Annotated in this window: 242 protein-coding genes and 1 tRNA gene (1 of these 243 running past the window's edge); 101 read left to right on the top strand and 142 right to left on the bottom strand. The window is 58.9% G+C overall.

The features are described from left to right. Positions 1-65: 65 nt before the first annotated feature. Complete coding sequence (locus tag MCRY_RS02350; RefSeq protein ID WP_085627875.1) at positions 66-707, top strand: TetR/AcrR family transcriptional regulator; 642 nt, start codon at positions 66-68, stop codon at positions 705-707. Here the strand turns inward: MCRY_RS02350 and MCRY_RS02355 are convergent. The 3 genes from MCRY_RS02355 to MCRY_RS02365 all read right to left on the bottom strand — a co-directional run bounded on the left by MCRY_RS02355 (position 671) and on the right by MCRY_RS02365 (position 3,526). Then, positions 671-1,486, bottom strand: a complete 816-nt coding sequence (locus MCRY_RS02355; RefSeq protein WP_085627876.1) for a cobalamin B12-binding domain-containing protein — start codon at positions 1,484-1,486, stop codon at positions 671-673. The two genes, MCRY_RS02350 and MCRY_RS02355, sit on opposite strands and share 37 nt — an antisense overlap. 117 nt (positions 1,487-1,603) lie before the next feature. Next, positions 1,604-2,314, bottom strand: coding sequence for an NYN domain-containing protein (locus MCRY_RS02360; protein ID WP_085627877.1), 711 nt, complete (start codon positions 2,312-2,314; stop codon positions 1,604-1,606). 99 nt (positions 2,315-2,413) lie between these two features. Next, positions 2,414-3,526: an S-(hydroxymethyl)glutathione dehydrogenase/class III alcohol dehydrogenase gene (locus tag MCRY_RS02365; protein WP_085627878.1), complete on the bottom strand. Its 1,113-nt coding sequence runs from the start codon at positions 3,524-3,526 to the stop codon at positions 2,414-2,416. Between the two features lie 87 nt (positions 3,527-3,613). On the opposite strand from MCRY_RS02365, the gene MCRY_RS02370 reads away from it, so the two are divergent. Further along, positions 3,614-3,880 (top strand): I78 family peptidase inhibitor, encoded by a 267-nt coding sequence (locus tag MCRY_RS02370; protein ID WP_085627879.1) that lies wholly within the window; start codon positions 3,614-3,616, stop codon positions 3,878-3,880. 102 nt (positions 3,881-3,982) lie between these two features. Beyond that, on the top strand, positions 3,983-5,650 hold the full coding sequence (locus tag MCRY_RS02375; protein WP_085627880.1) for a Y-family DNA polymerase: 1,668 nt from the start codon (positions 3,983-3,985) through the stop codon (positions 5,648-5,650). A gap of 184 nt (positions 5,651-5,834) precedes the next feature. Here the strand turns inward: MCRY_RS02375 and MCRY_RS02380 are convergent, their stop codons facing one another. Beyond that, the gene (locus MCRY_RS02380; RefSeq protein ID WP_238939556.1) at positions 5,835-6,008 is read right to left on the bottom strand and encodes a hypothetical protein; all 174 of its coding nucleotides are present in this window, start codon (positions 6,006-6,008) and stop codon (positions 5,835-5,837) included. A gap of 282 nt (positions 6,009-6,290) precedes the next feature. On the opposite strand from MCRY_RS02380, the gene MCRY_RS02385 reads away from it, so the two are divergent. Together MCRY_RS02385 and zapE are read left to right on the top strand one after the other, a co-directional pair. Further along, a complete protein-coding gene (locus tag MCRY_RS02385; RefSeq protein WP_085627882.1) occupies positions 6,291-6,632 on the top strand; it encodes a DUF2794 domain-containing protein in 342 nt (113 codons plus the stop codon). A gap of 41 nt (positions 6,633-6,673) precedes the next feature. Further along, entirely contained in the window at positions 6,674-7,732 is a 1,059-nt protein-coding gene (gene zapE / locus MCRY_RS02390; RefSeq protein ID WP_085627883.1) for a cell division protein ZapE, read from the top strand. Between the two features lie 351 nt (positions 7,733-8,083). Here zapE and MCRY_RS02395 read toward each other — a convergent pair whose 3' ends face one another. The 15 genes from MCRY_RS02395 to MCRY_RS02465 form a co-directional block, all read right to left on the bottom strand. Next, positions 8,084-8,731: a LysM peptidoglycan-binding domain-containing protein gene (locus MCRY_RS02395; RefSeq protein WP_085627884.1), complete on the bottom strand. Its 648-nt coding sequence runs from the start codon at positions 8,729-8,731 to the stop codon at positions 8,084-8,086. Further along, positions 8,728-9,312 carry a rhodanese-like domain-containing protein gene (locus MCRY_RS02400; RefSeq protein ID WP_085627885.1) on the bottom strand — a complete coding sequence of 195 codons (585 nt, stop codon included), beginning with the start codon at positions 9,310-9,312 and terminating at the stop codon, positions 8,728-8,730. The genes MCRY_RS02395 and MCRY_RS02400 overlap by 4 nt, the downstream gene beginning before the upstream one ends. Before the next feature lie 107 nt (positions 9,313-9,419). Continuing rightward, on the bottom strand, positions 9,420-10,697 hold the full coding sequence (locus MCRY_RS02405) for a bifunctional folylpolyglutamate synthase/dihydrofolate synthase (RefSeq protein ID WP_085627886.1): 1,278 nt from the start codon (positions 10,695-10,697) through the stop codon (positions 9,420-9,422). Next, positions 10,694-11,626 carry an acetyl-CoA carboxylase, carboxyltransferase subunit beta gene (gene accD, locus MCRY_RS02410; protein WP_085627887.1) on the bottom strand — a complete coding sequence of 311 codons (933 nt, stop codon included), beginning with the start codon at positions 11,624-11,626 and terminating at the stop codon, positions 10,694-10,696. Before accD ends, MCRY_RS02405 begins: the two co-directional genes overlap by 4 nt. A gap of 66 nt (positions 11,627-11,692) precedes the next feature. Next, a complete protein-coding gene (locus MCRY_RS02415) occupies positions 11,693-12,607 on the bottom strand; it encodes a DMT family transporter (protein WP_085627888.1) in 915 nt (304 codons plus the stop codon). Positions 12,608-12,680: 73 nt separating this feature from the next. Beyond that, positions 12,681-13,421 (bottom strand): sulfite exporter TauE/SafE family protein, encoded by a 741-nt coding sequence (locus tag MCRY_RS02420; protein ID WP_238939555.1) that lies wholly within the window; start codon positions 13,419-13,421, stop codon positions 12,681-12,683. Between the two features lie 120 nt (positions 13,422-13,541). After that, positions 13,542-13,919 carry a hypothetical protein gene (locus MCRY_RS02425; protein ID WP_085627889.1) on the bottom strand — a complete coding sequence of 126 codons (378 nt, stop codon included), beginning with the start codon at positions 13,917-13,919 and terminating at the stop codon, positions 13,542-13,544. A 10-nt stretch (positions 13,920-13,929) separates the two neighbouring features. Then, positions 13,930-14,703, bottom strand: coding sequence for a DUF6478 family protein (locus MCRY_RS02430; RefSeq protein WP_085627890.1), 774 nt, complete (start codon positions 14,701-14,703; stop codon positions 13,930-13,932). Between the two features lie 62 nt (positions 14,704-14,765). Beyond that, complete coding sequence (locus MCRY_RS02435) at positions 14,766-15,368, bottom strand: dihydroxy-acid dehydratase (RefSeq protein ID WP_139834083.1); 603 nt, start codon at positions 15,366-15,368, stop codon at positions 14,766-14,768. An 83-nt stretch (positions 15,369-15,451) separates the two neighbouring features. Beyond that, complete coding sequence (gene ilvD, locus MCRY_RS02440) at positions 15,452-17,215, bottom strand: dihydroxy-acid dehydratase (RefSeq protein WP_085627892.1); 1,764 nt, start codon at positions 17,213-17,215, stop codon at positions 15,452-15,454. 170 nt (positions 17,216-17,385) lie between these two features. Next, a complete protein-coding gene (locus MCRY_RS02445) occupies positions 17,386-18,708 on the bottom strand; it encodes an NAD(P)/FAD-dependent oxidoreductase (RefSeq protein WP_085627893.1) in 1,323 nt (440 codons plus the stop codon). Further along, entirely contained in the window at positions 18,705-19,523 is an 819-nt protein-coding gene (locus tag MCRY_RS02450; protein WP_085627894.1) for an ABC transporter permease, read from the bottom strand. The genes MCRY_RS02445 and MCRY_RS02450 overlap by 4 nt, the downstream gene beginning before the upstream one ends. Further along, on the bottom strand, positions 19,520-20,410 hold the full coding sequence (locus tag MCRY_RS02455) for an ABC transporter permease subunit (RefSeq protein ID WP_085627895.1): 891 nt from the start codon (positions 20,408-20,410) through the stop codon (positions 19,520-19,522). The genes MCRY_RS02450 and MCRY_RS02455 overlap by 4 nt, the downstream gene beginning before the upstream one ends. Positions 20,411-20,413: 3 nt before the next feature. Continuing rightward, on the bottom strand, positions 20,414-21,538 hold the full coding sequence (locus tag MCRY_RS02460; protein ID WP_085627896.1) for an ABC transporter ATP-binding protein: 1,125 nt from the start codon (positions 21,536-21,538) through the stop codon (positions 20,414-20,416). A 68-nt stretch (positions 21,539-21,606) separates the two neighbouring features. After that, positions 21,607-22,692 carry a polyamine ABC transporter substrate-binding protein gene (locus tag MCRY_RS02465; protein WP_085628149.1) on the bottom strand — a complete coding sequence of 362 codons (1,086 nt, stop codon included), beginning with the start codon at positions 22,690-22,692 and terminating at the stop codon, positions 21,607-21,609. A 179-nt stretch (positions 22,693-22,871) separates the two neighbouring features. Here MCRY_RS02465 and MCRY_RS02470 point away from each other — a divergent pair, with 179 nt between their 5' ends. Next, the gene (locus tag MCRY_RS02470) at positions 22,872-23,543 is read left to right on the top strand and encodes a GntR family transcriptional regulator (RefSeq protein ID WP_085627897.1); all 672 of its coding nucleotides are present in this window, start codon (positions 22,872-22,874) and stop codon (positions 23,541-23,543) included. A gap of 65 nt (positions 23,544-23,608) precedes the next feature. Next, entirely contained in the window at positions 23,609-25,012 is a 1,404-nt protein-coding gene (locus MCRY_RS02475) for an aspartate aminotransferase family protein (RefSeq protein ID WP_085627898.1), read from the top strand. A 44-nt stretch (positions 25,013-25,056) separates the two neighbouring features. On the opposite strand, the gene MCRY_RS02480 is transcribed toward MCRY_RS02475, so the two are convergent. The 17 genes from MCRY_RS02480 to folK all read right to left on the bottom strand — a co-directional run bounded on the left by MCRY_RS02480 (position 25,057) and on the right by folK (position 38,359). Continuing rightward, the gene (locus MCRY_RS02480; RefSeq protein ID WP_085627899.1) at positions 25,057-25,827 is read right to left on the bottom strand and encodes an FCD domain-containing protein; all 771 of its coding nucleotides are present in this window, start codon (positions 25,825-25,827) and stop codon (positions 25,057-25,059) included. 58 nt (positions 25,828-25,885) lie between these two features. After that, positions 25,886-26,332 carry a molybdenum cofactor biosynthesis protein MoaE gene (locus tag MCRY_RS02485; RefSeq protein ID WP_085627900.1) on the bottom strand — a complete coding sequence of 149 codons (447 nt, stop codon included), beginning with the start codon at positions 26,330-26,332 and terminating at the stop codon, positions 25,886-25,888. Then, positions 26,332-26,577: a molybdopterin converting factor subunit 1 gene (gene moaD / locus MCRY_RS02490; protein WP_085627901.1), complete on the bottom strand. Its 246-nt coding sequence runs from the start codon at positions 26,575-26,577 to the stop codon at positions 26,332-26,334. The genes MCRY_RS02485 and moaD overlap by 1 nt, the downstream gene beginning before the upstream one ends. Before the next feature lie 4 nt (positions 26,578-26,581). Further along, positions 26,582-27,241 (bottom strand): CDP-diacylglycerol--glycerol-3-phosphate 3-phosphatidyltransferase, encoded by a 660-nt coding sequence (gene pgsA / locus MCRY_RS02495; protein ID WP_085627902.1) that lies wholly within the window; start codon positions 27,239-27,241, stop codon positions 26,582-26,584. A gap of 89 nt (positions 27,242-27,330) precedes the next feature. After that, on the bottom strand, positions 27,331-28,077 hold the full coding sequence (gene recO / locus MCRY_RS02500) for a DNA repair protein RecO (protein WP_085627903.1): 747 nt from the start codon (positions 28,075-28,077) through the stop codon (positions 27,331-27,333). Between the two features lie 9 nt (positions 28,078-28,086). Continuing rightward, entirely contained in the window at positions 28,087-28,425 is a 339-nt protein-coding gene (locus MCRY_RS02505) for a DUF1491 family protein (protein WP_085627904.1), read from the bottom strand. Continuing rightward, a complete protein-coding gene (era, locus tag MCRY_RS02510; protein ID WP_085627905.1) occupies positions 28,418-29,326 on the bottom strand; it encodes a GTPase Era in 909 nt (302 codons plus the stop codon). The genes MCRY_RS02505 and era overlap by 8 nt, the downstream gene beginning before the upstream one ends. Before the next feature lie 28 nt (positions 29,327-29,354). Further along, on the bottom strand, positions 29,355-30,254 hold the full coding sequence (locus MCRY_RS02515) for a DMT family transporter (protein WP_085627906.1): 900 nt from the start codon (positions 30,252-30,254) through the stop codon (positions 29,355-29,357). Continuing rightward, on the bottom strand, positions 30,251-30,940 hold the full coding sequence (gene rnc, locus MCRY_RS02520) for a ribonuclease III (RefSeq protein WP_085627907.1): 690 nt from the start codon (positions 30,938-30,940) through the stop codon (positions 30,251-30,253). The genes MCRY_RS02515 and rnc overlap by 4 nt, the downstream gene beginning before the upstream one ends. Next, a complete protein-coding gene (gene lepB, locus MCRY_RS02525) occupies positions 30,940-31,776 on the bottom strand; it encodes a signal peptidase I (protein WP_085627908.1) in 837 nt (278 codons plus the stop codon). Before lepB ends, rnc begins: the two co-directional genes overlap by 1 nt. Before the next feature lie 71 nt (positions 31,777-31,847). Beyond that, positions 31,848-32,246 (bottom strand): holo-ACP synthase, encoded by a 399-nt coding sequence (gene acpS, locus MCRY_RS02530; RefSeq protein WP_085627909.1) that lies wholly within the window; start codon positions 32,244-32,246, stop codon positions 31,848-31,850. Then, on the bottom strand, positions 32,243-33,727 hold the full coding sequence (locus tag MCRY_RS02535; protein ID WP_085627910.1) for an alpha/beta hydrolase: 1,485 nt from the start codon (positions 33,725-33,727) through the stop codon (positions 32,243-32,245). The genes acpS and MCRY_RS02535 overlap by 4 nt, the downstream gene beginning before the upstream one ends. 9 nt (positions 33,728-33,736) lie before the next feature. Then, entirely contained in the window at positions 33,737-34,489 is a 753-nt protein-coding gene (locus MCRY_RS02540) for a pyridoxine 5'-phosphate synthase (RefSeq protein ID WP_085627911.1), read from the bottom strand. A 26-nt stretch (positions 34,490-34,515) separates the two neighbouring features. After that, positions 34,516-35,169, bottom strand: coding sequence for a DUF2062 domain-containing protein (locus tag MCRY_RS02545; protein ID WP_085627912.1), 654 nt, complete (start codon positions 35,167-35,169; stop codon positions 34,516-34,518). Positions 35,170-35,189: 20 nt separating this feature from the next. After that, positions 35,190-37,328 (bottom strand): RelA/SpoT family protein, encoded by a 2,139-nt coding sequence (locus tag MCRY_RS02550; RefSeq protein WP_085627913.1) that lies wholly within the window; start codon positions 37,326-37,328, stop codon positions 35,190-35,192. Between the two features lie 39 nt (positions 37,329-37,367). After that, complete coding sequence (gene rpoZ / locus MCRY_RS02555) at positions 37,368-37,721, bottom strand: DNA-directed RNA polymerase subunit omega (RefSeq protein ID WP_085627914.1); 354 nt, start codon at positions 37,719-37,721, stop codon at positions 37,368-37,370. A gap of 74 nt (positions 37,722-37,795) precedes the next feature. Further along, entirely contained in the window at positions 37,796-38,359 is a 564-nt protein-coding gene (folK, locus tag MCRY_RS02560; RefSeq protein WP_085627915.1) for a 2-amino-4-hydroxy-6-hydroxymethyldihydropteridine diphosphokinase, read from the bottom strand. Positions 38,360-38,511: 152 nt separating this feature from the next. Between folK and MCRY_RS02565 the strand changes: the two genes are divergently transcribed. Both MCRY_RS02565 and MCRY_RS02570 read left to right on the top strand, forming a co-directional pair. Next, the gene (locus MCRY_RS02565; RefSeq protein ID WP_085627916.1) at positions 38,512-39,084 is read left to right on the top strand and encodes a LabA-like NYN domain-containing protein; all 573 of its coding nucleotides are present in this window, start codon (positions 38,512-38,514) and stop codon (positions 39,082-39,084) included. A 25-nt stretch (positions 39,085-39,109) separates the two neighbouring features. After that, positions 39,110-39,547 (top strand): YqaA family protein, encoded by a 438-nt coding sequence (locus MCRY_RS02570; RefSeq protein ID WP_085627917.1) that lies wholly within the window; start codon positions 39,110-39,112, stop codon positions 39,545-39,547. Here the strand turns inward: MCRY_RS02570 and MCRY_RS02575 are convergent. Both MCRY_RS02575 and MCRY_RS02580 read right to left on the bottom strand, forming a co-directional pair. Continuing rightward, complete coding sequence (locus tag MCRY_RS02575; protein WP_085627918.1) at positions 39,528-40,781, bottom strand: MFS transporter; 1,254 nt, start codon at positions 40,779-40,781, stop codon at positions 39,528-39,530. The genes MCRY_RS02570 and MCRY_RS02575 overlap by 20 nt on opposite strands. A gap of 78 nt (positions 40,782-40,859) precedes the next feature. Next, the gene (locus MCRY_RS02580; protein WP_085627919.1) at positions 40,860-41,330 is read right to left on the bottom strand and encodes a c-type cytochrome; all 471 of its coding nucleotides are present in this window, start codon (positions 41,328-41,330) and stop codon (positions 40,860-40,862) included. A gap of 135 nt (positions 41,331-41,465) precedes the next feature. Between MCRY_RS02580 and ispH the strand changes: the two genes are divergently transcribed. After that, the gene (ispH, locus tag MCRY_RS02585; RefSeq protein WP_085627920.1) at positions 41,466-42,416 is read left to right on the top strand and encodes a 4-hydroxy-3-methylbut-2-enyl diphosphate reductase; all 951 of its coding nucleotides are present in this window, start codon (positions 41,466-41,468) and stop codon (positions 42,414-42,416) included. Positions 42,417-42,482: 66 nt separating this feature from the next. On the opposite strand, the gene MCRY_RS02590 is transcribed toward ispH, so the two are convergent. Further along, positions 42,483-44,705, bottom strand: a complete 2,223-nt coding sequence (locus MCRY_RS02590; protein ID WP_085627921.1) for a DEAD/DEAH box helicase — start codon at positions 44,703-44,705, stop codon at positions 42,483-42,485. A 110-nt stretch (positions 44,706-44,815) separates the two neighbouring features. Between MCRY_RS02590 and MCRY_RS02595 the strand changes: the two genes are divergently transcribed. The 5 genes from MCRY_RS02595 to MCRY_RS02615 are packed head-to-tail and all read left to right on the top strand — an operon-like array spanning position 44,816 to position 47,581. Next, positions 44,816-45,430, top strand: a complete 615-nt coding sequence (locus MCRY_RS02595) for a LysE family translocator (RefSeq protein ID WP_085627922.1) — start codon at positions 44,816-44,818, stop codon at positions 45,428-45,430. Positions 45,431-45,467: 37 nt separating this feature from the next. Beyond that, on the top strand, positions 45,468-45,920 hold the full coding sequence (locus tag MCRY_RS02600) for a DUF3429 domain-containing protein (RefSeq protein ID WP_085627923.1): 453 nt from the start codon (positions 45,468-45,470) through the stop codon (positions 45,918-45,920). Next, on the top strand, positions 45,917-46,507 hold the full coding sequence (locus MCRY_RS02605) for a class I SAM-dependent DNA methyltransferase (protein WP_085627924.1): 591 nt from the start codon (positions 45,917-45,919) through the stop codon (positions 46,505-46,507). The genes MCRY_RS02600 and MCRY_RS02605 overlap by 4 nt, the downstream gene beginning before the upstream one ends. Continuing rightward, positions 46,500-46,961 (top strand): ribonuclease HI, encoded by a 462-nt coding sequence (gene rnhA / locus MCRY_RS02610; protein WP_085627925.1) that lies wholly within the window; start codon positions 46,500-46,502, stop codon positions 46,959-46,961. The genes MCRY_RS02605 and rnhA overlap by 8 nt, the downstream gene beginning before the upstream one ends. Next, a complete protein-coding gene (locus MCRY_RS02615) occupies positions 46,958-47,581 on the top strand; it encodes a trimeric intracellular cation channel family protein (RefSeq protein WP_085627926.1) in 624 nt (207 codons plus the stop codon). Before rnhA ends, MCRY_RS02615 begins: the two co-directional genes overlap by 4 nt. A gap of 2 nt (positions 47,582-47,583) precedes the next feature. Here MCRY_RS02615 and MCRY_RS02620 read toward each other — a convergent pair whose 3' ends face one another. After that, positions 47,584-48,762, bottom strand: a complete 1,179-nt coding sequence (locus MCRY_RS02620; protein ID WP_085627927.1) for a MalY/PatB family protein — start codon at positions 48,760-48,762, stop codon at positions 47,584-47,586. Between the two features lie 108 nt (positions 48,763-48,870). On the opposite strand from MCRY_RS02620, the gene def (MCRY_RS02625) reads away from it, so the two are divergent. The 6 genes from def (MCRY_RS02625) to MCRY_RS02650 are packed head-to-tail and all read left to right on the top strand — an operon-like array spanning position 48,871 to position 51,792. Continuing rightward, entirely contained in the window at positions 48,871-49,389 is a 519-nt protein-coding gene (gene def, locus MCRY_RS02625) for a peptide deformylase (RefSeq protein ID WP_085628150.1), read from the top strand. Continuing rightward, positions 49,386-49,883, top strand: a complete 498-nt coding sequence (gene def / locus MCRY_RS02630) for a peptide deformylase (protein ID WP_085627928.1) — start codon at positions 49,386-49,388, stop codon at positions 49,881-49,883. Before def (MCRY_RS02625) ends, def (MCRY_RS02630) begins: the two co-directional genes overlap by 4 nt. Then, the gene (gene def, locus MCRY_RS02635) at positions 49,880-50,377 is read left to right on the top strand and encodes a peptide deformylase (RefSeq protein WP_085627929.1); all 498 of its coding nucleotides are present in this window, start codon (positions 49,880-49,882) and stop codon (positions 50,375-50,377) included. Before def (MCRY_RS02630) ends, def (MCRY_RS02635) begins: the two co-directional genes overlap by 4 nt. A gap of 3 nt (positions 50,378-50,380) precedes the next feature. Further along, on the top strand, positions 50,381-51,292 hold the full coding sequence (gene fmt / locus MCRY_RS02640; RefSeq protein WP_085627930.1) for a methionyl-tRNA formyltransferase: 912 nt from the start codon (positions 50,381-50,383) through the stop codon (positions 51,290-51,292). A 2-nt stretch (positions 51,293-51,294) separates the two neighbouring features. After that, complete coding sequence (locus MCRY_RS02645) at positions 51,295-51,555, top strand: hypothetical protein (protein WP_085627931.1); 261 nt, start codon at positions 51,295-51,297, stop codon at positions 51,553-51,555. 3 nt (positions 51,556-51,558) lie between these two features. Continuing rightward, entirely contained in the window at positions 51,559-51,792 is a 234-nt protein-coding gene (locus MCRY_RS02650; RefSeq protein WP_085628151.1) for a GlsB/YeaQ/YmgE family stress response membrane protein, read from the top strand. An 11-nt stretch (positions 51,793-51,803) separates the two neighbouring features. Here MCRY_RS02650 and MCRY_RS02655 read toward each other — a convergent pair whose 3' ends face one another. Further along, positions 51,804-52,661, bottom strand: coding sequence for a universal stress protein (locus MCRY_RS02655; protein ID WP_085627932.1), 858 nt, complete (start codon positions 52,659-52,661; stop codon positions 51,804-51,806). Positions 52,662-52,672: 11 nt separating this feature from the next. Further along, entirely contained in the window at positions 52,673-54,163 is a 1,491-nt protein-coding gene (locus tag MCRY_RS02660) for a SulP family inorganic anion transporter (protein ID WP_085628152.1), read from the bottom strand. Between the two features lie 358 nt (positions 54,164-54,521). Between MCRY_RS02660 and MCRY_RS02665 the strand changes: the two genes are divergently transcribed. Beyond that, positions 54,522-55,511, top strand: coding sequence for a glutathione S-transferase family protein (locus MCRY_RS02665; RefSeq protein ID WP_085627933.1), 990 nt, complete (start codon positions 54,522-54,524; stop codon positions 55,509-55,511). On the opposite strand, the gene MCRY_RS02670 is transcribed toward MCRY_RS02665, so the two are convergent. The 3 genes from MCRY_RS02670 to MCRY_RS02680 all read right to left on the bottom strand — a co-directional run bounded on the left by MCRY_RS02670 (position 55,508) and on the right by MCRY_RS02680 (position 59,925). After that, the gene (locus tag MCRY_RS02670; protein WP_085627934.1) at positions 55,508-55,870 is read right to left on the bottom strand and encodes a response regulator; all 363 of its coding nucleotides are present in this window, start codon (positions 55,868-55,870) and stop codon (positions 55,508-55,510) included. The genes MCRY_RS02665 and MCRY_RS02670 overlap by 4 nt on opposite strands. 200 nt (positions 55,871-56,070) lie before the next feature. Then, entirely contained in the window at positions 56,071-56,427 is a 357-nt protein-coding gene (locus tag MCRY_RS02675; RefSeq protein ID WP_085627935.1) for a hypothetical protein, read from the bottom strand. 42 nt (positions 56,428-56,469) lie between these two features. Beyond that, positions 56,470-59,925 (bottom strand): chromosome segregation SMC family protein, encoded by a 3,456-nt coding sequence (locus MCRY_RS02680; RefSeq protein ID WP_085627936.1) that lies wholly within the window; start codon positions 59,923-59,925, stop codon positions 56,470-56,472. A 240-nt stretch (positions 59,926-60,165) separates the two neighbouring features. Here MCRY_RS02680 and MCRY_RS02685 point away from each other — a divergent pair, with 240 nt between their 5' ends. Next, a complete protein-coding gene (locus MCRY_RS02685; protein WP_085627937.1) occupies positions 60,166-61,383 on the top strand; it encodes a TsoY family (seleno)protein in 1,218 nt (405 codons plus the stop codon). 33 nt (positions 61,384-61,416) lie between these two features. Here MCRY_RS02685 and MCRY_RS02690 read toward each other — a convergent pair whose 3' ends face one another. From MCRY_RS02690 to MCRY_RS02790, 21 genes are all read right to left on the bottom strand, one after another. Then, positions 61,417-62,193, bottom strand: a complete 777-nt coding sequence (locus tag MCRY_RS02690; RefSeq protein WP_085627938.1) for an HpcH/HpaI aldolase family protein — start codon at positions 62,191-62,193, stop codon at positions 61,417-61,419. A gap of 50 nt (positions 62,194-62,243) precedes the next feature. After that, on the bottom strand, positions 62,244-62,441 hold the full coding sequence (locus MCRY_RS02695; RefSeq protein WP_085627939.1) for a hypothetical protein: 198 nt from the start codon (positions 62,439-62,441) through the stop codon (positions 62,244-62,246). 58 nt (positions 62,442-62,499) lie between these two features. Continuing rightward, positions 62,500-63,309: a division plane positioning ATPase MipZ gene (locus tag MCRY_RS02700; protein ID WP_085627940.1), complete on the bottom strand. Its 810-nt coding sequence runs from the start codon at positions 63,307-63,309 to the stop codon at positions 62,500-62,502. A 113-nt stretch (positions 63,310-63,422) separates the two neighbouring features. After that, entirely contained in the window at positions 63,423-64,469 is a 1,047-nt protein-coding gene (locus tag MCRY_RS02705; protein ID WP_085627941.1) for a hypothetical protein, read from the bottom strand. Next, positions 64,469-64,774 (bottom strand): hypothetical protein, encoded by a 306-nt coding sequence (locus MCRY_RS02710; RefSeq protein WP_085627942.1) that lies wholly within the window; start codon positions 64,772-64,774, stop codon positions 64,469-64,471. Before MCRY_RS02710 ends, MCRY_RS02705 begins: the two co-directional genes overlap by 1 nt. Before the next feature lie 168 nt (positions 64,775-64,942). After that, a complete protein-coding gene (gene rpmE / locus MCRY_RS02715; RefSeq protein ID WP_085627943.1) occupies positions 64,943-65,164 on the bottom strand; it encodes a 50S ribosomal protein L31 in 222 nt (73 codons plus the stop codon). Between the two features lie 11 nt (positions 65,165-65,175). Further along, positions 65,176-65,559, bottom strand: coding sequence for a 50S ribosomal protein L19 (rplS, locus tag MCRY_RS02720; RefSeq protein WP_085627944.1), 384 nt, complete (start codon positions 65,557-65,559; stop codon positions 65,176-65,178). A gap of 301 nt (positions 65,560-65,860) precedes the next feature. Next, on the bottom strand, positions 65,861-66,169 hold the full coding sequence (locus MCRY_RS02725) for an EthD family reductase (RefSeq protein ID WP_085627945.1): 309 nt from the start codon (positions 66,167-66,169) through the stop codon (positions 65,861-65,863). Between the two features lie 63 nt (positions 66,170-66,232). Further along, positions 66,233-67,048, bottom strand: a complete 816-nt coding sequence (gene trmD, locus MCRY_RS02730; protein ID WP_085627946.1) for a tRNA (guanosine(37)-N1)-methyltransferase TrmD — start codon at positions 67,046-67,048, stop codon at positions 66,233-66,235. A 60-nt stretch (positions 67,049-67,108) separates the two neighbouring features. Then, positions 67,109-67,573, bottom strand: coding sequence for a hypothetical protein (locus tag MCRY_RS02735; RefSeq protein ID WP_138487763.1), 465 nt, complete (start codon positions 67,571-67,573; stop codon positions 67,109-67,111). Between the two features lie 193 nt (positions 67,574-67,766). Then, a complete protein-coding gene (locus MCRY_RS02740; RefSeq protein WP_085627948.1) occupies positions 67,767-68,504 on the bottom strand; it encodes a hypothetical protein in 738 nt (245 codons plus the stop codon). Between the two features lie 59 nt (positions 68,505-68,563). Beyond that, the gene (gene rimM / locus MCRY_RS02745; protein ID WP_085628153.1) at positions 68,564-69,070 is read right to left on the bottom strand and encodes a ribosome maturation factor RimM; all 507 of its coding nucleotides are present in this window, start codon (positions 69,068-69,070) and stop codon (positions 68,564-68,566) included. A gap of 69 nt (positions 69,071-69,139) precedes the next feature. Further along, positions 69,140-69,961: a MipA/OmpV family protein gene (locus MCRY_RS02750; protein ID WP_085627949.1), complete on the bottom strand. Its 822-nt coding sequence runs from the start codon at positions 69,959-69,961 to the stop codon at positions 69,140-69,142. Positions 69,962-70,173: 212 nt separating this feature from the next. Next, positions 70,174-70,557: a 30S ribosomal protein S16 gene (gene rpsP, locus MCRY_RS02755; RefSeq protein ID WP_085627950.1), complete on the bottom strand. Its 384-nt coding sequence runs from the start codon at positions 70,555-70,557 to the stop codon at positions 70,174-70,176. A gap of 41 nt (positions 70,558-70,598) precedes the next feature. Further along, the gene (locus MCRY_RS02760; protein ID WP_409643351.1) at positions 70,599-70,898 is read right to left on the bottom strand and encodes a chorismate mutase; all 300 of its coding nucleotides are present in this window, start codon (positions 70,896-70,898) and stop codon (positions 70,599-70,601) included. Between the two features lies 1 nt (position 70,899). After that, positions 70,900-71,505, bottom strand: coding sequence for a GNAT family N-acetyltransferase (locus MCRY_RS02765; RefSeq protein ID WP_085627952.1), 606 nt, complete (start codon positions 71,503-71,505; stop codon positions 70,900-70,902). 1 nt (position 71,506) lies between these two features. Next, the gene (locus tag MCRY_RS02770) at positions 71,507-72,022 is read right to left on the bottom strand and encodes a GNAT family N-acetyltransferase (protein ID WP_085627953.1); all 516 of its coding nucleotides are present in this window, start codon (positions 72,020-72,022) and stop codon (positions 71,507-71,509) included. Continuing rightward, the gene (locus tag MCRY_RS02775; RefSeq protein ID WP_085627954.1) at positions 72,019-72,546 is read right to left on the bottom strand and encodes a GNAT family N-acetyltransferase; all 528 of its coding nucleotides are present in this window, start codon (positions 72,544-72,546) and stop codon (positions 72,019-72,021) included. The genes MCRY_RS02770 and MCRY_RS02775 overlap by 4 nt, the downstream gene beginning before the upstream one ends. Then, positions 72,543-73,079 carry a GNAT family N-acetyltransferase gene (locus MCRY_RS02780; RefSeq protein WP_085627955.1) on the bottom strand — a complete coding sequence of 179 codons (537 nt, stop codon included), beginning with the start codon at positions 73,077-73,079 and terminating at the stop codon, positions 72,543-72,545. The genes MCRY_RS02775 and MCRY_RS02780 overlap by 4 nt, the downstream gene beginning before the upstream one ends. Next, positions 73,080-74,582: a signal recognition particle protein gene (gene ffh, locus MCRY_RS02785; RefSeq protein ID WP_085627956.1), complete on the bottom strand. Its 1,503-nt coding sequence runs from the start codon at positions 74,580-74,582 to the stop codon at positions 73,080-73,082. It lies immediately after the preceding gene. Between the two features lie 207 nt (positions 74,583-74,789). Further along, positions 74,790-75,371 carry an FMN-dependent NADH-azoreductase gene (locus tag MCRY_RS02790; protein ID WP_085627957.1) on the bottom strand — a complete coding sequence of 194 codons (582 nt, stop codon included), beginning with the start codon at positions 75,369-75,371 and terminating at the stop codon, positions 74,790-74,792. Positions 75,372-75,483: 112 nt separating this feature from the next. Between MCRY_RS02790 and MCRY_RS02795 the strand changes: the two genes are divergently transcribed. Next, entirely contained in the window at positions 75,484-76,371 is an 888-nt protein-coding gene (locus tag MCRY_RS02795) for a LysR family transcriptional regulator (RefSeq protein ID WP_085627958.1), read from the top strand. Beyond that, positions 76,355-77,284 carry a DMT family transporter gene (locus tag MCRY_RS02800; protein WP_238939551.1) on the top strand — a complete coding sequence of 310 codons (930 nt, stop codon included), beginning with the start codon at positions 76,355-76,357 and terminating at the stop codon, positions 77,282-77,284. Before MCRY_RS02795 ends, MCRY_RS02800 begins: the two co-directional genes overlap by 17 nt. Here MCRY_RS02800 and MCRY_RS02805 read toward each other — a convergent pair. Next, complete coding sequence (locus tag MCRY_RS02805; RefSeq protein ID WP_085627959.1) at positions 77,273-78,262, bottom strand: TraB/GumN family protein; 990 nt, start codon at positions 78,260-78,262, stop codon at positions 77,273-77,275. The genes MCRY_RS02800 and MCRY_RS02805 overlap by 12 nt on opposite strands. An 81-nt stretch (positions 78,263-78,343) precedes the next feature. Between MCRY_RS02805 and MCRY_RS02810 the strand changes: the two genes are divergently transcribed. After that, positions 78,344-79,009, top strand: a complete 666-nt coding sequence (locus tag MCRY_RS02810; protein WP_085627960.1) for a DUF2161 domain-containing phosphodiesterase — start codon at positions 78,344-78,346, stop codon at positions 79,007-79,009. A gap of 12 nt (positions 79,010-79,021) precedes the next feature. Here the strand turns inward: MCRY_RS02810 and MCRY_RS02815 are convergent, their stop codons facing one another. Next, positions 79,022-81,517: a vWA domain-containing protein gene (locus MCRY_RS02815; RefSeq protein ID WP_085627961.1), complete on the bottom strand. Its 2,496-nt coding sequence runs from the start codon at positions 81,515-81,517 to the stop codon at positions 79,022-79,024. A 258-nt stretch (positions 81,518-81,775) separates the two neighbouring features. Here MCRY_RS02815 and MCRY_RS02820 point away from each other — a divergent pair, with 258 nt between their 5' ends. The 8 genes from MCRY_RS02820 to MCRY_RS02855 all read left to right on the top strand — a co-directional run bounded on the left by MCRY_RS02820 (position 81,776) and on the right by MCRY_RS02855 (position 89,619). Then, entirely contained in the window at positions 81,776-82,783 is a 1,008-nt protein-coding gene (locus MCRY_RS02820; RefSeq protein WP_085627962.1) for an ABC transporter substrate-binding protein, read from the top strand. Between the two features lie 57 nt (positions 82,784-82,840). Continuing rightward, positions 82,841-83,641 carry an ABC transporter ATP-binding protein gene (locus tag MCRY_RS02825; RefSeq protein WP_085628155.1) on the top strand — a complete coding sequence of 267 codons (801 nt, stop codon included), beginning with the start codon at positions 82,841-82,843 and terminating at the stop codon, positions 83,639-83,641. Then, positions 83,638-84,402, top strand: coding sequence for an ABC transporter permease (locus tag MCRY_RS02830; protein ID WP_085627963.1), 765 nt, complete (start codon positions 83,638-83,640; stop codon positions 84,400-84,402). Before MCRY_RS02825 ends, MCRY_RS02830 begins: the two co-directional genes overlap by 4 nt. Positions 84,403-84,574: 172 nt before the next feature. Then, entirely contained in the window at positions 84,575-84,886 is a 312-nt protein-coding gene (locus MCRY_RS02835; protein WP_085627964.1) for a co-chaperone GroES, read from the top strand. Between the two features lie 55 nt (positions 84,887-84,941). Continuing rightward, positions 84,942-86,585 (top strand): chaperonin GroEL, encoded by a 1,644-nt coding sequence (gene groL / locus MCRY_RS02840; RefSeq protein ID WP_085627965.1) that lies wholly within the window; start codon positions 84,942-84,944, stop codon positions 86,583-86,585. Between the two features lie 222 nt (positions 86,586-86,807). Beyond that, positions 86,808-87,662: a DMT family transporter gene (locus MCRY_RS02845; RefSeq protein ID WP_085628156.1), complete on the top strand. Its 855-nt coding sequence runs from the start codon at positions 86,808-86,810 to the stop codon at positions 87,660-87,662. A 39-nt stretch (positions 87,663-87,701) separates the two neighbouring features. Beyond that, on the top strand, positions 87,702-88,481 hold the full coding sequence (locus MCRY_RS02850) for an esterase/lipase family protein (RefSeq protein ID WP_085627966.1): 780 nt from the start codon (positions 87,702-87,704) through the stop codon (positions 88,479-88,481). Further along, complete coding sequence (locus MCRY_RS02855) at positions 88,471-89,619, top strand: alpha-D-ribose 1-methylphosphonate 5-triphosphate diphosphatase (RefSeq protein ID WP_085627967.1); 1,149 nt, start codon at positions 88,471-88,473, stop codon at positions 89,617-89,619. The genes MCRY_RS02850 and MCRY_RS02855 overlap by 11 nt, the downstream gene beginning before the upstream one ends. Here MCRY_RS02855 and MCRY_RS02860 read toward each other — a convergent pair. The 3 genes from MCRY_RS02860 to MCRY_RS02870 all read right to left on the bottom strand — a co-directional run bounded on the left by MCRY_RS02860 (position 89,616) and on the right by MCRY_RS02870 (position 91,483). Next, positions 89,616-90,686, bottom strand: coding sequence for a 5-(carboxyamino)imidazole ribonucleotide synthase (locus MCRY_RS02860; RefSeq protein WP_085627968.1), 1,071 nt, complete (start codon positions 90,684-90,686; stop codon positions 89,616-89,618). The two genes, MCRY_RS02855 and MCRY_RS02860, sit on opposite strands and share 4 nt — an antisense overlap. A gap of 4 nt (positions 90,687-90,690) precedes the next feature. Then, on the bottom strand, positions 90,691-91,185 hold the full coding sequence (gene purE, locus MCRY_RS02865) for a 5-(carboxyamino)imidazole ribonucleotide mutase (RefSeq protein ID WP_085627969.1): 495 nt from the start codon (positions 91,183-91,185) through the stop codon (positions 90,691-90,693). A gap of 73 nt (positions 91,186-91,258) precedes the next feature. Further along, positions 91,259-91,483, bottom strand: a complete 225-nt coding sequence (locus MCRY_RS02870; RefSeq protein ID WP_085628157.1) for a YdcH family protein — start codon at positions 91,481-91,483, stop codon at positions 91,259-91,261. A gap of 163 nt (positions 91,484-91,646) precedes the next feature. On the opposite strand from MCRY_RS02870, the gene MCRY_RS02875 reads away from it, so the two are divergent. Together MCRY_RS02875 and MCRY_RS02880 are read left to right on the top strand one after the other, a co-directional pair. After that, on the top strand, positions 91,647-92,060 hold the full coding sequence (locus MCRY_RS02875) for an Hsp20 family protein (protein WP_085627970.1): 414 nt from the start codon (positions 91,647-91,649) through the stop codon (positions 92,058-92,060). Positions 92,061-92,063: 3 nt separating this feature from the next. Then, the gene (locus tag MCRY_RS02880; protein ID WP_085627971.1) at positions 92,064-92,291 is read left to right on the top strand and encodes a DUF1150 family protein; all 228 of its coding nucleotides are present in this window, start codon (positions 92,064-92,066) and stop codon (positions 92,289-92,291) included. 6 nt (positions 92,292-92,297) lie between these two features. Here MCRY_RS02880 and MCRY_RS02885 read toward each other — a convergent pair whose 3' ends face one another. The 3 genes from MCRY_RS02885 to trxB all read right to left on the bottom strand — a co-directional run bounded on the left by MCRY_RS02885 (position 92,298) and on the right by trxB (position 96,173). Continuing rightward, positions 92,298-93,134: a M23 family metallopeptidase gene (locus tag MCRY_RS02885; protein WP_085627972.1), complete on the bottom strand. Its 837-nt coding sequence runs from the start codon at positions 93,132-93,134 to the stop codon at positions 92,298-92,300. A 127-nt stretch (positions 93,135-93,261) separates the two neighbouring features. Then, entirely contained in the window at positions 93,262-94,977 is a 1,716-nt protein-coding gene (locus MCRY_RS02890; RefSeq protein WP_085627973.1) for a bifunctional sulfate adenylyltransferase/adenylylsulfate kinase, read from the bottom strand. 191 nt (positions 94,978-95,168) lie between these two features. After that, a complete protein-coding gene (gene trxB / locus MCRY_RS02895; protein ID WP_085628158.1) occupies positions 95,169-96,173 on the bottom strand; it encodes a thioredoxin-disulfide reductase in 1,005 nt (334 codons plus the stop codon). A gap of 204 nt (positions 96,174-96,377) precedes the next feature. Here trxB and MCRY_RS02900 point away from each other — a divergent pair, with 204 nt between their 5' ends. After that, positions 96,378-96,878, top strand: coding sequence for an Lrp/AsnC family transcriptional regulator (locus MCRY_RS02900; protein WP_085627974.1), 501 nt, complete (start codon positions 96,378-96,380; stop codon positions 96,876-96,878). A 30-nt stretch (positions 96,879-96,908) separates the two neighbouring features. On the opposite strand, the gene MCRY_RS02905 is transcribed toward MCRY_RS02900, so the two are convergent. The 5 genes from MCRY_RS02905 to lgt form a co-directional block, all read right to left on the bottom strand. Next, a complete protein-coding gene (locus MCRY_RS02905) occupies positions 96,909-97,688 on the bottom strand; it encodes a Hint domain-containing protein (RefSeq protein WP_085627975.1) in 780 nt (259 codons plus the stop codon). Between the two features lie 239 nt (positions 97,689-97,927). After that, positions 97,928-98,080 carry a hypothetical protein gene (locus tag MCRY_RS22775; protein ID WP_171046048.1) on the bottom strand — a complete coding sequence of 51 codons (153 nt, stop codon included), beginning with the start codon at positions 98,078-98,080 and terminating at the stop codon, positions 97,928-97,930. 138 nt (positions 98,081-98,218) lie between these two features. After that, the gene (gene pgeF / locus MCRY_RS02910; RefSeq protein ID WP_085627976.1) at positions 98,219-98,974 is read right to left on the bottom strand and encodes a peptidoglycan editing factor PgeF; all 756 of its coding nucleotides are present in this window, start codon (positions 98,972-98,974) and stop codon (positions 98,219-98,221) included. Then, positions 98,971-100,047 (bottom strand): class I SAM-dependent methyltransferase, encoded by a 1,077-nt coding sequence (locus MCRY_RS02915; RefSeq protein ID WP_085627977.1) that lies wholly within the window; start codon positions 100,045-100,047, stop codon positions 98,971-98,973. Before MCRY_RS02915 ends, pgeF begins: the two co-directional genes overlap by 4 nt. Further along, the gene (lgt, locus tag MCRY_RS02920; RefSeq protein WP_085627978.1) at positions 100,044-100,946 is read right to left on the bottom strand and encodes a prolipoprotein diacylglyceryl transferase; all 903 of its coding nucleotides are present in this window, start codon (positions 100,944-100,946) and stop codon (positions 100,044-100,046) included. Before lgt ends, MCRY_RS02915 begins: the two co-directional genes overlap by 4 nt. 93 nt (positions 100,947-101,039) lie before the next feature. Here lgt and MCRY_RS02925 point away from each other — a divergent pair, with 93 nt between their 5' ends. After that, positions 101,040-101,285, top strand: coding sequence for an accessory factor UbiK family protein (locus MCRY_RS02925; RefSeq protein WP_085627979.1), 246 nt, complete (start codon positions 101,040-101,042; stop codon positions 101,283-101,285). Positions 101,286-101,288: 3 nt separating this feature from the next. Here MCRY_RS02925 and MCRY_RS02930 read toward each other — a convergent pair whose 3' ends face one another. Continuing rightward, positions 101,289-102,746, bottom strand: coding sequence for an aldo/keto reductase (locus MCRY_RS02930; protein WP_085627980.1), 1,458 nt, complete (start codon positions 102,744-102,746; stop codon positions 101,289-101,291). A 128-nt stretch (positions 102,747-102,874) separates the two neighbouring features. Here MCRY_RS02930 and MCRY_RS02935 point away from each other — a divergent pair, with 128 nt between their 5' ends. The 11 genes from MCRY_RS02935 (at position 102,875) to MCRY_RS02985 (ending at position 112,094) form a co-directional block, all read left to right on the top strand. Then, positions 102,875-103,249, top strand: coding sequence for a TIGR04076 family protein (locus tag MCRY_RS02935; protein ID WP_085627981.1), 375 nt, complete (start codon positions 102,875-102,877; stop codon positions 103,247-103,249). Further along, complete coding sequence (locus tag MCRY_RS02940) at positions 103,246-104,325, top strand: aldo/keto reductase (RefSeq protein WP_085627982.1); 1,080 nt, start codon at positions 103,246-103,248, stop codon at positions 104,323-104,325. The genes MCRY_RS02935 and MCRY_RS02940 overlap by 4 nt, the downstream gene beginning before the upstream one ends. Then, positions 104,318-105,088 (top strand): ABC transporter ATP-binding protein, encoded by a 771-nt coding sequence (locus MCRY_RS02945; protein WP_085627983.1) that lies wholly within the window; start codon positions 104,318-104,320, stop codon positions 105,086-105,088. Before MCRY_RS02940 ends, MCRY_RS02945 begins: the two co-directional genes overlap by 8 nt. Continuing rightward, on the top strand, positions 105,085-105,810 hold the full coding sequence (locus MCRY_RS02950; RefSeq protein WP_085627984.1) for an ABC transporter ATP-binding protein: 726 nt from the start codon (positions 105,085-105,087) through the stop codon (positions 105,808-105,810). The genes MCRY_RS02945 and MCRY_RS02950 overlap by 4 nt, the downstream gene beginning before the upstream one ends. Further along, entirely contained in the window at positions 105,807-106,721 is a 915-nt protein-coding gene (locus MCRY_RS02955; RefSeq protein ID WP_085627985.1) for a branched-chain amino acid ABC transporter permease, read from the top strand. The genes MCRY_RS02950 and MCRY_RS02955 overlap by 4 nt, the downstream gene beginning before the upstream one ends. Next, on the top strand, positions 106,718-107,665 hold the full coding sequence (locus MCRY_RS02960) for a branched-chain amino acid ABC transporter permease (protein ID WP_085627986.1): 948 nt from the start codon (positions 106,718-106,720) through the stop codon (positions 107,663-107,665). Before MCRY_RS02955 ends, MCRY_RS02960 begins: the two co-directional genes overlap by 4 nt. Positions 107,666-107,701: 36 nt before the next feature. Further along, complete coding sequence (locus MCRY_RS02965) at positions 107,702-108,964, top strand: ABC transporter substrate-binding protein (RefSeq protein WP_085627987.1); 1,263 nt, start codon at positions 107,702-107,704, stop codon at positions 108,962-108,964. A gap of 496 nt (positions 108,965-109,460) precedes the next feature. Further along, on the top strand, positions 109,461-109,961 hold the full coding sequence (locus MCRY_RS02970; protein WP_085627988.1) for a type III secretion system chaperone family protein: 501 nt from the start codon (positions 109,461-109,463) through the stop codon (positions 109,959-109,961). A 36-nt stretch (positions 109,962-109,997) separates the two neighbouring features. Then, positions 109,998-110,813 (top strand): pyrroline-5-carboxylate reductase, encoded by an 816-nt coding sequence (gene proC / locus MCRY_RS02975; RefSeq protein WP_085627989.1) that lies wholly within the window; start codon positions 109,998-110,000, stop codon positions 110,811-110,813. After that, positions 110,806-111,147, top strand: a complete 342-nt coding sequence (locus tag MCRY_RS02980; RefSeq protein ID WP_085627990.1) for a tRNA-binding protein — start codon at positions 110,806-110,808, stop codon at positions 111,145-111,147. Before proC ends, MCRY_RS02980 begins: the two co-directional genes overlap by 8 nt. Next, a complete protein-coding gene (locus tag MCRY_RS02985; protein WP_085628159.1) occupies positions 111,144-112,094 on the top strand; it encodes a 2-hydroxyacid dehydrogenase in 951 nt (316 codons plus the stop codon). Before MCRY_RS02980 ends, MCRY_RS02985 begins: the two co-directional genes overlap by 4 nt. On the opposite strand, the gene MCRY_RS02990 is transcribed toward MCRY_RS02985, so the two are convergent. Further along, positions 112,091-112,345, bottom strand: a complete 255-nt coding sequence (locus MCRY_RS02990; protein ID WP_176234487.1) for a hypothetical protein — start codon at positions 112,343-112,345, stop codon at positions 112,091-112,093. The genes MCRY_RS02985 and MCRY_RS02990 overlap by 4 nt on opposite strands. A 123-nt stretch (positions 112,346-112,468) precedes the next feature. On the opposite strand from MCRY_RS02990, the gene MCRY_RS02995 reads away from it, so the two are divergent. Continuing rightward, positions 112,469-113,587, top strand: a complete 1,119-nt coding sequence (locus MCRY_RS02995; RefSeq protein WP_085627991.1) for a beta-ketoacyl-ACP synthase III — start codon at positions 112,469-112,471, stop codon at positions 113,585-113,587. 55 nt (positions 113,588-113,642) lie between these two features. Here the strand turns inward: MCRY_RS02995 and MCRY_RS03000 are convergent, their stop codons facing one another. After that, positions 113,643-114,140, bottom strand: a complete 498-nt coding sequence (locus MCRY_RS03000; RefSeq protein ID WP_085627992.1) for a PRC-barrel domain-containing protein — start codon at positions 114,138-114,140, stop codon at positions 113,643-113,645. A gap of 97 nt (positions 114,141-114,237) precedes the next feature. Further along, on the bottom strand, positions 114,238-114,819 hold the full coding sequence (locus MCRY_RS03005; RefSeq protein ID WP_085627993.1) for a thymidine kinase: 582 nt from the start codon (positions 114,817-114,819) through the stop codon (positions 114,238-114,240). A 288-nt stretch (positions 114,820-115,107) separates the two neighbouring features. On the opposite strand from MCRY_RS03005, the gene MCRY_RS03010 reads away from it, so the two are divergent. The 3 genes from MCRY_RS03010 to MCRY_RS03020 are packed head-to-tail and all read left to right on the top strand — an operon-like array spanning position 115,108 to position 116,259. Further along, entirely contained in the window at positions 115,108-115,566 is a 459-nt protein-coding gene (locus MCRY_RS03010; protein ID WP_085627994.1) for a hypothetical protein, read from the top strand. Next, the gene (locus MCRY_RS03015) at positions 115,553-115,903 is read left to right on the top strand and encodes a YigZ family protein (RefSeq protein ID WP_085627995.1); all 351 of its coding nucleotides are present in this window, start codon (positions 115,553-115,555) and stop codon (positions 115,901-115,903) included. Before MCRY_RS03010 ends, MCRY_RS03015 begins: the two co-directional genes overlap by 14 nt. 8 nt (positions 115,904-115,911) lie before the next feature. Next, on the top strand, positions 115,912-116,259 hold the full coding sequence (locus MCRY_RS03020; RefSeq protein ID WP_085627996.1) for a diacylglycerol kinase: 348 nt from the start codon (positions 115,912-115,914) through the stop codon (positions 116,257-116,259). On the opposite strand, the gene MCRY_RS03025 is transcribed toward MCRY_RS03020, so the two are convergent. The 4 genes from MCRY_RS03025 to rimO all read right to left on the bottom strand — a co-directional run bounded on the left by MCRY_RS03025 (position 116,243) and on the right by rimO (position 120,119). Continuing rightward, positions 116,243-116,623 (bottom strand): thiol-disulfide oxidoreductase DCC family protein, encoded by a 381-nt coding sequence (locus MCRY_RS03025; protein WP_138487761.1) that lies wholly within the window; start codon positions 116,621-116,623, stop codon positions 116,243-116,245. The two genes, MCRY_RS03020 and MCRY_RS03025, sit on opposite strands and share 17 nt — an antisense overlap. A gap of 76 nt (positions 116,624-116,699) precedes the next feature. Further along, positions 116,700-117,479, bottom strand: coding sequence for a carbon-nitrogen hydrolase family protein (locus MCRY_RS03030; protein WP_238939562.1), 780 nt, complete (start codon positions 117,477-117,479; stop codon positions 116,700-116,702). Position 117,480: 1 nt separating this feature from the next. After that, positions 117,481-118,638, bottom strand: coding sequence for a M24 family metallopeptidase (locus MCRY_RS03035; protein WP_085627999.1), 1,158 nt, complete (start codon positions 118,636-118,638; stop codon positions 117,481-117,483). A 110-nt stretch (positions 118,639-118,748) separates the two neighbouring features. Beyond that, positions 118,749-120,119, bottom strand: coding sequence for a 30S ribosomal protein S12 methylthiotransferase RimO (gene rimO, locus MCRY_RS03040; RefSeq protein WP_085628000.1), 1,371 nt, complete (start codon positions 120,117-120,119; stop codon positions 118,749-118,751). A 106-nt stretch (positions 120,120-120,225) separates the two neighbouring features. On the opposite strand from rimO, the gene MCRY_RS03045 reads away from it, so the two are divergent. Both MCRY_RS03045 and MCRY_RS03050 read left to right on the top strand, forming a co-directional pair. Further along, entirely contained in the window at positions 120,226-120,540 is a 315-nt protein-coding gene (locus MCRY_RS03045; protein ID WP_085628001.1) for a Dabb family protein, read from the top strand. Positions 120,541-120,561: 21 nt separating this feature from the next. Continuing rightward, positions 120,562-121,101, top strand: a complete 540-nt coding sequence (locus tag MCRY_RS03050) for a GNAT family N-acetyltransferase (RefSeq protein WP_085628002.1) — start codon at positions 120,562-120,564, stop codon at positions 121,099-121,101. A gap of 58 nt (positions 121,102-121,159) precedes the next feature. On the opposite strand, the gene MCRY_RS03055 is transcribed toward MCRY_RS03050, so the two are convergent. Then, a complete protein-coding gene (locus tag MCRY_RS03055; protein ID WP_085628160.1) occupies positions 121,160-121,744 on the bottom strand; it encodes a GcrA family cell cycle regulator in 585 nt (194 codons plus the stop codon). Between the two features lie 119 nt (positions 121,745-121,863). Here MCRY_RS03055 and MCRY_RS03060 point away from each other — a divergent pair, with 119 nt between their 5' ends. Beyond that, positions 121,864-122,673 (top strand): ABC transporter permease, encoded by an 810-nt coding sequence (locus MCRY_RS03060; RefSeq protein WP_085628003.1) that lies wholly within the window; start codon positions 121,864-121,866, stop codon positions 122,671-122,673. Here MCRY_RS03060 and MCRY_RS03065 read toward each other — a convergent pair. From MCRY_RS03065 to dapF, 4 genes are all read right to left on the bottom strand, one after another. Then, positions 122,621-123,544 (bottom strand): DMT family transporter, encoded by a 924-nt coding sequence (locus tag MCRY_RS03065; RefSeq protein WP_085628004.1) that lies wholly within the window; start codon positions 123,542-123,544, stop codon positions 122,621-122,623. The two genes, MCRY_RS03060 and MCRY_RS03065, sit on opposite strands and share 53 nt — an antisense overlap. A gap of 35 nt (positions 123,545-123,579) precedes the next feature. Further along, positions 123,580-124,275: a CDP-alcohol phosphatidyltransferase family protein gene (locus MCRY_RS03070; RefSeq protein WP_085628005.1), complete on the bottom strand. Its 696-nt coding sequence runs from the start codon at positions 124,273-124,275 to the stop codon at positions 123,580-123,582. 123 nt (positions 124,276-124,398) lie between these two features. Continuing rightward, complete coding sequence (gene mtaB, locus MCRY_RS03075) at positions 124,399-125,652, bottom strand: tRNA (N(6)-L-threonylcarbamoyladenosine(37)-C(2))-methylthiotransferase MtaB (RefSeq protein ID WP_085628006.1); 1,254 nt, start codon at positions 125,650-125,652, stop codon at positions 124,399-124,401. After that, positions 125,649-126,488, bottom strand: a complete 840-nt coding sequence (gene dapF / locus MCRY_RS03080; RefSeq protein ID WP_085628007.1) for a diaminopimelate epimerase — start codon at positions 126,486-126,488, stop codon at positions 125,649-125,651. Before dapF ends, mtaB begins: the two co-directional genes overlap by 4 nt. Positions 126,489-126,627: 139 nt before the next feature. On the opposite strand from dapF, the gene MCRY_RS03085 reads away from it, so the two are divergent. Further along, positions 126,628-126,703 (top strand) — tRNA-Lys (locus MCRY_RS03085). Positions 126,704-126,707: 4 nt separating this feature from the next. On the opposite strand, the gene MCRY_RS03090 is transcribed toward MCRY_RS03085, so the two are convergent. Genes MCRY_RS03090 through MCRY_RS03095 form a run of 3 tightly spaced genes read right to left on the bottom strand, consistent with a single transcriptional unit; the run spans position 126,708 to position 128,252 of the window. Further along, complete coding sequence (locus tag MCRY_RS03090; RefSeq protein WP_176234488.1) at positions 126,708-127,826, bottom strand: tyrosine-type recombinase/integrase; 1,119 nt, start codon at positions 127,824-127,826, stop codon at positions 126,708-126,710. Further along, positions 127,823-127,996 carry a hypothetical protein gene (locus MCRY_RS22780; protein WP_155846068.1) on the bottom strand — a complete coding sequence of 58 codons (174 nt, stop codon included), beginning with the start codon at positions 127,994-127,996 and terminating at the stop codon, positions 127,823-127,825. Before MCRY_RS22780 ends, MCRY_RS03090 begins: the two co-directional genes overlap by 4 nt. Before the next feature lie 16 nt (positions 127,997-128,012). Continuing rightward, positions 128,013-128,252 carry a hypothetical protein gene (locus MCRY_RS03095; RefSeq protein ID WP_085628009.1) on the bottom strand — a complete coding sequence of 80 codons (240 nt, stop codon included), beginning with the start codon at positions 128,250-128,252 and terminating at the stop codon, positions 128,013-128,015. Between the two features lie 109 nt (positions 128,253-128,361). Here MCRY_RS03095 and MCRY_RS03100 point away from each other — a divergent pair, with 109 nt between their 5' ends. The 3 genes from MCRY_RS03100 to MCRY_RS03110 are packed head-to-tail and all read left to right on the top strand — an operon-like array spanning position 128,362 to position 129,764. After that, on the top strand, positions 128,362-128,817 hold the full coding sequence (locus MCRY_RS03100) for a helix-turn-helix domain-containing protein (protein WP_238939814.1): 456 nt from the start codon (positions 128,362-128,364) through the stop codon (positions 128,815-128,817). A gap of 3 nt (positions 128,818-128,820) precedes the next feature. Further along, positions 128,821-129,120, top strand: coding sequence for a hypothetical protein (locus MCRY_RS03105; protein ID WP_085628011.1), 300 nt, complete (start codon positions 128,821-128,823; stop codon positions 129,118-129,120). Continuing rightward, entirely contained in the window at positions 129,120-129,764 is a 645-nt protein-coding gene (locus MCRY_RS03110; RefSeq protein WP_085628012.1) for a nucleoside/nucleotide kinase family protein, read from the top strand. Before MCRY_RS03105 ends, MCRY_RS03110 begins: the two co-directional genes overlap by 1 nt. On the opposite strand, the gene MCRY_RS03115 is transcribed toward MCRY_RS03110, so the two are convergent. Further along, positions 129,761-132,064 carry an ATP-binding protein gene (locus MCRY_RS03115; protein ID WP_085628013.1) on the bottom strand — a complete coding sequence of 768 codons (2,304 nt, stop codon included), beginning with the start codon at positions 132,062-132,064 and terminating at the stop codon, positions 129,761-129,763. The genes MCRY_RS03110 and MCRY_RS03115 overlap by 4 nt on opposite strands. Before the next feature lie 53 nt (positions 132,065-132,117). Between MCRY_RS03115 and ribA the strand changes: the two genes are divergently transcribed. Together ribA and MCRY_RS03125 are read left to right on the top strand one after the other, a co-directional pair. After that, the gene (gene ribA, locus MCRY_RS03120) at positions 132,118-132,708 is read left to right on the top strand and encodes a GTP cyclohydrolase II RibA (protein ID WP_085628014.1); all 591 of its coding nucleotides are present in this window, start codon (positions 132,118-132,120) and stop codon (positions 132,706-132,708) included. Positions 132,709-132,910: 202 nt separating this feature from the next. After that, positions 132,911-133,660, top strand: coding sequence for a hypothetical protein (locus MCRY_RS03125; RefSeq protein WP_139834085.1), 750 nt, complete (start codon positions 132,911-132,913; stop codon positions 133,658-133,660). 4 nt (positions 133,661-133,664) lie between these two features. On the opposite strand, the gene MCRY_RS03130 is transcribed toward MCRY_RS03125, so the two are convergent. The 6 genes from MCRY_RS03130 to MCRY_RS03155 form a co-directional block, all read right to left on the bottom strand. Then, positions 133,665-134,897: a DNA methyltransferase gene (locus MCRY_RS03130; protein ID WP_176234490.1), complete on the bottom strand. Its 1,233-nt coding sequence runs from the start codon at positions 134,895-134,897 to the stop codon at positions 133,665-133,667. 228 nt (positions 134,898-135,125) lie between these two features. Further along, complete coding sequence (locus MCRY_RS03135) at positions 135,126-135,731, bottom strand: mobile mystery protein B (protein WP_085628017.1); 606 nt, start codon at positions 135,729-135,731, stop codon at positions 135,126-135,128. Beyond that, entirely contained in the window at positions 135,728-136,189 is a 462-nt protein-coding gene (locus MCRY_RS03140; RefSeq protein ID WP_085628018.1) for a mobile mystery protein A, read from the bottom strand. The genes MCRY_RS03135 and MCRY_RS03140 overlap by 4 nt, the downstream gene beginning before the upstream one ends. Positions 136,190-136,322: 133 nt before the next feature. Beyond that, the gene (locus MCRY_RS03145) at positions 136,323-137,879 is read right to left on the bottom strand and encodes a relaxase family protein (protein WP_085628019.1); all 1,557 of its coding nucleotides are present in this window, start codon (positions 137,877-137,879) and stop codon (positions 136,323-136,325) included. Continuing rightward, the gene (locus tag MCRY_RS03150; RefSeq protein ID WP_231017884.1) at positions 137,873-138,301 is read right to left on the bottom strand and encodes a plasmid mobilization protein; all 429 of its coding nucleotides are present in this window, start codon (positions 138,299-138,301) and stop codon (positions 137,873-137,875) included. The genes MCRY_RS03145 and MCRY_RS03150 overlap by 7 nt, the downstream gene beginning before the upstream one ends. A 19-nt stretch (positions 138,302-138,320) precedes the next feature. Next, positions 138,321-139,172, bottom strand: a complete 852-nt coding sequence (locus MCRY_RS03155) for a helix-turn-helix domain-containing protein (RefSeq protein WP_085628020.1) — start codon at positions 139,170-139,172, stop codon at positions 138,321-138,323. Between the two features lie 398 nt (positions 139,173-139,570). On the opposite strand from MCRY_RS03155, the gene MCRY_RS03165 reads away from it, so the two are divergent. From MCRY_RS03165 to MCRY_RS03180, 4 genes are all read left to right on the top strand, one after another. Continuing rightward, a complete protein-coding gene (locus tag MCRY_RS03165; protein ID WP_085628022.1) occupies positions 139,571-140,473 on the top strand; it encodes a metal ABC transporter substrate-binding protein in 903 nt (300 codons plus the stop codon). A gap of 115 nt (positions 140,474-140,588) precedes the next feature. Continuing rightward, positions 140,589-141,488, top strand: a complete 900-nt coding sequence (locus tag MCRY_RS03170) for a manganese/iron ABC transporter ATP-binding protein (RefSeq protein WP_085628023.1) — start codon at positions 140,589-140,591, stop codon at positions 141,486-141,488. Continuing rightward, entirely contained in the window at positions 141,488-142,387 is a 900-nt protein-coding gene (locus MCRY_RS03175) for a metal ABC transporter permease (RefSeq protein WP_085628024.1), read from the top strand. Before MCRY_RS03170 ends, MCRY_RS03175 begins: the two co-directional genes overlap by 1 nt. Then, positions 142,384-143,235 (top strand): metal ABC transporter permease, encoded by an 852-nt coding sequence (locus MCRY_RS03180; RefSeq protein ID WP_275296645.1) that lies wholly within the window; start codon positions 142,384-142,386, stop codon positions 143,233-143,235. The genes MCRY_RS03175 and MCRY_RS03180 overlap by 4 nt, the downstream gene beginning before the upstream one ends. An 11-nt stretch (positions 143,236-143,246) precedes the next feature. Here MCRY_RS03180 and MCRY_RS03185 read toward each other — a convergent pair whose 3' ends face one another. The 10 genes from MCRY_RS03185 to MCRY_RS03230 form a co-directional block, all read right to left on the bottom strand. Next, positions 143,247-144,878 (bottom strand): alpha-D-glucose phosphate-specific phosphoglucomutase, encoded by a 1,632-nt coding sequence (locus MCRY_RS03185; protein ID WP_085628026.1) that lies wholly within the window; start codon positions 144,876-144,878, stop codon positions 143,247-143,249. Next, positions 144,875-146,851 (bottom strand): 4-alpha-glucanotransferase, encoded by a 1,977-nt coding sequence (locus tag MCRY_RS03190; RefSeq protein WP_085628027.1) that lies wholly within the window; start codon positions 146,849-146,851, stop codon positions 144,875-144,877. The genes MCRY_RS03185 and MCRY_RS03190 overlap by 4 nt, the downstream gene beginning before the upstream one ends. Beyond that, positions 146,848-148,953 carry a glycogen debranching protein GlgX gene (gene glgX, locus MCRY_RS03195; RefSeq protein ID WP_085628028.1) on the bottom strand — a complete coding sequence of 702 codons (2,106 nt, stop codon included), beginning with the start codon at positions 148,951-148,953 and terminating at the stop codon, positions 146,848-146,850. The genes MCRY_RS03190 and glgX overlap by 4 nt, the downstream gene beginning before the upstream one ends. Further along, on the bottom strand, positions 148,953-150,386 hold the full coding sequence (gene glgA, locus MCRY_RS03200; protein WP_085628029.1) for a glycogen synthase GlgA: 1,434 nt from the start codon (positions 150,384-150,386) through the stop codon (positions 148,953-148,955). The genes glgX and glgA overlap by 1 nt, the downstream gene beginning before the upstream one ends. Position 150,387: 1 nt before the next feature. After that, entirely contained in the window at positions 150,388-151,647 is a 1,260-nt protein-coding gene (gene glgC, locus MCRY_RS03205; RefSeq protein ID WP_085628030.1) for a glucose-1-phosphate adenylyltransferase, read from the bottom strand. Between the two features lie 32 nt (positions 151,648-151,679). Next, positions 151,680-153,887, bottom strand: coding sequence for a 1,4-alpha-glucan branching protein GlgB (gene glgB / locus MCRY_RS03210; protein ID WP_085628031.1), 2,208 nt, complete (start codon positions 153,885-153,887; stop codon positions 151,680-151,682). Further along, positions 153,884-156,262, bottom strand: coding sequence for a glycogen/starch/alpha-glucan phosphorylase (locus tag MCRY_RS03215; RefSeq protein ID WP_085628032.1), 2,379 nt, complete (start codon positions 156,260-156,262; stop codon positions 153,884-153,886). The genes glgB and MCRY_RS03215 overlap by 4 nt, the downstream gene beginning before the upstream one ends. 224 nt (positions 156,263-156,486) lie before the next feature. Then, positions 156,487-157,197: a GNAT family N-acetyltransferase gene (locus MCRY_RS03220; protein WP_244897872.1), complete on the bottom strand. Its 711-nt coding sequence runs from the start codon at positions 157,195-157,197 to the stop codon at positions 156,487-156,489. Further along, positions 157,194-158,582 (bottom strand): aminotransferase family protein, encoded by a 1,389-nt coding sequence (locus tag MCRY_RS03225; protein ID WP_085628034.1) that lies wholly within the window; start codon positions 158,580-158,582, stop codon positions 157,194-157,196. Before MCRY_RS03225 ends, MCRY_RS03220 begins: the two co-directional genes overlap by 4 nt. A gap of 163 nt (positions 158,583-158,745) precedes the next feature. Continuing rightward, positions 158,746-159,606 (bottom strand): zinc-ribbon domain-containing protein, encoded by an 861-nt coding sequence (locus tag MCRY_RS03230; RefSeq protein ID WP_085628035.1) that lies wholly within the window; start codon positions 159,604-159,606, stop codon positions 158,746-158,748. Positions 159,607-159,791: 185 nt separating this feature from the next. Here MCRY_RS03230 and MCRY_RS03235 point away from each other — a divergent pair, with 185 nt between their 5' ends. The 4 genes from MCRY_RS03235 to MCRY_RS03250 are packed head-to-tail and all read left to right on the top strand — an operon-like array spanning position 159,792 to position 162,697. Continuing rightward, entirely contained in the window at positions 159,792-160,469 is a 678-nt protein-coding gene (locus MCRY_RS03235) for a cell division ATP-binding protein FtsE (RefSeq protein ID WP_085628036.1), read from the top strand. Positions 160,470-160,495: 26 nt separating this feature from the next. Then, positions 160,496-161,371, top strand: coding sequence for a cell division protein FtsX (locus MCRY_RS03240; protein WP_085628162.1), 876 nt, complete (start codon positions 160,496-160,498; stop codon positions 161,369-161,371). After that, entirely contained in the window at positions 161,371-162,105 is a 735-nt protein-coding gene (locus MCRY_RS03245; protein ID WP_085628037.1) for a lysophospholipid acyltransferase family protein, read from the top strand. The genes MCRY_RS03240 and MCRY_RS03245 overlap by 1 nt, the downstream gene beginning before the upstream one ends. Continuing rightward, entirely contained in the window at positions 162,092-162,697 is a 606-nt protein-coding gene (locus MCRY_RS03250) for an MSMEG_1061 family FMN-dependent PPOX-type flavoprotein (RefSeq protein WP_085628038.1), read from the top strand. The genes MCRY_RS03245 and MCRY_RS03250 overlap by 14 nt, the downstream gene beginning before the upstream one ends. Here MCRY_RS03250 and MCRY_RS03255 read toward each other — a convergent pair whose 3' ends face one another. The 9 genes from MCRY_RS03255 to sucC form a co-directional block, all read right to left on the bottom strand. Continuing rightward, positions 162,698-163,069 (bottom strand): VOC family protein, encoded by a 372-nt coding sequence (locus tag MCRY_RS03255; RefSeq protein ID WP_085628039.1) that lies wholly within the window; start codon positions 163,067-163,069, stop codon positions 162,698-162,700. A 409-nt stretch (positions 163,070-163,478) separates the two neighbouring features. Beyond that, complete coding sequence (gene lpdA / locus MCRY_RS03260) at positions 163,479-164,867, bottom strand: dihydrolipoyl dehydrogenase (RefSeq protein ID WP_085628040.1); 1,389 nt, start codon at positions 164,865-164,867, stop codon at positions 163,479-163,481. A 91-nt stretch (positions 164,868-164,958) separates the two neighbouring features. Further along, positions 164,959-165,348 carry an MAPEG family protein gene (locus MCRY_RS03265; RefSeq protein ID WP_085628041.1) on the bottom strand — a complete coding sequence of 130 codons (390 nt, stop codon included), beginning with the start codon at positions 165,346-165,348 and terminating at the stop codon, positions 164,959-164,961. Beyond that, positions 165,349-165,750: a hypothetical protein gene (locus tag MCRY_RS03270; protein ID WP_085628042.1), complete on the bottom strand. Its 402-nt coding sequence runs from the start codon at positions 165,748-165,750 to the stop codon at positions 165,349-165,351. A 90-nt stretch (positions 165,751-165,840) separates the two neighbouring features. Then, entirely contained in the window at positions 165,841-167,382 is a 1,542-nt protein-coding gene (odhB, locus tag MCRY_RS03275) for a 2-oxoglutarate dehydrogenase complex dihydrolipoyllysine-residue succinyltransferase (protein ID WP_085628043.1), read from the bottom strand. 3 nt (positions 167,383-167,385) lie between these two features. Further along, positions 167,386-170,352, bottom strand: coding sequence for a 2-oxoglutarate dehydrogenase E1 component (locus MCRY_RS03280; RefSeq protein ID WP_085628044.1), 2,967 nt, complete (start codon positions 170,350-170,352; stop codon positions 167,386-167,388). A gap of 150 nt (positions 170,353-170,502) precedes the next feature. Then, positions 170,503-171,387 carry a succinate--CoA ligase subunit alpha gene (sucD, locus tag MCRY_RS03285; RefSeq protein ID WP_085628045.1) on the bottom strand — a complete coding sequence of 295 codons (885 nt, stop codon included), beginning with the start codon at positions 171,385-171,387 and terminating at the stop codon, positions 170,503-170,505. A 43-nt stretch (positions 171,388-171,430) separates the two neighbouring features. Next, positions 171,431-171,955: a hypothetical protein gene (locus tag MCRY_RS03290; RefSeq protein WP_085628046.1), complete on the bottom strand. Its 525-nt coding sequence runs from the start codon at positions 171,953-171,955 to the stop codon at positions 171,431-171,433. Beyond that, positions 171,955-173,148, bottom strand: a complete 1,194-nt coding sequence (sucC, locus tag MCRY_RS03295) for an ADP-forming succinate--CoA ligase subunit beta (RefSeq protein WP_085628047.1) — start codon at positions 173,146-173,148, stop codon at positions 171,955-171,957. The genes MCRY_RS03290 and sucC overlap by 1 nt, the downstream gene beginning before the upstream one ends. A 313-nt stretch (positions 173,149-173,461) precedes the next feature. Between sucC and MCRY_RS03300 the strand changes: the two genes are divergently transcribed. Continuing rightward, positions 173,462-175,345: a glycosyltransferase 61 family protein gene (locus tag MCRY_RS03300; RefSeq protein ID WP_085628048.1), complete on the top strand. Its 1,884-nt coding sequence runs from the start codon at positions 173,462-173,464 to the stop codon at positions 175,343-175,345. A 55-nt stretch (positions 175,346-175,400) separates the two neighbouring features. Here the strand turns inward: MCRY_RS03300 and mdh are convergent, their stop codons facing one another. Then, on the bottom strand, positions 175,401-176,363 hold the full coding sequence (mdh, locus tag MCRY_RS03305; protein WP_085628049.1) for a malate dehydrogenase: 963 nt from the start codon (positions 176,361-176,363) through the stop codon (positions 175,401-175,403). Between the two features lie 147 nt (positions 176,364-176,510). On the opposite strand from mdh, the gene MCRY_RS03310 reads away from it, so the two are divergent. Then, positions 176,511-177,266, top strand: a complete 756-nt coding sequence (locus MCRY_RS03310; protein ID WP_085628050.1) for a sulfite exporter TauE/SafE family protein — start codon at positions 176,511-176,513, stop codon at positions 177,264-177,266. Here the strand turns inward: MCRY_RS03310 and MCRY_RS03315 are convergent. Continuing rightward, the gene (locus MCRY_RS03315; RefSeq protein ID WP_085628051.1) at positions 177,263-177,577 is read right to left on the bottom strand and encodes a hypothetical protein; all 315 of its coding nucleotides are present in this window, start codon (positions 177,575-177,577) and stop codon (positions 177,263-177,265) included. The genes MCRY_RS03310 and MCRY_RS03315 overlap by 4 nt on opposite strands. Before the next feature lie 193 nt (positions 177,578-177,770). Here MCRY_RS03315 and MCRY_RS03320 point away from each other — a divergent pair, with 193 nt between their 5' ends. The 12 genes from MCRY_RS03320 to MCRY_RS03380 all read left to right on the top strand — a co-directional run bounded on the left by MCRY_RS03320 (position 177,771) and on the right by MCRY_RS03380 (position 187,066). Next, positions 177,771-178,628: an HpcH/HpaI aldolase/citrate lyase family protein gene (locus MCRY_RS03320; RefSeq protein WP_085628052.1), complete on the top strand. Its 858-nt coding sequence runs from the start codon at positions 177,771-177,773 to the stop codon at positions 178,626-178,628. Positions 178,629-178,634: 6 nt separating this feature from the next. Then, entirely contained in the window at positions 178,635-179,183 is a 549-nt protein-coding gene (locus MCRY_RS03325; RefSeq protein WP_085628163.1) for an NnrU family protein, read from the top strand. A gap of 3 nt (positions 179,184-179,186) precedes the next feature. Continuing rightward, the gene (locus MCRY_RS03330; RefSeq protein ID WP_085628053.1) at positions 179,187-179,390 is read left to right on the top strand and encodes a DUF1737 domain-containing protein; all 204 of its coding nucleotides are present in this window, start codon (positions 179,187-179,189) and stop codon (positions 179,388-179,390) included. Positions 179,391-179,430: 40 nt separating this feature from the next. Further along, a complete protein-coding gene (locus tag MCRY_RS03335; protein ID WP_085628054.1) occupies positions 179,431-180,462 on the top strand; it encodes a MaoC family dehydratase in 1,032 nt (343 codons plus the stop codon). Beyond that, on the top strand, positions 180,459-181,181 hold the full coding sequence (locus MCRY_RS03340; protein WP_244897873.1) for a DUF4344 domain-containing metallopeptidase: 723 nt from the start codon (positions 180,459-180,461) through the stop codon (positions 181,179-181,181). Before MCRY_RS03335 ends, MCRY_RS03340 begins: the two co-directional genes overlap by 4 nt. Positions 181,182-181,476: 295 nt before the next feature. Further along, positions 181,477-181,863, top strand: coding sequence for a succinate dehydrogenase, cytochrome b556 subunit (gene sdhC, locus MCRY_RS03345; protein ID WP_085628056.1), 387 nt, complete (start codon positions 181,477-181,479; stop codon positions 181,861-181,863). A 12-nt stretch (positions 181,864-181,875) separates the two neighbouring features. After that, positions 181,876-182,247, top strand: coding sequence for a succinate dehydrogenase, hydrophobic membrane anchor protein (gene sdhD / locus MCRY_RS03350; RefSeq protein ID WP_085628057.1), 372 nt, complete (start codon positions 181,876-181,878; stop codon positions 182,245-182,247). Between the two features lie 20 nt (positions 182,248-182,267). Beyond that, the gene (gene sdhA, locus MCRY_RS03355) at positions 182,268-184,073 is read left to right on the top strand and encodes a succinate dehydrogenase flavoprotein subunit (protein WP_085628058.1); all 1,806 of its coding nucleotides are present in this window, start codon (positions 182,268-182,270) and stop codon (positions 184,071-184,073) included. Beyond that, positions 184,073-184,381: a hypothetical protein gene (locus MCRY_RS03360; protein WP_085628059.1), complete on the top strand. Its 309-nt coding sequence runs from the start codon at positions 184,073-184,075 to the stop codon at positions 184,379-184,381. The genes sdhA and MCRY_RS03360 overlap by 1 nt, the downstream gene beginning before the upstream one ends. Positions 184,382-184,391: 10 nt before the next feature. Further along, positions 184,392-185,171, top strand: coding sequence for a succinate dehydrogenase iron-sulfur subunit (locus tag MCRY_RS03365; RefSeq protein ID WP_085628060.1), 780 nt, complete (start codon positions 184,392-184,394; stop codon positions 185,169-185,171). 200 nt (positions 185,172-185,371) lie between these two features. Beyond that, the gene (locus MCRY_RS03370; protein ID WP_338126018.1) at positions 185,372-185,752 is read left to right on the top strand and encodes a BLUF domain-containing protein; all 381 of its coding nucleotides are present in this window, start codon (positions 185,372-185,374) and stop codon (positions 185,750-185,752) included. Positions 185,753-186,217: 465 nt separating this feature from the next. Beyond that, positions 186,218-187,066, top strand: coding sequence for an urea carboxylase-associated family protein (locus MCRY_RS03380; protein ID WP_085628063.1), 849 nt, complete (start codon positions 186,218-186,220; stop codon positions 187,064-187,066). Here the strand turns inward: MCRY_RS03380 and MCRY_RS03385 are convergent. The 5 genes from MCRY_RS03385 to MCRY_RS03405 all read right to left on the bottom strand — a co-directional run bounded on the left by MCRY_RS03385 (position 187,063) and on the right by MCRY_RS03405 (position 191,487). Further along, positions 187,063-187,686 carry a hypothetical protein gene (locus tag MCRY_RS03385; RefSeq protein WP_085628064.1) on the bottom strand — a complete coding sequence of 208 codons (624 nt, stop codon included), beginning with the start codon at positions 187,684-187,686 and terminating at the stop codon, positions 187,063-187,065. The two genes, MCRY_RS03380 and MCRY_RS03385, sit on opposite strands and share 4 nt — an antisense overlap. 79 nt (positions 187,687-187,765) lie before the next feature. Continuing rightward, positions 187,766-188,470: a purine-nucleoside phosphorylase gene (gene deoD / locus MCRY_RS03390; RefSeq protein ID WP_085628065.1), complete on the bottom strand. Its 705-nt coding sequence runs from the start codon at positions 188,468-188,470 to the stop codon at positions 187,766-187,768. Position 188,471: 1 nt separating this feature from the next. Next, complete coding sequence (locus tag MCRY_RS03395; protein WP_085628066.1) at positions 188,472-188,783, bottom strand: H-NS histone family protein; 312 nt, start codon at positions 188,781-188,783, stop codon at positions 188,472-188,474. 170 nt (positions 188,784-188,953) lie between these two features. Then, entirely contained in the window at positions 188,954-189,493 is a 540-nt protein-coding gene (locus MCRY_RS03400) for a hypothetical protein (protein WP_138487759.1), read from the bottom strand. A gap of 17 nt (positions 189,494-189,510) precedes the next feature. Continuing rightward, positions 189,511-191,487: a protein meaA gene (locus MCRY_RS03405; protein ID WP_085628068.1), complete on the bottom strand. Its 1,977-nt coding sequence runs from the start codon at positions 191,485-191,487 to the stop codon at positions 189,511-189,513. Positions 191,488-191,761: 274 nt separating this feature from the next. Between MCRY_RS03405 and MCRY_RS03410 the strand changes: the two genes are divergently transcribed. The 6 genes from MCRY_RS03410 (at position 191,762) to MCRY_RS03435 (ending at position 197,945) form a co-directional block, all read left to right on the top strand. Continuing rightward, on the top strand, positions 191,762-193,105 hold the full coding sequence (locus MCRY_RS03410) for a 1-acyl-sn-glycerol-3-phosphate acyltransferase (RefSeq protein WP_085628069.1): 1,344 nt from the start codon (positions 191,762-191,764) through the stop codon (positions 193,103-193,105). 161 nt (positions 193,106-193,266) lie between these two features. Further along, positions 193,267-194,553, top strand: coding sequence for a crotonyl-CoA carboxylase/reductase (gene ccrA / locus MCRY_RS03415; protein WP_085628070.1), 1,287 nt, complete (start codon positions 193,267-193,269; stop codon positions 194,551-194,553). 206 nt (positions 194,554-194,759) lie between these two features. Then, on the top strand, positions 194,760-194,975 hold the full coding sequence (locus tag MCRY_RS03420) for a hypothetical protein (protein WP_085628071.1): 216 nt from the start codon (positions 194,760-194,762) through the stop codon (positions 194,973-194,975). Beyond that, positions 194,914-195,633 (top strand): helix-turn-helix transcriptional regulator, encoded by a 720-nt coding sequence (locus MCRY_RS03425; protein WP_238939861.1) that lies wholly within the window; start codon positions 194,914-194,916, stop codon positions 195,631-195,633. The genes MCRY_RS03420 and MCRY_RS03425 overlap by 62 nt, the downstream gene beginning before the upstream one ends. Positions 195,634-195,735: 102 nt before the next feature. Beyond that, positions 195,736-196,374, top strand: coding sequence for an acyl-homoserine-lactone synthase (locus MCRY_RS03430; protein WP_085628073.1), 639 nt, complete (start codon positions 195,736-195,738; stop codon positions 196,372-196,374). A 38-nt stretch (positions 196,375-196,412) separates the two neighbouring features. Next, complete coding sequence (locus MCRY_RS03435; protein WP_085628074.1) at positions 196,413-197,945, top strand: ATP-dependent DNA helicase; 1,533 nt, start codon at positions 196,413-196,415, stop codon at positions 197,943-197,945. Here MCRY_RS03435 and MCRY_RS03440 read toward each other — a convergent pair. Further along, the gene (locus MCRY_RS03440) at positions 197,942-198,961 is read right to left on the bottom strand and encodes an NADP-dependent oxidoreductase (RefSeq protein ID WP_085628075.1); all 1,020 of its coding nucleotides are present in this window, start codon (positions 198,959-198,961) and stop codon (positions 197,942-197,944) included. The genes MCRY_RS03435 and MCRY_RS03440 overlap by 4 nt on opposite strands. A gap of 91 nt (positions 198,962-199,052) precedes the next feature. Between MCRY_RS03440 and MCRY_RS03445 the strand changes: the two genes are divergently transcribed. Next, a complete protein-coding gene (locus MCRY_RS03445; protein WP_085628164.1) occupies positions 199,053-200,684 on the top strand; it encodes a long-chain fatty acid--CoA ligase in 1,632 nt (543 codons plus the stop codon). Next, on the top strand, positions 200,674-201,108 hold the full coding sequence (locus tag MCRY_RS03450; RefSeq protein ID WP_085628076.1) for a MaoC family dehydratase: 435 nt from the start codon (positions 200,674-200,676) through the stop codon (positions 201,106-201,108). Before MCRY_RS03445 ends, MCRY_RS03450 begins: the two co-directional genes overlap by 11 nt. A 13-nt stretch (positions 201,109-201,121) precedes the next feature. Here MCRY_RS03450 and MCRY_RS03455 read toward each other — a convergent pair whose 3' ends face one another. The 8 genes from MCRY_RS03455 to MCRY_RS03490 all read right to left on the bottom strand — a co-directional run bounded on the left by MCRY_RS03455 (position 201,122) and on the right by MCRY_RS03490 (position 208,765). Next, positions 201,122-201,367 carry an ORF6N domain-containing protein gene (locus tag MCRY_RS03455; protein WP_085628077.1) on the bottom strand — a complete coding sequence of 82 codons (246 nt, stop codon included), beginning with the start codon at positions 201,365-201,367 and terminating at the stop codon, positions 201,122-201,124. Positions 201,368-201,456: 89 nt separating this feature from the next. Next, entirely contained in the window at positions 201,457-202,134 is a 678-nt protein-coding gene (rpe, locus tag MCRY_RS03460; RefSeq protein ID WP_085628078.1) for a ribulose-phosphate 3-epimerase, read from the bottom strand. 30 nt (positions 202,135-202,164) lie between these two features. After that, a complete protein-coding gene (locus tag MCRY_RS03465; protein WP_085628079.1) occupies positions 202,165-203,100 on the bottom strand; it encodes a 2-hydroxyacid dehydrogenase in 936 nt (311 codons plus the stop codon). A 3-nt stretch (positions 203,101-203,103) separates the two neighbouring features. Continuing rightward, positions 203,104-204,243, bottom strand: coding sequence for a rod shape-determining protein RodA (rodA, locus tag MCRY_RS03470; RefSeq protein WP_085628080.1), 1,140 nt, complete (start codon positions 204,241-204,243; stop codon positions 203,104-203,106). Further along, entirely contained in the window at positions 204,240-206,183 is a 1,944-nt protein-coding gene (mrdA, locus tag MCRY_RS03475; RefSeq protein ID WP_085628081.1) for a penicillin-binding protein 2, read from the bottom strand. Before mrdA ends, rodA begins: the two co-directional genes overlap by 4 nt. Further along, positions 206,180-206,686 carry a rod shape-determining protein MreD gene (locus tag MCRY_RS03480; RefSeq protein ID WP_238939696.1) on the bottom strand — a complete coding sequence of 169 codons (507 nt, stop codon included), beginning with the start codon at positions 206,684-206,686 and terminating at the stop codon, positions 206,180-206,182. Before MCRY_RS03480 ends, mrdA begins: the two co-directional genes overlap by 4 nt. A gap of 29 nt (positions 206,687-206,715) precedes the next feature. Continuing rightward, positions 206,716-207,621 carry a rod shape-determining protein MreC gene (gene mreC, locus MCRY_RS03485; RefSeq protein WP_085628083.1) on the bottom strand — a complete coding sequence of 302 codons (906 nt, stop codon included), beginning with the start codon at positions 207,619-207,621 and terminating at the stop codon, positions 206,716-206,718. Positions 207,622-207,718: 97 nt separating this feature from the next. Continuing rightward, positions 207,719-208,765 carry a rod shape-determining protein gene (locus MCRY_RS03490; protein WP_085628165.1) on the bottom strand — a complete coding sequence of 349 codons (1,047 nt, stop codon included), beginning with the start codon at positions 208,763-208,765 and terminating at the stop codon, positions 207,719-207,721. Between the two features lie 361 nt (positions 208,766-209,126). On the opposite strand from MCRY_RS03490, the gene MCRY_RS03495 reads away from it, so the two are divergent. Then, positions 209,127-209,504: a hypothetical protein gene (locus MCRY_RS03495; RefSeq protein WP_138487758.1), complete on the top strand. Its 378-nt coding sequence runs from the start codon at positions 209,127-209,129 to the stop codon at positions 209,502-209,504. Between the two features lie 110 nt (positions 209,505-209,614). Continuing rightward, positions 209,615-212,113, top strand: coding sequence for a GcvT family protein (locus tag MCRY_RS03500; RefSeq protein ID WP_085628085.1), 2,499 nt, complete (start codon positions 209,615-209,617; stop codon positions 212,111-212,113). Between the two features lie 75 nt (positions 212,114-212,188). Here the strand turns inward: MCRY_RS03500 and MCRY_RS03505 are convergent, their stop codons facing one another. The 4 genes from MCRY_RS03505 to MCRY_RS03520 all read right to left on the bottom strand — a co-directional run bounded on the left by MCRY_RS03505 (position 212,189) and on the right by MCRY_RS03520 (position 216,683). Next, positions 212,189-212,620, bottom strand: a complete 432-nt coding sequence (locus MCRY_RS03505) for an EF-hand domain-containing protein (RefSeq protein WP_085628166.1) — start codon at positions 212,618-212,620, stop codon at positions 212,189-212,191. Between the two features lie 79 nt (positions 212,621-212,699). Beyond that, complete coding sequence (locus tag MCRY_RS03510; protein WP_085628086.1) at positions 212,700-213,035, bottom strand: carboxymuconolactone decarboxylase family protein; 336 nt, start codon at positions 213,033-213,035, stop codon at positions 212,700-212,702. 143 nt (positions 213,036-213,178) lie between these two features. Further along, positions 213,179-214,867, bottom strand: coding sequence for an acyl-CoA dehydrogenase family protein (locus tag MCRY_RS03515; protein ID WP_085628087.1), 1,689 nt, complete (start codon positions 214,865-214,867; stop codon positions 213,179-213,181). 217 nt (positions 214,868-215,084) lie between these two features. Further along, a complete protein-coding gene (locus MCRY_RS03520) occupies positions 215,085-216,683 on the bottom strand; it encodes a phosphoenolpyruvate carboxykinase (protein ID WP_085628088.1) in 1,599 nt (532 codons plus the stop codon). Between the two features lie 343 nt (positions 216,684-217,026). Between MCRY_RS03520 and MCRY_RS03525 the strand changes: the two genes are divergently transcribed. Genes MCRY_RS03525 through MCRY_RS03555 form a run of 7 tightly spaced genes read left to right on the top strand, consistent with a single transcriptional unit; the run spans position 217,027 to position 222,474 of the window. Beyond that, entirely contained in the window at positions 217,027-217,731 is a 705-nt protein-coding gene (locus MCRY_RS03525; protein WP_085628089.1) for a response regulator transcription factor, read from the top strand. Beyond that, on the top strand, positions 217,728-219,446 hold the full coding sequence (locus MCRY_RS03530) for an ATP-binding protein (RefSeq protein ID WP_085628090.1): 1,719 nt from the start codon (positions 217,728-217,730) through the stop codon (positions 219,444-219,446). The genes MCRY_RS03525 and MCRY_RS03530 overlap by 4 nt, the downstream gene beginning before the upstream one ends. An 8-nt stretch (positions 219,447-219,454) precedes the next feature. Next, positions 219,455-219,886, top strand: coding sequence for an HPr kinase/phosphorylase (locus tag MCRY_RS03535; RefSeq protein WP_085628091.1), 432 nt, complete (start codon positions 219,455-219,457; stop codon positions 219,884-219,886). 29 nt (positions 219,887-219,915) lie between these two features. After that, complete coding sequence (rapZ, locus tag MCRY_RS03540) at positions 219,916-220,839, top strand: RNase adapter RapZ (RefSeq protein WP_085628092.1); 924 nt, start codon at positions 219,916-219,918, stop codon at positions 220,837-220,839. Further along, a complete protein-coding gene (locus tag MCRY_RS03545; RefSeq protein WP_085628093.1) occupies positions 220,836-221,237 on the top strand; it encodes a PTS sugar transporter subunit IIA in 402 nt (133 codons plus the stop codon). Before rapZ ends, MCRY_RS03545 begins: the two co-directional genes overlap by 4 nt. A gap of 28 nt (positions 221,238-221,265) precedes the next feature. Beyond that, positions 221,266-221,544 carry an HPr family phosphocarrier protein gene (locus MCRY_RS03550; protein ID WP_085628094.1) on the top strand — a complete coding sequence of 93 codons (279 nt, stop codon included), beginning with the start codon at positions 221,266-221,268 and terminating at the stop codon, positions 221,542-221,544. Between the two features lie 48 nt (positions 221,545-221,592). Further along, positions 221,593-222,474: a lysophospholipid acyltransferase family protein gene (locus MCRY_RS03555; protein ID WP_085628095.1), complete on the top strand. Its 882-nt coding sequence runs from the start codon at positions 221,593-221,595 to the stop codon at positions 222,472-222,474. A gap of 4 nt (positions 222,475-222,478) precedes the next feature. Here MCRY_RS03555 and MCRY_RS03560 read toward each other — a convergent pair whose 3' ends face one another. Further along, positions 222,479-223,310, bottom strand: the 3' portion of a protein-coding gene (locus MCRY_RS03560; protein ID WP_085628096.1) for a 3-hydroxybutyryl-CoA dehydrogenase. Its footprint extends 44 nt past the window's final position; only the last 832 of its 876 coding nucleotides appear in the window; the start codon falls outside the window, past its right edge — the gene reads right to left on this strand; the stop codon is at positions 222,479-222,481.

Raw genomic sequence — 223,310 nt, forward strand, 5'->3', positions numbered from 1 at the left:
ACACATCCCCACTTGCGAGACTAAACCGATCCGTTTAGCTTTTGAACGCGACATAAGGGAAGAGAATGGCAACCGCTCAGGCGCAGATCCGAAAAGGCCGAAAGTTCGACCAAGTGGTCGATGGCGCGCGGGAAATCTTCCTGCGCGATGGCTTTGAAGGGGCAAGCGTCGATGACATTGCCCGTGCGGCGGGTGTCTCAAAGGCCACTCTTTACAGCTATTTTTCCGACAAGCGGCTGCTGTTCATGGAGGTCGCAACCCGTCAATGTTCCGAGCAGGCGCGCATTTCGATCGAACGCATCGACAGCACCCGCCCGCCGCAAGAAGTGCTGACCCTTATCGCGCAGCAGTTCCTTGGTTTTATCTATTCAGATATGGGACAACGCATCTTTCGGATCTGTGTGGCCGAGTCGGATCGTTTTCCGATGATTGGTCAGGAATTCTATCATTCTGGTCCAATGATCCTGCGCGCTGCGGTCGTGGATTATCTCAAGATGGCGGTCGCACGTGGTGAACTGCAGATCGAGGATTACAACCTTGCGGCAGACCAGTTCGCCGAGCTTTGCAAGGCGGACCTCTGGCCCAAACTCATTTTTGGCATCATCACGTCTGTGACAGCGCCCGAAATGAACCGCGTGATCGACGGTGCCGTGACGACCTTTATGGCCCGCTACGGCGCAGCCGGGGCAGCGCGCATCACCGCCTGATACAAAGACTCGAGCGTTTCCAAACAATGCTCCATTGTGCCTGCGGCAGCATCCGCGCCAGTGCGTATGGCGATGTCCTTGTCGATCTGGACAATGTTGCCGCTGATGAAAATCAGGGATCGCGGCGCGGCGATCCGAAGCTCGACAATGGTGCGGGTCAGGGCACGAACGCGATCAGCGCCTGATGCTGATAGGCCGATGATCGGATATCCTCCATCATGCACAATCTGGCACAGGTCGCTTTCGCTCCGCCCCACATGCAGGTCGATATGCCAGCCCTTGCTGCGCAAGATATCCGTCGCCATCGTCACGCCAAGGACGTGCTGTTCACCGGGGACGGTGGCAAACATCGCTTCTCGTTGGCCGCGCAGGGGCACCGGCGGCATCACCATTCTCAGATCACGCAGCATGTGCAGAATCCGACCCGCTGCGACCGCAGTGTCGCTGAAGTGGATAATGTCCTGTTCCCACCATTCGCCCAACCGGCGCGCCGCAGCGGCGATATAGGCAATGCAAAGTTTTTCGTGACTGGCGCCGCGGTCGCGCGCCTGTTTCAGGATACGGTTGGCTTCATCGGCCCTTGGTTCCAAGAGCGCGATGCAAAACGCATCCAGATCAACATCGCTGATATCCGCGTTTGCTTTGCGCGAGATATACGCAAGACGCGTGATCACCTCTTGTGCCATGACAAGCAGGGACGCATCAGAAAGCTTTCTTTCCTGACCGTACATATCATCATCGATAGCACGCACCAGGATTGGTGTGTCAATACTCAACATAGCCCGGGTCTCCTAGTGCGCGCAGCGCAGAAACCCCTCGTCCCCAGGATCAAGATTGCACGCCTGCGATGCAGCCGCAATGACCCTTCTCGGCTTTTGGAGGACAAACCGCCAAGGTCAGTCCCGGCGCCGCACCATCAACTGATTGTTCGACCCGCGTTTGACTTCGAGAACTTTCATGTCGGCGACCAAATCGCTCAGCTTGCGCTTGCCATAGGTGCGGGTGTCGAAATCCGGGTTGGCTGACACGATATGCTGTCCCAATTGGCCCAAACGATACCATTCATCGTCCTGGTCGATGGCATCCATCGCCTTGAGGATGAGATTGCGTGCCTCGTTCAGGTTGCTCTTGGATGCGGGTTTGACGGTGGTGTTGTCCACATCAGGGCCACCTTCGAGGTTCTCAAGAAAGATGAACCGTTTGCAGGCCCGTCGGAACGCTTCGGGCGTTTTCTGCATGCCCATGCCGTACACATCCAACCCCTGTTCCCGCAAACGCTGCGCCAACCGCGTGAAATCGCTGTCAGAACTGACCAGAACGAATCCATCAAACCGTCCGGTATGCATCAGGTCCATCGCGTCGATCACAAGCGCAATGTCGCTGGCGTTTTTGCCCACGGTGTTGGCCGGCTGGTGATGCGGCACAAGCCCGAATTCGGCCTGCACCTTAGACCACCCCGACATCTGCTGGCTGGAAAAGTCGCCATAACAGCGCCGCACGCTGGCTTCGCCCAGTGATGCGATCTCGTCGAAAATCGCGGCTGAGTATTTTGGAGAGGTGTTATCGGCGTCGATCAGAACGGCAAGCAGGGGGGGATTGTCAGACATGTATCAGGAACCTTCTTGGTTGAGGCCTGGTTCCCGGACCGCCTGTGCGCCCCGGATGTCAAAGGCGGATGGAGGGGCAGAGCCCCTCCAAAAACCGCATCAGTAAATCACCACAGAGCGGATGCTTTCGCCCGCATGCATCAGGTCGAAACCTTTGTTGATGTCTTCCAACGGCATGGTGTGGGTGATCATTGGATCAATCTCGATCTTTCCGTCCATGTACCAATCGACGATCTTCGGAACATCCGTACGTCCGCGCGCACCACCAAAGGCCGTGCCTTTCCATGTCCGCCCGGTGACAAGCTGGAACGGACGCGTGGCAATCTCGGCACCGGCAGGGGCCACACCGATGATGATGCTTTCGCCCCAGCCTTTGTGGGCACATTCCAACGCGTCGCGCATGACTTTGACGTTGCCGGTGGCATCGAACGTGTAATCCGCACCGCCTTTGGTCAGGTCCACCAGATACGGCACGAGATCGCCTTCGACTTCAGACGGATTGACGAAATGCGTCATGCCAAAGCGCGTCGCCATCTCGACCTTGTCGGGGTTCAGGTCAACGCCGACGATCTGGTCAGCCCCGGCCAGACGCAGGCCTTGGATCACGTTCAGACCAATGCCCCCTAGACCGAACACGATGGCGCGGCTGCCGATCTCGACCTTGGCAGTGTTGATCACCGCACCGATGCCGGTGGTGACGCCACAGCCGATATAGCAAACCTTGTCGAACGGCGCGTCTTCGCGAATCTTGGCAAGCGCAATTTCCGGCAGAACCGTGTGGTTCGAAAACGTCGAACAGCCCATGTAATGCAGAATGGGTGTCCCATCGAGCATCGAGAACCGGCTGCTGCCGTCTGGCATCAGTCCTTGACCCTGTGTTGAGCGGATCGCCTGACACAGGTTGGTCTTGGGATGCAGGCAGTATTCGCATTCGCGACATTCCGGCGTGTAAAGCGGGATCACGTGATCGCCCGGTTTCAGGCTGGTGACACCCGGTCCCACTTCGACAACGATCCCGGCACCCTCGTGGCCGAGAATCGCTGGGAACATGCCTTCGGGGTCGGCACCTGACCGGGTGAACTCGTCGGTATGGCAAATCCCGGTTGCCTTGATCTCGACCAACACCTCTCCGGCGCGGGGGCCATCAAGGTTCACATCCATGATTTCCAATGGCTTGCCGGCTTGTACGGCAACGGCGGCGCGTGTGCGCATGATGACTCTCCCTCGTCTGTTTTTCGAAACCTTGCGGGAAAGCGCCGGGTTTGCAAGCATTGGCTTGGGTATTGGAAAGGTTTTGACATGCGGATTCATTCTATTCTTGGTCTTTGTCTGGCTCTTGCGGCCTGTCAGGAAGTCACTGTCGCTGAAAAGCCGGTTGAATCCTGCGGGGCGGAAGAGATGTCGCACCTCATGGGGCTGCAACGCTCACAACTGGAAAACATCGCATTCACCCAACCGCATCGCATCCTTGGACCGAACGACGCGGCGACGATGGATTTCCGCGGGGAGCGGGTGAATTTCGGGCTGAATGACAGCGATACGGTGGTGCGCATCTATTGCGGCTGATCTCTCGCTGTCAGATGTGACCATCAGGCGCGCTCTGATCTCGACTCGTCGGGCAGAAAGGATATATGGAACAAAAGAAGAACAAACGCTGCCGCGAGTCCCATGCCCAACCGTCGTATCCTGTCCATCTGGTTTCCCCGGCTGGCCGCCGAACGCCATATCAGGCGTGACCCCAATCTGGGGCAGGTGCCCTTTGCCGTGGTGCGGGATGTGGGGCAGGCGCAGGTGCTGGCCTCCCTCTCACCGCTGGCGCAGGCGGCGGGGCTCTACGAAGGCCAGCCCTTGCGCGATGCCCACGCCATGTGTGCCGACTTGCTCACCCGACTGTCGAACGTCCATGCCGAGGCGGCGTTTCTGGGGGTGCTGCACCGCTGGGCGGGCAAGTTCTCTCCGTGGGTCGCACGCGAGGCACCGGATGCGCTTGTCGTCGATCTGACGGGATGCGCCCATCTCTTTGGCGGTGAAGAACAGCTTGCGCTGCAAGTTGAACAGGATTGCATTGATCTGGGCCTGTCGGTGCAGCTTGGTATCGCTGACACGCTGGGTGGGGCATGGGCGCTGGCCCGGTTCGGTGGCGGACAGGGGGGGGATCACCACCGCAACGGCGACGCGATTGATCAAGAGGCCCGCGCGACCCGATCCCGCGCAGGCAAACGGCGGCATTGGGAACGCGGTGGCGCGGCACCGGCGGTGACAATGGCAGCGGTGCAGGGACGCGCCCGTATTGCGGCGCCGGGTGAGACCTACAAGGCGCTTGCCCCCCTGCCGATTGCGGCGCTCCGTCTGGAAGACTCCACCATGGCGCAGCTCTCGCGTCTCGGCCTCCGCCGGGTCAAGGATCTGGTCGAACAACCCCGCGCGGGTCTGGTTCGCCGCTTTGGGCGCGGGCTGGTGGCGCGGCTGGATCAGGCGCTGGGCGCGCTGCCCGAACCGGTCAGTCCGGCCCCACCGCCCGATCGCTTTGCCACACGCATGAGCCTGCCGGACCCCATTGGGCTGGAAGACGACGTGATGGCTGCCATCGACCGGATGTTGCCCCGCCTCTGCACTGCGCTGCGCAAAAAGGGGCGCGGCGCCCGCACGCTCCGGTTTGAGGCCTATCGCGCTGACGGCACGATGCAGTGGATGAACGTCACGGTGGCCAAACCCTCGGACGATCCCGATCACATCCGCCCACTGCTGCGGCTCAAGATCGAAGATCTGGATGCGGGCTACGGCATTGACATGCTGCGGCTCGAGGCAGTGCTGCACGAACCCATCCATCTGCGCACTGCGTCCGGCCATCTTGAGGCGGCAGAGGCGGGGCGCGCGCGCATGGCCGGGCCGAAACCCGGATCGCTGGATCGCCTGATCGGACGGTTGGGCACCCGGCTGGGGGTCGAGGCGATCACCCGCGTGCAACCTGCCGACAGTCACATCCCGGAAAAGACATGGGTCACTGTGGCCGCCGCGTGGTCCGACCCTGTGACGCACTGGCCACAGCCCACCAAGCCGCGCCCGCTGCGGATGTGGGCACCAGAGCCGGTGATGATCCCAGACGTACCGCGCCTGCCCGAGGTCTTTCGCTGGCGTGGCCGCGATCACAAGGTCCACAGCGCTCGCGGTCCCGAGCGGATCGCCCCGGAATGGTGGCTGGACGATCCCGCATGGCGCAGCGGCCAGCGCGACTATTGGGACGTGATCACCGCCGAGGGGCAGCGCCTGTGGTTGTTCTATGCACATGGTGCGTCGAAATCTTCGGGCTGGTTTTGTCAGGGGGCGTTTGCGTGATCAGGCCGGTGGCGAAATGCGTCGACGCATTTCAGCCTTTTCTTCGAAGAAAAGATCTCGCGCACTTCCAAAAGGTTATTTATTAACAAAAGGTTAAAGGGTTCGATCCGGTCCTTTTGTTTCGCGCGCGAAACATTGGGTCCGGTCCGGACCTTTCCCGCATCTCCAGTCGCTCAAGTGTGCGTCAGCTCTCGTTGGCGCCGCGAATCCGGCGGATGCTGCCCCGGATCGCGCGCCAGTATTCCGCCTCTTCTTCGTTGCCGGCTGACGTGAATTCTTGCTCCCGCTGGGCAGCTTCATATTCTGCCCGACCACCGCGCACACGGTACAGCGCATGTGCGATCTCGCTTGCTTTCATGGCATCGATGGGGTCCTCCTTTGCTGCCTCAGCGATACGCTGCGCAAAAGGCGTCTCCCGTCCTGTCGTCAGAGCCTTTTGGGCCTCTGCCCTGCGCTCCGGTCATCGCCGAGGAAACCCCAGCATACACCTTTTGCGGTGTTGGATCAAATCCGCACCCGCAACGGTCTCCCTGCGAAACAGGCTTTGCGTCATCTGCCCTGACAGACGAATTTGCAACGCGCAGCAGTGACATCTGTCAAAACGCTTGATTTACCCCGCGCCCTGCACACATCATCAGATATGAACAGTATCACACCGTTCCCGCAGTCCCATTCCACGCCCGAGCAGGTGGCTTTTCACCGGACAGAGCTGGGCGTCATCCTATCCCTCTATGGACGCATGGTCGCCGCCGGTGAATGGCGCGACTACGGCATCTCGACCCTGCGTGATGTGGCGGTGTTTTCCGTCTTCCGGCGCACCGCCGAAAACCCGCTCTACCGCATCGAAAAGCGCCCCAAGCTGCGCAATCGACAGGGGCAATACGCTGTGATCGGAATCGACGGTCAGGTGCTCAAGCGAGGGCATGACCTGCGCACGGTGATCCGGGTGCTCGAACGCAAATTGATCCGCGCGGTCGAATAACACCTCTCCACAATCGCCGCCAGACACGGTAATCCGCTGGCATGACGACCTTGCCCGAACTCTACGCCGCGCGTGTGGCTGATGGTAGCTTGACCCGCGATCCCGCGCAGCAAGCGGTGTTGCCGGAATTCGAGCGCATCCGTGCCGCCCTAGCGGAGCCTGTGAAGAAGGGCTTGTTTCGCAAGGCACCCGAACCCCCCAAGGGTCTGTACATTTGGGGTGGGGTCGGCCGAGGCAAGTCGATGTTGATGGACCTGTTTGTCGAAAGCTTGAATGCCCCAGCACGTCGCGTGCACTTTCATGCTTTCATGCAAGAGATCCACACGGCCATTCACAAGGCCCGTCAAGACGGGGTCGAAGACGCGATCAAGCCGGTGGCGAAATCGGTATCGGACTCTGTGCGTTTGCTGGCCTTTGATGAGATGCAGATCACTGACATCACCGACGCGATGATCGTTGGACGGTTGTTCGAAAAACTGTTCGCTGCGGGCGTTGTGGTGGTCACCACATCGAACAGAGTGCCGGATGACCTGTATAAGGATGGCCTGAACCGCCAGATTTTTCTGCCCTTCATCGACATGCTCAAGACTCGGATGGTGGTGCATGAACTGGCATCGGCCACCGACTATCGGCAGGATCGGCTCGCTGGGGCGCAGGTGTATTTCACTCCGAACGATGCGGCGGCCAAGAACGAAATCAACCGTATCTGGCAAGAACTCACTGGCGGTGAGCAACACAGTTTGACGCTGCATGTTAAGGGCCGTGAGATCGAATTACCGCGCTTTCACAACGGGGTGGCTCGTGCCAAGTTCTACGACCTTTGTGGGCGGATGCTGGGGCCGGCGGACTACCTTGCACTGGCCGACGCAGTGCGGGTGCTGATCGTCGAGGACATCCCGCGCCTGAGCCGCAGTAACTTCAACGAAGCCAAACGGTTCGTCACGTTGATCGATGCGCTTTACGAAGCGAAGGTGCGGTTGATCGTGTCCGCTGCCGCCGAACCGGAGATGCTCTATGTCGAAGGTACTGGAACTTTCGAATTCGAACGCACAGCCAGCCGTTTGCGGGAGATGCAGGCAGAAGGCTGGGGCGACGCGTAAGCCAAAAAAAGAGGTCCCGAAGGACCTCTAAGGCTGCTCGATATTTCTCGCCTGTGTTCAGGTCCTTGCTATACCTTACGTCGATGGTGGCGCGAGGGAGCGCCCGAGGGGTCTTCGAGGTCTTGGTGGTCGTTCCGTGCGGTGCTGCCAATTGATCGACGGCCTGAAAGGGTCGGTTCGATACACACTTGAATACTCGGTAACACCGTAAAATCCCCCGTTCCGTGGTCACTTTAGAAGCAAGTCACGAAGTCTGACACCGTTGTGCCATAGTGATTCGCACCGGTCAACATTTAGGTGAGGAGCGGTTGACTTTTTCCAACTGTAGCGGGAGTGGCTAGATGTTGGGGGCTACGGCGTGGGCAGTTTTAGGACCATTCCGGGCTTCAGGCTGTCCGGGCTTGTCAGGATGTTCGTGTTCTGGCGGAAGATCTCGGAGGACATGGCGGTATCGTCGTAGACTTCCTTGGCAATGCTCAGAAGCGTGTCTCCGGGGCGCACGAAATACGATCCCGCCGTTGGCTGACGTGGCGTCCGGGTGCTGACGGGTTCGACCTCGGTCACCGTCGGCGCGGTGGTCTGTGCGCTGGTGCTGTTGGCGATGCTACGCTGCACAACACTGTGCAACAGGCTACCTGGTTGACCGGGCGCAGGGGCTTCTCCGGTGGTGACAGATTTCAGGTTCGAGATTGCGCTGAACGTCATGTCACGCATGTTCGTGGGTTGGGCAGCAGCTTGCTCTGGGACGGCGACCCGGGGTGTCGGTGCGGGTGCCTGAACCGGGTTGGGTGCGACCACAACGGCTTGTTCGGCCGCAGGTGGCGGCGTCAACGGGTCGGCCACGCGGGTGACTGTGCTGGGCGCCTCTGGTTCAAAGGTTGATTGTGCGTTGCGGGGTGACCCCGGCTGGAACACGATCAACACGATCGTCAGAGCGATGAAGGCGGTACCCATCAAGGCCATGCGTATATAGCCGGCGCTGTTGGAGCTTTGTGTCATTGTCCCACCGATATATTGAGGCCAAGCGCGCTCCAGGTGGATGCGCCGCCGCGGTAATACTTGATCTTGCTGGGCGGGTAACCGGCGCCAAGAAGATGCTGGATCGCATCATGGGCCGCACCGTCATCGGGGCCGTTGCCAAAGATCACCAGACTGAACGCAGCGGCGAAGTTGGGCGTTGTTTCTGGATTGCTGACCCCAAGCGCAGAAAGAAGATCCGCGCGATAGGGATTGTCGGGTTTGAAGGTCGCCAAGGGCACATTGACCGACCCCGGAACCGAACCAGAAGAGAATGTTCCCGGCATGCGGACGTCTATCAAAAGACCCGCGCCGGTGCTGACCACGTTTTGCAGGAAACCGATCACTTCGAGTTCGCCAAGCGTATCGATGCCAGCGGCGACTATCATTGGCTGAATGCAGGATGAAGGGCAGGACGGACCGCTGCGGGTGATCGTCATTTCTGCGCCGTTCATGGTAAATGCAAATGCGCTCGCGCCTTCCGTGATCGCGGAAGACTGCGCAACCAACGGGCTGCCTGCGGCAATACCTGCCGCAATGACGGCGCGCCGTACTGATACCATGTCGCCACCTATCCGTCTCACTTGCGCGGACTCTGCTCTTTTTTAAGCAATATATAGGCAGTTCAATGCATTTGGGTCAATATAAAGTGACTTTCGTGGAATTTGGGTCACCCGATCTGTCGCAGAATATGACCTGCAAGATACAGCGATCCACAGATCAGAACACGCGCTTGCGGTTCGGCTGACGCAATCTGACGCAGTGCAGTTTCTACGCTGTCGGCCTGATTGGCGTTCAATCCGACATCCTGTGCTGCTTTTTCGGTATCCGCAGCGCTGAGCGTGTTGGTCTCACCGGGAATGGAAATCGCGGTCAGGTGATCGGCAACGCCAGCCAAGGGGCGCAAGTAGCCGCGCACGTCCTTGGTGTTGAGCAGACCGCAGATCAGGTAGGTAGGGCGCTTGGGCAGTCCGCGCAGGTGCGTAGACAGTGCTTCTCCTGCCGCTGGGTTGTGCCCGCCGTCTAGCCAGAGATCGGTTTGCGGCGCAATGTCGTTGAGCGATGTGCCCTTGAGGTGCTGCATGCGGGCGGGCCAGTAGGCGTTTTGCACCGCACCGTCGAAGGATGCCTCGGGCATGTTCAGGTGCCGGAGCGCGGCCAATGCTGCGCCGGCGTTCTGGACTTGGTGCTGGCCGGGCAGGTTGGGCAGGTCGAGATCAAGCAGGCCTGTTTCGTCCTGATAGACCAGCCGCCCGCGTTCTTCGGATACGTGCCAGTGTTGCCCATAAGCAAGCAACGGCGCACCCAGACGCGCAGCTTGTGCTTCGATCACGTCCATCGCCTCGTCGGCTTGCGGACCGACAACGCAGGGCACGCCGCGTTTGATGATCCCGGCCTTTTCGCCTGCGATCTTGGCGAGCGTGTCACCAAGGAAGCCTTCGTGATCCATCGATACAGGTGTGATGATGGTCAGCGCGGGTGTGTCGATCACGTTGGTCGCGTCAAGCCGTCCGCCCAGGCCGACCTCAAGAAGCGTATAGTCGGCGGTCGTGCGGGCAAAGGCCAGCAGCGCGGCGCAGGTGGTGATTTCGAAATAGGTGATGTTGGCGCCGTCATTGGCGCGGTAACATTCGTCGAGCACCTCGGTCAGGTGGGTTTCGGTGATCAGGTCACCGGCGAGGCGGATACGTTCATGAAACCGTGCCAGATGCGGAGACGTATACGCGTGTACGCTTTTGCCAGAAGCCTCGAGCCCGGCGCGGATCATGGCCTGTGTCGACCCTTTACCATTTGTTCCGGCGATATGGATCACGGGCGGTAAGGCGCGTTCGGGATTATCAAGCGCGTTCAGAAGCGCCCAGACGCGGTCCAAGGTGAGGTCGATCACCTTGGGGTGCAGGGACATCATCCTTTCAAGGATCATGTCCGACCCGGTTTGTGTGTTCATGGTGTTTGTGTGGAAGGGGCCGGTGGCAACGGCGTGGTGTCAGCTGGTCCAGGCGCAGGCAGATCGCCTGCGACGGGCGGTGGCATGTGCATGAGCATCCGGATGATCTGCACAAGTTCTTCGCGCAATTTGCGACGGTCGGTTACGCGGTCGAGCATCCCGTGCTCCAGCAGGTATTCCGCGCGTTGGAACCCTTCGGGCAGTTTCTCGCGGATGGTCTGTTCAATCACGCGGGGCCCGGCAAAGCAGATCAGCGCGCCGGGTTCGGCAATCTGGATGTCGCCCAGCATCGCGTAGGAAGCCGTCACACCGCCAGTCGTCGGGTGGGTGAGGACGACGATATAGGGCAAGTTCGCTTCTTTGAGCATCTGCACGGCGACGGTTGTGCGGGGCATCTGCATCAGGCTCAGAATGCCTTCCTGCATGCGCGCTCCACCCGCAGCCGAAAACAGCACCAGTGGGCGGTGCAGTTCAACGGCTTTCTCAGCCGCGGCGATGATGGCGTTGCCGACATACATGCCCATGGAGCCTGCCATGAAGCTGAAATCCTGCGCTGCGGCGACAATGGGGGTGCGACCGACCTCACCAGTGGCGACCAGCATCGCTTCTTTTTCGCCTGTGGCCTTTTGCGCAGCGCGCATCCGTTCGGGATATTTCTTTTGGTCGCGGAATTGCAGCGGGTCGTGCAGGGGTTCCGGCACGTCTACCTCGGTGAAGATGCCGCCGTCGAACAAACCCTGAAAGCGGTCGCGCGGGGTTATGTTCATGTGGTGGCCGCAGTTGGAACACACATTGAGGTTGTCCGACATTTCGCGGTGGAACAGCATTGTGCCGCAGTCGTCGCATTTGACCCAAAGGTTCTCGGGGATCTCGCGGCGCGAAAAGATCGAGTTGATCCGAGGCCGGACGTAGTTCGTGATCCAGTTCATGCAGTGCGGCTCCCGTCACCCTGTCTTAGCTGGGAGTGATCTAAGACCCATTCGGGGGAAATGCAATCAACCGTGCGGCGTGAGGTTTGATCGGGCCGGGCCCCGTTTGACGCCGAGTTGGCGTTCGCGCCAGATGATCAGGACGCCTGCGCCGACGATCACAACCGAGCCGATCAGAGTGTGAATGGTCGGGATTTCGTCGAAGATCGTGTAGCCGATGATGAGCGCGAAAAGGATCGACGCATAATCGAAGGGGGCGATCACCGCAGCCTCGGCATTGCGGTAGGCCTCGGTCAGCAGGATCTGTGCAACCCCGCCAATGAACCCAGCACCGATCAGCTGGCTGGCGGTGAGCGCGTCAGGCATGACCCAGCCGAAGGGCGAGGTGAAGAGCGACAAGCAGGTTGCGGTGACGGCAAAATAGAACACCACGGACGATGTCGTTTCGTGCTGCACCAGCTTGCGGATATGCACATGCGCCAAGGCCTTGAACGCAGCAGACGCCAGAACCAATGCCACACCCCACTTGGCGGAGGTTCCCATCGACTCGTTGCCCAGCTGTGGCAACATCACGATCACCACGCCCACAAGACCGATGATGACAGCGGACATTCGCACCAACCGTATCTTTTCGCCCAGAAGCAGGGCGGCGAAAACCACAGTCAAAATCGGCGCGGCATAACCGAGCACCGTGACCTCGGGCAGTGGCAGGAGTCCGAGCGCCGCAAATCCACACGCCATGGCGCTGACGCCGATCAGGCCGCGCCAGAAATGCCCCGCGGGGTTGCGGGTGCGCAAGCCGGTGCTGAGGTCGCGCCGCAGCACCAGCCATCCAAGAATGATGGGGATTGCAAAGAAGGATCGGAAGAACACGGCTTCGCCCGGCGGCACTACGTCGGAGCTTGCCTTGATCAGGGACGCCATGATGACGAAGAGCAAGACAGCGCTGAGTTTCAGCACCATGCCGCGCAGCGGTGACATAGGTTCTCCGGGTTAGGTTTGTAAATTTAACCTGCCTGTGTGGTGAAGGAAGGTCAATCCGCTGGAATGCCGTTCAGCCGGTCAAGACTTCGTACAGCAGTTTTATCGAGACCAGCGCCAGAGCGACTTCGATCAGGATAAAAAAGATGCGTTCGGGCAGGGCGCGGGAAATGCGCGATCCGGTCCACGCTCCGGCAAGGGCGAAGGGTGCAAGCCATACGGCTTGTGCGGCGCTGTCCCATGTGATCTGGCCTGCCAGAATGAAGGGCGGGACTTTCATCAGGTTTACGATCGTGAAGAAGATTGCGGTGGTTCCAAGATAGACCATCTTGTCGAGCTTTTGCGGCAGCACATAGGCCTGATAGGGCGGTCCCCCTGCGTGCGAGATATAGCTGGTCAAGCCTGTGATCGTGCCCCAGAACAGCCCTCGGGGAACATCCGCAGGGCGGGGCGGCACCTGAGTTTTGGACAGGCGGTTGTACAGCGCATTTGCAAGATAATAAAAGCCGATTCCGGAAACCAACAGCTTGCCCGCGTCACCGGGCACGTAAGACACTGCTGCAAATCCGATCAGGATTCCGACGATAGAACCCGGTAGAAGGATCTTGAGGTTGCGCAGCGAAAACGCTTTGCGGAACAGGTATATCGCGTACATGTCCGCGACGATGTAGATCGGCAGCAGCAGGCCAGCCGCAAGTGCGGGGTCCATGAACAGGGACATGAGAGGTACGGCCAAGATCGCAATCATCGGCACGCCACCTTTCGACAGCCCCATCAAGAAGGCGGCAAGCCCTGCGATGATCCAGAAGTCCAAATCCTGCCTCGTGTGTTTTAAGATTCACAGATTGCATGCCGGGTCGAACATGCCAAGCACGGTCACGATCATGTGCCGTGTGGGGCTGTGTCAGGAATGGTTTGCTAATCTGACAGGCGATTACGCCGTTTCGCGGCAATGCCTGCGGAATGACCGTTTGAGCATGTCGAGTTCGGCCCGCAGCAACGACATTTCTGCGCGGATGTCTTCTCCGGCAGCGTCACCTGCGATGATCGAGAAATTGCCAAGTGCCTGACCGAGCGTTGATTCAGAGATCATAAAGGTGTGCACCCCGTCGGCCAGCAGAGTTGTTGGCACCGGCACCTTGAGCAGCCAAGACCCCGGATCGGGGAGCGGATCAAGCGACACGTTCGGGATTGGCTTGTCATGTACGCGGACGTCGATCTTGGGGGTTGGGCTGTCGTCGGAATCTCCGGCGATCACACCTTCCCAAACGCCTTCGAAAAAACGGGCTTTCGACATGGAATACGCGGTCATAATCGGGTCCTCACATCTCGGCTCGGGGGCGACGGCTGAAGAACAGGTCGCGCAGGATGACCTGGCTCATTTCGGGGTTTTCGAAAATCAGGTCGATCCAGATCTTTTCGATCCGTTTCTCGTTCAGCTTTGTGTACGCAAGATCAAATTCCATCGAGAGTTGACGGTCGTTGACGGGCAATTCGCGGACGATTTGTTCGGTATTCGGCCCGTGCTGGATGTTCAAGCGGGCGAAAATTTCAAGCGGGCGTTCCAGTTCGACGATCAAGTCGCAGCGGATCAGGTGTTTGCGTTTGAGGTCGACGGTTGCCTGCGTGGGAAGGTCGATCACCAGCGACAGGTACGAGCCGTCGAACCGGAACACATCGAGGCGCAGACCATAGGCCGCCAGATCCTCGGCGTGCGTGTTGCGGAGTTGGCGAAGCGTCAGCTCGGATTGGGCACAATCGTGAAACAGCGTCACTTCCTGTCCCAGCATCGACTTGTTGGCAACCGACGAGATGCCCTGCACGGGCAACGGCCCGCACCACACTTCGGGGCGCCACGACCAATCAGCATCATATGGGATCGGCACCGCTTGATTGCCGATCACCGGCAAAGCAAGGCGGTCGTCGGCCACGTGCAGCAATTCGTCGAGAAAGTATTTCAGGCGCCGCGCCGAAGCCCGGTTCCGGCGCAAATCGCGGAGGTCCATGTCTCGAGCGGTTTCAGCCCATCGGCGGAACCGCCTGAGGGCCGATTGCTGAATGACACGATCAAGCAGACCGGGTTTCATTTCCGTCATGAGCTGCTCGCCCTAAATGATGCCTTTTGTCCGTCACTGTTTCGTTCCGGTTGCGGGCCATATTACAGATCGTTGCTTGCAAATAAACGGCCAAGTCGCATCGCCAGTGGATCAACCGACGATTGCGACTGTTCTGCACGCGCTGATGCGTCCACTTTGGCATTAGCACGAATGGCTGAAGAAACCGTATTCACAAACGCAGCCCCTTGCGCCCCGAGCAGCGGGCTGTCTGTCGGGGCATAGAGCGTGACACCAATCATATGTGGGCCAAGTACAAACGCGCCGCGCCAGTGTTTGGGATCGCTGCCCGAAAACGCGACCTCTCCTCCGGTCGCCATTTGGCCCAGATCCAGCGCGCTGAGTTCGCGGTTTTGCAAGAGCGTCGTGCCCAATGCTTGGGCGAGTTCGGCCGGGTTCGGGGCGGGTCCGGATGCGGGGCTGACGGTCACCGTAATCAGCATTGGTTCGACAATGGGGCCGGATTGACCGCCGGACATGATGTGACAACTGGCGAGGGCTGCAAATCCGGAGTTTGCCGTACTGCGCATGGTGGCCGGGTCGATGCAATAGCCGTCCGGTCCAGTCACCGTGATGGCATTCCCGGCAAGTCGGGTCGAGGCGAGCATCAGCGCCTCAGATGTCTCTTGGTTCTGGAGTAATGACATGCGCCCGAGTGCGCCTGTCTCGGAACATCCGGCAAGGTATGCCGCGCCCAAGAGCGCGGCATAGAAGGTGGTGCGTATCCGGATCAAAGATCAGAATACACGTGTTTTTCGCCTTCGGCACCGGGGTGCGTCACGGCACCTTTGTAGGTCGGGCCGACAAGTTTCGCGAACTTCCAGATAGCTCCCGACGTGTATATTGTCTCGCGCGGGCCGGTCCATGCCGCCTTGCGCTGGGCAAGTTCTTCGTCCGAGAGGTCGACCGTCAGAGCGCCGTTTACCGCGTCGATGGTGATCACGTCGCCATTCTTAAGCAGAGCGATCGGGCCACCTTGTGCGGCTTCGGGGCCGACATGGCCCACGCAGAAGCCACGGGTTGCACCCGAGAAGCGCCCATCCGTGATAAGCGCGACCTTCTTGCCCATGCCCTGACCGGACAGGGCCGCAGTGGTGGACAGCATTTCGCGCATACCGGGGCCACCAGCGGGGCCTTCGTTGCGGATGACAAGCACCTCGCCTTCCTTGTAGTCGCGCGCCTTGACGGCGGCAAAGGCGTCTTCCTCGCATTCGAACACGCGGGCCGGGCCGGTAAAGATCTGACCTTCTGCCGGAATGCCAGCGACTTTCACAATCGCACCTTCGGGGGCGAGGTTGCCTTTGAGGCCGACGACACCGCCGGTTTTGGTGATCGGAGTTTCGATGGAGTAGATCACCTTGCCGTCCGCTTCGCGTTCGATGCGGTCAAGCTCTTCGCCGATGGTGCGGGTGGAGGCGGTAACGCAATCCTCGTGGATCAGACCCGCCTTGCGCAGTTCCTTCATCACGACGGGAATGCCGCCTGCGTCGTAGAGATCCTTGGCGACATAGGTGCCGCCCGGCTTCAGGTCGACGAAATAGGGCGTGTCGCGGAAGATCTCGCACACGTCCTCGAGGAAGAATTCGATCCCCGCTTCGTGCGCGATGGCGGGCAGGTGCAGACCGGCATTGGTCGACCCACCTGTGCAGGCCACGACGCGTGCGGCGTTTTCCAGAGCCTTTCGGGTGACCACGTCACGGGCACGGATGTTCTGCTCGATCAGGTCCATGACCGCGCGACCCGACGCTTCGCCATAGGCATCGCGGGATTCGTAGGGCGCGGGCATGCCGGAGGAGTTGAACAGCGCCAGACCGATCGCCTCGGACACGCAGGCCATGGTGTTGGCGGTAAACTGGCCACCGCAGGCACCGGCGCTTGGGCACGCCACGCGTTCCAGCATGTCGAGCGCCTTGTCCGACATCTCGTTGTTTTGGTGACGGCCCACCGCTTCGAACATGTCCTGAACGGTCAGGTCGCGCGAGCGGAAGTCAGCAGGGATTTCGTCGACCTGCGGGGCACGTCCCGGCAGGATCGATCCGCCGTAGATGAAGACGGACGGCACATTGAGGCGCACCATCGCCATCATCATGCCGGGCAGGGATTTGTCGCAACCGGCAAGGCCGACAACCGCGTCATAGGAATGGCCGCGCATGGTAAGTTCGACCGTATCGGCAATCGCTTCGCGCGAGGCGAGCGACGAGCGCATGCCTTCGTGACCCATCGCGATGCCGTCGGTGACGGTGATGGTGGTGAATTCACGGGGGGTGCCCATTGCCTGCTTCACGCCCATCTTCACGGCCTGAGCCTGACGGTTGAGGGCGATGTTACAGGGCGCGGCTTCGTTCCAGCAGGTGGCGACGCCGACCAGAGGCTGGTGGATTTCTTCCTCTGTCATGCCCATCGCATAGTAATACGACCGGTGCGGCGCGCGCTCGGGGCCTTCGGTGACGTGACGGCTGGGCAGTTTCGACTTGTCGAATGGACGCTTGAGCATGACGCTCCTCCCTGAATTCGTGGTTCCGTCTGGAATAGCGAACCGGGGAGAGCGGCACAAGAGATTGGGCGGGTTTCTAGTCTTTTCAAAATGGTTAAGGGCAAGCGCGATCGAGCGCGCTTGAGGCGCAGTTTCGAAACAGCGTGCCCACCGCCTTTCGAAAGCCGGCTCTAGCGATCGAACAGGGTTGCTGCGGAATAGGCTGGCGCAAGTAGCAGGCGTCGCAAAGTTCCCAGTGGAAACCGTGCCGGAGGTGCCGAGAGGAAAGCTGGCAGCGGCCCCGAAGGCGGTTGCCCAACCACAGTCTCAGCCAGTCGCGCGCCAAGATAACTGCCCATCGCGACGCCGTTGCCATGATAGCCCATGGCTGCGAACAGGCCGGGGTGATCGGGCACAGCCCCCGCAAAAGGTGTCAGCCTGCGCATCAGGCACAGCAGGCCGGACCATTCATGGCTGATGTCGATATTGCGCCATTCTGGAAAAAGCGTGTGGAAATCCGCGCGGATTTTTCGCGACAGAGCGGCTTCGGCATTTGGCGTGGCGCGCAACCCACCCCGCATCCCGAACAGGAAGCGCCCATCGGGCATCAATCGGAAATAGTGTAGCAGGATGCGACTGTCGTAGCACATTTGAAGGCTGGTCCAGCCTTGGCGGTCTTGCTCGCTTTGGGTGATCGGACGGGTGACGATGATGCTTGATTGCACCGGAAGATACCGCGCGCGAAGCCAGTCGGGGATGTCTTCGGATGAATATCCATTGGTGGCGAGGATCACCTTGTCGGCGGTGATCGTCCCGGTGGGCGTGGTGACGCGCCATGTGGCACCGGTGCGGACGATCGACAAAGCTGGTGATTGCCCAAATAACTGCACCCCGACCGCCTGCGCGCTTTGTGCCAGCCCTGCGTGGTATTTGGCGGGGTTAAGCGCGAAGCCGATCGGCAGCGTGATGCCGCCATAGAACGTGCCGCCAAGACCGCGTTGGCGGAGTTCCTCTGCCGCGATGATCTCGGGTGTCACGCCGTAGGTCGCCTTGGCGTCATCGCGACTGGCCAATATGTCCTGCATGGCTTTCGGCGTGTGGGCCAAGAGCGTTTCACCGTCCGAATGGCGGTCGGCATTGATCTGGTTGTCCGAGAGCAAGGCGTCTACATGGTCGACCGCCGCGCGTTCGGTCTTGTGCCACTCGGCGCGTTGGTCTTGGCCGAAACGGCGCGCCATCATCCCACCGCTCAGTTTGGAGCCGCCGAGGCAGCAAAACCCGCCATTGCGCCCAGATGCGCCCCAACCGGGCTGTTCGGCATCAATGACGGTTGCTTCGACACCCGCTTTTGCCAAGACCAGCGCGGCGTTCAAGCCGGTGAACCCCCCGCCGATGATAGCAACCTCGGTTCTGTGATCCCCATTCAACCGTGGCTGGTCCGCAGGTGGTTTGGTGTCACGCCACCAACAGGACTGTGGTGTCTCGTACGCTGCCGACTCGTAGATGCGCTTCATGCAGGGCGTTCGGCCATACGCTCGTCGCGCGCCTGCCGGACCGCCGCTTGTTTGGTGATCAGCGACGCGGTGATCACTCCGACTGTGACGATGGCTATCATGATCGTGGAGAGCGCGTTGATTTCAGGGCTGACGCCAAGGCGCACCGCCGAGAAGATCTTGATCGGCAGGGTGGTGGCGGATGGCCCTGTGGTGAAGCTTGCGATCACCAGATCATCCAGCGACAGGGTGAAGGCCAAAAGCCAGCCCGAGATCACGGCGGGCGCGATGATCGGCAGGGTAACAAGACGGAACGCTTCGAATGGAGAGCAGCCCAGATCCAGTGCTGCCTCTTCTAGCGACTTGTCAAAGCTGACGAGGCGCGAGGACACTACGACCGACACGTAGCACATCGAAAATGTGGTATGCGCAAGAACGATGGTCAACACGCCCCGGTCCAATCCGATGCCGATGAAGAGCAGCAAGAGCGACAGGCCTGTGATGACTTCGGGCATCACAAGCGGGGCGTAGATCATGCCGGAGAACAACGTGCGTCCGTTGAACCGACCTGCGCGGACCAGAACATAGGCGGCCATTGTGCCGAGGACCGTGGCGATGGTCGAGCTCATCACCGCAACCTTTATGGTGACCCATGCAGCATTCAGGAATTCTTCGTTACGGATTAATTCGCCGTACCATTGGGTCGAAAATCCGGCCCAGACGGTGACCAGTTTGGACGCGTTGAAGCTATAGACCACCAGGATGATCATGGGCACGTAGAGAAACGCAAAGCCAAGCGTGAGCGATGTGGCGTTGAACCAGGAAAACCGTTTCATCCTTCGGCCTCGCGCTGTTTTTGTTCGTTGCGTTGGAACAGGATGATCGGGATCACGAGGATCAAGAGCAGGATCACCGCCACTGCCGACGCCACGGGCCAATCTCGATTGGAGAAAAATTCCTCCCACAGCACCTTGCCGATCATAAGGGTGCCCGATCCGCCCAGCAGGGACGGGATCACGAATTCGCCGATCACCGGAATGAAGACAAGGAAACAACCTGCGATGATGCCGTTTTTCGACAGTGGGATCGTCACCAGCCAAAATGCGCTCAGGCGGGAACACCCGAGGTCTTCGGCAGCTTCCAGAAGGCTGTCATCCATCCGTTCCAGCGCCGAATAGATCGGCAGGATCATGAAAGGCAGGTAGGTGTAGACGATGCCGATATAGACGGCGGTGTTGGTGTTCAGGATCGTCAGCGGTTCGTTGATAAGGCCGAGCCAGAGCAGGAACTGGTTCAACAGGCCTTCGTTCGACAGGATGCCCATCCATGCGTAGACGCGGATCAGGAAGCTGGTCCAGAAGGGCAGGATCACCAGCATCAGCAGTGTAGGCCGCCATTCCGGGGCCGCGCGTGCCATGGCATAGGCGATGGGATAGCCGACCAGCAGTGTTATCACCGTCGAGGTGAGCGCGATCTGAAGCGAGCTGAGATAGGCTTTCCAGTAAAGATCATCGGTGGTCAGGAACCAGAAGTTCTCGAAATCGAGTGCAGCGAAGAAGGCTTTGAACCCCTCCCACCCGGCAGCGAAATCGAGTTGCGGCATGTAGGGTGGACGCGCCAGAGCCACGTCCGACAGAGAGATTTTCAGAACGATAACAAACGGGATCAGGAAAAGCGCAACCAGCCAAAGGTACGGCACCGCGATGAGGATGAAGCGGCGCATCCCCTAGCGCTCCAGCAGGACACCGGCGGTGTCTGTCCAGCTGATCCAGACCGGATCTTCCCATGTGATCTGACGACGTGACAGTCGGCGGGTGTTTGCGGTCTGCGCCTTGATGACATGGCCGGTGGGCAATTCAACGTGATATGTTGAGATGTTACCAAGATAGGCGATATCGAGTACTTTGCCCTGCACTTTGTTCGCGGCGTCCTGCGGTTCTTCTGTGCTGATCGCGACCTTTTCGGGGCGGATGGCAAAGTGGATTTCCTGCCCGGCATCAAATTTCGTGGCCGTTGTCCCGATGATGTCAGGCTGGCCTTCGGCCCATTGCGTCGCAACCTTTTCGCCATTGGGCTTGGCCCGGCCTGAGATGATGTTCACGTCGCCGATGAAATCCGCCACATAGACGGAATTCGGTGCTTCGTATATTTGCGCTGGGGTGGCGACCTGAATGATCTGGCCTTCGTCCATCACGGCGACGCGGCTTGCGACGGTCATCGCCTCTTCCTGATCATGGGTCACGATCACAAAGGTGGTGCCGGTTTTTTCCTGGATGTCCATCAGCTCGAACTGGGTGTCTTGGCGCAGTTTCTTGTCAAGCGCGCCGAGTGGTTCATCGAGCAGAAGCAATTTCGGAGCTTTGGCCAAGGAGCGGGCAAGCGCCACGCGCTGCCTTTGACCGCCGGAAATCTGGTGGGGTTTGCGTTTCGCGAATTTGCTCAGACGGGTGAGGCGCAGCATCTCTTCGACGCGCGCCGTGATCGCGTCCTTGTCTTTGCCTTCGCGCTTGAGGCCGAAGGCGATGTTTTCCCAGACCGACAAATGCGGAAACAGGGCGTATGACTGGAACATCATGTTCACCGCACGCTTGTTCGGTGGGATCTTAGCCATGTCCTGACCCGCGATGAAAATCTGTCCTTGGGTCGGTGCCTCGAACCCTGCAAGCATCCGCATCATGGTGGTTTTGCCGCACCCCGAGGGTCCGAGCAGGGCAAAGAACTCTTTGGCGAAGATATCCTGCGTGAGATTGTCAATTGCGACGAAGTCACCGAAGCGCTTGGTGACGTTCTTGAATTGGATAAGCGGCTTTTCGTTGGGGTCTTCCCACGGGGCGAAAACGGTTTGCGACACTTGAGGCACCTCCGAGCCAAGACACTATCCGGCGGGAGAACCCCGCCGGATATTTAAAGCGCTTCGGATCAGGTACCCGACTTGACCTTGGTCCACATCCGCGTCAGCGACCGCTGTTCGCGCGGCGGGAAGGGTGTCACGGTATACAGCTTTTCGAGCGTGGCCTCGTCCGGGTAGATTGCGGTATCGCCGATCACATCCTCTACCAGGAAGTCTTTGGAGGCTGCGTTGCCATTGGCGTAGTACACATAGTTCGATGCCGCTGCCATGTTCTGCGCGTCCATGATGAAGTTCAGGAACGTGTGCGCAGCCTCTGGATTCGGGGCATCAACGGGGATCGCCATTTGGTCGAACCACATCAGAGCCCCTTCGACCGGAGCGTTATAGGCGACTTCGACGCCATTGTCGGCTTCGGCGGCACGGTCCCGCGCCTGAAGGATGTCACCGGACCAGCCAAAGGCCACGCAGATGTCACCGTTTGCCAGTGCGTTGATGTATTCGGAGCTGTGGAATTTCTGAATATAGGGGCGAACCGCCATCAGAACTTCTTCGGCTGCAGCCAGCGCTTCATCATCCTTACGATCCGGATCGAGACCTGCATAGGTCAAAGCGGCAGGAATCATTTCCGTCGGAGCGTCAAGGAAATGCACGCCGCAAGAGGCGAGCTTTTCCATGTTCTCTGGGTTGAAGACGAGGTCGAGCGAGGTGATCGGCGCGTCGGCACCCAAAACTTCGGTCACCTTGCCGGTGTTCACACCGATTCCAGTGGTGCCCCACATGTAGTTGATCGAGTATTCGTTGCCGGGATCGTATTGCGCTGTGCGCTTTTCGATCACGTCCCACATGTTGTCTTTGTTCGACAGTTTCGACATGTCGAGTTTCTGGAACGCGCCCGCTTGGATCTGGCGTTGCAAGAACGTGCCTGTCGGTACCACGACATCATAGCCCGACCCGCCGGCCAGCATCTTGGTTTCGAGCAGTTCGTTGCTGTCGAACACGTCGTAGATCAGGTCGATCCCGGTTTCTTCTTCGAACTTGGTGAGCAGCTCTTCGTCGATGTAGTCAGACCAGTTGTAGACGCGCACTTCCTCGGCCGTTGCGAGTGAAGCCATAAGTGCGGCACCTGCGGTCATGGTCAGCAGATGGGTTTTCATGAAAGTCTCCCGTTGATCCCAGGGCACTTCCGGCCCTGTGGATTTGAATTTGATCAAATCTTGCCGGGTCTGGCAATACTCCAGATGTTTCCACTTCCGTTTGGAACGTGCAAGATGACTTGTCAGAGGCAGGTAATCAGGCATTCTGCCCAAACGTGCAGCAGTTCGTAAGGAAAGAGATGGCCGGACAGATTTCTTTGAAACCAATGGCCGAGCCGGTCCGCTTGCCCGCGCATGAGCTGGTGTATCGCCAATTGCGCGATCAGATTCTGTTCGGAGAATTCGAGCCCGGCCAACCTGTGACGATTCAGGGTTTGACCGAAGCTTTGGGTGTCGGAATGACCCCTGTGCGCGAGGCTTTGCGCCGTTTGACAGCCGAAGGGGCGCTTGAATTTCTGGGCAACCGCCGAATCGCAGTCCCCGTTCTGGATGCGCAGGCGATCGAAGAACTGAGCATTGCGCGTAAGGCGTTGGAGCCTGAACTTGCCCGGAGGGCGGCGTATCGCGCGACACCACACGATGTGGTGCGGCTGGTGGAGATCGACCAGCGTCTGGATGCCGCGATCCGGCGCGGAGATGTTCAGCGCTACCTTGTCGAGAACCACAGCTTTCACGCCGATCTGAACGCTTTGGCGCAAGCGCCGATCCTGACCGAGATGGTGGATCGGCTTTGGTTGCGCTTTGGTCCATCGCTGCGAGTGGTCTGCGGGCAATTCGGAACGCGCAACCTTCCAGACCGTCACAAGGATGTGTTGGCTGCCCTAGGGTCAAACGATGGTGAAGCGGCGGCAGATGCGATGGTGGGGGATGTGGCGCAGGGCATGGAACAAATCCGTCAGGGACTCATCTGATTCGATTGACTTGAAATAATTTGATCATATTTTGGCAGCAACCTTCTGGAAAAGGATTTGCTTCCATGGTCACCATCACCAACCACATGCCCACGGCAGAATTGCAGGCCCTCGATGCGGCGCACCACATGCACCCTTTCACACATGGTTCTGGACTGGCCGCAAAAGGCGCGCGGGTCATCACGAGGGCGGATGGTGTTTGGCTGACTGACAGTGACGGGCACCGCATTCTGGATGCGATGGCGGGTCTCTGGTGCGTGAATATTGGCTATGGTCGCAAGGAACTTGCGCAGGCTGCAGCACGACAGATGGAAGAGCTGCCCTATTACAACACCTTCTTCCAAACGACGCATGTGCCGGCGATCGCGTTGGCGCAGAAACTGGCTGAACTGGCGCCCGAGGGGTTCAATCAGGTCTTTTTCGCAGGTTCCGGTTCCGAAGCGAACGACACCAATCTGCGGCTTGTGCGCACCTATTGGGCGGAGAAGGGCCAGCCTGAGAAGAATATCGTGATCTCGCGTTGGAATGCCTATCACGGCTCGTCCGTAGGCTCTGGCTCGCTGGGGGGTATGAAGGGCATGCACATGCAGGGCGGCATGCCTATTCCGAACATTCACCATATCGACCAGCCAAACTGGTGGTCCGAAGGCGGTGACATGACACCCGAGGAATTCGGGTTAGAGCGAGCGCGTCAGCTTGAGGCAGCCATCGAGGAACTTGGACCGGAACGGGTTGCCGCCTTCATCGCAGAGCCGGTGCAGGGCGCAGGTGGCGTGATCGTGCCGCCCGAGACCTACTGGCCCGAGATTCAGCGCATCGTCGATAAGTACGGGATCCTGTTAATCGCGGATGAGGTGATCTGTGGATTCGGCCGAACCGGCAACTGGTTCGGCAGCCAGACCATGAACATCCGCCCGCACATCATGACCATCGCGAAGGGTCTGTCCTCGGGGTATCAGCCCATCGGCGGGTCGCTGATTTGTGACGAGGTGGCCGAGGTCATCAACAATGTCGAGTTCAACCACGGCTACACCTATTCGGGTCATCCAGTTGCCTGCGCCGTGGCGTTGGAAAACCTGCGTATCCTTGATGAAGAAGGCATCGTGACCCGCGTGCGGGAGCAAACCGGGCCTTATCTGAAGGAAAAGTTCCAGAGCCTGGCAGAGCATCCGCTGGTGGGCGAAGCCAAGATCATCGGCATGATGGGGTCGATTGCCCTGACGCCGGACAAGGCGTCGCGCGCGGCGTTCGAGGCCGAAGCCGGAACTGTCGGGTTCGTGTGTCGGGAACGCTGCTTTGCCAACAACCTGATCATGCGCCATGTCGGTGACCGGATGATCATTTCACCGTCTCTGGTGATTTCGCACGAAGAGATCGACACGTTGATCGCGCGCGCGTGGACGTCGCTGGACGAATGCCACGCCAAGCTCAAGGAAGATGGGCTGATGAAAGCGCGCGTGGCGAGCTAGGACGCTAAAGCATTCATGGTTTCGCTGAAATGCATTGACGCATTTCAGCCCTTCGCCAGCGTGTGCTCGTATCGTTGCCGCGCTACGGCTTCATGCGCCTCTGCCTTGCGGTTGTCCGCGAGGCACGATTCCACATAGGTCAGATGATCCACCACAGCCTTGCGGGCTGCTTCGGGTTCCCGCGCCTGCAGCGCATCGTTGATCGCCCGGTGCTGGTCGAGCAGCGTTGCGCGGGTCGTGCGTTGGCGGAACATGATCTGACGGTTGTAGAACACGCCTTCGCGCAGAAGCTGGTACATCGATCGCATCATGTGAAGCATGATAACGTTGTGGCTGGCTTCGATGATCGACAGATGAAACTCTGCATCAAGGGCGGCTTCATCGCCGGGATTGCGTTTTTGGTGGGCGGCTTCCATGCGCTCGAACACAGTGTTGATGACCTTGAGGTCCGTGTCTGACGCCAAGCGTGCGGCGCGTTCGGCAGCAAGACCTTCCATGTCGCGGCGAAACGACAAGTAGTCGAACACCGCTTCGTCATGGTTGGCAAACAATTGGATCAGTGCATCCGAGAATGCCGATCCAAGGACATCTGCCACGTAGACACCGGCCCCTGCGCGACTGCTCAGCAAACCGCGCTCGGACAAATCAGCGATGGATTCCCGCAGGGACGGGCGCGAGACATTCAGTCGTTCCGCAAGTTCGCGCTCCGACGGCAAACGTTCGCCAGGCCGCAGAATGCCTTGCAGGATCAGCTTTTCAATCTGGCGGGTGACCGAGGTGGACAGCTTTTCTGGGGTGACTGGTTGAAAAGGCATGGTGCTCGTGACTGGTTGAATTGGTCAAATCATATGACCGATCATGCCATCAAACAAGCTACCACCGCGAGAGCGCGTTCTCGTCTTCGTCTTTCGCGGCCACCCAATTGGTCTCGCCGGTCGTTGCGTGTTCTTTCTTCCAGAACGGCGCACGGGACTTGAGGTAGTCCATCAGGTATTCCGCCGCTTCGAACGCGTCCTTGCGATGCGGTGCTGCGGTGGCAACCATCATGATCTTTTCGCCCGGCTCCATCCGTCCATAACGGTGGATCACGAGAACGTCGCCCAAGGACCACCGTGTCACCGCTTCGGCAGCTATCGTTTCTAGCGCTTTTTGGGTCATGCCGGGGTAATGTTCGATCTCCATGGTATCCAGCCCGCCATTGCCGAAATCCCGCACCACGCCCGTGAAGGTGACGATCGCGCCTATATCGTGGCGACCATTTGCAAAGGCTTCCGCCTCTGCTCCAAAATCGAACGGGGCCTCTTGGACGACGATTCGCATCAGCCGCCCGTCATTGGTGGAAAGAACGCCACTTCCCGTGCGCCTTTGATCGACGCGTCAAAGTCGGTGAGCTCCTGATCAACAGCAACTCGCAACGCGCTCAGGTCGGAAAAAGCGAGATCATAGCGGTCTTCGCGGGCGCGGAGTTCCGCCACAAGATCCGACACGGTTTCCGCATCCGTGGTCACGGTCTCCTTGGGCAATCCAATCCGTTCCCGGACCCAAGCGAAGTACAACACGTCCATCTGGTCAATCCTTCAAAAACGGCGCGGCCTTGCGGAAGTAATCCCAGCCGGTGATCAGGGTAAGGAATGCCGCGAGCCATAGCAGCACGATACCTGCATTTCCCGTCCAGACCATTCCGGCATGTTTCCACCAAAGACCGTGCAAGTCTTCAATATCGCCCATCATCACACCTTGAACTATCTCGGGGCTCATGCCCATGGCAGACATACCAAGGTAGTGCTCAAAGACGCCCTGTGCGAACAGGATTGCTATGGCGACCATCTGGAGTGTGGTTTTCCACTTGGCCAGCGGCGTCACTTTCAGTGTGCCTGCCGTGTCCCCCAGAAATTCGCGTAAGCCCGAGACAAAGACTTCGCGGAATAGGATGAAGGTCGCGGGCAATACCAGCCACGGCGACATTGATGAATAGCCCACGATGACCATAAGGGCGATCACAACCATCGCCTTGTCGGCAATCGGATCGAGCATCGCACCCAGTTTACTTTCCTGCTTCCAGGCGCGGGCGAGGTAGCCGTCGAACCAGTCTGTTATGGCGGCAAGGACAAACAGGATCAGAGCAAACCAATCTGCAGCGGGGCGCGAGAAGTAGAGGAACATGAGGGCCACTCCCGGCGCTGCCAGAAGGCGCAAGACAGTCAAGATATTTGGCACCGTCATCGTCATGCCCTTTACCTATCGTGCCTGCGTGTGACTGAAAAGGCGACGTTTTGGTGTTTTCCAAACTTCGCTCATCCTGCGTGAAATGTGACTGTTCAAAAGGCTGTTTTTGGCTCGGTCACTGCGCGGTTCAGCATGTCTATGTACCGTGCCCGCGCTTCGGGCAGCGGTTTGCCCACTTGGCCGGCTGCCAGCTTGTGTTCGAGGAAATAGCCCGTCAGCCCCAAAGCGTCTGCGATATCGGAAATCTCTGTTGCACCGCCGTCGTGTAGGGCGCTGGGCAAAAGCAGCAACCTGTCGGCCCAGTCGCCCGCGCCTTTGGCGGACACCGCGCGGCCAGATTTGGGGGAGACATAGATCAGCCCTTCGGTCGCCCCGGTGACGGCACAACAGCTCAGATCGAGACCGTACCCCAGATCATCCAACAGCGCGGTTTCCCAGCGCAGATAGGCCAGCGGCCAAAGGTCCGTCTGATCCAACAAGTCTAGCAGGTTCTGCGTGTGAGCATACAAGACGGGATGTGGTTCACGTTCGGGCAGAACGAATGCCAAAAGTGCCAGCGTGGCGTTCAGACCGGCCAGCGTTGTACGGTTCTGCATGGCAATCGCCGCGCGAGAACGTTGGAGTTCCACAGTAAAGCTGCCCAGATGGTCCTCAAGCCGTGCCCGCCATGCCAGATCAAGCTGCGCCCCCGGTTGCAGGATCGGCGCAACTTTGCGCGACGCACCGCCCCGCACCACGCCCGCGTGACGTCCGCGTTCGGGGGTGAACACGTCGATGATCATTGAACTTTCGCCGTGTCGGCGGCTGCTCAGAAGGATACCTGTATCGCGCCAATCCATGGGGTGAGGTTAGCCCGACAGCCCGTCTTCATCCAGAAGATGCCGCCCGGCCCTATCCTCTACTTCGATCACCCAGAGGTCGCTGTCAAAGCTGCGTTGCTTGGCGATGCTTGCATCGACATCTGACTCGGAACCGTCCGCCAGAACCTGCCAAGCGCGGGCGCCTGTCATCAGATCGTATTGGCGCATGAACGCCTTGGCCTGACCGTCCAGAGTGTTAAGCTTGACCAGAACAGCACCGGCGGTGTCATCCCCGTGGGCCGTGATAAAGGCGGGTATATCGAACAGCGACAGGCGGCGCCGGTAGGCGTGCACCCAAAAGCCGCTGGCGAGGCGTGCCTCAGCCATTACCGTCCTTGAAATCGAGGCCCATCTCGGAATAGCGCTCGGCCTCGTCCAGCCATTTCTCGCGGACTTTCACTTGCATAAAAAGGTGAATGCGACGGCCGAGGAATTCTTCAAGCTCTTCACGCGCTGCCTTGCTGATGGCTTTGATGGTTTCGCCCTTGTTGCCAAGTACGATGCCTTTGTGACCGTCACGGACCACGTAGATGATCTGGTCGATCCGTGCGGATCCGTCGTCGCGTTCTTCCCAGTGCTCGGTCTCGACGGTCAGCTGATAGGGCAATTCCTGATGCAGGCGCAGCGTCAGCTTTTCGCGGGTCATTTCGGACGCGATCATGCGCAAGGGCAGATCGGCAATCTGGTCTTCGGGATACAGCCACGGGCTTTCGGGGAGTTCCGCCGCCAGCCATTTGCGCAGCGCATTGACGCCATGACCCTTTTCCGCCGAGATGAGGAAGGTTTCGGTGAAGGGAAACTTTTCGTTCATCTGTTGGGTCAGGGCGAGCAGGCGCGGGGCCTCAACGCGGTCGATCTTATTGATGGCGAGTGCGACCGGGCGTTTGCCCACGACTTCGCCAAGGTTCTCAAGGATCGCCTCAACACCTTCGGTGATGCCGCGATGTGCTTCGATCAGAAGCACGACAATGTCGGCGTCCGACGCTCCGCTCCAAGCTGCAGCAACCATCGCGCGGTCCAGACGGCGGCGCGGTTTGAACAGGCCGGGTGTGTCCACCAGAACGATCTGCGCGTCACCTTCGATGGCCACGCCGCGAATACGTGCGCGGGTGGTCTGCACCTTGTGGGTTACAATCGACACTTTCGCGCCAACCATCTGATTGGTCAGCGTGGATTTGCCCGCATTGGGCTCTCCGATCAAAGCGACGAAACCGGCGCGCGTGGTCATAGGTGCATCCATCCTTAGAAGTCCGGCGTCATACGCCAGATCTGGGGGCAGAGCCAGCCCTGTCTTTGCGCCCGCTGCGCACCAAGGTGTAGACGCCGCTGCCCACAATCAAGGTGGCGCCAATCAGCGTCAACGCGTCGGGCCGTTCCCCGAAGATCAGATAGGCAAAGACCAGCGCGATCAAGAGGCGCGAATATCGGAACGGGGCCACAACCGACACTTCTCCGGTGCGCATCGCTTTGGTCAGGGCACTGTAGCCCACCAACCCTGCCAGCCCGGTGCCCATCAGCATTGTCAAGGCAGGCACACTGGGCGCGGAGATAGGGGCGCTTTCGAACATGGTGATCACGACCCCGGCGATGAAAACCATTAGAAATCCCAGAATGCCAAGCTGCGTCGCCGACACTTCGGGCGGGCTGGCGCGAGTCATCAGGTCGCGTCCGGCAAAGCCGATCATGCCCAAGATGGCAAAGACCGCTGTCGCGTCAAAGCCAGAGGGCGTGGGCCGCAGGATCAAGAGAACGCCGGCAAAGCCGATGGACATTGCTACCCAACGCCGTAGCCCGACCTTTTCCTTGAGGACCAGCGCTGCACCCAATGTGACAACCAATGGCGCTGCTTGAAGAATGGCGGATGTGGTCGACAAAGGCGCAAAGGCAAGGCTGAGGGCAAAGAACAGGCGGCCCAGAATTTCGAACGCTGACCGGATCAAAAGCGGGCCTTGGACATAGGCGCGGCTGACCAGAGGTTCCTTGATCCAGAGCGCGTAAAGAACAAAGAAGCTGGTGCCGAAGATGCCAAAGAGCATCGTCCCGACCCCGGCAGTGACATCCCCCGTACCTGTCGCTGCTTTGAAGAACGCGTCTTCTATGGCAAAGCCCAGCATGGCCAGCACCATGAACAGGCTGCCCCGCAGGTTGTCGCTCAAGACGCGTTCTTTTCGACAGTGGCAAGCAGCGTCTTGGCTGCGGCTTGTTCCGCCTGACGTTTGGACCCGGCTTTCGCCTTGGCTGTTTGGCCATCCTCGAGGCGGACCTCGATAACGAAAACCGGGGCGTGATCCGGGCCTTCTCGCGACAGTTCGCGATAGCTGGGCGGTGGCATGGCGCGGGCCTGCGCCCATTCCTGTAGGGCGGTCTTGGCATCACGCGCATCATCTTCGACGGACCCGATCCTGTCGCCCCAAAGGCGCAGAACCATGTCTTTGGCGGTGTCGAACCCGGCATCGAGATAGACCGCAGCGATCACGGCCTCCATCGCGTCGCCAAGCAACGCCTGTTTGCGCCGCCCACCAGACATCATCTCCGACCGGCCCAGTTTGAGAGAGTCTCCAAGGTCGATTTGACGTGCCACGTCAGCGCAGGTTTCTTTGCGGACAAGGGCATTGAAACGCGGGGCGAGTTGGCCTTCAGAGGCGCCTTTGTCCTCTGCCAGCAATGCTTCGGCCATAACCAGCCCAAGCACCCGGTCACCAAGAAACTCAAGCCTTTGGTTGTCTTCGCGATTTACCCCGGCGCGCGACGAATGGGTCACGGCGCGCACCAGCAATTCTGGGCGTTCGAACCGATGCCCCAAACGCGTCGAGAGCGCCTGAAGGTCAGCCGAAAGCTTCACTACTCGATCTTCTCGAAAAAGCGGTCGCCACGCCATGTCCAGAAGAACAGCATGGACGATCCGGCAGACGAGAACACGACGCGGTTTGCTTTGCCGATCATGTTTTCATAGGGCACGAAGCCGACGCCACCCGCGACGCTGGGTACGCGGCTGTCCGACGAGTTGTCGCGGTTGTCGCCCATCATGAAGTAATGGCCTTCGGGCACGCTGTAGACCGGTGTGTTGTCCGACCCTTGTGTGCCAATGTTCAGAATCGAATGTGTCCTGCCATTGGGCAACGTTTCGGCAAAGCGTTCCTTGACACAGGTGCCGCCCGTACCGACAGGTCCGTTTGCACAGCGTGGGCGCAGGCCCTGAGGGCCCTGCGGCGAGGCGGTTTCTTCAAAATCCGGTTGTTGTGCCAGTTCAACCGCGGTGCCGTTGATGTGGAGCACGCCCCGGATCATCTGAATCTCGTCACCTGGCAAGCCGATCACGCGCTTGATGAAATCGCGTCCGGAAACAGGGTGACGGAACACGGCGACATCACCGCGTTCGGGTTCCGATCCGAACAAGCGGCTGTTGTCGCCATCGGCCCAGCCACACAAATCCTTTGCATCCACGTCGATGCCGAAATTTGGCAGGTAGAGCGACGGGCAGGAGGCATAGGAATAGCCGTAGGACATCTTGTTGACGAACAAGAAATCGCCAATCAGAAGAGTGTCCTTCATTGATCCAGACGGAATCCAGAAAGGCTGGAAGAACAGGGTCCGAAACACCCCGGCGATCAGAAGGGCGTAGACGATGGTCTTGATCGTCTCGACGATCCCGCCGCTTTTCTTGGATTCAGACGCCATGTTCCTGCCTTCTGCTCGGTTGTCCCGCGCTACATGAGCGGGGGCGGCGCGGGTGTCAAGCCAAGCACCGGTTACTTAGGCCTTGCCTCGATCAGCACGGTGGCCTGCGCCCAAGGGTGATCGTCAGTCAGGGTCACGTGAATGATTGCCATATGCCCTTCGGGTGTCAGGTCATCCAGCCGCTTTTTCGCCCAGCCGGTGACCTCCATGACGGGCTGCCCTGTGTGCAGGTTGCGCACCGACATGTCTTTCCATGCGATGCCCATCCGCAGCCCAGTGCCAAGCGCCTTTGAACACGCCTCTTTGGCGGCCCAGCGTTTCGCGTAAGTGCCCGCCACATCGCGGCGGCGTTCGGCCTTGCGTTGCTCGGTTTCGGTGAACACGCGGTTGCGAAAGCGGTCGCCGAACCGTTCCAGCGTGCCTGCAATTCGGTCGATATTGGCCAGATCGGTGCCGATGCCGATGATCATGTCCCACCTCCGGTGGCTGCAAACATGGGGAAGCTGACACCCAGCGCCCAAGCTAGGATGATCCCAAGTGCAATCCCCGCCAACAGGGGCCCGGCGCGTTTGCCAAATGCGCGCCCCATCGCACCGTGGACAAAGAAAAACAGAAGGATCACGGGCGCAATGATCAGCAGGAAGAACAGCCCTTCCAGATCAAGAGCCACGGCAATGCCCAACGACACCAACAACGCGACCCGCGCCGCGATGCGCCGCCAGAGCGGTGCTTTCCAGACCAGTTGCGCATCGGCGACCATGAATGGGATTGCTCCAATGACCAAGGCGGCGATGATCGGCAGGCGTTCCGCGATCGGAAAGAAGTTGGCGCCGTAGCGGTCCAGTGCAAATCCGAACACGCCGATCCCCCAAGCGAGCAAAGCCACGAGAGCAAGTGTGAACGGCTCCACTCCGGTCCAGCCAAGCGTGAGCCGACCCCATAGCCAGCGTTGCATGGCAAGGCTGAGCAACCCAAACACACCCAGATGAATCGCCAGGTAATCTGCGACCAACACAGGCAAGACGCCGAAATCCAACGGCAGTGCGATGAAGGGCGTAAGGATTGCGGGCACAAGCAGAGTGCCGAGATATCGCAGGATACCCGGTTGATGGCTGGGTGGCAGGGGGGCTTCTGGGACGACCAGCCGCGCCAAGAGGGACGCCAGCACCGTGATGGACGCCATCAAGGCCAGAAACGCCCAGCCCGTTGGCGGGGCCGATGCCAGCGTATCGCGCCCATAGGCGCGGTTCAGCCAATCCAGCGCAGCCTGACGCCCGGCGCGGGATTGCAGGATCGACACGTGTTCTGTCCACGGCGCAAAGATTGCTGACCGGATCACATCGCCCTTTTGGATGGTTTCGCCTTCTTGCGCGTCGGCGTTCACCATCTGCACCGCATCAACGCCGAATTCCCGCAGATGCGGTTCCCACTGGCCCGAGATGAGCAGCATGTCTTTTGGCTGTTCAGTTGTCACCGCCTGCGAAAAGGCAGACAGCAGAACAAGCGGGCCGGTGTTGTCCTCCACCGCGACACGGATCAGGACATCCGTTGCCATCGAATGGCCCAACAAGGCGACAGGTGTGCCGTCAGTCAAATCGTCGATCACCGCTTGTGTCTGGTTCATCAGAAGGCGAGTTGTGCCTTCGATCTGTGTCACATCGCCTGACATCGGCACAGGATGTGTGCCGTGGCCTTCGAAGTCGAACATGTGCACGCGATACCCCGCCTGTGCGAGTGTCAGGCCGTAACCCTGCATCATCTCGCGCGATCCGGCAAATCCGTGGGCAATAACCACATTCGGTCCGTCCGCGCCGTCCTGTGCCAGTGTGGTCACCGGTGTCGGCCCAACGAAACGATCCGTGAAGGTCACGCCGGATCTGGCAACTTCGAGCACGAGGATCGAAACGCCCGCGATCAGGATCGCCAGATAAGTCAGAAGCGGGCGGGCCATACTAGCTCGTCAGGCCCGTGCGGCATCCATGAGGCGGCGCATTTCAGCGATCGCCGGTTCAAGCCCGCGGAACACCGATTCTCCGATCAGGAAGTGTCCGATATTGAGCTCGACCACCTCGGGGAAGGCTGCGACAGGTGCGACGGTGTCGTAGTTCAGCCCGTGTCCTGCATGAACTTCAAGACCCAGCGAATGGGCATAGGCGGACATCTCGCGCATCATCTCCAATTCACGATCACGGGTTTCGAAATCACCCTCGGCATGGGCGTCGCAATAGGCGCCGGTGTGCAGTTCGATGACTTGCGCGCCAATGCGATGGGCCGCTGCGATTTGGCGTTCGTCCGCACCGATGAAGATAGACACGCGGCACCCAGCCTCGCGCAGAGGGGCAATATAGCCCGCAAGCTTGTTTTCCTCGCGCGCGACCTCAAGACCACCTTCGGTCGTCCGTTCTTCGCGCTTTTCGGGGACAATGCATACCGCGTGCGGTTTGTGGCGTAGCGCGATCTTCTGCATCTCTTCGGTCGCGGCCATTTCGAAATTCAGCGGCACGCGCAGCGTTTCCATCAGGCGGTCGATGTCGCTGTCGATGATGTGGCGGCGGTCTTCACGGAGGTGCGCGGTGATGCCATCGGCGCCAGCCGCTTCTGCCAATTGAGCGGCGCGGACAGGGTCGGGAAGGTTGCCTCCACGCGCATTGCGCAGGGTGGCCACGTGGTCGATATTCACACCGAGCCGCAAGCGGCCTGCATAGTCAGTCATTCTCGCCTCCATTATTGAGGCTGAACCTAGTCCGCCGCTTGCCCGTCGTCAGCCTGTTTCTTCTTTTTCTTCAACGAGGCCAACTTGGCCTTGAGCGCGCCTTTGCGGCGGTTCTGGTAAGCGCGGATCAGCGGCACAGACAGATAGTAGCAAACCAGACCGCAAAGGATGCCGGGAAGAATGCCACCGACGAGCCAAGGAAAGAACACCTCGTCATAGAAGATGCGCAAGCCTTCCCAATTTGCGGTGGCGTCGGTGAACATGGCCACGAAGTTGCGCCAGAGGTCTTCCCCAGCCTTGGCGAACTTGTAACCGATACTGCCGTGGCTGTGCCGGATTTCCCCGAGACCCAAGAGCCAGTAGCCGGTTTGCAATGACGCCACGCTGATGGGCACATAGGTCAGCGGATTGCCGAAAAAGGTGGACAGCAGTGCAGCTAGGATGTTGCCGCGCATCACCCAAGCGATGATGCCAGCCGTGATAAAATGAAGGCCGTAAAACGGGGTGAAGGTCGTCAAGACGCCAGCAAAGATGCCGCGTGCAATCCGTTCCGGGGGATCGGGCAGGCGGTTCAAACGGTGCTGGACATACCGTGCGGCACGAGTCCAGCCGCCGCGCGGCCAAAGCGCCTCACGGAGGGTGGTCAAGATCGACCGCCTGTCCCGCCGTTTGAATACCAACTCGCGTCCCTTCGATCTTCTTATTCGGCCGCAGCCGCTTGAGTCGACAATGCAGGATTCCGCCGCCGAACCACGGACGCTACATCACTTTCCGCTCCGAGCGCCGACATGACCGCGTGGAGATGGTTTGCATCACTCAGGTCGATGTCTAGAAGCAGTTTGTAAAAGTCCGGTTTGCGATCCACAAAAATCAGGTCAGAGATATTGGCCTTTTTTTCTCCGATCAATGTGCAAATCCGTCCCAGTACACCGGCATCGTTGCCGATCGTCAGTTCAAGGGAAACCGCATAGACTGGTGGGTGGTTCCCCGCAGCCCAATGCAGATCAAGCCAGCGCGACGGATGATCTTCGTAGGCTGCCAGCGCGCCACAGTCGATCGAATGAACGGTCACGCCTTTGCCGCGTTGGACGATTCCAACGATCCTTTCACCGGGAAGGGGTTGGCAACACGGCGCACGATCAAAGGCCTGGCCCTTGCCGAGGCCGATGACGGCGCTTTGCATTTCGATGAAATCGGATGGTTCCGGTGCCAGATCGGGGTAAACGGCGGCGACCACTTCGCGCGCCGACATCTCCGCGCTGCCTAGGCGCGCCAGAAGCTCTTGCGCGTCCGGGATACGCAGGTTGCGTGCAGCCATTTCGAGAACCTTGTCGCTGGCTTTTTTGCCAACGTTTTCGAACGCGGAGCGCGCCAATTCGCGGCCCAATTGCGCGTAGCGTTCGCGCCCCGCCTCGCGAAGTTCGCGTCGGATGGCTGATTTCGCCTTGCCCGTCGTTGCGATGTCCAACCACGTCGCCTGCGGGCTTTGGCCTTCGGCGGTGACGATATCGACGGATTGTCCGTTCTTGAGACGGGTCCAAAGCGGCACGCGGATGCCATCGACTTTGGCACCGACGCAGCCGGAACCGATCCGAGTGTGGATTGCATATGCGAAATCCAGAGGTGTTGCGCCTCGTGGCAGTTTCACCACGTCACCTTTCGGTGTGAAGCAAAACACCTTGTCGGGATACATCTCGAGTTTGACCGCTTCGAGGAAGTCTTCGTGATCATCCTCGCCGTCGAACTGTTCAGTCAGCGACGCCACCCACTTTGCCGGGTCCACCGCAAACGGGTTCTCGCTACGGACACCGTCGCGATAGGACCAATGTGCGGCGACCCCGGTTTCAGCAACGTCGTGCATCTGGCGGGTGCGAATCTGCACCTCGACGCGCTTGCCATCACGGCCTGAAACAGTTGTGTGAATCGACCGATAGCCGTTTGATTTGGGTTCGCTGATGTAATCCTTGAAGCGCCCTGGAATCGCGCGCCACCTTTGGTGAATCACGCCCAGTGTGGCATAGCATTCTGCCTTGGAGCGCGTGATGATCCGAAAACCGTAGATGTCGGACAAACGGGAAAACCCGATCTCTTTCTCCTGCATCTTGCGCCAGATCGAATAGGGTTTCTTGGCGCGGCCGAACACTTCGGCGTCGATGCCCGCCTTTTCCAATTCGTGCCGCATGTCGCCGGTGATCCGGTGGATCACGTCGCCAGTTTCCTTTTGCAGCGTGATGAAGCGGCGGATGATGCTGGCGCGGCCTTCTGGGTTCAGGACCCGAAACGCCAGATCCTCCAGCTCTTCTCGCATCCATTGCATCCCCATGCGACCTGCGAGAGGCGCATAGATGTCCATCGTTTCGCGGGCTTTCTGGATTTGCTTTTCTGGCCGCATCGCCTTGATTGTCCGCATGTTGTGCAGACGGTCGGCAAGTTTGACGAGAATGACTCGTAAATCCTTCGACATGGCCATGAAGAGCTTGCGGAAGTTCTCGGCTTGTTTGGTCTCGGAACTGGAAAGCTGGAGATTGGTCAGCTTGGTGACGCCATCGACCAGCATGGCAACCTCATTGCCGAATCGCGTGGCCACCTCGGAATAAGTGGATTTTGTGTCTTCGATGGTGTCGTGGAGAAGGGCGGTGATGATCGTTGCATCATCAAGCTGTTGCTCGGTCAGAATGGCGGCGACAGCGACAGGGTGCGAGAAATAGGGTTCGCCGGAATGACGGAACTGACCTTCATGCATCTCGCGGCCATAATCATAGGCCGCGCGAATGAGCACCTCGTTAGTCTTTGGGTTGTAGTTGCGCACCAGCGCAACAAGGTCGTCAGCCGCGATCATCGGCGCCTCATTCTCATGCGGCCCGCATCGCGGCAGGCCTTAGCCCTGACCCTGCGCCTCCATCAGCGCGCGGAGCAGTTTTTCTTCGGAAAGATCGTCGTCGGCGGGCCTGTCGGGTTCTGCACCCATCAGCAGCGCCATTGCGTCTTCTTCCGGCTCGTCGACTTCGATTTGTGTCTGGTTCGATTCGATCAGACGTTCGCGAAGTTCGTCCGCTGACTGAGTTTCGTCCGCAATTTCACGAAGCGCAACAACGGGGTTCTTGTCATTGTCGCGATCGACCGTGATTGCAGCACCAGCAGACACTTCGCGGGCGCGATGCGCCGCAAGCATAACGAGCTCAAAACGATTTGGGACTTTGTCTACGCAATCTTCAACCGTCACGCGGGCCATGGGAACTCCAATTCATCGGGCAGCCTTTGAGAGATTGCTAGATATCGCTGTGATAGGCTGAATACAAGTCGATATCAGGATTCGAGCACAACAATCTCGGCCAGAACCTCTGGCGCAAGCGCATTGCACATCTCGATCACAGTCTTTTTCAGGACCGGATGCGTCCATTCTGCCGCAATATCCCTAAGCGGCACAAGAACAAATGCACGGTCTTGCAATCTGGGGTGTGGCAAAATCAGATCGGTTGGGGCCGCTTGTCGCTGCAAATCTGGCGACAGTGTGCACCAATGTTCAAAAGTCGCCAAATCGGGCAAGACCGAGTCGCCACAGGCAACCAAATCCAGGTCAAGCGTGCGCATTCCCCAACGCTGGAGGCGTTCGCGACCATGCTTTGCTTCGATTTCATGAAGGTGCGCGAGCATATCTTTGGATGTCAGGTCAGACTTAAGATGTACGGCCGCATTGATATAATCTGGCCCTGCACCAGCCGGAAAACACGGCGTGCGATAAAATGCGCTTATACTCTCAACCATCATATTTCTTTGGCCAAAGTCACTGATGGCAGCATTCAGAGTGTCGCTTGGCGAACACTTGCCTGACGGCAAATTCGCGCCCATGGCGATGTAAAAATCATTCATAATTTTGTCATATGTGCGAGACTGTCCGAAATTCTCACCTTGCGATGCTATGTCAAACCATTAAATCACCGGACGCGACTTGGCCATGCGCCCTCGGATCCACCACTCCCGATTGCCGGTCCGGTCGCGTCTATTTTTGAAAGGCTCAATTCATGTTCTACAAAGACGAGCGTTTGGCGCTGTTCATTGATGGTTCAAATCTCTACGCGGCCGCTAAGTCGCTTGGGTTCGACATCGACTACAAGCTGTTGCGTCAGGAGTTCGTGCGCCGAGGCAAACTTCTGCGCGCATTCTACTACACAGCGCTTCTGGAAAATGACGAGTATTCGCCGATCCGCCCCTTGGTTGATTGGCTTCATTACAACGGTTTCAACATGCGTACGAAACCGGCCAAGGAATATACCGACAGCCAAGGTCGCCGGAAGGTCAAAGGCAACATGGATATCGAACTCACCGTCGATGCCATGGAACTGGCCGAGCACGTGGATCACATTGTCCTTTTCTCGGGCGATGGCGATTTCCGTCCGTTGATTGAAAGCCTGCAACGCAAGGGCGTTCGGGTGTCTGTCGTGTCCACGATCCGCAGCCAGCCGCCAATGATCGCGGATGAACTGCGCCGTCAGGCTGACAACTTTATCGAACTTGACGAACTGCGCGATGTCATCGGCCGCCCACCGCGCGATCCGATGCCTGAGCGTCAGCCCGTTGCGGCCGAACAGGACTAAAGCTTGATCCTGCCCCGGATGCCTTATGTGGAGTGATCTGCTCTCACTCGGCAGTCTTTTCATCGTGGCGTTCGGGGCGGCGACCATTCTTCCGTTCCAATCCGAAATCGTGTTCGTTGCGCTTCAATTGCGCGGCGACATTCCGATTGAATGGATCATCCTCTTTGCCAGTGTTGGAAACATTCTCGGTTCCGGGCTCAACTATGCTTTGGGGAGGGTGATCGAACGGTATCGTGGGCGACGCTGGTTCCCGGTGTCGGACGCACAGTTGGACAAAGCGCGGGCATGGTATCTCAAATGGGGAGTCTGGACGCTTTTGTTCAGTTGGGCCCCTTTAGGCGACGCGTTGACCATTGTGGCCGGGGTCATGCGGACTAACGTCTGGCTGTTTTTTCTGTTGGTCAGTATTGCCAAGACAGTGCGCTATATCGTGGTCGCCTTGGTTACGGCTGCTGCGTTCTGATTTCGGTGGCGACCTGGGCCAAAGGCAGGTCGCGCGCAGCGCGGGTTATTCCCAAAACCATCAAAGCAGTGGTAACGCAGAAATACGCGGCGACGCCGATGAACTGCGTTTCAATGCCGACGCCGACGTCGATCAACAAGCCCGTCACGCCGGGGCCTATGGCGGACCCCAGAACCATCACCGCCGTTGCCATCGACTTGATCGCACCGATATGGGCTGTGCCATAGAACTCTGCCCAGAATGCGTTAGGCAGAGTCGAATTTGCACCTGACGTGATCCCGAGGAAGACAAACCCCAAGGCAAGCACGGCAGGGCTTTCGCTAACGGCGAACAGTAGAAATGCCACGACCATCGGCAATTGATAGAACGGCGTCAACCGCGCGGTCCCCAGCTTGTCCAACGCCCAACCTGACACCACCATCGAGGTGATGCCGACGGCGGTATAAAGCGGAAAGAAGCTCACGAAGACCAGATGCTCGAGCCCCTTGACCTCTGAGACATGGACCTGATGGAAAAAGAAAGCCGTGTTGAACGCAGCCGGGCCAAGAACAGCGGGAACCATGCACCAAAACAGCGGGTGGCGCAGCACGTCCATGCGGCGCCAATGCCGACCGGACATCCCAAAGGAGACATCCGTTTCCGCGTGTGAGGCTGGCGTGCGTTCCTGCGCCAAGAGCCGACCGAGGATCGGAACCGCGCCAATGCAAATCACGGCACCCAGGATCCAAAGGTTCTGCCATGCCATCATCGTCATGGCGGCCACAACGGTCAAAGGAACCAAGGCCTCACCAACGGCAAACCCCAATGTTGCAATCGACAACGCGCGCCCGCGTGTGGCAACGAACCAACGCGCCATTGCGACAACTGCGATATGGGAACACATGCCCTGACCGAAAAAGCGCAGTGCAAAGATGATCACGGGCAGCGCCCAGACCCATGGGTTGAACGCCATGGCCAAACAAGACAGCGCCAGCCCTACGAGCACCACCGGCCCCAGAAGCCGCACGCGGAAAAGATCGGTCAGACCCCCGGCCCAGACCATCACCGCCGCAGATGCCATTGTGCCGACCATGTAGATGCCGCCCCAAGCCCCATGGCTCAGATCAAAGGCCAACCGAATTTCCCCTGCGAAAAGCGAGATGAAATAGGTCTGCCCAAAGGACGACAGGAAGGTGAGCATGGCACCAGCCGTCAGAAAGGGCGCATTGGCGCGGAGATACTCAGTCAGGCGCATGACACCGCCATGACTCCAACATCACGCCGTTGCAAGCGGCAAACGTTTAGAAGCAGGCAGTGTTTGCGGCGCGCATTGTTAGGGAAGAACGCGGGCGTTGATCTCGTTATGGATGTCCTGGATTTCAGTTGGCCACGTGCTCTTGATGTACCCCAAGATGCTGGCGATCTCATCATCGCGCAGAACGTCCCCGAATCCGATCATGTTCGACTTGTATGTCCCTCCGACGATCGCTTCGGTGCCGTCGCGCACAATCCGCATCAACAAGGCATTGTCATGGTGCCACGTGTGACCGGTTTCATCATGTGGCGGCGCAGGAAGGTAGCCATCAGCATCACGATCTTGCCAATTGGGCTGCTGCCCTTCGAGGTTAGCGCCATGACAGCTTGCGCAATAATCAACGTAGAGCGCGGCACCTTCTGCAACGCGCGCTACGTCAGTATAAGGCAGATTGGGCCGCACATCCTCCGAGGTCCATGCAGGGGAAATCCAGATCGCACCAATGGCAATCATGGCCGCAGTCAGGCCTGTGATGATAGGTTTTTTCATAGGCACTCCTTGTAATTGTTGACGTCTATCGCGGGCTTCCCGCGCAGGAAGGTCAACTCACACCTAAGTGAAAGGCGCATTCCACTGGAAACGGGACCGCTGAGGCTTTAGGTCTTGGGCAAGACGGAGACCGACATGACCAAACCGCCCCTGACCCTATACCTTGCTGCGCCGCGTGGCTTTTGCGCCGGTGTGGACCGCGCGATCAAGATCGTTGAGATGGCGCTCGAAAAATGGGGTGCGCCTGTCTATGTGCGACACGAGATCGTGCACAACAAATACGTGGTTGATGGCCTGCGTGACAAAGGTGCGGTGTTTGTCGAGGAACTGGAAGATTGCCCCGATGACCGACCGGTGATCTTTTCCGCGCATGGCGTGCCCAAGGCGGTGCCCGCCGAGGCAGCCAAGCGCGAAATGATCTATGTCGATGCGACATGCCCGTTGGTCAGCAAGGTTCATATCGAAGCAGCGCGGCACCATGAAAACGGTTTGCAGATGATCATGATCGGTCACGAAGGCCACCCGGAAACCGTCGGCACCATGGGTCAATTGCCTGAAGGCGAAGTTTTGCTTGTAGAAACCGTCGAGGACGTGGCCACCGTTCAGGTGCGTGATCCCGAACGATTGGCTTTTGTCACGCAAACCACGCTGAGCGTCGACGATACCATCGACATCGTGGCAGCCCTGCACGCCCGCTTCCCCAAGATCGTCGGCCCGCACAAGGAAGACATCTGTTACGCAACCACCAACCGCCAGGAAGCGGTCAAGGCAATGGCCCCAAAATGCGATGCCATGCTGGTCGTCGGTGCGCCCAATTCGTCAAATTCAAAACGGTTGGTCGAGGTGGGCAGCAAAGCAGGTTGCGCTTATTCGCAGCTTGTCCAACGTGCGCCCGACATCGACTGGCGGGCGCTTGAAGGGATCGCAAGCGTTGGCATCACCGCAGGGGCCAGTGCACCTGAAGAGCTGATCACCGAGGTGATCGACGCGTTCCGGGATCGGTACAATGTGACGGTGGAGATGGTAGAAACAGCAGTCGAGAACGTGGAGTTCAAGGTGCCCCGCGTGTTGCGCGTGCCCGCATAACGGTGCGCGCAAGCACATATTCTACTGGTTGAGTGGTGATGTAGAGTGCGTGTTTACACGCACCTCTTATTTTTTCCCACCCGGTTTTCCGCCCGGTTTACCACCGAACTTGCCAGCAGGTTTCCCACCCGGCTTCCCACCGAATTTACCCGTAGGTTTCCCACCCGGTTTCGCAGCTCCCGCACGCGGTTTGCGCATGCTTTGTGAAGGATCACCTGCATTGGCGCGGGCGGCGGCACGGGCGATGTTCTTTTTGCTGTCGGGGCGGCCTTCGGGTGGGGGCGGACCTTTGGGTTTGCCTTTGCCCTTGTAGGGCTGCGCCTGAAACTCGCTTTCGGAGCGACGCGGTGGACGGTCACCGCTCGGCTTGTCGTCGTACGGCTTACGCTCGCGGGCCGGACCGTCAGATTTGCCTTGATAGGGCTTACGCTCGCGCGCTGGGCCATCAGACTTCCCGTAAGGTTTGCCCGCCGGCTTGCGATCCGCCGGTTTCGGCTTGCGGGCGCGCGGTGTGGGTGCGTCGTTCCAGTCGATTGGGGCTGCCGATTTAGGGGCCGGTTTGGCCGCAACCTCTTGAGCGGCCTCGACCGCCGGTTTTGCCCGCTCTTCGCGGGGCTCACGCTTGGGCCGATCATCGTAGGACTTGCGCTCGGGTTTGTCGCCATAGGGCTTGCGCTCGGGCTTCGGGCCGCGGTTTGCGGCAGGTCTTGCCCCACGATCAAAATCAGGCGCCTTGTCGAGCTTGGTCAGGGTCACGCCCTTTTCCAACTCCATGGAAGGTCCAACCGCGTTCAGCAAGCGCGCTACCGACGATTCTTTGATCTGCACCAGCGAATGATCCTGCTGGATGCGAATCGCGCCAATGTCGTCCTTGCTCAGATCGCCTGCACCGCAGACCATCGGCAGAATGCGGCGCGGTTCGGCGTCTGCAGCACGCCCCCCAGACACAGCAAACCAAACGCTTGGACCAAACTCTTCACGCTTTTCAGGTTTGGCGCCGGGATCCGACAATTCCTCGGGCGCGGTGTGCTGTTCGCGGAACATGCGCAGATAAGCCGCCGCGATCTGCTCGGGCGTCTTTTCCGCAACAAGCCGGGTCACTACGGTTTCCTCGGTTTCACCAACAGGTGTCTCCCATGCGGGGTCAGCAAACATGCGATCTTCGTCCCGCTCCAACACCTCATCCGCCGAAGGTGCGGATCCCCAGTCGGATTTCAGCTTGGCCATACTCAGAATGCGCTCGGCCTTCTTGCGCACCTTGGGTGTCACGATCAGCGCTGACACACCCTTGCGCCCGGCACGGCCCGTCCGGCCCGAGCGGTGCAACAGCGTTTCATGGTTCGACGGCAGTTCGGCGTGGACCACCAGGTCGAGGTTTGGAAGGTCGATACCGCGTGCGGCAACGTCTGTCGCCACGCAGACCTGCGCCCGACCATCGCGCATGGCTTGCAGCGCGTGGGTACGTTCGGTCTGAGACAGTTCACCTGAAAGTGCCACGACCTGAAATCCGCGATTCGACAAGCGGGTGGTCAGGCGGTTCACCATCGCGCGGGTGTTGGCAAAAACAATCGCGTTGGGGGCTTCGTAATACCGCAGCGTATTGATCACAGCGTTGTCAGTATCGCGGTCGCTCACCATCATGGCGCGGTAGGCGATATCGGCATGTTGGCTTGTTTCAGACTTGGTGACGACTCGGATCGCATCGCGCTGGTAGCTTTTCGCCAGCTTCGCAATCATCGGCGGCACGGTGGCCGAGAAGAGCAGCGTCTGACGGTCTTCGGGGGCTTCGCCCAGAATGAATTCAAGGTCTTCGCGGAAGCCCAGATCGAGCATTTCGTCGGCCTCGTCCAGCACAACGGCGCGACACTGCGACAGGTCGATGGAGCTGCGCATGATGTGGTCGCGCAGGCGGCCCGGAGTCGCGACGACGATATGCGCGCCACGCTCTAGCGCGCGGCGTTCGTCGCGCATGTCCATGCCGCCAACAGTTGACGCCATGACTACACCGGCTTGAGCGTAAAGCCATGCCAGTTCGCGTTTTACCTGCATTGCCAATTCACGTGTCGGCGCGATCACCAATGCCAAAGGCGCACCCGCAGGGCCGAATGCTTCGTCCTCGAGAATCGTCGGCGCAATGGCAAGGCCGAAGCCCAATGTCTTGCCCGATCCTGTCTGCGCCGAGACCAAAAGGTCCGCACCGACATATCCGGGATTGAGAACCGCCTCCTGAACCGGGGTCAGCGTTTCGTATCCACGGGCATCAAGGGCATCTTGCAGGGCTTTTTTCACGAGGGTCGTCTTCTTTGTATCAGCAGCCCGTCAGTGGGCCAAAGCGCGCGTCTAGATCATTGTCCGCCAAATGTATAGCGTCATCACAGCACACCCAGAGAGGATCCGCTATGCTTTCCCTGCAATTCCTTCTGACGGCGTTTGTCGTGGTCATCGCACCCGGAACCGGCGTCATCTATACGCTCGCCATCGGATTGGGGCAGGGGCGTTGGCCGTCGATCTGGGCCGCACTGGGATGCACCGTCGGGATCGTGCCGCATTTGCTGGCCGCGACTCTGGGCCTTGCGGCGGTGCTGCATACGTCTGCGGTGTTGTTCAACATGGTGAAGTTCGCCGGTGTCGCCTACCTGCTCTGGCTGGCTTGGCAGGCGGTGCGCTCGGGTGGTGCGCTTTCGGTGTCCGCCGAAAAGCAGGCTGAGACAGGTTTGCGCATTGCGCGACGCGGCGCTCTGATCAACATTTTGAACCCCAAGCTGTCGATTTTCTTTCTCGCATTGCTGCCACCGTTCCTGTCGGGAAACCCGGCGACCGCAACGGTGGAAATGGCGCTGATGGGCGGGGTTTTCATGCTGATGACCTTCGTGGTCTTTGTCCTTTACGGCGTGTTCGCAGCGGCGGCGCGCACATGGCTCTTGGGCAGCGAACGTGTCATGCGGTGGCTCAATCGGTCCTTTGCGGCGCTCTTCGCCGCCCTTGCTGGACGGTTGGCGCTCGAACGCGCCTGAGCTATGTCGCGGCCCAGAATATAACGATGGACCAACAATGACTCAGATACCCCGTTCCGCGCTTATCCTTGGCCTTGCCGGCGTGATCCCGTTTGCATGGGGCGCGCTTACGCTGCTGTCTGATGCGGCATCGCAGTGGGGGATGGATATTCTGGGGCCAAGGTTCATCGGGCCCTATGTGCAGCTCAGCTACGGCATGGTGATCCTAAGCTTTATGTCCGGGGTGCTGTGGGGCTTTGCCACCAAGGCCAAGGACGGGCAGGCGGCAACGGGCTATGCGCTGTCGGTCATCCCCGCGCTGTGGGCGTTCTTTATGACTGGCGGAGGGCCGGTGTCTGCCGGAACAAACCTGATCTTTGGATTTCTGGGACTTCTGGTGCTGGACTTCGCCTTCTGGAAATGGGGCCTCGCGCCGGCATGGTGGATGCAGCTGCGTGTCTTGCTGACCGGGCTGGTCGTTCTATCCCTCTCGGTCGGAGTGTTCCTGTGACCGACCGCGAAACCGTTGCCGTCTATGATGCCCGCGCAGGCGACTATGCCAAACTTGACCCTTCAGACACACCAAGCGAAACGCTCGCGACGTTCATAGCTGCTTTGCCTACACATGCGCGAGTTCTTGACCTTGGATGCGGGCCGGGTACGTCGGCGCGGCACATGGCGCGCGCGGGTTGCATGGTTGATGCGCTGGATGCCTCGGCTGAGATGATCGCGCTGGCGTCGGCCATTGAAGGCGTCAAAGCGCAACTGGCGAGTTTCGACGACATCAGCGGCACCGCAATCTATGATGGCGTTTGGGCCAATTTCAGCCTTCTTCACGCTGCGCGTTCTGATATGCGCAAGCATCTGACGGCCATCCACACGGCGTTGAAATCTGGCGGTCTGTTTCACATTGCGGTCAAAGAGGGCATTGGCGAAGGCCGTGATGCCCTTGGCCGACATTACACCTATTACACCGAACCCGACCTGACCGCACTCTTGCAAACGGCTGGGTTTTCCGTCGGTCCCTATCGACGCGGGCGTGACAAAGGGCTAAGCGGCACCGACGACAACTGGATCTCTGTAACTGCACATGCCTGACCTGTATGCCTATACCGACGGAGCCTGTTCCGGAAACCCCGGACCGGGCGGTTGGGGTGTGCTGATGCAGGCCAAAGATGGCGACACAGTGGTCAAGGAGCGCACCCTGTCCGGGGGCGAGGCGAACACCACCAATAACCGTATGGAGCTTCTTGCGGCGATCCACGCGTTGGAAACCCTGTCGCGCCCGTCCTCGCTGACCATTGTGACCGACAGCGCCTATGTGAAGAACGGCGTGACCAGTTGGATTCATGGCTGGAAGCGCAATGGCTGGAAGACTGCCAACAAGAAGCCGGTCAAGAATGTAGAACTCTGGCAGCGTCTGGACGAAGCCCAGCAGCGCCATGATGTGACCTGGGAATGGGTCAAGGGCCATGCAGGCCACCCCGAAAACGAACGCGCCGATGAATTGGCACGCGAAGGTATGAAGCCGTTCAAAAAAGGCGCGGCGTGACCCTGATCGCGTGGATCGATCATGCGGCTGTGTTGGTCTTTGCCTTGACTGGCGCTTTGGTCGCCAGCCGCGCACAGCTTGATATCATTGGCTTCGCCTTTCTCGCGATCCTGACCGGCGTTGGCGGTGGCACGGTCCGCGATGTGCTGCTGGATCGAAACCCGGTGTTCTGGATGGCGGATCCCACCTATCTGGGTGTGGCTGTGATCGCCGCCTTCGTGGTCTTCTTCACCGCGCACCTGTTCGAAAGCCGCTACAAGGCGATCCTTTGGCTCGACGCTGCGGCGTTGGCCTTTGCCGTCGCGGCGGGCGCCAACATTGCCGCTACTCTTGGGCAAAGCGCGGCCATCGTCGTGGCCATGGGTACAGTCACTGGTTGTCTAGGCGGGTTGATGCGCGACGTGGTTGCAAACGAGGTGCCGCTGGTCCTGAAACAGGGTGAGCTTTACGTGACCTGCGCTGTCGCCGGGGCGTCGGTGATGGCTTTCGCGCCAATGCTTGGCCTTAGTCAGACGACAACCGTGCTGGCCGCCGCCGCAATCACCTTTGCTCTGCGCGCAGGCTCAATCGCATTCGGATGGAGCCTGCCGGTCTATAAATCCCGCCCACCGCGCAACTGATCTTATTGCAGGTCGTTGAACGCTTCTTGAACGCGCTTGGCCGCGTCTTCGACACGGTAGGTTTGCGTGGCAAGGTTGAAGCGTAGGAAGGTCTCGCCTCCGGGGCCGAATTCGGGGCCGGGGCTGGGTGCGATGCGGGCATCCTTGCGGACCCTGCGACTGATCTCTTCGAAGTCCATGCCAGTGCCCGAGAAATCCACCCACGCCAGATAGGTGGACGCCAAAGGCAAGGAATGCACGCCGGGGATCGCGTTCATCGCGTCATCAAAGATGCGGCGGTTTTCGATCAGGTGATCAATCTGCGCGTCGACCCATTCCGCACCTTCCGGGGTGTAGGCGGCTGTTACCATCTCAAGTCCCATGCGGTTCGGGGAATAGTCCAGCGACCGAAGCCGCTGTGCCATGGCTTCGCGCAAAGTGGCGTCAGGAATGATGATGTTCCCGGTCTTCAGGCCCGCAATGTTGAACGTCTTTGACGACGCAGTCAGGATCACCGACCGATCGCGTGCGTCCGGCACGGCGACGTCGTAAGGCACAAACGTATGGCCTGGATAAATGAAGTCGTGGTGAATCTCGTCGGCCACGACGATCAGGTCGTTCCGTGCGGCAAAGGCTGCCACCTGACGTAATTCTTCGGCGCTCCAGATGCGACCCGACGGGTTCTGCGGTGAGCAGAAGATCAGAAGCTTTTCGGTCCCGTCCAGTCGCGACTGTGCATCGTCAAAGTCGATCTGGTAGGTATCGCCATCCCGCGTCAGCGGGCACTGCACCGGTACCCGTCCGGCACGTCGAATCTTGAATTCAAACTCGTGATAGACAGGATTGAAGGTCACGATCCGATCGCCCGGTTCGGACCAGACATCAAGGCACAGAGCAATCGCGTTGCCCAGGCCCTGCGTTGTCATGATCCAGTCGGTGTCAATGTCCCATCCGTGCCGGTTTTTCATCCACCATTGGATCGCCGCGTGATAGTCGGTGTTGTCAGTCCAGTACCCGAACACGCCATGATCCACCGCCGCCTGCATCGCGCGCAGCACACAGGGCGCTGTCGGGTAATCACTGTCCGCCGTCCACATCGCGATCCCGTCCGCGTTTGGAACGTCGAACTTGCTGTCCAGCACGTCCCATTTTGAACAGTGCGTTCCGCGTCGATCATTGGGAACATTGAAAAGATCGCGCATCTAGGGCTCCATTTGCTTAATGTATTTCAGTCGAACGCTACTCCAGTGAACGACAGGTGCAAGCCCCGACCTATTGCCCTTGGGACATGGATTGCCTAAATGCCTGCCATGAAATTGCCGATCCTCATCCACCCGGACCCGCGTCTGAAAAAGGTCTGCGACCCCGTGCCCGATTTGTCGGACGATTTGCGCACGCTGGCCAAGGACATGCTGGAAACCATGTATGACGCACCGGGCATCGGCCTTGCCGCGCCGCAGGTGGGTGTGTTGTCGCGGCTGATTGTTGTTGATTGCATCAAGGACGAGGAATCGACTCCGCGCCCGCTCATCATGTTCAACCCCGAAATCCTTGCCTCTTCCGATGATTTGAGCGTCTACGAGGAAGGCTGCCTGTCGATCCCGGACCAGTTTGCGGATGTGACCCGGCCCGAGGCGGTCAAGGTCGCTTGGATCGACGAGAACGGCAATTCGAAGGAAGAAGAGTTCGACGGGTTATGGGCGACCTGTGTTCAACACGAGATCGACCACCTGAACGGCAAGCTGTTCATTGACTATCTCAAACCGCTCAAGCGGCAGATGATCACCCGCAAGATGGTCAAGCTCAAGCGAGAGATGGCTCGGGCATGAGTGTTCGGCCGATTGTCGCATGGCCTGACGCCCGATTGTCCGAGGTTTGCACGCCGGTTGAAGACCTGTCTGACATCGCTGAGCTCGTCCGAGATATGTTCGACACAATGTACGACGCTCCGGGGCGTGGGCTTGCGGCGCCTCAGATTGGTGTGATGCTAAGGGTGTTCGTGATGGACCCGACTTGGAAAGAGGGCGACCGCACGCCCTTCGTGTGCATCAACCCTGAAATCCTTGCTTCTGGCGATGCCACCGCCGCAGGGACCGAGGCTTGCCTCTCAATTCTCGGAGTCTCGGCTGATGTGACACGGCCCACGGACATCACTCTTGGATACACTGATCTGGATGGCGTCCGGCACGAAACACGCCTGAGCGGATTTGCTGCGACCTGTGCGCAACACGAATTGGATCATCTGGATGGCGTCGTGATCTTTGACCGTGTGACGCCTGAAATGCGTGCACAGATCGAAGCCGACTATGCGGCGCTCGCATGACGACGCGGCTTTGCCTGCCTTGGCCGAACAAGTGCCTGCGGACACCTGCCGAGCCGGTGGACACGATCACCGATGAGATCCGCGCGATCTGGGACGACATGATCGACACGATGGAGGCAATGCCCGGTGTCGGTCTTGCGGCCAACCAGATCGGTATTCTGAAACGTTTGGCCGTGGTGGATGCCTCCGAAGATCGTGGCCGCGCCGTGCGGATGGCGAACCCGGAAATTCTGCACGCCTCGGTCCAGCTTCGGTCACACGAAGAGGCCAGCCCGAACCTGCCCGGTGTCTTCGCAAAGATCGAACGCCCGCGCGCCGTGACCGTACGTTTCATGGGGGCGGACGGTACGGTTCACGAACAGGATTTTGTCGGCCTTTGGGCCACGTCGGTACAGCACCAGATCGACCATCTGAACGGCAAGATGTATTTCGACCATCTGAGCAAAACCAAGCGCGACATGCTTTTGCGGCGGGCGAACAAGCTGAAAGGCTAGAACATGCGGATCATCTTCATGGGGACGCCCGATTTCTCGGTTCCGGTTCTCAACGCGCTGGTCGAGGCCGGGCACGAGGTTGTCGCCGTCTATTGCCAACCGCCCCGTCCTGCGGGTCGGGGCAAGAAGGACCGCCCGACACCGGTTCATGCACGTGCCGAGGCGTTGGGCCTTGAGGTGCGGCATCCCACATCGCTGCGCAATGAAGAGGCGCACCACGATTTCGCCGCTTTGAACGCCGATATTGCCGTTGTTGTGGCTTATGGTCTGATCCTCCCGCAAGCGGTTCTGGATGCTCCAAAGAAGGGGTGCCTCAACATTCACGCATCGCTCTTGCCGCGGTGGCGCGGCGCGGCGCCTATCCATCGTGCGATCATGGCTGGCGATGCAGAGACCGGCATTTGCATCATGCAGATGGAAGCAGGGCTGGACACCGGGCCGGTCCTTATGCGCAAGGCGACAGCCATTGGCGCGACCGAAACAACAGGTGAATTACATGATCGGCTAAGCGCTATGGGGGCCGAGCTGATCGTGCAGGCCTTGCAGCAGATCGACACTCTTACACCAGAGGCACAGCCTGAAGGCGGTGTGACCTATGCGCAAAAGATCGACAAGACCGAAGCGCAGATCGATTGGACCCGTCCCGCAGTTGACGTGGACCGTCAGATACGGGGTCTTTCGCCGTTCCCCGGAGCATGGACGATGATCGGTACGGAACGCGTCAAACTGTTGGGCAGTCGCCTGTCGGATCAGCGCGGCACTGCCGGGACGGCGCTGGATAATGTCTTCACCATTGCCTGTGGCTCAGGAGCGGTTACGGTCACGCGTGCACAACGTGCGGGTAAAGGCGCGCAGGACACCGAGACATTCCTGCGTGGCATGGCGGTTTCTATGGGAACGCGTTTGGGAGAGTAGGCATGTTCATGGTGCTAATGGGAACCGTCATTATCGCAGGGATCGTCGGCTATATCTGCGAGCGATCTGGCTTTACCAACAATGGCATTTTGCAAAGCATCATCATCTGCATCGGTGGGGCGTTTCTGGCCTATTTCGTGCGGATCATGTTTGGTATCGGATTCAGCTCGCCGGGTATTAACGCGATTGTGTCGTCGCTGGGTGCGCTGATCATCGTGCCGACCCACTGGCGCAGCACCGTGCGCGACCGGCGTCGGAGGTAGATGATGCCGATCCTGTTTCTACTGGTCATCGGAGCGGCTGCTGGTTTTCTGGCAACGCGCGTCATGCGCGTAGAGATGAGCACGCTCGCCACGGTGATGGTGGGGGTTGCGGGCGCTTTGATCGGTGGGATGGTGATCCGCCTGCTTTTGGCCGCAACTGGTGCGGTGGCAGGCCTTGTTGGTGCAATCCTTGGCGCAATGATCGTGATCTGGATTGTGCAGAAACTGCGATCCTGACTTTTCGCGCCTCAGCGCATGATCAGGATCGGTACCTTGCAGGACCGGATCATCTCGGTAGTGGTCGATCCGATGATAAAGCTTCGGACCCGGCTGTGGCCATAAGCGCCCATAACAAGCAATTCGTGCGCGCCAGTCGATGTGATCTGGGCCAGAACCTTTTCCGGCTCTCCGCTTTCGACGATTGTCTTGGCTTCGAATCCGCCAGCCTTGAGCGTTGCTGTGGCATCGGACAGCGATTTCTGAATGGCCGGTGTGTTCTTGCCCGCGAATACAAGTGTCACCGTAAGACCCGCGAACATGGGGCTGCGCGCGATGTAGTCGATAGCCTTGAGCGAGGAAGGCCCGCCGTCAAACGCGACAAGCACTGAATTGATCGGTTTGAACGCGCGGTTTGCAATGTAAACCGGCCTATGGCTGGCGCGGACAATGCGTTCAAGGTTGGAACCAAGATGCTCCATCGCAAGCCCTGCGGCCTCGCCGCGTTTGCCGATGACGATCATATCGCCGGTCTCTTCCTTGGCGGTCACGGTCTCAACCAGATCACCTTGGCGCAGTCGGGTTTCGACGGCGATATCCCCATCTCCGACAATGATCGCCTTAGCGTCTTCGAGTATCGCACGACCATGCTCGTGTGCCAGTTTGGCGCGGGTGGCGTCCAGTTCTGACAGTTGTTCAAGCAGTGCCGATCGCGCGCCAAGCCGGATCGCGCCAGACAGATCTTGTTTATCAACGGCGTCACGGCGACCCATCACGTGGTACACTTTGACCTTCCAGGAATTACGACCGGCAATCCAAGCTGCGTGATGGCAGACGCTCTCGGCGTAGGCGGATGCGTCGACAAGGGCGATAAGGGTGTTCGTTGTCATGGTGTGGCTCCCTAGTGGCCGAGCAATTCGTCCATCGCACCGGGCTTGTCATGGATGGCAAGCTTGTCGACGATGGTATCGGACGCCTCATTGAGACCGATCAATTCGACCTCTGCGCCTTCGCGGCGGAACTTGAGCACAGCCATATCCAAGGCCGCAACCGAAGATATATCCCAAATATGTGCGCGGCTGAGGTCGATGGTCACGCGGGCCGGGGCCTCGCGGAAGTCGAAAGCCTTCATGAAATCCTCGGATGAGGCAAAGAACAATTGGCCCTCGATGATGTAGGTTCGGTGTTCGCCGTCCGGTGTGATCGTCGACCGAACGCGGAACAGTTGCGAAATCTTCCACGCAAAGAAGATGCCCGACAGCAACACACCGACCAGCACCCCGATGGCAAGGTTATGGGTGTAGATGACGAAGAACACAGTCGCCAGCATCACGATGGACGACGATTTCGGATGGTCGCGCAGGTTCTTGATCGATGACCACGAGAATGTACCGATGGAGACCATGATCATAATCGCCACGAGCGCTGCCATAGGAATGATCGCGACGATATCCCCCAAGGCAACCACAAGGATCAGCAGAAACAGACCTGCCACAAAACTCGACAAACGTCCGCGCCCACCGGATTTTACGTTGATGATCGACTGTCCGATCATGGCGCAGCCCGCCATGCCACCGATGAACCCGGTGGCGGTGTTGGCCAAACCCTGACCGATGCATTCCTGGTTGCGGTTGGAACTGGTGTCGGTGAGGTCATCGACGATTTGCTGGGTCATCAGGCTTTCCAGCAGACCTACGACAGCCACTGCGACCGAGTAGGGAAAGATGATCTGCAGGGTCTCGAATGTCAGCGGAATGTCCGGGATCAAGAACACCGGCAGCGTGTCGGGCAATTCACCCATGTCGCCAACGGTGCGGACATCCCACCCCATAAGCACGACAACGGCGGTCAGCACGACGATCGTCACAAGCGGCGAGGGCACAGCCTTTGTCAGCAAGGGGAATAGATAAATGATCAACAGCCCCGACGCGACAAGGGCATAGGTCATCATCGGCACCCGGCTTGGATCAAGTTCAGGAAGCTGTGCCATGAAGATCAGGATCGCCAATGCGTTGACGAACCCCGTCATCACGGATTTCGACACAAAGCGCATGACGTAGCCCAGCTTCAAAAGCCCTGCGCCGATCTGCAAAAGACCGGCAAGCACAGTGGCAGCCAGCAGGTATTGCAGCCCGTGATCCTTGACCAGCGTGACCATAAGAACCGCCGTGGCAGCGGTTGCAGCAGAAATCATGCCCGGCCGTCCGCCAGTGATCGCGGTGATCACGGCGATGGAGAATGATGCGTATAGACCGATCTTTGGGTCGACACCGGCGATGATTGAGAACGCAATCGCTTCGGGGATCAGGGCAAGGGCGACCACCAGTCCGGACAACAGATCGCCGCGGATGTTGTGTGTCCATTGTCGTTTGTACTGTGCGATTGAGATCATGAAAGAATTTTGCCCATAGGCCGCAGACAGGTCTCGCGGTCTTTGTCGGTGTCGTCGTATTGGGGTTCCAGCGGGGAACTGGCCATTGGCCAGCGCGGGTGTCACCCGATCAATTTCGTGGTCCCCATACCTTGGCATGGCCAAGATGCCAAGTTGAACGGTGCCTGACTTTGCAGCTTTTGGGATATTGTCATGGTGTTTGTGGGCAAGGCAGGCATATCGGGCAGGTTTGCCCATTGGTGAAGGGATGGTAGACCTATCTGTGCGGTTATCCGTGATAGTCTGCGCGAATGTGGGTGTTTTGTGAAACTGTGCAGAGCTCTAAGTGTTGATATGACAGAGGCAGGAGGAGCACGAGATGGGACATCTGGTTGACGGCGTTTGGAATGACCAATGGTACGACACCAAGAGTACGGGTGGCGCGTTCAAGCGCAGTACCTCTCGATATCGCAACTGGATTACCGCAGATGGCAGCGCCGGCCCCACCGGCGAGAGCGGCTTCAAGGCCGAGTCCGGCCGCTACCACCTCTATGTCAGCCTTGCCTGCCCGTGGGCCCATCGGACACTCATTTTCCGTGCCATAAAGGGGCTGACAGACCATATCGGTGTGTCGGTCGTTCACCCCGACATGTTGACGGATGGCTGGACGTTTGATCCTGATTTTCCGGCTGCCACCGGCGATATGCTCTATGGGCTGCCTTTCGCGCGCGACATCTATCTCAAGGCCGATCCCAAAGCGTCTGGCCGCGTGACGGTTCCGATCCTGTGGGACACTCAGCGTGAGACCATCGTTTCCAACGAGAGTTCCGAAATTATCCGGATGCTAAACTCGGCGTTCGATGGCTTGACCGGCAATGCTGACGATTTCTGGCCCGTTGCACTGCGAGACGAGATCGAAAAGGTCAATGATCGCGTCTATGACACAGTGAACAACGGTGTCTACAAATCTGGTTTCGCGACTACGCAGGAAGCCTATGACGCGGCTGTCGGACCTCTCTTTGACAGCCTCGACTGGCTCGAAGAGCGGCTGTCACGGCAGCGCTATCTTGTCGGAGACCATATCAGCGAGGCGGATTGGCGCGTGTTCACGACGCTTGTGCGGTTCGATTCGGTGTATCATCTGCATTTCAAATGCAATCGCCGCAGGATCGTCGACTATCCTAACCTCTGGGCCTACACACGCGAGTTGTATCAATGGCCGGGTGTGGCTGAGACTGTTAACCTTGACCACATCGTACGGCACTACCACTACAGTCACGAGACCATCAATCCGTACCGGATCATCCCGATCAATCCGGTTCTTGATTTTGACGCACCCCATGAGCGTGGCAGACTGGCCGCAGCCTAGGCGGTTTTGGCGTAATGCTCGACCATCGCCGCCAAGTCTTCAGGTTGGGTGGCGATGGGCACGAAGGCACAAGCATTTGCGCACAGCTGGAAAATGGAGCCGTCCGAAAAAAAGCTCGTGTTGGTGACAAAGATCACGCGGGCATCGGGATGCCGAAAGCTGGCATAATCTGCGACGGCAATCGCGCTTCCGCCATCCAGCACCACGTCCAGAATGATAATCGGGTAGAACTGTTCCTGAAGCCGAACGATCGCGCTGTCCTGATCTTGCACGACGTCTGCAACGTGGTCATGACGCTGCAAATGGCGTTGCCAGAACTGGCCAAGTTTGGCGTCGTTTTGCACGATCAGCACATTCATTCGGGCAACGGGGCTTTCATATGAGGTGGTCATTTCTTGGGTAGAGTCCGCCTTCATTAGATAACAAACGGTTAATTGCAGGGTAATGAATGTGATCAATTTCTTAAAATAGGCGAAACATGGCCTATTTTGTTTGAAATCGTCGCGTCATGCAGAAGGCTGGCGCGATGCATTGGACCTGACTCTTGCGCTCTTGTGGTTCACCGGCGGGTAGGAAACCTGTCGCCACTTGCGGTGATGATGATCAATCTGCCATCGGTGTCGGTCACGTAAAGGTCGCACCGCGAGAACCCGGTAACGAATTCAATGCAGATCGTGCTGTCCTCCATCACGGTAAAATAGCCGTACCCCGTGCCGCCATTGTTCGCATAGGTGTAGGTGTAGCGACCATCTTCGAAAAACTTGGATTCACCATCATCGAAGAAGGTGATTGTCGTGCCGCGCAGTAATGCTTCGAGGCCGACCTGATCAAACAGAACATCGCTGTCTCTCGGAGCCCAGTTTTGGGCATAGAGCGCGACTGGAAACAGCGCGAATAATAGGGCAAACTTGAACATCTGTTGAGTGTAGTCACAAACACGACCACGGCGCAGACACGTTTACGCGACCAGACGCTCCGCTTTCTTCAGGTCAACAGACACAAGCTGGCTGACCCCCTGTTCCTGCATGGTCACGCCGAACAGGCGATCCATGCGCGCCATCGTCACTGCATGGTGCGTGATGATGAGGAAGCGTGTTTCCGTACGACGGCACATTTCGTCAAGCAGGTCACAAAAGCGGGTCACATTGGCATCGTCCAACGGCGCGTCCACCTCGTCGAGAACACAGATCGGCGCAGGATTCGCAAGAAACACTGCAAAGATAAGTGCGAGCGCGGTGAGCGTCTGTTCTCCCCCGGAAAGCAGTGACAGCGTCGACAGCTTTTTGCCCGGCGGTTGGCACATGATTTCAAGCCCGGCATCCAGCGGATCATCGCTCTCGACCATTACAAGGTTTGCTTCGCCGCCACCGAAAAGGTGCGTGAAAAGCAAAGTAAAATTGCTGTTAACCTGCTCAAACGCCGTCAAAAGGCGTTCGCGTCCTTCGCGGTTCAGGCTGGCAATACCAGACCGCAATGTCTTGATCGCTTCTTCCAGATCCAGCTTTTCACTCAGCAGCGTATCGTGCTCTTCCTGTACCTCGCGCGCATCTTCCTCCGCGCGCAGGTTCACGGCGCCCAGGGCATCGCGTTGCCGTTTGAGCCGGTTCACATCGGCATCGATCGCTTCTGCGCGGGGCAGGTTGTCGGGATCAGCCCCAAGCTTCTGCAAAAGATTGGTCGGGCTGGTTTCCTGCTCCTCCGCGATCCGCTCTGACGCTGTGTTGACCGCATCGCGCGCAGCTTCTGCGCGGGCTTCGGATCTTGCACGGGCCTCGCGTGCTTCGGACGCTTTGCGCTCAGCTTCGCGTTCGGCCTGATCTGCGGTTCTCAGAGCCGCTTCACCTGTCGACAAATTGTCATCCGACGCAGCCTTTCGGGCTTCTGCCTGCGAAATCTCGTACCCCAGCGAGTCGCGTTGCGCAGCCAGTTCCGCCGGAAGGCCTGATGCATCCTCAAGCTCCGCCTGCGCTGCCGAACGCCGCTCTGCCAGTTCGGCACTCCGCTTTTCGGCGGTTTCCAAACGGTGCCGCCATCCACTGAGCTCCTTGCTCACCTGCTGCGAGCGTCCCTTGCGGGCATCACCCTCGCGGCGGAGCTCGTCTTGCGCCGACCGGCGCGACATCATGGTCATGCGGGCCGCTTCGACCGTCATCTTGAGGTCTTCCACCTCGGCACGGGCCGACTCGAGGTCTTCAAGATCGGCCACGGCACGTTGCGCCTCGACCATCTGCGCCCGAGCGGTCGTGGCTTCGTCCTCGTGGCGTTTGACAGCAAGTGAAAGGCTTTCCAACTTGCCTTCTGCCATGTCGCGATCCGCTTCGGCACGGCTTAGCTTGCGGGCCGCGTCGGTCACCGACGCATCAGCATCCCGGCGTGCCTGACGGGCGGCTTTTTCGGCCATGGCGAGGTCCGCCAATCGCTGTGTCAGGCTCTCATGCGCAGCGCGTGCTCCATCTGCACGGGCTGACGCGCGGGCGGTTTCCTGCTTCAGCGCTTCAAGACGGTTCAACTGCTCCAGACGCAGTGCCGCAGCAGACGGGGCATCTTCTGCCCAAGCGCGGTATCCATCCCAGCGCCAAAGATCGCCTTCGAGACTGACCAGACGTTGACCGGGTTTGAGTAGCGGTTGAAGGCGGGCGGCGTCTTCTGGGTCGGCCAGACCGATCTGTGCCATGCGCCGTTCCAGAACCTCGGGCACTGACACATGGTTGGTGAGCGGCGTGATCCCCAATGGAAGCGGTTGATCGGCGTCGTAGCGCGGTAGCGCTGTCCAACCCGTGGGCCCATCGTCTTCGACCTCGGGTGCGCGCAGATCGTCGGCCAGCGCTGCGCCCAACGCTTTTTCGAACCCTTGTTCCACCTGAAGCCGGTCGAGGATCTGGCCGCCTTCAGCGGTATCCCGATCCAAAAGGCGCGCCAATGCGGTGGTCTCCGCGCTCAGCGCATTCATCTCGCCTTCTGCTTCGGATCGCTCCGCGCGGGCGTCGGCTTCGCGTGACTGGGTTTCGGCACGCGCCGCTTCGGCCTCGGTCAGGACTTGGTCTGCGCGGTCGGCCAGATCACGTGCTGCGACCTGTTCCGCGTCTGCTGCTGCCGCCGCGTCCTTGGCATCCGCCAATGATTGTTTCGCTGCCGCCATGGCCTCGCGGGCGCGCAGGGCATCTGCCTCGTTCCGGTCGAGTGTTTTCTGGCTGTCGGACAGCAAGCGATGCGCCGATTGATGTCGCGCAGCAAGGCGCGCCACGTCTTCTGTCTTCTGGCTCAGATCGGCTTCGCGCGCCTGCAAGACGGCACCCGCCTCCTGCGCGGCCTCAATAGCATCAGCCAGCTTGTCATCATGTCCCTCTGCGGCTTTGGCCAGTTCGCGGGCTTCCCATTCCAGTTGCTGGATCGTTTCGCCAGCATCCCGGTTCAGCCCGCTTTCCCGCTCCATGTCCTTGGTCATCTGGTCGATGCGGCGGGTCAGCGTTTCGATGGTTTCCGCGGCGCGGCGTTCCTGTTCGGTCAGCGTGTCACGCTGGAGTGTCAGGCGTTGCACAATCGCCGCTGCAATGGCCGCTTCCTCTCGAAAAGGGGGGAGAGCAGCATCGGCCTGCTCACGCGCCTTGGTGGCCTCGCGTGCGGCGGCTTCGGCCTTGGCGGCTTCGGTTGTCCGTTCTCGAAGTTGCCCGTCTGCTTCGGCACGGGCGATGTCCGCGTCTTTCCAACGACGATACAGCAGCAACCCTTCGGCGTGTCGCAGTTCTTCGCCAATGGCACGGTACCGGGCGGCTTGTCGCGCTTGGCGGGCAAGTTGCGCAAGCTGCGCTGCCAATTGTTCGATGACGTCATCAACGCGCAGCAGGTTTGCTTCGGTGTTCTTGAGCTTCAGCTCTGCCTCGTGACGCCGCTGATACAGACCAGAAATGCCCGCGGCTTCTTCAAGGATGCGACGGCGGTTCTTCGGCTTGGCGTTGATCAGTTCGCTGATTTGGCCCTGCCGCACCAGCGCCGGGGAATGCGCCCCGGTCGAGGCATCGGCGAAAAGCATCTGCACGTCGCGGGCGCGCACGTCCTTGCCGTTGACCTTGTAGGCGCTGCCCACGTCGCGGGTGATGCGGCGAACGATGTCGATTTGGTCCTGATCATTGAAGCCAGCAGGGGCAAGCCGGTCGCTGTTTTCGATCTGGATCGAGACTTCGGCAAAGTTGCGGGCAGGGCGCGTTGCGGCGCCTGCGAAGATCACGTCTTCCATCCCTCCGCCCCGCATCGCGGTCGGGCGGTTTTCGCCCATCACCCAACGCAGCGCTTCAAGAAGGTTGGATTTTCCACAGCCGTTCGGCCCCACTACGCCGGTCAGACCATCCGCGATGATCAGATCGGTGGGGTCCACGAAGCTTTTGAAGCCCGTCAGACGGAGTTTGGAAAAGCGCACCTGTAAAGCCTGCCTGATTCCCGATGTGAAGGACAGTCTGTCGCGGGCGTTGGCGCCGAGTCAACGATTTGGTTCCGCATGTGGTAAGTCTGTACCGCTTATCCACAAGATATTGCGGTTTTGTTAAGGATTTTTCAGCGCATGAACTCAACAGCATAAGAACGCAAAGATCGAAAGGTATTTACATTCCGTATTTTGAATGTAAATATATTCCAAATTCGGAATACAAGGAGACTCGCCATGGACCATTCCGTATCCAGACCCGCTGACACCTATTCGCCGATCTATTTTCTGGCCTCTCTTGGGGCCGGGGGCATCGCGGTCACGTTTTTCATGTTCCTGATGTTCTGGGTGCCGCATCCGGGCCAGCCGGTTCCGGTGTTCGAAGACATCGCAGCTGCCTTTGCGACCGGTGGAGTCGCCATGCAGGCCGCGATTGCCGCAGCATTGATCGGCATCGCAGTCTTTGCGTTCCTCAACATCAAATCGCTGATCTGGAACCTGCACTCCCTGTCAGCCTTCAAGAAAACCGACGCCTACGCCAAACTGCGCGAGACCAATGCCGAAGCCACGCTTTTGGCGATGCCACTCGCGCTTGCGATGACCGTCAATGCGATGTTCATCGTTGGTCTGGTTTTCGTGCCGCAGCTTTGGAGCGTGGTGGAATTCCTGTTCCCGATAGCTTTGATCGCCTTTGCCGCCATAGGCGTGCTGGCTCTGCGCATGATCGGAGCTTTCCTTGGCCGTGTCCTGTCCACAGGCGGCGTCTTCGATGTGACTGCACATAATTCGTTCGCTCAGCTTTTGCCCGCGTTCAGCATCGCAATGGTTGGCGTTGGCTTTGCCGCACCCGCCGCGATGAGCACCTCTGCCACCATCGTGGCTGTCGCCCTGATGCTGTCGACATTCTTTGGCGTCGCTGCGATCCTTTACACCGTGATTGCCGCCACCACTGCCTTTGCGTCAATGCTCCAGCATGGGACTGCACGCGAAGCGGGCCCGACCTTGATGATCATCGTTCCGATCGTCACGGTCCTTGGCATCCTCTTTCTGCGCCAAAGCCACGGCCTGCATGTTGCCTTCGACACCCATGCGCAAGCAGGTGAGACCATGGTCTTCCTTGCACGGCTTCTGTCGATCCAGATCGTGTTCCTGCTGCTGGGCGCGGTGGTGATGATGCGTCAAGGCTATTTCAGCGACTTCGTCATGGGCACCAAGACCTCGCCGGGCTCCTATGCTCTGGTCTGCCCGGCCGTTGCACTGTCGGTGATGACTCACTTCTTCGTAAACAAGGGTCTTGTCGCTGCCGGAGCGATCGAAAAGTTCGGTGTGGCCTATTGGAGTGTGACCGGCATTGCCATCGTGGCGCAGATTGTGGCCATCGCATTGGTTCTCCGGCTCAACCGTCAGCACTTTGCACGCAGCGCCGTTCCTGCCATTGCGGTGCCCGCCGAATAAGACCGGCGCACAACGAAACTGCGAGAGCCCGGATCAGGTGGTCCGGGCTTTCCACGTTTTTACTAGCCCGCGCATCGCATCGGCCAGCAAAAGTACATCAGCCCCCAAAGCGACGAAGTTTGCACCGGCGTCGATGTCCTGCTGAATGAGTGCCGGATCCCCGTCGATGATGCCCGCCGCCTTGCCCGCAGCACGGATGCGGCGCAGACCGTCCTGTACGGCGGCGCGGACATCGGGGTGGGTGGTGTCGGGCAAGCGACCCATATCGGCGCAGAGATCGGCGGGGCCAATGAAGACCCCGTCCACACCATCGACCGCGCAAATCTCTTCCAGCGCGTCCATTGCAGCAACACTTTCAGCCTGAACGATAAGACAAATTTGATTTTCAGCGGTTTCCAAATAATCCGGGATGCCATTGAACGCCGAAGCCCGCCCCAGCATATGCCCAACGCCACGGATGCCACGCGGTGGATAACGCGTTGCGGCCACGATAGCGCGGGCCTCTTCAGCGGAATTGACCATTGGGCACAGCAAGGATTGCGCACCAAGGTCGAGCACCTGTTTGATCAGCGCCGGATCGTTGTGCGGGATGCGCACAACGGGGGATACATCGTGACCTGACAGCGCCATCAGTTGCTCATGGAGCGTCACCAGATCATTTGGCGCGTGTTCGCCATCTATCAGCAGCCAATCGAACCCTGCGGTCGCCGCGATTTCCGCCGCGTATCCGGTGCCCAAGGCCAGCCACAAACCAAGTGTTGGGGTGTCTGATGCCAATGCGGCTTTGAAACGATTGAGGGGGGCTGGCATGGGTCGCTCCTTTTGACGTGATCAGACACCACCGCCTTGGGTAAGGCAAGTCACTCCCGGTGGCGCGCCAGCTTGCGTGCGGACCAGATCGCAGTGCCCCCAAAGAACGCGCCTGCGATGCCCACAACCTCGACCAGAGCTGCGGAATTCGAGATGCCACGCACCATCACTGCGACGATCAGCAACGCCAATCCGCCAAGGCTGAAGAGCAGGCGAAACCAAAGCTCGTTTTTCGTAGGTCCTGTCACGCGCCTCTCCTCCTTGCTTTGCAAAAACATAGGCGGCGCGGCGCGTGTGGCCAGTGATCTAGAACGTGACCGAGACACCGGGCAGGTTTAGCGCCTTGATCAGATCGCGCAATTCCTGGCGCGCCGCGATGTTCGAGATGTTGAGCTGCTTCACACCCACATCCTTGAGGTCGAGCAGTGTCATGCCACGGGGGAAGAGTTCGCGGAAGATCACACGCTCATTGAAACCGGGGGACACGCGAAATCCGATCCGTTTGGACAAACGTTCCAGCGCCTTTTCCATCTTGGCCTTGTTGACCATCTGTTGCGCGCCCAGACGGTTGCGCAATACAACCCAGTCGATGGGGGGCAGACCGGCCTGCGCCCGAAGCTGGCGGGCGTTCCAGACCATTTCGGAATAAACCGACGGGCCTTCGATCTTTTCGCCGGTGGCATCGGTATGGGCCAGCAGATCGAAATCCACGAAACTGTCATTCAACGGCGTAATCAGCGTGTCCGCCAGCGAGTGTGCGACCTGGCTAAGCCGCGTGTGCGATCCTGGGCAGTCGATCAGAATGAAATCGCTGCCCGGCTCAAGTTCGGCCACAGCGGCGGACAGGCGGTGATCGTAGATGTTTTCACCCGGTTGCAGCGTCTCGGGGTCGATTTCAGGAAGCTCGAGATAGCGCGGCGTGGGCAGATCCAGATCGTCAGTTTCGAGCGTCTTCATCCGGTTCGTGATGTAACGCCCCATCGTCTTCTGCCGCAGATCAAGATCCAGCGCACCGATCTTGTGGCCCATACGCGCAAGCGCCGTGGCGACATGCATCGACACGGTCGACTTCCCAGCACCGCCCTTTTCGTTTCCGACAACTATGATGTGTGCCATGTTTCTGCTCTTGCATGCTTTTGATCAGCTATGCGCATAGACGCTGCGGGTTGCAACGCCAGATGCGTGAACGGGCGCAATCCGTTGCGGAACGGTGCAGTGGCGACTCACCTTCACAAGATGCCGGTAGCGCCCCAGATCAATCCCAGCGCCATCGTCAATGCTGTCAGAATCGCGGAATAGGCCGCCAGCTTCCATGGAGAGAACGGACGTTCACCAAAGGTGCGACCATCGATCCCTGACACTACGACTTTCTTTGCAGTGCCACGGTAGCTGTAGTGCAAAATCCAGACCGGAAGCAGAATGCGCCGGTAGTGGATGCCGGTCGTGTCGGTTCTGTAGCGGTCGACTCGTGCGTTTTGTCGACCGACATGCTTCTTGATCTTGTTGCGGATCAAAAGATCCTTGTCCTGCTTGTTAAGCCGTAACCCTTTGCGCACTGGCATGGTGTGCCGCTCTGCCGCGAATCCGGCGAGGTATCCCGCCCGATAGGGGCGTAAATATTCGGGGCGAAAGTCATGCAAGATACCATCGCGGATCAGGGGCGTGACATGCTCTGATGCAGGTACAAGAAGATCGTCGAATAAGACGTCCATCTTTCCGGACACGTGGTGTCTGCGCCGGCTATCGCCAGAGCCAGTTGTGTAAGATGCCCAATACTCAATCGCTTCTCTGGAATCGAACGTCCAAAATGGGGCGTAAACGCTGGCAACGCGCCCATCTTCGGCAAAGCTTGCCAGATCGTTTGGCGCGGCAAATCGGCGGCTGACCCAGTCGGTGATGCGATGTGTGGCGTAGTCACGGTTAACCCTGAACGGCACCAGCGCCATGGTTGCATAGGCTTTGTCCTCGATCCCGAGCACAACCGGTCCGTTGCAGTAGGGGCAGTTCTCGGAGAGCGCCGAACCGGTGAAGACCACCGCGCCGCCACAGGTTTCGCATTGGTGGATTTGGTCGCCTTGCAGGCCCGGGAATTCTTCCATCGGCGCGTCGGGATTGAACGGAAACTCTTCGGCGGCTTTGTGGTCATCCTCTGTCGCCAACGGCCAGAGCGATCCGCAGCTTTTGCACAGTAGGTCCTGCTGCGCAGGGTCGAAGGCGCACTGCCCACCGCAGCTGTTGCACTGAATCTCTGATTGGCTGACTGCGCTCTGCTCCATCAATCCGATCCTAGCGCCGCCATGATTTCCAGCACGATCTGCAACCGCAGCCAAGACCGATCCAGCGCGCCCTCGAGATCGCCGCTGACATGCCAGTCCCCGATGATCGTGGCCAGAAACCATGTGATGAGCAGCCAAAACACCACCAGTGTCCAGCCGGAGATCGACCGGATCCAGCCTGCAGACCCTTGCTTCAGTTCGTGTTTCGCTTCGTAGATTGTGATGATTTTGACCACGTTCGCCATGCCGATCGCGGTCGAGGCAGCAAACAGTGCAACGGCAGCTACCAAAGGCGACAGGTCCAACGCGGCAATCCTTCCCAAGAGTGCAATTGAGCACTCCTCTTAAGCCTAGAGAAATGCGCACCAAGTCGGAAGGGCAGACTTGCCGAGCGCGGATTTGAAAAGACCATGCTACAACGAAAAAAGCCGCCCCTGTTTGGAGCGGCTTTTTCGACGTCTTTTGAAGTAGGCTTAGAAGCCGAGGCCTTCGTATTTCTTCTTGAACTTCGACACGCGGCCGCCGGAGTCCAGCAGGCGCGAGCTGCCACCGGTCCAGGCCGGGTGAACAGTCGGGTCGATGTCGAGCGACAGCGTGTCGCCTTCCTTGCCCCAGCACGAACGCATTTCGAGCATTGTGCCATCGGTCATCTTGACGTTGATGACGTGGTATTCGGGATGGATGTCTTTTTTCATCTCGGCACTCCTTACGCGTCTGCGCCCTTGAGGGGCTTGTAGTTTGCATCTTCCGCGATACGGGCCGATTTGCCACGACGCGAACGGAGGTAGTACAGCTTGGCGCGACGGACGCGGCCACGACGAACAACCTCGATGCTGTCGATGTTTGTCGAATAGAGCGGGAACACACGCTCCACGCCTTCACCGAACGAAATCTTGCGAACCGTGAACGAACCGGCAATGCCAGAACCCTGACGGCGGCTGATGCAGACGCCTTCGTAGTTCTGCACACGGGTACGGGTGCCTTCGGTTACTTTGTAGCCGACACGGATGGTGTCGCCGGCTTTGAAATCGGGAATTGTTTTCCCTAGGGCGGCAATTTGTTCCGCCTCCAACTGAGCGATCAGATCCATCGCTTCTCTCCTAATACTGCTTGCGGTTGCTCCGCAAAGGTGTGCGCGTCCTAAGAGCTCTTGGTCTTCGTCCGGGTCCGCCTGTTCCGAATGATCGGAGCGCCCGCCAGAGATCAGGTCGTCTTTGTCTTGTCATGTTCGGGAAGGGTGCGATTTTGCCATGTCCGAAGAGCACACGGAATCACCGCACCGGGCTGACACCCAGAACACGCGCCGTAAACCAGAAGCGTCGCAGTAAATCAAGGGTCGTTTGAGGAGACGGCCCCTGTGCCTTGTCTGGTGTGATCATCCGGGGCAGAGATCAGGCGATCACCTCTCCGATCAGCATTTGCGGTTGCGTGTTGGTGAAATTGGCAATGTCGGCGACCACTGGCCCAGACGCGCCAAGCGCCGCATCAAGAGCGGATTTGTCGGCAAAGGTCATCGTGGCAACAGCATAGCTTTGCGGCGGTGCATCGGGGCCACTGGCCAGCCCTTTGGTCACCAGCACGGATGCAATATGCGCGCCCATGTGTTCACCAACCATCGGCATATGGGTGCCAAGGTAATAGTCGTAGTCGAAATGGGTCTCGTCCGTGATGGGGTAAATCACCTGTAGGGAAAGTGCCATTGCTATCTCCTCCGAGTCGGGCAATGGCTTTTGCTTAGCACAAAACGCACACGCACTGCCGGATCAATCGGACGTGTCGTTCCTCGCACACCAGTCGGCCCAAAGATCAGGGCGCCGTTTGCGGGTCAGCTCTTCGGATTGTGCGCGCCGCCATTTGGCGATTTCGCCGTGATGACCAGACATGAGAACTGGTGGAATCTCTTGGTCGCGCCACTCGGCCGGGCGAGTGTATTGCGGATGCTCCAAAAGCCCATTTGAAAAGCTCTCCTCTTCGGTTGACGCCTCATTGCCCAAAACGCCGGGCAACAGGCGCACGGTTGCGTCGATCATGGCCTGAGCCGCAATCTCTCCGCCCGTTAGAACAAAGTCGCCAAGGCTGACTTCAATCATCTTGTAGTGGTCGATCACGCGTTGATCCAACCCTTCGAAGCGTCCGCAAATCAGCGTCATCCCTGGCCCTGTGGCTAGCGATTGGGCCATTTTCTGCGTCAAAGGCCGTCCGCGTGGGCTGAGATAGATCAGTGGCGCGGACGGTTCGATCCGCTCGCGCGCGGTGTCGATTGCGGCTGCCATGATATCGGGGCGCAGCACCATACCTGCGCCACCACCTGCGGGTGTGTCATCAACATTGCGATGTTTGCCTTCGCCGAATTGGCGCAGTGGCACGGTCTCTAACTGCCACAGTCCGTCCTTGAGCGCGCGTCCGGTCAGAGACTGCCCCAGTATACCGGGAAACGCCTCGGGCAGCAGCGTGATCACTTGGGCCTTCCACACGCGCACCAGGTCCGGAGATGGCTCCATCAATTCGCGCGGTTTGAGCGATGGCCTGATGGTCTTGCGGCCATGGGATCTGGTGGGCGGGGTCTTTGGATCGTCCATTCTTGCGGCCTCTTGGTGATACGACAGGCTTTAGTCCGTCGTCGCCGGAATGGCCACAGGTCAGACAGCAACAGGATTGGCCAAGGCATCCCGCATTGCGAGCATGGCATTGGGCGACACAAAGAAATGCGCCAGCGCCCCGGCCTCTGCCGGGCTCGCGCGCATCAATCGCTCGACCAGCCAGAGTTCGCGGACCTGGTCGTCGGTCAATTCGGTCAAATGGGGGCTGTCCCATCTTGCGAGGATTTGTGACAGGACCATCGCGATCTGATCATTTTCCGTCAGAAAACGCGGTGAGCCTTTGTCCTGACCCATGAGCATCTGCAAATGGGCGCGAATGATGGTTGGATCGGGTGCCATGGCTGCCAGTCTGGCAAGGGATGAAGGCAGAAGCAGCGAAGGGGAAGCTTTTTTCGTCGCGCTCTCCATCATCGGGGACGGCCCGATTTGCGGGAACACCGACAAGGTGGCTGCAGCGATGCTCAACGCGCCGAACACACCCAAAACCATAAAGGCGAATGACACCGCCACTTCCTGCAGGGTGATTGACACCACACCCGGCGACAGAGCGGCAAAAGTTAACAATGCTCGACGCTTTACTCGATCCACAACACGCTGTCCCCAATGCAACCTGTGCTAACTAGCAGTAGGGAGTGGCGGTTTCTTGCTTGAATTTTGGCGAACAAACGGCGTTTGTGCGGCAAAAGCGCGGCGCGTTTTACGGATCGGGTTGCTGGGCCATCCGGCGCACGAGGCGTTTGGCTTCTTGGATGTCTTTTTCGGACAGTTCGCTGCGGTTCAGGGCAAGAAACACATCGTGGATACCCATATCCGGCTGAACATTCTCAGGTGGCAGAATGGCCAGCTGTGTTCGGTCAAGTTCGGTTAGTTCCAACAGGGCAAGCAAAGGGTCCAATGGTCCCAGCGGCAGATCGGCCGTGTCTTCCAGAAGGAACGATGTCACCCGCGCTGGCGCGACATCTCGCGCAATTTCTTCTAGGATGTCGTCAAGGCTGCGCGCCGTGTCGAATTGGGCGCTGTACGCTTGCAAGTCGTCGGTCAGCCGCGTGCTGCGCAAGTTCTGCCACCATGTGCTGCGCAACCAAGCATCGTGGCCGCGTGTGGAGAAATAGAAAGTCAGGTCCGTCGTGGGACCAAAGCGCCGCAATGCCACATCCGTCAGGCATTTCATAACCAGACCCGAGCTGTCGTAACACTCCAAGCCATGCCTGCCGGGCATATGGCCGGACAAATCTTCAGAAGACATGACGATGGGGCGCGGGTCCGTATCGGACAGCGCATCGAAAAAGGCCGTGGCAGTCTTGGCGATCTGCGACAAGGTTCGTTTCTTCGGGTCGATCGAGAACGCGCGGGCGCAATCGGTCAGGGGTTCGAAGGCTTCCTTGAGAAAGACGCGCACATGTGGTTCCAGCAGGGCTGCGTTCTCACGCAGCATGGACTGGACGCTCGTTGTCCCTGTTTTGTGAAATCCTGCATGGATGACGATCCTTGTCGTCACGAAAACAGGCCCTCGGGCGGATCGGCGACAATCCGTCCCTGAGCAAGGTCGACCGTCGGGACAACCGCTTTGGTGAAGGGCAGGAGAACCGTCTGTTTCTGGCCCGGTGCGCGCAGCTCAAGAAGGTCGTCTGCGCCATTGTTGATCACCGCCATCACTTTGCCCAAAGGTGTCCCGCCAGTATCTGTCACCTCCAACCCGATTAGGTCGGCGTGATAAAACTCGTCATCCGGGAGTGAGGGCAGCCGCTCGCGCGGAACATAAAGTTGGGTGCCACGCAAAGCATCAGCTGCTTCCTTGTTCGAGACCCCTGACAGCCGCGCGGCAAGACCGTTTTTGATCTGTCGGGTGATCTTGACTGTATAGCTGTGCTTTCCGTCTTCGGTCTCGAGCGGTGCGTATATGGCGATGTCTTCGGGGATTGCGGTAAAGCTTTTCAGGCGCACTTCACCCCTGACCCCGAAGGACCCGGCAATCGCGCCTACGCAGACTTTTTCACTCACGAATGTGCTCCCGGTCATTTCAACAGTCTGGATAGACCAGACTGCCCTGCCGAGGCAATTGCCAGTCGCTCAGCCGCCGATGCTGAACACACGCGTCACGCCAAAGCGTACGCCCCACTGTTCGTCCGAGCCCTGTTGGACGATCGGGCTGTCTGCGGCGTCGTCGGTGAACTTTTCCCAAGTCACAGCGCCTTCAAGACCCCAGACATCATTGATCTGGTAGCGCGCGCCAAATTCCACACCGGCAGAGACCATGCCGCCGTCCGGATCATAGGCGGGCAGGGCAGCACTGGATTCGGCTGCGGTTATGCCGAAATAGGTGTCACTATAGGCATCATCGCCGAAAAACAGGCGCGGACCCATCGAAAGACGCAAACGATCAGTTGGCCGCAGGATCGCATCGGCACCGACTTCGCCAACCCAGCCCTCATGCCCGCCAAAGCCGCGGCGGACTTCGCCGAAAGCTGCGAAATGTTCGGTGCCATAGCGCATAGACACGCCCAGTTCGGCAGCCGCGTCGATATCATTCAGACCGGCCAGTTCATTAAAATCATCTGTCTTGCGTTCCTCGATGAACCGGAACGACCCTCCAAAGGTCAAACCCATGCTGTCTGCCCAAGGATCAGGGTTACCGAAGGTGCGTCCGTTGCGCAGCGACAGGTAATTGAACGAAAAGCCCAGATCCGCGCCAATGGCGTTCTCGTCAGAACCGAAATACTCCGGGTTCGAGGCGACGCCGCCACGCAGGGTGAACATGAGCTTTGGCTTGGCTGGTGCCGGCGCAGCGACCATTACATCAGGCTGTGTTGCTGTTTGCTCAGGGCCTGCAGCCAACGCTGGGGCGGCTATACCGAGGGCGAGGCTGGAAACTGTTGCAAGGCGGATGAGCATGGCGATTGGCTCCTGTAGGGCTGCATGCGGTTGAATTACCACATGGCGCGGACAGCGTGCAGGGTCAAGCAAACTGCACCCGGTCGCGCAAAATGACACGCGTGGCATGCGGGATTGTGACCATGTTTTGAATGGGAAGACGTTGGTCGGTTTTCACACCGGAAAGGTGCAGATGACCGGGTGGGCCGGCCATCTGCGAGCGCAGTCCGCGATTATTCCGCGGTTGCCTCTTCTGCGGCCGGAGCGGCGTCGGCAGCGTCTGCTGCTTTGGCGGCCTTGGCTTCGGCGCGTTCTGTTGCGGCTTTGCCCGGTACGGCTTTCTTCGGGTTGCTGCGCTCTTTCTTCTCAACAACGCCAGCCGCTTCGAGGAAGCGCGCGACGCGGTCGGTGGTCTGGGCGCCCTGGCTCATCCAGTACTGGATGCGCTCCACGTCCATCTTCACGCGCTCTTCGCTGTCTTTCGGCAGGAGCGGGTTGTAGGTGCCCAGCTTTTCGATGAAGCGACCATCGCGCGGCATGCGGCTGTCGGCAGCAACGATGCGGTAGAAGGGGCGCTTTTTGGAACCGCCACGGGCGAGACGAATTTTGATAGCCATTTGGTATTCTCCTAGGGTTTTCGAGATGACGGGAGGACCCGTCAGGATTGCTTCTGTTTGTGGTGTTGGATGACTTCCTGAATGATGAAATTCAGGAATTTCTTGGCGAACTCAGGATCAAGATCTGCCTGGGTCGCAAGCTCTTCGAGCCGCGCGATCTGTTTTTCTTCGCGTGCGGGGTCTGAGGGCGGGAGGTCGTGCTGTGCCTTCAGCACACCCACGGCCTGCGTGTGTTTGAACCGCTCGGCCAGCGTGAACACGAGGATCGCGTCCAGACGGTCGATGCTTTCGCGGTGACCCTTGAGCAGTTCTGCGGCACGGGTCACGGTATCGGGGATCATGTCAGTCAATAGCCCAGCCTTTCGGTTTGAACAGGGGGTCTTGGTAATGGGCGATTTCCATGTCGATGCCGTGCGACAACTGACTGCCGCGCAGCGCGTCGGGGCTGGGGTGGCGATAGACCACGTCGCTTCCATCGACGGTCGGGGCATCGTGATCTTTCTTGGCTCCAAGACGCTCGGCCAGACGGATGCTGTCGAGGTTCTTGGGATCAAGATAGCTGACGGCCGTGTCCCAGCCTTTTTCGTCATAGAAGTAACGGCGCACACGGTGGGTCGCTTCGAGTGCGAAACCCTTGCCCGCGCGATCCGGCCAGATGATCCAGGCGATTTCCCGTTCGGGCCATTTTGCCGGCGACCAGCCACCTGCCATGCCGACGGTTTCGTCGGTGTCCTTGAGATGCACCATCCACATGCCGAAACCCCGGATTTCCCAATGGCCGATCTCGGCAGCGTACAGCATCCACGCCTCATAGCCATTGAGCGGCCCACCCATGAAGCGGGACCGGTACGAGGCGAAAGTGGCTTTGAAATCGGGGTAATCCTCGGCCTTTGGGCTGCGTAAAGACAGCCGCTTGGTCTCCAGAACCGGAATGTCGCGGTGACCCATGTCAAAAAGCCTCCGTATTGGGGTGCCGATAGACGGTCGCGACCCTATCGCGGAGCGTAATGTCAGCCTCGCGTACAGCGCCCATGCGCAATGCCAGCGCCTGAGAGCGCGCGTTATCAGGTGCGATGAAGCTGGGCAGGCCATTCAGGTCAAAATGGTCTGCTGCGGCTTTCCGGGCGGCCAAGGCAGCCTCGAATGCAATACCTTTGCCTTCGTATTCTGCTGCGATGCCATAGCCGAGCTCGGGCTCCGGCCAGTCAAACGGATGGAAGATTCCAGAAAAGCCGATGGCGGTTTCGTCGCCCTTGAGTGTCACAAACCAGAGGCCATAGCCGCGCAAGGCCCAACCGCCTGCAGCCGAAGTGATCATGCCTTCGACTTCACGCGGGCCAAGCGGTCCACCGTTCCACTTGCTGCGTGGCTCGGCGAAATACGCACAGAAGGCCGCGTGGTCCGACAGGCGCGGAGCGCGCAGGATCAGGCGGTCGGTTTCGATCACGGGGACATCCAAACTCATACCAGCGCCTCCGGTCCTGGATGTCGGTAGAGCATGTCTTCCCCCATATTGGGGTTGTCGTAGGTCCGCTCGTAAATAGCGCCCATGCGCTCGGCAAGGCGGATCGACCGCGTGTTGCCCGGTACAATGTTCGAGGTCAGCGTCGTGAAGCCAAGGTCGTCATAGGCCCACTGGCGCACGCGGGTTGCGGCCTCAAATGCGATGCCTTTGCCCTCAAACCCGTCAAACACCACCCAGCCGACCTCGGGTTCGGGCCAGCCTTCCGGGTTCCAGATGCCAGAGATGCCCGCTGGTTTGCCGGTGGCCTTGTCTTGAATCGTGAAGTAGCCATAGCCATGCCAGTGCCAGTGGCCCACGTTGAGCGTGAACCAGCGCCACGAATCCGAGCGGTTGGTGTAGCCGCCAAAGCCTTCGGCGCGAGTGTTGTCCATCAGGAATTCGATCATTGCTTCCGCATCGGCCTTTTCCGGGCCGCGCAAAATCAGGCGATCGGTTTCAAGCGTGGGCGCGTTGGTGAGACTCATGTGTAAGCCTCCGGGCTTCCGTCGCTGTCCGGGCTGTGGCGGTAGACGATGGTTTCTTCTGGTGTTTCGCCTTCTGGCAATGGTGCGTCCGGGTCATGCAGGGCGCCCAGCCGTTCCGCGAGTGCGATCGACCGTGTGTTCGCGGGGTCGATATAGGACACCAAGGTTTCGAAACCTTGGTCCCACGCCCAGAGCATCGCGCCCATCGCCGCCTCCAACGCATAGCCCTTGCCCTCGGCCTTCTCGAGCAGCGTCCAACCCAATTCGACCTCTGGGAAGTGCGGTGGCTTGAGCAAACCGACCTGACCGATGAATTCGCCCTCGGTCGTCTCGATACCCCACGCGCCGTGGCCCATCAGGTCCCACATGGCAACTTCAGACGCCATCCAACGCCACGCCTGCTTGCGCGGGATCGGGCCGCCCATATGCACGGCGCGATCCGTTGCGAACAGATCGCACAACTGTTCGAGATCGGTCGACGTGTGACCGCGCAGGCGCAGACGCGCCGTGTTTATGATCGGGGTGGCCGTCACTTACTTCTTCTTGCCGAAACCGCTCAGGCCCGGTGGCAAACCACCCATGCCGCCCATGCCGGGCAATCCGCCTTTGCCACCCATCGCCTTGGCCGCCTGTTCCAGAGCCTTCGGGTCCATCTGGCCCATCATCTCTTCCGGGCTGCCGCCGCCCTTACCCATCATGCCTTTCATGGCCTGTTTCAGCATGCCGCCTTTGCCCATCTTGCCCATCTTCTTCATCATGTCGCCCATCTGGCGTTGCATCTTGAGAAGCTTGTTGAGTTCCGACACTTCCATGCCCGCACCCTTGGCGATGCGTTTCTTGCGGCTGGCCTGAAGGATCTGCGGATTAGCACGTTCCTTCTTTGTCATGGAGTTGATCAGTGCGATCTGCTGACGCAGCATTCGGTCGTCGATACCTGCACCGTCCATTTGCTTTTGCATCTTCTGCGCGCCGGGCATCATGGCCAGCATGCCTTCCATGCCGCCCATCTTCATCATCTGTTCCAGCTGCATCTTGAGGTCGTTCATGTTGAACATCCCCTTCTGGAAGCGCTTCATCATGCGCTCGGCCTGTTCGACCTCGAGCGTCTGCTGCGCTTTCTCGACCAGCGCGACGATGTCGCCCATGCCCAGGATTCGGCCCGCGATCCGGTCTGGCTCAAAGGTTTCGAGCGCGTCCATCTTTTCGCCAAGGCCGACAAAACGGATTGGCTTGCCCGTGACCGCGCGCATCGACAGGGCCGCACCGCCGCGTCCGTCACCGTCCATACGGGTCAGGACCACACCGGTAATGCCGATCCGTTCGTCAAAGTTTTCCGCTGTGTGCACCGCGTCTTGGCCGGTCAGACCATCGACCACCAGAAGCGTTTCGCGCGGGTTGGCAACATCGCGCACCGCTTCGACCTGGGCCATCAGCTCTTCGTCGATGGACAGACGGCCCGCAGTGTCGAGCATATAAACGTCGTAGCCACCCAGCGACGCCTGCGTTTTGGCACGCTTGGCGATGGCGACAGGGTCTTCGCCTTTAACGATGGGCAGGGTATCCACACCGATCTGGGTGCCGAGGATCTGCAACTGCTCCATCGCCGCCGGGCGGTTGACGTCGAGCGAGGCCATGAGCACGCGCTTGCCCTCGCGCTCTTTCAGGCGTTTGGCAATTTTGGCTGTGGTGGTGGTTTTGCCACCACCCTGCAGCCCGACCATCAGAATCGGGGCGGGCGGATTGTCGATTTTGAGAGCGCCGGGATCTTCGTCACCGGTCAGAACGTGCTTGAGTTCGTCATGGACGATCTTAACGACCTGCTGACCGGGCGTAATCGACTTTGTGACCGCCTGACCAGTCGCCTTTTCCTGTACCGCTTTGATAAAGTCGCGGGCCACCGGCAGCGACACATCGGCTTCAAGGAGTGCAACGCGTACTTCGCGCAGCGCAGTTTTTACGTCGTCCTCGGACAACGCGCCCTGTTTGGTGAGCCGGTCAAAGACGCCTGAAAGGCGGTCGGACAGATTTTCAAACATGGGCTTTCGCCTCCTTTGCTGCTGGCTGTGTCCCCGATGTAAGGGCCAGCAACGGTTTTACCAAACGTCAAACGCCCCCACGGGCGTGACACGCTGGTGGGGGGCGATCCCGGACTGAATCCAAGGGACCGGAAAGTCAGACTTCCCGGAGTTGAATGGCGTTTAGGGCAAAGTGGCGCGCAGAGTCAACCCGCGCGCCAGCGTTGCTTACGCCGCGAGCGCCTGAAGAGCCGCCTCAGCCTTGGCGTGCGACGCGTCGGCGTCGACCATCAGCTGGTCTGCCGCGACGAACTGAACGTCGGTGATCCCGATAAAGCCCAAAACATGCCGCAGATAGCCGCTGGCAAAGTCAAAGTCGGACCCGACCTGTGTGCCGCCGGACGTGATGGCGACAATCGCGCGTTTTCCGGTCATCAAACCCTGAGGTCCGGTTTCGGAATACCTGAATGTGATCCCTGCACGCGCAATCTGGTCGATCCACGTCTTGAGTGTGGCGGGGATGCCGAAATTATAGATCGGTGCGCCGATCACGATTGTATCGGCCGTTTGGACCTCTTGGATCAGTGTGTCAGAAAGCGCCAAGGTTTCGCGTTGGGCATCGGTGCGCTGATCCTCGGGCGTCCAGTTGGCGGTGAGCCATTCTGAGTCGATGGCAGGCACGGGAACCGCAAGATCGCGGTTGATCACGGTCGTGGGGGCAAGCCGGTCGACAATGCGTTGTGTCAGGGCGCGGCTTTCAGAGCCGGTGTGGCGGGCGGATGCGTCGATCCGAAGGACGGTTTTTGTCATGGGACTCTCCAGTCACGAACTTGTTTGTCTGTGCTGAGTACTTATGTCTTGCGTCAGCGCACGAAATGGGAAGAAATGCGCAGAACGTGTGAGTTCTTGCACAGAGGGATTTATGGAACATTGGGACGAGGTGCGCACTGCGTACCAGGTTGCCCGGCAAGGCACGGTGAGCGGTGCGGCCGAGGTATTGGGCGTTCACCACGCCACTGTCATCCGACACATCGACGCCCTAGAGGCGCGGTTGGGCGTCAAGCTTTTCCAACGTCATGCGCGCGGATATACCCCGACCGAATCCGGCGAAGACCTGGCGCGTGTCGCTCAGACAACGGAGGATCAACTCCAGCAACTGGTTGGTCGCATCCGCGGGCGTGGGGCTGATGTGAGCGGTGATCTGATGGTCACGTCGATTGTCGAGCTTTCAGATTTCCTTGTCCCGGTGCTTTCGGAATTCAAGGACGGCTACCCGGAAGTCGTGGTGCGCTATCTGACGGACGCCCGCGTGTTCCGGCTGGAATATGGCGAAGCCCACGTTGCGATCCGCGCGGGGTCTGTCCCGGACGAACCCGATAATGTCGTGCAGCCACTTACAAAGCTCAAGATCGGGCTCTACGCCTCGAAGCGCTACATTGAAAAGCATGGGATGCCCAAGGATGAAGACGATCTGCCCAATCACGTCTTCGTCGGGAACGACAATCCCGATGGGCGCGCCCCGTTTCAACAATGGCTGCGCTCCAAGGTGCCCTACGACCGCGTGGTGTTCCGGGCAACTGACACTTACAGCATGATCACAGCCGTCCGAAGTGGCGCTGGGATCGGGTTCATGCCGGTTGCGCAGGGAACAGCAGATCCCGAACTGGTCGAAGTGATGCCGGCGAAAGAGGAATGGGCCGCGCCGCTGTGGCTTGTTACCCATGTCGATCTGCACCGGACGGCTAAGGTTCAGGCGTTGCTGGCGCATCTCAAGGAAGCCGTCAAAGTCTTCGATGCGTCTGAGACCTGACATGGTCGAAGCGCATCGCGGCCACTTTGCCATGCTGGCGTTTTCGGCTTTGGTTGCGGGGTCGTTTTCGCTTGGGTCGATGGCGGCACCGCATATCGCACCGGAGGCATTGAACGCGGTTCGATTTGTGATCGCGTCAGTCATTTTAGCCGTTCTGGTCTTTGCAACTGGAGGCATCGACCGTGATGCCTTGCGTGCGCCGTGGCGCTATCTTGTGTTGGCGGTTTTCCTCGTTGCGTATTTCGTTCTGATGTTCGAAGGGCTGAAGACCGGCGCGCCTGTGTCGATGGCGGCTGTGTTCACGCTGACGCCTTTGATCGCGGCAGGGTTCGGGTGGGTGCTGCTGCGGCAGGTGATGACGGGGCGGATGGCAATCGCGCTGACGATTGGTGGTTTTGGCGCGTTATGGGTGATTTTTCGCGCGGATCTTGATGCGTTTCTGGCCTTTGGGATAGGCCGAGGCGAGATGGTCTATTTCGTCGGCTGCGTTGCCCATGCCGTCTATGCCCCGCTTGTGCCGAAACTGAACCGAGGAGAGCGGCCCGCCGTTTTCACCTTTGGTGTCCTAGTTGCCGGAACGGTCTTGTTGATGATCTTCGGGTATCCGTCGCTCACAGAAACCGATTGGGCGGCTTTGCCACCGGTTGTTTGGGTGACGATCCTCTACACCTCCGTCTTTGCCAGCGCGTTGACATTTCTTTTGTTGCAGTACGCCAGCATGCGGCTGCCATCAGCCAAGGTCATGGCTTACACCTATTTGACACCAAGCTGGGTGATCCTGTGGGAAATGGCGCTGGGCCGCCCGCTGCCACCGGTGCTGATTTTGGTCGGCGTTGCGTTGACTGTGATGGCCCTAGGGCTGCTTCTCAAGGATGACAGTCAGGTGCGTGGGCGCGTCGCGTCAGAAAGGTAGCCGTTCCAGCGTGAACCCTTCGGCCTGAAGCAGCGCGAGGACGCCATCCTGTCCCGGCAAATGGGCCGCACCGAACGCAGCGACCACGGTGTCATGCGTCTCGGTTGCCTCGATAAGGACTGGAATCCAATCGTGGTTCCGGTCGATCAGAAGCGCCTGCTCCATCGTCGCGAAAATTGCGGCTGCGGCGTCGGACGCAACAGGGCTGTAGCGTTCGGCAAGTATGGTGGACATGGCCCAGCCTTCGGCGGGGGCTTCGTCGAAATAGCTGGCCAGCATGGTTGCGAACAAATCCTCGTTGATGGCCGGATCGACCAAAGAGGACAACATCATGTCGATTTGTGTCTGTCTGGGTTGGTTCGAGAAGGCGGCAAAGATGGTCTCGACGTCTTCGAGGGCTGCGCTTGGGATGCCTTGAGTTTCGGCGATCTCTTCGATCCGGGCATCCATTCCTCCCGCCGAGAGATCACTTTGCGCCGCACAGGGCGGGATCGCCAGAAGGATCGACACGTACCACGGCTGAAACCGTGCGGCCATGAACGGTGGAACGCCCCGTGCATTCAATGCCTCAGACATCTGATCCCATTGGTCCTCGGTCAATAGTTCGGGCAGTGTTTTGTCTGGCATAAGCAGCAGACTTGGGTCGGTCGTCAGGCGGTTTTGCAGCGCAAGTTCGTCTTCATTGGTCATTTCGAGCAAAAGAAGATCGGCGCTTTCGACGGTTGGCTTGAGCCTGCCCAAAGGCGCATCAAGGCGGGGGTCGGCAAGATGCATGGTGCCAATCAAATGCAGCGTGGCATCCCCGCGTGTCGCTTTCCAGTGATTGCCGTCAGCAAAAGGCGCATCCGCCAACGCCGCGTCGAGGCGCGATCGTTCCTCCGTTCCAAGCGTGGGGCGCAGATCATTGCCTGAACAGGTCGCAAAGGCAGGCTGCGTCAGAGCCACAAAACACACAAGCGACAGCAGGCGGGCAATCATTTAGGCATCCTTTTCCCTTTACTGGCTTTGAAGCTAGGCGCTGTGCTTGTCAGCGGCAAGGCGGTCGCGCATTGATGGGACATGGAGCGTGAAGCCGATCTCTATCCGTTTGTGAAAGCCTTTCTCGAGGCGCAGGGCTATATCGTGAAAGGTGAAGTTGGTGCGGTTGATCTTGTTGGGGTGCGGGGCGACGAAGACCCTCTCGTTGTCGAACTCAAGCTGCGGCTGAACCTGACGCTGTACCATCAAGCGGTGACCCGGCTGCGATTGACGGATCTGGTCTATATTGCCGTGCCTAAGCCTTCAGGCCGCAATGCGCGCCGTGCGTTGCGCGAGAATACGATCATGTGCCGCCGCCTTGGTCTAGGGTTCCTGACCATTCGCAAGGACGGCGTTGTCGAGGCCCAGTGCGACCCCGGCCCGTATCTTCCGCGCCGCAACACATCCAAGCGTGAAAAGCTTTTGCGCGAGTTTCATCGGCTCGAAGGAGATCCCAATTCGGGCGGGGCGACGCGGCACGGTATTGTCACGGCCTACAGGCAAGATGCGCTGCGTTGTGCGATGTATCTAGCCGAAACCGGGGCTGAGAAGGGTGCCATTGTGGCCAAGGCAACCGGGGTTGCGAATGCCACGACCCTAATGCGGGACAACCATTATCGTTGGTTCTGCAAAGTTGAAACGGGGGTCTATGACCTGACGCCGGAAGGGCGTCAGGGATTGGTTGATTGGGGCGAAAGCCTCGGCTGAACGTGTCAGGTTCTATTCGATCTTGATCGTTGCGGATGCGACGCTTTCCCGATCCTGTCGGATGAAATACTGCACCACATAGTCGCCCGGAGTGTCTGGCATGGTAATCATTGCCGGGTTGCCGCTGCGGGTATAGGCCCAGCTTTGCCATTGTGCCGACCCGTTTGCTCCCACTGGGCCAACACCGATATAATCTTCGGCATAGTCTGGTCCCGTCCAGCCGATTTCGATGGTCGCACCCGGAGCGGCTGTTTCAGGCGTGATCAGGGTTGCTTCGACAGGTGTTACAGTGATCGGGGTTTCTGCAATGGCCGACCGATCCTGCCTGACGAAATACCGGATGAGATAGTCACCCGGCGTGGCGGGAACCAAAAGCTTTGCTGGCGCGCCATCGCGGGTATAGGTCCAGTTCTCCCATTGGTTTGAGCCATCCGCACCTGCGCGCCCGATCCCAAGGTAATCCTCGCTGTAGTTTGGTCCTGTCCAAACAACGTCGATGGTTGAACCAGCCGGAGCGCTGGCCGGAGCCTGAAGTGATGCCTCGACGGGCTTTAGGGAAATCGGCACTGTCGTGAGAGGCGTGCGGTCCTGCCGTTGGAAATAGGTGATAATGTAATCGCCCGGCTCAACAGGCATCACCAGATCAAGCGGGCTGCCGTCGCGGGTGTAGGCCCAGTTCTCCCACTGGTTGGCCCCGTCTGCGCCAGCGCGCCCGATGCCGATGTAGTCTTCAGCATAGTTCGGGCCAGTCCAGCCAACTTCAATGGTGGCGCCGACAAACGCCTCGGTCGGTGCGGTGATGCTTGCACTGACTGCCGTCAGTGTGATCGGCACCGTTGTGAGAGGCGTACGATCCTGCCGTTGGAAATAGGTGATCATGTAGTCGCCCGGTTCGGCTGGCATCTCAAGGTCAAGAGGGCTGCCCTCACGAGTGTAGGTCCAGTTTTCCCACTGGTTCGCGCCGCTTGCGTCTGACCGCCCGATGCCGATGTAGTCTTCAGCGTAATCAGGACCTGTCCAGCCGACTTCGATGGTCGACCCGGCGACCGCCTCTGTCGGCGCGACGATGCTGGCTGTCACATCTGTTGCGGTGAAGGCAATGGTTGCGAGCGGCGTCCTGTCCTGACGCATGAAATACGTGATTGCGTAGTCGCCTGGGTCCGATGGGATGGTCAGTTTAGCTGGTGATCCGTCTCGGACATAGACCCAGTTCTCCCACTGGTTTGCACCGTCAGAGCCGACCTTGCCGATGCCAATATAGTCCTCATTGTAGTTTGGTCCTGTCCAGTCGACCATGATATCAGACCCAGCGGCGGCGCTGTCTACGGTCTGCAAGGTCGCCGTTGCGGGCGTGACCATGATCTCGGTTTGACCCAGCGGCTCGCGCCCGTCTCGTTTGAAGTAGCGGATGACATGCGCGCCTGGTGTCGGCGGAATCAACAGATCCACCGGGTTGCCCGAGGATGTGAGGCTCCAGTTGCGCCATTGGTTTGCGCCTTCAGCATCCGCTGCGCCGATCCCGATATAATCTTCCGTTCCGTTTGGCCCGTCCCAACCCACTTGGATCGTGCTTCCTGCGACCGCTTCGGCAGGGGCAAGAACGCGCGCTGTTTCTTGCGGCTCGGGAAAGGCGATTTGCACCGTTGTGCTTTCCCCGACGGCCACGAATTGGCGCGTCATCTCGGTTTCAAGCGCAACGCTGTAGGCGATCACCGTGTAGGACGCTTCCGGCAGTTGTAGATTGAGAGGATTGCCTTCCGTGTCGCTGAGTACGGTTTCGGTATTGCTGGTCAGTTCCCAAATGACCGGACCGGTGATCAATGTGTCGGTACCTTCGATGATGGCAGTCAGCGTCGTTGGAACTACGACAGGTTCGGGTTCCGGTTCTGGCGATGCTGCGACCTGTGTCAGGGCTGCGGTCAACTGGTCTGCCGTGTCCGCAGTAAGGAACTGCCCGCCTGTTTCTTCGGCGATGCATTGCATCTGGGCCAGCGCCTCGGGGTCAGAGCCAACATCGAAGCCAATCACATGGGCGGTGAAATCAATGCCAGCCTCTTCTAGCAGACGCGCCGCTGCGCACGGATCAGGATTGCAGGTTTCCACCCCGTCGCTGACCAGAATGACGGTCGCTTTTTCCTCGGTGTAGCGCAACGCTTGGGCGGCTGCGATTACGGCATCGGTCATGGGCGTTTTGCCCAAAGGTTTGATCCCGTTCACAGCCGCAGCAATGTCCGCTGCTGTTCCCGGTGCGGGTGCGACGACGGTTTCGATGTCCGTACATTCACCACGTTCGCGGTGCCCATAAACTGTCAGGCCAAGCCCTTGTTCTGCCGGAAAATCCGAAAGCAGGTTGCCCACCACGTCCTGCGCGATGGTGATCTTGGCAACGCCATCAACCTGCCCCCACATCGAACCAGACCCATCCATGACCAATACAGTGTTGGGCTGTGTCTGTGCCGACGCCATTGTCGCAAACAAGGTCAGAGAGAGGGCAAGCAATCGTTGCATCTGTATATCCTGAAATTCAGTGATTCAATAATCGCAGAAAAGCACGTTGAAGCGGTTCTGCACAGACGTTGCGTCTTTGATAGGGCGCTTTTTTCATTTGGCAGGCAGATGGTGTATGCTAATCGTTTGGGCAGGATCATCATAACTGCGTAGGAATTGTGCACAACATGGCTGTGGGGTCGTGCAAACGGTACTTCGTGTTCCGTTTTCCAAGGTGATGGAACAGGTTTGCGTGAACAAGAAACGGAGAGATACCTGATGTTAAAACAAACGCTGGCGGCGTTCGCCACAACTCTGAGTTTTGCAAGTGCGGCCTTTGCTCAGGCGGATTTTCCGTTCGCGCTCGACTGGAAATTCGAAGGCCCTGCTGCGCCGTATTTCGTGGCGATCGACAATGGCCACTTCGAAGCGGCAGGTCTAAAGGTCGAGATCTCGGCAGGGCAGGGTTCACTTGACGCGATCCCGAAAGTGGCGACCGGCGCATTCCCCGTTGGGTTTGCGGATATCAACTCGTTGATCAAGTTTCTTGACCAAAACCCCGGTGCCCCCGTGACGGCTGTGATGATGGTCTATGACAAGCCGCCTTTTGCCATCATCGGCCGTAAGTCTCTGGGTGTTGAAACGCCGAAAGACCTCGAAGGCAAAGTTCTTGGCGCACCTCCGCCCGATGGCGCGTGGGCGCAGTTCCCGGCCTTTGCTATTGCCAATGATCTGGATGTGGCCTCCATCACGGTTGAGCCGGTTGGTTTCCCGACCCGCGAACCGATGTTGGCCGAGGGCAACGTGGCCGCCATCACCGGCTTCTCGTTTTCGTCCTATCTGAACCTCGTGCGCCTTGGCGTCCCGGAAGAGGATATCTCGACCATCTTGATGGCGGATTATGGCCTCTCGCTCTATGGCAACGCGATCATCGCGAACACAAACTTCGCCGCGGACAATCCCGAGCTGATCACAGGCTTTCTTGGTGCCGTGGCAGCGGGTTGGAAAGATGCGATCGCAGACCCGGATACGGCAATCGCAAGCTTGATCGAACGCAACCCGGCCGCCGACGCAGAGCTTGAAAAGCGTCGTCTGGAACTGTCCATCAACGCCAACGTCGCAACGGACTTTGCGATGGAAAACGGCATGGGCGGAATTGATGACGCGCGCATGGCAAAAGCCATTGAGCAAATCGCTCAGACCTACGAGTTCCAGAATGAACCGACTGCGAGTCTCTATTTCACCGATGCATATCTGCCTGACGCCAGCGCGCGTATGTTGAAATAAATCTACCATCGGGCCGGTCATGCTCGCATGATCGGCCCTTGATCTCAGGCGGTGCGCGTGTCGGAAAATCTTATCGAAATCAAAGGCGTGCGGCACGCCTACCCAACCAAGTCTGGGTCATTGCCGGTTCTTGACGGTCTAGAACTTAGTGTTCCGGAGGGTGGATTTGCCGCCGTTGTCGGGCCCTCGGGCTGCGGAAAATCCACTTTGACCAGATTGATCGCGGGTTTGATGAAACCTGATCATGGTGAAGTCTGGCTGCACGGCGAATTGGTCAAAGGGCCTAAGTCGACAGTGGGCATGGCCTTTCAAAATCCCGTTCTACTGGAATGGCGCACGATTTTGCAAAACGTGATGCTGCCGTTGGAAATCGTGCCGACCAAGCTCAGCAAACGTGAACAGGAAGACCGGGCACGCAAGCTTCTGGCATTGGTTGGTCTTGAAGGGTTCGAAGAAAAACGCCCCAGCGAATTGTCTGGCGGGATGCGCCAGCGCGCGTCGCTGTGCCGGTCGATTGTTCATAAACCTGACGTGTTGATCTTGGACGAACCGTTCGGTGCGCTGGACGCCTTCACCCGTGAAGACCTGTGGCAAACCATGCACAAAGTGAAGGCTGAAGAGCCGTTCACCGGTGTTCTCATCACCCACGACCTGCGCGAGTCAATCTTTCTGGCCGATCAGGTGGTGGTGCTGTCCGGGCGTCCTGCAAAAACCCAATACGTGATGGACGTGCACCTGACCGGGGACCGCGACATCGAACATCTTTACACGCCCGAATCCGCCGAGGCGTTGAATATCCTGCGCCACCAGATTCAGATCGCGCAGGGCCGCACCGAAGCGGAGGAGCCTGCAAAATGACTTTTCGTCAGATCCTTGTTCCACTCTCTGCGATTGTGCTTTTCGGGGTGCTTTGGGAATTTCTTGTGTGGGTGAACGGCTGGCCGAATTACGTGATGGCCTCGCCGTCCGACCTGCCGCCGGCCTATGCCCGCTATTGGGAGTTGTTCCTTGTGATGGGCTGGCAAACCCTTTGGAGGACTGTCGTTGGCCTGCTTTTGGCCATCGCATTCGGCATCTTTCTGGGGATGGTCATGGGCTTCTCGCGCACGATGCGGGACGCGCTTTATCCGCTTCTTGTGGGGTTCAACGCGATCCCCAAGGCGACAGTAGTGCCCATCGTGGCTTTGTTGTTTGTGGGGGATCACAACTTCAACACGATCCTCATCGCATTCATGATCTCGTTCTTTCCGATCGCGGTTTCGGTCTCTATCGGCCTCAGTACTCTAGAGCCGGAATACCGTGACATTCTCGCCTCTCTGGGGGCATCCAAGACTACGATCTTCTGGAAAATCGCATTGCCCAAAACGCTCCCCGAATTCTTCGGAGCGCTCAAAGTGGCCGTGACACTTGCGTTCATCGGCACCAATCTGATGGAAATCGTGTCGCCGCACGGGCGTGGCCTCGGAGCTTTGTTCGACTCCGGCAAGACGAATTCGGACTATCCGCTCATGTTCGCTGTGTTGATTGCTTTGGCGTTGATGGGGATTGTTCTTTATTACGTGGTCGTCGCGTTGGAAAAGATCTTTGCAGGATGGGCAGAACGGTCGCCGAGCTACTGAATACAAGCCCTATCAACCCTCTATTTTCGTGAAAAATTTACAATTGAACATGTTGACTCACGCTTTCGCGATGCCTAGTTATCCGCCGTTAGCACTCAGCTACAGAGAGTGACAACAGTCCTTCGGGGAGCGAGGGACTTTTAGTGGAAACTTTGAGCAAGGAGACTCGAAGATGGCATTTAAACCGCTTCATGACCGCGTGCTGGTCCGTCGCACAGAAAGTGACGAAAAAACTGCTGGTGGCCTGATCATCCCAGATAGCGCCAAAGAAAAGCCGGCAGAAGGCGTGGTTGTTGCGTGTGGCGAAGGCGCGCGCAAGGACAGTGGCGAGCTGATCGAGATGGCTGTTGCAGCCGGCGACAAGGTCCTTTTCGGCAAATGGTCGGGCACAGAAGTGACGGTCAATGGCGAAGAACTCCTCATCATGAAGGAGTCGGACATCCTCGGCATCATCACGGACGACGCTGCAGCGAAAGCCGCTTAAGCGCCCGTCGTGGTTCCAAACAAACACCTCTGACTACATTAGTGGAGACTAAGCGATGTCTGCAAAAGACGTAAAATTCAATACAGACGCCCGTTCGCGCATGCTGAAGGGTGTCAACATCCTCGCCGACGCGGTGAAGGTGACACTCGGCCCGAAAGGCCGTAACGTCGTGCTCGATAAATCCTTCGGCGCACCGCGCATCACCAAAGACGGTGTGTCTGTTGCCAAGGAAATCGAACTGGAAGACAAGTTCGAGAACATGGGCGCACAGATGGTGAAGGAAGTTGCTTCCCGCACCAACGACGAAGCCGGTGACGGCACCACGACAGCAACCGTTCTGGCCCAAGCCATCGTAAAAGAAGGCATGAAGTCGGTTGCAGCTGGCATGAACCCGATGGACCTCAAGCGCGGCATCGACCTCGCGACGTCCAAAGTTGTTGAAGCCATCAAGGCCGCAGCACGTGACGTGACCGACAGCGACGAAGTCGCACAGGTTGGCACCATCTCTGCAAATGGCGAAGCTGAAATCGGTCGCCAGATCGCGGACGCAATGCAGAAAGTCGGCAACGAGGGTGTCATCACCGTCGAAGAAAACAAAGGCCTCGAGACCGAGACCGATGTCGTCGAAGGCATGCAGTTCGACCGTGGCTACCTCAGCCCCTATTTCGTGACCAATGCTGACAAGATGACAGCTGAGCTCGAAGACTGCATTGTCCTTCTGCACGAGAAAAAGCTGTCCTCGCTTCAGCCGATGGTTCCGCTGCTCGAGCAGGTGATCCAGTCGCAGAAGCCGCTGCTAATCATTGCAGAAGACGTCGAAGGCGAAGCGCTGGCGACCCTCGTGGTCAACAAGCTGCGTGGCGGCCTCAAGATCGCTGCCGTGAAAGCACCGGGCTTTGGTGATCGCCGCAAGGCAATGCTGCAGGACATCGCGATCCTGACAGGTGGCCAGGTCATCTCCGAAGACCTGGGCATGAAGCTCGAGAACGTGACCATGGACATGCTTGGTTCCGCCAAGAAAATCCAGATCACCAAAGACGAGACCACAATCGTTGATGGCGCAGGCGAGAAGGCCGAGATTGAGGCACGCGTTGCTCAGATCCGTAACCAGATCGAAGAAACCACGTCCGATTACGATCGTGAAAAGCTTCAGGAACGCGTTGCGAAACTCGCAGGCGGCGTTGCAGTCATTCGCGTTGGCGGCATGACCGAAATCGAAGTGAAAGAGCGCAAAGACCGCGTTGACGATGCACTGAATGCGACACGTGCCGCTGTTCAGGAAGGTATCGTCGTTGGTGGTGGTGTTGCTCTGGTTCAGGCTGGCAAAAAGCTTGAAGGCCTCACAGGTGCAAACAGCGACCAGAACGCCGGTATCGCAATTGTCCGCAAGGCACTGGAAGCACCGCTGCGTCAGATCGCGGAAAACGCAGGCGTCGACGGCTCCGTCGTTGCTGGCAAGATCCGTGAAAGCGAAGACCTCAAGTTCGGCTACAACGCGCAGACCGACGAATATGGCGACATGTTCAAGTTCGGCGTTATTGACCCGGCCAAGGTTGTGCGTACCGCTCTGGAAGATGCGTCCTCCATCGCTGGTCTGCTGATCACAACCGAAGCCATGGTTGCCGACAAGCCGCAGAAAGAAGGCGCTGGCGGCGGCGGCGGCATGCCCGACATGGGCGGCATGGGCGGCATGATGTAATCAGCAGATATCCTTCGGGACGTCTGTCGATCAAGCCGACACAAGTTTTAAGCAAAGGCGCCTGCGGGCGCCTTTGGTTTTTGAAGGCAAGGTCGGCGCTTACGATTTCGTCCACAGCGCTCCAAATTCTTCGAAAGACGAATCTGGGGCGGTTGCTTCGGACACGTTGCAAACGCGCAGATGGTGTCTGGCAACTGGCAGCACAAAGCGGTAGCCAATCGCATGCGCCTTTTTTTCCTGACCATCCTGACTCTGATTGCCTTCGCGTCGAACTCGATACTAAACCGCGTTGCACTTGCGTCAGGCGACATTGACGCTGTTGCGTTTGGGGTTGTCCGTTTGTGCGCTGGCGCGGTTATGCTGGCGGTTCTCGTGATGTTGCGTGATCGACGGCTCGCGCTTGGTGGAACTGGCCGCACGGTGGGCGTGCTGTCGCTGCTGATCTATATCTTCGGGTTTTCCCTCGCCTATGTCAGTCTTGATGCGGGATTGGGCGCCCTCATTCTATTTGGGCTTGTTCAGATAACGATGTTTGCTGGCTCTCTGATCAGCGGCGAAAGACCCGCCGCGAGGCGTTGGATTGGCGCTGCAGTCGCGTTTGGTGGGTTGGTCTGGCTGTTGTGGCCGGGTCATTCTGCGACCCCCAGCCTTTGGCACGCGGGTCTAATGGCCATCGCAGGTGTGGCTTGGGGGGTCTATTCGCTCAACGGACGCGGCACCTCTGATGCTTTGGGGGCCACCGCTGCGAATTTCTGTATTTCCGCAGCCATCGCCTGTGCAGGTGCGGGTGTTGCCATCGGATTCTTCGGTGGCATCCATCTTTCAGAGGCGACAATGTTTGGTATCGCGATGGCTGTTCTTGCGGGCGCGGTGACATCCGGTATCGGGTACTCCATGTGGTACACGGTGCTTCCGCATCTGCGGGGCAGCACTGCTGCGGTCACACAACTGACTGTGCCTGTGATCGCCATTGCTGGCGGAGCTGTGCTTTTGTCGGAGTCTGTCACACCACGATTGATCGTGGCGGCACTGCTTGTGTTGGGTGGCGTTCTTCTCGCCGTGACGTCGCGGCGCTAGGGCCTTTCTAAACTTGTGTGCAGCGCGTATCTGACAGTCATGTTCCGACATTTTGCCCTGTCTCTTGCAGCTGTGTCATCTTTTGCCATCGCATCGCCGGTCAAGGCGGATTGCGTCGTTCTGTTGCATGGATTGGCACGCACAGAGACCTCCTTTGCTCTGATGCAGTCCGTTCTCGAAGCAAAAGGTTACACAGTTCACGCACCGGGGTATCCTTCGACCACGGCCCGTATCCAGACTTTGGTTGAGGAAACGCTCCCAAGCGCAGTCGCCGCATGTGGCGAAGAGCGTGTGCATTTTGTCACCCACTCGATGGGTGGCATCCTGCTGCGCTTCTGGCTTAAGGATCAGCGCCCGGCAAACCTTGGGCGGGTTGTCATGTTGGCCCCGCCGAACAATGGCAGTGAGCTGGTCGATGAACTTGGTGGGTTAGAGCTGTTCGAGTGGCTCAATGGCCCTGCGGGACAGCAGTTGGGTACTGCGCCCGGTGATCTGCCGAAATCCTTGCCTCCGGTGACGTTCGAACTTGGGGTGATTGCAGGCACACGGTCCTTGAACCCGTTCTTTTCCAGCCTCATCCCGGGCGATGATGATGGAAAGGTCTCTGTCGACTCTACCAAGGTCGCCGGAATGAAGGCGCATCTGACGATGTCCGTTAGCCATACATTCATTATGCAGGCTCCGTCTGTCATTGCGCAGGTCGATCTTTTTCTGCGGACGGGTCGATTCGACCCGGAACTGGACTGGACCCAATCCATCAACACTGAAGAATTGGTCTGTATGTTCGGAATGTGTCCGGAGCCCGCAAATGAGCCTTGAGATAACCCTTGTCGGAGCTCGCGTTCTTACCCCTGACGGCTGGTCCGAAGCTCCTGTCGGTCTGGCCGAGGGGCGACTTGTGGCCGGAGGTTCTGGGCGCGAAGTTGATCTGTCCGGATATCTTGTCCTGCCGGGAATTGTTGATCCGCATGGGGATGGGTTCGAACGCCACATGGCTCCGCGCCGGGGCGCTTTGAGAGAAGCGGAACACGGTGTTGTTGCAGCGGCGGCCGAACTGGCGGCCAATGGCATCACCACCGCTATTCTGGCGCAGTTCTTTTCATGGGAAGGTGGCATGCGCGGCCCCGACTTTGCCGAGCATGTGTTCGAAAGTGTCACTGCGGTGCGCGATGCGGTTCCCGTTGATCTGCGCCTGCAGTTGCGGCTTGAAACACATCTTCTCGACGACTTTGCCCGGGCTGAGGCAGCGGTTGACCGGTTTGGCATCGACTATGTTGTGTTCAACGATCACCTGCCGCACCAGCGCCTGGCGGAAGGGCGCAAGCCGCCGCGTCTGACCGGGCAGGCGCTCAAAAGCGGAAGAAGCCCCGAAACACACCTTGCTTTGATGCAGAACCTGCATGAGCGAACCTCGGAAGTGCCCGCCGCCCTTGATGCGCTGACTGCGCGGCTTTTTCAAAAGGCAATTGTCCTTGGAAGCCATGACGACAGCACCCCCGAAAACCGTCGGGAATGGGCCGCGCGCGGTGCGACTGTCAGCGAATTTCCTGAAACACTCGAAGCGGCGCAAGCAGCGCGGGAGGACGGTGCGCATATTGTGTTGGGTGCACCAAATGTCGTGCGCGGGGCCAGCCATGCTGGAAACATCGCAGCATCGGAACTGGTGGCGCATGGTCTGTGCGATGCACTGGCGTCGGATTACCATTACCCATCCCCCTTGCGTGCAGCATTCCGGCTCGAAGAGCTGGGCCTCTGCGACCTCGCCTCTGCTTGGGCCATGCTGTCCTCAGGGCCAGCGCAGATGCTTGGCCTCGCGGATCGTGGCACGCTTGAGATTGGCAAGCGTGCCGACCTGATCGTCGTTGATCCGACCACCCGCCGGGTAGAGGCGACCATTGCCGCTGGTCGCGTTGCGCATCTCACCGGTACGGTCGCGGAACGCTTCCTGCGCAGTTAACCCCGCTTGATGTGGTTCACATGGCCCATCTTGCGACCGGGCTTGACCTCGGCCTTACCGTAAAGGTGCAGCGCGCAGTCCGGCGTATTCGCAAGCTCAGGGACTCGATTCATATCATCGCCGATCAGGTTCTCCATCACGACATCCGCATAACGTTGACCGTCACCCAAGGGCCAGCCGGTGATAGCGCGGATGTGCTGTTCAAACTGATCCACAGAGCAGCCGTTTTGTGTCCAATGTCCGGAATTATGCACACGCGGCGCGATCTCGTTCACGATAAGGCCGCTGGAGGTGACGAACAACTCGACACCCATCACACCCACATAGTTCAAGGCATTGGCGATCTTTGCAGCGAGAAGCACCGCATCGGTGCGTTGGCTGGCAGTGAGGCGTGCGGGAACTGTCGTCGTGCGCAGGATGCCGTCGTTGTGCACGTTCTCACCAGGATCGAAGGCCGCGACGGCCCCATCCAGACTGCGTGCGGCGATCACCGACACTTCGTGCGAGAAATTCACAAACCCTTCCAGAAGGGCAGGTGCCCCCTGCATATCTGCCAATGCCAACGCGGCATCGTCGCGCGACATGATGCGGGCCTGCCCTTTGCCATCATAGCCGAAGCGGCGGGTCTTCAGGATCGACGGCGTGCCGATCTCGTCCAGCGCCGTCTCGAGACTGGTTGCATCGGTGATGTCCGCAAATGGCGCTGTCTGCAGGCCCAAATCCTGTAGAAACGTCTTTTCCGTCAAACGGTCCTGACTGACACGAAGCGCCTCGCGACCGGGATGGATCGGGGCAAGATCCTGCAACAGGTCAAGCGCGGCTGTCGGGATGTTCTCGAACTCATAGGTGATAATGTCCACCGACTGACAGAAAGCCCGCAGCGCGGCCTCGTCGTCATAGGCGGCTGTGGTTACCTGATCAGCGACCTGCCCAGCTGGTGGCGTCGCGCCGGGTTCAAAGATGTGGCAGCGAAAACCAAGACGGCTGGCCGCCACCGACAGCATTCGGCCCAATTGACCACCACCAATGATGCCAATGGTCGATCCGATGGGAAGCGCAAGCGTCATGGCGTTATCCGTCGTCAGAGGGAGTATCAGGGATGGACGCCGACAGATCGGCGCGCCACTGGTCAAGACGGGCGGCAAGATCACCATCCTGCAAGGCCAGAATGCCCGCAGCCATCAATCCGGCATTGGCTGCACCCGCAGACCCGATAGCCATTGTGGCCACTGGAAATCCTCGCGGCATCTGCAAGATCGAATAAAGACTATCGACACCCGAGAGGGCGCGCGTCTGTACCGGCACACCAATCACCGGAACCCGAGTCTTCGACGCCATCATTCCGGGCAAGTGCGCAGCCCCACCTGCACCTGCGATGATGACCTGCAAACCGCGCTCCACGGCAGTTTTGCCATAGTCCCAAAGCCGATCAGGTGTGCGATGTGCGGACACAATCTTTGTCTCGTAGGGCACGTTCAGCGCGTCCAGCATTTCGGCCGCTTCTTTCATAGTCGGCCAGTCTGACTGGCTTCCCATTATGATGCCGACTTTGATCGATTCTGACATGGCGCTGCGCCCCTTCAGGTGTTCGGAGCGCGCACTATAGCCAGATCGGATCGGGGGGCAACTCGCCCTGATATCAGGCGATGATATCCGGCAGCAGTCGATCCTCGATCTGGGCGATCTTGTCCTTCAAGACCAGCTTTTTCTTTTTCAGTCGCTGCAGGGTGAGCTGATCCGCTGTTCCGGTCTGCTGCATGGCACGAATGGCTTCGTCCAAATCGCGGTGCTCGCGGCGAAACACCTCGAGTTCGACCTTCAGGACGTCGTCTGTTTTCATCGACAGATCAGTAGGAGCATTCATGATGCAGCGCGGTCCCCGAAAAGTGGCTGAGACCAGCAAGATAACCGCATTCTGCGATTCCGCAAAGCCCTTGCGTCTTGCTTGTCGCGCCCCCATATTTCTTAGTGAACGGTCGCCAGAATGGGGCCGCACCAACACAGTCGCTTGCACAAAGGACGTGTCGATGACGAAACTGACCTTGGGATCCTATCCCCATCTGCTTGGATTCGAGCAATTGGAGCGTTTGCTAGAACGCACCGCGAAATCCGGCAACGAAGGTTATCCCCCCTTCAATATCGAACAGACCTCCGAAGGATCGTACAGGATCACTTTGGCAGTGGCAGGTTTTCGGGAACAAGATCTGGCGATCACCGTTGAGGACAGACAGCTTGTGATCCGCGGACGCCAGCACGACGACACAGCCGATCGGGTGTTCCTGCATCGTGGGATCGCCGCGCGCCAGTTCCAGCGCAGCTTCGTGCTTGCTGATGGGGTCGAAGTCGGTGAGGCGATCATGGAAAACGGGCTGCTGCATGTCGATCTGACCCTGTTGCGTCCCGAGACCGTGGTCCAGACAATCCAGATCAGGAAGGGTTAATCCATGAATACGCCATTTGATTTCAAAGATGCCGACCAGTCCAACCTTGTCTATGTGCGTCCAGTGGCAGTTGCGGACTTGCCGGATGAAGTGCGGGGCGAGCTTGGTGACGAAACAACCATCTACGCCGTGCACCGTGCCGATGGGGAGCGTTTGGCACTTGTGAAGGATCGCAAGCTGGCATTCATGCTGGCGCGGCAGAACGATTTCGCACCTGTCACGGTGCACTGAGCTCGTCTAGTTTTCTGCGCGCAGCGTCGTACCTGCGGCGGGGCATTTTAACGGCCCCGCAGATGTGGCAAAGCGAAATGGCAGCGTTTCGCTTGTCACACCTATATCGCCTCGAACCACATCGAAATGCAGGTGTGGTCCGGTGGATTGCCCAGTGTTTCCTGAATAACCGATCAGCGTACCCGCGCGGACGCGGTCGCCCGTGTTGACGCTGACGCCTCCCTGCTGCAGATGAAAATACTGCGCCAGGGTGCGGTCCGAATGCTGGATGATCACGTAGTTGCCAAGATCCTGATACTGCGCACCTGGCCCTCCGCTGCGGGAGTCTTCTTTTAGATCGACGACAATCCCATCACGCGCTGCGTGAATCGGTGTCCCTTGGGGCATATTGAAATCGACGGCAAAGCGCCGTGCGCCAAAATGGGTAAAACTGCCGTTGCAGCTCTGACCGACAGTGAAGGCCTGTCCCGGGGCAAACGGCAGCATATATGCGTGCCGATCGTCGTGTCGCGCGGTGTAATCGCCTCGGCTCCACGTGAAATTGTAACGATAGGACCAAGCGCCAGCCTGCTTCTGAGACAGTTTGAAAAGTTGCACCCGTTGGTTGCCGTCCAGAACAAAAGGACCCGCGCCGCCCTCGCTGCGCCCAAGGTTTTTCAGGTCTAGCTTGATGTCGAGCGTGACCGGCAGGAAGGGATAAAGGTTCTCAGCATAAAACGTGATCGTATTGCCGTTCTGCGCGGTCTCGATGCAAACCTTCTGAAATTTGGTGTCACACGACCGATCTGCCGCAGCGAGTGTTGGCGCACATAGGGCCAAAGCGAAAAGAAATCGTCGAAACATGGCACCAACCCCTTGTCGAGATCCGGAGACAGTTGGACATGTCGCTGTGTCGTGCGCAACCGTGTTCCGGCACAGACCGTGGCAAAAAAGAAAGGGACGGATGTGCTCCGTCCCTTCTATCTTGGTCTTACTGACCTGTGATCAGTCCAAGGCTTTCGAGTTTCAGGATCACCTGATGAGCGCAGTTGTCGACTTCGACATTTTCGGTCTCGACACGCAATTCCGGTGTTTCTGGCACGTCGTACGGGTCAGAGATTCCTGTGAATTCCTTGATCTTGCCTTCCCGCGCAAGCTTGTAGAGCCCCTTGCGGTCGCGGCGTTCGCATTCCTCAAGACTCGTCGCCACATGGACCTCGAGGAAGGCACCGAACTGTTCGATCTCTTCCCGAACGGCACGGCGTGTTGTGGCATAGGGCGCGATGGGCGCACAGATTGCGATCCCACCGTTCTTGGTGATTTCCGACGCGACATAGCCGATGCGGCGAATGTTCAGGTCGCGGTGTTCCTTGCTGAAGCCCAGCTCCGAGGACAGGTTCTTGCGCACGATATCGCCATCCAGAAGGGTTACTGGACGGCCCCCCATCTCCATCAGCTTGACCATCAAAGCGTTGGCGATGGTGGATTTGCCCGAGCCAGAGAAGCCGGTGAAGAACACGGTAAAGCCCTGTTGCGACCGCGGCGGGCGCGTCTTGCGCAATTCGGTGACCACTTCGGGAAAGCTGAACCATTCCGGAATGTCCAGACCTTCGGCCAGACGGCGGCGCAGTTCGGTGCCCGAGATGTTGAGGATGGTCACGTCATCCTTGTCGGCGATCTCGTCCATCGGCTCGTATTGTGCGCGTTCCTGCACGTAGACCATGTGTTTGAAATCAACCATCTCGATGCCGATCTCGGCCTCATGCTCGCGGAACAGCTCCTGCGCATCATATGGCCCGTAGAAATCCTCGCCCGCCGAATTCTTGCCCGGTCCAGCGTGATCGCGACCCACGATGAAATGGGTGCAGCCGTGGTTCTTGCGGATCAGACCGTGCCACACCGCCTCGCGGGGGCCGGCCATGCGCATCGCAAGGTTCAGAAGGCTCATCGTCGTGGTGGATTGCGGATACTTGTCCAGCACCGCCTCATAGCAGCGCACGCGGGTGAAATGGTCCACGTCGCCCGGTTTGGTCATGCCGACAACCGGATGGATCAGCAAGTTGGCCTGCGCTTCTTTCGCAGCGCGGAAGGTCAGTTCCTGATGCGCGCGGTGCAGCGGGTTGCGGGTCTGGAACGCCACGACCTTGCGCCAACCCAGCTTGCGGAACAGTGCGCGCAATTCGTTCGGAGTGTCGCGACGCCCCCGGAAATCATAATGGACGGGCTGCTGGATACCGGTGACGGGACCACCCAGATAAACTTTTCCTGCCTTGTTGTGCAGGTAGTTGACTGCCGGATGGGCATCCTCATCTGCACCGAAAACCTTTTCCGCCTCGCGCGCCTTGTTTGGCACCCAACGGTCGGTCACGGTCATCGTGCCAAGGATCACGCCTTCCTGATCGCGCAGGGCAATATCCTGACCAATCTCAAGGCTGTCTGCGAATGCCTCGGACACATCCAGCGTGATCGGCATGGGCCACAGGGTGCCATCAGCAAGGCGCATGTTTTCGACGACGCTGTTGTAGTCGTCTTCGCTCAGAAACCCCTTGAGCGGGTTGAACCCGCCGTTCATCAAAAGCTCGAGATCGCAAATCTGGCGCGGCGTCAGATCGTGGCTGAACAGTTCAGCAGCTTCCAGCTTGAGCTTTTGGGCGCTGTCATACGAGACATAAAGTTCAGGGATTGGGGCAAGGTTTTGCGGGTACATTATTCTGCTCACTGTCCAAATTTGGGCGCTGGTTACGCCTCCACCGGGACAGAAGTCCAGTGACAAGGCCGCGCACCTCATGAATTCGGGAAAATGTGCGGAATTTACGCCAGTTTCGAAAATGGTTTACCGAAAAGAAGCCAACGCGCCGGGATGTGGGTCGGACCTCGCAGTCAGACCCATCTCGCTTCCTACTCCGCAGCCGGTACTTCGGCACCATAGCCCAAGGGGTCTGACACGACCTTGCCGGAATCATCGCCGACTTCCGCAAGGAACCGCTCGGCCTCAAGAGCAGCCATGCAGCCCATGCCCGCAGACGTGACAGCCTGACGGTACTTGTGGTCGGTCAGATCACCAGCCGCAAACACACCGGGGATCGAGGTCTCAGTGCTATCGGGCTTGGTCACGACATACCCACCCATATGGGTTTCCAGCACGTCCTTGACCAATTCATTGGCGGGGGCGTGACCGATTGCGATAAACACGCCTTTGCAGGGGATCTCTTTGATCTCGCCGGTATCGACGTGTTTGACGCGCACGCCTTCGACGCCCTTGGGCATGTCGGTCCCGAACACTTCGTCCAGCTGGTGATGCCAAAGCGTTTCGATCTTGGGGTTCTTGAACAGACGGTCCTGAAGGATCTTCTCGGCCCGGAGTTCGTCGCGGCGGTGGATCAGCGTCACCTTGGACGCAAAATTCGTCAGGAACAGCGCTTCTTCGACGGCCGTGTTGCCGCCACCGATCACCACGATTTCCTGACCGCGATAGAAGAACCCGTCGCAGGTTGCACAGGCCGACACGCCGAAGCCCTTGAAAGCGTCTTCAGACGGCAGGCCCAGCCATTTGGCGCGGGCGCCCGTCGCAAGGATCAGCGCATCCGCCGTATACACCGTGCCGCTGTCGGACTGCGCGGTGAAAGGGCGCTTGGACAGGTCTAGCGAGGTGATGAGGTCGCCGATGATCTCGGTGCCCATGGCGCGTGCATGGGCTTCCATGCGCACCATCAGGTCTGGTCCCTGCACCTCGGTGTCGCCGGGCCAGTTCTCGACCTCGGTGGTCGTGGTCAACTGCCCGCCCGGTTCCATGCCCTGAACGAGAATCGGCTCCAGCATGGCGCGGCTTGCGTAGACACCAGCGGTGTAACCGGCAGGACCGGAGCCGATGATCAAAACTTTGGTGTGGCGTGTGTCGGACATGGCAGCCTCGCGTCGCAGAGTACGGTTTTTGTCTAGTCTTTGGATATATGCGCCCATGCGTGTCTTCGCAAATCAATGACACCGCGTCGTGTGAAAAATTCACAGTCCAGAATGTATAGAAAGATTGTTGCGCAATGTTGAAACAATATTGCGCGCAACAAACCTATGCTATAACAATGTCGAAAAATGCAGGGGTGCTTCAGGATGCCGGCACATCGGTTGGATCCAATAGATCGCAAGATTTTGGCAGAGCTTCAAGCAGACGGACGCATGACCAATGTCGAATTGGCCCGCAGGGTTGGTATTTCGGCGCCACCGTGTCTGCGGCGTGTGCGCACCTTGGAAGAGCAGGGCTTTATCCGGGGCTACCATGCCGAGGTTGATCCGCGCGAATTGGGATTTGAGGTTCAAGTCTTCGCGATGGTCGGACTGCAAAGTCAGGCCGAAGCAGATCTGCGCGCCTTTGAAGACCGTTGCCGCAGTTGGCCGCTGGTACGTGAATGCCATATGCTCAACGGAGAAGTGGACTTCATCCTGAAATGTGTCGCCCCTGACCTGAGCACGTTCCAAAGCTTTCTGACAGGGGACCTGCTGACATCGCCAAACGTCGGCAGCGTCAAGACTTCGCTTGTGATCCGCGGGGCAAAGGACGAACCCGGTGTGCCCTTCGATGTATTGGAAGCGCGGCTGGGCGGCACGGACTGACACCGCCCCAACGCAGTGATGCTTGACGTGTCAGGCGACTCGCAACGTTTCGATCACGTCGCGTGTTGTGCGCGGGAAGGCAAGATCGCCAAAGCCTTCGAGAGACCCAAGATGCGGGAACATCGACTGCAGCATGTCGCGAACAGAGCTTCCGATTTCCGCAGCTGAAACCCGTCCCGGATGGTAGCTTTCCAATTCGTGCCCATTGGCCCGAATGATCCCGTGGCTTTGCAAGGCGAAATGGTACAATTGCACCGATCCCGGCGGCGTGATGCGCAAGACCCGGTCACCGTCGATATAGTCGCTGGCTGGGGCAAGTACCGCATCGCAGTTGAGCAAATCAGCAAAACGATCTTGACGGACCACAAGCCGGGCTGCGGGACCAAGCAGCAGATCGCTTTGGTCCATGCCAACTCCCGGCATACGGAGCAAGTAGGACAGAGAGGTCGTTTCGGCGGCGAAATCCGGAAGATAGGGTGTGCTGCCAATCCATACGACGGGCTGTGGGCCGCGATGTGTTTCGACCAGATCCCCGGGAATCAGATCTTCGACAGCAATCGGGCCCATGACCGTTGAAATGAGCGTGCCGCGGGCGAAGGCGGATGCGCAGGCTTCGAATGTCGATGATGCAGGAACTGTGAAACTGGACTCGGATATCGACTGATCCGGCAGAAGGGCGGCAGCCTCGATGGTGCGGGTGAGAGGGATGTCGCGTCGAGGCTGCCCGTCGAACGTGGCAACTTTGTCTGTTGAAACAGCATAGGCGTTGAAGTCGGTCGTCGCAGCGCGATCGGTCGAGGTCTGAGCCATGTGATACCTTTTAACTCAGGTCACATCCGCGTTGGCCCCCACCAACAACACCAGAAGGACGGTGCAATATCGTTGGATAAAAGATGGCTCAGAAGTGTTTGATTCGTCAAAAATCAACGAAAATTGGCCGCGAAATCGCGGCCAATTCTTCGATATGGGGAGGATTGTCTGGGTCTTCGGAACAGCGCTGCCACAATTGGGGAAGATCGTGGCAGGTCGGCTGTATCCCGTAGGCTTGATCAGGCGCGTTTGCGGGCCAGTTGGTCGGCCTTTTCAGCCTTGATGCGGGCAAACATCGCCTTGCGGGCTGCGCCGCGCTGGAAAGGAAGCGCTGGCATGTCCTCTTTAGAGGTTGCGACGACAGAGGCGATGAATTTCGAAGTGCGCGACATTGGACTGCTCCGGTGGTGTTCCGTTGTTTCTTGATCCTAATTAACCCGCGCAATTGGGCGCGTTTGTGACCAAACGTGGACAATCCCGGTGTATTCCTGTGATTGATTTGGGCACTGCGCCAATGGCGCTGGCGCGGTTCAGAGCCGGATCACCGAAATCAAACGGCCGTAATCCGCTTCCCGTGCATGGGTCGCGCGGCGGTAGGAATAAAAGCGATCTGCGTCAGAATACGTGCAGTGCCGTGTCCATTCCGCGTCCACTCCGGCGCTGCGCAGCTTGTAAAGACCAAAGCCCGGCAGATCGAAGTGGAACTTGTCTTCATCCCCATTGACGAAGAACCGCGCGTATTGTGGGTCTTCGGCTAGAAAAGAATCGAGGAATTCGGGTCCGACCTCGTAGGCACGCTGGCTTATACTGGGTCCGATCACCGCTTTGATTGTTTCGCGATTGGCACCAAGGCTGGTCATCGCATCAATCGTTGCCTCCAAAACACCGTCGAGGGCTCCGCGCCATCCGGCATGGGCAGCGCCTATGACACCGGTATCGTGATCGGCAAAGAGCACAGGCTGGCAATCCGCCGTCAGCACACCCAGCGCGACGCCGGGCGTCTTTGTCACCATGGCGTCGGCCTGTGGTTTCGACGATCCCAACGGCCCCTCCACAACTTCCACCTTGGCAGAGTGCACTTGATGAACGCTGACCAGCTGATCTCCGGCAACCTCCATCGCATCCGCGACACGGGCGCGATTGATGGCAACGATTTCGGACTGGTCGGATGATCCAGCGCCGCAGTTGAGCCCTGCAAACACTCCGGAGGATGCACCACCGCGCCGCGTGAAAAATCCGTGGCGTATAGGTCCGAGGCTATCTGCTGTGATGATTTCCAGCGTCATGGATCCAGTCCGGGCGGCGGCGACTCGTTCACTGGGTACAGACCCAGCACTTTGAACAAGGAACCCATTTCATCGGGATGGGTCAACCGTCGATGTGCAGCCACATGCGCAGCAAGCGGTTCTCCGGTCAGACCTTTTGCCAAACTCTGGGCGCGCGGCGTGATGCCCAGCCGTTCAAGAAACACGCCTTGGTTGGTCAATTGGCTGGCCGTGCATCCCGCAATCAACGCAGCACGTGCCAACGCTTCGAAATCGACATGGGCGGTCAGGTCCGCCTGTCCCGGTTCAGCGAAAGGATCAACGGGTCGGTGTGCACGCACCGCCTGAAACGTGTCACCGTCGGAATGCCACCCGCCATAGTCAATGAAGAGCGCCATTCCACCTTGGGTCGCGATCCGGCGGGCCAGAGCATCCACAACCGCAGTGCCGTGTGCGCAGGTTTCCACAAGGGCACCCGGCTGTGTGTCGTCCAGACGGCTGTTAAGCGCTTCAATCGGTGCTGCATCACTTAGCCCTCGTTGCAGCACACCGGTTTCCGACAGCCCCACCATAACCTCGCGCCAACCTTTTGGGTCACGCTGAAACTGTCTGATTGGCAGCGCATCGAAAAACTCGTTTGCCATGACGAAAATCGGAATGTCCTCGGGCAGAGTTTCCACCGTGTCATGCCACGTTGGGTGATAAGCGGGCAGGGCGGCCGCCTGCAAGCTGCGCATGCGCGCCGATGCCTCGACCAGATGCAAATCGACTGCAGCGTGAAACCCCGGCACCTGTACCGTGGCCCGCAGGAGATCCGCGATCAGCGTGCCACGCCCCGGTCCCAATTCTACCAAGGCAAACCGATCTGGCGCGCCCTGATCCATCCAGGATTGCGCAAGACAAAGGCCGATGAGTTCCCCGAACATCTGGCTGATCTCGGGAGCTGTGGTGAAATCCCCATCGACGCCAAGCGCGTCTTGAGTCGTGTAATACCCGTGTTTGGGATGAAGCAGGCAAGCGGACATATAGTCGGCCAAGGTAATCGGCCCGGTCGCTTCGATTTGGCGGCGCAGGATTTTTGATAGCTCTGTCATGTGTCCCGTACGGCTCCGGCGCGGCGTGCGGACAGCCAGAGATAAATGCCGATCGCAATCATCGGAACAGAGAGAAGTTGTCCCATGGTCAGACCATACCCGCCGATCTGCCAAGCAAGGCCGAGAGGGTTGCCGTCCGAGACGAACTGCGCATCAGGCTGGCGCACGAACTCTACCATGAAACGCGCTGCGCCATAGCCGCCAATGAACAGGCCGACGATCCGACCCGGCACTTTGAGTGCCCCACGACGGAAAGCCAGCCACAGCAGAACGGCACCCAACAGCAGACCTTCCAGCAGCGCTTCGTAAAGCTGCGACGGATGGCGTGCGCAAATTTCTCCCAGCGTCTGTCCACAAGATTGCGCGGCCTGACCGGGAAACTGAACACCCCAAGGCAGGTCGGTTGGCCGCCCCCACAGTTCTGCGTTGATGAAATTCGAAATCCGCCCCAGCAAAAGTCCCGGCGGTGTGGCGATCGCCATCATGTCTGCAGTGGGGCGCAAGGGGAGGCTGTTTTTGAAGCAAAACATCAGCGCAGCGACGATCACACCGATCAATCCACCGTGAAACGACATGCCACCCTGCCAGACAGCAAGGATTTCCGCTGGGTTCTGCAAATAATACCCCGGCTGGTAAAACAGCACGAAGCCAAGCCGTCCGCCCAGAATGACCCCAAGGATCACCCAAGTGAGCAATTCCTCGACCTGTTCGGGGCGCATCGGAGGAGTATCATCGGCCCAAAGAGGCGTGCGTTTCACGGCAGCTACCGCGATCCGCCACCCAATCAGAATGCCTGCGATGTAAGCCAGCGCATACCAACGCAGCGCAAATTCCATCCCGAAGATCGAGATCGAAAACAGCTCTGGCGAGACATTCGGAAAAGGCAGACCCGTAGACATGCGCGCAGATGTTCAATTCTCTGCGGCGAAGTCAACCTTGTGCCGCGCGGGTGTGAGGACCATATAGAGATCAAGCAAACGCCGGAGGCAGACATGCAAACCCGAAACAAGGTATTCGAAGACCTTTCGCAATTGATGACCAACGCCATGGGCGTGGCGCAGGGCGCGAAAGACGAGGCTGAGACTGCGATGAAATCGCTGGTCGACCGTTGGCTGGCGGATCGCGATTTCGTCACCCGCGAAGAATTCGACGCAGTGCGCGCGATGGCCATGAAAGCGCGCGAAGAGAACGAAATGCTCAAAGCCCGTCTCGACGCGCTCGAAGCGGCCAAGAAATAAGACCTAGCTTCGGGGCCGGACGATCGCTTCGGCCTCGATCTCGACTTTGTAGTCGCCGATCAACTGACCGATCTGGAACAGCGTATTGGCCGGTTTGATATCGCCAAAGATGCGCCCATGCGCCTTGGACACGGCCACCACATCGTCGGCATTACTCATGAAGACACGCGTGCGGACAACGTCCTCCATGCTTGATCCAAGCGCGGTGAGAGCTGCGCTGATCTTGTCCAAGACATAGGTCGTCTGCGCGCCTGCATCCTTTGGGGCCACCGCCCGATCAACACCCGCAGTCGCCGTCGTGCCTGACACAAAGATGCGATCCCCGATCCGATGTGCGCGGCAATATCCTGCGATGTCTTCCCACTCGCTTCCCGACAGAACCCGTTTTTCACCGGGCCGGTTCGGCACGTCCTCGACCGTCATGGCGCTGGGCATCGCGTCAAGGTGATGGCTCAGATCGCCACTGGCCGTCAGGAACGGTGGCTTACGGTATTCGTCGCCGCAATCGCCGGGCAGGGGTGTTGTCACTGCAAACGCCGCGTTCAAGCGGGCCTGATCCTCTTCGTCCAGCGTGAATTGGAATAGCTTGAGGTTATCCTCCGTATGCCGCGCCTCGCCCAGCCTCGCGCCAATGATGACCCCGGCAACGGCTTCATTCTCCAGCACCCAGCGGGTCGCGACATTGGCAATCGACACGCCATGCTTGGCTGCCACATCTGCAGCCGCCTGCAACACCGTCTGATAGGCGTCCCATCCCCCGGCGGTGTCGATGAAGCGCTTGTACTTCATCTTGCTCCAGTCGGTGATCTCGATCGGCTCTGGCTGACCCAGCCATTTCTCCGATAGAAACCCGCCCTGCAATGTCCCGTAGCATACAAGCTTGACGCCCCACGCGGCACAAACCTCAGACAAGGGTCCGGTCGCGCGACGGTCCAAAAGCGAACAGGGCACCTGATTGCTGACAATCTGGATGCCATCGGCCAAAGCAAGATGCAGGTGCGCCGCGTCGAAATTGGTCAGGCCGATTTCTCCGATTAACCCTTCCTCGCGCAGTTTCGCCATCTCGTGCAGCGCGTCGAGCCAAGCTGGGTGCTCGAAACTCCACCAGTGGAATTGCAACAGGTCAACGCGGTCCACACCCAGCCGGTCAAGCCGCTCCTGCACTCCGGCGCGTACGACATCGGGCGTCATCGGGCCGGGCACCGGACACCATTTGGTGCCGACGGTGGCCTTGACCCCGCGCTTCAGCAACGCTCCGGTGATCACCTCCGCCGTGCCATAGTGGTCCGCCATATCGAAACTGTCGAACCCGGCATCCGCATAAGCGGCCAGATGATCCGCGCCGACCTCCGGATCAATGAGGTCGCCGTCTTTCTCGATATCGGCCACCTGCCAGAGGCCCACCAGCGCACGGCGGATCGTCAGGCGGTCACTCAGGGCGATGGTGTCGGGGTGGGTCATAGAGCGGTCCTTTCGGCTGTCGCCCCATGAGTTGCCGCCCTGAACCCGTTTGACAAGCCCGAAAGATCCCAGCAACCATATGCTTAACAACAGGGAACAACCGCGCGGAACCGCGTGTCAGGGGAACGATGAGCGCGGCGCAGGACGCGGACGAATTCTGGCTGTACGATCTGCGCGTCGAAACCGTGGTCGGCGACCGCACGTCCGTGTGCCGCCATGTCGAGGGCGAAAGCTTCCGTGTTGAAGGCGAATTGCTGATCTTCGACGACCAGCAGAAAGTGTCGATGTACGCGCTGGCCGCTCTGTTGCCTCTGCTTCCCGCCAAGCAACGCCCGACCTCGCCCAACGACTGGATGTCCACCGATGCAGAGATCGCCTGCCCAGACCCCAATTGCGGCGGTCGGTTCCGGGTGACACGGACGGCCAAGCGCACCTTCCGCCATTCCGAAACCACCGGCCTGCCGGACCAGCGCAGCACACCCTATTGGAAAGACGAAACATGAGCGTCGAGACCACCCAACTGCGCCCCGGCCACACCATCAGCCGCGTCATTCGCGGTGGCTGGCAACTGGCGGGCGATCACGGCCCTGTGGACCGCGCACAGGCGATCCGCGATATGGAAGCCTTTGTCGACGCCGGGCTGTTCACCTTCGATTGCGCCGACATTTACACCGGCGTCGAAGAGATGATCGGCGATTTCATCGCAGACTTACGCGCGCGGCGCGGCGCATCGGTTGCAGATCGTGTCTGCGTTCACACCAAACTTGTGCCTGACCTGACGAGGCTGGCCGACCTCCGGCCAGATGAAGTGACCGCCATCATTGATCGGTCGTTGCAAAGGCTCAAGATCGACCAACTGGATCTCGTTCAGTTTTTCTGGTGGGACCTGTCACAGGGAAATGCCGTTGACTCGCTCGATGTGCTGAAAGACCTGCGCAAAGAGGGCAAGATCAAGAACCTCGGCACCACCAATTGGGACAGGCAAGCGATGCAACGGTTTGTCGATGCCGGATTCGACATCGCCTCTGCCCAAGTGCAGTTTTCCGTGCTGGACCGCCGCCCGCAAAACGGGCTCACCGATTGGGCGGCGCAAAACGATCTGCAATTGATTTGCTACGGCACGCTCGCGGGTGGCTTCATCACCGAAAAATGGCTGGGCGAGCCAGACCCCGGGTTCCAGTTTGAGAACCGCAGTCTGATCAAGTACCGCCTGATCATCGACGAATTTGGCCCGTGGGATCGGTTTCAGGCGCTGTTGACCGCCCTGAAAACGGTGGGCGACAAACACGGCGTCTCACTCTCGGCCGTCGCCACGCGCTGGGTGCTGGATCAGCCACAAGTCGCGGCGGGTATTGTTGGCGCACGCTATGCCCGGCATCTGCCGCAGACGCTCCAGACCTTCGCCTTTGCGCTGGATGAAGAGGATCATGTGACGCTGAACGCGGTGCTGAATCAGGCCGATGGTCCCAAGGGTGACGTCTATTTGCTCGAAGGGGACAGAAGCAGCCGCCATGGCCGGATCATGAAGTACAACCTGAATACCAATCCGAACGACGCGGTGCATGGGTCGCATGGCTGACCCTATCCTCAGCATCCGGAACGTCAGCAAGACCTTCGGCGAATTCCGCGCGGTGAACGATGTGTCGCTCGATATCCATGCGGGCACAATCACCGGGCTGATCGGACCGAATGGCGCGGGCAAGACGACGCTCTTCAACGTGCTGACCGGGATGCTGAAACCCACGGGCGGCACGGTGCATCTGGATGGACAAAATGTGACCGGGTTTTCCCCTGACGCGCTGTTCAGCCTTGGCCTTGGCCGCACGTTCCAGATCCCCCGCCCCTTCGCCAAGATGAGCGTTCTGGAAAACGTCATGCTGTCACCCATGGCACAGGTGGGTGAACGCGTTTGGGGGCCGTTCCTTGGCGCAGCAAAGATGCGCGATCAGGAAGCGACCATCCGCAAACGCGCGATGGAGGTTCTGGATTTCGTCACTCTCGCGCCGCTGGCTGATCAGGCGGCAGGGCAAATCTCTGGCGGGCAGATGAAACTGCTGGAACTGGCCCGCATCCTGATGGGCGATCCAAAGCTGATCCTGCTGGATGAACCCGCGGCAGGGGTGAACCCAACCCTGACCAAAACGCTGATCGAAAAGATCGAAGAACTGAACCGGGACGGTAAAACCTTTGTCATTATCGAACATGACATGGATTTCGTCATGCAGCACTGCGACCCGGTGATTGCGCTGGCCGAGGGCCGCAAGGTGTTCGAAGGAACGGCGGATGAGGCGCAAAGCAACCCCGTTCTGCTGGACGCCTATCTTGGGGCGCAGGTCGAATGACGGCGCTGGTGGCACAGGATATCGTCGCCGGATACGTCCCCGACCTTCCCATCCTCAAGGGCGTGTCACTGACCGCAGAGACCGCCAAGGTGACGGTCATCATCGGTCCCAATGGGGCAGGCAAATCAACCCTGATCAAGGCGATTGCCGGGCTGGTGCCGGTGTCCAGTGGTTCGGTACTGCTCAATGGCGCGACTATCACAAACCCGCGCCCGGATCAGATGGGCGGCTTGGGCGTGGCCTATGTCCCCCAATCGGACAACATCTTCCGGTCTTTGACGATCCGGCAGAACCTTGACCTTGTCTTGCGAAACGCAGGCAAAGAGGCCGCTTCACGGCGCGACGCGTTGTTCACGCAGTTTCCGGCCTTGGCCGACAAGCAGACCGAAAAAGCGGGCGCGCTGTCTGGTGGGCAACGCCAGTTTCTTGCCGTTGCCATGGCACTGGCCATCAACCCGTCTGTGATCCTGATGGACGAACCCTCTGCCGGGCTGTCCCCCAAGGCGGCGCAGGAAGTCTTAGAATACGCCAAGTCCCTGACCGAACAAGGCGTGACGATCCTGCTCGTCGAACAGAACGTCAAACAGGCGCTTCGGATGGCGGATCACTGTTACATCCTTGCGGATGGCCGCAATCAGGTCGATGGCGCGGCAGATGATCTGCTGAACGATCCGGTGGTTGGGCAAATCTACCTTGGCGGCAAACGGGTGACACCGGCATGATCCAGAACCTTGTGGACGGAGTGCTGGTCGGTTCGATCCTGTCGCTGGGGGCGATTGGGTTGACGATGGCGATGCACATGCTGCGCTTTGCCAATTTCTCGCATGCTGAACTTCTGTCCATTGGTGCGTATGCCGCCTTGGTCTTTGATGGCCTCTTCGGTGCGATCCACCCTGCACTGGCCGAGGCGATCCCGCCGCTTAGTCTCACATGGTCTTTGACCTTGGCGCTGCTGCTTTCAATGGCGCTGACGGGCCTTTCTGCGGTGGCGGTCGACAAGCTGGTGTTCAAACGGGTCCGCGCCAAGGGGGGCGAGCTCTCGATGGTCTTTGCGTCCTTCGGCGTTGCAATGATCATCCGCAACATCCTTGGCCTGATCTTCGGTCTGAACCCCAAGCTGTATTCACAGGATATCGTCTTTGCCATCGTGGTCAGCCGTGATCCGTTCCTGCTGATCAAGCCGGATCAGGTGTTCACGCTGGTGGCGGCGCTGCTGATCATGTTCATCCTGCATCTCGTCCTGTCGCGCACGACCTTCGGCTATTCCTTGCGCGCCGTGGCCGAAAACCCGACCCTGGCGCAGGTGTCGGGGATCAACCTCAGCCGCATGGTCGTGCTGATCTGGCTGATCGGTGGTGGGTTGGCGGCAGCGGCGGGCGTGTTCTACGGCCTGACCAACCAGATCAGCCCTGTGCTGGGCCGCGATCTGGTGTTGCCGATCTTTGCCGCAACCATCGTCGGAGGCATCGGCAGCATCTATGGAGCGGTGCTGGGGGGCTTCCTCGTTGGTCTCGCGTCCAACCTTGCGCTGGTGATCTTGCCCTCGGGCTACAGCCCTGCGGTGCCCTTCCTGATCATTCTAGCGGTGTTGATCCTGCGCCCGCATGGGCTGTTCGGGGAAGAGCGCACATGATCGGTGTCATCTCCTACCTCGTCTTTTTCGCTACCGTCGCGTCGATCCTGTCGATTGCAGTGCTGGGGCTTAACCTGCAATGGGGCAACACGGGCCTTTTCAACGGCGGTGTTGTGGCGTTCTTCGGGGCAGGGGCCTATGGCACGCTGATCCTTGGCGGTACGCCCCAAGCCGGGCAGTTGGGCGGGTTCGGCCTGCCGTACCTGCTGGCACTTTTGGGGGGTATGGTCTGCGCAGGGATCGTCGCATGGATCGTCGGGCTGCTGACCATCCGCCTCAGGCATGACTACCTTGCCATCGCGACCTTCGGTGTCGCCGTCGCCTTCGAAACCGTGATGCGCAACACCGACGCTTTGGGCGGGGCGCAGGGCATTCGCGGGTTTGAACGGCCCTTGCGCGAAACTCTTGGCAATGGGTTCACCTACAACCTCGCGTTCTTTGCCTTTGTCTTGATCCTGCTGATCGCCACATACCTGTTTCTCGAACGGCTGATCCAGTCCCCATTCGGGCGCCTCCTTCGTGCGATCCGAGAGGACGAGACCGCCGCGCAGTCGCTGGGCAAATCACCGTCGCGCGTACGCCTTACGTCTTTTGTGGCCGGTTCGGTGATCATGGGCCTTGCCGGTGGACTCTACGCCACGTTTTATGCCTTCATCAGCCCACAAGACGTGCTTCCGATCCTCACCTTCCAGATCTGGGCGATGCTGATCGTCGGGGGCGCGGGCAACAACAAGGGCGCGGTGATGGGGACGTTCCTGATCTGGGCCGCTTGGACCGCCAGCGGCTGGGCGCTGTCGCGGTTCGCACCTTTGGAGGTGCAACTGTATACCGGGTCGATCCAGTTCGTGCTGATCGGCTTTGTCATCGTGGGGATGCTGCTGTGGCGACCACAGGGGCTCTTCCCAGAAAAACTGGTCGTGTCACAATCGGCCAAGAATAAATGAAAACTGTCCAAAAAATGAACAATAGGGAGTTACGGAATGAACGGACTTAAGACTTCGGCCCTTGCACTGGGCCTTGCTGCGGGCTTTGCCAGCTTTGGCACCGATGCCGCGGCACAAGACTGCACAACCAAGATCGGCGCTGTGCTGCCCACGTCTGTCGATTGGGGCAAGCCCATCGCCGCCACCGCGCAATACGCCGTGGACATCGCCAACGAAGCGGGCGGCGTTGCGGGCTGCCAGATCGAAATGGTCCTGCGGGATACGCAGGTTGACCCGAAAGTGGGTGTGGACGCGGCCAAGGCGCTGGTCGATCTCGATGGCGTGCAGCTCTTGCTGGGTGCCGTGTCCTCGGGTGTGTCCATGCCGATCCTGACATCGGTTACGGTGCCTGCTGGCGTGATGCAAATGTCGTGCTGTTCGTCTTCCACCGCGTTCACCCGTCTGGCTGAAGAGGGCAAGACCAACGGTCTTTTCTACCGCACCTTCGCCACATCCGGTGTGCAGGCCGCAGTCGGTGCCATGGTGGCGCAAGACGCAGGCTACAAATCCGTGGCCGTCTTCTACAAGAACGACGATTGGGGCCAGGACATTGGCGGCTTGGTCGCGGACGATCTTAAGGCGCTGGGCATCGACGTAACCGCGTCCATCGCCATCAATGACGGACAGGCATCGTTCAGGGCCGAAGTGACCGAGGCGCTCAAGGGCAATCCCGAGGCGATCTATATGGCGCTTTATCCCAAGGAAGGCACACAGGTCGTGCGCGAATGGATCTCGCTGGGTGGATCGCAGAACATGATCGCGGCGAACGCGCTGAAATCCGATGAATTCCGCGACAATGTCGGCATGCAATACCTTGCGAATTTCACCGGAACAGACACCGCGTCACCGCGCACTGACTCGGCCTCGGCCTTTGTCGACGCCTACACGGCGAAGTTCGATGGCCCGCCCAACGGTCCGGGACTGGCCAACAGCTATGACGCGACCATGATTGCCCTGATGGCGATGCATGCGGCGGGCAAAGACGCCACCGGTGCCGATATCGCCGCCAAGGTCGCATCCATCACTGACCCCAATGGCACCCCCGTCACCGCCGACGCAGCTGGGTTCACCATGGCGAAAGAGGTGCTCGATGGTGGTGGAACCGTGTCTTATCAGGGTGCCACGGGCAATGTGCAGTTCGACAAGAACGGTGACGTGTCCGCGCCTGCCGTGACATGGACCTTCTCGGAAAGCGGGATCGAAGAGCAGAAGTACATCTCGCTTACCGAGGTGAACGACTTCATGGCGTCGCTGAACTGACATCAGTATCGTATTGGCTGTGCCAATCCGACGGAGGACGATGCGATCACGCATCGTCCTTTTCGTAGCGAAAAAGCGGGGGCACTGCCCCAGTCGCCGGATGGGCCACTCCCCCGAGGTATTGGGAAAACAAAGAAGCAGGACCGGGCACGTTCTCCGTGCGACCCTGCTTAATTTTTGAACAGAGTTGATGTCCGGCTGGAAAGGCCGGTTAGGGCCCCGGATGATGCAGGCTCAGCGCAGTTGTGCATCCAACAGCACGGCGGGCCATTTTTCATGTGATTTTATCCACAGATTGTGGCACTATTCGCACTCACCACATCGGGTAGACTTCTCCACAACTTATTGCGTTTGTCATGGAAATATCGCTTTACGCGACCGCTCTGGCCATGCAGCATATGTAGTAGGGGGATGGCATTTCACCGCAGCCCCTAGAGCAGGCACCGAAGGGTAGGGCAAAGCCCGCCTTTCCGCACAGGTAACAGGAGGCGGCATCATGGCCCTGTCCGAGCAGTATCTTGAAGACGACATCCACCCGATCGATATCGTTGAGCACATCGCCGAGCATCATGACTGGGATTTCGACCGCATTGCGGAAGACCAGATAGCGATGGCTGTCGAAGGGCAATGGCGGACTTATTCGATCACCTTGGCATGGTCCCCCTATGACGAAACGTTGCGCCTGATCTGCACCTTCGACATGGACCCGCCCGCAGATCGGATGCCGGCGTTGTTCGAAAGTCTGAACTCGGTCAATGACCAGTGCTGGGCAGGCGCCTTTACCTATTGGGCGGATGCCAAGCTGATGGTCTATCGCTACGGTCTGGTACTTGCGGGTGGCAACGTTGCCAGCGCCGAACAGATCGACACGATGATCAATTGCGCTGTCATGAGCGCAGAGCGCTATTATCCGGCATTCCAACTGGTCGTCTGGGGCAACCGCACACCGAAAGATGCGCTTCAGGTCGCCATTGCAGAGGCCTACGGCCGCGCGTAACACTGGCCCCCGACGCAAAGAAACGTGGGGGGCTTCATGCAAAATTCCGATATCGCCAAGCGTGGGCTTGTTCTGTTGGGCTGTGGCAAGATGGGATCAGCCATGCTCGAAGGCTGGCTTGCCGGGGGATTGCCTGCAAGTTCGGTCTGGGTGACCGATCCGAACCCGTCAGATTGGGTGCAGGCACAAGGCGTATACCTGAATACGGATTTACCAGAAAACCCAGCCATTGTGCTGGTCGCCGTCAAACCTCAGATCATGCGCGATGCATTGCCAACGCTGGCGCCGCTGGGAAATGGCGACACGACCTTCCTGTCGGTCGCGGCGGGTATCACCATCGCCACTTTCGAAGACATGCTGGGCGACAAGACGCCGGTGATCCGGTCGATCCCAAACACGCCCGCCGCTGTGAAGCAGGGCATTACGGCGATCATCGGCAATGCCCATGTGACCGAAGCGCAATTGCAGATGGCGGAAACGCTGCTGTCTGCCATTGGTCAGACCGTGCGGCTTGAAACCGAAGATCAGATGGATGCGGTCACAGGGCTTAGCGGGTCTGGCCCGGCCTACGTGTTTCACATGATCGAATGTCTTGCCCGCGCGGGCGAAGCACAGGGGCTTGATCCCGAACTCGCCATGACGCTGGCCAAGGCGACGGTTGCAGGATCGGGTGCGCTGGCCATGCAGGCCGATGAAACGCCGAGCCAGTTGCGTGTCAACGTGACCAGCCCCAACGGCACCACGCAGGCGGGACTGAACGTGCTGATGGACGAAGAAACCGGCTTGCCGCCGCTCATCGCCCAGACCATCGACGCGGCGACGAAGCGGTCCAAGGAATTGGCCAATGGCTGACCAAATCACGTTTGATGATTTCATGAAGGTGGATATTCGCGTCGGCACCGTCATTCAGGCAGAACCCTTTCCCGAAGCGCGCAAGCCTGCGATCAAGCTGTGGGTCGATTACGGAGACGAGATCGGCGTCAAGAAATCCTCGGCCCAGATCACCGTCCATTACGACCCTGACACCCTTGTCGGCAAAAAAGTCATGGGCGTCGTCAATTTCCCGCCGCGCCAGATCGGACCGTTCATGTCCGAGGCGCTGGTGCTTGGCTTTTACGACGCCGGTGACGCCATCGTCCTCGCCGTGCCGGACAAAGACACCCCAAACGGAGCGCGCCTGTGCTGAAACTTCTGATCACCCGCAAACTCCCCGACCCGGTGTTGACCCGCGCGCGGGAGGTGTTTGACGTGAGCGTGCGCGACAACACTGCGCCGCTGAACCGCGATGAACTCACTCAAAGCCTGATCGACCATGACGTTGTGCTGCCTACATTGGGGGATGCCTATAGCGCCGACATCTTTGCTGCGGTGCCTGAAAAAAGGACCAAGTTGCTGGCGAATTTCGGTGTTGGTTATAATCACATCGACGCGACCGCGGCGCGGGCTGCCGGGATCGAAGTTACCAACACCCCGGGTGCGGTAACCGATGCCACTGCCGATATCGCCCTGACCCTGATGCTTATGACCTGTCGTCGCGCGGGTGAGGGCGAACGTATGCTGCGTTCAGGGCAGTGGGAGGGTTGGCACCCAACGCAGCTTTTGGGGCTGCACATGTCTGGCAAGACGCTTGGTGTGGTCGGTATGGGCCGCATCGGTCAGGCCATCGCACAGCGCGCACATTTCGGCTTCGGCATGGCGGTCAAGTTTTACAACCGGTCCCCGAAAGAGATGCCATTCCCGGCGGAACAGGTCGCCCAATTGATGGACCTTGCCGCCCAAGTGGATGTCCTTGTCGTCGCCGTACCTGGCGGTGGCGAAACCCACCACCTGATCGACGCAGCTGTGCTGAACGCAATGCAACCCCACGCGCATGTGGTGAACATTGCGCGCGGAGATGTGGTGAACGAGACTGATCTGATCGACGCCTTGTCGACTGGTCGGATCGCAGGTGCTGGGCTTGATGTTTACGAGTTTGAACCCAAGGTGCCGCAAGCATTGATGGACATGGAGAACGTCACGCTTCTGCCGCATCTGGGAACGGCCGCACTCGAAGTGCGTACTGCGATGGGGCTGATGGCGGTCGACAATGCGATCGCCTTTGCCAAAGGTAAGCCGTTGCCCAACGCAGTTTAAACTTCGCGCTCACCCGGGCGCGGGATTGGTCCGTGTTCAAACGGATCGCGGTGTGGCGACCATTGATTGTCATTGTTCTTGATCAGGCGCGATACGTAGTACGCGCTGGGCCACGCCATCACGAAACCAATGATGGCAGCCGCACCGATCACCCACCATGAATAATAGCCCATGGTGAACGCGGTTGTTACAAGAGTGCCGGTGATCAAGGCACCGCTTAGAAGCGAAAGTATGATGGATAGTCGGTCCATTGTATGTCTCCTTTGATAGATCAACGCGTGCCCCGCGGCGCAAGTTCCGAAGTCGCGCAGCGTCGCACTTGACCCCGGCGTGTGTGTGCAGTCTGGTCCCTGCACGCAAAAAGGACCCGAGCCATGATCCAGCCCGCCATCACCGGAAGCGGTTTGTTTACCCCAGAGAACATCATCACCAATGATGAACTCGTGGTGGCGTTCAACGCCTATGCCGACCGGATCAATTCCGAAAACGCTGATGCGATTGCCTCCGGCGACGTGGAACCGGTGCCGCAGTCCAGTGCGGAGTTCATCGTCTCGGCATCGGGTATCGAACAGCGCTACGTGATGGACAAAACTGGTGTTCTCGACCCCAATCGCATGTTCCCAAATTTGAAGGCGCGCTCGGATGAAGAGCCGTCGATCATGGCCGAAATGGCGGTCGATGCCATCAACAAGGCACTGGCGAAAGCCGGGCGCGATGCGTCTGAGGTCGATTTGGTGATCTGTGCGGCGTCGAACCACGAACGCGCCTATCCGGCGGTGGCGGTCGAGATTCAGAGCCTGATTGGCGCGGGTGGATTTGCGTTTGATATGAACGTTGCCTGTTCATCGGCCACGTTCGGCATTCAGGCGGCGGCTGACATGGTGCGGTCGGGGTCGGTCAAATGCGCCATCGTCGTAAACCCCGAGATCTGTTCGGCGCATCTGGAATGGCGGGATCGGGATTGTCACTTCATCTTTGGGGATGTGGCCACGGCAGTGGTGATCGAACCTGACGCCAACGCCAAGGGCGCGCATTTCACCATTCATGGCACACGTTGCGCGACCGAGTTCTCGAACAACATCCGCAACAACAACGGCTTTTTGCGCCGCACGCGTAACCAGATGGAAGACCGGCGCGACATGCAGTTCATGCAAAACGGGCGCAAGGTATTCAAGGAAGTGCTGCCGATGGTGTCGGCGCATATCCTTGGTCATCTAAAGGACGAAGGCTGGGGCGCTGACAGCCTGAAACGGCTTTGGCTGCATCAGGCGAACAAAACGATGAACGATTTCATTGGCAAGAAAGTCTTGGGCCGTACACCGGAAGAGGGTGAACAGCCGAACATCCTTCAGGATTATGCCAACACCTCCTCTGCCGGGTCGATTATCGCGTTCTCGAAATACTCCGACGACATGCAGCCCGGGGATCGGGGTGTGATCTGTTCTTTCGGCGCGGGCTATTCCGTGGGGTCGGTCCTGATCGAACGCGCCTGAGCACAAAAAAAGAGGGCCAATGGGCCCTCTCTCTTTTTGGTCAAAGCCGACCGCTTCAGTTCCAGAAACCTTCGTCGACCGATTTCATCTGCTCAAGCTCTTCTTCGTTGAACTTGGTCACGAAGGCATAGCTGCGATCATCTACGGCCACGAGGTTCACGTCGGACACCGGGATCATCACGTGCTTGTCCGCGATATCAAGGAACCCACCAACTTCGGCAACGATGCCGATCATCTGGCCACTCTTGTTCAGAATGATGTCCTCGATTTCGCCGATGTCGTTCCAGTCGGCGCTGACTTCGGTGTAGACCGTGTCCATCGACCAACCTTCATCATTGGCGGCGTTCGTTGTGTAGACATTGCCACCGGTGATGTCGCGTGTGCGGATCAGGTTGGTCGCGTCATCCAACGACGTGTTGTCCGCCATGTTGGTGCTGTCCATCATCTCGGAGTTGGTGTTCTCGGTCGCCATTTCGCCGGACGAATGGTTTTCGGCCCATGCGCCGGTGGTTGCGACGGTGAGGGCGAGTGCGCTTGCAAAAAGCTTGGTCATGTAATCCTCCTGGATTGTGTTGCTTCTGAGGACACAACCAACGCCGCCACACGGCGTTCCACGGAATATTTTTGCGATGTGATGGAACTTTTCGGGCTCAGAGCGAACCGGTTTCCTGCCGCCAATGCTTGCGACAGAGGCTGACATAGGTCTCGTTTCCACCGATCTGTACCTGCGCGCCCTCGGTCAGAACACTGCCCTGATCGTCTTTGCGCACCACCATCGTTGCCTTGCGCCCGCAATGGCAGATCGTGCGCACCTCGCGCAGCGAATCCGCCAGCGCCAACAGCGTGGCCGAGCCTGGGAAAAGCTGCCCCTGAAAATCGACGCGCAACCCGTAGGCCATCACTGGGACCCCCAGATCATCGGCCACGCGCGCCAGTTGCCAGACCTGATCCGGCGTCAGGAATTGTGCCTCATCGATAAAAATGCAGGCCAGTTCGGTTTCGGACAAGATGTGCGCGACCCGTGCGAATAGATCGTCAGTTGGTGAAAACGTTTCCGCCTCACGTGCGAAGCCGATGCGGGATCCAATCTTGCCCATCCCGGCCCGATCGTCGAAGGCCGCGGTCATCCGGTAGACGGACATACCGCGCTCTTCATAATTGTGCGCAGCCTGAAGCAGCAGGGTCGATTTGCCTGCGTTCATGGTGGAATAGTTGAAATAGAGCTTCGCCATATCCTGCCACATGCCCCAACCTGCACGGTCGCGCAAGAGAGCCAAGTTCAGGATGCGCCTCTGTATGGGGTGCAAGTGGTGCCCCCTGCAGAGCAAGCAGGTGCCTGTAGCGTTGCTCTGCCAGCGCATCCTGACTCCGGGACAGTGATAGGGAACGGACTGCACCCGGTGTGCCTTGACGCCCGATTAATTCGGGTCTGGACCAGCTGTGGCATTGCATTACGATGAAAGTCAGGGGAAAGAGGCGTTTATGTTCCCATCGCGAAGGGTCACTTTAAGGGGTTTGCCATGCAGTCATTCGGTCCGTACCTGAAAAAGCACACCGAATTGCTGGTCAAAGATGTCGGCATCGAAAAGGCGTGTGAACTCACCGGAAAATCAAAAGCGACGCTTGGCCGATACTACGCAGACCATGATGAACACGCAGACAGGTTCATCCCCGTGGATGCCGTTGCGGCGTTGGAGCAAGTGTCCAGCTATCCACATGTCACCTCGGCACTGGCTGAATTGAACGGGATCACGCTGTCCTTCGAACAGCGGCGCGACAATTCAAGCAACAAGGGCGGCGTGAATTCGGATGTCGTGGCGCTGAGCCAGCGCTTTGCGATGTTGATGTCTGAATATCACCAATCCATCGCGGATGGCGTAATCAGTGCGAACGAAGCGCGGCGTCTTCTGCGCGAAACGCTTGCGCTGCAACAGGTGCTGGTCGACATGAAACTGCATCTGGAAGATGAGACAGTTTGAAGGCGTCATCTCGGATCGCGGCTCCAAATACGCGGTCAGTGGAGGGCCAGTGGCCAGCCGCGCAGATGTGGATGGCTTTCTCAAGACTTTGAAGTGCGCCAAGAAATACGCCAAGGCCACGCACAACACATGGGCCGTTGTGTTCTCGGATGGTACGCCTCTCAAAAACGATGATGGTGAAGGCGGAGCCGGTCAGATCATTTTGCAAATGCTCGAACGCGAGGGGCTAAAAGATCACGTGATCGTTGTCACTCGCTGGTATGGTGGCAAGCATCTGGGCGGCGACCGGTTTCGCCATGTGCAGGATTGCGTGCGGCATTATCTTGATAACACCTAGGCGCAGCGATGGAGTTTTTCAGACGTCTCAAACTGCGTTGCATTTGGTCCTGGTCCGGGGTCGTGGCCACATGGCGCACTCAACACAGCTTTCGCAGTTGGGTCTGGGCAAATCTTGCTTCCGCTGTGTTGGCTTTCGCGTTGCCACTCACCCCCGCTGAACGGGCGTTGATCCTTGCCCTCGGCCTTTTGGTACTGGCGGCCGAGTTGTTCAATACAGCCATCGAAGATGCGGTCGACTACATCTCAACCGAAGATCATCCGCTGGCCAAACGCGCCAAAGACGCGGGCAGCGCCGGGGTTGCCGTATCGGCGATTGCCGCAGGTGTGGCGTGGTTGGTTATCCTGATTGGCTAGCTGCGCGGGCCTTGCGGCGCAGATGCCAGCGATAGATGAGCGGAGCCAAGGCATGATCGTAGACAACTGAGGCCAGTTGTTTGATCCCCGGCAATCCGACGACCTTTGCCAACCACCGATAGCGCGGCATCTCGCGCCAAAGAACAAGGAAGGCCGGTATGCCGCTGGTCAATTCACCGTCACGTAGAACGTAGAGGCGCCGCGCCGCTGTGTCTTCGTCAATGCCCCAAGCTGCACGTTCTGAGCCGTTCAGATCATCGAACTGGATCGCAAGCCCTTCGCGCTTGGCATAAGCGGCGTAGTGGTTGATCTCAAACGAACAGACCGGGCATTGGTCGTTATAAAGCACGCGCGTGTCGGACATCGGGCTGTCTCCTTTGAATAGCCATCTAGTGGGCATCCGCGTTCAGGCAACGCGACACCCTGACCTGTCCTTTGGATCAGGTCAGTTTCAAAGACAGCCGATCCTTGAGGTAAGGAAGCCGCGCTTGTGCTGCTTGGACTTTCGCCCGATCCAGATCGGCAAAGATCACCTCCGGTTCCGATCCGGCCCGAACCGCTTCCGCTCCGCCGGGTGCAGCGATCACACTGGCCCCTAGAAACTCCATCCCGTTTTGGGAACCGGCACTGTTGGCATAGGCAAGGTACACGCCATTCTCGTACGCACGGCACGGGATCATCGTGTGTGCCACCCAACCCCATTGGGCGCCCAACGCGGTGGGCACCAGCACCACCTCAGCCCCAAGGCTGGCGACATGGCGCACGGTTTCGGGAAATTCGGCGTCATAGCAGATCAGGGTGGCGAACCGCATCCCGCGATAGGAGAACAGGCTGCACCCCACGCCCGGAGTGAAATGTGTCTGCTCGAATCCTGGCGGGATACCCAGCTTTCGTTGATGCGTCAGAACTGTTCCATCAGGGCTGATACAAAGCGCGGAATTGTAAAGGTGCGTGCCATCAGCCTCTGCAAATCCGTAATGCAAGGCGATGCCGCTGGTTTGCGCCAGATCGCGCATCGCTTCAAACCCCGGCCCGTCCGCAGGCTCGGCCCTGTCGGCAAGCGTGTCACCGATGTTGTACCCGCACAGGAAAAGCTCGGGCAGCAGCACCAGATCGATGCTCTTGGCCGTCAGATCCGGCAAAGCATCACGCAGCCACGCGATGCGGTCTTCTGTTTTATCCAGCCCCGCCGGGGATTGCGCCACCGCCAGCCGAACCAAATCAGGCGTCCGTAACCAAGAGTTCACGCGGGTACTGCGTCAGGTAGTCCGACCCGGTCTCTGTCACCACAATGCTGTCGCCGATCCGCCCTGCGGTGACGCCATCCACCGAAATGCCGCCATCGACCGCAAAGGTCATTCCGGGCTTTAGAACGGTCGTGTCCCCGGCCTTCAGCTCTGGCGCTTCAAGATAGGCCACGCCAATGGACCGCCCGGTGCGATAGCCGGTCTGATATCCGCGTTCGGCATAAACCGCGTTGGCCGCTGCCGCGACCTCTTCGGCGGTGATGCCGGGACGGATAACCGCGATGGCCGCCTGCTGCGCATCAATCGCTGCTTGCTGCACGCGTGCCCCGTCCTCCGTCACGCCGCCGATGTGGAACATGCGGTCAAAGCCCAGCTTGTACTGTTTGAACTGCGCCATGTTGCAGAAACAGAAATAGACCGGGTCCAAGGGCTCATAAGCTTTGACGGACGCCCGGCGGTGGACCATCGACGCGTCCTTGCCGCTTTGCAGGATTTGCAGATTGTGGATCATCGGCGACACAAACCGCTCCCAGCCCTTGTCGGTCAGAAAACCAGCCGCTTTGCGTGTCCCGGCCTCGATCACCGCGATGGCGCTTTCGTATTCGTGGGCACCTGCCCGCAAAGATCCGTGTGCGGCAGCCATCATCGCGCCTGCGATTTCGCCCGCCTGTTTCATCACTTCGATTTCCAGCGGTGACTTGATCATCCGCTGTGCACCAAGGATCGGGCCGATATCCTTGATCTTCGCGTCCGGGTAACGCTCGTCCAGAAAGTTGCGTACGATGGCGGGCACATCGTTTTTTTCGATCCAGATCTCCGAAGGTGCATCGGGCAAGGCGCTGGCCAGCGCGCGCCCCCAGCTGCGTTGGCCGATATCCTCCCAAGTGCGGACATCTTTGACCCAGGTCATCTCGGAGACCATTTCGCTTTCCATTAGCGGGGTGATGACAATGGGCGCATCCTCGGCAGGAACGACCAGCATGGTAGGTCGACCGAATTCAATGCCCAGATAGCCCCAGAACCCGGCCAGATAGGCAATTGAGCTTTCCGAGGTGAAGACTGCATGGCTGATGCCTTCGTCCTTCAGGCGGGATTGCAAAACCGATGTGCGTTTGATCGCTTCGTCCAACATGAGGCGCCCTTTCGTCCGGTCAAAACGGATATGTTTGACCGCAGACTAGGGGGCTTATGATGATACAGATGGTGCGTTTCCGACATGCGGCGTCGGCAGACGTCACAAGGTTACAGCCGTCCCCACAGATCGTATTCCCCGGCCTCGTCCACCTCGACCGACACGATCTCACCGACGCTCAACCCTTCGGTGCCTTCGTCGATAAAAAGGTTCCCGTCGATCTCGGGCGCGTCCGACTTGGTGCGGCAGGTGGCAATACCATCGGCGTCGATATCGTCGATGATGACATCCATCCGCTGACCGACCTTGGCCGCCAGTTTCGCTTCGGAAATCGCCTGCGCTTTTTCCATGAACCGATCCCAGCGGTCTTGCTTGACCTCCTCCGGAACATGATCCGGCAGCGCGTTTGACCGTGCGCCGTCGACGTTCTCGTACTGAAAACACCCGACGCGATCCAATTGCGCCTCGTCCATCCAATCAAGCAGCGTCTGGAACTCGTCCTCTGTCTCACCGGGATAGCCGACGATGAAGGTCGACCGAAGGGTGATGTCGGGACAAATCTCGCGCCATGCGGCGATTTCATCCAGCGTCCGTGCCGCTGCAGCGGGACGGGCCATGCGTTTCAGCGTGTCGGGGTGGGCGTGCTGGAAAGGGATGTCGAGGTAGGGCAGCACGAGACCATCAGCCATCAGCGGCACCAGTTCCCGTACATGCGGATACGGATAGACATAATGCATCCGCACCCAAGCGCCCAGTGATCCCAGATCGCGGGCCAACGACAGGATCGGGAACTTCTCGTCCCGGTCCTTCCAGTCGGTGCCATAGGCGGATGTGTCCTGCGAAATCACCAGCAGTTCACGCACGCCGGACTCAACCAGCTTTTCCGCCTCGCGCAGCACCGCCTTGGCCGGACGCGAGGTCAGAAGTCCGCGCATGTCCGGGATGATGCAGAACTTGCACTTGTGATTGCAGCCCTCGGAAATCTTCAGATAGCTGTAATGGCGCGGCGTCAGGCTCACTCCGGTCGCGGGTAGCAGGTCGATGAACGGATCGGGATCGGGCGGCACCGCTTTGTGCACGGCGTCCAGCACCTGTTCGTATTGATGTGGGCCAGTGACGGCCAGCACCTTGGGGTGCGCTCCGGTGATATACTCCGGCTCTGCGCCCAGACAGCCCGTCACGATCACTCGTCCGTTTTCGGCCAGTGCCTCGCCAATGGCTTCAAGGCTTTCCGCCTTGGCGCTGTCGAGAAACCCGCAGGTGTTCACGATCACCGCATCGGCACCGGAATAATCCGGGCTGATCCCGTAGCCTTCGGCACGCAGCCGCGTCAAAATGCGTTCGCTGTCGACAAGCGCCTTGGGGCAGCCCAGCGAGACCATGCCGATGGTCGGCTGGCCCGCACGGGGCGCATCGGAAAACCGCGCCGTGGGCGCAAGGTCGGGGCGAAGGGAGGGCGGGTTCTGAGACATGCGCGGCATATAGAGATTTGCGGGTGCTTGGGGAAGGGCCGATTGCAGACAGTGGCGGGACATTCGTTCACAGACAGGGTAAAGCTGAGCGAGCATCTCTGAGTAAGAAAACCCTATGATCCTGCATTGCGTTTTTTGTGATTTCCGACCGGATGCCGACCGGGCAGCATGTCATGCCGTTTTGTCGGAGCTCGCCCAGTTCAGCCATACTCTGGATGGGGTTCTGGGCTTTGACCACGGCCCCAACGCCGATTACGAGGGCAAGTCGCCCCGAGTCTCCGATGGCTTCGTCATCCGCTTTAGTGATCGTGAGGCGCTGGCCCATTATGCCGATCATCCGACACACAAGGCGCTGGGCGCACGGCTCTGCGATCTGTGCGAAGATGGTGCAGATGGGATCATGGTCGTCGATCTGGTCACCAACGATTGATGACAGGGGAGGGATCGCAATATGCAAATTAAGCTCAATCAGATGGGTCGGACGGATCAGATTGCCCAATTGTTCAAAGACGCCTTCACTGCGTCCGAGGGTGTAGAAGAGGGGGCATTGATCCACGATCTTGCGCGCGATCTGCTGACCTCGACACAGGATGAGGATATCCGGGTCTTTGTGTCCGAAGACGGTGGAACGCTCTGCGGCTGTGCGATCTTCACGCGACTGCGGTTTGCTGGTGACGCGCGCAGCGCGTTTCTACTGTCACCAATGGCGGTGGCCACTTCGCGCCAATCCCAAGGTGTGGGTCAAAAACTTTTAACTTATGCACTGGACGCCTTGAAAGCCGAAGGTGTCGATATCGCTGTGACCTATGGGGATCCGAATTTCTACGGCCGCGTTGGGTTCGAACCCGTAAGCACTGACACTGTGCCGTCACCTCAGCCCTTGAATATGCCTGAAGGCTGGATCGCCCAATCCCTGTCCGATGCACCGCTGACCCCATTGGTCGGGCCGTCGGTCTGCGTGCCGGGATTGAACCGTCCGGATATCTGGTAAACACACGACAAGCAAAAGGGGCGGTCAAGCCGCCCCTTCTGTCAGAAAGCCTTGGGCCTCAGCGACGGCGGTCGCGGCGCGAGCTCATCGGCTGGAACGCCACCCCGACATGCGCCTCGCAATAGGGTTTGCCCTGTTGCACAGGCAGTCCGCAGAACCAGAAATTCGGCGTCGCCGGATCACCGACGGGCCATTTGCAGGTTTTCTCTGTCAGCTCCATCAGCGTCAGCTTCTTGGCCTTCTTCTCGATCGCGTTCACCTTGGCCAGAGCCTCGGGGCTGATCTCGTTGGCCGAGGGCTGCGGCGGCAAGGGCTGACCGGCAGGAATGATCTGGCGGCGCGGGCTGGCCGGTGGCGTGGCCGACTTGGTCTCCATCACCACTTCGGGTTCAGCAGGCTTGGGGGCAGGCGCAGGTTTGGGAGCTGCTGCCTTGGGTTTTGGAGCCTCCGCCTTGGGTGCCGGTTTCGCTTCGGCTTTGGCAGGACCAGCGGCCCCGGCGCGGTTCGACAGGCCCAGACGATGCACTTTCCCGATCACGGCATTGCGGGTCACGCCGCCAAGCTCCTTGGCGATCTGGCTCGCCGACTGGCCTTCGCCCCACATTTTCTTCAACAGCTCTACGCGTTCATCGGTCCAGGACATCGTGCCCTCCATCAAAAAGAGCGGCCGTTTGCGTTGGCCGCCCGAAATCTCTAAGTCGCTCCTTATTCTAATCATGCGCGGGCGAGTTACAACCCGAACTGACAGGCAAGAGGGCTCCAATGCAGCAGACTGGACAGATGATCGCGAACGAACGCCGCTTTGGACGGGTGAACTGGCTTGGCCTTTACACATTGGGCCAGCGCGAGATCCTGCGTTTCCTCAATGTCTGGACCCAGACCTTGCTTGCTCCTTTGGTGACTGCGGGGTTGTTCATGCTGATCTTCACCATCGCCATCGGCCCCCGCCGGGGCGACGTGATGGGGGTGGATTTCACCACATTTATCGCGCCGGGCATCCTGATGATGACCGTGATCCAGAACGCCTTTGCCAACACGTCTTCGTCGATTGTCGTGTCCAAAGTGCAGGGCAATATCGTCGACACGCTGATGCCGCCGCTGTCTGCGGGGGAGCTGGTGTTGGGGTATTTGGCCGGAGGCGTTGCGCGCGGGCTGATGGTCGCTATTGCCATTGCCGTGGCGCTTTGGGTGTTCCTTGGCATCGTACCGCAGCATCCGATTGCCGCGTTGTTCTTTGTTATCGTCGGTGCGGGGCTGTTGTCGGGCATTGGCATGGTCGCGGGCATCTATGCGGAAAAGTTCGACCAGATGGCAGCGATCACCAATTTCGTCGTGACCCCGCTCGCCTTCTTGTCGGGCACCTTCTACTCAGTCGAGGCTCTTCCGCCCGTGATGTATGACATCACCCATGCAAACCCGATCTTCTATCTGATCGACGGGGTACGCTGGGGTATGATTGGGGTCTCGGACAGCAGCCCCGTTCTGGGTGCGGTGATTGCTGTCGCGAGTACGGTCGCAATCAATCTGCTTGCGTGGGTATTTTTCCGACGGGGCTACCGGCTGAAGGCCTGACCCGGCCTTCCCGCCAAACCAAAAGACCTGCGCCGCACAGGATGATCATCGTCCCGATCACCGACACCGCATCGGGACGGACACCGAAGACCAGAAAATCGTAGAACGCAGCAAAGACCAGCGTGGCATAAAAGAACGGCCCCACAAAGCTTGCGTCGGCCCGTGCGATTGCATTGATGAAGCAGGTCTGCGCCGCCGCCATCAAGAACCCGATCCCCGCCAGCGCCATCCATTGCTGTGACGTCGGTGCGATCCACACCCAGATGGCCGCAGCAGAGGCGATGCCAACGCCGATCACATTATTGATCAGCAGAATTTGCAGCGGCCCCTCGCGCCCGGTCAGCCGCTTGATCACGATCACCTCGAACCCCAGCGACAAAGCCGCGCCAACCGCCAAAAGCGCGGCAGGTTGAAACGCGTCAGGCGTCGGGCGCAGCAGAATCATTGCGCCGATCAACGCAATTGCCGCCGCGCTCAGACGGACGGGTCCGACCCGTTCTCCCAAAAGCGGAATTGCCAGCAACATCCCGATCACCGGGTTCAGGAAGCTGATCGCGGTGGCGTCCGACAATGGGATAAATGCCGCCGCCGCAAACATAAGCGTCACGCCACCCCAGCCGAATGCCACCCGTAGCGTGTGCGTCGGCCACGCAATCGGTGTGAACCGCAACCGCATCAGCGTGGCGGCGACAGCAAAGGCCAGAAAGGCAAAAATGAAGCGCCCCTGACTGATCTGCAACGGGTTCAAGGGCGGCCCCAGCGCGTCTGTCCCCAGCATCTTGGCCAATAGCGTGGCGCCTGCGACGAAAGCCGAGGCCAGCAGCGTCAACAGCGCAGCAACAAGCGGATTCTGGGCTTTGGGTACGAACATGGCTCAGCCATGATCAGCTTTTCAGACGATGGCAATCACTGGTTGCGTATCGGTACAATCTGCTGAACGATCCCGACAAGGATCAGGTAAAGCGAGGTGGCGATCAGCCCCCAATGCGCCCAGCTTTCGGGGTGAAAATCGACCCAAGCTGCCCAGCCCGCAAAGAAGGTCCAGGCAAGCGCAATCGGCAATGACACGTTGCGCCAGCGCATCGTGCGCACCGGGTGAATGAACTTGAGCGGCAGGAACATAGCCACGGCCAGAAGTGCCACCATACTCAACGAGACCCAGAAGTTTGGCTCGATGGCGAAGAGCACCAGCACCAGCATATTCCAACAGCCCGGAAAGCCCTGGAACGAATTGTCCGAGGTCTTCATCCGGCTGTCCGCGAAATACATTGCCGAGGCAAACGTGATCACGATGATCGCAAACCAGCCCGTCCAGCCCGGCAGAAGACCTGATTGGAACAGTGCGAAGGCAGGAATAAAAACGTAAGTCAGGTAGTCGATGATAAGGTCAAGCAGTACCCCGTCAAAGCGCGGTGCGTTGGTCTTCACATCGTATTTCCGCGCCAACGGGCCATCGATGCCGTCCACCGCAAAGGCCACCACCAGCCACAGGAACATGATCGACCACTTCTCCTGAGCGGCTGCCAGCAGTGCCAGCATGGCAAAGACGGCTCCAGTGGCGGTCAGCAGGTGGACGCACAACGCGCGAGATTGATCAGTCATTCCGAGGTTTTGGCCGAATTGTCGAAGCGGTGCAATTGGGGGTGCGCATTTTCCCGCTATTGTGAGTTTTCCCGATGCGTCAACGCATCGGTAGGCTGCGTGGACGCAAACGCGCCCGTCCCATTACGCAACGAGCTGATGCCCGTCCCGCCCGGTGATCGTCACGCGGACAATCTGTCCCACGGGTTGTTCTGCCGCAAACCTGACTTCGGTAAACTGTTCTGTCCTGCCCATGTCTGGCGCTTCCATCAGCACGCTGTGCATCACTCCCTGCTGCGCCGCCAGATGGCGTGACACTGCAACCTCGCCCGCGGCCCGCAATCGCGCGGCCCGGTCCTTGATCGCGCGCCCGTCCACCTGCGGCATCCGCGCGGCGGGGGTGCCTTCGCGAGGCGAATAGGGGAAGACGTGCAGCCAAGTCAGATTGCATTCTTCGACCAGCTTCAGCGAGTTTTCGAAATGCGCCTCGGTCTCGGTCGGGAACCCGGCGATGATATCCGCACCAAAGGTCATGTCAGGCCGCAGTTTCTGTGCCGCCTCCGCAAAACGGATCGCGTCGTCGCGCAAGTGCCGCCGTTTCATCCGCTTCAGGATGAGGTCGTCGCCATGTTGTAAACTCAAATGCAGATGCGGCATCAGGCGCGGCTCGGTCGCAATCGCCTGCATCAGGTTCTCGTCCACCTCGATGCTGTCGATGGAACTGATCCGCAGACGCGGCAGGTCGGGCACCAGCTTGAGGATGCGCATCACGAGATCGCCGAGCTTCGGTTGCGCGGGCAGGTCTGCCCCCCAAGAGGTCAGGTCAACCCCGGTCAGCACCACCTCATTGAAGCCCTTGTCGACCAGCCGCTTGATCTGATCGATGATCACTCCGGCGGGCACGGACCGCGAATTGCCCCGACCGTAGGGAATGATGCAAAACGTGCAGCGGTGGTCGCAGCCGTTCTGGACCTGCACATAAGCGCGGGACCGCGTGCCGAATCCGTCGATCAGATGCTGCGCGGTTTCGGTCACGGACATGATGTCATTGACCTGCACCGCCTCAGTCTCACCGATGAAGTCCGCCGCCAAACCTTTCCAAGTATCGGGCGTCATCTTCTCGGTGTTGCCGATCACGGCATCAACTTCAGCCATCTTGGCAAAGGTCTCTGGTTCGGTCTGCGCCGCGCAGCCGGTCACGATCAGCTTGGCGTTCGGATTGTCCCGGCGCAGCTTGCGAATCTCCTGCCGCGCCTTGCGCACCGCCTCGGCGGTGACGGCGCAGGTGTTGACCACAACGGCGTTCTCAAGCCCCGCCTGTGCAGCAAGGTCTTTCATTGCCTCGGTCTCATAAGCGTTCAGGCGGCAGCCCAGCGTTGTGAACTTGGGCGGGGTCACGACACCGCCTCCAGCCAGTCCACCGAGAAGGTGCCAGAGAACACATGCGCGGTCGGCCCGGTCATCCAGACGCCATCCTCGCGCCAGTCGATCTCGATCCGCCCGCCATCAAGGTCGATACTCACTCGACGCCCGGTCAATCCGCGCCGCGACGCTGCAACTGCCGTGGCACAGGACGACGACCCGGAGGCCAACGTGACGCCAACCCCACGCTCCCACACCCGCATCCGCAGATGGTCGGGGCCGATGACGCTGGCAAACTGCACATTGGTGCGCTGCGGATAGAGCGGGTGATGTTCGATCTCGGAACCCCGCGCCTCAAGGTCCACCGATTCGGCGTTCTCGACAAAGAAGGTGCAATGCGGGTTGCCCATCCCTGTCGCCGTGGGCGCGCCGTCTATGGGCAACTCCAATGTGTCCATGTCATGCGCCAACGGAACCTCGTCCCAGCGCAACTGAGGCTGCCCCATATTCACTGACGTGAGCCCGTCACCGGCATCGCGCGCCAGCAAGCGACCACGCTCTGTGGTCAACACCACCTCGGGTCGTCCTGCTTCGGCCATCAAATGCCGCGCAATGCATCGCGTTGCATTGCCACAGGCGCCAGCCGTCGATCCATCCGAATTGTAGAAGATCAATCGCGCATCGGCATCACCGTCGCCAGTTTCGATCACCGCAAGCTGGTCGAATCCCACACCGCGATGACGGTCCCCGATTGCCTGCGCGAGCGCTGCCGTCATGCCAACAGGGCGCGCACGCGCATCCAGCACGACAAAATCATTGCCGAGTCCGTGCATCTTCATGAAAGCGATATCGCGCGTTGCATGGGTCATCATGGCCGCGTATATACGCCTGTCATGGACATCTTTCCAGCCCACCGCACCGCGCCCATTTCGGCAAACTGTGAGATTGGTTTGAATTCTGCCGTTTTGGGGGTTGACCACCCCGGTGCGTCTTTCTAGACAGCGCGCCAGTGGGCCGTTAGCTCAGTTGGTAGAGCAACTGACTTTTAATCAGTGGGTCGCAGGTTCGAATCCTGCACGGCTCACCACTGATCATAAAGTTTCCTTTCCCTGCTTGGGGTTGGTGTCAGAATTGACGAACCTCTTGGGAAGGTTCGCCAAATTGCGCTCGCCATTGGGGCGGGCGACGAGTTTCTCAATCGCGGAATCGGCCATGCCTTCGCGTCCAGCGGCCTCGGTGTAGCGCTGGACCAGTGCCAGTGTTTTATGTCCTGTGACTGCGCCGATCTCGTGCGCGGTTGCCCCAGCCTCGGCCAGACGGCGCGCGCAGGCCTTGCGCAGGCCATGGGCAGAGCACTGGGGCAGTTTCGCGTCTTCGGTCCAACGCTGCATGAGATTGCCCAGCCCACCGGCAGAGCGCATGGTGCCTTTCTGGGTGGCCAGGAAGGGACGGTCATTCGGCAACCTGTCCAGCACCTCAGCCAAGTCTGGGTGGATCGGCACGGACACCAGAACACCGCCAGACCGTTGCGTTTTCTGCCGCCGATACTCGATCTTGCCGTTGCGGACGTTCTTCGGCCCCAGCTTCACCGCATCGACCCGCGCCGCACCGGTGTAAAGCATCAGCGTCACTGCCGTATGCGCCAGCGTGCCGGGCTTATGGGCCTTGAAGAATTGCGCCAGCTCGTCCTCGTCCCAGGTATGGAAGCCGTCACCGCCCACACGGAACGGCTTCGTCGCCCGCGCCGGGTTGTCGCCGCGCCAGTCAAGCGTGATCGCGAAATCCATCAACTGGATCAGCCGCTTGCGCAGGTTGTTTGCTGCGGTCGGCGCCACGGCCTTATCCGCTAGGATCGTCTGCACATGCCTCCGCTGCATCAATCGCACCGGCTTGTCGCCATGCTCTTCGCGGAACTTCTCGACGATCCCCCGATAAACCTTCTGCGTGCTGGGTGCGAGATCGAGGAACTCCGGCGAGCGATACCACAGCGCGACAAGCTGGCTGACGCTGTAGGGCTTTGTTCGGTCAGCCCCGATCAGCCCGCGCGTCTTGTGCCCGTTCACCGCGTCCTCATAACGGCGAACGAAATCCTCCGACCCGTAGTCACTCCCCAACTCAGCCGAAAACCCACCCTTCCGAAACCGCCAACGCCGCTTCCCGTGCCGGTCGAAATAGGCCGTCGCGCCGGGAAACTGCTTGCGTCGTTTCATGGGCGATCCCATGGGTTATTGACCTCGTCGGTCTGCTTCTCGGTGCTGTAAATCACGACCTTGCCGTCTCGGCTGATCTCGGACCGTACGACCGGAATGCCCGCGTCCCTGTACGCCTTGAGGTATCGTGTCAGTTCGCTCTGCGTCAGCGTCGCGCGGGGCATGGCCATCGGGTGTCCCTTTCCGTCAGAGGCTGTGGTGTTGCGGCTCGCCCAAGGGCAAGCGCGGCTGATCACCTTCGCGGCGTTTCACCTTCGTCGCGTTCTTCTGGAACCGCTCCCAACCGCTCATAGTCAGAAGCTTGGTTTTCGCGGAAATCTCGACGAACTCCAGCCGGCCATCGTTCATCAACGCGCGAACTTGCGCGGCGCTCAATCCGACCAGATCACCCAGTTCTTTCGGTGAAAGCAGTTTTTCCTGTGCCAAAACCCTCTCCTTTTCATAAGGTAGCGCGAATCGGGTTGAATGCGCTCATGCGCCGTGGTCCGATAACGAAACACAACGAATAACGTTCATTTGTGCGCATAGCATTCAAATGAACGCAGCTGCAAGTGGATTGCTGTCGAAAATGGCGGATCGTCCCTATGACTACCTGAGCGCCCTCGGCGCGCGCATCGCGATTGCGCGCAACGAGTTGGGTATGTCGCAGACGAAACTGGCTGAAGCACTCGGAATCTCGCTGCGCGCCTACCAGAGCTATGAACTGGGCAAACGCTCGATCCCGGTTGAGGCGTTGGTCGAAATGCACCGGAAGTTCGAAGTGGACCTGAATTGGATTTTGTTGGGAGTTGAAGCTGTACGTATGAAACATGATATCGCCGCCCTTGAGGAGTTCGAGGTCGCGCTGGACAGGTACCTGTCAGATAGCGGCACAAAGCTGAAGAGCGAAAAACGCGGGGCGATTGCTGCGCGCTGGTACCGGTCCTTTCTGGAAGGGAAAGAGATCGCCATGGACGACGTCCACACCTGGATCGAACTGCTGAGAGAGTAACGAATGAATCTGAGGCAACCCGAGACGTGGCAGCGCCACCAACTGGCGGCAATCGAGCGGATGCAAGCCGACATAGGCCGGTACACCCGCCCAGTGATGGGCACCATGGGCACCAGCTCACTAGTTTATCTGATGACCTGGGGGCCTATGGTTGCGTTTTGGGGCGCGGACAACATGCCGTGGCTTGCCCTCACCGCAGCGGCGCTGTCTGCCTGCACCATCATGTTGTTTGCTCCTGCCTTTGCACTGGCGATCGGAGTCGAGACTTACTTCTGCCGTCGCATACGCCAGATGGAGGCGTGATGGGTGATATTATTGTTGGGCTCGTAGGAGCGTCAGGAGCAGGAAAGTCAACAATAGCCAAGACTTTGGTAGAGGAGTTCAACTTCACCAAACTGCACATCGGCACACCACTAAAGGCCATGTTAATGGCTCTAGGCTTGTCTGAATATGATGTAGCAGGCCCGCCAGAGCACAGGTCAGCCCCCAACGATGTTCTTTCCGGCAAGTCTGTGCGGTTTGCATTGAGCACCTTGGGCACTGAATGGGGTCGTGAAACAATAGGTGAGAACCTTTGGTCAAAGAGTCTTGAGAGACGAATAGTCGAGCGGTTGCGTGAAAAAACTAAACCTTGCTCAATAGTTGTCGATGATCTCCGCTATCCAAGCGATTGGGATGTAATTGCTAGTTTGGGAGGCTATATCGTAACCGTGCGACGCCCATCGGTTGAGGTGGCGAGGTCTCCGCTCGATATCTTGGCTTACAGATACGGAGTTCGGCATGTTCTGCCCAAAAGGGTGCTTTCGAAATTTCTAACTCACGAATCTGAGTATCATTGGCGGGATGCGCCAAAGGCATTTGAGGTCAAAAACACATCGAACCCCAAGAATTCGGCGGAGGCGCTAGTTCGAGAACTGGGCCTACGTCAAGATGCGGCCTTCACCTAGATCGGTTTCGGCAAATTTTTCCCTTCCCTTAAGAGTTGCTCGATGTACTGCTCGGGCCAAGAGAGTCCCAGTTTGGAATATCCTTCAATGAGCGCAGGCACGTCTATGTCAGTTGCTTCACTTGTCAAAAGCCTCAGTTCCAACTGCGAAAGCTGCCAATGTAATGCTTCAAGTGGGTGACGCCTGCCCTCATCTGAAAAGAATGGCTGCAGCTGGCCGAGACTCTGCGTTGCTGCTCTGATGTCACCTGCCATCATTTCCGCGTCTGCTTTTCCGAGAGCAGACCACAGCAGTGAGTCAACGTTGCCCAATGCTAGTGCGCGGTCGATTGCATTTTCGTACGCCTTCACGGCTTTTTTGAACTCACCCGTATGGCGACGAGCCTCGCCGACGGCTAGGTAAGCGTTGCCGACGTCGCGCAGAACGCCGCTTCGCTCTGCAAAACGAAGTGCGTTCTTGGCCGCGCGGACAGACCTATTTGGACGAAAGATCGCATAAGTTCGTGCCAAACTCCTCCAGACTCTCGATGCCACGCGATCATTCAAATCGATTCTTTTACTGGTTTTCTTCAATTCTTTGGCGGTTGACGTTGCGTTTGGCGCATCCCCCAGATCACGGTATATCGTGTTCAGGATGCGCAGAGTTTCAATATACTCGACTGGAGCGTCTTTTGGCAGGAGCTTCAAAACTTGAGCCGCGATGGTTTGAGCTTCCGAGTAACGGTTTAACCGTAACAACGCTTTCAGCCGTACTTGGTTTGATTTGAGAACCAGCTCTTTCGCTGAGATACTCGCATCTGCTTGGTCAACAAATTCGATGGCTGCAGGGTACTTTCCAACTCCAATCATGGCTTTGGCGCGATTCAATAAAAAATCTGAACCCTCTTCGCTAACCATCTCGCCCGCACGACTTTCCGCAATTATTTCATATGCTTGGCCCGCAGCTTCCGGACTGTATTCCAGCAATTTCGCTGCAACAGCTTCACCTTCGTCTCGAACCTGCGCAAGTTGTCCAGCATCGGCACGAAGCCGTAGGAGTTCAGCCTCTCGCGAAGCAACGTCTACGTCAAGAGCCTCTACCTGATTCAGAATCTGCTGCGCCACATCCCGCTGGAGACCCTGCCCTAGAATACTCGAAACTTGTTGACGAACTTCATCATGCGGCCGCAACCGTTGATCGATTCCGGCCTCAAGAAAACGAGCAGTCCTAAGCTCGTTGTGCACTGCCACAACGTTGAAATCGGGAATTCCGTTGCCCAAAGCTGAAGCCACTGCCGAAATGTCGAAGAGACCTGAAGGTATCACGCAAAGCCTCGAGAGGTAGGCTTGGGCTTGCGGCGACAGACTGTTGAACCGTGCCTGATAGGTGGGAGCCAACGTTCTTCCAAGTGCAAGCGTGACTTGATCGAGTTCTGTCCCCGACAGCCAGTCACTTAAGTATAGAGGCCTGCCCTGCGTGACTTCAATAGCCTTGTCAATTTCATGATCACCTCGGTCAGCAGGATTAAACTCCTTCATCCAAGCAAGTACGCCGTCTCTGTCTAGGCCTCGTAGTTCTAAGGCCTCGCCACCACGGTATACCAAAAGCTCTGAGATTTTTGAGAAAACCTGGGGCCCTTCTGTACGTTCGGTGTTCACAGCCAGTGAAATACACCAATTGTCTGGAAGGTCAGCGACTAATGCCAGTGTAGTGTCGACTACCGAAGAAGATGCATTTTCCAAGCCGTCGACTACTATAGAGCCACTTTGCCCGTTGTCCGCGATGGTTTGCAACAACTCCCTGAATGCGAGAACTAAATCGTCTTTTCCGGCCTCGCTTAAGGCTTGAGCTTGTGCGTCGGTGGATGCCGCGTCATCAGTTTCCGCGAGTATCGCCGCAATCTCTTTAACCGTTCCTTCTGCGTTGGAGAGTTTTGCCTTCGCTACATCGCCCAACAAGGCCATTCCCAATCTGTAGGCATTCTTGACCGGGCGCTTGGCCAACTCTGAAAAGTACTGGTTCAGGGTTGCTACCTGAACTGAATCGCTGGACGCAATCTGCGTTGAAAGCACCTGGACGACTTCGGCGGGACTTTGCGCGGGCGAGGTGATCTCCAAAGTAAGCAGGACGTCTTTTTCACTGCGAAGTCGATCCTGCGTTTCCGCCAAGGCACTAGTCTTTCCAACGCCGGAGATGCCACCCAGAAGAATTTTTCGCTTCTCGGGGGCAAGCAGTGTCTCGCGAATTGACGCGAGCTCGGTTTCTCGGCCAAAAACACCGAGACGCTCTTCATCCTTTGGTGGAAGCGAGGGAACAGTCAATGTGAACTCGAAAGTTGTGTCTTGGTCGCGCCAATGCCTAATCTGTTGGCAGCGTGTTGCAAGGGAGTCACCTATTGCTATCTTCAAGTATTGAACTTACCACTGAGCATGGTGCTCTGCTAGTCCAGCATTTCTGGTGTCAGGACGGTGAGTGCCTTATCGCTTCTAACCCCAAAGTGGAGACGAGCCCACCGTTCGTACGGATCCACTCCTCATGCGTGTTCAGTGAGAGCTTGGGTTCTATGGATTGCGACTGTTCGTTGCAGCTTTCCAGAGCGCTCGAAAAAATCTGCAAAGAAGGGGGCTACGTTCTGTACCGCTTTGAGGAAGGCCGCGGGACCGGTCTGAAAAACAAAATCGAGGCAATCAGAGTTCAACAACGAGATGGCGTGGACACTAGAACTGCTTTTGAGGCGCTTGGGTTTCAGCCAGATCCTCGCACCTATTCCGTCGCAATCAAAGCGCTGGAAGCTATTGGGATCGGCCAAGAAGTCCTCCTGAACACCAACAATCCCAATAAGATAGCGGCTCTCGATAAGGCAGGCTTTGTCGTCAAAAGGGTCAACCTAGGAATCGAGAGAGACCGCAGAGTGCAAGCATACTTTGATCAGAAAAAAGCATGTTTGGGCCACATGGATGACTAGACCTGTAGAGGAAAGCTTGGCTGGTGAGCCGTTTTCTGTGAAGCCTATGGCATGCTTCCAAGCGGCTCAAATTCTGAAGCGATACCAAGCTCCTACTGAGGAACACCCTTGGTCCTTGTTACCCTTGCCAATCCAGCTGTCTTTCAAGATCGCATTCGTGTCAGTCTGTCACGCGTTCAATTGGGATTTTTTGCAAGGCCGAATGGCCGATGAGCTTCTGAAAAAGCCTGAAAAAATCATAGAGCGTTTGGCGCATCTCTCCGCCAAGGAGTTTGCAGGCTGGTTGATGGAATATCCAAAACAAGAGCGCGTGCGAGCGATTGAAAGAACCAAATTGCTTCGCAACGTGGGAAAAGTGATCCAAGAAAAATGGAACGGTGATGCAGGGCAGATTCTCTCGGATTGCAATGGCCAACTCACAGGCAATCAGGGTTTCTTAGCTCTTCTCGACGAGTTTGAAGCCTTTTCAGCTGACCCGCTAAGAAAGAAGAGCCAAGTACTAGCGCACGATCTCCTTCGGGAAGGCGCGATCGACTTCATTGACAAAGAAAAAATCGCCCCTGCAATCGACTACCACATCATCCGTTCGTACCTCAGGACAGGAAGAGTAGTACCTAAAGACACCTCGCTGAACCCTTATCTTTCTGGACATCCGAACCCCAGGCCTAGGTTGGTGACCAAGCTGCGGGAAACAGTAGCCCAGGCGGCTGAACTTACCGCGTTTTATGCAGGAATCTCGGTGCCTGACCTGAACTATGTTGAATGGCAAATTGGGCGTGCAATTTGCACCGCCAAGAACCCCAGCTGTACGCATGTTGAGCGGGGCAATATGCCAAACGACGTTGCCAATCTGGTCGAGTTGGCGTGTCCATATTCCAGCTTTTGTGAAGCGCACTTGATTGATGAATACCAAATGTACCAAGAGCCAGTTTTCGACAAAGGATTCTACTAGGCGACTAAGTGTATGAAAATTCTACAACATATTCAAAAAGCGTCTTATCGTTTGCGTACTTGGACTGTTTAGGGCTCATCCGTCCCATATGACCTTTGACAGTTTCACGGCGAGCAATTTGGCAACGAAACCCCTGCGCCAGAAGCGATTCGACAACGATCTGGTGCGTTAATACGCGCAGTTCCTTGTAAAAGGAATCTTGGATCACTATCGCTCCCCGCCCAGTGGGCTTGATCACCCTTCTGAGTTCCGCTGACACCTCGTAAGTTGAGCGGATGTAATCTACGTAGTTCCAATAGTAATAGCTCTTCGAAGCCTTGCTAGGGTGGTTCCAGATTTCGTTTAGAAGAGACTTGCAGTAATCTCCGATAGGATAAGGTGACACGTCCTTGCCAACAATTTTAGTTGTGCCAATCAATTCCTTTCTTGTAGTTTCAGCGTCGATTCCGGAAAGATCGCATAGAAGCATGTTCGCCGGGTAGTTGCTGACGAAATAGTCCAACCGGTTCAGGTACGGCGGTGAGAAGATAGCGATGTCGATCGAATCTGTCTCAATCGGCATGGATCGCGCGTCAGCTAGTCGGACTTGAGGAGTGGGCGCATCTTGGCGAAAGTTTAACGAGCGGAGCATCTCAGCAATGGTTTTCGTCAAAATTTCAAGCTTTGTGTCGCTATAAGGCTCCCCTTCCAAGAGCTTTCGAATCCATACAGGGTTCGAGCCCTTAGTCACTTTGGCCGACTTGTTTGCTGCAATGATGGCGCAAAGGAGCACATAAGTACTGTCATCCAGTTGTGGTTCGGTTGTGCTAAAGATGTTTCGAAGCCAATTGGTTTGTGGATCGACCACTTCCTGTGGAAGCAACGAGGAAATCAGAGCCAAGTCGGGCTCGTTGAATAACGAGGCCGTCTCTGAAGAGAATGCGTTCAAGCTTGGGTTCGGGTTCCTAGAAGCAAGAAGACCGTCAAAGATTTTTTTCTGAGGTGCAGTAGTAAACCTCAACTTGGCCAACGCCACAGAAAAAGGGCTAAGTTCAATGCCGATTGATGGCATTCCAAGTTCGTTTGCTGCGCTGAGTGTGGTTCCCGCGCCGAAATATGGGTCCAGAACAATTTCACTTCGCTTTGTCGCCAATATGTTCAGCGCATCAAGTGCGAATGAACGCGAGAACGAAGCGTACACCGAAACGAAGTGTCCGAACAAATTCTTGTCATGAATACTTGGCTTGGGCGAGTGCACTCTCTCCCAAGCATGGTGCCTTTCATTTGACTTCACCGATTGGAACAAATCGGTAGGAATGTTTTTATCTCGTTCCCACAATTCGGTGGTAACCTCTTAGGTTGTTGTGCAGGTGTCAGCGATGAGCGAGGCGGGTGCCCAAATCGCTTACTAGGTCCTAGTTCATCCGCGCCGGTTTGTTAACCAGTTCGTTTCAAAGGCGCCTCAGGCCGGACGTCGGGTTTATTGTCATTTCGCAGTTTCCTCTAGAAGGGCAACCAACGGCCCAAACGCGAACCGATCGGCCGCCCGCAGCGCCGCGATGTAGCGAGCCCGATGGTCGCTATCATCCGTCAAGGTACTGCCACCTGACCAGTCGATGAAGATATCCGGTTCAATCGCGGCGAGGTAGGCATCCGCCATAATCCGCGCCCAGCGTCCGTTGCCGTTGGCAAAGGGATGTACCCAGACCAGCTTGTGGTGGAAGCGTGCAGTTGCTTCCAGCGGGTCATAGGTGCCGTTGTCGCGCCAGTAGCGGGCATCGTCGAGGCAGGTGCGCATTTCGGTCGAGATGTACCAGACCGGCACGCCGATGTTCTTCTCTGTCAAACGATAGACACCCGCCCAATCCCAGACCTGGCCGAACAACCGCTTGTGGACCTCGCGGGCGGCATCGTCGGTCAGGATGTCGAAAGACCTGGGCCGCCGGTCCAGCCAGGTCAGCCCCTCGATGATGTTTTCACCCTCCAGCTCGTTCAGCTCGCCGCGCGTTGTGATGTGCTTGGCCTTGAGGCCAAGCAGCTCGTCAGGTGTGAGTGGGGTCGCGCCGGTAGGCTCGTGCAGCTCTAAGGTCATTTCCAGAAATCCCTCGGCATCTCGCGGGCAATTTCGCTCGCGAGTTCCTCGATCATCTCTTCCTGGCTGCGCAGGCCTTCGGTCTGCTCTTCCAAAGCCATGTGCGCGCGGGTGCGCTGGATGATGCGTCTGGCCTTCTTGCGAGCTTGCGCCATGATGATTTCCTCAACCGGGCCCTTGTTCGGGACGATCCCGTAAACCAACTTGCCGCCCATGGCCTCAGCCATCTTGTCGAGCTGGTTTAGAGAAATCGTCCCGGCCTGCTCGTTCTGGATTGAGCTGTAGATGCTGTTCCTGGACACACCCAACCGCTCGGCTAGAGCCGGTGCACTCATGCCGATGGCTTCCTGGAAAGTCGCAATCCAGCCTCCAAGTGGCTTGGCGAGGGCTTGAGCCACCTGCCTGGCCTGATTGATCTTGCCTTCTGCTTGCCGTTGTTTTGCACGTGAAACGGACATCTGCCAACCTTTGGTTTTGCACATCAGACATTATTGTAATGTCAAAGTATGGCATTTCATTGCTTATCGCAATGCTAGGATATGGCATAATGCATTCATATGCCAATCCCTGACATGGCAAAACTCACTCGACTCAATGCGTCAGCCCCCGGTCCATGTCCCGATCCTGCACTTCTAGCTCTGTCTCAGCCTCTCTTCGGCGTCCCTCACTAAGCTCAAGCTCTCGTTCAACTTCGCGTCCAGCGCGTTGTAGGTAACCTCTTCGCTCAGCAAGCCACGCAACGCCTGCATTGACGCGATCTGCGAGCGTATGAGCAACGTCGCGCAGGCCGCGATACCATCCAACTGGACTTGCAGCCTCTTCGTCGAGCGCGCCTCCAAGCCGCTCAATTCCGCGGCTGAGGTTTCGCAGGCCGTCACCAACCGCTCGACGCAGGCGAGCAAGTCGCGTTCCAAGGCTGTCAGGGGTGCCGTCATCTATTCCTCCTCGATCTTGATGCAGATGACCGGCGTTCCGGCCAGTGTGCAGGTTTTCAGCTCGGTCCTGTCGGGGTCCAGCGTCAGCCAGGTCTGCTCCCCCCGGTCGATCCGCGTCAGGCCCAGTTCCGTCAGCTCCGAGCGCGTCAGCAACGCCGTCCAGAACCAGCTCGCGGCCATCATCGAGGCGATCCCCGTCACGATCAGCCCCGAGATCACCCAGGGCGAGATCGTCAGCCAGCGCCTGATCTGCTCGGTCCGTGTCTCGAACAAGCTCCTGTTCTCGTTCAGGAAGCGGCGCGTATCGTTCTCGATGGTACGCCGCGCGTCGCTCGCAATGGCCGTCAAATCGGTCCTGAAGCTCTCCAGCTGGGATGCCATCGAGGCGGCGTAGTCCTGACGTATCGTGTCCAGCTCCGCGTTCAGCTTCTCGCTCAGCCGGGTCGGCTTGCCAGTCTTCATGGAAAATCTCTCCTTTCAGGCGCCAGCGCTCGCCGGTCTCGGGGTCCCGTGCGGTCAGGTAGGTCTTGCCGACGCGGGGAAGGTCGAAGCCAGCGTCGGCAAGGGCATCGAGCATGCTGGTACGATCCTCGATCAGACCCATCGATATCTGATCGAGGATCCACGTATGCAGCTCGTCCCGCCCCTGGGCGCGGGTCGGGGCCTCGATGGTGTCGCGGACCTCCTGCGCGCGCTCCAGCTTCATCGGGTCGGCCCAGCCGTGGCGCTGGTTCATCAGGTCGCGTAAGGAGTCAAACGCGTCCTGATAGCCCGGTGGCGCGATGTTCAGGCTGCGGCCCGTGGTCAGTTCCAAGCGTGGGGTGCAGAAATGCAGTTCCACGCGGTCTTCGTGGCTGTGGCGGACCCAGAGCATGTCATATTGCTCGCCGTCCAGCCCGGCGAAGGCCAACTGCTCGAATGCGTCCATGACCTCGGCCTGCTGCGCCTCGCTGGGCGCGTCCTGAGCCGCAAAGCTGATCACGCCCGCGCGGTAGGTCCATTGGTGGCGGCTGGCGTCGATCAGCGCCTCGGTGCGGCTGGGGTCGCCGCGCAGCACCTCGGGCAAAGGGTCGCGCGTGACGGTCAGCGGCTGGCCATCGGCATCGCGGATCAGGTCGCGGTTGCCGTCGTAGGCCAGCACGCGCTCGGCCACGAGGTATCCGACCGGCCCCGCGCCCGCGCCCTTGCCATTGGGGAAGAACTTGATCAGCACCGCCGCGCCTCATCGAGGAGCTTGGCAAGCTGACGTTCGATCACCAACAGGCGGCGCGCGACGGTCAGGCTGTCGAGGTCGGTGCGGCCCACCAGCATCGCGCGGTTCAGCCAGCGCGCAATCTGGTTGAGGTTTCCGCCGATGCGCCCGACGGCCAGCACCAGCGCCGGATCGACGCGCGGCACGGGCTTGCGGCGGCGCGCCTCGGTCAAGCCAAGCGCCTCACGCAAGAGCGTTGAGGCGGGTAGTCCCGCAGCCTCGGCCTTGGCCCGCAGCTCGGCTTTCTCAGCCGCCGTGCAACGGAAGACGAAGGTCTCCGTCAGCGGCTCCTTTGCGCGGGTCTTGCCCGCGCCGGTGGGGTTCGAAGGGGAGGCTTGCCGCCCCTCGCAAGGTCCAGTGTCAGAAGCGCCAGCGTATGACATGGGTCGCCTTGCTGTTTCCTCAGACCGCATGACGGTTCTCCCCCACGGTCGGGGCAACATCCTGCGCAAGACGCGATGCGCGCTGCATCTGACGCTGTGCAAAGGACGCGATGCGGGGTGCAGAAGGCGCGGTGCATGCGCCATCCTGCGCCTGACGGATGACATCCCGCAGAAGACGCAACTGCGCCTGCCATTCCGCGCTTTCCACCGGGGCCGGTGTCCGGGCCGGAAGCCAGAAGCCCAGATGATGCTCGTGCGGCGACAGGGGCAGGCTGCGCTCCAGCGTGGTCATCCCTTCCCGGGCCAGCCGTGCATCCCAGTCCCGGACAAAGCAGATGCCCCTCGGGACAAACACCAGGTCCGGGCGCGTTCCGCCGGATAGCCCTTCATCGGGCAAATCCGGCGCGGACGCGCGCCCCTGTTCTTTTCTAAGTTCTTGTTCTCTGTTCGGGGGGCGATCCTGTCCCCCTTTGCCGGACAGGTCTGTCCCGCTTTGTGGACAGGAGTGTCCCCCTTTGGCGCGGCTAAGCGGGACAACCTTGTCCCCCTCCCGGCGGCGTTCGGTCGCCCGTCTCATGGCGGCCTCGGTCGGTCGGTAGCGCGACGATTTCCCTTTATTGGTCCCGCGCTCCACGGTCATGTAGCCTGCCGCCTCGACCTTGTTCAGCGCCCGCTTGACCGACTTGGCGTGCTTGCCGATGGCCGCGCCGATGGTCTCGAAGGACGGGCGGCTCTCGCCGGTCTCGTGGTCCGCATGGGCTAGCGCCAGGTAGAGAGCGACTCGCAGGGCGTTGTCGTCCAGCGCGTGGTCGGTGACCATCTCGAGCAGGTATTGTAGCTTGATCTTGCAGAAGGGCAGAACCTCAGACATTGGCCCCTCCCGCGATTGCGATCACAGGCGCGATCTGGTATCTATTCTGCGCAAACTTTTCGATTTGGCCGTTGACGCGGGTGCCAGCCCAGTCAGCGGCCTTTCGGTTTCTTGGCCCCCTGAAACGGTTCGCCAGAGGCCCGAAAAGCCTAATCAAATCAAGGGATGGGTTTTTCCGGTTCGCCAGCGCAAGCCGTTGATTTCCCTCACCCCGCACAGTCCTGCACGGCTCACCACTGATCTTCTCAAAAATGCAGCTTCGCATAGGGATATCCGCGGTACATCGTGGGATATTTTTGTGTCGTACCCCTTGTGGGGGCGGTCTGTCTTCCTACGTTGTTGCGAGTGATTTGCATTTTCAAAACTGAACAGGCATAGTCAACACGGAGGGTCAAAACATGAGAACGAAGTTCACCGCGCTGGTATCGGCCGGGCTTTTGGCTGTCGCGGCCAGTGGGGCGACAGCGGACGAGAAGATGAAAGTGGTCACCACCTTTACCGTTCTTGCCGATATGGCGGCGAACGTGGCAGGGGATGCCGCCGAAGTGGTGTCGATTACCAAACCAGGCGCAGAGATTCACGGCTATGAGCCGACCCCGCAAGATATCGTGCGGGCCTATGACGCCGATCTGATCCTGTGGAACGGGCTCAACCTCGAACTATGGTTCGAGCAATTCGTCTCCAATCTGGAAGATGTGCCGTCTGTCACGCTCAGCGATGGCATCGACCCGATCTCGATCTCGTCAGGCAGTTACGAAGGCAAGCCCAACCCGCATGCCTGGATGGGACTGGATAACGCTCTGATCTATATCGACAATATCACCAAAGCCTTTGCTGATGCTGACCCGGACAATGCCACGATCTATGCCGCGAACGCCGACCGCTACAAAGCCGAGCTGCGCGCCACGATCGAACCGCTGCGCGCGGCGGTCGCGGCCATTCACGAAGACCAGCGTTGGCTGGTGACCTGCGAAGGCGCGTTCAGTTACCTTGCGCGCGACATGGGATTGAAAGAGCTGTATCTCTGGCCGATGAACGCCGACCAGAACGGCACACCTCAGCAGGTCCGCGCGGTGATCGACGGTGTCCGGGACAATGACATCCCAGTTGTTTTCTGCGAAAGCACCGTCAACACCGCTCCGGCGGAACAGGTCGCGCGCGAAACGGGTGTCACCTATGGCGGCGTGCTCTATGTCGATTCGTTGAGCGAGGAAGGCGGTCCGGTGCCGACGTACCTTGACCTGCTGACCGTGACGACCCGCACCGTTGCCGAAGGTCTGACCACCGCCGTCAGCAACTAGGCGGCGCAGAACCGGATACAAAGGCCCGCAGCTGCAAGGCTGCGGGCGCACCCATGTCAGGACCAAGCGCCTGCAACTCCGTCAGGCCAAAGGCCTGCAACACTAAGGACACGCCATGCTCGATGAGCAGAGCCAGACGACCCGGACCACCAGCAGCGCGGCAAAGGGCGGCGGTCTGTCCGCACAGGACGTGACCGTCACATATCGCAACGGCCACACCGCGCTTTGGAACGCCAGTTTCGAAATCCCGCGCGGCACCGTGACGGCGCTTGTGGGCATCAACGGCGCGGGCAAGTCCACGCTGTTCAAGGCGATCATGGGGTTTGTGCCTGCCGCCAAGGGCGAGATTCGCATCCTGGGACTGACCGTCAAAGAGGCGCTGGCCCGCAATCTCGTGGCCTACGTGCCGCAATCCGAAGAGGTGGACTGGGCCTTCCCGGTGCTGGTCGAAGATGTCGTGATGATGGGCCGCTACGGCAAAATGGGGTTTCTGCGTCGCCCCAAAGCCGCCGACCACGCAGCGGTCGATCAGGCGCTGGCCCGCGTAAACATGACCGAGTTCCGCCACCGCCAGATCGGTGAACTCTCCGGCGGCCAGCGCAAGCGCGTATTCCTTGCACGCGCCTTGGCACAGGACGGGCAGGTGATCCTGCTGGATGAACCGTTCACAGGCGTAGACGTCAAAACCGAGGACCAGATCGTTGCGTTGCTGCGCGAACTCCGCGACGAAGGCCGGGTGATGTTGGTCTCGACCCACAATCTCGGGTCGGTTCCCGAATTCTGCGACCGCACGGTTCTGGTGAAAGGCACTGTGCTCAGCTACGGCCCGACCGAGACCACCTTCACCCGCGAGAACCTTGAACAGGCGTTCGGCGGAGTGCTGCGCCACTTCACGCTGGGCGGTGATGCGTTGCACGACGACGAAGACGCCCGTGCAATCACGATCTTTACCGACGATGAACGCCCCTTCGTGCAATACGGCGACAAGACCCAGATCACGGAAAGCAAACCGTGATGGACCTTCTGCTGGAACCCTTCGGCTACAATTACATGGTCAACGCCATGTGGGTCTCGGCACTGGTCGGCGCGGTCTGTGCGTTCCTCTCGGCCTATCTGATGCTCAAGGGCTGGTCCCTGATCGGCGACGCGCTGGCCCATTCGGTCGTGCCGGGTGTCGCCGGGGCCTATATCCTTGGATTGCCCTTCGCGCTGGGCGCGTTCATCGCGGGCGGGCTGGCTGCGGGGGCGATGCTGTTCTTGTCGGAACGCTCGGGCCTCAAACCTGACGTGATCATCGGCCTGATCTTCACTTCGTTCTTCGGGCTCGGCCTGTTCATGGTATCCATGAACCCGATCTCGGTCTCGGTGCAGACCATCACCATGGGCAATATCCTTGCCATCACACCCGAGGATACATTGCAGCTTGCCATCATCGGCTTCGTGTCGCTGGCGGTGCTGCTGCTCAAGTGGAAAGATCTGATGGTTACGTTCTTCGACGAAAACCACGCCCGCACCATCGGCCTGCGTCCACAACTGCTTAAAGCAGTGTTCTTCATCCTGCTCTCGGCCTCGGTTGTGGCGGCAATGCAAACCGTGGGCGCGTTCCTCGTGATCGCCATGGTGGTGACACCGGGGGCGACCGCCTACCTGCTCTGCGACCGTTTCCCGCGCCTCATCGTGACTTCGGTGGTGATCGGGTCGGTGACCAGCTTCACCGGAGCCTATATCAGCTACTTCCTCGACGGTGCGACCGGTGGGATCATCGTCTGCTTGCAAACGCTGATTTTCCTCGTGGCTTTTGTGTTTGCCCCGCAGCACGGTCTGCTTGCTGCACGTCGCAAGGCGAACGCAGCGCTGAGGGATGGGCCAAAGGACAGCCTCGTGCAGGCCGACCCTGCAAAAGGCGGTGCATGATGGACGTTGAAGCCCTGCTTTTGCCCTTCCGCTTTGCATTTATGCAAAACGCCTTTCTCATTTCGATGATGGTTGCGGTGCCCACTGCGCTGCTCTCCTGCTTTCTGGTGCTCAAAGGCTGGGCGCTTATGGGCGACGCGGTCAGCCACGCCGTTCTGCCAGGCATCGTTCTGGCCTATATCCTCGGCATCCCGCTCATCATCGGTGCGTTTGCCGCTGGCATGACCTGCGCGCTGGCGACAGGGTATCTGTCGATAAACAGCCGGGTCAAAGAGGACACGGTGATGGGGGTGGTGTTCTCTGGCATGTTTGGTCTCGGGATCGTGCTTTATGTCTCGGTTGAGACGAACGCCCATCTCGACCACATCCTGTTCGGCAATATGTTGGGGGTGGAGCCGCACGAGCTTTGGACCGCTGGTATCATCTCGGCGCTGGTTGCGGGCATGCTCCTGCTCAAATGGAAAGACTGGCTCTTGCACAGCTTCGATCCCGCGCAGGCCCAAGCGTCTGGCCTCTGGGTCAACGCGCTGCATTACGGGATGCTGACAGCGCTGTCGCTGACGATCGTCGCCACGCTGTCGGCGGCTGGCCTCATCCTTGCCATCGGCCTACTGATCGCGCCGGGGGCGATTGCGTTCCTGCTGGTGCGTCAGTTCAAGGCGATGCTTTGGGTTGCGGTTACGGTGAACATGGCAGCGATGCTGTTGGGCACCTACCTCAGCTTCTTTCTCGACAGTGCACCGGCACCGACCATCATTCTGATCCTAAGCGCGCTCTTTATTCTGGCCTTCATCCGTCGTCAGGTGCTGACCCGCCGCGCCTCCCGCCTGCGCGTCCAGCGGGGGTAGGGCTTCCCCGCTCAGGTCATCACGTCAGGCGCTGTCCGACCGGTGCGCTCGGTCAAGCCACTGATCAACGCGGTCGCCTCCGCGATGTCCTTAAGCGCCGCCTGCGTCTCGATATTCAGATCGCCCTCAGGGGCCTCGTACCGCTCCAGATAGACGCGCAGCGTCGCGCCCTCTGTCCCGGTGCCCGACAGACGCAGCACTGCGCGGCCGCCGCCCTCGAAATTGATCCGAAGCCCCTGATTGTGGCTCACCGAGCCATCCACCGGATCGTGGTATGAGAACGTATCTGCCATCGTCACCGTGCACGCCCCAAAAGTCTGCCCGGCCAAAGACTCCAGCTTCACCGTCAGCTCCGCGATCAACCCGTTGGCCGCAGCCGCATCCACCGCCTCGTAATCGTGGCGCGAATAGTAGTTGCGGCCGTAGGTCTGCCAATGGTCCTGCAGAATCTCCTTCACCGACATCTTGCGCACCGCCAGAATGTTGAGCCACAGCAGAACTGCCCAAAGCCCGTCCTTTTCGCGCACATGGTCGCTGCCCGTGCCTGCACTTTCCTCGCCACAGAGCGTCACGCGCCCGGCGTCCAGCAGGTTTCCGAAGAACTTCCAGCCCGTAGGTGTCTCGAAGCATTCGACCGCCAGCGCTTCCGCCACGCGGTCACACGCACCGCTGGTCGGCATCGACCGCGCGACACCCGCGATGCCGCGCTCGTATCCGGGGGCCAGATGCGCGTTGGCGGCCAGTACCGCCAGAGAGTCCGATGGCGTGACATAGACGCCCTTGCCAAGGATCATGTTCCGGTCGCCGTCCCCGTCTGACGCAGCCGCGAAATCAGGCCCGTCGTCGGACATTACCAGATCGACCAGCGGCTTGGCCCAGATCGGGTTCGGGTCGGGGTGACCCTTGCCGAAATCCACCGACGGCACACCGTTCAATACCGTGCCCGCAGGTGCGCCCAGCGTGTCTTCCAGAATGGTCTTGGCATAGGGCCCGGTCACCGCATGCATCGCGTCGAACTTCATGGTAAAGCCGCTGGCGAACAGCGCCCGCAAGGCTGCGAAGTCGAACAGGTCTTCCATCAGCGCGGCGTAGTCGTCGACCGGATCAACGATCTCCACCGCCATCTCGCCCAACGACACCGTTCCGATCTGGTCAAGGTCGATATCGGCCGTGTCCAGTGTCTTGAAGCTGCTGAGTGTCTTGGTTTGCTCGTAGATCGCGTCGGTGATCGCTTCGGGGGCAGGCCCCCCGTTCGAGATGTTGTATTTCAGTCCAAAATCTTCGTCGATACCACCGGGATTGTGGCTGGCCGACAGGATCAACCCGCCATCCGCACCGCGCTGGCGGATCAGGTTCGAGGCCGCCGGGGTGGACAAAAGCCCGCTTTGACCGACAATCGCCAGCGCCGCGCCATTGGCCGACGCCATGCGCAGGATCGTCTGGATCGCCTCGGCGTTGAAGTACCGACCGTCGCCGCCGATCACCAATGCCTTGCCCGCAACGCCACCGATTGCGTTGAAGATCGACTGAACGAAACACTCCACGTAGCCCGGTTGCATGTAAATGCGGGTCTTCTTGCGCAGCCCCGATGTGCCGGGCTTCTGGCCCTCGAAAGGGGTGCAGGTCTGGGTCAGGATCGTCATGCGGGTACCTCCTTGGGGTGGTCCGTCTCGTCTTGGTGAGCGGGTGCGCCGCGCGCATTGCTCATCACATCTGAAATATGCAGCAAGGCCGCGCTCTGTTCCATCGCGTCGATGGGCAGGCTCAGCCGTCGTCGCCAATTGGGGTGCTCGTTGATCGTGCCGGGCAGGTTTTGCGCCTCAAGTTCACCGAAGACATCGTCCATCTGCACCGAAACCAACGCCGCCGGAGATTGCGCCAAACCGCCGTGGATGATGTCAACGATATCTCCAATCTGCGCAGCGCTTGGGATCGCGCAAACGTCGCGCAGGCTGGCCCGTTGTTTGGCCCGTTGACTGTGGCGCGCGGCGCGGTCGCCCGAAGACAGCCAGCCTACCCGTTGCCACCAGTCAATGTCGGTGCCATGCCAGAAACCGCTGAGCGTTGGCGTGTCGTGGGTGCCGAAACAGGCTAGGCTGTAGGGCGGCAGAGTGTCGGCTGGCAGGATTTCCCCCAGATGGTTCGCTTCGAACTGCCAGACGGCATAGCTGTACAGACCCGCGTCATTCATCGCCTGACGAAAACCATCCGGCACCAGCCCAAGGTCTTCGCCCACCACCAAACACCCGGCCTGATGCGCCTCGATGGTGATCACGGCCAAAAGCGCGTCCAATGGTTGCGTGATGTATCCACCCGGATTGCCATCGTCTGGCAGCCAATAGCTGCGCAACAGCCCCAGCGCATGGTCGATCCGCAGCACGCCGCATTTCGCCATCAGCCGCCGCAGCATTGACCTGAGCGGCGCATAGTGTGCCCGTGCCAACGGCCCCGGCGCATGTGCGGCCAGCGCCCAGGATTGGCCCTCGGGGCTCAGGTGATCGGGTGGTGCACCGATGGTGACGCCGCGCGCGATGGTGTTCGCGTTGATCCAGACCTCGGCCCCGTCGGGGCGTGGACCCACTGCAAGATCAAGATAGAGGCCAAGCGCCATACCCGAGGCACAGGCGTCGCGCTGTGCTGCGTCGATCTGGGTGTCGGCAAGGTATTGCAGCCACAGATGGAATTCCGCCCGTTTTCCAGCAGCCTTGCGCGCCACTGCTCCGGGCATTTGCAACGCCACAGGCCAAGTGCGGAAATCATGCCCATGGGTTTCGCTGATCGCCTCGAACTCGGCGAACTGACGGGTCTCGTCAGAGCAGGTCTCGCACCAATCTGCAAATGCGTCCCTGTCGCGCGTTTTGAATTGCGCCTCCAACGCCGCGCGATGCCGTTCACGAAATCCGGCATAGTCTATGAGACCTGCGTCCGGTGTCGGCCCAAGCCCACCCTCAACCGCGATATGGTCGATGTTGAACATGCCGCGATGCGACGGCGAATAGGGGCTGATGATCTCTTCCATCGCCCAGCCTAGTGCGTGTAGCGGATTGACCCCCAGGAACTCTGCCCCGGCCCGTCCGAACGTGGCGGCAACTGCGCCCAGATCGCGGTAATTTCCCAGCCCGCCATTGGTGGCTGAGCGCAAACCATAAAGCGCCCCAGTCGTGCCCCAGCAAGCGTCGATATGCGCTTTCGACGCCAGATCAGGCGCGCGGTGCGGGCGCACCATGACAAAGCACCGGCCGGATTGCGTACCCGTGATGTGCAGGTCGTAATAACCAACACCCAATCGCGGAAGGTCAATCACGCCGCGCCCACGGCCTTCGCCAATGATGTCCCCTTGCTCATTCACCAGCGACCAGTCGCAGGTGCCGGGCATGGGAACGGTGATCGGGTCTCCGGCAAAGGCAATCACCTCTGTCGGCCGCGCGTCCGCAGTCTGCGCCGCCAATGCCTCGGTCACCTGTGCCGGGCTGTCTGCCTCTGTCCCCAAAGCCTTGAGCAAGGCACGCAGCGTGTCGGGACAGGTCTCGTGCCGGGCGCCATGCAAGTCGAAAAAGTCGAGGTAGATGCCTTGCGCTTGTGCCAGCGTGCGCAAACTTTCGTCGGTGTCGCTCATCTGGCAGAACCGGGCTTGAGAACAAAGGCACTGACCGATTGAGCCGGGACGCAGACCCGCTCTGCGGAAATGGGCGTTGCGGTCTGGGCAGGTTCCGAACTGTCTATGTCGCGCACCCAAACGCCCGGCGCGGTTGGTAGCAGAAGATCAAGATCGTCGTCGCTCCGATTGAAGGCCAAAAGCACTTCGTCGGTCAGCGCTTTGCCCGCCACGCTTTCCGCATTGCCGCGCAAATGCAGGCACAGGCTTGACAGTGTGTCGTCGCTCCAATTCAAAGGTTTGCCATCGAAACCGCGCCATTCCACGTCTTTGCGGCGGTCGGTCTCGCGCGTGGCCCCGTGCAGGAAATCCATCTGCCGCAGGATTGGTGTCTCGTGCCGGAACCGCGAAAGTTCTGCGGTAAAGCCAATCATCTCAGGGTCCAGCGAGGCCCAGTCGATCCATGTGGTCTCATTGTCCTGACAATAGGCGTTGTTATTGCCGTGCTGCGTGTGTCCGCCCTCATCCCCGGCCAAGAGCATCGGCGTGCCTTGGGACAGGAACACCGTGGCCAGCATGTTGCGCTGTCGCCTTGCGCGCTGGGCACAGATCGCGGGATCATCGCTTGGTCCTTCAACGCCGAAATTGTCGCTGTAATTCTCTTTATGTCCGTCGCGATTGCCTTCGCCATTGGCCTCGTTTTGGCGGTTCTCGAATTGCGTTGTATCGGCCAGCGTGTAGCCATCATGCGAGGCGGCATAGTTGACGGATGACCACACCCGCCGTCCGCGTTTGTCGAACAGGTAAGCCGTGCCAAGCAGTGCTGACCCCAATTCCTGCGCGCCATGTGCATCGCCACGCCAGAATTTGCGCACCGTGTCGCGATAACGGTCGTTCCATTCGGCGACTTTGGCGGGGAAGCCGCCCAACTGGTATCCGTCCGGGCCGATATCCCAGGGTTCCGCGATGAGTTTTACGTCCGCCAACACTGGGTCTTGCCGTAGCGCGATCATGAAGCGCCCCGAACGGTCGAACCCATCCGTTTCGCGGCACAGCGTTGTGGCAAGATCAAAGCGGAACCCATCGACCCCCATCGCCTGTACCCAGAACCGCAGACTGTCGAGGATCATGCGGATGACAAAAGGGTGCGTCACGTTCAGTGTGTTGCCACAGCCTGTATCGTTCACATAATAGCGCGGCTGGTCGTCCTGCAGGCGGTAATACGAGGCGTTGTCCAGCCCGCGAAACGACAGGGTTGGCCCAAGGTGATCGCCTTCTGCTGAATGGTTGTAAACCACGTCCAGAATGACCTCGATCCCGGCGGAATGGAAGCGGTCCACCATCTCACGGAAGCCGCGCACGCCAGCGGGGCCGAAATAGCGTGGCTCGGGCGCAAAAAACCCGACCGTGTTGTAGCCCCAGTAATTCACAAGACCGCGCCCAGACAGCGCTCCTTCGGATTTGATCGCCTGCACCGGCAGCAGCTCGACCGCCGTCACGCCCAGCTTGGTCAGATGATCCAGCATGGCGGGTGAGGCCAGACCCTCATAGGTGCCGCGCAGGTTTTCGGGCATCCCCGGATGGCGCATGGTCAACCCTTTGACATGGGCCTCATAGATCAGCGTGTCTTGCCAACCCTTGGATAATGGCTGTCCATCCAGCGGAAACAGCGCCGGGTCCGACACCACCGACTTTGCCACAAACGGCGCGCTGTCGCGGCTGTCAAAGGACAGATCCGCCTCGGGTGCGGCGTGCTGATACCCAAAATTTGCCGTGTGATCGGTGAACGCGCCATGAAACTCGCGCGTGTAAGGGTCGATCAGCAGCTTGTTGCGGTTAAAGCGATGCCCAGCCTCGGGCGCATAAGGCCCTGACGCGCGGTATCCATAAAGCGTACCGGGCTGCACGCCCGGCAGATACCCATGCCACACCGCCCCCGTACGTTCGGGCAGGGGAACACGCATCTCTTCGCGCGTGCCGTCCTGTGAAAACAGACACAGCGAGACCTGTTCTGCATGTTCCGAGAATACCGCGAAATTCGTGCCACCCCCATCGAAATGCGCACCCAACCGTGACGGCGAGCCGGGTTCAAGCGTTGCGGAAACGGTGGCGTGATAGGTCATCAGACAAGATCGGTGTAAAGGTCACAATAGGCTTGGGCAGAGCTGTCCCAGCTCACAGGATGACGCATAGCGGCGCGTTGCAAGGATTGCCACAGTTTCGGGTCGCCATAGGCGTCAACCACCCGGTCGATGACCTGCGCAATCCCGAAGGCACTCACATCTGTGAAGACAAAACCGGTGGCCGCTTTGGCAAGGATCGCAGCGACATTGGCGTCGATCACCGTATCAGCCAGCCCCCCGGTGCGCGCGACAACGGGCAGTGTGCCATAGCGCAGACCGTATAGCTGGGTCAGACCGCAGGGTTCGAACCGTGACGGGATCAGAATCGCATCGCTGCCCGCCTGAAACAGATGCGACAGCGCCTCATCATAGCCGATATGGGTAGCAACCTGACCGGGATGGGCCTGTGCCGCATCGCGGAAGCCCTGTTCGAGCTCGGGTTGCCCAGTGCCCAAAACGGCAAGCTGTGCGCCGCGTTCCACCAGATGTGGCACCGCGTCCAGCAAAGCATCCAGACCTTTTTGGTTGGTCAGACGGCTGACCACGCAGAACAGCGGACCAGAGGTGTCGGTGTTCAGTCCCAGCCGCTCGCTCAGCGCGGTACGGTTCGCCGCTTTGCGCTTTAGCGTTTTGGCCTCATAGGGCTCGGCCAAAGCGGTATCATCGGCAGGGTTCCATGCCTCGATGTCGATCCCGTTCAGCACTCCGCTCAGAACCGAGGCACGCGCCTGCAACACGCCCTCAAGACCCATACCGAATTCCGGCGTGAGGATTTCGCGCGCATAGGTCGGGCTGACCGTGGTGATCCGATCCGCGTACATCAATGCGCCCTTGAGAAAGCTCAGATCGCCATGGAACTCCAGCCCCTCAGGGTGAAACCAATCGGTCTTGAGGTGCAGCCGGTCCAGGACCTGCGGGCCAAACCGGCCTTGGAAGGCGATATTGTGGATGGTGATGATCGACCTCGGCGTGTCGCGCCCGGCCATCCGCAAGTAGACCGGCGCAAGCGCCGCCTGCCAGTCATGAGCGTGCAGGACATCGGGCTGATAGCCGTCGATTGCCCCCATTGCGATGCGCGCCCCGGCCATTGATAACGCGCCAAAGCGCAGATGGTTGTCGGCCCAATCTTTGCCTGCCTCATCGACATAAAGCCCACCGGGGCGGTCGAACAGTTGGGGCGCATCCAGTAGCAGAAGTGTAATCCCCTGTACGGTTACTCTGACGATGCGGCCGGGTCCGCCCGGCAGGTCGTCAAATCGTGCAACTTCTTCGCCCTTTGGCAACAACGGAAACAGTGGCGGATATGCGGGCAACACCACCTGTGCGTCCACATCCACCCGCGCCAAAGCGGCAGGCAATGCGCCGACCACATCCGCCAATCCCCCCGTTTTCACGAAAGGCGCACATTCCGAAGCCACCATCAGGACGTTCATGTTACTTACCCAGCTTGTCGATCATCTCTTGCGTGATAAGGCAGATGCCGCTTTCGGTGCGTCGGAACCGCTTGGCATCTTCCTTGGGATCTTCACCCACGATCAGTCCCGGCGGGATTTTCACACCCCGATCGAGGATCACGTTCTTGAGGTAGGCGCGGCGTCCCACCTCGGCATAGGGCAGGGCGACCACCCCTTCGAGCTGCGAGAACGAATGCGTCTTCACGCCCGTGAACAGCAGGCACCGATAAAGCGACGACCCCGAAATGATACACCCACCCGACACCATCGACGACACCGCTTGTCCGCGACGGCCTTCTTCGTTGTGGATGAACTTGGCCGGCGGCGTCAGTTCCGAATAAGTCCAGATCGGCCAGTCGGTGGCGTAAATATCAAGCGCCGGTTCAAAATCGGTGAGGTCGATATTGGCCTGCCAATAGGCGTCGATTGTGCCCACGTCGCGCCAGTAAGGTTCGGTCTCAAGCCCCGACATCACGCAAGAGCGGCTGAAGGGATGGGCCCGCGCGCCGCCTGCGGCAACGATACCCGGAATGATGTCCTTGCCGAAATCGTTTTCCGACTCCGGGTTCTGAGCGTCTTTTTCAAGGATCTCGTAAAGATACTCGGCCTCGAAAACGTAGATGCCCATGCTGGCCAGAGATTTGGTCTCGTCACCGGGCATTGTGGGGGGATCGGCTGGCTTTTCCACGAAATCGAGGATCTTGTCGCTGTCATCCACAGCCATCACGCCAAAGCCTTTGGCCTCTTCGCGTGGCACGGCGATACAGCCCACCGTGACCTTGGCACCAGAGCGGACATGCTCTTCGATCATCAGCGAATAGTCCTGCTTGTAGATGTGGTCACCTGCAAGGATCACTACGTATTTTGGACCATACCCACGAATGACCGAGATGTTCTGGGTCACGGCATCGGCGGTGCCTTTGTACCAGTTGTCTTCGTTGATCTGCTGCGAGGCGGGCAGGATATCCAGCGATTCGTTGCGTTCCGCCCGAAAAAAGCTCCAGCCGCGTTGCATGTGCCGGATGAGGCTGTGCGCCTTGTATTGCGTGGCGACACCAATGCGCCGGATGCCGGAATTCACGGCATTGGATAGGGCAAAGTCGATGATGCGTGTCTTGCCGCCGAAATAGACGGCGGGTTTGGCGCGGATGTCGGTCATTTCTTTCAGGCGGCTCCCCCGTCCGCCAGCCAGAATGAACGCCATGGATTGCTGCGCCAGGCTGAACCTGTCTTCTCTCATGTCTTTCCTCCCCCTTTTTGTCATCTGCGCTCTCAACTGTCTGACAGTTGAAAGAACACGGTCGCCAGCGGCGGCACGGTGATCTCGATGGAATATGGGCAGCCGTGCATCGACATCTCCTGTGCGTCAGCACCGCCCGGATTGCCCGTGTCCGTTCCGCCATAGATCGCGGCGTCCGAATTCAGCCTTTCGGCCCAATGGCCCGCATGCGGCACGCCGATGCGGTAATTGGTGCGCGGCACGGGGGTAAAGTTCGACACCACCAGAACCGGCGGTGTGCCCTCTTTGCCGTAGCGCACCCACGAAAACACCGAATCCGCCGCGTTGCCGCCGTCGATCCAGCGGAAGCCGTCTTCGGATGTGTCTTTCTCGTAAAGCGCGGGTGTCGTGCGGTAGAGCGTGTTCAGATCGCGCACGAGGCTCTGCATCCCTTTGTGCGGCGCATGGTCCAACAGATGCCAATCAAGACTGGTTTCGTTGTTCCATTCGCCGCCTTGGGCAAATTCGCAGCCCATGAACAACAGCTTCTTGCCGGGATGGCCCCACATGAACCCGTAATAGGCGCGCAGGTTGGCAAAGCGCTGCCAGTCATCGCCCGGCATCTTGCCCAACATCGACCCTTTGCCATGCACGACTTCGTCATGGCTGATCGGCAGAATGAAGTTTTCCGAGAACGCGTAGTGCAGCCCAAAGGTCATCTTGTCGTGGTGGTATTTACGGTTGATCGGGTCTTCGGCCATGTAGCGCAGGGTGTCGTTCATCCACCCCATGTTCCACTTGAACCCGAACCCCAGACCACCACTGCTGGTCGGCGCGCTGACCCCCGGAAAGGCGGTGCTTTCCTCGGCGGCGGTCAGGATGCTGTCATCGGCGGCATAGACCACCTCGTTCATGCGCTGCATGAAGGCGATGGCTTCAAGGTTCTCGCGCCCGCCGTCCTTGTTGGGCACCCATTCGCCCTCTTTGCGCGAATAATCGCGGTACAGCATGGAGGCCACCGCATCCACGCGCAGCCCGTCGATATGGTATTCCTCGAACCAGAATTTCGCGTTGGCGATCAGGAAGTTCTGCACTTCCGTCCGGCCATAGTTGTAGACCAGCGTGTTCCAGTCGGGGTGGAACCCTTCTTTGGGGTCGGCATGTTCATACAGCGGCGTGCCATCGAACTGGCCCAACCCGTGTTGGTCGGTCGGGAAATGCCCCGGCACCCAGTCGATGATGAGGCCCAGACCCGCCTGATGGCAGGCATCGACAAAGGCGCGAAACTCTTGTGGTGTGCCGAACCGTGATGTGGGCGCGAACAGGCCCACCGGCTGATACCCCCACGACCCGCCGAACGGGTATTCGGACACGGGCGTCAATTCGATATGGGTGAAGCCCATGTCGCGAGCGTAATCTACCAGCATCGACGCATGTTCAAGATAGGTCAGCGACCGGTTGCCCTCTTCCGGCACGCGCCGCCAGCTTTCCAGATGCACCTCGTAGATCGAAATTGGCTGGTCGATCTTGTGCTTTGCCCCGCGCTTGGAGAGCCAACCGGCATCGGACCACTCATACCCGCGCAAGTCGCGCACAACTGAAGCGGTTGCGGGCGGGAGTTCCGCGCCAAACCCCACCGGGTCGGCCTTAAGCGGAAGCAGATTGCCCGCGCCATCGATGATTTCGTATTTGTAGACGGTGCCATCGCCCAGACCGGGCAGGAAAATCTCGTGCACGCCAGTCGCACCCCGGCGGCGCATCACGTGGCGGCGACCGTCCCAGCCGTTGAAATTGCCAACCACGGACACCCGCGATGCATTTGGTGCCCAAACAGCGAAATGCGTGCCCTCAACGTCTTGATGTGTGCAGACATGGGCACCAACGGCATCCCAAAGCTGGTTATGTGTGCCTTCGCCCAGAAGATACTCGTCCATCTCGCCCAGCTTGGGGCCAAAGGCATAGGCGTCCTGTTCCTCCCAAACATCACTGCCGCGGGTCATGCGCAGATGGTAGTCAAACCGCTTTTTCCGGCGCGGGATCACGCCTGCGAACAGACCATCGGCCACCCGCTCCAACGTCACCAGCGCCCGACCGGTCTTGGCGTCGATTACCTCTACGCTGTCGGCCTCCGGCCGCATCGCCCGCATAACCAGCGCGCCATCCACCTCGTGCAAGCCCAAAACGGCGAATGGATCGCCATGCCGTCCTTGGGCGATGTCGTTTGCGGTCTTTGCGTCGATCAGAGGCGCTGCCTGTGTCATGCCGATTTCTCAAGCTTGGCTTGGGTCACGCTCTTGGCCCCCCAGATATCGCGGGCATAGCCCTTGATCGTACGGTCGGACGAGAACCAGCCCATGCTGGCCGTGTTCACCAGCGCCATCGCGGCCCAGTTCGCCGGGTTGCGATAAGCGGTGTCCGCGCGGCGCTGCGTGTCGAAATAGCTGTCGAAATCGCAGGTCACGAGGAAATAGTCATGGTCATAAAGCATCCCCACAAGACCATGATAGCGGCTTGGATCGTGCGGTGCAAAACGCCCCTCGGCGATTTGGCCAAGCACCCGTTGCAAACGCGGGCTGGCCTCGATCGCGGCGCGGGAATAGCCGTGATGCGTGCGGCGCTCCATCACTTCCTGTGCGGTCAGGCCGAAGAGGAAGAAGTTTTCCGACCCGACATGATCACGGATTTCCACGTTCGCGCCGTCCAGCGTGCCGATGGTCAGCGCACCGTTCAGGGCGAACTTCATGTTGCCGGTGCCCGACGCCTCTTTGCCCGCGGTCGAGATCTGTTCAGACAGGTCTGCGGCTGGGATCAGCCGTTCGGCCATCGTCACATTGTAATTTGGGGGATACACGATTTTGAGCTTATCGTCGGTGACGGGGTCAGTGTTGATCACATGTGCCACGTCATTGATCAGGCGAATGATGTCTTTGGCCACGAAATATCCCGGCGCCGCCTTGCCGCCGAAAATCTTTACTCGCGGTGTCCAGTCTGCGTTCGGGTTATCGCGCATGTCATTCCACAACGCGACAGTCTCCAAAAGGTTCATCAATTGACGTTTGTATTCGTGGATACGCTTGATCTGCACGTCGAACATCGCGTCGGGGTCAAGCGTCACGCCCATCGTCTCACTGATCCAGTTCGACAGGTTAACCTTGTTCTCGCGCTTGGACGCGGTGAAGGCTTCGATAAACGCCGCATCGTCGCGCTTGGATTTGAGCGCGGTCAGCTGTTCCAGATCAGCCACCCAGTCTTCACCGATGGTGTCAGTGATCAGATGGCGTAGCGATGGGTTGCAGCCATAAAGCCAGCGGCGCGGCGTGATGCCGTTGGTCTGGTTGATGATCCGGGTCGGGTGAATGCGGTGCAGATCGGCAAAGACCGTTTCTTTGACCAGTTCGGTGTGCAGCGCGGAAACACCGTTGACCTTGTGCGTCATTATGAACGCCAACTCGCCCATGCGCACATCGCCGTGCTCTAGGATACGTGGGCTGTCCGGGAATTCGGTCTGATGCGCATGTTCGATAGCGCGGATGATCTCAAGATGGCGCGGCAGAATGCGGCCCATCAGATGTTCGCTCCACCGTTCCAATGCTTCGGGCAGCAGGGTGTGGTTGGTGTAGGCCAGACATTTGCGCGCGAGCGGGATTGCCTCGTCCATCGGGATCGCGTGCTCGTCCACCAGAATGCGCACCAGTTCCGGACCAGCGATGGCCGGGTGCGTGTCGTTCAATTGGATCGCCACGTAATCGGGCAGCGCGCGGATATCGTCGTGGTCTTTCAAATAGCGGCGCAGCAGGTCCATGAGAGACGCGGCGGTAAAGAAATACTCTTGCTTGAGGCGCAGTTCCTTGCCGCTTTCGGTGGTGTCGTCGGGATACAGCACCCGGCTGATCGTCCGGGCCAAAGCCTCGGACCGGCCCGCGGCAAGGTAATCACCGCGGTTAAAGCTTTCGAGGTCGAACTCCTTGGCGGGCTCTGCCGACCACAGCCGCAGCGTGTTGCCCCATTCGCCCTTCCACCCGACGACCGGCGTGTCATGTGCCGTTGCCATCACCACTTCGCCGGGGTGCCAATGTGCCTTGCCTTCATGGTGTTCGACATGCCCGCCAAAGCCGATCCGATAGCGCGCTTCGGGGCGTTCGAATTCCCACGCATGGCGCTGGGTGAGCCACGTCTCGGGCTTCTCGACCTGTTGACCTTGGGCAAAGCTTTGCTCGAACAATCCGTGTTCATACCGGATTCCATAACCGAAGGCCGGAATGCCCAGCGTGGCCAGTGAATCCATGAAACACGCGGCCAAACGCCCAAGCCCACCATTGCCAAGTGCTGCGTCCGGTTCGTCATGCACGATGGTGTTGTAGTCCTGACCCAATTCGGCAATCGCCGCTTTGACCGTGTCTTCCATCCGCAGGTTCGAGATCATGTCTTCGATCAGACGCCCGATCAGGAATTCCATCGATAGGTAATAGACCCGCTTTGGCGATGCCTCGTAAGTTTCCTTGGTCGACTGGAACCATGTCTCGACCATCTGGTCCCGCAAAACGAGCGACACTGCGATCCGCCAATCATAGGTCGATGCGTTTTCGGCATCCTTGCCCAGCGAATATTTCAGACGGTTCAGAATATCGGTTTTCATGCTCATCCAGATGGGTTCCACGGTGGGTTCAAGATTTACGATAGCGCTAACATAAGTCCCTCATACCCGAAAACGCACCAAATACCATTGCGCATTTTGCAGGGGTGGTCGCCGTATTCGTCATGGTGAGGGCCATGTGACACCAGTATGTCTTTATGGAATAGACCCATTGCGGCGCAGATCAAGGCGCCGCTTTGTGGCTCGGCCAGCGCGTCACTCCGCTGTCACACTGTGGGCAAGCTGTATTTCTGGAGACCGGCCGCGTTGAAATTCTCTGGCGAAAGCCAGCGTTCGAAGCGTTGCTTCAGGCCTGGCCATTCGCTGTCGATGATCGAGAACCACGCGGTATCCCGGTTCCGACCCTTGTAATGCGTTGCCTGCCGGAACGTCCCTTCATAGGTGAACCCCAACCGCTGTGCCGCCTTGCGCGATGGCGCGTTCAGGGCGTCGCATTTCCATTCGTAGCGGCGATAGCCCAGCTCATCAAAGGCGCGCTGCATCATCAGGAACTGGAACTCGGTCGCGGCGCGGGTGCGTTGCAGGTCGGGAGACAGGTTGATGTACCCAACCTCGATGCTGGAACTGGACGGGGCAATACGTAAATAGCTTGCGTGACCCACGGCACGGCCATCGACTAGGATCGTATGCATCAGCGGGTCATCCCAAGATACCGCCTCTTCGACCCATGCGCGAAACGTGGCAGGGTCGTGGTAGGGGCCGTTGGGCAGATAGGTCCAGATGCGGTCTTCAGTGTCTGCGCGAAAGGCGTTGTAAAGATCATCCGCGTGATCCGCGCAAAGCGGCACCACAGAACAATACCGCCCCACCATATCAGTGCGCGGCGGCACCGGGCGGGGCGATGTGTCGGCAAGAGGTAAGCCAACGGGTTGGCCCAACGCGTTCAGGCGCTGGCCCGTGATCAGAGGGTCACTCACCCAAATTCGCGGCCAAGGGACTCGTCAACCGATGCAATGATCTGGTCGATGTCATCCTTGGTGGCGATCAGCGCGGGGCTGAAGCAGAGCGTGTTGTTGTACCCGGGCAGGGAGCGGTTGGTTGCACCAATGATGATGCCTTGCTGCATGCAGTCCGCGACCACTTTTTGAACCCGCTTTTCCGCCATCGGCTTGCGGGACTCGCGATCCACGACCAGTTCGGCACCAAGGAACAGACCCTTGCCACGCACATCGCCGATCACGCTGTGCTTGTCGGCCAGTGCATGAAGCTGGTCCAGCATGTAGTGGCCCATCGCCGTGGTGTTTCCAAGCAGGTCTTCGTCTTCGATGATCCGCATGTTTTCCAGCGCCGCTGCCGGGCCAGCCGTGCAGCCACCAAAAGTGGAAATGTCACGGAAATAGTTCATCGGATCGTCGGCATTGTCCTTGAACATCGAGAACACATCCTCGGTGGTCACAAGGCAGGCAATCGCGGCATAGCCCGAGGCCACACCCTTGGCCATCGTCACCATGTCGGGCTGCACGCCGTAATGCTGGTAGCCGAACCATGTGCCGGTGCGGCCCACGCCGCAAACCACTTCGTCGATATGCAGCAGGATGTCGTACTTGCGGCAAATCTCTTGAACGCGGTCCCAGTAGCCCTGCGGCGGTGTGATCACGCCGCCCCCTGCGGTCACCGGCTCGAGGCAGAGGCCGCCCACGGTGTCCGGACCTTCGCGCAGGATCACCTGTTCGATCTGGTCAGCGGCCCATTCGCCGTAATTCTCGGTCGGTGCGCCCTGATCGCCTGCGCGGTACTCAAGGCAATGCGGCACGCGCACGAAACCGGGGGTGTAGGGCCCGTACTGCGCGTTGCGCTCGTCCTGACCACCTGCCGACAGACAGCCGATGGTGGTGCCGTGGTAGTCGCGGTCGCGGTAAAGGATCTTGTGCTTGGTTCCGCCATAGCGCTTGTGCGCGATCTGGCGGATCATCTTGAACGCCTTCTCGTTCGCCTCGGACCCGGAGTTGGTGTAATACACCCGCGTCATGCCCGGCATCTTGGAAATCAGCTTTTCCGAGAACAGCGCACCGGGGATCGACCCGGCAGACCCCGCGAAATAGTTGAGCTTCAAGAGCTGGTCATAGACAGCCTTTGCAATGCTTTCGCGGCCATAGCCCACGTTCACAGTCCAGACACCGCCGGACACGGCATCAAGATGCTCTTTGCCCTTCTGGTCCCAGACCCGCATGCCCTTGCCTTCGACGATGATCCGGGGATCGTTTGTCTCGAAGGGTTTGTGCTGGATCAGGTGGTGCCACACATGGGCGCGATCGGCTTCGACCACGTGGCTCAGGTCGTTCTTGGTCAGTGTACCGTCCATGGTCGTCACCTCCGTTTGAGAATCACAATGGGCCGGATGCGACAGTCGCTCTGGCGCTTTCATCTTGATCAGAACAGGTGTCCGGCGTTAGGGCCAGACCTATTGGACAGATAAGTCCAAATAACGAGGCGTGCCGACCCGCCCTGCCAAAGCTTTCAGCGGTTCAAGACCCGTCTGTTGCTGTTGCATCCGCAGGTGCACCGCTGATCAGACCCATAAGCATGGCAATCTGTTGATCCAGCCATGCCCGAAGCTGATCGACCAGCGTTACATAAGACTCCATAGGAGCCGTCAACTGCGGCACGGTTTCGCCGACCTGCGGTGCATACACGTAAACCGCCGCAGCAATAGCGAAAAGCAGGATCGCGTAGATGAAACCGCGGCCAAAGCCACCGGAGGGTTCGTCGTCATCTTCCAAATCGGCCTGAACGCTGCGCATTTCCTTGCGTTCGTTCGAAGCGCGTAGGGTCTGATTGATCTCTTCTACGTCCGGCAGCATGTCGCGTCGGGATTTTGGGCGGTCCGCGACAGCCGAGGCCGCGGCAGCCACTGCAGCGGCATCAGGGTCTTCGCCACGTAGCTTGCGCATCCGTTCCTGCGCTTGGCGGGCACGTTTTGCTGCCTCGTCCTCGGGTTCTTGCAACCCAAGATCTGGCTGCTCTTCAAGGCTCCCGCCATGGGCCTGACGGGCGCGGGCTTCAAGCTCGGCCTCTTCGCGCAGGATGTCCGCGACCGACGGGTCCAATTCACGGCGCTTGGGTGGCGTCGATGTCGGGGTGCTGCCCGGTGCGGCCTCTTGATTGACGGAAGGACGGTCGCCGACATCCGCATCCACCTCGGGGTGCCAAACGGCATCTTTCGGGGCTTTCGCTTCGGCTTCAAGAGCTTCCGGAGTGGCGCTGCGATCAGGGGCTTGGAACCACGTGTTGCCGCAATTGGAACACTGAACGTCCCGGCCATCTTCTGGGATGACATCGTCCGGGACTTCGTACTGCGCCCCACAACTCGGACATTTCAGCCGCATATTGCCTGTTGCCCCTTAACCCAGTTGGCCTGAATTTTGCGGCCAATTCACATGCTCCTTGGTGAAATCGCACAATAGGCGTGGGTTTGCGCATGTAAATGCCTATTGTGGCTGTCCCGGCGCATTGAAACCTGCACGATGCTCAGGCACAACAACGCCGAACCAGTGGCAGGGACCAGACCGCCGTGATCGAGTTGGAAAATGTGGCCTATAGTTATGGCGGCGGAGAATTGTTGACGGATATGACCCTGAACGTGGCACCGGGGTCGTTTCATTTCCTTACCGGCCCGTCAGGATCGGGAAAAACCACTTTTCTCAAACTGTGCTACGGCGCGCTTCAGGCAACGGCCGGACATGTCCGATTGTTCGACCGGGATGTGCGTGGCCTGAGCCGGGATGACGTCGCGATCCTGCGCCGCAAGATCGGTGTGGTACATCAGGATTGCCAGTTTCTTGACCATCTGCCCGTGACCGAAAACGTCGCCTTGCCGCTTACGGTGTCCGGACAGGATCCGGGTGGTGCTGATGCCAATCTCAAAGAGCTTTTGGCATGGGTCGGGTTGACCGGTCGGGCCGATGCGCTGCCGCCCGAACTCTCTGGCGGCGAACGCCAGCGTGCGGCATTGGCCCGTGCGGTGATCATGTCGCCTGACGTGATCCTTGCGGACGAACCCACCGGCAATATCGACTGGGAGATGTCACAGCGCCTGCTCACGCTGCTGGTCGAACTCAACCGGATGGGCAAAACGATTATGATCGCCACCCATGATCTGGGCCTGATCCGGGCGGCCAAGGCACAGGTGCAGACACGCGTTCTGCGGATCTCGAACCGCAGGCTTCAGATGGCCGGAGCCGACCTGTGAGGCTCGACCTGCGCACAGCGGCACGGATGCTGCAATTTGATGAACGCGCGGATCGTGTCGTGCCACCGACGGGCTTCACCGCGCGTCTGACCTTGTTCAGCGCCTTTGCGATGTCGTTCCTCGTGGTCTTTGCGCTGGCCTTGTCCTTGGCTGCGGGTCGCGTGGCAGATCGCTGGGGCAATGAACTCGCACAATCCTCGACCCTGCGCATTTCTGCCCCCGCAGGCGAAGTGGCGACCCAGACCGAAGCAGCCCTGCGTGTATTGCGGACCACACCGGGTGTCGTCGATGCCCGCGCACTTACATTGGACGAGCAACGCGCGTTGCTGAGCCCGTGGTTTGGTGCCGATCTGCCCATCGACGACCTGCCGCTGCCACAACTGATCGACATCACCGAGACTGATGGCGGGTATGATGCCGCTGGCCTGCGCCTGCGTCTGGCCGCCGAAGCGCCTGCCGCCGTTCTGGACGACCATGCCCGTTGGCGCCGTCCCTTGATCGACGCGGCAGCCCGGCTGCGCCTGCTGGGGTGGGCGTCGATCCTGCTGATCGCCACCGCCACTGCCGCCATGGTGACGCTTGCCGCGAATGCAGCCCTTGCCGCCAATGCGCAGGTGATCGCTGTGCTGCGTTTGGTGGGGGCCAAGGACACCTATATCGCCAGCGCCTTTGTCCGGCGGTTTGCCCTGCGCGCCCTGACTGGGGCCGCCTTCGGTACGCTGACCGGGATTGTTGCGCTGATGATCGTGCCATCGGGCAGCGATAGCGCAGGCGTGCTTACAGATCTGAGCATTCAGGGCATCGGATGGGTCTGGGTTCTGCTTATCCCACCGCTGTCAGGGCTGGTCGCGTTTGTCGCCACGCGCTATGCGGCAGGACGCGTTTTGGAGGACTTGGCCTGATGGCATACGCAATCCAGTGGGTGCGCTCGCTGCTGTTCGTGATCTCGGTCTATGTGGCCATCGCGGTGGTTGGCCTTGGACTGTTCCCATGGGCCTTGGTGTCGCGCAAAGGCGCGCGCGCAGGCTGCATGAACGTTTGCCGGTACGTGCGCTGGGCTGCGCCTTGGATGATCGGGCTCAAGACCGAAATCCGGGGCACACCGCCCGACTATGAATGTATCGTTGCTTCCAAACATCAAAGCTTTCTCGACGTGTTTCTTGTCTTCTCGGCAGTGCCCGCGGGCAAGTTCATCATGAAGAGCATCCTGAAATATGCGCCTATCGTCGGTCAATACGGGCTGCGGATCGGTTGCGTCCCGGTGGACCGGGGCAAACGCGCCGCTGCGATCAAACAAATGGTCGACGGTGTGAAAAAGGGTTCGGCCACTCCGGGGCAACTCATCATCTACCCGCAAGGCACCCGCATCGCGCCGGGCGTCAAGGCCCCCTACAAGGTGGGCACGGCTGTCCTTTATGAACAGCTTGGCCAGCCCTGCGTGCCAGTTGCGGCGAATGTCGGGCTGTTCTGGCCGAAACGCGGCATCTACCGCAAACAGGGCACGGCGGTTGTCGAGTTTCTTGAGCCGATCCAACCGGGTCTGCCACGTGATGAGTTCCTGAAACTGCTGGAAACGCGGATCGAGACTGCATCGAACCGCTTGAACGAGGAGGCTGGATTCCATGCGCCGCATTGAAACAATCGAAGATCTTGAAGCGCTCTATGATGCGGCTGTTCCCGCGTCGCTGAGCAAGGTCGCCGACCATCTGACCCCAAGCTATCGCCGCTGGGTCGAAGCCGCGAAGTTCTGCGTTATCTCGACGGTAGGTGCGCGGGGCACACATGGCACGCCACGCGGTGATATCGACCCCGTTGTCCGCGTCGCTGATCCTCACACAATCCTGCTGCCGGATTGGCGCGGCAACAATCGGCTGGACGGGCTGCGTGACCTGATCGAAGATCCGCGCATCGCGTTCCTGTTCATGATCCCCGGGACCAAGACAACGGTTCGGGTCAACGGCAAGGCCTGGATCACCGACGATGCCGATCTGCGCGCGTCCTTCGAAAAGAAGAACATTCAACCTGCCACCGTCATCGTGACAGAAGTGTCCGAGGTCTATACCCAATGCGCCAAAGCGTTGATGCGGTCAGGGCTTTGGGATGGTGCGCCGCTGCCTGACGGCTTGCCGACTGTGGGAGATATCCTTGCGGACATGACCGACGGTGCTTTGGGTGGTCCGGAGTACGATGCCAACTATGAAGTGAACGCCATCCCCCGCATGTGGTGATCAGCGATGCTGGTCTATCAGCACCGGATTGCCGTCTGGGTCGGTCAGCACGATATGCGAAGGGCCTGTGCCCTCTGGGGCAGTTTCCACGTCCAGCATCAGGCCTTTTGATTTCAGGTCCGCCTGAATTGTGCGGATATCCATGAAGTCGTCCAAGGGCTGTGCCGACTGATCCCATCCGGGGTTAAAGGTCAGGGTATTCTTTTCGAGCATCCCCTGAAACAAGCCCAAAACGGTGTCTCCGCTCTTGAGCATGAGCCAGCCTGCCGACGCATCGCCACCCAGCGTTTCAAACCCGATGGCTTCGTAGAAGGTTCTTGAGGCGGTCAAGTCATTGACCGCGAGGCTGACCGAAAATGCGCCCAGATGCATGCTCTGTCCTTTCCATGTGCTAACAAGGCCGAGTGTAGCACGAAACCGGACCGTACGATGGCTTTCCAAAACCTTAACACGTGGAATGCAGGGTGCTGTCACGTTGCGCAACGAGCGGAGAGGGTCACTCCCACACCGCGATCTGAACGATGGTTTTCCGTAGTGGCGGTGACGCGCTGACCTTGAGAAACTGGTTTCATTGAGGCCCGGAAACGGGCATAGGTCCGGGGAGCGATCCCCGATATTTCGGAAGACCGTCAGCCCAACGGGGCGGCGCCGCTTCTTTCAGATTTCAGAAAAGGCTCTTTGAAGAGCCTTGATAACGCGGTTTGGAAACCGCGTGGCCAAGCGCGTTGAAACGCGCTTGGGGGAAGCCTTTTCGAAAAGGCTTCCCCCTAAACCCATGCGTTTACATGTGGATGGCACCGTCGCCGCAGGCCAGAGCCGCCTCGCGCACCGCTTCGGAATAGGTCGGGTGCGCGTGGCAGGTCAGGGCCAGATCCTCGGCCGATGCGCCGAATTCCATCGCCACACAGATCTCATGGATCAGGTCGCCCGCCATCGGGCCGATGATATGCGCGCCAAGGATGCGGTCTGTGTCCTTGTCGGCGAGGATCTTCACGAAACCATCAGCGGCAAAGTTCGCCTTGGCGCGGCCATTGCCCATGAAGCTGAACTTGCCGACCTTGTAGTTGCGGCCCGCTTCCTTGAGTTGTTCTTCGGTCTGGCCGACATTGGCCACTTCGGGGTGGGTGTAGATCACGCCCGGAATGACGCCGTAATTCACATGACCCGCCTTGCCCGCGATCACCTCGGCGCAGGCCATGCCTTCGTCTTCGGCCTTGTGGGCCAGCATCGGGCCATCAATGCAATCCCCGATGGCGTAGATGCCTTTGACGTTGGTCTGCCAATGGCTGTCGGTCTTGATCTGACCGCGCTGGGACATCTCGATCCCAAGCGCATCGAGGCCCAGCCCGTCTGTATAGGGGCGCCGTCCGGTGGAGACGAGCACCACATCCGCGTCCATCGTGTGTTCGCTGTCATCCTTGCGCAGCTTGTAGGTGACTTTGGCCTTGGACTTGGATGCGTCAACGGATTGAACGGCGGCGCCCATGGTGAATTTCAGACCCTGTTTCTGCAGCAGTTTCTGGAATGTTTTCTGGACCTCGCCATCCATGCCGGGGGTGATGGCATCGAGGAATTCGATCACTTCGACTTCGGTGCCCAAACGGCTGTAGACCGATCCCAGTTCCAGACCGATCACACCTGCGCCGATCACGATCATCTTTTTCGGGATCTTCGGCAATTCCAGCGCACCGGTCGAGGTCACGACGACTTTCTCGTCGATTTCGATACCGGGCAGGCTGCTGGCCTCGGAGCCGGAGGCCACGATGATGTTCTTGGCGTCATGCACGTCGTCGCCGACCTTGACCTTGCCCGCTTCGGGTATGGAGCCCCAGCCCTTGAGCCAGTCGATCTTGTTCTTCTTGAACAGGAATTCGATGCCTTTGGTGTTCTGGCTGATCACGTCGTCCTTGTAAGCGAGCATCTGTTTCCAGTCGACCGAGGGGCTTTTGCCTTTAAGGCCCATCTTGGCGAAGTTGTGTTCCGCTTCGTGCAACTGGTGGCTGGCATGCAGCAGCGCTTTGGAGGGGATGCAGCCCACATTCAGGCAGGTGCCGCCCAAGGTCTCGCGGCCTTCGACGCAGGCGGTTTTCAGACCCAGCTGCGCGCAGCGGATCGCGGCCACGTAGCCGCCGGGGCCTGAGCCGATGACGATGACGTCGTATTGTGCCATTTTGCGGTGTCCTTTGTATTGGGTGGGGCAAGGGGGCGCTGCCCCCGTCGCCGTTCCGGCGACTCCCCCGGAGTTTATGGGCAAGATGAAGCTACATAAGTGCGCTGAGTAGCAGGTAGAGCGTGGCTGTAAAACCAATCGCCCAGATCAGGGATCGCCACGGCACCCAACCGAAGACATAGGCGGGCACGTAGAGGACCCGCGCGGCGAGATATATGGCGCAGGCGATGGCGGTGCTGCCGTTGCCCTGTCCGGAATAGGTGATCACCATGACGGCGATGCCGAAGAGGATCAGCCCTTCGAAATGGTTGTTCATCGCCCGCTGCAGCCGCCCTGCCTTGCCGGTGAGTTGCACCGGCGTGTCGCGTGGGCTGAGCGCCTTTTTGGTGCCGACCTGCATTTGGGCTGTGACGGAGTAGGCTGCGAATTGCAGCACTTGCAGCAGGGCGGCGAGGGTGAGGGCGGTGAGTTCGGGGGTCATTTACGATCCTAGAGACTTAGTAAAACCGCCCAAAAGGCCACCAAGAAAATCACCGAACTGTGAGTAGTTTGCAGGCTCTTTACTGACATTTTTGACGGTCTGTGAAACAAGTTCGGGTGACCCATTTATGCTCACTTCTTGATTGAGCGCGGCCTGCCCGAAGGACGTCAAGTGTACGTTTTGTACCCATCCATTTGCAATTCCTCCCATCGTTCGGTGGTAAGCATGCACGCGGATAAGTCCCTCGCTCTCAAGCCACTCAAGACAGGTGTAGAAAAAGCTCGCGTAGCTGTCGTCCAACTCCAAATCACTGAATTTTAGCATCCACTCTTGAATGCCCATTTCCATAGACTTCTCCAGGATCCTTGCCATTACCAGCTGACTTTTTTGCGAATTATCCATTAAAGCATCCAAAAGCTAGCTTGCTTCAAAATGGTGCGTGAGATCATGCACCATACGCGGTGGTAGGGTGCGCGCTTGCACGCACCGTCTTTACAGATCCATCAGCAACCGGCGCGGATCCTCAAGCGCTTCTTTCACGCGGACGAGGAAGGTCACGGCGCCTTTGCCGTCGACGATGCGGTGGTCATAGCTGAGGGCCAGGTACATCATCGGGCGGATCTTGATTTCGCCGTTGATGACCATCGGGCGGTCCTGGATCTTGTGCATGCCGAGGATGCCCGATTGCGGCGGGTTCAGGATCGGTGAGGACATGAGCGAGCCATAGACGCCACCGTTGGAGATGGTGAACGTGCCGCCCTGCATTTCGGCCATCGACAGCTTGCCATCCCGGGCGCGGCGGCCTTTTTCGGCGATGGCCTTTTCGATCTCGGCAAAGCTCATCTGGTCGGCATCGCGGATGACCGGAACCACGAGACCCTGCGGCGTGCCAGCCGCGACGCCCATATGGACGAAGTTCTTGTAGACGATGTCGGTGCCGTCGATCTCGGCATTGACTTCGGGCACTTCGCGGAGCGCGTGGCAGCAGGCCTTGGTGAAGAAGGACATGAAGCCGAGGCGGACGCCGTGTTTCTTTTCAAAGAGGTCCTTGTATTCTGACCGAAGTGCCATCGTCTCGGTCATGTCCACCTCGTTATAGGTCGTCAGGATCGCGGCGGTGTTCTGCGCGTCCTTGAGGCGGCGGGCGATGGTCTGGCGCAGGCGGGTCATCTTGACCCGTTCCTCGCGCGCGGCGTCATCGGCGTTGACGGGCGCGCGTGGCGTCGGAGCGGGTGCAGATGTCTGGGCGGCAGGTGCGCTGGATGCAGCGGCCACGGCCTTGGCCACGTCTTCCTTCATCACGCGGCCATCGCGACCCGAGCCCTGAACCTGATCGGCGGAGAGGCCCGCTTCGGCCAAGGCTTTCTTGGCGGAGGGGGCGTTTTCGACATCGCCGCTGGCGCGGCCCTGGCCGGCACTGGGTGTCGTGTACTGTTCGCCACCCGCGGCATCGCTGCCCGGCACGCTTGGCGCGGCTGCAGCGCCTGCGCTGCCACCGATCACACCAAGCTTGCCACCGGCGGCAACGGTTGCGCCTTCAGCGGCGACGATTTCGGACAACACGCCAGCGGTTGGGGCGGGCACTTCGACCGAGACCTTATCGGTTTCCAACTCGCAGAGCATTTCGTCCTGCGCGACGGTGTCGCCGACTTTCTTGAACCATGTGGAAACAGTCGCCTCGGACACGGATTCACCCAAAGTGGGGACCATCACGTCAACCGATTTGCCACTGTCGCCAGAGGGCGCGGCTGCCGCTGCCGGAGCTTCGGCCTTGGCGGGGGCGGCAGTTGCTGCGCCACCTTCGGCGATATTGGCGAGCAGGGCATCGACGCCCACTGTTTCGCCTTCACCAGCCACGATATCGGCCAATGTGCCGGCAGCGGGCGAGGGCACTTCGACAGTCACCTTGTCGGTTTCCAGTTCGCACAGCATCTCGTCCACGGCAACGCTGTCGCCCGGTTTCTTGAACCATGTGGCGACCGTGGCTTCTGTCACGGATTCACCCAAGGTGGGCACACGCACTTCGGTTGTCATGTCTTAGTTCCCTTCGATCGTCAGCGCATCGTTCACGAGTGCGGCTTGCTGTGCTTTGTGTTGGCTGGCCAGACCCGTTGCCGGGGAGGCCGATGTGGCGCGGCCCACGTAGCGGGGGCGCAGGTGCTTGGCGTTGATGCGGCCCAGAACCCATTCGAGGTTCGGCTCCATAAACGTCCAGCCGCCTTGGTTCTTGGGTTCTTCCTGACACCAGATCATTTCGGCTTGCGGGAAGCGTTCCAGTTCCTTGACCGCCGAGATGGCCGGGAACGGGTAGAACTGTTCGAACCGCAGGATGTAGACGTCGTCGATGCCACGTGCGTCACGTTCTTCGAGAAGGTCGTAATAGACCTTGCCCGAACACATCACGACGCGCTTGATCTTGTCGTCACTGACCAAAGTGGTGTCCGAGTTGCCATATTGCGCATCGTCCCACAGCACGCGGTGGAAGCTGGACCCGGTGGTGAATTCCTCGGTCTTGGAGACCGCCAGTTTGTGACGCAGAAGCGATTTCGGCGTCATCAGGATCAGCGGCTTGCGGAACGAGCGGTGCAGCTGGCGGCGCAGGATGTGGAAGTAGTTGGCCGGGGTGGTGCAATTGGCCACGATCCAGTTGTCCTGACCGCTCATCTGCAGGAAGCGTTCAAGCCGCGCGGAGGAGTGTTCCGGGCCCTGACCTTCGAACCCGTGCGGCAGCAGGCAGACAAGGCCCGACATGCGCAGCCACTTGCTTTCACCAGAGCTGACGAACTGGTCGAACATGATCTGTGCGCCGTTGGCGAAGTCGCCGAACTGGGCTTCCCACAAGGTCAGTGCGTTCGGTTCTGCCAGCGAGTAGCCGTATTCGAAACCAAGCACCGCGTATTCCGACAGGGCGGAATCGATCACTTCGTAGCGCGACTGGCCTTCGCGGATGTGGTTGAGCGGATAGTACCGTTCTTCCGTGTCCTGATTGACGATGCCAGAGTGACGCTGGCTGAACGTGCCGCGCGTGCTGTCCTGACCGGAAAGGCGGACGGGGTAACCTTCGGTGAGCAACGAGCCAAAGGCCAGAGCCTCTGCCGTAGCCCAGTCAAAGCCCACGCCGGTTTCGAACATCTCTTTTCGGGTGTCGAGCAGACGCGCTACGGTTTTATGCACCGGAAAACCATCGGGCAGGCGGCTGAGGGATTCACCCACCTGAGACATGGTTTCGGGGCTGATCGCGGTCTGGCCGCGTTGGTAGTCGTCTTTGTCCTGACGGTCGAGATGGCTCCAGCGCCCGTCCAGCCAGTCGGCTTTGTTGGGCTTGTAGGTCTTGCCGGATTCAAACTCTTCGTTCAGGTGCGCCTGGAACGCGGCCTTCATGTCCTCGATTTCGCCTTCGGGGATCAGACCGTCCTTGACCAGACGTTCGGTGTAGAGCGACAGGGTTGTCTTCTGCTGCTTGATCTTCTTGTACATCAACGGGTTGGTGAACATCGGTTCATCCCCCTCGTTGTGGCCAAAGCGACGGTAGCAGAAAATGTCGATGACAACGTCCTTGCCGAATTTCTGGCGGAACTCGGTTGCCACTTTGGCGGCGTGCACCACCGCCTCGGGGTCGTCGCCGTTGACGTGGAAGATCGGCGCTTCGACCACCAGCGCGTTGTCGGTCGGGTAGGGCGACGAGCGCGAGAAGTGCGGCGCGGTGGTAAAGCCGATCTGGTTGTTCACAACGATATGAACCGTGCCGCCGCTGCGGTGGCCGCGCAGGCCCGACAGAGCGAAACATTCGGCCACGACGCCCTGACCTGCAAAGGCCGCATCGCCGTGCAGCAGGATTGGCATGACCTTGCGACGCTCGGTATCGCCGATCTGGTCTTGCTTGGCGCGGACCTTGCCCAGAACCACCGGGTTTACCGCTTCGAGGTGCGACGGGTTGGCGGTCAGCGACAGGTGGACGGTGTTGTTGTCAAACTCGCGGTCGGAGGAGGCACCGAGGTGGTATTTCACGTCGCCCGAGCCATCGACATCTTCGGGTTTGAAGCTGCCGCCTTGGAACTCGTTGAAGATCGCGCGGTAAGGCTTCTGCATCACGTTCGCCAGAACCGACAGGCGGCCCCGGTGCGGCATGCCGATGACGATTTCCTGAACGCCAAGGTTGCCGCCGCGCTTGATGATCTGCTCCATCGCGGGGATCAGGCTTTCGCCGCCATCAAGGCCAAAGCGCTTGGTGCCCATGTATTTCACATGGAGGAACTTCTCGAAACCTTCGGCTTCGACCATCTTGTTCAGGATCGCTTTGCGGCCTTCGCGGGTGAAGGCGACTTCCTTGCCGTAGCCTTCGATCCGTTCCTTGAGCCACGCGGACTGTTCGGGATCGGAGATATGCATGTATTGCAGCGCAAAGGTGCCGCAATAGGTGCGGCGCACGATGTCGAGGATCTCGCGCATCGACGCGATCTGGAGGCCCAGAACGTTGTCGATAAAGATCGGGCGGTCCATGTCGGCCTCGGTGAAGCCGTAGGATTTCGGGTCCAGTTCGGGGTGTGCCGTCTGTTCGCGCATGCCCAATGGGTCGAGATCGGCGGCAAGGTGCCCCCGGATGCGGTAGGCGCGGATGATCATCAGGGCGCGGATGGAGTCGAGCACCGCGCGTTGGATCGCGTCGTCGGTGACCTGAACACCCTTTTCCTCGGCCTTGGCCTTGATCTTGTCACCGGCGCCTTTGATCTCTGCCGGTGCGACGGGCCATTGGCCATCCAACGCGGCGGTCAGATCGTCATTGGGCATCGGTGGCCAGTCGGTGCGTGCCCAGCTTGGGCCGGTCGCCTCTTTCTTGACGCTGATATCGTCGTCGCCCAATTGCCGGAAAAACGCCTGCCATGCCTCATCGACCGCGTTGGGGTCGTTTGCGTAGCGCGCGTACATCTGTTCCAGATACGCGGCGTTGTGCCCCTGCATGAAGCTGGAAGCGTGGAAGAGATCGTTAGGGCTCTGATCCGTCATGTGTCGTGGTCCTCCCGAACCGGTCTGATCAAGCAGCAGGAAAGAGGATCGTCCGATCCGCTATCGCGCGGCTTTCTTGTTGTGCGCAAGCCGGGCACATGCCCGGCTCACCGTTTTTCACGCAGTCCGGTCCAAGGCCCGGTGACTGCCTTAGCCCTTGATCGCGGCCAACACGGCTTCGCCAAGGCTTGCGGGGCTTTCAGCAACAACGATGCCTGCGGACTTCATCGCTTCGATTTTGTCTTCGGCACCACCTTTGCCACCGGCGACAATCGCGCCTGCGTGGCCCATGCGGCGGCCCGGAGGGGCTGTGCGGCCTGCGATGAAACCAGCCGTCGGCTTCCAGCGGCCTTTCTTCTTCTCATCTGCCAGGAATTGCGCTGCTTCTTCTTCGGCCGAGCCACCGATCTCGCCGATCATGATGATGCTCTCGGTCTCGTCATCCGCGAGGAACCATTCCAACACGTCGATATGCTCGGTCCCTTTGATGGGGTCGCCGCCGATGCCCACACAGGTGGACTGGCCCAGACCCACATCGGTGGTCTGCTTGACCGCCTCATAGGTGAGTGTGCCGGAGCGGGACACAACGCCCACGCTGCCGCGACGGTGGATGTGGCCGGGCATGATGCCGATCTTGCAGGCGTCGGGCGTGATGACACCGGGGCAGTTCGGGCCGATCAGACGCGACTTGGAGGTCTCAAGCGCGCGCTTGACGCGCATCATGTCCATGACCGGGATACCTTCGGTGATGCAGACGATCACTTCCATTTCGGCGTCGATCGCTTCGAGGATCGAGTCAGCGGCGAAGGGCGGTGGCACGTAGATCACCGTCGCGTTTGCCTCTGTTGCGTGCTTGGCCTCGTGGACCGAGTTGAAGACCGGCAGGTCGAGATGGGTCATGCCACCTTTGCCCGGGGTCACGCCGCCAACCATCTTGGTGCCATAGGCGATGGCCTGTTCGGTGTGGAAGGTGCCCTGCGAGCCGGTCAGGCCCTGGCAGATCACTTTGGTGTTTTCGTCGATGAGTACGGCCACGGTGGCTCTCCTACTTCTGTCGTTCGGTCCGCGCGGAGCGGAATTATTCGTAAATCTGGCTGTAGCCGATAGAGAGGGAGACCCCCCTGTCGCGGATCCAGCTGTGCGAGACGGCGAAATGGCGTTCCTTGGGGACGCGGAAGACCCATTGATGTGCGGCTTCGTGCGGAGACGGTTTGTCCATCTCGTCTGAGAGCGCATCGGGGTATGTCGCGTCGATCCGGGCCTGCATGATGTCGCGCAGGTCGGCGAAGAACGCCTCGGTTCCAGGGTCGGGTGGGATGTTGAGCTGGCAAGCCATCGAGTCGATCCGGCGCGAGAACACGACATGTGCACCGCCGGGATTGCCGAACATGGCAGCTTCGTCAGAAGCCATCACTTGCGGCAACCCTGTGGCGAGTGCGCGTTCCTGCGCGGATGCGAAGAGCGTGTCGAAATCGAGAGATGTTGTGACACATGCCTCGCCCATCAACGCGCCTGCGTCTGCCGGATCGTCAAACGGTCCGGCAGCGACCCAGCCGGGAATGGCCACACAGGCAAGTGCGGTTATCCAGCCAGCCCGGAGCATCAGCCCTTGACCGCCTTCACGATTTTCTGCGCACCGTCCTTGAGGTCGTCGGCAGCGATCACGTCGAGACCGGAGTTCTGGATGATCTCCTTGCCCTTTTCGACGTTTGTGCCTTCTAGACGCACAACCAGCGGCACCTTGAGGCCAACCTCTTTAACCGCAGCGATCACGCCTTCCGCGATCACGTCGCAGCGCATGATGCCGCCGAAGATGTTTACGAGGATGCCTTTGACCTGCGGGTCGGAGGTGATGATCTTGAACGCCTCGGTGACCTTTTCCTTGGTCGCGCCGCCGCCCACGTCGAGGAAGTTGGCAGGCTCTGCGCCGTAGAGTTTGATGATGTCCATGGTCGCCATGGCAAGGCCCGCGCCGTTCACCATGCAGCCGATTTCACCATCCAGAGCGATGTAGTTGAGGTCGTACTTGGACGCCTCGAGCTCTTTGGGGTCTTCTTCGGTCTCGTCGCGCAGTTCTGCGATTTCCGGGTGACGGTAGATGGCGTTGCCGTCAAAACCCATCTTGGCATCAAGGCATTTCAGATCGCCGTCGTCAGACACGATCAGCGGGTTGATCTCGAGCATCTCCATGTCTTTGTCGGTGAAGAGCTTGTAGAGCGTGCCCATGAGTGCCACGCACTGCTTTACCTGCTTGCCTTCAAGGCCAAGGTTGAACGCGATGCGGCGGCCGTGGAAGGCTTGGTATCCGGTAGCCGGATCGACCGAGAAGCTGAGAATTTTCTCGGGCGTGCTTTCGGCCACCTCTTCGATGTCCATGCCGCCTTCGGTGGAGGCGACGAAGGACACGCGAGAGGTTTGACGGTCGACGAGGAGGGCCAGATACATCTCGGTCTGGATGCCCGATCCGTCTTCGATGTAGATGCGGTTGACCTGCTTGCCGGCGTCGCCTGTCTGCTTGGTCACAAGGGTGCGGCCCAGCATCTTTTTGGCTTCTTCAGCGGCTTCTTCAACCGACTTGGCAAGGCGCACACCGCCAGCTTCGCCAGCGCTTTCTTCCTTGAACTTGCCCTTGCCACGGCCACCCGCGTGGATCTGGGCCTTGACCACCCAGAGCGGGCCGTCCATTTCGCCTGCCTTGGTCTTGGCCTCTTCGGCCTTGAGGACCACGCGGCCATCCGACACCGGGGCGCCGTAGCTGCGTAGCAGGGCTTTCGCCTGATACTCGTGGATGTTCATCGGTCAACTGTCCCGTCTATTGCTTCGATTTTGGCCGATATAAGAGGGTGAAGACCGAACACTTAACGGTTTTTTTGCCGCAGGGCGGGCAAATCGGCAAAAAACCGACATTTGTGATCACAGCTAAAAATAGTGTGATCACAAATTTCCGGAGCGCGGTTGGCTTGGGTGTGACATGCACCGCGGACACACCCGAATCTTTTGAATTTATCTCGAGTTGACCGTGTCTCGAACCACAGCCTAAACTTGCTCTGATGCCGCATGCGACGCAGTGCAAACAAAAAACGCGGCACGTTGAGGACGACGCAGGTTAATGAATACGAATGTTCGCACATTCGAAGTGTGCCTGTCGACCAGTTCACGAGTCGACCCGCGCGCTTTGCCGTTTGATGAAATGGCCTGCCATCAGAATGCGTTTGTCGTGCCGTTCCGTCGGGGACATCGTGATGGGCAAAATTTTCATGCCGGGGTGTTCGACGCCTGCGGCGAAGTCTTGCGCGACACCGAGATGCGAACATTGACGCGTGGGACCAAAGCAACGCGCTCAGTGCGCGATGCTGCAGTGGCTGACGCGCAGTCCTTACCGGGCACATGGTTGTTTTGTGGGCTCATGTCGCACCAATTCGGGCATGTCATCACGCGCGGGCTTGGGCGGATTTGGGCCACGGAGCGGTTGCCGAAATCGGTAAATCTCTTGTTCGCGTCGCTGCTGTATTCAGACAAAGAACATACGTTCCTGAGGCATTTGTTGAGGACTCTGGGAATAGAAAACGACTATGCGATCGTTCAGGCGCCGACGCATGTCGAAACGCTTTATACTGCACCGGATCTTTTCAGCGAGGCGCATGAAGGTTTGGCGTCGCCGGCTTATGCCGAGTGGATTCGCAGTAAGTTGCCAAAACAAGCCCGTTCGCGGTTTGGGCGCAAAATTTATATTACGCGCGACCGGATGACCGGGACGGTGGGGCGGCATCTTTGCGAGGATGTTCTTGAGGACAATCTGTCGAACGCTGGTTTCGACATTGTTGCGCCAGAAAAGCTTGGGTTGGAGGAACAACTCGAGATGTACCGAGAGGCGGACACGGTGATCGCCGCTGACGGATCTGCGCTGCATGTCCTTCCGTTTACGTTCCGCCCCGACGCCACCTGCATCATTCTAAAGCGCCGGTCAGAGATTCCACCGCTAATCACCAATCACGTGCGGAGTTTCACGCAAGCAAAGATCGTCGAGATTGACGTGATCAAAGATGTGGCATGGCCGCTCCAGCGTGCGGACAACATTTCTTTGGTCACACTGGATTTCGAAAAACTGCGCGAAAATTTGATCGCGCAGGGAGTGGTGGGCGCGAAAGACCCGTGGCGCTGCCCTAGCCCTTCGGAGATTTTAGCATCCCGTAACCTTGGTCGGCCCCAATCTGTCGGCTTTGTCACAGACGCCGAGCGGCCTCAGTTCCTGAGGCAGTTGCGGCGCAAACGACAGGAGAGAAAGAGTATGAAGGATATAAGTGAAGAGACCACGGTTCCTGTGCTTGAGGGCCAAGCCTATATTGATGTGCTTGGGCAGTTGCATGAAAAGCTCAAACCGAACTGGTATCTGGAAGTCGGCACGTTCACTGGGAAAAGCCTGTCCCTTGCAAAGGGCAATACGATAGCCGTCGATCCAGAGTTCAAACTACGGCATCCGGCTGTGAACACGGTTGGCAAGCAGATGTTTTTCTTTCAGCAGCCCAGCGATGATTTTTTTGCGGATGGTTTCTTGAAGAGAAACAAGATTTCCGTCGATTTGGCCTTTCTTGACGGGTTGCATCTGTTTGAATTCCTGCTCCGGGACTTCATCGAGACCGAAAAGGTGATGTCGAAGAAAGGTGTGATCGCGCTTCACGATTGTTGTCCGACAACGGAATACATGGCCACGCGCGAATTCCACAGGGGCGATTGGACCGGGGATGTCTGGAAGACGCTGCAAATCCTGCAACTCTACCGGCCGGATTTGAAAATCGACGTTACCACAGCCTTTCCGACCGGGTTGGTCCTGATCCGCAATCTAAATCCGCGTAGCACCGTTCTAAGCAAGAAATACGACGCCTTGGTCAAGGAATTCATGGACAAGGAGTTGACGGATTTCGACGGTGGAATTGCTGGGTTCTTAAAAACGCTGAACCTCAAAGATCCGTCGGATGTTCTGAAAAAGATGTAAACAGAAAAAGGCGGCCAATAGGCCGCCTTTTTCAAAGTACCGAATGATCTTTGCTTTACGCGAGGCTTTCGTCGATGCCTTTGCACGCCTCAACCAAGCCTTTGACCGCGTTGACGGAGTTGTCGAACATTGTCTGCTCGTCTTTGGTCAGAGTGATGTCGACGATCTTTTCAATGCCGCCTGCGCCGATGATGGTGGGCACGCCGACATAGAAGCCATCAAGGCCGAATTCGCCATCGCAATAGGCCGCGCAGGGCAGGAGGCGTTTCTGGTCCTTGAGGTACGCTTCGGCCATTTCGATAGCCGAGGTGGCAGGCGCGTAGAAGGCGGAGCCGGTTTTCAGCAGACCCACAATCTCTGCGCCGCCGTCGCGGGTGCGCTGGACGATTGCGTCTAGCTTGTCTTGGGTGGTCCAACCCATCTTGACCAGATCGGGCAGAGGGATGCCTGCGACGGTCGAATAACGCGTCAGCGGAACCATTGTGTCGCCGTGGCCGCCGAGAACGAAAGCTGTGACGTCTTTCATCGAAACGTCGAATTCGAGCGACAGGAAGTGACGGAAGCGGGCGCTGTCCAAAACGCCAGCCATGCCGCAGACCTTGTTCGCGGGCAGGCCCGAGAACTGCTGGAGCGCCCAGACCATCGCGTCGAGCGGGTTGGTGATGCAGATCACGAACGCGTCGGGCGCGTTGGCGGCGATGCCTTCGCCGACGGATTTCATGACCTTGAGGTTGATGCCCAGAAGGTCATCGCGGCTCATGCCGGGCTTGCGCGGCACACCGGCTGTGACGATGCAGACATCGGCGCCTGCGATATCGGCGTAATCCTGTGTGCCTTTCAATTTGGCATCAAACCCTTCGGACGGGCCGGATTCGGCGATGTCGAGAGCCTTGCCCTCGGGGGTGCCTTCGGCGATGTCGAAGAGAACGACGTCACCCAGCTCTTTGAGTGCCACGAGGTGGGCAAGGGTGCCACCGATCTGTCCCGCGCCGATGAGGGCAATCTTGGGTCTGGCCATGGAATTTGTCTCCGGTCCGTTTTGAATTTGCGCTGTGCTAGTCCGACTTGGGCTATTTCGCAAGTGCGGCGGAGACGCACGTCTTGGCTGGCAGGTTGGGACGGGTCGCGATATGTCAATGAAACGCCTTGGGAAAGTGGGGGTTTCATGGACGCTCTGAGCTGGACAGTTTTTGCACTGGGCGTGCCTGCTGTGCTGTTTGCAGGTGTTTCAAAGGGCGGTTTTGGGTCGGGTGCCGCCTTTGCCAGCGCGTCGATTCTGGCGTTGGTGGTGGAACCGGCGATTGCGCTGGGCATCATGCTACCGCTGCTGATGCTGATCGACGTGGTCAGCTTGCCCGCCTATTGGAAAAAGTGGAGCTGGCCTGAAACGCGGCTTTTGCTGTGGGGCGGCGTGCCGGGCACGTTTCTGGGGGCGTTGTTTTTTGGCTGGGCCGATGACGACGCGATCCGGTTCCTGATCGGGGGGATCTCTATCGGATTCGTGGTCTGGCAATTGGTACAGGCCGCAGGCTGGGTGAAGATCGGGGATCGGCCGATGTCGCCTACGGCGGGGGTGTCGGCGGGTGTTGCGCTGGGGTTTACCAGTTTCGTCAGCCACGCGGGCGGGCCTGTTGCGGCGGTGTATCTGCTGGGACGAAAGCTGAGCAAAACGGCGTTTCAGGCGACGACTGTGATCGTGTTCTGGGCGATGAACGTTCTGAAAGCGGGGATCTATGCCGCGATGGGCTTTTTCACGCTTGAGACCCTGACGCTGAACCTCGCGCTCGCGCCGTTTGCGATTTTGGGGACCTATCTGGGTGTCCGGGCACATCACATCGTGCCCGAACGGGTGTTTTTCGGTCTGACTTATGTGTTGCTTATGGTGACCGGATCAAAGCTGATATTTGACGCGTTGAGCTAGGCGTCTTCGGCGGGTGTCGGCAGCGTTTCTGCCAGACGTTCGAACGCCTGACCGCTTGCGACAAGACAAGTGAGACCTGCGGCATTCGTGATTGCGATCGTCCATGTGCCGGTATTGGTGGAGGCGAAGACCTCGACCATGGTGTTGTTCTGCGCGAGGCCAATGGACTGGCGGGTTTCGCCATAGGCGCTGGCCAATCGTTCGATCACAGTCTCGCGTGCCGCGCAGTTTTGTTGCGCTTGTGTCAGTGTCGAAGACGCCATCAGTGCGCCGATGGCCAGCACGGTCATTCTCCAGAAGTTCTGTTTCATCGCCTTACCCCTTTGTCGGCTGTGATGAGGCAGAGCGTCCGGTGGATCGGTGAGAAAAGGGTTAACGAACCGTACGGAATGCGGGTGCAGCAGCTTTTTTCTGCGGTGCGGCACATCTGCTCTTGCAGTTTTTGCAAAAGAATGTAGCTCTCTGGCGCAACATTATTACTCAAGACTCGCTCAGGAGACCGTCATGGACATGCGCAGCCGCCCTTATCGCTCGGTTCTATATATTCCGGGATCGAAGGACCGAGCGTTGGAAAAAGCGCGTGGTTTGCCCGTGGATGCGATCATCTTTGACCTCGAGGATGCTGTGGCCGTGGATGAAAAGCCCGCCGCGCGTGAAACGCTGAAGGCGGCGCTTGCGGCTGGTGGCTATGGCGCGCGGGTTCGGATTGTGCGGATCAACGGGCTGGACACCGAATGGGGCCGGGCCGATGCCGAAGCCGTGGCACAGATGGATTGCGACGTGGTGCTGTTGCCCAAGGTGGAGTCTGCTGCACAGTTGGATGCGCTGGCCGCGATCACTGGCGACTTACCGATCTGGGCGATGATGGAAACGCCGCGCGGGATGCTGAACGCGGCCGAGATTGCGGCGCACCCGAAGATGGCGGGGATGGTGATGGGCACCAATGACCTTGCCAAGGAATTGCAGACCCGGTTCCGCGCAGATCGTCTGCCGCTGCTGACCTCGCTGTCGATGTGTCTGCTGGCGGCCAAGGCCGAGGGGCTAGTGATCGTGGACGGTGTGTATAACGCGTTCAAGGATGATGAGGGGCTGAAGGCCGAATGCACGCAAGGCCGCGATATGGGTTTTGACGGCAAGACGCTGATCCATCCGGCGCAGGTGGATATCGCCAACACCGCCTTTGCGCCTGCCCCCGAAGAGATCGACCTTGCGCGCCGCCAGATTGAAGCGTTCGAGGCGGCGGAGGCCGAGGGCCAAGGGGTGGCCGTGGTCGATGGCAAGATTGTCGAGAACCTTCACGTTGCCACAGCGCGTGAAATACTGGCAAAAGCAGAGGCAATCGAAACCATCCAAGCGGGGTAAGCCATGATGGGCCTTCTAGTTCTCGGACTGCTGATTTGGGTTGGAGCCCATATTTTCAAACGCGTCGCGCCCGAACAGCGTGCGGCGATGGGCGATAAGGGTAAGGGCGTGGTGGCGGTGCTGCTGCTTGTCAGCCTAGGCCTTATGATCTGGGGTTATCGCGGGGCCGAGTTCATCCCTGTGTGGAACCCGCCCTCTTTCATGGTGCACATCAACAACCTGCTGATGGTGATTGCTGTATTCGTCTTTGGCATGAGCGCGACGACGGGCCGTCTACGTGGGAAAATGCGGCATCCGCAGCTGACCTCGGTCAAGATTTGGGCGGTGGCGCACCTGTTGGTCAATGGCGATTTGGCATCGATCGTCCTGTTTGGCGGGATGCTGGCCTGGGCGGTGCTTGAGGTGATCCTGATCAACAAGGCCGTGCCTGTGTGGGATCGTCCACAGCCGGGCGAGGCCAAGAAAGACGTGGTGCTTGTTGTGATCACGCTGGTGATGTTTGGTCTGATGACGGGCGTTCACGCGTGGCTCGGCGTCTGGCCGTTTCCGGGGTGAGTTATGAAGATTTATAGACTTTTAACCGAAGACGACACGTCGGCCTTTTGCCACAAGGTGTCGCTGGCCCTGAGCAAGGGGTGGGAGCTTTATGGCGATCCCACCTATGCGTTCGATCATGCCAATGGCGTGATGCGTTGCGGGCAGGCGGTGACCAAAGAGATCGACACCCCATACAGCCCGGAGATGAAACTTGGCGAACAGTGACACACTCGACCGACCTGCGACCGCAACAAAGGGCGCTGCGATGACGAAAACCAATGAAGGCCGTTTCTTCGAGGATTACGCGGTCGGGCAGGTGATCCGCCACGCGGTGCCGCGTACCGTCAAGATGGGAGAGCGGGCGCTTTATCATGCGCTTTATCCCGCGCGGCATGCGCTTTATTCGTCCGATCAGTTCGCGCAGGCCTGTGGTTTGCCGTTCAGCCCGCTGGACGACATGATCGCGTTTCATGTGATTTTTGGCAAAACCGTTCCGGATGTGTCCCTGAATGCGGTCGCCAATCTGGGCTATGCCGAGGGACGTTGGGTGACGCCCGTTTGGCCGGGGGATACGCTGCGGTCAGAGTCCGAGGTGATCGGGCTCAAGCAGAATTCCAACGGCAAGACTGGTGTCGTCTGGGTGCGGACACGCGGGCTCAACCAGCATGACGAACTGGTCATGGAGTATGTGCGCTGGGTGATGGTTCGTAAGCGGGACGCGGATGCGGCGGCGCCCGAGGCTGTCGTGCCGGAGTTGAAGACTGTTTTGTCGATTGATGATTTGGCCATCCCGCGCGGTTTGGACTTTACCGATTACGATTTCGAACTGGCGGGCGAACCGCATCGCTGGGGCGACTACGCCATTGGCGAGAAGATCGACCATGTGGACGGTGTGACCATCGAGGAAGCCGAGCACATGATGGCGACGCGGCTTTGGCAGAACACCGCCAAGGTGCATTTCGATGCGACCTTCCGGCCCGACGGGCAGCGGTTGATCTATGGCGGGCACGTGATCAGCATGGCGCGGGCGCTGTCGTTTAACGGTCTGGCGAATGCGCAGATGATCGTCGGTCTGAATGGCGGAGCGCATGCGAACCCGTGTTTCAGTGGGACAACCGTTCGTGCGTGGTCCGAGGTGCTGGACAAGGCGGAAACCTCGGCCCCCGGTGTTGGCGCGGTGCGGTTGCGGCTTGTGGCGACATCGGCGGGTGGGTCGATGGAGCTAAAGGGCGAAGACGGGAAGTACCTGAGCCATGTCTTGCTTGATTTGGATTACTGGGCTCTGATGCCTGTGTGAGATACGCGCTTGCTCTCTTGGTTGCTGGTGTCCCCGGCAGTCTGATGGCCGACGAGGCGGAGGACGCCTTTGTCGAAGCAAACATCCTTGGCATTTTCTATCACGAACTGGGCCATGCCCTGATCGACGTGATGCAAATGCCGGTGTTCGGGCAGGAGGAAGATGCGGCGGATGTGGCGTCGATCCTGTTGATTGACCAGTTGTTCGAACCAGAGTCCGGGTTGGACATGGCCTATGACGTGGCCAACGGATTCTGGGCCGAGGCGGTGGCGAATGCCGAATACCCTGTGCCGTATTGGGATACGCACGGCCCGGATGAACAACGGTTCTACAACACGGTTTGTCTGTTCTATGGGGGCGACCCGGACACGCGGGACGATTTTGCCGAGGACATGGAGCTGCCCGAGGAACGGGCGGAGTATTGTGTCGAGGAATACGAATTGGCGGCCGATAGTTGGGGGGCGGTGTTCGACGAGCTTTCGGAGGGAGGCGAGCCGATGCTGTTCACTGCGGAGGTGGCAGGCAGTTTCACTGCGGGGATCATTGAAGCCGAGGTCGAGGCGCTGAATGCGGATTTCGGGTTCCTGAGCACGGTGCAAGTGATCACGGGCGAATGTGACGAGGCCAATGCGTTTTATGATCCATCGGATCAGTCGATCATCATGTGCGAAGAGTTTGAGGATCACCTTCGGATGCTGTATCGGATGCTGGAGTCCTGACCGTGCCGGGTCACGGTTTATAGCCAAGCCATAACCCAGTGACCTACATGCAAATTGACAGGCGACTCAGCGCGACGTCGGAAAATCAATATGTTGGCGTTAACGAAAGTGCGCCGAAACACGCACGATATGGTCGGTTTCCAGATTTGTGATCACAGTTTTCGTGCGTGTGATCACATAATTCAAGAAATCTGGCCTGTTGCGCCAAAAAACCGCGCCTAAGAGCGGTTGGTCGGCGTGACACAGCTTTGAAAAGCAATAAAAAGGCTTTCAGGAACCGGAAAGGACTCAGATCATGGCTGACGTCAATCGGGGCAATCGACCCCTGTCACCACACCTGCAAGTTTATCGCCCCCAGCTTACTTCTATGACGTCGATCCTCACACGGATCACGGGCAACGCGTTGATCGTTGCGGCGCTTATGATTGTCTGGTGGCTGCTCGCGGCCTCGACAGGGCCGGAATATTTCGCCTTCGCCAATGGCTTTGTCACAAGCTGGTTCGGCGATCTGGTGATGTTCCTGTCGCTCTGGGCGCTATGGTATCACACGCTGGCTGGCATCCGGCATCTGATTTGGGACAATGCCAAGATGCTTGAAATCGACAAGGCCGAGATGCTGGGCTGGATGGTGATCATCGGCTCTGCTGTCCTGACTGTCTTCTCTGTCATTGTTCTTTGGTAAAGGGGGCGCATCATGGCTTTTCTGACTGATCGCAAACGCGCCACTGGATGGGGTGCTGCAAAATCCGGGACCGAGCATTTCTGGGCGATGAAGAAATCATCTGTCGCGCTGCTTGTCCTCATCCCGTTCTTTGTCTTCACTTTCGGGGGCATCCTTGGGTCGTCCTTTGAAGAGGTGCAGGCCTACTATGCCCGCCCATTCCCGGCGATTATCGCGGCGCTGACCCTGATCGTGGGCTTCAAACACTTCAATGATGGTTTCCAGGTTCTGATCGAAGACTATGTCCACGGTATCTGGGAGAAGATCCTGATCCTTGGCATGACCTGCATCAGCTACGGCGCGGCTGCCGTTGGCGTTTTTGCAATCGCCAAAATGGCCCTTTGAAAAGCGGAGTTTCCAGCAACATGGCTGAATACGAATACGAGACGCATGAATATGACGTCGTGGTCGTCGGCGCAGGCGGCGCAGGTTTGCGCGCCACGCTAGGCATGGCCGAACAAGGGTTGCGCACGGCGTGTGTGACCAAGGTGTTCCCGACCCGCTCGCACACGGTTGCGGCACAGGGCGGGATTGCGGCATCACTGTCCAACATGGGACCGGATCACTGGCAGTGGCACATGTACGATACCGTCAAGGGGTCGGACTGGCTGGGTGACACGGACGCGATGGAGTACCTAGCCCGTGAAGCGCCCAAGGCGGTGTACGAGCTTGAGCATTACGGCGTGCCTTTCTCGCGGACCGAAGAAGGCAAGATCTACCAGCGCCCTTTCGGGGGTCACACGACCGAATTCGGTGAAGGCCCGCCCGTGCAGCGCACCTGTGCCGCCGCTGACCGTACCGGCCACGCGATCCTGCACACCCTTTATGGTCAGTCGCTTAAGAACAATGCCGAGTTCTACATCGAATATTTCGCCATTGATCTGGTGATGTCCGACGATGGCGTCTGTACTGGCGTTGTCTGCTGGAAACTTGACGATGGCACGATGCATGTCTTCAACGCCAAGATGGTTGTGTTGGCGACAGGTGGCTATGGCCGCGCGTATTTCAGCGCGACCTCGGCCCACACCTGTACTGGCGACGGCGGTGGCATGGTGGCGCGTGCAGGTCTGCCGCTTCAGGACATGGAGTTCGTGCAGTTCCACCCTACGGGCATCTACGGCTCGGGTTGTCTGATCACGGAAGGCGCGCGTGGGGAAGGTGGATACCTGACCAACTCCGAAGGCGAGCGGTTCATGGAGCGCTATGCGCCGAATTACAAAGACCTCGCGCCGCGCGATTACGTATCCCGGTCTATGACGATGGAGATCCGCGAGGGTCGCGGTGTGGGTGAAGAGGGGGATCATATCCACCTGAACCTGTCGCACCTGCCGAAAGAAGCTTTGGCCGAGCGTTTGCCGGGTATTTCGGAAAGCGCCAAGATTTTCGCTGGTGTTGACGTGACCAAGGAACCGATCCCGGTTCTGCCGACGGTGCATTACAACATGGGCGGCATCCCGACGAACTATTGGGGTGAGGTGCTGAACCCGACAGCCAAGGACCCGAACGCCGTTGTTCCCGGCCTGATGGCTGTTGGTGAGGCGGGCTGTGCGTCGGTACATGGTGCGAACCGTCTTGGGTCGAATTCGCTTATCGACCTTGTGGTGTTTGGCCGGGCTGCTGCCATCCGCGCGGGCAAGGTTGTCGACCGCGACAGCGCGGTTCCGTCCACCAACACCGCGTCGGTGGACAAGGCGTTTGATCGCTTTGACGGGCTGCGCAATGCCAAGGGCACTGTGCCGACCGCTGAACTGCGGCTTGAGATGCAGAAGACGATGCAGGCCGATGCTGCGGTATTCCGTACGTCCAAGACGATGAAAGAAGGTCTTGATAAGATGGTCGCGATTGCGGGCAAGATGGATGACATTCAAGTCACCGATCGCAGCCTTGTGTGGAACTCGGACCTGATGGAGACGCTGGAACTCACCAACCTGATGCCCAACGCGCTGGCGACGATTGCCGGGGCCGAGGCGCGCAAGGAAAGCCGTGGTGCCCATGCGCACGAGGACTTCACCACGCGCGACGACGAGAAATGGCGTGTGCATACCATCGCAAGGATCGAGGGCAACAAAACTGACCTGACATACCGTCCAGTGGTAAAAGACCCGCTGACGACGGAACAGCAGGGCGGGATTTCGCTTGAGAAGATCAAGCCGAAAGAACGGACGTTCTGATGCGTTTCGCATTCGCCGCGTGTCTGGTTCTGGCGGGCTGTTCCGTACAGCAGCAGGACCAGCTTGCGCGCGATGCGGCGCGGTCGGCGATCACGCCTGTTTTGGTCGAGCGGTTCCCCGGTGTTCCCCTTGAGCCAGCGCTGAACTGCGTGATCGACAATGCGACTGCGGTACAGATCAGGGCGCTGGCGCTGGACAGCGTGACGGGCCCCACGGAAAGCACGGTGCAGATCGTGACAGATATCGTCTCGCAACCCGAGACACTGACTTGTCTGGCGGCCGAGGGCCTGCCAGCTTTGCTTCGCTAAGGAGAGAGACATGGTTCAACTGACGCTCCCCAAGAATTCGACGATCCGCACTGGCAAGACATGGCCCAAGCCGGAGGGTGCCACCAATGTGCGCAAGTTCAGCATCTATCGCTGGAACCCGGATGATGGGAAGAACCCGCAAGTGGACACGTATTTCGTGGACATGGACAAGTGCGGCCCGATGGTTCTGGACGCGCTGATCAAGATCAAGAACGAGATCGACCCCACGCTGACCTTCCGCCGGTCCTGCCGCGAAGGTATTTGTGGCTCTTGCGCGATGAACATCGACGGGATCAACACGCTGGCCTGTATCTATGGCCTGGACGAGGTCACGGGCGACGTGAAAATTTATCCGCTGCCGCACATGCCGGTGGTCAAGGACCTGATCCCGGATCTGACCCACTTCTATGCGCAGCACGCGTCGATCATGCCGTGGCTTGAGACCAAGACGAACCGTCCGGCGAAAGAGTGGAAGCAGTCCATCGAAGACCGCAAGAAACTGGACGGTCTTTATGAATGCGTGATGTGTGCGTCCTGTTCGACGGCATGCCCGTCCTACTGGTGGAATGGTGATCGGTATCTTGGGCCAGCCGCGCTCTTGCATGCGTATCGCTGGATCATCGACAGCCGCGATGAGGCGACAGGTGAGCGGTTGGACGATCTGGAGGATCCCTTCAAGCTCTATCGCTGCCACACGATCATGAACTGCGCCAAGACCTGCCCCAAGGGTCTGAACCCGGCCAAGGCGATTGCCGAGATCAAGAAAATGATGGTCGAACGCCACGTTTGATTTTTGCAGCGCATCCTGCCTTCCGAGGTTGGATGCGCTGTGTCGCATTGGGCGGCACAAGACCCGCGCCGCATCATTTCGATAAGGACGTGGCGCGGGATGTAGGGTAGGCTATCCTTATCCTTGCAGAACATCCGGCCTCGTCCGATGTTCGCATAAGGCTCACAGGAGTAGCCACCATCACCCAACTTATCCAGATCATCTATTCTTCGCGGCCATTTGGCTATGATGAGGCCATGCTGAACGGTATTTTGCTGGACGCGCGGCGCTGTAATGAGCGGGGCAATGTGACAGGAGCGTTGGTCTGTCGTCAGGATGTGTATCTGCAACTGCTCGAAGGGCCGGTAGCCGCTGTTCAGGCCACGTGTGAGCGCATAAAGCGGGACGACAGACATGTCGAAATGACCGTTCGTTTGACCGAAAACGTGGCCGAGCGGATGTTCGGCGACTGGGCGATGTTTCACGATCCGGCGCAAACTTGGATCTGGTCTGCCAAGGATATCTCTGGCGGGGCGCTGGATCGGGCAAGCGTCGAAGAGTTCAAAACTGTTTTCGAGACCATCGCAGCAAAAGCCCGGTAAACCGCCCTCGTCACGGGGTTGCGTTCAGGGCCAATGGGTCGATAGACACCAGCTATGCCCATCCTGTTGATCCTTCTGTTGCTTGGTGTGCTGGCCTATCTCTTTTGGCGGCGCAAGACGACGACATTGACGCGAGAATGTCGGTGGCGGCGAACAGCACCCGGTGCGTGGCGCTGCGCCTTTTGTGGGGCGGAGATGGCGTCGGATGAAAGTCCGATTGTTTGTTTGCGGCGGTAAAACGAGCCGTCCTGACAAAATTGAATCCGCAGTGTTTTTCTATTGCAACCGTAGGATTCAACGGCTCACCGCCGCTGGATGTGATCGTAATTTGGTCGAATGGTTCCGTGGGTGCGCCCTGTGGTGCGCGCCGGATTTTTTGCATATTTTTAAAAAGAGAAGATGCCATGGGCTTGCACCTGTGATCGCTCTGCGGTCCTTTGATCCGAAGGTAAAAGGACCCTGCTCATGATACATACCCCAGAGGATGCAGATACGCGCCGCGCGATTGAACCGGTGATTTGTTATCCGAACGACACGTTGCCAGTGCCGGACCTTGAGCTTTATGCGCAGGCTTTGGCCGGGGCCGAAGTTGTGCTTGTGGCGATTGCAGCGCCGCGTGAGGCCTGTACGTTTCGTGTGCCAGCCGGTTCTTTCTTTCGCATCGTGAGCGTCGATGGTCCTCAGGTGGGGGATTTGAACCTGTGGAACGCGCACGATCTGTCCGAGCGGTTCTATTCCGGCAAAACCCGCGCGCTGCATGGGACGCATGTCACAACGGGTGAGCGGCTTTGGTCGTCCTTTCCGACGCTGCGCCCGATGGCGACCATCGTGGAGGACACGCTGGGCTGGTACGGGATCGACACCTATGGCGGGTCGGTGCATGACGTGATCGGCACGCGCTGTGATCCCTATACGGGTAATCTTCTGTCCGGTGTGCAGTATCACCATTGCTGCCATTCGAACCTGACGCGCGCCTTGGCCGATGCCACAGGCATGACGCTGGCAGAGGCGGAACCGCATGTTCATGATGTGCTCAACGTGTTCATGTGCACTGGGTTCACGCGGGATACCGGACAGTATTTCATGAAAGCCAGCCCAGTGCGGCCGGGCGACCATCTGACGTTCTTTGCCGAGATCGACTTACTGGGCGCGTTGTCGGCCTGTCCGGGTGGGGATTGTTCGGCCGAGCATACCAGCGATATGGCTGCGTGTTATCCCTTGCGGGTGGAGGTTTTACAGCCCGCGGAACGCGCGTTGGATGGGTGGTCATCGCCAGCGGTAAACGGCTATGACCGGAGCCACGGGCGGGGTTAATCTGGGCGCGGTGTTTCTTTGTAGGGATGCGTCGCGACGATTGTCCAATACATCAGGTAATGCAGCGCGATGGGGCCAAGCGTGATTGCCACGATCCAGTCAAAGGCTGTGCCGTGACGCGCGGCGAGTTCGTTCAGCAGGATCAGGGCAACGAGGCGAACCACCTGCCAATTGGCGGCATTTCGTTGGCCTTCGTCCCAGTCGCGGGCGAACCATCCGATCTTGTCGCCATCGCCTAGCATGTAGAAGACCACGACAAACAAGCACAGATAGATGCCGAGCCCAAGGCTGAGTGCGGTCTGTGCCGCTGCAAGTGACGGTAGGGCCATCATGCCAGCATAAGCGGCGAGCCAAATCAGGACCAGCTTGCTTCCTGCGTTGGGAAGTCCGATCCGTTCATAGGTCGAAAGTGTGTCCGGCATTTTGACCGCGACCACCGCGACATGACCAAGCAGCGCGCACATCACCGGCAGGACAAGCCCGATCTCGTTCAATGCGGCGTGGTGATGGGCGGTCAGGGTGAAGAGCGAAAGAGTGATGACGCTGAACAGAAACAGCATGCGCGGGATCGGCACACGTGTCGTCAGGAGGACGTAGATATCGAAGACCCAGTTTGGCATTCCTCTTGGGTGACAGAAGAATGTGGCGGGATTAGGAAAGGACCGGGACAATCGTGATCGCCCCGGTTTTTTAGGTCATTCAGGCAAAAGCCGCCGTGAGGGCGATTTCGACCATATCGCCAAAGCTGCGTTCGCGGTCTTCCGACGGCAACGCTTCTCCGGTTTGCAGGTGGTCGGAAACGGTCAGAACAGCCAATGCACGAACCGAGTGGCGGGCCGCAAGATTGTAGAGTTCTGCCGCTTCCATTTCGACGCCAAGAATGCCGTGGCGAGTCATCTGTTCATTCAAGTCGGGGCGTTCGTCGTAAAACACATCCGATGAATAAATGCCGCCGACATGGGTTTTGGTTCCCTTGGCTTCGGCTGCTGCAACGGCGGCCCGCAACAGGCTCCAATCCGCGCAAGGAGCGAAATTCAATTCCTTGAAAATCCCCCGTGACGGTGTGGACAGTGTGCTTGCCGTCATTGCGATGATGACATCCCGGATACCGACATGCGGCTGCATTCCGCCGCATGATCCGATGCGAATGAGTGTTTTCGCACCGTAGTCGCGGATCAATTCATTGGCATAGATGGACAGCGAGGGCATGCCCATTCCAGACCCTTGAATTGTGACAGGATGCCCATTCCATGTCCCGGTAAAGCCCAGCATGCCGCGGACTTCGTTTACAAGACGAACGTCAGTCAGAAATGTCTCTGCAGCCCATTTGGCGCGATAGGGATCACCGGGCATCAGCACGGTTTCGGCAATCTCGCCTTTTTGGGCTCCGATGTGAACGGTCATGTCAGATCTTCAGATCGTCCATGTTTTTTCCGGCAGCCAACGCGTCGTTGACCCAATTCGGTTTGCGGCCTTTTCCAGTCCAGGTTTGGGACGGGTCGGCCGGATTTTTGTATTTTGGTTCGCTCTTGGAGCCCTTTTTGGGCTGGCCACCCAAAAGCTCATCGAGCGAGAAGCCGTATTCCTTGGCCGCCGACTCGGCCGCTTTTTTGGCTTCTGAAAGGCGTCGTGTTTCGATTGTCTTGAGTGCTTTTTCTGCGTCCTTGATGAGCTTGGTCAGCTCGTCTTTGGACATATTGTTGAGATCAATACTCATGTGTTTCTCCGAGTGGGTTTCTTCTAGATCAATAAATTTTGGATACTCCTCGGATTGATTAAGTCAATTCGAGAAGCATCTTTAGTTAAATAACATCCGCTTTAGCGCTATATTAGGTTGACCGCTTTTCAATAAATCGCAAGGGCAAGTTGTTTTGACGCTGATCAGCGTCAATTTCCGCTCATGGACTGCATCAATGCGGCGGTGAAGCCGGATTCATCCATTCGGTCGAGCATGACATCAGCCATTCCGCAGTCTTGATTGACCGCGATGGAGTAGTCGTCGGATACGCCCTCGGGCAAAAAATCGGTTTCGTCGCCAAGAGCATCGAGATCCATTTCTGCCATTTCGGGAATGAAAGCTTCCATTTTATCAAGCATCTCATCCACCGCGGAACCGCTTGAGGCGGAGATGTATTTGTCCAGCACACAGGCCCCGGCGGTGCGGAAGGTGTCGTCCCATTCGGAACTTGGGATGGCAGACCGCAGTGGCTCGGGATTGCCGCCTTGCTGTTCGACCATGCGGATCATGGCGTTGTACATGGCATCGGTCATGTTTTCTGAAATTGTTTCAAGACGTTCCAAACGCGTTTCGGCAAAAGCGACTGCAGGAACGGATGCGACAAGGGCGGCGAAAATGAGGTGTTTCATAAAGCTCTTTCCAAAACGAAAACGGGTACGGCCGAAACCGTACCCGTTCAGAAGGATCAAGAAAAGCCTTGGCCCTTCTATTCAGCCGCGACCGCTTTGGGATCGGCGAGGGTGACTATGTCCATCATGATGGCGTTCAATTCAAAGTCTTTCGGGGTGTAGACTTTGGCCACGCCCATTGCGCGCAGGCGCTTGGCGTCTTCGTCCGGGATAATGCCGCCAACGATGACTGGAATGTGGCCCAGTCCAGCGTCGCGCATCTTGGCCATCATGTCTTCGACCAGCGGGATGTGGCTGCCCGATAGGATCGACAAGCCAACCACGTGGACTTCGTTCTCTTGCGCCGCGGTGACGATCTGATCGGGGGTCAGGCGGATGCCTTCGTAGTCGATCTCCATACCGCAGTCGCGGGCGCGGAAGGCGATCTGTTCAGCGCCGTTGGAATGGCCGTCAAGGCCGGGCTTGCCGACAAGGAATTTAAGGCGGCGGCCGAGTTTGTCGGCGACGGCGTTGACCGCATCGCGGATGTCGTCGAGCCCTTCGGTTTTGTTTGACACGGATTTCGACACGCCGGTCGGGCCTCGGTATTCGCCGAAGACCGCGCGCATTTCACCTGCCCATTCGCCTGTGGTGACGCCAGCCTTGGCGCAGGCGATGGAGGCGGGCATGACGTTTGCGCCTTCCTTGGCGGCGGAACGCAGGTCGGCCAGTGCCTTTTGCACCGCGTCGCCGTCCCGTTCAGCCCGCCATGCGTTCAGGCGATTGATCTGTTCCTGCTCGACTGCCGGGTCAACAACCATGATGCCGCCATCTTCGGTCTGAAGCGGCGAAGGTTCGCCTTCGACCCATTTGTTGACGCCAACCACGATGGTTTCGTTGCGTTCGATCTTGTTCAGGCGGTCGGCGTTGGAGTCGACCAGACGGCCCTTCATGTATTCGATGGCGCCGATGGCACCGCCCATGGAGTCGAGGTTCGCAAGTTCGGCACGTGCGCCTTCCTTGAGTTGTTCCACTTTGGCGTCAACAGCAGGGTTGCCGTCGAACAGGTCATCGAATTCCAGAAGGTCGGTTTCGTAGGCGAGGATCTGTTGCATCCGCATCGACCATTGCTGATCCCAGGGTCGGGGCAGGCCAAGCGCTTCGTTCCATGCAGGAAGCTGTACGGCGCGGGCGCGGGCTTTCTTGGACAATGTCACGGCCAGCATCTCGATCAGGATGCGGTAGACGTTGTTTTCCGGCTGCTGTTCGGTCAGGCCCAGCGAGTTCACCTGCACGCCGTAGCGGAAGCGGCGGTATTTCGCATCGGTCACGCCGTAGCGCTGTTCCAAAATTTCGTCCCAAAGGTCCACAAAAGCGCGCATCTTGCACATCTCGGTGACGAAGCGGATGCCTGCGTTTACGAAGAAGCTGATGCGGCCGCAGAGCGCCGGGAAGTCTTCCGCCGGTACGCGGGGCTTCAACTCATCCAGAACGGCGATGGCGGTGGCGAGGGCGAATGAGAGCTCCTGCTCCGGCGTCGCGCCCGCCTCTTGCAGGTGATAGGAACACACGTTCATCGGGTTCCATTTGGGGATATGCGTGTAGCAGTATTCGGCCACGTCCCCGATCATTTTGAGCGACGGTTTTGGCGGGCAGATATAGGTGCCGCGCGACAGGTATTCCTTGATCAGATCGTTCTGCACTGTGCCTTGCAGTTTGCTGACATCGGCGCCCTGTTCCTCGGCCACGGCGACATAGAGCGCGAGCAGCCATGGCGCGGTCGCGTTGATCGTCATGGAGGTGTTCATCTGTTCCAGCGGGATCTGGTCGAAGAGCGTGCGCATGTCGCCCAGATGGCTGACCGGCACGCCGACCTTGCCGACTTCGCCGCGTGCCAGAACATGATCGCTGTCATAGCCAGTTTGTGTTGGCAGGTCGAAAGCGACGGATAGCCCGGTCTGTCCTTTGGAGAGGTTGGAGCGGTAGAGGGCGTTCGAGGCCTGCGCGGTCGAGTGTCCCGCATAGGTGCGGATGAGCCAGGGTTTGTCACGTGTGGGTGTCTGTGCGTCGGTCATGTCGGCTCCGTCAAAGGCGGGATTCGGAATTGTAATCTTGTTGCGTGATGCGATGCATACGCGAAACTTTATGTCGCTGTCAATTCGCCGCGCTGCGGCGAGACGATTGGTGCTGCATGACAGCATATGTCACGTGCCACGCCAAGCGAAAGCGAGACCGTTGTCGCATGAATCACAGGGCGGACATGGGTCTGGTTGCGGCAGGAGAACGCGGTTGTACCAGTCATGATCTTTAGTCATTTACCCCGGCGCACTTCGTTGCGAGAGTGATCGCATGACATCGCAGGTGACACTACCTCTTTGGGCTTTTGTTCTTATCCTGCTGTTCGCGGCGGTGACGTTTGCGTCGCATTTTCTGTTTCCGTCGGTACGCTGGTTCTTTCGCAGGCGGATGGAACGCGCGGTCAAGCGACTGAACGCACGGCTTGAGCGCCCAATCCAGCCATTCAAGCTTTTGCGTCGTCAGGACATGATCCAACGGTTGATCTATGATCCCGAAATCACGCAGGCGATTGTTGAGCATGCCAAAGCGGAAGGTGTCCGCGAAGACGTGGCCTTCGAACGGGCGCGCCGGTATGCGCGGGAAATCGTGCCGTCGTTTTCGGCATCGGTCTATTTCGGTTTTGCCATCAGCGCAGCCCGCCTTCTGAGCACGACACTTTACCGGGTGCGCATGGTGCATCAGGATTCCGGTCTTGCCGATATTGACCCGAATGCGACGGTTGTCTTTGTGATGAACCATCGTTCGAATATGGATTACGTGCTGGTGACCTATCTGGCGGCGGATCGTTCAGCGCTGTCTTATGCCGTAGGCGAATGGGCACGGGTTTGGCCGCTGTCGCGTCTGATCCGGGCAATGGGGGCCTATTTCATTCGGCGGCGATCCCGCAGCGATCTGTATCGCAGGGTTCTGGCGAAATATGTGCAGCAGGCCACAGGAGCGGGTGTGACACAGGCTGTGTTCCCGGAAGGCGGTCTGAGTCTTGATGGTGGTCTGGCCACGCCAAAGATCGGTATTCTCAAATATATTCTCGAGGGGGCCGAACGGGCAAAGCGGGACGTTGTCTTTGTCCCGATCGCGCTGAACTATGACCGGGTTCTGGAGGACACGATCCTTCTGCGCGCGCAGGCCAATGGCAATCGCAAGTTCCGTGCGCGTATCAGCGTCGTGTTCCGAGCCATCCTGTGGCAAGTCTGGTTGCGGATCACTGGCAAGTTCCATCGGTTCGGCTATGCCGCCGTCAGTTTTGGCAAGCCCCTGACGCTCAGCCATGTCGCCCCGGCTGATAGTACAGCCGAGGCGCTTTCGGCGACGATCATGACCCGTATTGCGGACGCAGTGCCAGTCTTGCCAGTGCCGTTGTTGTCTCATCTGCTGCTGACATCGGGGCCGATGCCGCGTGATGCGCTGGAAAAGGCGTTCGGTCAGGCGTTGAAACGCCTTGAAGATGCGCAAGTTCATTTGCCGCGCCACAATCGTGATTATGCGGTCGAATTCGGCCTGCGCAACCTGCAGGAACGCGGGATCGTGGTCGAGGCGGCGGCCGGGCTTCGGATAGCGTCGGGCAAGGAAGACCTGGCCGGGTTCTATGCGAATTCGGTTCGGCACTTGATGTAAATCCGTTCTGCGGGTGCAAAGTAATTTCTGCAGTCGCTCGGTCATAAAATTACAAAATAGACCGAAATCTTGTTGCATAATTTCAAGGGGGGTCCTATTTCAGGGTCAGAAGCCGCGATTCTGCATTGCGGCACGACACAACATGTTTCTAGGAGGTTCGGATGGCACTGGATCAGCAGACCGGCATCGCAGCGTATGATGCGCCAGAAAAAGACTTGTACGAGATCGGCGAAATGCCCCCGCTGGGCTATGTGCCCAAGAAAATGTACGCGTGGTCAATCCGTCGTGAACGTCATGGCGAACCGGAAACAGCGTTCCAGGTCGAAGTTGTTGACACTTGGGAAATCGACAGCCACGAGGTGCTGGTTCTCGTGATGGCGGCTGGTGTGAACTACAACGGTGTTTGGGCAGGTCTCGGACAGCCGATCAGCCCGTTCGATGGCCACAAGCAACCGTATCACATTGCAGGGTCCGATGCGTCGGGGATCGTCTGGAAAGTCGGTGACAAGGTTAAGCGCTGGAAGGTCGGCGACGAAGTGGTCATCCACTGCAATCAGGATGACGGCGATGATGAGGAATGCAACGGCGGCGATCCGATGTATTCCCCGACACAGCGCATCTGGGGCTATGAAACGCCAGATGGATCGTTCTCGCAGTTCACCCGCGTTCAGGCGCAGCAGTTGATGCCCCGTCCCAAGCACCTGACTTGGGAAGAAAGCGCCTGTTACACGCTGACATTGGCAACGGCCTACCGGATGTTGTTCGGCCATCAACCGCATGAATTGCGCCCGGGTCAGAACGTTCTGGTTTGGGGGGCGTCTGGTGGTCTGGGATCGTATGCGATCCAGCTGGCTAACACTGCAGGTGCCAACGCAATCGGTGTGATCTCGGACGAGGACAAGCGCGATTTCGTGATGTCGATGGGTGCCAAGGGCGTCATCAACCGCAAGGATTTCAAATGCTGGGGTCAGCTGCCGACCGTGAACACACCTGAATACAAGGAGTGGTTCAACGAGGCCCGAAAGTTCGGCAAGGCGATCTGGGATATCACCGGCAAGGGCAATAACGTGGACATGGTGTTCGAACACCCCGGTGAATCGACGTTCCCGGTGTCCACGCTGGTCTGCAAAAAAGGTGGCATGGTCGTGATCTGCGCGGGCACCACAGGGTTCAACTGTACATTTGACGTGCGGTATATGTGGATGCACCAGAAGCGCTTGCAGGGCTCGCACTTTGCGCACCTCAAGCAGGCCGCGTCGGCGAACCAATTGATGGTCGAACGCCGTCTGGACCCGTGTATGTCTGAAGTCTTCCCGTGGAACGAGATCCCGCAGGCGCATACCAAGATGCTGCGGAATGAACATAAGCCGGGCAACATGGCCGTGCTGGTTCAATCCCCAAAAACCGGGCTGCGCACATTCGAGGATGCTTTGGCGGCGCGTTCGTAACCTTCTGCTTACTTCTGTTTGCTATCCAGACCCGCGGGCCATCCGGCCTGCGGGTTTTTTATTGGGCCGCTTGTTTTGGCAGGTGAAAGACGGCGACCTTACACCCTCACCAGAATTGGGGAGTTGGAATCAGGGAGTTTGCCAAATTTTTACCACATGTTATGGTTGTGTTAACTTTCTGTTAACTATCTCAGGGTGACGGTGTCATGGGACATGACTGGATCATAGATGTGTTGACCGACCTCAAGACGTTTGCAGTGGCAAACGATCTGGATGCGTTGGCTGCCAAGCTGGATGATACGCAATTGGTGGCACAGGCAGAGATTGGTTCACGCGGTAAAGGGATAGACCGTGGGCTTCTTGGAACGAGTGCCGCAACTGGACGACGTGATCGCACGATTGGAGTGCGCCGCTCGTCTTGAGGAATTGCAGAGCATCATTGAATGGCTGCGCGATTACTATGCAGTCGATGACATGGTGTATCATTGGGTGTCCAGCAACGGTACGCAATACGGCTGTGGGACATATGATCCAAAATGGGTCGCGAGATATCTTGAAAAGGGTTATCTGCGCGTCGATCCAGTGGTGATTGGCTGTTATCAACGCTTCCACCCTGTTGATTGGAAACGGCTGGACTGGTCTGGGAAGGCTGCCCGTGCGTTTATGACCGATGCCATGGCACACGGAATTGGCAATCAGGGGTATTCCATTCCGATCCGAGGGCCGAACGGCCAATTCGCGTTGTTCACGGTCAGCCACACTTGTGCAGACGATGAATGGGCGCGGTTTACTGAATTGAACCGACGTGATCTGATTTTGCTGGCGCATTACTTTAACCAAACCGCGCTCAAACTGGAGCCGGGCCGCAAACCAGAAGCGACGCAACCATTGTCGCCACGCGAGGTTGAAACGATGACGCTGCTGGCGGTGGGCTATAGCCGTGCCCAAGTCGCCGATACTCTGTCGATCTCGGAACATACGCTGCGGGTGTATATCGAGAGCGCACGGTTCAAACTCGGTGCGCTCAACACCACACATGCGGTGGCCCGCGCCATGGCGCGTGGACAGATCGTCGTTTGATTCAACGCGACGAACGGTTTTTCGCCTGACGCAACGCACGGTGCTGCAAGTATCCATTTACGAATAAGACCGAGCGTGCCCCCGGCAACGGAGGGCATTTTCATGATTCGATATCTCTACGGGGATCAACTGGCCAAGTACCCGCATTTGGCCCGTACCATGTTCGAGGACCGCGCCGACCAGTTCAAAACGCGGCTAGGCTGGGACGTTACGGTCAACGCACATGGGCAAGAGCGGGACGAGTATGATGATCTCAACCCGCTTTATGTGATCTGGGAAACCGCAACTGGGGTCCATGGTGGGTCAATGCGGTTTCTGCCAACGACCGGGCGCACGATGGTCAATGATCACTTCCTCGAACTGACCGAAGGCGTGCCGTTTCAAAGTCCCTTCATCTGGGAATGCACGCGCTTTTGCCTGTCGCGCCATGCCGAACCGGGAACGGCGGCGGCGCTTATGCTGGCGGGCGGTGAGGTCATGCAGGGATTTGGCGTTAAGCATTTTGTCGGTGTGTTCGATGCCCGCATGGTGCGGATCTACAATCGGATCGGGGCCGCGCCGGAGGTACTGGGCACGCAAGGCGAAGGCCGTCAGTCAATTAGCGTGGGTCTGTGGGAGTTCAGCGCGGCGGCGCAGGAACGGGTGTCGCGGGTGGCTGGTATTCCTTTGCGGGCATCGCGTGGTTGGTTCGAGGCGTCTTTTGGTGACGTGGTGCCACAAAGGGATGTGAGCGCCGCCTGACGCTGGTGCCTGTCGCGCGGGCGCTATAGGGTCCGCGCATGACCTTGCCCGCGCTTACCTATTCAGAAGATCAGGCCGCCGCACATGATGCGGTGGCTGATATGCTGCGTGAGGCGGGCATCGACCTTGATGATGGTCTGCTGCTGCCTCCGCGCGATGGCAAGGCCAAGATCATGGCGATCACCGGCAAGGCCGGATCGGGGAAGACGCTGCTTTTGGCGGAGCTTTGTAAATCGCTGCAGACCGCAGGTGTCGAGGTTGTGTCGGGCGACTATGAAGGGCGCAGGCGCAAGGACCGCCGAACGCTTGCAGTGCTGGCGCCGACCAACAAAGCGGCGTTCGTGTTGCGAATGCGCGGTGTGCCTGCAACGACCATTCACCGCATTCTTTATACGCCGGTTTATGACCCCGAATACGAGCGCATCGCCGAATGGCTGATGGGCAATGGTGAAAAGCCCGAGATCGAAGGCTTGACCGAAGAGGCATTGGCACGCGCGCAGACGTCTTTTGAATCGCACAAGTCGGTTCCGGCGGCTTTGGCCGCAGCGGGTTTGCGCGGATCGGATTTCATCACAGGATGGAAGCGGCGGGAAGACCCGTTGGACATCGGCTTTGTCGATGAGGCGTCGATGCTGGATGAACGACAGGTCGAGGATCTTCGCGAGATTTTCCCGAACCTGCTGCTCTTCGGCGATCCGGCGCAGTTGGCGCCTGTGAACCAGTCCGGCAAGATGGTGTTCGAAACCTTGGATCCCAGCCAAGTGTTGAACCTGAACCGCATTCACCGGCAGGACGCGGACAATCCAATCCTTGATTTGGCCCATGCCTTGGCCGATCCGCAGCTTGATTTCTACGCATTCGAGCGGATGGTCGAAGACATTTCCCGCACAGATGATCGGGTTGTTCTGGGGCAACGGGTCGAGGTCGATCTGATGGCGCGCTCCCCGGTTCTGGTATGGCGTAATGCGACCCGCATCCGCCTGATCAATGCGTTCCGCGCGGTGCATGGCGCACCCGAGGATTCGTTGCTCGAAGGGGAACCCCTGATTTGTGACGGGCTTGAACTGCCGTTGAAGCACCGCAAGAAACGGCTGGACCTCGAGGCACGGGGGCTGATCAAGGGTGCGCAGGTGATTTATCTTGGACCTGGGCGCAAGCCGGGGTTTTCGCGTTTGCATGTGATCGGGGCGGAAGATCCGCAGGTGTCGGCGGCGTCGATTGTGAAGATCGAAAAGCCGGACGAGGAAGAGCCGTTCATTCCCTTTGCCGCTCGCATGGGCGCGACCTTTCTGCACGGCGCTGCGGTGACCATTCACAAGGCGCAGGGGTCGCAATGGGACACTGTTCAGGTGTTTGCGCCCGATCTTGAAGTCGCGGCACGCATGGGGCGGAGTGAGGCGGGCCAGCCTTTGTGGAAACGGCTGGCCTATGTTGCGATCACCCGCGCGTCGACCCGTCTGCATTGGGTGGTGCGCAACCGGTTGTCGAAACCCACCGGACCGTTGCAGGTGGATGATCTGAGGGCCGCGCCTGCGGCCCCCTTGGCGCTTGAAGTCGAAGCTGATTTCTAGAGCTTGACGATCTGCTTGCCGGTATTGCCGCCCTTGAGCATGGCGATGAATGCATCGGGTGCGTTTTCCAGACCTTCGGCCACGTCTTCTAGATAGGCGATTTCGCCTGCCGCGACCTTGGGGCCAACGTCCTTGAGGAACGCCGGGTATTGATCCCAGTGGTCGAAGATGATGAAGCCCGAGACCTGAAGCCGCTTGACCAGAATGCTGCGCCACATTGCGGGCAGTTGGTTTTCGGGTGCGATGTTCGACCCACCATACCACGCGATCATCCCGCAAACCGGAATCCGCCCGTGCACGTTCATCAGCGGCATCACTGCCTCGAGCACCTGCCCGGCCACGTTCTCCCAGTAGATGTCCACGCCATCGGGGGCGGCCTCGGCAATCGCCTTGCGCAGGGACGCAGCGTCATCATGGGCACGGTGGTCGATGGCGGCGTCAAAGCCGAAGGTCTCAGTAGCAAGGCGACATTTCTCGGTGCCCCCGGCAATGGCGATGGTGCGCAGACCCATCTGTTTTGCCAATTGGCCGACCATGGAGCCAACCGGGCCAGTTGCGGCGCCGACAACTAGCGTTTCGCCTGCTTTGGGTTTGCCAAATTCGTTCAGGCCGACCCAGCCGGTCAGGCCGGGCATGCCGAGAACGCCAAGGGCTGTGGAGGGCGGCAGCGCCGGGTCAAGCTTGCGCAATTCACGGCCCGGCAGGCAGGCGTGGCTGGCCCAACCGGTCATGCCTGTGACCATGTCGCCTTTCCCAATGCCCTCGGCCTTGCTTTCCAGTACGCGACCGACACCTTGGCCTGTCATGGTGCCACCCAGATCGACCGAAGGCGCATAGCTTTTCACATCGTCCATGCGGCCCCGCATGTAGGGGTCAAGCGACAGGTGGGTGACTTCGATCACCACCTCGCCATTCGCGGGCGTGGGAACGGCGCCGGTTTCCAGTTTGAAGTCCTCCGGCACAGGAGCGCCTTTGGGGCGGCGGGCCAGCGTGATGCGGGACATCGTGTCGGACATGAATTTGCTTCCTCACGGTTAGGGGTTGCGCGTGTTCGGTCGGATCATCAGTGTATCTGAAAGCACAGCGCAGAAGGCAAGGGAGGGCTTGATGCACGGAATGATGATGAACCGGCCATTGTCGGTAATCGAATTGCTTCGCTACGCCGCGGAAATTCACAGTGCCGGCGAAATCGTTTCGGTGCGGACCGAGGGCGACTTGCACCGCCAGACCTATGCCGAAACTTTCAAACGCACCGCGCAACTGGCGCATGGTTTGGCGGCTTTGGGTGTCCAGCAGGGCGACCGAGTGGCGACATTGGCGTGGAACGGGTATCGCCACTTCGAGCTGTATTACGCAATTTCGGGCATGGGGGCCGTGTGCCACACGATCAACCCGCGCCTTTCGGCGGAACAGATGCTCTACATTATCGGCCATGCCGAGGACCGGGTTCTGTTTGTCGATCTGACTTTTGTGCCGATCCTTGAGGCGTTGAAGGATCACCTGCCTGCCGGTTTGAAATTGGTGGTGATGACAGATGCGGCGCATATGCCGACATCCGCGCTGGACTTGCACTGTTATGAAGACCTGATTGCACCGCATCCAACCGAGTATGACTGGCCCGACTTGCCGGAAGAAACGGCTGCCAGTCTGTGTTACACATCCGGAACCACGGGCAATCCGAAGGGGTCGCTGTATTCCCATCGGTCTACCGTGCTGCACGCGCTGTTCATCGCTGTGACGTTGCCCCGTTCTTTACATGAGGGCGCGCGTCTTTTGCCTGTGGTGCCGATGTTCCACGTCAATTCCTGGGGCATGCCCTATGCCGCGCCGATCGTTGGGGCATCGCTGATCATGCCGGGAGGCAAGCTGGATGGGCCGTCGCTGTATGATCTGATGGAAAGCGAAAAGGTCACGGCAAGCTGGGGCGTGCCAACCGTCTGGCTGGGTTTGCGGGCCGAGATCGAGGCGCGGGGCAAGCCGCCGTCGTCTTTGGATCAGGTGGTGATCGGTGGCTCTGCCGCACCGCGCAGCATGATCGAGGCGTTCGAGAAGATGGACGTTGACGTCTGCCATGCGTGGGGCATGACCGAGATGAGCCCCGTTGGCACGGCAGGTCAGTTGCCCAATTCGATGGATGACGCGCCGTTTGAAGACCGCATGGCGCTTAAGGCGTTGCAAGGGCGGCGCATCTTTGGTGTTGACCTGAAGATCGTGGGCGAAAATGGCCAGCGTCTGCCGCATGATGGCAAAGCGGTAGGAGAGCTTTACGTGCGAGGCAACGCCGTAATCTCAGGCTATTTCAACAACGACGAGGCCACCAAAGCGGCAATTGATGCCGAGGGCTGGTTCGGTACTGGTGATGTTGCCAGCATTTCCTCGGACGGTTTCCTGAGCATTCAGGATCGGTCGAAAGACCTGATCAAGTCGGGTGGTGAATGGATCAGTTCGATTGATCTGGAAAATATTGCCATGGCGCATCCCGAGGTTGCCAACTGCGCCGTGATCGCAATTGCGCATCCTAAATGGGACGAACGCCCGGTGCTTGTGGTGGTCCCGAAAGAGGGTTGTGAACCGACACTGACCGACATTCACGCGTTGATGGAGCCTCATTTTGCCAAGTGGCAGTTGCCAGATGATCTGGTCTTCGTGGAAGCTCTGCCGCTGACTGCGACGGGCAAGGTGTCCAAACTGACCCTGCGCAAACAGTTTGCCGATTACGTGCTACCGGATGTCCGCTGACATTTTGCGGAACATGCCGCCCAGCCTGTCGCGCTGGTACGAGGTGGGGCAGGACCGGATCAACGCCTTTGCCGATGTGACCGAGGATTGGCAGTTCATCCATCTGGACACGGAACGCATGGCCCCGCAAGGCGGGACCATGGCGCATGGGTTTCTGACGCTGTCGATGCTGTCGGCCATGTCCTACGACGTGCAGCCCGAGATCCCGGGCATGGTGCAGGGGTTGAACTATGGCTTCGACCGCATTCGCTTTGTCACTCCGGTGCGGGCGGGGCAGCGGATAAGGGGGCGGTTCAGCGTGGCGGATGTGGTGGAAAAGCCGGGGCGCTATGACGTGACATGGGATGTCGTGGTTGAGATCGACGGGGCCGAACGCCCCGCGATCGTCGCCAAATGGATCAATGTGTTCGAGGTTGAGGCTTAGGTTTTCATCGCGTTCAGGAGGGCGAGCAACCCTTTGCGATCACGTTCCGTGATTCCAAAGCCTGCACTTCTTCGTTGGTGAGCTGGAACCGGTAGCCTTCGAACAAGGCGTCGTTCCGGGCAACGGCCTGATTGAATGCGCTGACAGACTTGCCATAGAAATTGGCGAGGTCTTCAGCCAAGACAACGCGCACGTCGCGAATACGGTGGATCGCGTTCGCAATATGTTCTGTGCTTGGAAGGGTCGAATCTGATGTCATGTGACCGCAATGAGATCACAGAATGTGATTTCAAACAAAGGTTGTCACAGGTCTATGTGCTGCGTGCGAATGGTGTCTAAGCGGGAGAACTACACCGACGCGCGGATCGCGCGGATGTTTTCGCCGTAGGGCACGGGGTTCTGGACCGACCCGCCTTTGAATACGGCAGAGCCTGCAACCAGAACGTCGGCACCTGCGGCAATAACCAAGGGCGCGGTGGAGGGGTCAACGCCGCCATCAATCTCAATGTGAACCTCGCGGTCGCCGATCATCTCGCGCAGTTCGGTGACTTTCTGAACGCAGGAATGGATGAACTTTTGACCGCCAAAGCCGGGGTTCACCGTCATCACGCAGATCAGATCGACCATGTCGAGCAGTGGGGCGGCCACTTCGGCTGGAGTGCCGGGGTTCAAGGCCAATCCTGCCTTTGCACCCGTGGCGCGGATCGCCTGAAGCGTGCGGTGAATGTGTGGCCCGGCTTCGACATGGGCGGTGATCACGTCGGCACCGGCATCTGCGAAAGCCTGAATGTAGGGGTCGACGGGTGCGATCATCAAGTGAACGTCCATCACCGTCTTGATATGTGGGCGGATCGCGGCGCAGGTGGCGGGGCCGAAAGTGATGTTGGGTACGAAATGCCCGTCCATGACATCGACGTGAATCCAGTCAGCGCCCTGTGCCTCGACCGCTTGGATCTCGGCGCCGAAATTGGCGAAATCCGCAGAGAGGATGGACGGGGCGATTTTTACCGAACGGTCAAATTTCATGGCGGCAGCTCCTGACAAGTTGCGCAGGGCTTAGTACCCGGCGTCCCGATCCACAAGATACAAGAACGGCTCACCTGCTTCGCCGCGGCGGATATTCTCGGCTATTGCACGCGACGCGCTCGGCGCGCGGGTTTCGGATGCGATATGCGGCGTGACCGTGACTTTCGGGTGTCCCCAGAAAGGGTGATCCTGCGGCAAGGGTTCAACGCGAAACACGTCAAGCGTGGCATGGCCGATCTGGCCGCTGTCGAGCGCGGCAAGAAGGGCGTCATCGTCGATCAACAGCCCGCGTCCCGGATTGATGATGAACGCGCCCTTGGGCAGCATCGCCAGTGTTTCGGCGTTGAGCGTGTTTTCGGTGGCTGCGGTGCTGGGCAGCAGCAGGATCAGGATCTGCGACTGACGCAGGATTGTGTTTAATCCATCGGTGCCGGTGTGGCATGTGATGCCGTCGATCTGCTTTTGGCTGCGTGCCCAGCCGCTGACCGGAAACCCAAGCCGTGCAATGGCCTGACCGCAGGCGCTGCCAAGCTCGCCCAACCCGAGGATGCCGACTGGGCGATCCGCCGAAACGGGCGGCGCATCGGGCACCCATGAATGGTTTGGGTTCACGATATGCGCATCCATTCCAAGATGGTGCCGCAGGGTATGGCCTGTGACCCATTCGACCATGCCTTGGGTCAGGCCCTCGTCATCGACCATGCGGGCATAGGGCACTTTGAGGGTCGGGTTGCCAACGGCGTCCTCGACCCCTGCCCAGAGATTCAGGACCGCTTTAAGACGTGTGTAAGGCGTGAAGTCCTGCACAGGGGAACTTGGCGCGTAGACGATATAGTCGACATCTGCCGGGGGAAGTTCGATAGCCAACGTATAGTCCACGCCAATCGCATCCAGTGCGGTTCGCAAAGGGGCTTCGTATTGCGCCCAGCGTTTTTCGTGGGCGGCGAAGAGGACATTGATCGGCATGGCTTACCTCGGTCGGTGGATATGTGCGCTCTGTACCAAGCCGAACGCGAGCATCAAGACCAACATGGCTGACCCGCCATAACTCACCAGTGGCAGCGGCACGCCGACGACCGGGGCCAGGCCCATGACCATCGACATGTTGACGGCAAAGAACAGGAAGAAGGTCACGCCGATTCCGAGGATGAGCAGCGATGAATATCGGTCGCGGTTTTGCAACGCTGAGACGATGCAGAAGACGAGGATCAGCACGTAAAGGATCAGCAGTGAAATGCCGCCGATAAAGCCGAACTCTTCAGCGAGGGTGTTGAAGATGAAGTCGGTGTGCTTTTCCGGCAGGAAGTTCAGCCGCGATTGCGTGCCTTGCATAAAGCCGCGCCCTGTCCAGCCACCCGAGCCCATCGCGATCTTGGCCTGCGTGATATGATAGCCTGCGCCCAGAGGGTCGGAGGACGGGTCGAGGAAGGTGTCGATGCGTCGGAACTGGTAGTCCTTAAGCAACTGCCATTCAGTGCCTCGGCTGAGGAACACCGTATAAATTCCCCCGATGCCGGCCGCGATGACAGTGGCGAAATAGGCCCAGTGCACGCCAGCGAGGAACATCATCAGCCCACCGCCTGCGACAAGCAGAATGGCTGTGCCAAGGTCAGGTTGTGTCAGAACAAGAAAAGTCGGCAGCAGAATGATAAATACCGGGACCAGCACCCAGAACGGATGCGAGGTCTTCTTGATCGGCAGCCAATCGTAATAGGCCGCAAGGACCATCACCATGGCGATCTTCATCAGCTCGGACGGCTGCAAGCGCATAAAGCCAAGGTTGATCCAGCGCTGTGCTCCCATGCCGACTGTGCCGAAGAATTCGACAGCAACCAATAGCGCAAGTGCGACAAGGTAGGCCATTACGGACATGTTGCGCCAGAACCAGATCGGAACCATCGCGACGATGAACATGACGGCCAAACCAAGCGCGTACCGCTTCATCTGTGGTTCGGCCCACGGGCTCATCGACCCGCCCGCCACAGAATAGAGCATCAAGAGGCCGACACCGGCAATGGCGGTTAGCAGAATCACCAGCGGCCAGTTGATGAACAGCATCTTGCGCCATCCGGCAGGGACGGTCTTGACGGTATATTCAAGATAACTCATGCGCGGCTCCGGCCATCCGGGTCGTTCTCGCGCAGAACCTGTTGCAGGCGTTCCTGTTGAGATCGGATGCGTTCGCGGTCCTTGGACGGGTAAGCGTCAAGCGGTGGGTCGTTGCCATAGAGCGCTTGCAGTGTCACGTCGCGGGCTATGGGCGCGGCTGCTGCCGACCCGCCGCCGCCATGTTCGACCACGACCGACACGGCGATCTTGGGAGCTTCGTACGGCGCGTAATTGACGAACAGCGCGTGGTCCCGCCGGTTCCAAGGCAGGTCTTCGTTGCGGGTCACACCGCGTGCACGTTCTGCGGCGGTGATGTTGCGCACCTGGCTTGTCCCGGTTTTGCCAGCCATGCGGAAGGTTTCGTCGATAATGCGCGAGCCGTAGGCGGTGCCCCGTCGGTTGTTGCTGACCGCAAACATGGCGCGCCTGATCTGGCGCAGATGGTTTTCATTGAACCCAAGATCATTCCCGACGCCTTCGACGGTTTCTGTATCGCCGATCCGGCGGACAAGACGGGGTGTGACCTCTTTTCCGGTCGCAAGTCGGGCTGTCATCACGGCAAGTTGCAAGGGTGAGCTGAGCACAAAGCCTTGCCCGATCGACGCGTTGACAGTGTCGCCGATGACCCAGCCAGACCCGCGTTCCCGTTCTTTCCATTCCTTGTTCGGCACAAGCCCTTCGGTCACGGCTGACATGCCGATGCTGAATGCTTCGCCCAGACCAAGACGGCGTGCAGTTTCCGCAATGCGTTCGATCCCAACCTTGAGCGCGAGATCGTAATAATAGACGTCACAGCTTTCGCGAAGCGATTGCTCAAGGTTCATGTGGCCGTGTCCCGCGCGTTTCCAGCAATGGAACCTGCGACCTGCGACTTCCATGTGGCCGGGGCACCAGACCGTTTCGTCGGGGGCGACCACGCCTGCATCCAATGCCGCCAAAACGGTAACCATTTTGAAGGTCGAGCCCGGAGGATATGCGTCTTGCACGGTTTTCGATGCCAGTGGGCGGTGGTCGTTCTCACGCAGTTCGCCGAAATCAGAGACTGAAATACCGCGCACAAACTTGTTGGGGTCGTAGGAGGGTGACGAGGCGATGCCGAGGAGGTCACCATTGGTGACGTCCATTACGACGACTGACGCGCTTTCCTCACCTAAGCGCGCGTTGATGTAGCTTTGCAACTTGGTATCGACCGTCAATTGCATATCTGCACCCGGCGTGCCTTCGCGGCGGTCCAATTCGCGCATCACGCGGCCAACGGCGTTCACCTCGACCCGTTTGGCACCGGCGCGTCCGCGCAGGACTTCTTCGTGGCGTGCCTCGATACCCACTTTGCCGATCTGGAAGCGCGGGATGCGCAGCACAGGGTCGGGGATTTCATAGCGGGCCAAATCGCGTTCGCTGACCGGGCCAACATAGCCAACCACATGGGCAAAATCGCCACGACGGGGGTAACTGCGCGACAGACCCACCTCGGGCGTGACGCCGGGCAGGGCAGGCGCGTTGACGGCAACGCGGCTGATGTCGTCCCATGTGACGCGTTCGGCGACGGTCACGGGAAGGAACGGCGCGCTGCGTTGCATTTCAGTGAGCGCGCGGTTGAGTTCATCCTCGTCGAGTTCGACAAGCGCGGAAAGACGGGTGATCACCTCGTCGACATTGCCGGCATCTTCCTTGACCATCGTAATACGGTATGACGGCTCATTGCCGGCGATGATGATCCCGTTGCGGTCAAAGATCTGGCCACGGGTTGGGGGAATCAGGCGAATGTTGATTCTGTTTTCTTCGGCGAGGAGCCGGAACTCATCGGCTTGGTCGACTTGCAGGTGTTGCATCCGCAATCCCAAGGCACCGGCAAAGGCCAGCTGCACGCCGCCAAGGAACAGCCCCCGACGCGAGATCTTGCGGACGCTTTCCGCGGTGTCTTTTGGCGCTCGTCTCATAGCGTTCGCCCCAACCGATCCATGTCTCCGGGTGCGGATCGCCGCACTCCGAAGATGAAATAGGACACGCCCACGACCGCTGGGTAGATGGCAATCGTCATCATGACTTGCACGAAGCTCAGCATGAGCGCTCCGGGTGCAAGGATAAGGACCATCATGACCGCGCGATAGAGGATCGTGATCACAATCAGGGTACCCGCGAAGGTCAGCCATTCAAGAAAAAATGTTGTTTCCCGTTGCCGCCGTTCGCGGGATTTGAGCCATTCGGTGGCGCACACCACCAGAACCGACCACAGGCCCGGTGGGCGTTGCAGCATCATGTCGGCCAGCAGCATCACACCTGTCACCAAAAGGATTGGCACGTATTCGGGGCGGCGCACGGCCCAGGCAAACACCATCGCCACCAACAAGTCTGGGCTGGCCCATTGACTGGGCGCTGGGTTGAGCGGCAGGAGGTGGAAAAATAGGATTAGCAGCGTCAGCAGAACGAAAAGCAGACGCATACCCCAAATTTGCAGAGCCCCGGAATCCATTACTGCTCGGGCTCAGCTGCGGCGGCATCGGTTGCGCCGGGAGGTGTTTCAGGCAGGATCAGCGCCGAGGGGTTGGACACGCGGCGTGCACCATGGTCACGCAGAACGCGCAGGAATTCGAGCCGTTCATAATCCGCGGCAAGGCGGGTGCGCAGGCGACCTCCGGGGTCTTGGGCGACTTGTCCGATCAACAGGCCCGGTGGAAATACATCACCATCCCCAGAGGTGACGATACGGTCACCGGGGCGGACTTGATCGGGGTTTTCAAGAAAGTCGATGGGTGGCGCAGACGTGTTGTCGCCGACGATCAGCGCGCGCTGGCCGGAGGGTTGGATTGTCGCCGGGATGCGGCTGGTCGCGTCGGTGAGCATAATCACACGGCTGGTGTTCGGGCCGACGCCAGAGATGCGTCCGACAAGACCGGTGCCATCCATTGTTGCCCAACCGTCAACAATCCCATCGCGCGAGCCGACATTGATCAAAACGGATTGGCGGAAAGGAGAGCCGGAATCCGCCAGCACCACGCCGGTGATATAGGTCAGACGGGGGTCAAGACGCACGTTGTTCAGGTCACGCAGTTTGGCGTTTTCCTGTTCGAGCTGAAGGGCGGCCTCTTTCCAGGCGGTCATCTGGCGCAGTTCGCGCCGGAGTTCCTGGTTCTGTTCGTAGATACGCTGATAGCTGCGGAAATCGCGGACGATGTTCACAGTTGCTGTGACTGGGGCCATCGCCCAATCAAAGCTGGGAATGACCGTGTCGATCACCGCCGCGCGGAATCGCTCGACACGCGGGCTGTCGATCCGCCAGATGAAAAACAGGCCAAGCAGGCATAGGATAACAACCGCGAGCAGAAGCCTCCGCAGCGGGGTTGTGTAGTCTTCGCTATTGGTGCCGTTTTTCGCCAAAATTTCCCTTTCCAAGCGCAACCCGAAAAAAGGGAACCGGTTTTCGGATCAGGTTGCGCGCACTCTTACCATACACTGGGACAATTGGGTGGTCAGATCAGCTGTCGTAGTCAATTGCGTGGCGCAGTTGTTTTTCGTATTCCAGCGCCTTGCCGGTGCCGAGGGCCACACAGTTCAGGCTTTCATCGGCAATCGACACAGCCAGACCGGTCTGTTCGCGCAGAGCAAGATCAAGATCCCCGAGCAATGCGCCGCCGCCCGTCAGCATCACACCACGGTCGACGATGTCGGCTGCAAGGTCTGGAGGTGTGGCTTCCAATGCGGTCATCACCGCTTCGCAGATTGCCTGTACGGGCTCCGACAGTGCCTCTGCGACCTGCGCTTGGCTGATTTCGGTTTCCTTTGGGACACCGTTCAACAGATCGCGACCCCGAATCATCATGGACGTGCCACGCCCGTCATCTGGCATACGGGCTGTTCCAATGGACGTCTTGATCCGTTCGGCAGTCGATTCGCCGACCAGAAGGTTTTGCTGGCGGCGCAGGTAGTTGATGATCGCTTCGTCCATACGGTCACCACCGACACGGACGGACCGGGCGTAGACGATGTCACCCAGTGACAGGACCGCGACTTCGGTTGTCCCGCCTCCGATGTCGACGACCATGTTGCCGGTCGGATCGGTGATCGGCATTCCGGCACCGATGGCGGCGGCGATGGGTTCGGCAATCAGACCAGCCTTACGTGCGCCTGCCGACAGAACGGACTGACGGATCGCACGCTTTTCGACAGGTGTCGCGCCATGGGGGACGCAAACGATGATCTTGGGTTTGGAGAAGGTCGAGCGCTTGTGAACCTTGCGAATGAAGTGCTTGATCATTTCTTCGGCCACGTCGAAGTCAGCGATGACCCCTTCGCGCATTGGGCGGATCGCCTCGATGCTGCCCGGTGTCCGGCCCAGCATCAGCTTGGCATCTTCACCCACGGCGAGCACTTTCTTCTGTCCGTCCTTGATGTGGTACGCGACCACCGAAGGTTCGGACAGGACGACTCCGCGTCCCTTGACGTAGACAAGCGTATTCGCTGTCCCAAGGTCGATGGCCATGTCCGACGAAAACATGCCCAACAGTTTGTCCAGTCCAAACATCTGCGATTTGCCCCGCGCCAATAACTCTTAGGCCTGCGACTCTGTGGGTCGCAAGCCGAGGGTCTTATAGGTGTGGATGCACGGGGGCGAAAGGGCCAGAACGCGCTTCGCCAGCGTGAATCTGCCACATGGGCAAGGTTAACCACCAGGCGGCGGAATATTGCAGGCAGAACTGCACTCGCTGCCCATTTGTTAACGATGTGCCGGGACATTGAAGACTGTTGATGGCCTGGAAACAATTGCAGGGACATCGCCCAAGAATTTTCACGATTGAAACGCATTGATACCGCTATTCCGACCCAGAATGGCCGCAAGTCTGCTCGGGGTTTTTATGATTGGTAAACTGTTTAAAAGTGTTTTCATGCTGTGCTTTTACGCCGCCAGCTTGAGCCTCGTGGTTGGGATCTGGGATTACACCAGACAGGCCAAGGAAGCCGATTATCAATACTCCTTTGAGGAGTACAAACTGTCGGTCATCGACAGGTACGGCGCAGAAGCAGCGATCGTGTTCGCAGTGGCAGAGACGGTCAAGGGCGGTGCATTGCGCGGATTAGAGATTGTCGAGGAGACAGGTCTGCTGGCCAAGGTTGGCATATCTCTGCCCGACGCAGGCCTTGAGCCATCGGACGCGATATCCGGCGCGGTTGATCCGCTCCAAGCCTCCTTGATCCTTGCATCGACGCGCGTGGGCTTCGCCCCGGAATCGTCGCTTTACCCACGTGCTCGGGTTCTGCGCTGAGGTCGCGAAATGACAGCGCGTCGTTTTCCAGCCGCAACGTGTCGGCTGAGTTTGGCGTGGCGCGCGGCACATAGGTAATGACGGGGTCAAACACCTTGGAGTGAAGACCCATGAAGACGCATGTCAAAGCTTTGGTTGTCGGTGGCGGCGCTGTCGGCACCTCGATCGCCTACCATCTGGCCCGAGCGGGCTGGGACGACGTGATGCTGCTCGAACGGGACGAATTGACGTCCGGTTCGACTTGGCATGCGGCGGGACTCTTGCCCTATTTCAACATGTCCTATGCAACGACCCATATCCACGACTACTCCATCAAGTATTACAAGACGCTTGAGGAAGAGACCGGGCTCAATGCCGGTTTTTCGGTAGTCGGCAACCTGCGCATGGCGCAAACGCGCGAACGCATGGACGAATACATGGTTTACGCGACAACGGCTGAAACTTGCGGTGTGCCGTATGAGTGGCTCAAGCCCTCGCAGATCAAAGAGCGCTATCCGCTGGTGACTTGCGATGATCTGGTTGGCGCGATTTATCATCCGACTGATGGCTACATCAATCCAGCGGATGTGACGATGGCGATGGCCAAAGGTGCGCGCCAGCGTGGGGTGACGATTGAGCGCAAGTGGCAAGCGGACGCCTTTCACTGGACCGGTGATCATTGGGACGTGACCTGCACCAAGATGGTGGAAAAAGGTGGCAACCTTGTGCCGTCTGACGAGCAGATCATCATCCATGCCGAACATGTCGTGACCGCGACGGGCAACCACCCGCAGCGGACTGCCAAGCTGTTGGGTCTGAAGATCCCCGCCATTCCTGTAGAACACCAGTTCATCGTGACGGAACCTGATCCGGCGCTGGTTGAGTGGCGCAAGGAAAACGGCGAACACCCGGTGCTGCGCGATGCGGACGCCAAGTGGTACGTGCGTGAAGAACGTGGTGGTTGGATTCTGGGCCCTTATGAGCGTAACGCGCCCGCGCGTTTTGAATACGGTGTGCCGGACAGTTTCCGCGCTGACCTCTTCCCGCTGGATCTTGAGCGGATCGAAGAAGAATATATGAGCATGATCCACCGTATTCCGTCGTCGGAAACGGTAGGCCTCAAGGACGATTTCAACGGGCCGATTTGCTATACTCCCGATGGCAACCCTCTGGTCGGTCCGGCTCCGGGTCTGCGCAACATGTGGCTGGCGGAAGGGTTTTCGTTCGGGATCACGGCGGCGGGCGGCACCGGGTACTACCTTGCCCAGTTGATGGTCGAGGGAGAGGCCGCGATCGACATGGCGTCGCTTGATCCCAAGCGGTACGGGTCGTGGATGACCACCGAATACGCTGCGCGCAAGAACGAAGAGGCGTATGAGCACGTCTACATCCTGCACCATCTGGATGAAGAGCGTCCTGCCTGCCGGCCTTTGCGGACAGCCCCGGTGTACGATCGGCAAAAGGCGCTGGGCGCGCAGTTTGGTCACGTGAACGGGTGGGAGCGTCCGAACTATTACGGGCCTTTGGATGCGGACGACAATTTTGACCACGACGCTCGCTCTTTCCGGCGCGGTGGCTGGTGGCAATACGCGGTTGAGGAAGCGAAGGCGGTGCGCGAAGGCGTCGGCCTGATCGACGCGACGGCCTTTACCAAGCATGTGGTCAAAGGGCCGGGCGCGACCGAGTTCCTTGACTGGTTCACCTGTAACAAGCTGCCGAAGGTTGGCCGCATCAACCTAACCTATGCGCTGACCTCGAATGGTACGACGCGAACGGAATACACCATCGTCCGACTGGCTGAGCATGAATACTATCTTGTCTCTGCTGGTGCCTGGACTGCTTATGACTCGGATTACCTGCGCAAGGCAGCCGAGGACAAGGCAGGCGAATTCGGATATATTGAAATCCAGGATGTGACCACTCAGTGGGGTGTCTTTGCCATCGCTGGGCCGAAGTCGCGCGATGTTCTGAAGGAAATCGTCAAAGATGCGGATCCGGCGACCGTTCTGGGCAACAAGCGGTTCCCGTGGCTGACTTGCCGTGACATCGAACTGGGTATGTGCCCGGTGCGGGCAATCCGCGTGGCTTATACCGGTGAATTGGGTTGGGAATTGCATCATCCGATCGAGATGCAGAATTACCTTTGGGATCAGTTGATGGCGGCGGGTGCCAAGCATGACATGAAGCTGGTGGGTGCACGGGCACAGAACTGGCTGCGTCAAGAGAAGTCTTATCGTGCATTCGGAAACGAGCTTGGCCGTGATGCGACACCGCTGGAAGCTGATCTGCCGCGCTTTGTGGATCTCGACAAAGACTTCAACGGCAAAGAGGCCATGGTGGCCACAGGCGTGCGCTCCAAGTGCTGCACACTTCTGATCAACGGGCCCGAGGATGCCGATCCGTGGGGCCGTGAGGCGCTGTACCACGGGGAGACCCGCGTTGGGCGTCTGACTTCAGGCGGTTATTCAGTGGCGTTCGGGAAATCCATTGGTCTGGCCTATGTGAAGCCTGAACTGGCGGTGCCGGGGACAAAATTGCAGGTCAAGATGTTCGACCAGCTTTGGACGGCCGAAGTGGTCGAGGACAGCCCCTATGATCCCAAGAACGAAGTCATACGTATCGACGGCTGATTTGGGCGAAACCGGACGCGTTAACGCGTCCGGTTTTTCCGTGGACGAAAAAACGCCTCTGTCGGGCGCGGTGTTTTAGCCCCGGCCGAAATCTGCAGTGGTGACCACGTTGTCGCCATTGCGGTCCATACCTGCGAACCACGCGGGGACGGCATTCAGGAATTCTTCGCGTGTGACGTTTCCATCGCCATTGGCGTCCGTCACTTCGCGCAGCATGCCATTGGCAGGATTGCGTTTTCCGGTGCCGTGGCCTTCGCCGTTTTCGGCCATGTCCATCGCGCGGGCTTCGTCAAAGAGGTCGTGCTCTTCGCTAGTGAGCATGCCGTTTTCATCGGCATCAAAGGTCATGAACACGTCACCGCGCCGTTCTGTGGCTTCGGCCAAAGTGACCTGACCGTCACCGTCCAGATCCCAGTTTTCGACGAAATGCCCACCGGGGACACCTTGTTGGGCGGTTGCGGTTGTCGCTGCGAACAGCAAGGCAAGGAGGATAGGGGATTTTGACATGATGACCTCATACATATTAATTATTTGGAATATGTATGGACAGTGAACCGGGTCTGCATCCCCCCAAAGTGTCGCAGGCTCAGGCGGCGAGTTCGTCGAAGACATCCAACGCTTTGCCCGCGTACATCAGGCCGGGTCCGCCGCCCATCTGGATACAGGTGGCAAGCACGTCAGAGACCTCTTCGCGAGTCGCGCCCAAGCGGACCAGCGCTTCTGTGTGGAACAGGATGCAAGGCTCGCAGCGCGTAGCAACGGCGATCCCAAGGGCCACGTATTCCTTTTCCTTGAAGGTGAGAGCGGCGTCTTTTTTGACCGTTTTGCCCAAGGCACCAAAGGCAGCGGTTGTGTCCGGAATCGCGGCGTTGAGGGATTTCAACTGCGTCTTGGTGTCGTTGAGTTTGGTTTTCCAGCTCATATCGTGCTCCTGCGATGTATTTGTTTTGCAAGAGCATTCCGATGCGCTCCAGTCTTTGATGCAGATCAGGAGAGGACGTGTCCGACAAAAAAGAAGGCCGGGCATATCGCCCGGCCTTTCCATAGTTTTCGACTTGAGGCCAATCAGCCCAGCAGACGCCGCGCGATGACCTGCGCTTGAATTTCGGCCGCCCCCTCAAAGATATTCAGGATACGTGCGTCACACAGGATACGGCTGATTTTGTATTCGAGCGCAAAGCCGTTGCCGCCGTGGATCTGCAGTGCGTTGTCGGCGGCTGCCCATGCAACACGGGCACCAAGCAGCTTGGCCATACCTGCTTCGAGGTCACAGCGACGACCTTCGTCCTTTTCGCGCGCAGAGAAGTAGGTGAGCTGACGAGCAATCATGATTTCGACCGCCATCATGGCCAGCTTTGACGCGACACGTGGGAAGTTGATCAGCGACTTGCCGAACTGCTTGCGATCCTGCGCGTATTTCATGCCTTCGTCGAGTGCGGATTGCGCGACGCCGATGGCGCGGGCGGCGGTCTGGATGCGAGCCGATTCAAACGTCTCCATCAACTGCTTGAAGCCTTTGCCTTCTTCCATGCCCAAGAGGTTCTCGCCCTTGACTTTGAAGTCATCGAAATTGAGCGTGTATTCCTTCATCCCGCGATAGCCGAGGACTTCAATCTCGCCACCCGAAATGCCGGGGTCTTGCCAAGGCGCTTCGTCGGTGCCGGGGGTCTTTTCGGCAAGGAACATGGACAGTCCCTTGTAGTCCGTAGTGTCCGGAACAGTGCGGGCCAGAACGGTCATCACATGAGTCCGGGCGGCATGGGTGATCCACGTCTTGTTGCCGTTGATGACCCAATCGCCATTTTCGTCTTTCACTGCCTTGGTGCGCAGCGCGCCAAGATCGGAGCCTGTATTCGGTTCGGTGAATACGGCTGTCGGTAGAATCTCGCCCGAGGCAAGGCCGGGCAGCCACTTCGCCTTTTGCTCGTCAGTGCCGCCCGCGATCACCAGTTCTGCCGCAATCTCGGACCTTGTGCCGAGGGAACCGACGCCGATATAGCCGCGTGACAGCTCTTCGGAAACGACACACATGGAGTTCTTGGTGAGGCCAAAACCACCATGTTCTTCGGGTATGGTAAGACCAAAGACACCCATTTCGGCCAATTCGTCGATGATCTCCATCGGGATGAGCTCATCCTTGAGATGCCATTCGTGGGCGTAGGGTTCCACCTTGTCCAGCGAGAAGCGGCGGAACTGTTCGCGGATCATCTCAAGTTCGTCGTCAAGTCCGCAGGCGCCGACTGTCAGTTCTGCACTGCGTTCCTGCATGAGCTCCACAAGGCGGACGCGGGCAGCTTGGGTGTTGCCACTTTGGGTCAATTGCATCACTTCGGGCGTCATCAGAACGCGCATGTCGTCCTGGCCCAAGCCGATGTCCTGAAGCCGGACGATTTCACCCTGGTTCATCTGGATCCCGCCATAGATCTGCCAGAGGTATTCACCAAAGGCGATCTGGTGGATCAATTGTTCGACCTCGCCGAATTTGCCTTCCGCGGACAGCCGTTCGGCCCAGCCCTGCATCTGGCGCAGCGATTCCACGTAGGTTGCAAGCCACGCAAACCCGTGCGCTGCGGTCTGGTTTTCTTCGATCAGGGCACCGGACACGCGGCCGTCAGATTGGACCATGTCGCGCACGCGGGCATTTGCCATCTCAAGGATTGCGTTTGCCGGTTCAATCGCCGCGCCTGTCAGAGTGAGAAGGTCGGGCAGGATCGTTTCGGTGGTCAGGGTCAGGTCTTGTCCGTCATGGGCCATGAATCGTGTCCTTTTCAGCTTTGCCGCTGGATATCTACTTTGCAGGTGCAGCGCAACAAAAATACCTATTTAACCCTAAATTTGTTTCAATCTTTCGTGTTGAATTGCTGCTATGCGGCACTAAGCCGAATGCATGTGCAGAAACAAGAAAGGGCGAGTGCACCTGATTATGGTGCGCTCGCCCCTGTGTTTCCAAGCGCCTTTCGACGCAGGTGCCTTAGCCGATGGCGGCGGCTTTCACATCATCGTCGATATAAGGGACGTATTGTGCAAAGTTGTCGGCAAACATCTGAACAAGCTTTTCGGCCTGCGCATCGTAGGCTTCCTTGTCATTCCAAGTGCGGCGCGGGTCGAGCAGCATGTCTGGCACGCCTTCTACCTTGACCGGCACTTCGAAGCCGAAGTTGGGGTCCTTGCGGAATTCGGCCTCGGCGAGGCTACCATCGAGGGCTGCGGTCAGAAGCGCACGGGTCGCCTTGATCGGCATCCGCTGACCAGAGCCGTAGGCGCCTCCCGTCCAGCCTGTGTTCACCAACCAACAGGTCGCGCCATGCGACGCAATCTTTTCACGCAGCAGGTTGCCGTAGACCTCAGGACGGCGCGGCATGAATGGTGCGCCGAAGCAGGTCGAGAAGGTGGGTTCCGGCTCGGTCACGCCACGCTCTGTCCCGGCCACTTTGGAGGTGAAGCCCGACAGGAAGTGGTACATCGCTTGCGCCGGGGTGAGACGAGCGATCGGGGGCAGAACACCGAACGCATCGCAAGTCAGCATAATGATGTTCTTAGGGTGGCCGCCAAGGGCACTTTCCGACGCGTTCGAGATATACTCGAGCGGGTAGGCGCACCGCATGTTTGCGGTCAGACTGTCGTCTTTGAAATCAAGCTCGAAGGTTTCGGGATCGAAAACCATGTTTTCGATGACGGTGCCGAATTTGGTGGTCGTGGCGTATATCTCGGGCTCTGCCTCGGAGGACAGGTTGATCGTCTTGGCGTAACAGCCGCCTTCGAAGTTGAAGGTGCCCCGATCCGACCAGCCGTGTTCATCGTCACCAATCAGAACACGGTTCGGATCAGCGGAGAGCGTGGTTTTGCCGGTGCCGGACAGGCCGAAGAAGATCGCGGTGTCCACCGGGTTGCCTACCGCATGGTTGGCAGAGCAGTGCATCGGCATGATGCCCTTTTCCGGCAGCAGGTAGTTCAGCAATGAGAAGATGGATTTCTTGTTCTCGCCTGCATATTCGGTGCCGCCGATCAGGATAAGCTTCCGGTCGAAGTTCATTGCGATCACGGTTTCGGACCGGCAATTGTGCTTCTTGGGGTCAGCTTTGAACGAGGGGCAGTTGATCACCGTGAAATCGGCTGTGAACGTGTCGAGGTCTTCGCGCTCGGGGCGGCGCATCATGTGGCGGATGAAGAGGTTGTGCCAAGCGAGTTCCTGCACGAAGCGCACGTCGATCGAATGCTTGGGGTCCGCACCGCCAACAAGGTCCTGCACGAAATATTCGCGGCCCTTCATGTGTTCGAGCATGTCTGCGTACAGCGCGTCGAAACCTTCGGGTGACATGGGCGCGTTGTTTTCCCACCAGATCGTGTCGGTCACGCTGTCGGTCTTGACGACGTGCTTGTCCTTGGGGGACCGCCCGGTGAATTTGCCGGTGGTGACAAGGAACGCCCCACCATTGCCCAGCGTGCCCTCGCCGCGTTTCAGCGCCGCTTCGATCAGTGCAGGCTCTGTGAGGTTGTAATAGACATTACCAAGCCCGTTGATCTGTTGATCTTCCAGCCGGAATTCCGGGTTCACCCGTCCAAATGTCATTTGCCAAGCTCCTGTAGCCGCGCTCGTTGCGGCGGTATTGAAGAGGGACGAAGAGTGCGCGTCCCACTCACGGCGGTGCGCCGGAGATGACTGCCTCTTAGCATGTCGTTTCCAAATCTGAACAGGACGCAATCACGCAGTTAGCGCAACCAATACGGGTTTAGCGCAACCATGGCCGCTCTCCGCCGAGCGGTGTGATGCAAATTAGCCATCCGTAAGGGATTTTCCGTCTCAATATGACCGTCGCTTCTGAGTGATTCGCAAATATGAGTTGGCGCAAACGGAAAAAAGACACATAATGGCGGAAAAAACATAATTGAGAGCAGTACAAGGAACACACTCCATGTCGAAAATCGCCCTTGTGGACGATGACAGGAATATCCTGACATCGGTCGCGATCACACTCGAAGCCGAGGGTTTCGAAGTCGAGACCTACAACGACGGACAGGCCGCGTTGGACGCGTTCAACAAGAAGATGCCGGACATGGCTGTCTTCGATATCAAGATGCCGCGGATGGACGGCATGGACCTGCTTCAGCGGGTGCGCCAGAAATCAAAGATGCCGGTGATCTTTCTCACCTCCAAGGACGACGAGATTGACGAGGTTCTGGGGCTTCGCATGGGCGCGGACGACTACGTCAAGAAGCCGTTTTCGCAACGTCTACTTGTCGAGCGGATTCGCGCGCTTCTGCGTCGTCAGGATGCCATTTCGGGTGACGCCAGCGGTGTCGAGGTCGAAGAGACAAAACTGATGGTGCGCGGCAACCTGAGCATGGACCCGCTGCGGCACTCGGTGTCGTGGAAAGGGCTGGATGTGTCGCTGACGGTGACAGAATTCCTTTTGCTACAGGCGCTTGCGCAGCGTCCCGGCTTTGTGAAGTCACGCGATCAGCTGATGGATGTCGCTTATGACGACCAAGTCTATGTCGACGACCGTACAATCGACAGTCACATCAAGCGTTTGCGCAAGAAGATGCGCATGGTCGACAATGATTTCTCGGCGATCGAAACGCTTTACGGGATCGGTTACCGTTACAACGAAGAATGACCATGGCTTTGGTTGAGGGTGTGACCCACGGCAAGGACGGCGGGCGCAAGGATGCGGATGTGGTGCTCGGGGACGACTGGGTCGCCCCCGACAAAACAGTCGAGTCCGAAGTGCGCAGTATCCGCGAAAAGCGTGGTTTGTTTTCCCTCAACCGGTCGCCGCTGACCCGCAAGATCATTACATTCAACCTCGTTGCCCTCAACTTTCTTGTTGCGGGCATTCTCTTCCTCAATTCCTCACGCGACACTTTGGCAGAACAAAAAGCCGAAGCTGTCCGGGTCGAGGCGGAACTGATCGCCAATGTCTTTGAAGTGCAGGCGTTGCAGGCCCAATCGGTCAATCTTGGCACGGGCGAAGGCGTCAATGTCGCGGACACACTCGACACTCTCGAAATTCGGCCCGGTTTGCAGGTGTTCGTGTTCGATGCTGCGCGGTTTCTGGTTGGTAACGCCGATGCAACCGCACAAAGTGCCGGGCTATCCATTGCAGAGAAGCCAACGGTCATCTCTGATTTCCTGCTGACGGTCTGGAGTAGCATTTCCGCGGTCTTTCGTACAGACACCAGCCAGCAACCCTTGACGCTTGAAGATATCCTGCGACGCCAGATCGAGGAAACTGATCCAACGCAGACGCGTATCGAACGATCAGAAGGGCCGAACGGTGAAACTATCTTTACTGCGCTCAGCCCGATCGAAGTGCAAAGCGGCGTAGCTGGCACCATCGCGCTGGTCAGCTTTGCGCCGCAAATCGACGCCGCAGTCCGGTTGGAGCGCGAAAGCGTATTGCAGATGTTCGTGATCGCCACGCTTGTGTCGATTGGTCTAAGCCTTGTTCTGGCCTCAACGATTTCAAACCCGATTTCAAACCTTGCCGACGCCGCTGAAGTCGGGCGTGACCGCCACCGCCGGAATGTGTCATCCGGCAGAATTCGCATTCCCGACCTCACCGCACGCCCCGATGAAATCGGACGATTGTCCGGCGCACTTCGAGGGATGGTGGCTGCGCTTTACGACAGGATCGACGCGAACGAGCAATTCGCGGCGGATGTCGCGCATGAAATCAAGAACCCTTTGGCATCACTCCGGTCGGCTGTCGGGACGTTGCGGCTGGCCAAGCGGCCTGATCAAGTGGAACGCCTGCTGGATGTCATTGATCACGATGTGCGCCGACTGGACCGCCTTGTCAGCGACATTTCGAACGCATCGCGGTTGGACAGCGAACTGGTCAAAGAAGAAGAGGCCGAATTCAACCTTCTCGACATGCTCAAGAACCTGTCTCAATTTCTTGGGGAAGACGCAAAACGCCGTGGAATCGAGTTTATCTCTGACCTGCCGGATCGTCCGATCATGGTGCATGGCCTCGAGGCGCGTCTGGCGCAGGTTTTTGTCAATCTGATCACCAATGCGGTCAGCTTTTGCGAAGATGGTGATGCAATCCGCATCTGGGCGCGCCGTCGCGAGAACCGCGTTTTGGTCGTGGTCGAAGATACTGGACCTGGGATACCTGACGAGGCGTTGACCAAGATTTTCAAGCGCTTTTACTCGCAGCGTCCTGAAACGGATTTCGGCAACAACTCGGGACTTGGGCTGGCGATTTCGAAACAGATCGTCGAAGCGCATGGCGGTGTAATCTGGGCGGAAAACATCCGTCCCACTGAGGCGGATGCAACCTCGGAACCACTTGGTGCACGCTTTGTTGTCGGTTTGCCGCTTTAGGCCCCGATATGCCTGACCCGGAAACACTGATCCTGCATGCGACGTCCGTGGCCGTCGGAACCAAAGCAGTGTTGATAACCGGAGAATCCGGTCGTGGGAAATCTGCATTGGCGCTTGAGATGATGGCGCGTGGCGCGACGCTGGTTGCTGATGATCAGGTGATCCTGACAAGCTTAGAGTCTGAACTGGTGTTGACTTGCCCGGAACCGTTGCGGGGGTTGATTGAGGCGCGCGGCGTCGGACTGCTGCATGCGCCCTACGCTTCCGACGCTATCCTCGCGCTGGTCGTGGACATGGATCAGACCGAAACTGAGCGTTTACCGCCATACCGCACCATCACGACACTCTCAAAAACGTTTCCATTGCTTCACAATGTGGAGTCACGGCATTTTCCTGCCGCGATTTTGCAATATCTACGCGGCACCGGGCGGGCCGATTGAAATCCCTGAGTTTGGGTCAGAGAAGTGACATGATATCCCAAGGCAATCCAACGCGTGTGGTTCTCGTGACCGGTCCATCGGGCGCAGGACGCAGCACCGCGATCAATGTATTGGAAGATCTGGGTTTCGAGGCGATCGACAACATTCCGTTTCGGATGATCCCACGGCTCTTTGAAACTGAAACGCTGTCACATCCGCTTGCTCTTGGGATCGACGTGCGGAACCGAGACTTCTCACTCGCCCGCTTGCTGGACCTGCATCAAGACCTCATTCGTCAAACCGATGGTAATGCCACGCTTCTCTACCTTGATTGCCGCCCCGATATCCTTCTACGCCGCTATTCCGAGACACGACGTCGCCATCCGATGGCGCAGGCCGAAACACCCGAGATTGGCATCGCGCGGGAAATCGACTTGCTGCGACCAGTCGAAAACCGTGCGGACATTCTGATCGACACATCGCACTTGTCGCCGCATGATCTCAAGGCGGAGCTGCACGGCTGGTTCGCTGATGCGTCGTCGCAACGTCTCTCGGTCGCTTTGCAATCGTTTTCCTTCAAGCGGGGCATCCCGCATGGTGTCGACATGGTTTTCGATTGCCGCTTTCTGGCGAACCCGCACTGGGAGCAGGGTTTGCGGGAAAAAACCGGATTGGACGAAGCAGTGCAAGGTTTTGTCGCTTCGGATGCCCGCCTCGCGCCTTTTCTGAACAAGATCGTCGATTTGCTGGCATTTTTACTGCCTGAGGTGGATCGTGAGGGAAAGACACATGTCTCGGTCGGAATTGGATGCACCGGGGGGCAACACAGATCGGTTGTCGTAACGGAACGTGTTGCGCGAACCCTTGCAGAGCAGGGCTGGCGGGTGTCAATTGGCCACAAGGAACTGGCTCGACGGGGGATCGCACCCGCCGGAGGCGTTGTGTTGTCGGGTCTTGGAGGAACGGAAGAGTGATCGGGATCGTGATTGTGGCTCACGGTGGTTTGGCGCAGGAGTATCTTTCTGCGGTTGAACATGTGGTTGGCCATCAACCCGGTATGGTCGCTGTTTCGATCGACGCGGATCACAATCGGGACGCTAAGCAAAACGAGATTTGTACACTTGCCGATGAGGTTGATACCGGCGGCGGTGTGGTGATCGTAACAGACATGTTTGGCGGTTCACCCTCGAACCTCAGTTTGCGGGCTTGCCAGCCTGAAAATCGCAGGATCGTCTACGGCGCGAATTTGCCAATGTTGATCAAACTGGCCAAAAGTCGCGACAAATCCGTGCCTGAAGCGGTGCGCGCGGCATTGGATGCGGGGCGGAAATACATTGACAGCCAAGACATAACTCTGGATCAGAGCGTTTGATCACGAGGGTTCAGGGAGGCCCGGCACTATGTCCGCCACGGCGCAGCGCGTTTTGAAAATCGTAAACGAAAAGGGTTTGCACGCACGAGCGTCGGCAAAACTGGTCGAAGTTGTTGAAGGGTTCGATGCCTCTGCAGAGGTGCGCAAGGATGGCATGAGCGCGTCTGGTGACAGCATCATGGGGCTTTTGATGTTGGCAGCCTCCAAAGGAACCTCTATTGAGGTACTCACGTCCGGGCCGGATGCCGAGGCCCTTGCCACCGCAATCGAGACCCTGGTGGCTGACCGCTTTGGAGAGGGCTGCTGATCTATCGGGTTAGCAACAGCCGCTGGGAACAGGACATCACACTTCTATATGGTTGAAAGCTATCAGCATACGTCGACCGATGCGCACCCTGTGGGCCAGGTGGAGGTGCCCTATGACAAGCGCAAGCTGAGCTACGCCAATACGTTTACCAATCCGTGGAAAGCGAACACCATTCGAGCCATGGAATGGATGACGGGAAAAATCCCGCTGCTTCGTTTGGTGCGGCGGTTCGAGCGTATGGGGCCAGCAGAAGGGCAAGCATTCTGGGGCCAAGCGCTGAACCTGATGAAGATTCGCCTCGATACACCAGCTGAACAAATCGCGCGCATTCCCAAAGACGGCCCCGTCATCATTGTCGCCAACCATCCACATGGACTTATCGACGGGATGATCCTTGCCGAATTGGTTGGACGGGTGCGCACGGATTACAAGATCCTCACGCGGTCGCTTCTGACTGGTGTGACAGAGATCGAAGAATTCATGATCCCGGTGCCGTTCCCTCATGAAGAGGACGCACGCGAGCAAAGCCTTGAGATGCGAAGCCGCGCCATGGCTCATCTCAAACAGGGGGGGGTGATCGCACTTTTCCCGTCGGGTGTGGTCGCCTCGAGTGACAGTTTCTTTGGACCCGCCATCGAGCGGACATGGAATCCGTTTACCGCCAACTTGATCCAGCGATCGGGTGCAACGGTGGTTCCGATCTTCTTTCCCGGGCAGAATTCACGTGCGTACCAGATTGCGACGCAAATTTCTGCCACGTTGCGGCAGGGTTTGCTGCTTCACGAGGTGATCCACGCCTGTGGCAAACCACAGGCGCCGATTGTAGGTGAGCCGATTGCCCCCGAGGCAATCGAAGCATTTGCTGGGCGCAGCCGCGATTTTGTGGCCTCGCTGCGCGATACGACGATTGGGCTTGGAAAAAACGACTAGAGGGTCAGCGGGTCGGAACCGGCGTTTCTCCGCGATAATCGTAGAAGCCACGCTGTGTCTTGCGGCCAAGCCAACCGGCCTCAACGTACTTCGTGAGCAGCGGGCAAGGGCGGTACTTCGTGTCTGCCAATCCATCATGCAGGACGTTCATGATGGCAAGACAAGTGTCGAGCCCGATGAAATCTGCAAGTTCAAGCGGGCCCATGGGATGGTTCGCCCCGAGCTTCATCGACTGGTCAATGGAGTTCACGTTTCCGACGCCTTCATACAGCGTGTAGACCGCTTCGTTGATCATCGGCATCAAGATGCGATTCACGATGAAGGCCGGGAAATCTTCGGCTGAGGCAGCTGTCTTGCCCAGCTTTTCGACCACGCCAAGACAGGTGTCATAGGTCTGCTTGTCTGTTGCAATGCCGCGGATCAGTTCGACCAATTGCATCACAGGCACAGGGTTCATGAAGTGGAACCCCATGAATTTTTCAGGTCGATCGGTGCGGCTGGCCAGCCGTGTAATCGAGATCGAGGACGTGTTCGAGGTCAGGATCGTGTGATCTTGGAGATGTGGCAGAAGGCTGTCGAAAATCTTCTGCTTAATGATTTCCTGTTCGGTCGCCGCTTCGATGATGATGTCGGTTTGCGCAACTTGTGGCAGGTCTTGAGTGGTGACGATCCGGGACATCGCCTGATCACGTTCGGCCTGCGTAATCTTTTCGCGGCTCACCTGTCGATCCAAGTTCCGCGAGATGAGGTCGATAGAGCGTTTGAGAGCGTCCTCGTTGATGTCGTTCAGCACAACATCGTACCCGGCCAAAGCCATCACATGCGCGATCCCGTTG

Source organism: Marivita cryptomonadis (genome assembly GCF_002115725.1).
Classification (GTDB): domain Bacteria; phylum Pseudomonadota; class Alphaproteobacteria; order Rhodobacterales; family Rhodobacteraceae; genus Marivita; species Marivita cryptomonadis.

Coding starts and splice junctions, on each gene's coding strand:
- MCRY_RS02350 (WP_085627875.1), top strand. CDS start 66: ATGGCAACCGCTCAGGCGCAGATCCGAAAAGGCCGAAAGTTCGACCAA.
- MCRY_RS02355 (WP_085627876.1), bottom strand. CDS start 1,486: ATGTTGAGTATTGACACACCAATCCTGGTGCGTGCTATCGATGATGAT.
- MCRY_RS02360 (WP_085627877.1), bottom strand. CDS start 2,314: ATGTCTGACAATCCCCCCCTGCTTGCCGTTCTGATCGACGCCGATAAC.
- MCRY_RS02365 (WP_085627878.1), bottom strand. CDS start 3,526: ATGCGCACACGCGCCGCCGTTGCCGTACAAGCCGGCAAGCCATTGGAA.
- MCRY_RS02370 (WP_085627879.1), top strand. CDS start 3,614: ATGCGGATTCATTCTATTCTTGGTCTTTGTCTGGCTCTTGCGGCCTGT.
- MCRY_RS02375 (WP_085627880.1), top strand. CDS start 3,983: ATGCCCAACCGTCGTATCCTGTCCATCTGGTTTCCCCGGCTGGCCGCC.
- MCRY_RS02380 (WP_238939556.1), bottom strand. CDS start 6,008: ATGAAAGCAAGCGAGATCGCACATGCGCTGTACCGTGTGCGCGGTGGT.
- MCRY_RS02385 (WP_085627882.1), top strand. CDS start 6,291: ATGAACAGTATCACACCGTTCCCGCAGTCCCATTCCACGCCCGAGCAG.
- zapE (WP_085627883.1), top strand. CDS start 6,674: ATGACGACCTTGCCCGAACTCTACGCCGCGCGTGTGGCTGATGGTAGC.
- MCRY_RS02395 (WP_085627884.1), bottom strand. CDS start 8,731: ATGACACAAAGCTCCAACAGCGCCGGCTATATACGCATGGCCTTGATG.
- MCRY_RS02400 (WP_085627885.1), bottom strand. CDS start 9,312: ATGGTATCAGTACGGCGCGCCGTCATTGCGGCAGGTATTGCCGCAGGC.
- MCRY_RS02405 (WP_085627886.1), bottom strand. CDS start 10,697: ATGAACACACAAACCGGGTCGGACATGATCCTTGAAAGGATGATGTCC.
- accD (WP_085627887.1), bottom strand. CDS start 11,626: ATGAACTGGATCACGAACTACGTCCGGCCTCGGATCAACTCGATCTTT.
- MCRY_RS02415 (WP_085627888.1), bottom strand. CDS start 12,607: ATGTCACCGCTGCGCGGCATGGTGCTGAAACTCAGCGCTGTCTTGCTC.
- MCRY_RS02425 (WP_085627889.1), bottom strand. CDS start 13,919: ATGACCGCGTATTCCATGTCGAAAGCCCGTTTTTTCGAAGGCGTTTGG.
- MCRY_RS02430 (WP_085627890.1), bottom strand. CDS start 14,703: ATGACGGAAATGAAACCCGGTCTGCTTGATCGTGTCATTCAGCAATCG.
- MCRY_RS02435 (WP_139834083.1), bottom strand. CDS start 15,368: ATGTCATTACTCCAGAACCAAGAGACATCTGAGGCGCTGATGCTCGCC.
- ilvD (WP_085627892.1), bottom strand. CDS start 17,215: ATGCTCAAGCGTCCATTCGACAAGTCGAAACTGCCCAGCCGTCACGTC.
- MCRY_RS02445 (WP_085627893.1), bottom strand. CDS start 18,708: ATGAAGCGCATCTACGAGTCGGCAGCGTACGAGACACCACAGTCCTGT.
- MCRY_RS02450 (WP_085627894.1), bottom strand. CDS start 19,523: ATGAAACGGTTTTCCTGGTTCAACGCCACATCGCTCACGCTTGGCTTT.
- MCRY_RS02455 (WP_085627895.1), bottom strand. CDS start 20,410: ATGCGCCGCTTCATCCTCATCGCGGTGCCGTACCTTTGGCTGGTTGCG.
- MCRY_RS02465 (WP_085628149.1), bottom strand. CDS start 22,692: ATGAAAACCCATCTGCTGACCATGACCGCAGGTGCCGCACTTATGGCT.
- MCRY_RS02470 (WP_085627897.1), top strand. CDS start 22,872: ATGGCCGGACAGATTTCTTTGAAACCAATGGCCGAGCCGGTCCGCTTG.
- MCRY_RS02475 (WP_085627898.1), top strand. CDS start 23,609: ATGGTCACCATCACCAACCACATGCCCACGGCAGAATTGCAGGCCCTC.
- MCRY_RS02480 (WP_085627899.1), bottom strand. CDS start 25,827: ATGCCTTTTCAACCAGTCACCCCAGAAAAGCTGTCCACCTCGGTCACC.
- MCRY_RS02485 (WP_085627900.1), bottom strand. CDS start 26,332: ATGCGAATCGTCGTCCAAGAGGCCCCGTTCGATTTTGGAGCAGAGGCG.
- moaD (WP_085627901.1), bottom strand. CDS start 26,577: ATGGACGTGTTGTACTTCGCTTGGGTCCGGGAACGGATTGGATTGCCC.
- pgsA (WP_085627902.1), bottom strand. CDS start 27,241: ATGACGATGACGGTGCCAAATATCTTGACTGTCTTGCGCCTTCTGGCA.
- recO (WP_085627903.1), bottom strand. CDS start 28,077: ATGGATTGGCGCGATACAGGTATCCTTCTGAGCAGCCGCCGACACGGC.
- MCRY_RS02505 (WP_085627904.1), bottom strand. CDS start 28,425: ATGGCTGAGGCACGCCTCGCCAGCGGCTTTTGGGTGCACGCCTACCGG.
- era (WP_085627905.1), bottom strand. CDS start 29,326: ATGACCACGCGCGCCGGTTTCGTCGCTTTGATCGGAGAGCCCAATGCG.
- lepB (WP_085627908.1), bottom strand. CDS start 31,776: ATGGCGTCTGAATCCAAGAAAAGCGGCGGGATCGTCGAGACGATCAAG.
- acpS (WP_085627909.1), bottom strand. CDS start 32,246: ATGATCATCGGCATCGGCACCGATCTGGCCAATATCGACCGAATTGCA.
- MCRY_RS02535 (WP_085627910.1), bottom strand. CDS start 33,727: ATGGCCCGCCCGCTTCTGACTTATCTGGCGATCCTGATCGCGGGCGTT.
- MCRY_RS02540 (WP_085627911.1), bottom strand. CDS start 34,489: ATGACTGACTATGCAGGCCGCTTGCGGCTCGGTGTGAATATCGACCAC.
- MCRY_RS02550 (WP_085627913.1), bottom strand. CDS start 37,328: ATGATCGCGGCTGACGACCTTGTTGCGCTGGTGCGCAACTACAACCCA.
- rpoZ (WP_085627914.1), bottom strand. CDS start 37,721: ATGGCCCGCGTGACGGTTGAAGATTGCGTAGACAAAGTCCCAAATCGT.
- folK (WP_085627915.1), bottom strand. CDS start 38,359: ATGAATGATTTTTACATCGCCATGGGCGCGAATTTGCCGTCAGGCAAG.
- MCRY_RS02565 (WP_085627916.1), top strand. CDS start 38,512: ATGTTCTACAAAGACGAGCGTTTGGCGCTGTTCATTGATGGTTCAAAT.
- MCRY_RS02570 (WP_085627917.1), top strand. CDS start 39,110: ATGTGGAGTGATCTGCTCTCACTCGGCAGTCTTTTCATCGTGGCGTTC.
- MCRY_RS02575 (WP_085627918.1), bottom strand. CDS start 40,781: ATGCGCCTGACTGAGTATCTCCGCGCCAATGCGCCCTTTCTGACGGCT.
- MCRY_RS02580 (WP_085627919.1), bottom strand. CDS start 41,330: ATGAAAAAACCTATCATCACAGGCCTGACTGCGGCCATGATTGCCATT.
- ispH (WP_085627920.1), top strand. CDS start 41,466: ATGACCAAACCGCCCCTGACCCTATACCTTGCTGCGCCGCGTGGCTTT.
- MCRY_RS02595 (WP_085627922.1), top strand. CDS start 44,816: ATGCTTTCCCTGCAATTCCTTCTGACGGCGTTTGTCGTGGTCATCGCA.
- MCRY_RS02600 (WP_085627923.1), top strand. CDS start 45,468: ATGACTCAGATACCCCGTTCCGCGCTTATCCTTGGCCTTGCCGGCGTG.
- rnhA (WP_085627925.1), top strand. CDS start 46,500: ATGCCTGACCTGTATGCCTATACCGACGGAGCCTGTTCCGGAAACCCC.
- MCRY_RS02620 (WP_085627927.1), bottom strand. CDS start 48,762: ATGCGCGATCTTTTCAATGTTCCCAATGATCGACGCGGAACGCACTGT.
- def (WP_085628150.1), top strand. CDS start 48,871: ATGAAATTGCCGATCCTCATCCACCCGGACCCGCGTCTGAAAAAGGTC.
- def (WP_085627928.1), top strand. CDS start 49,386: ATGAGTGTTCGGCCGATTGTCGCATGGCCTGACGCCCGATTGTCCGAG.
- def (WP_085627929.1), top strand. CDS start 49,880: ATGACGACGCGGCTTTGCCTGCCTTGGCCGAACAAGTGCCTGCGGACA.
- fmt (WP_085627930.1), top strand. CDS start 50,381: ATGCGGATCATCTTCATGGGGACGCCCGATTTCTCGGTTCCGGTTCTC.
- MCRY_RS02645 (WP_085627931.1), top strand. CDS start 51,295: ATGTTCATGGTGCTAATGGGAACCGTCATTATCGCAGGGATCGTCGGC.
- MCRY_RS02650 (WP_085628151.1), top strand. CDS start 51,559: ATGCCGATCCTGTTTCTACTGGTCATCGGAGCGGCTGCTGGTTTTCTG.
- MCRY_RS02655 (WP_085627932.1), bottom strand. CDS start 52,661: ATGACAACGAACACCCTTATCGCCCTTGTCGACGCATCCGCCTACGCC.
- MCRY_RS02660 (WP_085628152.1), bottom strand. CDS start 54,163: ATGATCTCAATCGCACAGTACAAACGACAATGGACACACAACATCCGC.
- MCRY_RS02665 (WP_085627933.1), top strand. CDS start 54,522: ATGGGACATCTGGTTGACGGCGTTTGGAATGACCAATGGTACGACACC.
- MCRY_RS02670 (WP_085627934.1), bottom strand. CDS start 55,870: ATGAATGTGCTGATCGTGCAAAACGACGCCAAACTTGGCCAGTTCTGG.
- MCRY_RS02675 (WP_085627935.1), bottom strand. CDS start 56,427: ATGTTCAAGTTTGCCCTATTATTCGCGCTGTTTCCAGTCGCGCTCTAT.
- MCRY_RS02685 (WP_085627937.1), top strand. CDS start 60,166: ATGGACCATTCCGTATCCAGACCCGCTGACACCTATTCGCCGATCTAT.
- MCRY_RS02690 (WP_085627938.1), bottom strand. CDS start 62,193: ATGCCAGCCCCCCTCAATCGTTTCAAAGCCGCATTGGCATCAGACACC.
- MCRY_RS02700 (WP_085627940.1), bottom strand. CDS start 63,309: ATGGCACACATCATAGTTGTCGGAAACGAAAAGGGCGGTGCTGGGAAG.
- MCRY_RS02705 (WP_085627941.1), bottom strand. CDS start 64,469: ATGGAGCAGAGCGCAGTCAGCCAATCAGAGATTCAGTGCAACAGCTGC.
- rpmE (WP_085627943.1), bottom strand. CDS start 65,164: ATGAAAAAAGACATCCATCCCGAATACCACGTCATCAACGTCAAGATG.
- rplS (WP_085627944.1), bottom strand. CDS start 65,559: ATGGATCTGATCGCTCAGTTGGAGGCGGAACAAATTGCCGCCCTAGGG.
- MCRY_RS02725 (WP_085627945.1), bottom strand. CDS start 66,169: ATGGCACTTTCCCTACAGGTGATTTACCCCATCACGGACGAGACCCAT.
- trmD (WP_085627946.1), bottom strand. CDS start 67,048: ATGGACGATCCAAAGACCCCGCCCACCAGATCCCATGGCCGCAAGACC.
- MCRY_RS02740 (WP_085627948.1), bottom strand. CDS start 68,504: ATGCTGCGTGAGAACGCAGCCCTGCTGGAACCACATGTGCGCGTCTTT.
- MCRY_RS02750 (WP_085627949.1), bottom strand. CDS start 69,961: ATGCTCATCCGCCTTGCAACAGTTTCCAGCCTCGCCCTCGGTATAGCC.
- rpsP (WP_085627950.1), bottom strand. CDS start 70,557: ATGGCTATCAAAATTCGTCTCGCCCGTGGCGGTTCCAAAAAGCGCCCC.
- MCRY_RS02760 (WP_409643351.1), bottom strand. CDS start 70,898: ATGATCCCCGATACCGTGACCCGTGCCGCAGAACTGCTCAAGGGTCAC.
- MCRY_RS02765 (WP_085627952.1), bottom strand. CDS start 71,505: ATGGGTCACCGCGACATTCCGGTTCTGGAGACCAAGCGGCTGTCTTTA.
- MCRY_RS02770 (WP_085627953.1), bottom strand. CDS start 72,022: ATGAGTTTGGATGTCCCCGTGATCGAAACCGACCGCCTGATCCTGCGC.
- MCRY_RS02775 (WP_085627954.1), bottom strand. CDS start 72,546: ATGAGTCTCACCAACGCGCCCACGCTTGAAACCGATCGCCTGATTTTG.
- ffh (WP_085627956.1), bottom strand. CDS start 74,582: ATGTTTGAAAATCTGTCCGACCGCCTTTCAGGCGTCTTTGACCGGCTC.
- MCRY_RS02790 (WP_085627957.1), bottom strand. CDS start 75,371: ATGACAAAAACCGTCCTTCGGATCGACGCATCCGCCCGCCACACCGGC.
- MCRY_RS02795 (WP_085627958.1), top strand. CDS start 75,484: ATGGAACATTGGGACGAGGTGCGCACTGCGTACCAGGTTGCCCGGCAA.
- MCRY_RS02800 (WP_238939551.1), top strand. CDS start 76,355: ATGCGTCTGAGACCTGACATGGTCGAAGCGCATCGCGGCCACTTTGCC.
- MCRY_RS02805 (WP_085627959.1), bottom strand. CDS start 78,262: ATGATTGCCCGCCTGCTGTCGCTTGTGTGTTTTGTGGCTCTGACGCAG.
- MCRY_RS02810 (WP_085627960.1), top strand. CDS start 78,344: ATGGAGCGTGAAGCCGATCTCTATCCGTTTGTGAAAGCCTTTCTCGAG.
- MCRY_RS02815 (WP_085627961.1), bottom strand. CDS start 81,517: ATGCAACGATTGCTTGCCCTCTCTCTGACCTTGTTTGCGACAATGGCG.
- MCRY_RS02820 (WP_085627962.1), top strand. CDS start 81,776: ATGTTAAAACAAACGCTGGCGGCGTTCGCCACAACTCTGAGTTTTGCA.
- MCRY_RS02830 (WP_085627963.1), top strand. CDS start 83,638: ATGACTTTTCGTCAGATCCTTGTTCCACTCTCTGCGATTGTGCTTTTC.
- MCRY_RS02835 (WP_085627964.1), top strand. CDS start 84,575: ATGGCATTTAAACCGCTTCATGACCGCGTGCTGGTCCGTCGCACAGAA.
- groL (WP_085627965.1), top strand. CDS start 84,942: ATGTCTGCAAAAGACGTAAAATTCAATACAGACGCCCGTTCGCGCATG.
- MCRY_RS02845 (WP_085628156.1), top strand. CDS start 86,808: ATGCGCCTTTTTTTCCTGACCATCCTGACTCTGATTGCCTTCGCGTCG.
- MCRY_RS02850 (WP_085627966.1), top strand. CDS start 87,702: ATGTTCCGACATTTTGCCCTGTCTCTTGCAGCTGTGTCATCTTTTGCC.
- MCRY_RS02855 (WP_085627967.1), top strand. CDS start 88,471: ATGAGCCTTGAGATAACCCTTGTCGGAGCTCGCGTTCTTACCCCTGAC.
- MCRY_RS02860 (WP_085627968.1), bottom strand. CDS start 90,686: ATGACGCTTGCGCTTCCCATCGGATCGACCATTGGCATCATTGGTGGT.
- purE (WP_085627969.1), bottom strand. CDS start 91,185: ATGTCAGAATCGATCAAAGTCGGCATCATAATGGGAAGCCAGTCAGAC.
- MCRY_RS02870 (WP_085628157.1), bottom strand. CDS start 91,483: ATGAATGCTCCTACTGATCTGTCGATGAAAACAGACGACGTCCTGAAG.
- MCRY_RS02875 (WP_085627970.1), top strand. CDS start 91,647: ATGACGAAACTGACCTTGGGATCCTATCCCCATCTGCTTGGATTCGAG.
- MCRY_RS02880 (WP_085627971.1), top strand. CDS start 92,064: ATGAATACGCCATTTGATTTCAAAGATGCCGACCAGTCCAACCTTGTC.
- MCRY_RS02885 (WP_085627972.1), bottom strand. CDS start 93,134: ATGTTTCGACGATTTCTTTTCGCTTTGGCCCTATGTGCGCCAACACTC.
- MCRY_RS02890 (WP_085627973.1), bottom strand. CDS start 94,977: ATGTACCCGCAAAACCTTGCCCCAATCCCTGAACTTTATGTCTCGTAT.
- trxB (WP_085628158.1), bottom strand. CDS start 96,173: ATGTCCGACACACGCCACACCAAAGTTTTGATCATCGGCTCCGGTCCT.
- MCRY_RS02900 (WP_085627974.1), top strand. CDS start 96,378: ATGCCGGCACATCGGTTGGATCCAATAGATCGCAAGATTTTGGCAGAG.
- MCRY_RS02905 (WP_085627975.1), bottom strand. CDS start 97,688: ATGGCTCAGACCTCGACCGATCGCGCTGCGACGACCGACTTCAACGCC.
- MCRY_RS22775 (WP_171046048.1), bottom strand. CDS start 98,080: ATGTCGCGCACTTCGAAATTCATCGCCTCTGTCGTCGCAACCTCTAAA.
- pgeF (WP_085627976.1), bottom strand. CDS start 98,974: ATGACGCTGGAAATCATCACAGCAGATAGCCTCGGACCTATACGCCAC.
- MCRY_RS02915 (WP_085627977.1), bottom strand. CDS start 100,047: ATGACAGAGCTATCAAAAATCCTGCGCCGCCAAATCGAAGCGACCGGG.
- lgt (WP_085627978.1), bottom strand. CDS start 100,946: ATGTCTACGGGTCTGCCTTTTCCGAATGTCTCGCCAGAGCTGTTTTCG.
- MCRY_RS02925 (WP_085627979.1), top strand. CDS start 101,040: ATGCAAACCCGAAACAAGGTATTCGAAGACCTTTCGCAATTGATGACC.
- MCRY_RS02930 (WP_085627980.1), bottom strand. CDS start 102,746: ATGACCCACCCCGACACCATCGCCCTGAGTGACCGCCTGACGATCCGC.
- MCRY_RS02935 (WP_085627981.1), top strand. CDS start 102,875: ATGAGCGCGGCGCAGGACGCGGACGAATTCTGGCTGTACGATCTGCGC.
- MCRY_RS02940 (WP_085627982.1), top strand. CDS start 103,246: ATGAGCGTCGAGACCACCCAACTGCGCCCCGGCCACACCATCAGCCGC.
- MCRY_RS02945 (WP_085627983.1), top strand. CDS start 104,318: ATGGCTGACCCTATCCTCAGCATCCGGAACGTCAGCAAGACCTTCGGC.
- MCRY_RS02950 (WP_085627984.1), top strand. CDS start 105,085: ATGACGGCGCTGGTGGCACAGGATATCGTCGCCGGATACGTCCCCGAC.
- MCRY_RS02955 (WP_085627985.1), top strand. CDS start 105,807: ATGATCCAGAACCTTGTGGACGGAGTGCTGGTCGGTTCGATCCTGTCG.
- MCRY_RS02960 (WP_085627986.1), top strand. CDS start 106,718: ATGATCGGTGTCATCTCCTACCTCGTCTTTTTCGCTACCGTCGCGTCG.
- MCRY_RS02965 (WP_085627987.1), top strand. CDS start 107,702: ATGAACGGACTTAAGACTTCGGCCCTTGCACTGGGCCTTGCTGCGGGC.
- MCRY_RS02970 (WP_085627988.1), top strand. CDS start 109,461: ATGGCCCTGTCCGAGCAGTATCTTGAAGACGACATCCACCCGATCGAT.
- proC (WP_085627989.1), top strand. CDS start 109,998: ATGCAAAATTCCGATATCGCCAAGCGTGGGCTTGTTCTGTTGGGCTGT.
- MCRY_RS02980 (WP_085627990.1), top strand. CDS start 110,806: ATGGCTGACCAAATCACGTTTGATGATTTCATGAAGGTGGATATTCGC.
- MCRY_RS02990 (WP_176234487.1), bottom strand. CDS start 112,345: ATGGACCGACTATCCATCATACTTTCGCTTCTAAGCGGTGCCTTGATC.
- MCRY_RS02995 (WP_085627991.1), top strand. CDS start 112,469: ATGATCCAGCCCGCCATCACCGGAAGCGGTTTGTTTACCCCAGAGAAC.
- MCRY_RS03000 (WP_085627992.1), bottom strand. CDS start 114,140: ATGACCAAGCTTTTTGCAAGCGCACTCGCCCTCACCGTCGCAACCACC.
- MCRY_RS03005 (WP_085627993.1), bottom strand. CDS start 114,819: ATGGCGAAGCTCTATTTCAACTATTCCACCATGAACGCAGGCAAATCG.
- MCRY_RS03010 (WP_085627994.1), top strand. CDS start 115,108: ATGCAGTCATTCGGTCCGTACCTGAAAAAGCACACCGAATTGCTGGTC.
- MCRY_RS03015 (WP_085627995.1), top strand. CDS start 115,553: ATGAGACAGTTTGAAGGCGTCATCTCGGATCGCGGCTCCAAATACGCG.
- MCRY_RS03020 (WP_085627996.1), top strand. CDS start 115,912: ATGGAGTTTTTCAGACGTCTCAAACTGCGTTGCATTTGGTCCTGGTCC.
- MCRY_RS03025 (WP_138487761.1), bottom strand. CDS start 116,623: ATGTCCGACACGCGCGTGCTTTATAACGACCAATGCCCGGTCTGTTCG.
- MCRY_RS03035 (WP_085627999.1), bottom strand. CDS start 118,638: ATGTTGGACGAAGCGATCAAACGCACATCGGTTTTGCAATCCCGCCTG.
- rimO (WP_085628000.1), bottom strand. CDS start 120,119: ATGCCGCGCATGTCTCAGAACCCGCCCTCCCTTCGCCCCGACCTTGCG.
- MCRY_RS03045 (WP_085628001.1), top strand. CDS start 120,226: ATGATCCTGCATTGCGTTTTTTGTGATTTCCGACCGGATGCCGACCGG.
- MCRY_RS03050 (WP_085628002.1), top strand. CDS start 120,562: ATGCAAATTAAGCTCAATCAGATGGGTCGGACGGATCAGATTGCCCAA.
- MCRY_RS03055 (WP_085628160.1), bottom strand. CDS start 121,744: ATGTCCTGGACCGATGAACGCGTAGAGCTGTTGAAGAAAATGTGGGGC.
- MCRY_RS03060 (WP_085628003.1), top strand. CDS start 121,864: ATGCAGCAGACTGGACAGATGATCGCGAACGAACGCCGCTTTGGACGG.
- MCRY_RS03065 (WP_085628004.1), bottom strand. CDS start 123,544: ATGTTCGTACCCAAAGCCCAGAATCCGCTTGTTGCTGCGCTGTTGACG.
- MCRY_RS03070 (WP_085628005.1), bottom strand. CDS start 124,275: ATGACTGATCAATCTCGCGCGTTGTGCGTCCACCTGCTGACCGCCACT.
- dapF (WP_085628007.1), bottom strand. CDS start 126,488: ATGATGACCCATGCAACGCGCGATATCGCTTTCATGAAGATGCACGGA.
- MCRY_RS03090 (WP_176234488.1), bottom strand. CDS start 127,826: ATGAAACGACGCAAGCAGTTTCCCGGCGCGACGGCCTATTTCGACCGG.
- MCRY_RS22780 (WP_155846068.1), bottom strand. CDS start 127,996: ATGGCCATGCCCCGCGCGACGCTGACGCAGAGCGAACTGACACGATAC.
- MCRY_RS03100 (WP_238939814.1), top strand. CDS start 128,362: ATGAACGCAGCTGCAAGTGGATTGCTGTCGAAAATGGCGGATCGTCCC.
- MCRY_RS03105 (WP_085628011.1), top strand. CDS start 128,821: ATGAATCTGAGGCAACCCGAGACGTGGCAGCGCCACCAACTGGCGGCA.
- MCRY_RS03110 (WP_085628012.1), top strand. CDS start 129,120: ATGGGTGATATTATTGTTGGGCTCGTAGGAGCGTCAGGAGCAGGAAAG.
- MCRY_RS03125 (WP_139834085.1), top strand. CDS start 132,911: ATGGCCGATGAGCTTCTGAAAAAGCCTGAAAAAATCATAGAGCGTTTG.
- MCRY_RS03135 (WP_085628017.1), bottom strand. CDS start 135,731: ATGACCTTAGAGCTGCACGAGCCTACCGGCGCGACCCCACTCACACCT.
- MCRY_RS03140 (WP_085628018.1), bottom strand. CDS start 136,189: ATGTCCGTTTCACGTGCAAAACAACGGCAAGCAGAAGGCAAGATCAAT.
- MCRY_RS03150 (WP_231017884.1), bottom strand. CDS start 138,301: ATGTCATACGCTGGCGCTTCTGACACTGGACCTTGCGAGGGGCGGCAA.
- MCRY_RS03155 (WP_085628020.1), bottom strand. CDS start 139,172: ATGTCTGAGGTTCTGCCCTTCTGCAAGATCAAGCTACAATACCTGCTC.
- MCRY_RS03165 (WP_085628022.1), top strand. CDS start 139,571: ATGAGAACGAAGTTCACCGCGCTGGTATCGGCCGGGCTTTTGGCTGTC.
- MCRY_RS03170 (WP_085628023.1), top strand. CDS start 140,589: ATGCTCGATGAGCAGAGCCAGACGACCCGGACCACCAGCAGCGCGGCA.
- MCRY_RS03175 (WP_085628024.1), top strand. CDS start 141,488: ATGGACCTTCTGCTGGAACCCTTCGGCTACAATTACATGGTCAACGCC.
- MCRY_RS03180 (WP_275296645.1), top strand. CDS start 142,384: ATGATGGACGTTGAAGCCCTGCTTTTGCCCTTCCGCTTTGCATTTATG.
- MCRY_RS03185 (WP_085628026.1), bottom strand. CDS start 144,878: ATGACGATCCTGACCCAGACCTGCACCCCTTTCGAGGGCCAGAAGCCC.
- MCRY_RS03190 (WP_085628027.1), bottom strand. CDS start 146,851: ATGAGCGACACCGACGAAAGTTTGCGCACGCTGGCACAAGCGCAAGGC.
- glgX (WP_085628028.1), bottom strand. CDS start 148,953: ATGACCTATCACGCCACCGTTTCCGCAACGCTTGAACCCGGCTCGCCG.
- glgA (WP_085628029.1), bottom strand. CDS start 150,386: ATGAACGTCCTGATGGTGGCTTCGGAATGTGCGCCTTTCGTGAAAACG.
- glgC (WP_085628030.1), bottom strand. CDS start 151,647: ATGAGAGAAGACAGGTTCAGCCTGGCGCAGCAATCCATGGCGTTCATT.
- glgB (WP_085628031.1), bottom strand. CDS start 153,887: ATGACACAGGCAGCGCCTCTGATCGACGCAAAGACCGCAAACGACATC.
- MCRY_RS03215 (WP_085628032.1), bottom strand. CDS start 156,262: ATGAAAACCGATATTCTGAACCGTCTGAAATATTCGCTGGGCAAGGAT.
- MCRY_RS03225 (WP_085628034.1), bottom strand. CDS start 158,582: ATGGACGGTACACTGACCAAGAACGACCTGAGCCACGTGGTCGAAGCC.
- MCRY_RS03230 (WP_085628035.1), bottom strand. CDS start 159,606: ATGCGGCTGAAATGTCCGAGTTGTGGGGCGCAGTACGAAGTCCCGGAC.
- MCRY_RS03240 (WP_085628162.1), top strand. CDS start 160,496: ATGCTGCAATTTGATGAACGCGCGGATCGTGTCGTGCCACCGACGGGC.
- MCRY_RS03245 (WP_085628037.1), top strand. CDS start 161,371: ATGGCATACGCAATCCAGTGGGTGCGCTCGCTGCTGTTCGTGATCTCG.
- MCRY_RS03250 (WP_085628038.1), top strand. CDS start 162,092: ATGCGCCGCATTGAAACAATCGAAGATCTTGAAGCGCTCTATGATGCG.
- MCRY_RS03255 (WP_085628039.1), bottom strand. CDS start 163,069: ATGCATCTGGGCGCATTTTCGGTCAGCCTCGCGGTCAATGACTTGACC.
- lpdA (WP_085628040.1), bottom strand. CDS start 164,867: ATGGCACAATACGACGTCATCGTCATCGGCTCAGGCCCCGGCGGCTAC.
- MCRY_RS03265 (WP_085628041.1), bottom strand. CDS start 165,348: ATGACCCCCGAACTCACCGCCCTCACCCTCGCCGCCCTGCTGCAAGTG.
- MCRY_RS03270 (WP_085628042.1), bottom strand. CDS start 165,750: ATGGATAATTCGCAAAAAAGTCAGCTGGTAATGGCAAGGATCCTGGAG.
- odhB (WP_085628043.1), bottom strand. CDS start 167,382: ATGACAACCGAAGTGCGTGTGCCCACCTTGGGTGAATCCGTGACAGAA.
- MCRY_RS03280 (WP_085628044.1), bottom strand. CDS start 170,352: ATGACGGATCAGAGCCCTAACGATCTCTTCCACGCTTCCAGCTTCATG.
- MCRY_RS03290 (WP_085628046.1), bottom strand. CDS start 171,955: ATGCTCCGGGCTGGCTGGATAACCGCACTTGCCTGTGTGGCCATTCCC.
- sucC (WP_085628047.1), bottom strand. CDS start 173,148: ATGAACATCCACGAGTATCAGGCGAAAGCCCTGCTACGCAGCTACGGC.
- MCRY_RS03300 (WP_085628048.1), top strand. CDS start 173,462: ATGAATACGAATGTTCGCACATTCGAAGTGTGCCTGTCGACCAGTTCA.
- mdh (WP_085628049.1), bottom strand. CDS start 176,363: ATGGCCAGACCCAAGATTGCCCTCATCGGCGCGGGACAGATCGGTGGC.
- MCRY_RS03310 (WP_085628050.1), top strand. CDS start 176,511: ATGGACGCTCTGAGCTGGACAGTTTTTGCACTGGGCGTGCCTGCTGTG.
- MCRY_RS03315 (WP_085628051.1), bottom strand. CDS start 177,577: ATGAAACAGAACTTCTGGAGAATGACCGTGCTGGCCATCGGCGCACTG.
- MCRY_RS03320 (WP_085628052.1), top strand. CDS start 177,771: ATGGACATGCGCAGCCGCCCTTATCGCTCGGTTCTATATATTCCGGGA.
- MCRY_RS03325 (WP_085628163.1), top strand. CDS start 178,635: ATGGGCCTTCTAGTTCTCGGACTGCTGATTTGGGTTGGAGCCCATATT.
- MCRY_RS03330 (WP_085628053.1), top strand. CDS start 179,187: ATGAAGATTTATAGACTTTTAACCGAAGACGACACGTCGGCCTTTTGC.
- MCRY_RS03335 (WP_085628054.1), top strand. CDS start 179,431: ATGACGAAAACCAATGAAGGCCGTTTCTTCGAGGATTACGCGGTCGGG.
- sdhC (WP_085628056.1), top strand. CDS start 181,477: ATGGCTGACGTCAATCGGGGCAATCGACCCCTGTCACCACACCTGCAA.
- sdhD (WP_085628057.1), top strand. CDS start 181,876: ATGGCTTTTCTGACTGATCGCAAACGCGCCACTGGATGGGGTGCTGCA.
- sdhA (WP_085628058.1), top strand. CDS start 182,268: ATGGCTGAATACGAATACGAGACGCATGAATATGACGTCGTGGTCGTC.
- MCRY_RS03360 (WP_085628059.1), top strand. CDS start 184,073: ATGCGTTTCGCATTCGCCGCGTGTCTGGTTCTGGCGGGCTGTTCCGTA.
- MCRY_RS03365 (WP_085628060.1), top strand. CDS start 184,392: ATGGTTCAACTGACGCTCCCCAAGAATTCGACGATCCGCACTGGCAAG.
- MCRY_RS03380 (WP_085628063.1), top strand. CDS start 186,218: ATGATACATACCCCAGAGGATGCAGATACGCGCCGCGCGATTGAACCG.
- MCRY_RS03385 (WP_085628064.1), bottom strand. CDS start 187,686: ATGCCAAACTGGGTCTTCGATATCTACGTCCTCCTGACGACACGTGTG.
- deoD (WP_085628065.1), bottom strand. CDS start 188,470: ATGACCGTTCACATCGGAGCCCAAAAAGGCGAGATTGCCGAAACCGTG.
- MCRY_RS03395 (WP_085628066.1), bottom strand. CDS start 188,783: ATGAGTATTGATCTCAACAATATGTCCAAAGACGAGCTGACCAAGCTC.
- MCRY_RS03405 (WP_085628068.1), bottom strand. CDS start 191,487: ATGACCGACGCACAGACACCCACACGTGACAAACCCTGGCTCATCCGC.
- MCRY_RS03410 (WP_085628069.1), top strand. CDS start 191,762: ATGACATCGCAGGTGACACTACCTCTTTGGGCTTTTGTTCTTATCCTG.
- ccrA (WP_085628070.1), top strand. CDS start 193,267: ATGGCACTGGATCAGCAGACCGGCATCGCAGCGTATGATGCGCCAGAA.
- MCRY_RS03420 (WP_085628071.1), top strand. CDS start 194,760: ATGGGACATGACTGGATCATAGATGTGTTGACCGACCTCAAGACGTTT.
- MCRY_RS03430 (WP_085628073.1), top strand. CDS start 195,736: ATGATTCGATATCTCTACGGGGATCAACTGGCCAAGTACCCGCATTTG.
- MCRY_RS03435 (WP_085628074.1), top strand. CDS start 196,413: ATGACCTTGCCCGCGCTTACCTATTCAGAAGATCAGGCCGCCGCACAT.
- MCRY_RS03440 (WP_085628075.1), bottom strand. CDS start 198,961: ATGTCCGACACGATGTCCCGCATCACGCTGGCCCGCCGCCCCAAAGGC.
- MCRY_RS03445 (WP_085628164.1), top strand. CDS start 199,053: ATGCACGGAATGATGATGAACCGGCCATTGTCGGTAATCGAATTGCTT.
- MCRY_RS03450 (WP_085628076.1), top strand. CDS start 200,674: ATGTCCGCTGACATTTTGCGGAACATGCCGCCCAGCCTGTCGCGCTGG.
- MCRY_RS03455 (WP_085628077.1), bottom strand. CDS start 201,367: ATGACATCAGATTCGACCCTTCCAAGCACAGAACATATTGCGAACGCG.
- rpe (WP_085628078.1), bottom strand. CDS start 202,134: ATGAAATTTGACCGTTCGGTAAAAATCGCCCCGTCCATCCTCTCTGCG.
- MCRY_RS03465 (WP_085628079.1), bottom strand. CDS start 203,100: ATGCCGATCAATGTCCTCTTCGCCGCCCACGAAAAACGCTGGGCGCAA.
- rodA (WP_085628080.1), bottom strand. CDS start 204,243: ATGAGTTATCTTGAATATACCGTCAAGACCGTCCCTGCCGGATGGCGC.
- mrdA (WP_085628081.1), bottom strand. CDS start 206,183: ATGAGACGAGCGCCAAAAGACACCGCGGAAAGCGTCCGCAAGATCTCG.
- MCRY_RS03480 (WP_238939696.1), bottom strand. CDS start 206,686: ATGCGTCTGCTTTTCGTTCTGCTGACGCTGCTAATCCTATTTTTCCAC.
- MCRY_RS03490 (WP_085628165.1), bottom strand. CDS start 208,765: ATGTTTGGACTGGACAAACTGTTGGGCATGTTTTCGTCGGACATGGCC.
- MCRY_RS03495 (WP_138487758.1), top strand. CDS start 209,127: ATGCTGTGCTTTTACGCCGCCAGCTTGAGCCTCGTGGTTGGGATCTGG.
- MCRY_RS03500 (WP_085628085.1), top strand. CDS start 209,615: ATGAAGACGCATGTCAAAGCTTTGGTTGTCGGTGGCGGCGCTGTCGGC.
- MCRY_RS03505 (WP_085628166.1), bottom strand. CDS start 212,620: ATGTCAAAATCCCCTATCCTCCTTGCCTTGCTGTTCGCAGCGACAACC.
- MCRY_RS03510 (WP_085628086.1), bottom strand. CDS start 213,035: ATGAGCTGGAAAACCAAACTCAACGACACCAAGACGCAGTTGAAATCC.
- MCRY_RS03515 (WP_085628087.1), bottom strand. CDS start 214,867: ATGGCCCATGACGGACAAGACCTGACCCTGACCACCGAAACGATCCTG.
- MCRY_RS03520 (WP_085628088.1), bottom strand. CDS start 216,683: ATGACATTTGGACGGGTGAACCCGGAATTCCGGCTGGAAGATCAACAG.
- MCRY_RS03525 (WP_085628089.1), top strand. CDS start 217,027: ATGTCGAAAATCGCCCTTGTGGACGATGACAGGAATATCCTGACATCG.
- MCRY_RS03530 (WP_085628090.1), top strand. CDS start 217,728: ATGACCATGGCTTTGGTTGAGGGTGTGACCCACGGCAAGGACGGCGGG.
- MCRY_RS03535 (WP_085628091.1), top strand. CDS start 219,455: ATGCCTGACCCGGAAACACTGATCCTGCATGCGACGTCCGTGGCCGTC.
- rapZ (WP_085628092.1), top strand. CDS start 219,916: ATGATATCCCAAGGCAATCCAACGCGTGTGGTTCTCGTGACCGGTCCA.
- MCRY_RS03550 (WP_085628094.1), top strand. CDS start 221,266: ATGTCCGCCACGGCGCAGCGCGTTTTGAAAATCGTAAACGAAAAGGGT.
- MCRY_RS03555 (WP_085628095.1), top strand. CDS start 221,593: ATGGTTGAAAGCTATCAGCATACGTCGACCGATGCGCACCCTGTGGGC.